This is a genomic window from Serratia ureilytica, from assembly GCF_017309605.1.
Classification (GTDB): Bacteria; Pseudomonadota; Gammaproteobacteria; order Enterobacterales; family Enterobacteriaceae; genus Serratia; species Serratia ureilytica.
Map to the genome: position 1 here is coordinate 4,496,877 of NZ_CP071320.1, position 228,844 is coordinate 4,725,720.

Genomic DNA, 228,844 nt, shown 5'->3' on the forward strand with positions numbered 1-228,844 from the left:
CTGCACGGGCTGGAACACCCGCTGCCGCTGCCGCCCGCCGCCAACGGCTGCGAGAGCGACAACGCCGCGCCCTTGCCGCTCGGCCAGCAGGAGGCGCTGGCGCTGTTCCGCCACAGCGATCCGCTGCGCGAACTGCTCGGCCCGGCGTTCTGCACCCTGTGGCTCACCTGCAAAAGCGCCGAACTGCGCCGCTTCGAGGAACAGGTCACCGCCGCCGAACTCGGCTGGATGCTGTAACCGCCCACTGATTCGTTAACTTAAGGATAATCATGAATATGCAACCGCAACGGGCGCCCGCACAGCCGCTGCTCTGCTGGCGCAAAGGCGTTTTTCATATCAGCACCGATCGGCAGTTGTTGGATATCGACGCGATCCAGCGTTTTCTCAGCCTGCAGGATCGAGCGGCGGCGGAGCGCCTGGCGCGCCACGGCCTGTGCTTTGGCCTGTATCGCAAACGCCACCAGCTCGGCTTCGCCCGCATGGTGACCGATTACGCCACCTTCGCCTCGGTGAGCGAACTGTTCGTCAGCGCCGAATACCGCGGCGTCGGGCTGGGAAGCTGGCTGACGCGCTGCTGCCTGGCGCATCCGGCATTGCGCGGCCTGCGCGTCACGCTGCCCGCGCTGCAAGCGCCCTGGCGCGCCGACTGCGCGGCGCACGCCCCGCGCGCCCTTCACTGATAAGGAGACCCCCATGTCTCGTTTGGTGCTGATTTCCAACAAGCAGTGCGATGGTAAGGATCTGGCCTGCGCCGGCCGGACGCTGGCGGCCGACGCCGAACCGGGGCTGTGGCTCGGCTGGAATGGCGACGTACAGAATTTCGCGCAGCGCCCGATCCACTGCCGTCAAGACGCCGGTTACGATCAGGTGACCTTCCCGCTGTCGATCGAAGAGTTTCGCCGCCACTATCAGGGCTACTACCACGACGGCCTGTGGCCGGTGTTCCACAACCAGCCGGAGAAGGCGCACTTCACGCCGGAAAACTACCGCGCCTACCGGCAGCTGAATCGCCGTTTTGCCGATATCGCCTGCGAACACCTGTGCCCGGGCGACATCGTCTGCATCGACGATTACCAACTGCTGCCCTGCGCCCAGGCGCTGAAGGAACAGGGGCTGCTGAACGACTGCGCGTTCTTTTTCCATCTGCCGTTCCCGTCGGCGGCGCTGCTGCGGCGCATCCCGGAACATCGCCAGCTGATCGCTTCGCTGCTGTTCTACGATCTGATCGGCTTTACCACCACCGACGATCGCAACGCCTTTCTCAACTGCCTGGCGGCCGAGTTTCCGCTGGAGATGCTGGCCGACGACCAGATCCAGGCCAACGGGCATCTCTTCGCCACCGGCATTTTCCCCGCCGGCATCAACGGCAGGCAGGTTTATTAATGTTACGGCGCGCGGTATTCAGGCGCGCCGTTTTATTTCGCCGCGATTTATTTTCACCGCATTTACCGCCATCAAAATAGGTTATTTTATTTTCTGAATATAGCGATTAAAAAATGAATATTCATCCTGTTACATATCAACCATAAAAACCGCGCGCCGCCAATTGCTTTTTATTAGCAAAACACATTACCCTCTCCGTGCCATATTTAAACCGAGGAGGGCCCTATGGGCGATGAAAGTTTTAGTTTTACGCTAATGCTATTGGGCACCTTTCAGTAATGCCATCCACGTTGCATTCTGAAAGATACGGAATGCGGCAACCGCTCCCCTTCTGACGGCCTTTCCCGCTCTGCCTGCCCGCCCATCGCCTCGCTGCGAAAATAACGTTTGTCTCAACCGCTGTGGCGGTATTTATCTGATGTCGCCGGGCCTATTACCCGAGCGCCGACGGATTTCTTATGGGAAAAATAAGGTATTGCGTTATGCAAAATAACCGGGGTACATCTGTTTTCAGAAAGTCTTATTTAAATGACTTTATCGTTATCGCCATCGGCGTTTTCTTCATTGCCTTTTTTATTCGCGCGTGGGGCGACATGCACGGCGACTTCAATGAACAAAACGTCTCTGCCATTAGTCTCGATGCCTGGAACCTGCTTTATTATTCGCTCAGAACCAGCATGCGTTTTCTCCTCGGCATGGCCTGGTCGCTGCTGTTTTCTGTGGTGTTCGCCGTGCTGGCCGCGCGCTATGCGCCGCTGCGCCGGGTGATCTTGCCCTTCGTCAACTTTATGGAGTCGGTGCCACTGGTGGGGTTCCTGACCTTCACGACCGTGTACTTTCTCAACCTCTACCCACACAGCGTGATGGGGCTGGAGTGCACCGCCATCTTCGCGGTGTTTACCGGCCAGGCCTGGAACATGATGCTGACGCTGTATCAGACGCTGCGCATCGTGCCCAAGGAGCTGGACGAAGCCGCCCGCAGCTTCAATTACAACCCGTGGCAACGCTTCTGGCGGCTGGAATTCATCTATTCGGTGCCGGGCCTGCTGTGGAACGCCATGGTGTCGCAATCCGCCGCCTGGTTCGCCCTGGTGGCCTCCGAAGCCATTCCGGTCGGCGATCGCTCGGTCGAACTGCCCGGCGTCGGCTCCTATATCGCCGAAGCGCTGGCGCAGCAGAACGTGCCGGCGATCCTGTATGCGATCGTCGCGCTGGCCGCCAACATCGTGCTGCTCGATCAGCTGGTTTTCCGCCCGCTGGTGCGTTACACCGCCCGCTTCAAATACGAAGACGTCACCGCCAATCGGGCGCTCGGCAATCCGTGGTTCTACAACAGTCTGGCCTTTTCGCACGTCGGCGCGGCGCTCGGCCGCACGCTGCGCGCGCTGGCTGATCTGTGGCTGTTCAAGCTGCCGCGGCTGTGGTACGCCCTCGGCCTGCACCGCCTGTTTCGCCTCGCCGCCAAAGGCAATTGGCTGTGGCGGAGCCTGTGGTATCTCGGCGTGGTGCTGGCCTGCGTCTGGTTCGGTTACCGGCTGTGGGAATACTTCCCCAAACAGTACTTCGCCATGCTGCCGGAGTGGATGCTGCTCACCACCGCGCGCGTGGCCGCGGCCATGCTGCTCAGCGTGGCGATCTTCACGCCGCTGGGGGTGTGGATCGGCCTGAATCCGCGCCTGGTGAAGATCTTCCAGCCGATCATCCAGATCCTGGCGGCCATTCCGCCCAATATTTTCTACCCGCTGATCGCCGCCTTCATCGCCATTTATCATCAGGATCTCGGCTGGTGGGCCATTCCGATGATCATGCTGGGCACCCAGTGGTACGTGTTGTTCAACGTGATCGCCGGCGTTTCCGCCATTCCGACGCAGATCACCGAAGTCAGCGAAACCTTCGGGCTGCGCCGTTTCCGCTGGTGGCGCTACTACATGCTGCCGGCGATCTTCCCCTACATCGTGACCGGCATCATCTCCGCCGCCGGCGGCGCCTGGAACAGCGCCATCGCCGCCGAAGTGATCCAATGGGGCAGCACCACCCTCAGCGCCACCGGGCTGGGCGCGTTCATTTCCGTCGTCACCGACGCCGGCAAGAACCCGGAGTCCGCACTGGGCTGCGCCGCGATGTGCGCGCTGGTGGCGCTGTGCATCATCTTCGTCTGGCAACCGCTGTATCGCATTGCGGAAACCAAATTCAAATATGACTGATCAAGGGGGAACAACATGCTGACTCAAGACGTGATTATCAGCGCCCGTCGATTGAACAAGACGTTTATCGGCGAAAACAAGCGCCCCACCCCCGTGCTGCGCGACGTGTCGCTGACCGTGCACGCCGGCGAGTTCGTCACCATTCTGGGGCAATCCGGTTCGGGTAAGTCCACGCTGCTGCGCATGCTGGCCGGGCTGATCCCGCCGGACAGCGGCACGCTCACCCTGGCGGGCAAACCGGTCTGCGGCCCGAGCGCCAACGCCGGCATGGTGTTTCAATCCTACGCGCTCTACCCCTGGCTGACGGTGTACGACAACATCGCCTTCGGCCTGCTGGCGCAAAAGCTGCCGCCGCAGACGATCGCCGAGCGGCTGGAGGCGCTGCTGCGCCTGGTGGGGCTGAGCGGCTATGAGCACGCCTGGCCGCGCGAGCTGTCGGGCGGCATGCGCCAACGGGTGGGCTTCGCCCGGGCGTTGGCGGTAGAGCCCGATGTCTTGCTGCTGGACGAGCCCTTCTCCGCCCTCGATATCTTTACCGCGCAAAAACTGCGTAGCGATCTGCTGGCGCTGTGGGGAGACAACCGGCTGCGCACGCGCGCCATGGTGATGGTGACGCACGACGTCGAAGAGGCGGTGCTGATGTCCGATCGGGTGCTGATCCTGGACGCGACCAGCAAACGGATCGATGACGAATTCAGCATCAATATTCCCCGCGCGGCGCGCAACCGGGACAGCCTGCGGCACCTCACCGATCGGATCCGCAGCTGCCTGTACAAAAAAATCGCGCGGGCGCAACCGGCCGGATAAGGCCGCATTTTCGTTAACTCAGGGTAGTGAAATGAAACATAAAAGCTTACTGATGGCGCTGGTCATCCTGATGCCGGCGGCCGCCGCCGGGGCAGAAATCGTCAATAAAGACGGCAATAAACTGGATCTGTACGGTCAACTGAACGGGGTGCATTACTTCAGCAGCGATGCCGACAATAACGGCGATCGCTCCTACACCCGTTTCGGTTTCAAAGGCGAGACGCAGATCGCCGACGGGCTGACAGGGTATGGCCAATGGGAATATCAGGCGGGGCTCGATCAGGCGGAAAGCGCCGGGCCGGGCAATAGCTATACCCGGCTGGGCTTCGCCGGGCTGACGTTCGGCCGCTGGGGCAGCCTGGACTACGGCCGCAACTACGGCCTGCTGTATGACGTGGCCGGCTGGACGGACGTGCTGCCCGAATTCGGCAACGACAGCTACGAAGCGGCCGACAACTTCATGACCGGCCGCGCCAACGGTCTGCTGACCTACCACAACCGCAGCCTGGGCGGGCTGTTGGACGGTCTGGATCTCGGCCTGCAATATCAGGGGAAGAATCGGGGGGACGACGCTCTGCGGGCGAAGGATATTCAGACGCAAAACGGCGATGGCTACGCCTTTTCCGCCACCTACGACACCGGCGTGGGGCTAAACTTTGGCGCCGCCTACGCCAACTCTGCGCGCACCCTGGCGCAGCAGCGCTTCGGCCTGGCTGACGGCGATCGCGCCCGGGCCTGGACGCTGGGGCTGAAATACGATCTGGACAACCTCTACCTGGCGGCCAGCTATGCGCGCACCGAAAACATGACCTATGTCGACGGCGATCGCTACGCCGGCTTCGCCCCCCGCGCGGACGCCGTCGAGGCGGTCGCGCAGTATCACTTCGATTCCGGCGTCACGCCCTCGGTGGCCTACCTGCAAACGCGCGGCCGTAACCTGCCCGGCATCGGCGACGCCGATCTGGTCAAATACCTGGATCTGGCGCTGAACTACAGCTTCAACGCCAATATGTCGACCTACGTGGAGTACAAGCTCAACCTGCTGCAACGGCAGAACGCCGTCGGCGCCGGCGCCGACGACATTGTCGAAACCGGCATCATGTATCAGTTCTGACCCGATACCGGCCGCAGCGCGCGCTGCGGCCGGTTCATTATTTGTCTTGCGCCCGCCCTGTTATTCTCTCGTTTAATTCAGGTTTATATTTCCATAAAATAGCGCCTATATTCATTCTCATGATTTTCGTTGACGCCCCGTTTAATAAATAAAGAAAAACTTTCCCGTATTCATATTAAATTACATTTTGCCGCGATAATTCCGCCTAACCACATTGAATCACAGGCAATATCACGCGTATTATGGCCACACGAAAAATAACGGGGAAATGATATGGACGGCGACAGTTGGTTGTTTATTTTATTGTTGGAATCGCTGAGGTCACAGGAGCAATAGTCATCCCATTGCATCCTGAAAGTGTCAGGATATGCGTCAGTTACCACATCCCTTCGCTTTACCCCTTCAGCGCATGGCCTCCGCGCACGCCGCTCCGGCGCGCCTGACAGGCTAATCCTTCCAGCATACGCTTATTAACAGTCCGATAACGCTCAGGCTTATTTGCGCTCGCATTTATTTTACCCCTGCGCAGCGATAACTATCGGCCATTTTTCCATGCTCATATTTTTAATTGAGTGGAGAAACATCATGATGGTAAAAAAAACCACGCTGCTGACGGTTAATAACGTCAGCAAAAGCGTTCAGCCTACCGGTAAAGAAAAACGCCTGGTGCTGAATGAAATCAACCTGCGCCTCTACGATAACGAGGTCGTCAGCATTTTGGGGCAGTCCGGCTCGGGCAAGTCCACCCTGCTGCGCATACTTTCCGGTCTGATCGCGCCGGATCTGGGCACCGTGATGCTGGGGGATAAAAAAGTCTCGGGGCCGAATCCGCAGATCAACATGGTGTTCCAGACCTTCGCCATTTTCCCGTGGCTGAACGTCTACCAAAATATCGCCTTCGGGCTGCAGGCGCAGGATCTGCCGCCGCAGGTGGTCGAAACCCAGACGCTGAAAATGCTCGATCTGGTCGGGCTCACGCCCTACCGCGACGCCTACCCGCGCGAGCTTTCCGGCGGCATGCGCCAGCGGGTCGGCTTTGCGCGCGCGCTGGCGGTAGAACCGATGCTGCTGTTGCTGGACGAGCCCTTTTCCGCGCTGGACGTCTATACCGGCGAACACCTGCGCAGCGATCTGCTGCGCATCTGGAGCACGCGCCAGATCAAAACCCGCTCCATCGTGCTGGTGACCCACAGCGTAGAGGAAGCGGTGATGATGTCTGATCGCATCCTCCTGCTGGGCGCCGGCACCCTCGACGGCTGCTATCACATCGCGCAGCGCCGCGAGACGCGCACCCGCGAGGGGATGCAGCCGCTGACGGACAAAATCAGCGAGACGCTCAGCCGGCAGATCGCCGCCGCGCACTGAGCGCCACCCTGGTCTGGCGGGACGGATCCCGCCAACTTAACTACCTGTTTATCAAGAGTCACCCCGCCACGGGTGGCTCATGATAAGCGGATAATACATCGAGTTATTATCATGCATTTCATTCATACACTGCTGACGCTGCTGACCGCGTCCGTCCTGGGCGCCGCCATCGGCTATGAAAGACAATTCCGCCAGCGTACCGCCGGGCTGCGTACCAATACGCTGGTGGCCACCAGCGCGGCGATCTTCGTCCACCTGGCCATGACCATCGACGGCAGCGGCGGCGCGGTGCGCGTCATCTCCTACGTGGTCTCCGGCGTCGGCTTTCTCGGCGCCGGGGCCATCATGAAAGAAGGGATGAACATCCGCGGCCTGAACACCGCCGCCACGCTCTGGGGCTCCGCGGCGGTCGGCGCCTGCGCCGGCTGCGGCCTGTACGGCGATGCGCTGGCCGCCACGCTGTTCGTGCTCGCCGCCAACACCCTACTGCGCCCTCTGGTCAATATGGTCAACAAACAGCCCTTCAATGACGTTAACGGCGAATCCACCTACCAGATTTGCGTCATTGCCTTCGAGCATGAGCAGCGTGAAGCGCTGGCCAAATTCAAACAGGTGCTGCAAGGAGAAAACTGCTTTATCTCGCATCTGGATATCGAACCCTTTGGCGACGACGACGTGGAGATCACCGCCACGCTGATGCCGGCCTCCGTCACCACGCCGGTGCTCGACCAGACCATCAATAAACTGCTGAACGACAGCATGATGAAACAGGCCTATTACAGCCGCATCGCCGGCTCCGGCTAATGCCGTTCACTTCCAGGGAGATCCACCATGAAAACCATGCCGAAACTGGCTCATCTGACGATGTTCAAAGACATCGTTCACTGCGGAAGTTTGCACGATGCCGCGAAAAAACTGGCCGTCTCGCAACCGACGCTCAGCCGGGTGCTCAAAGAGCTGGAAATGTCCATCGGCGCGCGGTTGCTGGAGCGCAGCAACCGCGGCGTGCGCCTGACGGCGGTCGGCGAGCTGTTTTACCGGCGGATAGACGCCGCCACCAATCAGTTGCTCAGCGCGTTTGACGAGCTGCGCGGCATGAGCGCCGGCGGCGAGAAGCGCCTGCGGGTGGGGATGAGCGTCGATCCGCTGCTGTGCTACCTGCCCCAGGTGCTCGAAGGCTTCAACCGCCGCTACCCGCATACCCGGGTGACGGTGGTGGAAGACGGCCCGGAAGGCCTGCTCGCCCGGCTGAGAAACTGCGAGCTGGATTTGGCGGTCAGCAGCCTGAACGGCGCGGCGGGCGGCGCCGATCTGGCCATGCAGGCGCTGAAGAGCGAGCGCTTCTCGCTCTATCAAGGGGGGGACCTGACCGCCGCCGGGCAGCCGCCGGCCGAAGCCAAATGGGTGGTGCCGCGCTCCTGCTCGGTGGGGCACGCCGCCATCCGCGAGATCGCCGAGCGTTACACGCCGCACGGCCAGATCGTCGAGACCGACTCCTTTCTGGCGACCTGGTGCCTGGTCAGGCAGCAGGGCTATATCGCGCTGCTGAGCGATCGGGTCGTCGCGCACTACGCCCCGCAGCTGCACCTGCAGAAAATCCCGACACAGGGGATCGACATCAGCGCGCGCTTTTATGTCTTTACCCGCCATGAGCCGGCCACGCCGCCGCTCAGCGCCGCCTTTATCCACCTGCTGCAAACCCTGCAAACGGGTTGAACGCTCAGGCCGCCGCCCGCTGGCGCTCCAGTTCGCGCACCAGCGGGATCACTTCACGGCCGAAGTACTCCACCTCTTCCTGGAAGTGCAGAAACGCCAGCAACAGCAGATCCACCCCGGCGTCTTTCAACGCGATGATGCGCTCGGCGATCTGCTGCGGCGTGCCGATCAGGTTGGTTTTAAAGCCGTCGTTATACTGCACCAAGTCTTCGAAGGTGGACTTGGCCCAGTTGCCCTCGCCCTCGGGCGAGGCCGCCCCGGCGTTCTTCACCTCGTGCCCGAAGCCCTGCACCGCCTCCGGGTTGGCGTGATCGATGATCTCCTGCAGCACCGCCTGCGCCGCCTGTTCGCTCTCGCGGGCGATGACGAAACCGTTCACCCCCACCTTCACCCGATGGTGATTGGCCTGCGCCTTGCTCTGGATGTCCTCCACCTGCCGGCGAATGCCCTCCACGCTGTTGCCGTTGGTGAAATACCAGTCCGAGACCCGCGCCGCCATGTCGCGCGCCGCGCGTGAGCTGCCGCCCTGGAAAATTTCCGGCAACGGCGCCAGCGGCTTCGGCTTCAGCGAGTAGTCGCGGAAACGGTAGAAATCGCCGGCGAAGGTGAAGCTGGGCTCAGTCCAGATGCCGCGCAGGCAGCGGATAAACTCTTCCGAGCGCAGGTAGCGCTCCTCATGATCCAGCCACGGCTCGCCGATGGCCTTGAACTCGCCGCGGAACCAGCCGCTGACAATGTTCACCGCGATGCGCGCGTTGGAAAGATGGCTGATGGTGGCGATCTGTTTGGCCGCCAGCGTGGGGTTCCACGGCCCCGGCAGCAGCGCGGCGATCACTTTCAGCTTTTCGGTGGCGTCCAGCAGGGCCTGTGAGAACGACACCGACTCGTGCTGGTTCTCCGCGCCGTAACCGGCGGTGAAGCGGATCTGGGTAAGCGCGTAGTCGAAACCGGCGCGCTCGGCGATCTGCGCCAGCTTGCGGTTATAACCGATGTCCCAACCGGTGCGCTGCGGGATATTGCTGATCACCAGGCCGCCGGAAACGTTCGGCACCCAGTAGGCGAACTGAATCGGCTGCTGCGAGTGGTTTGCTGCTGACATGCTTCTCTCCCTCTGACCGTCGGCGCCGTTATGCGGCGCGCATATAACCATTATTGATTTCCAAATATTGAAAACCTTGTTTTGGTTATAAATCCGATAGCAGGATGCGTGCCAATCGCCACGTTAAGGCATCTGGCTGAAAAACCGGGCGTTTAAAGCCGACGGGTGCGGGCGGGTGCTGCATTGGCAACAGCGGCTGACGGGCGGCTGTTGGTTATGCAACAAACCGCTCACCCCGCCAATCCAACCGTTCACCCGGCGGATCTGACCGCTGACCGAAATACGCCTGTCTTCCCCCCTTACCCCCGGCGATGATGAGCTGTTCCTAAACCCGCCTTACCTCGGGAAAGACGCTACGGCTCACCGCGCCACTCTGACATCTCTTACAAGCGGATGAGTTCATTCATATTTTGCAGACTGGAATTAAGGATACCTCATGAAACGAGAGGGGATTTTAAAGCACATTCCGTGGATGCTGCTGGGGATACTCGGCGCAGCCTGCCTCGGCGTGGTGGCGCTGCGCCGCGGCGAACACATCAGCGCGCTGTGGATCGTCGTCGCTTCGGTGGCGGTGTATCTGGTGGCCTACCGCTACTACAGCCTGTACATCGCCACCAAGGTGATGAAGCTGGATGCCGGCCGCGCCACCCCGGCGGTGGTCAACAACGACGGCCTCAACTACGTGCCGACCAACAAGAACGTGCTGTTCGGCCACCACTTCGCCGCCATCGCCGGCGCCGGGCCGCTGGTGGGGCCGGTGCTGGCCGCGCAGGTCGGCTACCTGCCCGGCACGCTGTGGCTGCTGGGCGGCGTAGTGCTGGCGGGGGCGGTGCAGGACTTTATGGTGCTGTTCATCTCCTCGCGCCGCAATGGCGCCTCGCTCGGTGAGATCATCAAAAAAGAGATGGGGCCGATACCGGGCACCATCGCGCTGTTCGGCTGCTTCCTGATCATGATCATCATCCTGGCGGTGCTGGCGCTGATCGTGGTGAAAGCGCTGGCGGAAAGCCCGTGGGGCGTGTTCACCGTCTGCTCCACCGTGCCGATCGCGCTGTTTATGGGCATCTACATGCGCTACCTGCGCCCCGGCCGCGTGGGTGAAGTGTCAATCATCGGCATCGTGCTGCTGGTGGCCGCCATCTGGTTCGGCGGCGTGGTGGCGCACGACCCGTACTGGGGCCCGGCGCTGACCTTTAAAGACACCACCATCACCTTCACGCTGATCGGCTACGCGTTCGTCTCCGCTCTGCTGCCGGTGTGGCTGATCCTGGCGCCGCGCGACTACCTGGCCACCTTCCTGAAAATCGGCGTGATCGTCGGGCTGGCGATCGGCATCGTGATCCTCAACCCTGAGCTGAAAATGCCGGCGGTGACCCAGTTCGTCGACGGCACCGGCCCGGTGTGGAAAGGCACGCTGTTCCCGTTCCTGTTCATCACCATCGCCTGCGGCGCGGTCTCCGGCTTCCACGCGCTGATCGCCTCCGGCACCACGCCGAAGCTGCTGGCCAATGAGACCGACGCGCGCTTTATCGGCTACGGCGCGATGCTGATGGAGTCCTTCGTCGCCATCATGGCGCTGGTGGCGGCTTCCATCATCGAGCCGGGCCTGTACTTCGCCATGAACACCCCGCCGGCGGCGCTGGGCATCACCATGCCGGACCTGCACCGCCTGGGCACTGAAGACGCGCCGATGATCATGGCTTCGCTGAAGGACGTGACCGTGCACGCGGCGGCGGCGGTCAGCTCCTGGGGCTTCGTCATCAGCCCGGAACAGATCCTGCAGACCGCCACCGACATCGGCGAACCTTCGGTGCTGAACCGCGCCGGCGGCGCGCCAACGCTGGCGGTGGGCATCGCCCACGTGTTCCACCAGATCATTCCGGGCGCCAACATGGGCTTCTGGTATCACTTCGGCATTCTGTTCGAGGCGCTGTTCATCCTGACCGCGCTGGACGCCGGCACCCGCTCCGGCCGCTTTATGCTGCAGGATCTGCTGGGCAACTTCGTGCCATTCCTGAAGAAAACCGACTCGCTGGTGGCCGGCATCATCGGCACCGCCGGCTGCGTCGGGCTGTGGGGCTACCTGCTGTATCAGGGCGTGGTGGATCCGCTCGGCGGCGTGAAGAGCCTGTGGCCGCTGTTCGGCATCTCCAACCAGATGCTGGCCGCCGTGGCGCTGGTGCTGGGCACCGTGGTGCTGATTAAGATGAAGCGCGCGCAATACATCTGGGTGACCGTGCTGCCGGCGGTGTGGCTGCTGATCTGCACCACCTATGCGCTGGGCCTGAAGCTGTTCAGCGATAACCCGCAGTTGGAAGGCTTCTTCTTCCTGGCCGGCGAATACAAACGCAAGATCGCCGAGGGCGGCGCCGAGCTGAGCGCCCAGCAGATCGCCAACATGAACCACATCGTGGTGAACAACTACACCAACGCCGGGCTGAGCATTCTGTTCCTGCTGGTGGTGTACAGCATCATCTTCTACGGGGTGAAAACCGCGATGGCGGCGCACAAGAACCCGAAACGCACCGATCAGGAAACGCCTTACGTGCCGGTGCCGCAGGCGGCGCCCACCGACGGCGTAACTGAGGGGGAGGTCAAAGTTTCGACCCAGCATTGATGTGATTTAACGGATACCCTGCATAATAAACGTTAAGTAGTACCCAAAGCCGCACGGCCTGCGTATCGCAAGATGCCAGGCGTGCGGCGCGATGCAATCGAGATACCCGGGGCGACCCGGAGGTGGGGCATCCCTGCGGGAACCCCATCCCCCGGCTTCCCCTAATATCAGGCTTAAGCAAGCGCTGTAGTGATGCAGGGTAAAGTTGGAGAAGGTTTATGTTCGGAAATCTCGGCCAGGCGGGGAAGTACCTCGGGCAGGCGGCGCGCATGTTGGTGGGCGTGCCTGACTACGATACCTACGTCCAGCACATGAAAGACAACCACCCGGACAAGCCGGTGATGACCTATAAAGAATTTTTCCGCGAGCGCCAGCAAGCGCGCTACGGCGGCGACGGCAAAGGCGGCATGCGCTGCTGTTAACCCGCAGTCACAAGGACCCGTATGAAACCCATTGCAGTCACCATCCTGACCGGCTTTTTGGGCGCCGGCAAAACCACCCTGCTGCGCCACATCCTGAACGCCGAACACGGCTATAAAATCGCGGTCATCGAGAACGAGTTCGGCGAAGTGCCGATCGATGACGCACTGATCGGCGATCGCGCCAGCCGCATTACCACCCTGAGCAACGGTTGCATCTGCTGCAGCAAGTCCAACGAACTGGCGGACGCGCTGCTGGATCTGCTGGACGGCGTCGACAGCGGCCAGCTGGCGTTCGACCGGCTGATCATCGAATGCACTGGCATGGCCGATCCCGGCCCGATTACCCAGACCTTTTTCTCGCACGAAATCCTGTGCGAGCGCTTCCTGCTGGACGGCATCATCACCCTGGTGGACGCGGCGCACGCCGAGCAGCAGCTGAGCCAGTTCAGCATCGCCCAGGCGCAGGTGGGCTACGCCGACCGCATCCTGCTGACCAAAACCGACGTGGCGCCGGACTGCGAGGCGCTGATCCAGCGGCTGCAGCGGATGAACGCCCGCGCGCCGGTCTACAAGGTCACGCACGGCGATATCGATCTAAGCGTGCTGTTCGACATCGAAGGCTTCACGCTGAACGACAAGCTGAACCTGACGCCAGCCACCCCGCTGTTCCGCCGTATCCCGCAGCCACAGAGCGACATCCGCTCAATTGTCGTGACGCTGGAGCGCCCGCTGCCGCTGATGCAAATCTCCGACGTGATGGAAGGCCTGCTGCTGGAATACGCCGACAACCTGCTGCGCTACAAAGGCATTCTGTCTATCGAAGACGAGCCGCGCCGCCTGCTGTTCCAGGGCGTGCAGCGGTTGTATAACGCCGACTGGGATCGGGAATGGCTGCCTGAGGAAGAGCGCAAGAGCACGCTGGTGTTTATCGGTGTGGATTTGCCGGAGGAGGAGATTCGGGAGCAGATTGGGGGGTTGGGGTAAGGGCGAAAAAACGCGCCCATGGGGCACGCTGACGCATCGCAACGCGCTGCGCTTTGGCGACATCGCCGTATTGGCATGCTAAAATATGACCAATAATGGAGGATGCCCCATGACCCAAAGAGCCATCGTTAGCGTTGCCAACTATGTTCATCAACTGGCTAAAGACCATGAAATTACACATTCCCGCGACGGCATGAGCCGTATGGCGGTGGCCATTACCGGCCTGGCTGACGACGCTGTCGAATTGGATGAGGTGGAACAATTACTGGTTAACCTTAAACGAAAAGGTATCCTGACCAAATCTGAAATTCTCAGCCTTCAGGGGCGTTATTTCCGCGAACAGAGGGCCGTTCGTAAGAAATTCAAAGCATGATGTTTGATCCTTTCGGCGATTTTGATGCCAACGGCTATTTGCAAAATAGCCTGAAGCTTAAAGATCCCGATGAAATAAAAAAGGCAGAACATCTTTCATTCGAATTAAGCATCGAAGACGCCCTCAGCTACCTCGCCCAAACGCAGCGCATAGACTACCCGTCTATTCTGAAAGTTCACGAAATCCTGTTCTCTGGTTTCTATCCTTGGGCGGGAAAGGACAGAAACACGCTAGTCCCCCATCTTGCCGTCTTCAAAGGCTCAAAGAACGAACCGCGCCATACGGTCTTCGAACGTCCTGATTCTATCCGCAGAGCCGTTGATTATGCGCTGCGGCTTGCAGCAGACGAACAACGCTTCAGGGAACGGCCAGGGGAAGTCATGGGATTATTGGCTTTCGCACATCCCTTTCTGGACGGCAACGGCCGCACAATTTTGTTAGTCTTCATGGAGCTCAGCTTCCGTGCCGGGTTCAGCATTAACTGGGCGGAAACGAATAAGCATGACTACCTCCAGGCTATGACTGACGAGATAAACGCCCCCGCTCAGAGACATCTCGACCAATATCTGCAACCTTTTGTCATCGACATAGCCAGCCGCGATGATTGGCCAAACATCATCGGTGGAATAAAAGGACTGGATGGTTTAGATAAAGAAAATATCTCCTACGGCAGCATGGACGATCCTGAAGTACAGAAAATTTATATGACTTACCGTGGCGAACAATAAGCCAACCCTACCGTTTTACCCCTTTTGAAAATACGGCCCCGCCGCTACCGACTCGCGCTCGATCAGGCTGGCCGGGAAGCTGGGGCGCTTGCTGAGCTCGCCGCCGTCCAGCATCGACAGCAGGCGGTTGATGGTCTCCTGGATCATCTCGGTGACCGGCATCTTCATGCTCGACAGCGACGGCACGGTATAGGGCGCCAGCGGGATGTCGTCGAAGCCGACGACCGATACCGCCTCCGGCACCGCCACGCCGCGCTCCGCCAGCCGCTTCATCGCGCCGATGGCCATTTCGTCGTTGCCGGCGACGATGGCGCTGAACGGCTGCCCGCCGGCCAGCAGCGCATCGACCGCCGCCACGCCGCTTTGCGCGTTCCATTTTCCTTCGACGATCAACGCCTCGTTAACCGCAATGCCCTGCTGCGCCAGCGCGGACTTGTAGCCGGAAAGCCGCTCCAGCCCGGTGGGGGAATCGAGCGAACCGGTGATAAAGGCGATGTCGCGATGGCCGCGCGCGATCAGGTGCGCCACCGCCGCCGCGCCGGCAGCGTGCTGATCGCTGAAGATGCAGTAGCTGTCGTTCAGCCGCAGCCGCCGGTTGATCACCAGAATCGGCTGGCGGTGTTGGGAGACGATCTCGTCCATTTCCGCGATCGACAGAAAACGCGGATAGATGATCACCCCGTCGCAGCGCAGATCCAGCAAAAACTGAATGGCGGCCCGCTCCTCTTCGGCGGTGTGCTTGCCGTCCGCCAGGATCAGCTGGCGGCCGTTCGCCTCCATGATGCGCGCCGACTGCGCCATCAGTTCGCTGAAATAGTTGCCGCTGTAGAGGGTGTTGGTAACCACCAGGCCGAGGGTTTGGGTGGTGTTGGTCGCCAGGCTGCGCGCCAGCAGGTTGGGCCGATAGCCGGTTTCCGCGATGGCTTTATCCACCAACGCGCGTTTCTCCTCGCTGACATAGCCGCTGCCGGACAAAACGCGCGACACCGTCGCCTTTGAAACGCCGGCCTTTTTCGCCACCTCGAGTATCGTTGCCATCTGTGCGCCGCCAAAATCCATGGGTTCAGCGCAGTCTAACCAAGACGCCCGGCGTTTGGAACGCTTTCGCGCCCCTGCGCGTCGGTGCGCACTTATCCCTGACGATCCAGATCACGAAAACGAAACGCCAAAAATCATAGTTCTTGCCAACTACAAAACACAAATACATGATTTTGTGAAACCGGTTTCTTATGGGCGTTTCATACGGATGGAACGACGGATCGCCCAGGCAGTAAATATTCGCCTTTGGGCTATCCGAATTGCTATCTGAGAGACGACACGCCATGCCGAAGAACTACGCAGAGATCTCGCACGCCATCGTGGCCGCCCTAGGCGGCACGGGCAATATCGAGGCCGTGACCCACTGCATGACCCGCCTGAGATTCGTGGTGAAAGACAAAGCGCAGATCGACACGCCGGCGCTGAAGGCCATCGACGGCGTGCTGGGCGTGGTGCACAGCGGCGAGCAGTGCCAGGTGATCATCGGCAACGAGGTGGCCAAAGCCTATCAGGCGGTGCTGGCGCTCGGCATGCCGGGCGCGGCGGCCCCCGCCGCCCCGGTGAAGCGCAAGCTCACCCTGAAGGGCATCGGCGCCGGCATTCTCGACGCGCTGGTGGGCACCATGTCGCCCCTGATCCCCGCCATCATCGGCGGCTCGATGGTGAAGCTGCTGGCGATGATCCTGGATATGGCCGGGGTATTTGAGAAAGGCTCCTCGACCCTCGTCATCCTCAATGTGATCGGCGACGGCGCGTTCTTCTTCCTGCCGGTGATGGTCGCCGCCTCGGCAGCGCTGAAGTTCAAAACCAACATGTCGCTGGCGATCGCCATCGCCGGAGTGCTGGTGCATCCCAACTTTATCGATCTGATGGCCAAGGCGGCGCAGGGCCAGGCGGTGGAATTCGCCTTCATCCCGGTGACGGCGGTGAAATACACCTACACGGTGATCCCGGCGCTGGTGATGACCTGGATCCTGTCGCACATCGAACGCGGGGTGGATCGTATCACCCCGGCGGTGACCAAAAACTTCCTCAAGCCGATGCTGATCGTGCTGATCGCCGCGCCGATCGCCATTCTGCTTATCGGGCCGCTCGGCATCTGGATCGGTAGCGGCATTTCGGCGCTGGTGTACACCGTGCACGGCTACCTGGGCTGGCTTTCCGTGGCCATCATGGGGGCGATTTGGCCGCTGCTGGTGATCACCGGTATGCACCGGGTGTTCACCCCGACCATCATCCAGACCATCGCCGAGACCGGCAAAGAGGGCATGGTGATGCCTTCGGAGATCGGCGCCAACCTGTCGCTGGGCGGCGCTTCGCTGGCGGTGGCGCTGAAAACCAAGAACCGCGAGCTGCGCCAGACCGCGCTGGCCGCCGCCGCTTCCGCCATCGTGGCGGGGATTTCCGAACCGGCGCTGTACGGTGTGGCGGTGCGCCTGAAGCGGCCGCTGATCGCCAGTCTGATCAGCGGCTTCGTCTGCGGCGCGGTCGCCGGCATCGGCGGGTTGGCCAGCCATTCGATGGCCTCGCCCGGGCTGTTCACCAGCGTGCAGTTCTTCGATCCGGCCAACCCGATGAGCATCGTGTGGGTGGTGGCGGTGATGGCGCTCTCGGTGGTGCTGTCGTTCGCGCTCACGCTGATGCTGGGCTTCGAGGATCTGCCGGAAAACGCCGCCGCGCCCGGCCAAACCGCACCGGCGGCGAACGCCGCCAGCGCAACGCATTGAGACACCAGAGGATTGCATGTCCGATTCAACATTCCCTAAAGGATTTTTATGGGGCGGCGCTTTAGCCGCCAACCAGGCGGAAGGTGGCTATCGCGAGGGCGGCAAAGGGCTGACCACCGTCGATATGATCCCGCACGGCGCCAACCGCATGGCGGTCAAACTCGGGCTGGAGAAGCGCTTTAACCTGCGCGACGACGAGTTTTACCCTAGCCACGACGCCATCGATTTCTACCACCGCTACCGCGACGACATCGCGCTGATGGCGGAGATGGGCTTTACCGTGTTCCGCACCTCCATCGCCTGGAGCCGGATTTACCCCAACGGCGACGAGCTGACGCCCAACCCCGAGGGCATCGCCTTCTACCGCAGCCTGTTCGAAGAGTGCCGCCAATACGGCATCGAGCCGCTGGTGACCCTGTGCCATTTCGACGTGCCGATGCACCTGGTGACCGAATACGGCTCCTGGCGCAGCCGCAAGATGGTGGAATTTTTCACCCGCTACGCCCGCACCTGCTTCGAAGCCTTCGACGGGCTGGTGAAATACTGGCTGACCTTCAACGAGATCAACATCCTGCTGCACAGCCCGTTCTCCGGCGCCGGGCTGGTGTTTGAAGCGGACGAAAACCCCGAACAGGTGAAATACCAGGCCGCGCACCACGAACTGGTGGCCAGCGCGCTGGCGACGCGCATCGCCCACGAAGTGAACCCCGCCAACCAGGTGGGCTGCATGCTGGCCGGCGGCAACTTCTACCCGTGGTCCAGCAAGCCGGAAGACGTGTGGGCCGCGCTGGAGAAAGACCGCGAGAACCTGTTCTTTATCGACGTGCAGGCGCGCGGCGCTTACCCCTCCTACGCCGCCCGCGTCTTCCGCGAGAAAGGCGTGAGCATCGCAATGGCACCGGAAGACGCCGACATCCTGAAGCACACCGTCGACTTCGTCTCCTTTAGCTACTACGCCTCGCGCTGCGCCTCCGCCGACATGAACGACAACAACAGCAGCGCCGCCAACGTGGTGAAATCGCTGGCGAACCCGCACCTGCCTCGCAGCGACTGGGGCTGGGGCATCGATCCACTAGGGCTGCGCATCACCATGAACATGATGTACGACCGCTACCAAAAGCCGCTGTTCCTGGTGGAAAACGGCCTGGGCGCGCACGACGAGTTCAATGCAGCAGGCGAGATTGAGGACGACTACCGCATCAGCTACCTGCGCGAACACATCCGCGCCATGGCCGACGCCATCGCCGACGGCGTGCCGGTGCTGGGTTACACTACCTGGGGCTGCATCGACCTGGTGGCCGCCTCGACCGGCGAAATGAGCAAGCGCTACGGCTTTGTCTACGTCGACCGCGACGACCAGGGCAACGGCACCCTCGCCCGCACCCGCAAGAAATCGTTCTGGTGGTATAAGAAAGTGATCGCCAGCAATGGGGGGGATTTGGGGTAGGTTTGGGCGGGGGGGTTGGGGGGCTTAAATTCGTTTAAGCTGCCCCAGCTTTTGCTCTGCTTTTCGTTGCAAAATGGCAAAGAACGCTACCGCGGTAGTACCCCAGCTCTCCGGCACAAACTCATCTGTAAAATGCTCCGCCATGCCTTCGTCTATACGCCCTGCATAAGTAGCCTGAAACTCTTTAGTCTCCTCGAGGATATCGCGGATGACTTGAGTGCCGTTTTGCTCCAGGAAGCCGTCAATCACACCTTCGGCCGTTTCGGCATCAGTAAACAGATCATAATCCTGACCGAAGTAAATACTGAATAATCTACTGAGATCGCTGAAGTGATTGCGAATCACGATAGTGCTCAAAGCGCTTTCACTGCAGCGCTTCTGGCCTGTTGCAGGAAAGCGGAAACCGTGGTTCCCCATAGCTCCGGGCTGAAGGTAAAGCCGAAACGTTGGCTGAATAATGACTCCACATTATCCTGCGCCAATAACGCATCTATCTCATTAACCAAAGCCTCGCGCTGCTGATGAGTCGCCAGACGAATGTACTCTGCGATCAGCGCAGTAATATCGCCCTCTGCATTTATCAGGTCATAATCTTGACCAAAATAAACGACGATCAGGTTATCAAGTTCGCTGTTTTTCATCGGCTTATCTCGCAGGGAAAGCGCTAAGGATAAAGTAAGGTTTGCCATTATAGCGGGTAAATTCAATCACAACGCCAACCCGGTGACATTGATAGACGTCAGTACTTCCGCGTAATACGCCGTAACCCACTGACTCTGAAAAATTATGATACACGCTCAAACGGCTGCCGGGAGACGCGTACTTTACCCAATGCACAATATCTGCGCGGTTTGCCTTTACCGTAACAGAAACATACTTTTCGGCCTCCTTTACCGACCTGAAGGTGCTTGCTGCAATCAGTTTCGGGCGCCTGACTAGCCTGGCAATAAGCGCTTCCGGAGCTATGTTTATATGCCGAGCCAATGTGTGCCCGCCCGGATATTTACCGCTAACGGACTCATGCTCAACCAGCTTAACCCGCCCCATACGCACGGATGCGACTCTGGCAGCGCCAACCGCTCCGGCAAAGACAAAAGGCACGGCAATATCGACCGTTAAACCAACGTTATAGGCCGTTTCCCGATCGGCACCCAATGTTTGCGCCAATAAAACGGCAGACTGATAAGTATCGGTAGTTGTTGGATGCCCGGTAATCATCTGATTGGAAGCGGCCTTGATGCTGTCCAGGCTATGCGTTCCCACCACCACACACCCAACCTTGGTGATAAACGTCGGATCCGGCGCATAGCACAATACCCCCGCCCCCATCAGCTCAACGACACCACCGGCAAGCCCCAAACCGCCAAGCAGACGGTTACTGAGCGTTTCACCTTCAGTGACGCTTTCATCAGACAGCACCGCCGCAAGCTGCACCGGCGACAAGGCAATACGCAACTCATCTTCATTCGCCATGTTCGTTCATCCGTGAATGAGCAAAGCCGTATGATTAACATAAGCTCTCGAAAGGATAAATACTGGAATGGTTAACGCCAAATTAGCCGGCACCTTATCTGTAAGGTTCGGTCAATACTGAAGCACTGTTATTTCAATAGAGCGCCTCGTTATTGGATGTTTTCAATAGCAAAGTGATTATTGAATCTTTTCACTTTGAAGTGAGCGATAAAGGCCCTGCCGGAGACATCCTGCAGATTTCTGCGCTTCTCAATCGGTACGAAATTTAGCCTCATGCTGTAGATATAATTTTCCTGAAACGGGTAATCTTCTTGGGTAACGCAAATGCCCTTTTTCAGATTCTGGTTCACCACCTCAATCAATTTCTCATCCAAATCTCCACTGATATAGAGCGTATCTGGCCTTTCGTTTTCCTTTGGTGACGGATAGATGCAGATGTCGCCATTCGCTTTAGCATGGGCGGTGATAGAGATATCCGGCGCATAGCGCTGATCGAGGCGATCACCTACGCAGGCGCTTAACAATATCGATCCTGCAATGGCCAGCAAGAAATTAGCTTTCATCATATTCCATTATTTATAAATCTTAATGAGGAAATATTATCCATGAATGGATGACTGATAGTTCAACGCAAAGATGATATGCCGAATTGCGAGGTACATTCCAATCCTAAAAGTAAATAAACTGTAATTCCATACAGCTTATTTTTTCCTTTTACTGATAACGCTATAGTTTTTTCGCTGCGGCCAAATCCGCAGCCGGAGTTAGCGTTCCGAATACCCCAACCCTGTTCGAATATGGTATAAATTCGAGCATGCCGATGCGCACCCAAACAATGGTGGCTCGGGCGGTGCTTCCTCCGGGAAGGCCGGTATCCGTTGGGGCCGGTACGCTAACGCCGTTCGAGCTACCACCCGAGTTTAGCGTCTCTTCTGGTAGCGGTATTTCTCTCCCAATGGAAATAGCCGATATGGAAAACACTTACTTACCCAACGCTTCTGAAACCATCCCCAACACCCTCACTCTCTATCGCCAACTGTTTAACCACCTCGATCTCAGCGCTTTCAATCCCTCAGAACTCTTAGACCTAGCTGCCCTCTCTGCCGAGCAGGCGGAAGGGCTGTGCCACGGGCTGATGCTGTTCGGCCACTTGCTGCAAAAGACCCCGCAGCTGGATGCCGAAGACTGGGGACAGCTGAATCGCTATCTCACCGCCACAGTGCATCTGATCCCTGCGTTGTGTAACCTTTATGGGCGGGCGTTGCGGGAGATGGAAGCCTGCGGCTAACGTAAGTGGCAATCAGGGCTATGCTCATCGCCCTTCCCACTCACGTTTTTCCAATAGATCTGACTGACGTATCACAACAAAAGCATTCATCAAGGTAGGCATTTCCTCCCCTACCTGGCATAGTTAACGCATTCGGTAAATCGATGAGTTAACTGCTGGGTATTGATGCATACTGCTCTCGTCAGCAAGCACATTGCTCAGAGCCAACTCGGCAATGTGAGGGAGTGGTTTTGGCAACTGCAATAGAGGCGTTATCTTCAAAAGAATCCGTTTTAAAAGCCATCGAAGAATATAAAAAACTTGGCCGAGATGAATTCTTAAAAAAACATAAAATAAAGCGATTTAAAAAATTCACCCTTCATTATAATGGCGAAAAGTACGACATCCGAGGCATTGGCGCTAGAGCATACAGTGAGCAGCATGGTTATCCGTTTAAGGGAATCAACGCCGACAGCGGGACGGAAAAAGCCATCCAATTTCTCAAAGATCTCGGTTTTGAGATCGTCGAAACACCGCATCCTTTTGACTATTTAACCGAAGGCAAACTGTACACACGCAAAGCGCTTATCGAGCTCTACGGCGGGCAGCTGCAAGGCGGTATCTGGACCCCGCGGGAATTCCCGGTGATCTTTATCTTCACCGGAGAAAGCGGCGAAACCTACGGCTATAAAGATGGTCAGCTAGAGGATGGACGCTACGCCTATACAGGAGAAGGCCAAAAAGGGCCTATGACCTTTACTAGAGGTAATAAGGCCATCCGAGACCATAAGGAAGATGGCAAAGACATCTTCCTATTTGAGGACAACAAGAAAGAAAAAGGCGTTCGCTATCTTGGCATGTTCGAGTGCGATTCTTGGGATTACATTCAGTGCTTAGACTTACAAAAGAAGGACATGCGACAGGGGATCGTTTTCAATTTATTCCCGGTATCGTCAGCTCAAAGTATTGTGGATACCGCCATATCAACAAAAATTGGCCAGAAGACGGAAACTCTCAAAGAATTACGAGTGAAGGCTATAAAGTCATCAGCGATGTCAGGCAAACGCCAACAAGGTGACAGTAAACAATCTTGGTTCAATCGCAGTAAGGACGTGAAAAATTACGTACTGCAACGTGCCAATGGCATCTGTGAATCATGTGAACAACCAGCACCATTCTATCGGGAGAACGGCGAGCCCTACCTCGAACCCCACCACACCAAACGCTTAGCCGACGAAGGCCCCGATCACCCGCAGTGGGTGGGCGCCATCTGCCCGACTTGCCATCGGCGGATTCATAGTGGGGTGGATGGGAAAGAGGTGAATAAGAAACTGATGGTGAAGTTGGAGTTGAAAGAGGCTGCATATAAATAGCCAGCATTAATACAATGCTTTTAGGACCGAAACACCCCGTGTTGCCTTTTGAAAAGATAATCCTAGATAAAGGGATTATCTTTTCCCCACATCAGATTGACCTGCTCCCCGTTGATTAATACACACCGATGTTAGTAATGTCTTCATAAGCCACATGAGGACATCCCCATGAAGAAGCGTTTTTCCGACGAACAGATCATCAGTATCCTCCGCGAGGCTGAAGCCGGGGTTTCTGCCCGTGAGCTCTGCCGTAAGCATGCCATTTCCGACGCCACCTTTTACACCTGGCGTAAGAAGTATGGCGGTATGGAGGTGCCCGAGGTTAAGCGCCTGAAGTCATTTGAGGAAGAGAACGCCAGGCTCAAGAAGCTGCTTGCCGAAGCCATGCTGGATAAGGAGGCGCTTCAGGTGGCTCTGGGGCGAAAGTACTGACGACAGGCCAGAAGCGGGAAGCCGTGGTGTTGATGTGTAATGCGACCGGTCTGTCGCAACGTCGGGCCTGCAGGCTGACAGGTTTGTCCCTGTCGACCTGCCGTTATGATGCTCAGCGTCCGGCTGCTGATGCACATTTATCAGGGCGTATTACTGAGCTGGCGCTTGAACGCAGACGTTTTGGTTATCGGCGCATCTGGCAGTTGCTGCGTAGGGAGGGGCTTCACGTCAATCACAAGCGGGTATACCGTATTTACCACCTTAATGGACTGAGCGTAAAACGCAGACGAGGCCGTAAAGGGCTGGTGACCGAACGGTTTCCGCTTCTGCGCCCGGATGCACCGAACCTTACATGGTCGATGGATTTCGTTATGGACGCACTGGCCAACGGTCGCAGGATCAAGTGCCGGACCTGTGTGGATGATTTCACGAAGGAGTGTCTGACGATCACCGCTGCTTTCGGTATTTCAGGCGTTCAGGTCACGCGTATTCTGGACAGCATCGCGTTGTTTCGGGGGTATCCGACGACAATAAGAACCGATCAGGGCCCGGAATTTACCTGCCGCGCGCTCGATCAATGGGCCTTTGAGCATAGTGTGGAACTACGGCTTATCCAGCCAGGTAAGCCAACGCAGAACGGATTTATTGAGAGTTTTAACGGACGCTTTCGCGATGAGTGTCTGAATGAACACTGGTTCAGCGATATTCTTCATGCCCGGAAAACGATTAATGACTGGCGGCAGGATTATAACGAGTGCCGTCCCCATTCATCGCTGGATTACCAGACACCAGCTGAATTCGCAACGGACTGGCGAAACAGTAAATATGAAGAAAAACCAACTGACATTACTAACTGAAGGTTGTATCTAATACTGGGGGCAGGTCAAATCCTGAAGCAGATAAAACAGTTTTGCGGGGAACACGAGTTGATTTTCATTAGCGATCACGATCCGCGCAAGCCCATGAGTGAGAACACGGTCAACAGTGCTCTGCGGGTTATGGGTTATGACACTAAAGTTGAAATTTGCGGCCACGGCTTCCGCACAATGGCCTGTAGTTCGTTAATTGAGTCAGGGCTATGGTCCAAGGATGCGGTGGAGCGGCAGATGAGCCATATGGAGCGTAACTCGGTGCGAGCGGCGTATATCCATAAAGCGGAACATCTGGATGAGCGAAAGTTGATGTTGCAGTGGTGGGCTGATTTTCTGGATGCAAACCGGGAGAAAACCGTTTCACCATTCGATTATGCAAAGCTCAACAGCCCAATGAAGTAAAATACAGCATACACCCCAGCCGATCTCTACAATGGTAGGCTGGGGTTAATCTTACTTCACCACTTCCATCAGCTTACCGAAGCTATCCACTACGTCATACTTCACGTTTTCTGGAGCAAACTTCTTATTAATCTCATCAAAGAACTTACGGGCACATTTAATCTTGGTGGCTTCAACAGGCCGTAAATCCAGTGACGACATTGAGCCCTTGGTCTCAGCAACGAAATACACATGCTTGACCGAGCCTTCTTTGAAGGAAATGGCCCAGTCGGGGTTGTAATCACCGACTGGGGTTGGGATCAGAAAACCACGTGGCAACTTGGCATATACCACCACATCCTTGCTGGTATCCAACTCTTCGACGAACTTGCGCTCAATCGCGGAGTCGGTAAGTACATAGTCATAAATGTGATTTTGCAATTTATTCCCGGCCTTACTGAGATCCTGTTTGCTCTGGCCCGTGGTAAAAATGTCCAAATCAAACTTGTCTTCTAACGTGTCATAGGCCAGATGCTCGATAATGACATTGGCCTTTTGTTCGTTGACCAAGCGAATGGCTTCGGCAATGAAGCTTTCCGGATTGCTCTTGAATTGTGCGAAGACGTCAGCATTGAGGCCTTTAAGAATTTCGGCAACGGTTCGTCTTGTAAGCAAAGTCCCCTCTGATAACTTGCCAATCAGATCGTACTGCACAGCGGAGTGGATGGAGGCGTTTTGCGATTCTGTTTCGGTAACTTTCAGCTCGAAGGCATTGCCCTTTTTGAGGTCATCGTAAGTTGCCGTATCAGCCTGCTCGCCACGTTGAATAGTGTATTGTAACGGCGTCACTCGCAATCCAGCATTCTTGTCATTAAGCGCCTTAATCGCATTGTCCACTAGCTCAACATCATCAAACAGCACATTGTAGGTAGCCTTGCGATTGATTCGCCCCCACAGCGCCTTGAATTCCTGCTTTTCAAAGTTGGCATTGGGCTGCAGTCTTTTGGGCTTGCGACCATCTTCTACCTGCATGAGTTGGCTTTCGCTGAATACGCTATCAATCAGCTGGAATATCTGCTCTGCATAGGACAGTAGTTCATCCGGCAATGCCTCAAGCGTGCCGTCTTTCTTGTCTTGATGGTACTTCTCCGTGATATTGCGTTTTTTATCGACGTAGCCGTTCTGGATCAAATAAAACTCAATGTCCGTGGCCTGGTCGTCCGAGACCGTAACCGGGCCTTCGTTCGTGTTCAGCATCTTGCCCGTGAAGTAGGCCTTGTCCGCCACACGCGGACGAGCTGACAAGGACTCGCTAATGTCCTTCTGCAAGGCTGTTACGAAGTCCTTGTAACTTTCGCTGGCCACGACTGTCAGTACGTTAATGTCATGAACAATGGACGGGTGATCCATGCGATCACCATTTTGATTAACGGACAAACGCAGGCCGCGCCCGACCTCCTGGCGGCGTGAAATGGTGTTATCACTATGCTTGAGCGTGCAGATAACAAACACGTTCGGGTTATCCCAGCCCTCACGCAAGGCCGAGTGTGAGAAGATAAAACGTACCGGCTCAGCTAGTGATAATAACCGTTCCTTGTCTTTGAGGATCAGATCATAAGCATCTACATCATCCGACAAGCCCGCATTTTCACCGCGCGCAGCGACCTTGGGATCGGTGAGGCGCTTGCTCTTCTTGTCGATGGAAAAGTAGCCGCTGTGCGTCTTATCGGCCGCAATGCGGCGTAGATATTTAGCATAAGGGGCATCCCCCTCCATAAACCCATTATCAAAGGCCTCTTGAAGGTGCTTAGCGTACTCCTCTTCAAAGATTTTTGCGTACTCGCCTTTTTCATCGGTAGCGGAGTAGTCCCGGTACCTGGCTACTTCGTCGATAAAGAACAACGAGAGAACCTTCACCCCTTTATCGAAGAGCTCCATCTCCTTATCAAAGTGCGCCCTGATCGTCTCACGGATCTGAATGCGGCGCAGCGCTATCTCGGAAACATCACCGGTCGCATCACCCACTGTCAGCTCTACGCCATTGGTAAAGCTCAAGGTGTCCGTATTGGCATTTATGTCCGATACCACAAACCCATCGCGGTATTGATCCAGCTCGTTCGATAGCACAAACAGATTGTCACCTTTGCCCAGCTTGCGGGTGACGCGCTTGATGTTGCCACTGCTGAGTTTCTGTTCGAACTCCACAACCGCGACTGGCGGTTTTTTGTTTGAGATTTCGATGGCTTGTAAATAGAGATAGGCATTGGTTCCCGCCAGTCCCTTTACCGAGATACCGCGCACCTCAATCTTCTTCACCAGCTTCTGGTTGTAGGCATCTAGCGCATCCAGGCGGTGGATCTTGTTGTGTGTGGTCTTGTGGGTAGCGGAATAGCGCAGCACCATCAACGGGTTGAAATTAGCCAAGGAATCCAGCGTCTTGCCTCCCTCCATCCGCTGTGGCTCATCGAGGATCAAGATGGGGCGGTTTGCGCTGATCACATCGATCGGGCGACGTGACTGAAAATCATCGAGCGCTTCATAGATGCGGCGATTATCTTTGCCGGTAGCGTTAAACGCTTGTACGTTGATCACCATGACATTGATACCGGCATCGGAGGAGAAGCTCTCCAGATGGTGCAACTGCTTAGAGTTGTAAATAAAGAAGCGAGCCTTCTTTTGGTAGGTCTCCTGAAAGTGCTCGGCCGTGATTTCCAACGACTTGGTGACACCCTCGCGGATGGCAATGCTCGGTACCACTATGACGAACTTGCTCCAGCCGAATTGTTTGTTCAACTCGAAAATCGTCTTAATGTAGCAATAGGTCTTGCCAGTACCCGTTTCCATCTCGATATCAAGATTTAGCTTGGCCACCTTGGTTTTAACCAAGCTCTCCGACAACGGTAGGTTTTGCTGGCGCTGTGCCTGTTGGATGTTATCAAGCAAGGCAACCTCATTGAGTGTGAGCTCAGCATTTTTAAAACCGGTATCTACCGCAAACAGATCATCCATGCCGTTTTTGGTACTACCAGGGTCAAGGCGATAGCTCATGGCCGCATTAGAGGCCGGTGGCTGCCCCTGAAAAATATCTATAACTGCCTGCACGGCGGCAGCCTGATAGGGCTGATGTTTGAATTTAAGTTTCATTGCTCGCCCCCTCAGATACATTTCACTTCGGTGGCAGGCGACGAGAGCTTGAAAATCTGCTCAACGTTGATCTTGACCGCGCTGTTCTTGTAGCCCGCGTCGCGGAACACCACGCGCAGCGGCTGATGCTTGGCCAGCTCTTTCACAAAACCTTCGTCGATGCTGCCGCTGGCATCGAAGCAGGCGGCCATCGCATTGCCATCGACAAAGAACACTTCTTTTCCTTGGATGGATTGCTTAGCAATAGGCAGCGCCAGATCGACACCCCAGTCCAGCATTACCTGAAACAGCAGGTCTTCTGGTGTGCGTTCGGGTTTGATGTTGTCGACAAACAGATCGAACTTGGCTTTGTCCAGCGCGTCGGGTGTGTAATAGACGTCGGCCATGTTGGAGAGGTCGATTTTGAGGGTTCTGAACCCGATATCCTTGTTCCATGCGTCATTTACTTCCCCTTCAAGTATCCTATTCCCTGCACGGCGTATACGCTCTTTCCCTATATCCGCTATCGAAGCAAAACCTGCTTTTGAGGCAGAAGAATCAGCGCTTGCTTGCTCCGGCAACTGAATCATGATGAATCTTCGATTTCCTCCATCTTCGGCATTTACCGCCATCACCGCTTCAGCGGTAGATGCCGAGCCAGAGAAGAAGTCCATGACTATGGAGTCTGAATGGCTTCCGATACGAATAAGCTTCGCCATGAGTTCTGGAGACTTCGGAAAATCCATGACAGATGAGCCAAAAAGATCCTTGATCGCTTTTCTGCCGTAGTCATTCGTGATTTCCTTGTCTGTCCAGAGCGACTTCACAAGGGTCTTTGCAACCTCGCCATCATCGCTGTGCAAGTAGTCTTTTCGATAAACGCGCCATTCGTCACCTGTTCGTTCCGCACAAAGAAGCCCCCCCTCTTTTGATACCTTATCTTTACCCCACGTCCAGCATGTTTTTACTCCATTGGGCGCATCAGGCCAGACCTCAATCTGGTGGGCCTCATCTTTACTTAGGGAAACTCCCCCTGTTGTTTTATTTACGTACAGCGAATAATAGAGTTTTGGACGCGTTGTTGGGTTGAAAGCTTGGTTCCGGTTTCTCAATCCAAGTAGTCGATAAGGGCCTTTATCATCTTTCTTGTTGTATTCCTCAACCATTCGCCCTTCTTTTTCGAGGCCTTGAATCGATGCGCCGTTCAGCCCATCTTTAACGAATACGAGAACTGCTTCATGCGTCTTGGCGACGAAGCGATCAAGATGCCTTCCCCTTGGATTTAGCTGTACAGCGAGTTGGGCCACAAAGTTTTCAGATCCAAATATCTCTGAGCAAATCGCAATAAGGTTGTGGGCTTCGTTGTCGTCAATACTCACAAAGAGAACGCCATCATCAGTAAGCAACCGGTTCGCAAGACGAATCCTGGAGTACATCATGGTTAACCAATCGGAATGAAAGCGGCCGTTGGTTGCCGTGTTGGCTACCAGCCTGTTGCCTTCTTCATCCTTTTGATTTGATCGGCGCAAGTAATCGCCTGTTTCTTCTGCAAAGTCATCCTCATAAATGAAATCATTGCCCGTATTGTAGGGCGGGTCGATGTAAATCATCTTGACCTTGCCAAGGTAGTTTTCCTGCAGCAACTTCAGTGCATCAAGGTTATCCCCCTCGATGAACAGGTTCTTCGTCGTATCAAAGTCCACACTCTCTTCACGCACCGGGCGCAGAGTCTTGGCAATTGGCGCATTGGCCGTCAGCAATGCCTCGCGCTTACCCGGCCAGTTCAGGTGATAGCGTTCCTGTGGGCCTTCGACAATTGACTCAGCCAGTTCTTGGCGCAACAGGTCAAAATCCACCGCCAGCTTCACGCTGCCGTCCTCGCCCTTGGCTTCGGTGACACAACCTGGAAACAGATCGCGAATGCGGGCTATGTTGTCCTGCGTGAGATTGGGTGAATGCATTTTTAGCTTTTCCATGTTCTTTTCCTCTGGACGCCGCACTATTGCGCAGTGTCCTAATTCTTTCTGGGCTGGCTTTATTCGGCGTCAGAATTGTTTTGGTGTTTGAGCTCGGCAAATTTGGCGGCCATTGTTGGGTTGCCGCGGGTGAGCCGCTTGACCGTCAGGTCTTCAGCTTTGTCGTTGGCAAGCCGTAGATTGTTGGCAGACTTGTGCAGGGCTTCTTTGGTCTTTTCAAGATCCTTAATGGCTTCGTCGATGCGTTTGACCGCTTCTTCAAACCCATCTGAAGCCAAACGCCAATTGCGACCGAATGCGGTCTTGAAGTCATCGAGCTGGGTTTCAAATTGGGTGATGTCGATGTTCTGCGCCTTCACCAGCGCCAACTCGGACTTGTATTGAAGTGACTTCATCGCCGCATTGCGTAGCAACGTGATTATGGGGATGAAGAACTGTGGCCGAACGACGTACATCTTCGGGTAGCGGTGAAACACGTCAACGATCCCGGCGTTGTAAAGCTCACTGTCGGGCTCCAGCAGGGATACCAGCACGGCGTATTCGCAGCCTTTTTCGGTGCGGTCCTTGTCGAGCTCCTTGAAGAAGTCTTCGTTTTTCTTCTTGGTGGCTGTTTCGTCACCTTCGTTCTTCATCTCGAACATGATCGAGACGATCTCGGTACCTGCATCATCCATGTCCCGGAAAATGTAGTCGCCCTTGCTGCCGGTGCGCACGTCGTTGTCTTTTTCGAAGTAGGCCTTTGGGAATGCGGTGGCTCGGAGACGGTTAAACTCAATCTCGCAATGCTGCTCCAAGGTTTCCCCAATCATCTTGGTCGACAGCCGCGCCTTCATGTCCCGCAGACGCACGATCTCACTATCGCGATCTTTGAGCTGTGTTTCGTATTTATCTTTGAGTGCAGTCTCGGCAAGTTGCTTTTCCAGTGCAGCTCGATCTAGTCCGCTTTTGAGTTCGTCACGTTCCTTCGTCACCACGCTGACCGCTTCGGTGAGCGCGAGTTTTTGTGCAACTTCGCCCGCTGCAAGCTTGGCCTGCAGACTCTGAATCACGGTATCCTTGGTGGCCTCGGCTTGCCGTAGCTCACTTAATCGCTTCGCCTCGGCCAGTTGAGCTTTAGTTTCATTCTCTTGCTTTGCTTTTTCCAGCGCGTTTGCCAGCGCATCGCGATCTTTTTCTACCGCGTTCAGCGCCTCACTGACAGCAAGCTTTTGCGCAACCTCTCCTGCATCCAGCCTAGCCTTTAGTGCCTGAATTTCGGCGTCCTTTGCAGAAGCAGCCTTATGCAATTCACTGGTAATCTTGGCTTGAGCGAGTTCGACCGCATTTTGCTTGTCCGTCTCGGCCAGCTCAAGGCGTTCATGTAGCTGCTTCTCAAAGTCAGCATCGCGAACCTGTTTCAGAATGTCTGCGTAACCAGTTTCATCAATCTTGAAAGCCTTGCCGCAATGGGGGCAGATGATTTCATGCATGGTCATTCTCCTTTTGCCTTGGCTAAGATTTGCTGGAGCATCTCTGGCACCGCTCCTGCGGCTTTGAGTGTCGCCGTGCGGTATGCTAGTTGATTCTTCGAGAGACTGATACCTGTGGCAGCCTCGATTTCACTGCAGGCGGTTAGCCACTCAGTCCAGTTGGCTACGAGAAATGATTCCAGATGGTCTTCAAAAATGGCGACTGTGTCGCCGACGACAGCTTCCGGAAAATCCTCTTCAGCAATGCCGAAGTATCTCAATGTTGTCCGGTTTTCTCGGGCGTTTTTTGCAATTTCTTCATCGATCTTGTTTTGCTGTTTTCCTTTGGCTTTTGCTCGTGCCTCACATGCTCTGTCAGCATCGAAAAGCGCATAAACCGGGATACCGAGCGCGGACAGGATGGCATGGACAAGAGGGATCGACGTCTTGCCTCCAACGGGGACAATGGAAATGCCAGCGGCTTCAAGCGCACCAAAAGATATTTTGTCGCCTATACCGTGGAACACCGATGACTCGGTGGTACCCTCCACCAGAAAAGCGCGATGGGCAAAGAGCGCTACAGCCAGTTGATCTGAAACGATGCCATCTAACTGACGTTCGACAACATCAGCGTTCACTATCTGGAGCAGTCTGGTCTTCACATCATCAACGGAGGCAAAGTGGATAGTCACAGTTGGAGTCTCTCCAGATGATCGTGTCAATCGCCTAACTTGATCAAAATGGCGGGCCTCAAGGAAATAAGGGCTGTGTGTCGCATACGTCACCTGGATGCACTTGTCGGGGTCTTCGACAAGTGAGCGGAGCACTTTTGCAAACGCCTGTGCCTGAATCGGGTGCTGAAAGAGTTCTGGCTCCTCGATTGCTAAGCAGATGACTCCGTCGGCTGATGCAGAGCCGGACTGTGCCAAGAGCTGGAGCGCCGAGATCAAAATCGTCCGTTGAAAACCATGCCCCTGTCGTTCTACCGCAGTTTCGGTTGTGCCATCGAGCACGGCTACTTCGAACGTGGTTTTGGGGGCTTTGAGCTCCACATCTGCCGGGGAAACAGTGACTGCCCGACCCGGTGAGTAGGACGCAACGACGGCATTAAGCTGAGTCGTCATAACATCAAGTTGCGCTTTGAATTTCTCGTCGTACACTTTTTGCTGCTGTGTTCGTGATTCCTCGACGATCTTCGCAATCTCTTCATCAGCCGAAGCACGATCAACCGAACGCTCAAGAATACGTCCAATGATGCTCGACTTTCCGTCGATTGATTCTTCACTTGCGCGAAGGTCTGCAGTCACCAACACAAAATCGAAAAGGCCGCTCATCTTGCCGCTGCTGTTGAAACCGAAAAAGTTGGTCTGAAGTGATTCGGGGGCGTCTACAAGTTGTTCTGTATGTGCCGCTTCCCAAGTAGTCATTGCATGTTCAATGGCAGTGCCGGTTGTGGCTGTCGGGAGTTCCAGCTCTGGGCGACTAGCTCTAAGATTGGCATAAAGCTCCCTCTTTGCGGCTACGCCATTTGCAGTTTTGATGGCGTTGAACTCTGGGAATCCCTTTGCGTTTGCAGAAAGCACATCAGTCCCGTCAGGTGAATGGCGCCTCCACGCAGTGAATGTGGTGGCACCCTCTGGAGTGTACTTACCAAGCGCCTCCCGATCCTTTTCGGTGAGATCTGCGAACGTGACTTGCACCTCGATGTCTTCGTCAGTCTCTCCAAAAAAGCAGTCTTTTTCTGTAAGCGAACCGGGCTTGCCGTTGAAGAACCAATCGAGTGCCCGTAGCACTGTCGACTTGCCAGCTCCGTTCGGCCCAATGAATGTCGTGACGGAGTCGAAGGGGATCGTGACGTCTTTGAGTGCCCGAAAGTTCTTGATGCGAACGGATTGAATCTTCATTTCAGTTTTATTCCCTTACACCTGTTGTGATCTGTCAATGTTTGAGCTCTTCCAGTTCTATTTTCAACATCCGCAGTTCGGCGTTGATTTCTACTTTGCGGTTGAATTGTTTTTCTTTGGCAAGTCTGCTGGCAGCTTTCTCAACCTCACGCTGCTTGGCTGCAACCAGTTCCACGCGTGAGACCAAGTCAGCAAGAGTTTCTTGTGGGCGCGCAGGCATGGGGATCAGACGGTGAAGCACCTGCTCATACAAGCCGCCCAGGTCGAGTGCTAAGGGCATGACGGTGCGCTCATAGTCACTCGGCAACCAGGCTGTGGCAAAGTAGTCACTCAAGACCCAACGACTGGCGTCTGACTCATTGGGGCGTTTGTATGCAGCGATCACCTTTGTTCGCTCATCAAAGCTCAGCTCGAAGATGACGGGAAACTGCACCGCGCCATCGATGCAACGCAAAACGTCCATATTCAGTTCCAATGTCTTGAGCTGAATTGAGAAAATCTGAAGCTCTGGTACTCCCAGCCTGGCGGGCAGGTTGATCGTTTCTGGGGCCAACTTGTATTGCCAGACGATTTGCTCCACCTGCTCGACGAACAAGTCCTTCAGCCTTGTATTAGCGCCGCTGTGTTCGTAGATCTTATTCTTTGGCAGGGTACGACCAAAGACAGCCTGCTTCGGATAGTTAATGAACGCGGTATTCGACTCAAATCGCGCAGACTGACTCATCCGGCCTCCTGAATCACGAGGAAGGTAATCAGTTCGAAGTCGTCCAGTCCGACGATAGTATTGACCAACGCGGTGGTCTTTCCGCTGCAGAAGAGGCTGTCCAGATCCTTCTCTTCCTTCACCTCGATCATTGAGCGGATGGCCTTGCCAAGCAGGTCCGAATACATCTGCATCTTGCGGCCATCGGCCGTTTCCTTATTGAACAGGAGACAGGCATCTGTAATAGGCTGGGCTTGTCCCTTACAGCAAGTGCGAACCAGATCCAGCAAACGTTTGACTTCGGTGTGATCGTGAATGACTTCCCCCTCGCGATTAATGTAGACGAGGTAATAAGGGTGCAGGCGGTTGTGCTGACTGACGTTGACGCTTGGATTCCGGTTGCGTAGCGTGAAGATCACACCTGGGAGTAGGCCCATCTCCGGCTTGGCAGGCACTACGGCGTGCATCCCGCTTGGCACGTTGCTCAATTCGCCATTGACCTTCACATAGTTGAGCAAGTCCATTCGGAAGTCATTGAGCCCGAGATCAGTAATCGACACTCCGGTTTTCAGGTCTTCCAGCTCAATCACTTCCTCTTGCAAACGTCGCAATTGCTCTTTGCGATAAGACACATCGTTGGCTTGGGCGCTCAGCACATTGTCGTCACCAGTGGCTGTAACATCGGCAATCATCATTCGGCTCTCAACCCGTTCCTTCAGGTTGATGTACTCGTCGAGAGAGATGTCTGGCCAGTAGTTAACCAGTTGGATGCTGCTGTTGGGTGAGCCGATGCGATCCACACGGCCGAAGCGCTGGATGATGCGCACGGGGTTCCAGTGGATGTCGTAGTTGATGAGGTAGTCGCAGTCCTGCAGGTTCTGGCCTTCAGAGATACAATCGGTGCCGATCAACACATCTATCTCTGCCTCCTCATTTGGCAGCACGATGGCTTTCTCCTTCGAGTGCGGCGAGAAGAGGGTGAGCAGTTCCTGGAAGTCATAGCTCTTCTTGAACGTGCTCTTCGGTGCCCCTTTGCCGGTGACTTTTGCACTGTGCAAGGTATGTGTAGCCAGCAATTCCGGAGCCAAATTGGCATACAGATAGTCAGCGGTGTCGGCGAAGGCGGTGAAGATCAGCACCTTCTTGTTGCCGGGATTCAGCGGTGCTGCGATCTTCTTCAGAACCAGTGTCTTGAGATGCTGCAGTTTGGCATCATCGGCAGCCGTGATCTTGTTCATCGACGTCAGCAAGGCATCAATGATTTCCAGATCGACCTTCAGTTCGTGCTCCCATGAAGGTAAGTCCATATCGGCGAGGCTGATCTTGACCTTGCCGCCAATCTCGCTGTCGCCAATATCAGGCAAGTCGTCGTCCGCATCGAGGTTTTCTAACTGGTCGGTCAGGTCATTTATTCTGCTGTCAATGCCACTGAGGTCGCCAGTCTGATTGAAAGTGCTGATCTTGCCTAGCGTATTCGTGTGGTTCGCGCGCAGGGACTGGAGCGTCAAGCGGAAAGACTCAATCGAGCTTTCCAGGCGCTTGAGCAGGTTGGTCGTCATCAATGCCTGCAGGCTCTTTTCGCGGTCGACTTGCTTAAGCTTGCCTTTGCCTGCAACCTGAGTGTCATACATCTCCTCGTACTTCTTGAGCCGACTGGGCAGGATGTAGCTGATCGGCGCGTAAACAGCGAGCTTGAGTAAAGACAGCTGCTCGAAAATTTCGTTGAAGCTCATCACATCCGTTCGCTGCGTGAGCGGGCTATGGAACGACAAGGGTTTGCGGCGCTCAGGGAATTGGCCGATTTCCTTGGTATCGTAGAAGGTCTGAATATGCTTGCGCGAACGTGCGATGGTGACGCTGTCGAGCAATTCGAAGAAGTCGAAGTCCAACGATTCCAGGATGGCCCGCGCTGTGCGCTCTTCCGATGGAAGCTTTGCCCACGCATTAAAGCTGGCCTGTGCACTACGGAAAATGTCCTCTACCGTCTTGCCGGTGCGCAGCTTCTTGCTGAGGTTTTCGGAGTCGCCTTCGTAGGCCAGCGCCAGTTGGTTGCGCAGGTCGTTGAAGCGGTTGTTCACCGGGGTGGCCGAAAGCATCAGTACCTTGGTTTTCACTCCCTCCTTGATAACCTTGTTCATCAGCTTCTGGTAGCGGGTTTCCTTGTCCTTATAGGCGTCATTGTTGCGGAAGTTGTGCGACTCGTCGATGACGACGAGGTCGTAGTTGCCCCAATTGATGCGATTCAGCGGTGTGCCGAACGACTCACCGCTCGTACGGCTGAGGTCGGTATGACAAAGCACGTCGTAGTTGAACCGGTCGCGAGCAAATATGTTGGTCTTGAGGTTGCGGCTGTAGTTCAGCCAGTTGTCCGCCAGCTTCTTAGGGCATAACACCAAAACTGACTTGTTGCGCAGTTCGTAATACTTTACCACGGCCAGCGCGGTAAAAGTCTTTCCCAAACCCACGCTGTCGGCCAAGATGCAGCCGCTGTAGCTTTCAAGTTTGTTGATGATCCCGGTAGCAGCATCTTTCTGGTAATTGAAGAGTTTGTTCCAGATGAGCGTGTCTTGATAGCCCGTGCGGTCGTTCGGCAGGACATCCTCGTTAATGTCGTCCAGAAACTCATTGAAGATATTGTAGAGCATCAGGAAGTAGATGCTCTCGGGCGAGTTTTCCTGGTAGACGGATGCAATGTGGTCGCAGATCTGCGCCGTTACATCCTCCAGCTTCTCGGGGTCCTGCCAGATCTGGTTAAACAGACTGAGGTAGGTCGCCGTAAATGTCGGCTCGTCCATCTTGTTGACGAAGTTGGAGACAGCGTTGCCCTGCTGGTAGCCGAGATCGACGGCGGTAAAGCCGTGCAGTGGCATGTAGGCAGTATCTGCGGCAGCAGCCTGAATGCAAGTAAATTGCTGCATCGGTGCCTTGCTGCGATTGGACTTGAATGTTGCCTTGCGCCGCATCCAGTCCGCGCACTCTTTTGCAATTGCGCGCTGGGTCAGTTTGTTACGCAGCTGAATTTCGAACTCACTCCCGTACAAGCTCCGTTCGCGGTCAGCCTTCGGTATGTGGAATTCTCTGCGTTCCTTGCGAATCTTGTCGGTAACCTCGTTAGCGGTAAACGTCGGCGAGGTAAAGATGAATTGCAGCTCGTCGATTTTTTCCAGCTCTGCTTTGAGCGCTTCGAACGCGTACATCGAAAAGCAGGAGGCGGCGATCTTCAGGCGAGCACCAGGTTTGAGCGTCTGCTTTAGGTCGTCTCCGAGCAGACGGTTGATATTGTCGATCAGTTCCATTAATAGTCAGCCTTCTTAGTGGCGCTATAGCCTGGTGCCAGTAAGGCATTTTTTACGCCGTAAATTGCGAGATGATCTTTGAGCCATAACCGGTACTCCGGTCCGCGAAGGCAATGATCGGGTGAGCAGTCTACCCGCCAGCGCTGCAACATATAGCCCACCACCGCAGCGCGAACGCGCATTTTGATCGAACCATCTGTCATCCCGTAGTCCATCTTGATAATATCGGGCCGATCAACGTTCGGGTGCGGCACGAAATCCAGCTCGACGATGCGCGTCCATTGGATATCGTTATCCTGTCGTTCGTTGGCCTGTGGCTCCTCGTCGAGCAATGTTGGTGCTTCGATGCGGGTGACGACGAAATCCCGAAACTCTCTACTCTTGCGATCAAAGGCCCGGACGTGCCAGCGTAGGCCGGTATCAACCAAGGCAAAGGGCACAATTACCCGTTCGGACTCGCCGCCGCTCATCGAGTGGTAGCGGATGGCGACAGGTCGCTTGGCGTGGATGGCTCGGCAAATCGCTGCTAACACATCCATCTTGGGGATGCACAGGGCTGCGGGGGATTCGCATGGTAGCAGCGCCTGCATTGAGCCGTTCACGCCATCGCCAAAGCCGAAAGCCAGCGCCGACAGAACACGCTGCGATGCGTGTTTGAACAACGGGGAAAACGCCTGCCCGATGCGATAGATCTTATTGCTACCATCGAAGGTGATGTTATGCGGCACGATTTCCCGGTACAAAGCCAAATCGCGTGTCGCCCCTGCTGGAGCCACGCCGAAGCGCTCAATCAGATCTGGGCGACCGATCTCACCGAAGAAATAGAGCCGAAAATCGATGTAGGCCAGCCGCTCTCGCTGGGCCACACTCAAGTCCTCAAGCCGCTTAGAAGGGGAACTAGGCATGAATCATCACTAAATGGGAAAATGAATATGGTAATCCATAAAGTGCCATGGTTGTAATCAAATTGATGACAATCATGCATTAATACTAATGTAACAGCAAGAAATGATGTCTCAAACGTAGACAGTCATCGTATTGGCTGTGTTTCTGTACTTATAAAAGCTCAAATAATCCGCTGAGAGCCTCTGTATGGGAAGCTTTTTCCACTAAAGTTAAGTAATATGCCCAACGATCGCACAAATTAATCGATAATCAGTGACATAGAATATCTCTGGGTTATCAACACTTTGCTCACCGATAAAGAAGACTCTGGCCTTATCTTTCAATCTTTTTGCTTTGGCTTCCTTTGCCTCTGTCCGAGCAACTTCCAACTCTTTGCGCACCACTGCACGCTTGGCTTTTGACCACCCAGTCCATTTTATGTGGATCTGGTAACTTCGGGATGATTTACGTTTTCCGAATTCATCTTTCGCCCACTCGCCAGACAACGGGATGATGAGTTTTTCATCATCTTCAATAAATTTATTCCAGAGTAGTTCAGCATAAAAGATCTTTGGCTCCGGGTAGGGCTGAATTTTACTTTGGAGCTTTTTAAACACCTCTGAGTAAGTTCGCCCATTAATACCAGGGACGTTTAGCGACATTCCTCGATCATATGGGAAGCGGAGGTGACCTGCCCCCAGTATTAGATACAACCTTCAGTTAGTAATGTCAGTTGGTTTTTCTTCATATTTACTGTTTCGCCAGTCCGTTGCGAATTCAGCTGGTGTCTGGTAATCCAGCGATGAATGGGGACGGCACTCGTTATAATCCTGCCGCCAGTCATTAATCGTTTTCCGGGCATGAAGAATATCGCTGAACCAGTGTTCATTCAGACACTCATCGCGAAAGCGTCCGTTAAAACTCTCAATAAATCCGTTCTGCGTTGGCTTACCTGGCTGGATAAGCCGTAGTTCCACACTATGCTCAAAGGCCCATTGATCGAGCGCGCGGCAGGTAAATTCCGGGCCCTGATCGGTTCTTATTGTCGTCGGATACCCCCGAAACAACGCGATGCTGTCCAGAATACGCGTGACCTGAACGCCTGAAATACCGAAAGCAGCGGTGATCGTCAGACACTCCTTCGTGAAATCATCCACACAGGTCCGGCACTTGATCCTGCGACCGTTGGCCAGTGCGTCCATAACGAAATCCATCGACCATGTAAGGTTCGGTGCATCCGGGCGCAGAAGCGGAAACCGTTCGGTCACCAGCCCTTTACGGCCTCGTCTGCGTTTTACGCTCAGTCCATTAAGGTGGTAAATACGGTATACCCGCTTGTGATTGACGTGAAGCCCCTCCCTACGCAGCAACTGCCAGATGCGCCGATAACCAAAACGTCTGCGTTCAAGCGCCAGCTCAGTAATACGCCCTGATAAATGTGCATCAGCAGCCGGACGCTGAGCATCATAACGGCAGGTCGACAGGGACAAACCTGTCAGCCTGCAGGCCCGACGTTGCGACAGACCGGTCGCATTACACATCAACACCACGGCTTCCCGCTTCTGGCCTGTCGTCAGTACTTTCACCCCAGAGCCACCTGAAGCGCCTCCTTATCCAGCATGGCTTCGGCAAGCAGCTTCTTGAGCCTGGCGTTCTCTTCCTCAAATGACTTCAGGCGCTTAACCTCGGGCACCTCCATACCGCCATACTTCTTACGCCAGGTGTAAAAGGTGGCGTCGGAAATGGCATGCTTACGGCAGAGCTCACGGGCAGAAACCCCGGCTTCAGCCTCGCGGAGGATACTGATGATCTGTTCGTCGGAAAAACGCTTCTTCATGGGGATGTCCTCATGTGGCTTATGAAGACATTACTAACATCGGTGTGTATTAATCAACGGGGAGCAGGTCAGAAGTTAAGATGCCCCAATTATGCCCCCAATGACATCCGGATTTCACGGACTACCTCGGACGACTCAGGACATAAAAACCGCTGAAAGCATTGATTTTAAAGGGTTTGGCGGACTTTTTCGGATGGTCTTGTAAGTACTAATGGTGCCGAAGGCCGGACTCGAACCGGCACGTATCTCTACGGTTGATTTTGAATCAACTGCGTCTACCGATTTCGCCACTTCGGCACTGAAGTAGTATGCGGAAAACGGGTGAATTATACCTTCCCGCGACCAGCACGCAACACTTATCCGTTGTTCAATGAGTTAAGTGTCGAAAAAACCGCCGCAGGGCGCGTTTGCCCGCCCCGTCTTCTCGCTCCACGCCCTTCACAACCCTGTTAATGGTGAGCAGGCTGTTGCAACGAGCATCCAGGATAAGGCGCCACACTCACGCAATACCATCCGATCCCAGGTTTCAGCATCGTTGCACAGCACAATGATAGCTCCTGTGCCGTACGCCACTCACTCTCACTAGCCAGAGCCGCTCGCCCAACTAGCGAAACAGGTTCAGGAGCCCGCCACGCGGAAGGTAGCACCTGCCTCCCCCATCGCCACTGTCTCACCCTGCGCCTGGCAAAAACAAAATAATCCCCAGCCGTAATGGCAATGCTGCAAATAATTGCACGCCAATGTGTCAGCGAATAAAGAATGAGGTTGCGCAACATTCCGAGAACACTATTTTTTCATTAATGAATATCAAACGGGAAATAAAGAAGCGGAATGCTGCCTTCAGGGGAGAGGCGCTATTTCGGTTAGATGGGGGGTTATCTAAAATCACCAGAAAATAGCGTACATACGTAACAAAATAGCAACTCAAGGCGTAAAAACCAGCAGAGAACACTTGCCTCTGCAGAGTTAATAGCTTTAAGATGATGTAAGAAAATTTTCCCTGGTGTTGGCCAATATTGGCAGCCTGACCTACGCGGTCAGGTTTTTTTTTATATTTTTTATCAAAACATTACCGGGAAAGTGTATCGCCTTAAGGGGTGAGAAACTAGTTAGACTAAAGTACAGTCCCTTACTAGACCTTTATCAGTTCATGCAGGTTATTATTTCACATCGTAGAAATCAGGGCCGGTGCTGTATTACTTCCCTCTCGTGAGCCGCCACGCTGCCCACTCAATACCGATTAACGCCCGTCATTTCCCGGTTCGAAAGCTGCCGTGAGCGAGCAGCCTATCCATCCACCGGTTTAATCAGCCGCAGTTCCATCCCCAGGCGCACGGCATGTCGGGCATTCGTTACCCCCAACTTTTTGACGACGTTGGACATATGGTACTTGATGGTGCCGGTCTTTATGCCCAGGATCATCGCCGTTTCCTGGTAGGTTTTACCCACGCTGGCCCAATAGAGGATTTCGTTTTCCCTGTCGGTAAAGCGGGCGTTGCCCTCCAGCGCTGCGGCGTTTTTATCTGACGGTGGGGCCAGTGCCAGATACGACTCATGGATTGAGGCCAGCAATACCGAGATTTCACCTTTGCGTTCGATGAGCGCCGGGATGATTTCCGCTTTCTGTTCTGCGCTGAAGGCAAAGGAAAGCGTGACGAGATTGTTGTTGTAATCGTGCAATACGAAGGTATAGCCGTGCGTCACGCCAAACTCGCGGGCCTGCTCGAACAGTTCGGGAAAATGCAGCCCTGAGTCGGCCATGATTTGCTCGTCCCAGGCGAAGGGGGTCAGGCGGTTGCGGGCGGTAATCACCACCGGATCAATGTACTGCAACCCCTGCTCTTGATACTTGTTGACCCATTCAGTCGGGTAGTTGGTGACGCCAAAAATGCAGGAAATGTCTTTTTTGGATAACACCACATACGCCCACAGGAGCTCGCCCAACTCCCCCAACGCCGCTTCCAGGCGCTTGCCGATGATATTGCTGAGATTGTATTCGTCTTCCATTGACTGCCCGCTCCCTCTATCCGCATGCCGCAGGGTTGACTATAGCACGACGAAAAGCGACAGGTCGGGGGAGTGGTTAACCGGGGGCATGCCGCACCCACAAAAAAGGCGCGGCCCCGCGGCCACGCCTTTTCCCATACTGCTCGCTCCGCTACTTGCGTTTGAGCAGCATATACACGCTGATCAGCAGGAACAGCATGCTCGGCAGCAGTGCCCCCAGCACCGGCGGCATGCTGTAAACCATGCTCAGCGGGCCGAAGATCTGATCCAACACGTAGAACAGGAAGCCGAAGCTGATGCCGGTCACCACGCGGATGCCCATCGGCACGCTGCGCAGCGGGCCGAAGATGAACGACAGCGCCATCAGCATCATCACCGCCACCGACAGCGGCGAGAAGATTTTTCGCCACATGTTGAGCTGGTATTTGTTGGATTCCTGGCCGCTCTGCTTCAGGTACTTCACATAGTTGTGCAGCCCGCTGATGGAGAGCGAATCCGAATCCAGCGCCACCACGCCCAGCTTGTCCGGGGTCAGGTTGGTTTTCCATTCGCCGGTCAGCGTCTGGGTGCCGGTCACCTGTTTCGGGTTAGTCAGATCCGAGGTGTCCACCTGCGAAAGCTGCCACAGGCCGTTCTCGAAGCTGGCGGTGGCGGCATAGCGCACCGTCTCCAGGCGACGCTGATCGTTGAAGTGGTAGATGTTGACGCCGGAGAGTTCTTTATCGCCGGAGACGCGCTCAATGTAGATGAAGTCGTTGCCGTCCTTCGCCCACAGCCCACTCTTGGTGGAGAGCAGCGAGCCGCCGTACATCTGCTGGGCGCGGTAGTTGCGCGCCATCTGCTCGCCCTGCGGCGCCACCCACTCGCCGATCGCCATGGTCAGCAGCACCAGCGGAATGGCGGTTTTCATCACCGAGCCGGCGATCTGCAGGCGGGTGAAGCCGGAAGCCTGCATCACCACCAGTTCGCTGCGCGTCGCCAGCTGGCCCAGGCCGAGCAGCGCACCGAGCAGCGCCGCCATCGGGAAGAAAGTCTCGATGTCTTTCGGCACGCTCAGCAGGGTGTACATGCCGGCGCTCAGCGCAGTGTATTCGCCCTGGCCGACCTTGCGCAGCTGATCGACGAACTTGATGATGCCGGACAGCGACACCAGCATGAACAGCGTCATGATGATGGTGTTGAAAATCGTTTTACCGATATAACGGTCTAATACGCCAAACATCAGGCCGCTCCTCTCAGGCGTGCGCGCAGCTTGCGCATCGGCACGGTATCCCACAGGTTCAGCGCCAGCGCCAGCGCGAAGTAAACGCCGTTAACCAGCCACAGCCACAGCATCGGATCCAGCTTGCCCTTGCCGGCGTTGGAGCGCAGCGAGGTCTGCAGCAGGAAGAAGATCAGGTACAGCAGGATGGCCGGCAGCATGCTCAGCACGCGGCCCTGACGCGGGTTCACCACGCTGAGCGGCACCACCAGCAGCGCCATCAACGCCACCGACACCACCAGCGTCAGGCGCCAGTGGAATTCGGCGCGCGCGTCCGGATCGTCGGATTCCCACAGCGTCTGCATCGACATCTGTTCGGATTCGGTGTTGTCCGCCGCCACGGTGCGGTGGCCAATCACCGCCTTGTAGTCGGTGAAGTCGGTAATGCGGAAGTCGCGCAGCAGCGCGGTGCCTTCAAAGCGGGTGCCCTTGTCGAGCGTCACCACCTGCGAGCCGTCTTTCTGCTGCACGATGTTGCCGTGCTCGGCCACCACCACCGACGGACGTTGGTTGCCGTTCGGCCTCAGCTGCGCCAGGAACACGTCGTTGAAGGTGCTGCCCTTCACGTTGCCGATAAACAGCACCGCGTTGCCGTCCTGCGAGGGTTTGAACTGCCCTTCCGCCAGCCCGGCGATGCTCGGGTTGGCCTTGGCTTCGTTCACCACCACGTCCTGATAGCGCGAGGCCCAGGGGCCGGCCCAAAATACGTTCACCGCCGCGATCGCAGAAGTGAGCAGCGCCAGGATCATGGCGGCGATAATCAGGGTGCGTTTACCCAGCCCGCAGGCGTGCATGACGGTGATTTCGCTCTCGGTATACAACCGCCCAAGCGTCATCAGCAAGCCGAGAAACAGGCTCAAAGGCAGGATGAGCTGCGCCATTTTCGGCACGCCCAACGCGAGCAGAGAGAGTACTAAGTTTGTCGGGATATTGCCGTCCACCGCGTCGCCCAACACCCTGACCAAATTCTGACAAAAGAAGATCAGAAGCAGGATAAACAGGATGGCGATTTGGCTCTTGAGCGTTTCCCGTACCAGATATCTTATGATGATCACGCTTATTACGCCTGTGAAAACTTGTCTTTTTGCAGGAAAATCGATAATTTCATCGTTAATCCGCCATTTATTCTCATCATATGGCAACCTTCACAGCTAAAATAGTATTACAACATCAAGCCGTTTGGGTGTCCTATAGGAACTTGCTTATAGTCGCCAAAACAGAGCAATTTATGCCGTTCAGGTTAACATAATCCGTTAACTCAAATGGCAGGAGATCGTTACGGAGTCGGTTATTCTAGCCGTAGCGTCCGCCTTTGTCTTTAAGATTCAGGAGAGTGCATGGAGTTCAGTGTAAAAAGCGGTAGCCCGGAAAAACAGCGCAGTGCCTGTATTGTAGTCGGCGTTTTCGAACCGCGCCGCCTGTCCCCTATCGCAGAACAACTCGACAAAATCAGTGATGGTTATATCAGCGCATTGCTGCGCCGTGGCGAACTGGAAGGCAAGGTCGGGCAGACGCTGCTACTGCACCATGTGCCCAACATTCTCTCCGAGCGCATCCTGCTGATCGGCTGCGGCAAAGAGCGCGAGCTCGATGAGCGCCAATACAAGCAGGTGATCCAGAAAACCATCAATACCCTCAACGACACCGGCTCGATGGAAGCGGTCTGCTTCCTGACCGAGCTGCACGTGAAAGGCCGCAACACCTACTGGAAAGTGCGTCAGGCGGTGGAAACCGCCAAAGAGACGCTCTACACCTTCGATCAGCTGAAAAGCAACAAGGTGGAGCCGCGTCGTCCGCTGCGCAAAATGGTGTTCAACGTGCCGACCCGCCGTGAGCTCACCAGCGGCGAGCGCGCCATCCAGCACGGCCTGGCGGTGGCTTCCGGCATCAAGGCGGCCAAAGATCTCGGCAACATGCCGCCGAACATCTGTAACGCCGGCTACCTGGCCTCGCAGGCCCGCCAACTGGCGGACGCCTTCAGCACTAACATCACCACCCGCGTCATCGGCGAACAGCAGATGAAAGAGCTGGGCATGAACGCCTATCTGGCGGTCGGCGCCGGTTCGCAGAATGAATCATTGATGTCGGTGATGGAATATAAGGGCAACCCAAATCCGGACGCTAAGCCGATCGTGCTGGTAGGCAAAGGGCTGACCTTCGACTCCGGCGGCATCTCGATTAAACCGGCCGACGGCATGGACGAGATGAAATACGACATGTGCGGCGCGGCGACCGTGTACGGCGTGATGCGCGTGGTGGCGGAGCTGAACCTGCCGCTGAACGTGATCGGCGTGCTGGCCGGCTGTGAAAACATGCCGGGCGGCCGGGCGTATCGTCCGGGCGACGTGCTGACCACCATGTCCGGCCAGACCGTCGAGGTGCTCAACACCGACGCCGAAGGCCGCCTGGTGCTGTGCGACACCCTGACCTACGTCGAGCGCTTCGAGCCGGAGCTGGTGATCGACATCGCCACCCTGACCGGCGCCTGCGTGATCGCCTTGGGCCACCACATCACCGGCCTGATGTCGAACCACAACCCGCTGGCGCACGAGCTGCTGGGCGCTTCCGAGCAGGCCGGCGACCGCGCCTGGCGCCTGCCGATGGCCGACGAGTACTACGAGCAGTTGGACTCCAACTTCGCCGACATGGCGAACATCGGTGGCCGCCCTGGCGGCGCCATCACCGCCGCCTGCTTCCTGTCGCGCTTCACCCGCAAGTACACCTGGGCGCACCTGGATATCGCCGGCACCGCCTGGCGCTCCGGTAAAGCCAAGGGCGCGACCGGCCGCCCGGTGGCGCTGCTGTCGCAGTTCCTATTAAACCGCGCAGGCCTGAACGGCGACGATTAAATCTGAGCGGTAATTCAGGTATAATCCCAAGGGGCACAGCATGCTGTGCCCCTACATTTTTTTATCGGCAGCGGTGGATCCTTAATGAAACAGGCGACGTTTTATTTGCTCGACAACGCGGAACCGTCAGGCGCGCTCAGCGCCCATGAGGCCGTGGCCTGCGCCGTTGCCGCCAGCGGCTTCCGTTCCGGCAAGCGGGTGCTGATCGCCTGCGAGAGCCAGGAGCAGGCCCAGCGGCTGGACGAAGCGCTGTGGCAGCGCGAGCCGCATGAATTCGTGCCGCACAACCTGGCCGGCGAAGGGCCGCACTACGGCGCGCCGGTGGAACTGTGCTGGCCCGGCAAGCGCGGCAACGCCCCGCGCGATCTGCTGATCGCCCTGCTGCCGCAGTTTGCCGATTTTGCTACCGCTTTCCATGAAGTGGTAGACTTCGTTCCTTACGAAGACACTCTGAAACAGTTGGCGCGCGACCGTTACAAGGCCTATCGCAGCGTCGGCTTCCATTTGACCACGGCTACGCCGCCAACTCACTGAATACGATAAAGAATGGAAAAGACAAACAGTCAGCTCGACACCGCATACGACCCAAAACAGATCGAACAGAAGCTGTACGATCACTGGGAGAGTCAGGGTTACTTCAAGCCGAACGGCGACACCAGCCAGGAAAGCTTCTGCATCATGATCCCGCCGCCGAACGTCACCGGCAGCCTGCACATGGGCCACGCGTTCCAGCAGACCATCATGGACACCATGATTCGCTATCAGCGCATGCAGGGTAAAAACACCCTGTGGCAGGCGGGCACCGACCACGCCGGCATCGCTACCCAGATGGTGGTGGAGCGCAAGATCGCTGCGGAAGAAGGCAAAACCCGCCACGACTACGGCCGTGACGCGTTCATCGACAAAATCTGGCAGTGGAAGGCGGAATCCGGCGGCACCATCACCCGTCAGATGCGCCGTCTGGGCAACTCCGTGGACTGGGAGCGCGAGCGCTTCACCATGGACGAAGGCCTGTCGAACGCGGTGCGCGAAGTGTTTGTCCGTCTGCACAAAGAAGACCTGATCTACCGCGGCAAGCGCCTGGTGAACTGGGATCCGAAGCTGCGCACCGCCATCTCCGATCTGGAAGTGGAAAACCGCGAATCCAAAGGTTCCATGTGGCACCTGCGCTACCCGCTGGCCGACGGCGCGAAAACCGCCGAGGGCAAAGACTACCTGGTGGTCGCCACCACCCGTCCGGAAACCGTGCTGGGCGATACCGGCGTGGCGGTCAACCCGGAAGATCCGCGCTATAAAGACCTGATCGGCAAAGAGATCATTCTGCCGCTGGTCGGCCGCCGCATCCGCATCGTCGGCGACGAACACGCCGATATGGAAAAAGGCACCGGCTGCGTGAAGATCACCCCGGCGCACGATTTCAACGACTACGAAGTCGGCAAACGCCACGGCCTGCCGATGATCAACATTCTGACCTTCGACGGCGACATCCGTCAGGAAGCAGAAGTGTTCAACACCCTGGGCGAAGTCTGCACCGACTACTGCAACGAGATCCCAGCCGAGTTCCGCGGCCTGGAGCGTTTCGCGGCGCGTAAAGCGGTGGTTGCCGCCTTCGATAATCTGGGCCTGCTGGACGAGATCAAACCGCACGACCTGACGGTGCCTTACGGCGACCGCGGCGGCGTGGTGATCGAGCCGATGCTGACCGACCAATGGTACGTGCGCACCGCGCCGCTGGCCAAAGTGGCGGTGGAAGCGGTCGAACAGGGCGACATCCAGTTCGTGCCGAAGCAGTACGAAAACATGTACTTCAGCTGGATGCGCGACATCCAGGACTGGTGCATCTCGCGTCAGCTGTGGTGGGGCCACCGCATCCCGGCCTGGTACGACGTGAACGGCAAAGTCTACGTGGGCCGCAGCGAAGAAGAAGTGCGCAGCGAGAACAACCTGGGCGCCGACGTGGTGCTGACCCAGGACGAAGACGTACTGGACACCTGGTTCTCGTCCGGCCTGTGGACCTTCTCTACCCTGGGCTGGCCGGAGCAGACCGAGGCGCTGAAAACCTTCCACCCGACCAGCGTGATGGTCAGCGGCTTCGACATCATCTTCTTCTGGATCGCGCGCATGATCATGCTGACCATGCACTTCATCAAGGATGAAAACGGCAAGCCGCAGGTGCCGTTCAAGACCGTCTACATGACTGGCCTTATCCGCGACGACGAAGGCCAGAAGATGTCCAAGTCGAAAGGCAACGTGATCGATCCGCTGGACATGGTCGACGGCATCTCGCTGGAAGATCTGCTGGAAAAACGCACCGGCAACATGATGCAGCCGCAGCTGGCGGAGAAAATCCGCAAGCGCACCGAGAAACAGTTCCCGAACGGCATCGAGCCGCACGGCACCGACGCCCTGCGCTTCACCCTGGCGGCGCTGGCCTCGACCGGCCGCGACATCAACTGGGACATGAAGCGCCTGGAAGGCTACCGCAACTTCTGTAACAAGCTGTGGAACGCCAGCCGCTTCGTGCTGATGAACACCGAAGCGCACGACTGCGGCTTTAACGGCGGCGAGAAAGTGCTGTCGCTGGCGGATCGCTGGATCCTGGCCGAATTCAACCGCACGGTGAAAGCCTACCGCGAAGCGCTGGACACCTACCGCTTCGATCTGGCGGCCAACATCCTGTACGAATTCACCTGGAACCAGTTCTGCGACTGGTATCTGGAGCTGACCAAGCCGGTGGTGAGCAACGGCAGCGAAGCGGAACAGCGCGGCACCCGCCACACGCTGATCACCGTGCTGGAAGCGCTGCTGCGCCTGGCGCACCCGATCATTCCATTCATCACCGAAACCATCTGGCAGCGCGTGAAGCCGCTGACCGGCACGACCGCAGACACCATCATGCTGCAGCCGTTCCCGGCCTACGACGCCGCGCTGGAAGACGAACAGGCGCTGAACGATCTGGAGTGGATCAAACAAACCATCATCGCCGTGCGCAACATCCGCGCCGAGATGAACATCGCGCCAAGCAAAGCGCTCGACGTGCTGCTGCGCAACTGCAGCGCCGACGCCCAGCGCCGCGTGCAGGAGAACCAGAGCTTTATCGCCCGTCTGGCGCGCCTGGAATCCATCGCGCTGCTGCCGGCCGGTGAGAAAGGCCCGGTCTCCGTCACCAAGCTGGTGGACGGCGCTGAGCTGCTGATCCCGATGGCCGGTTTCATCGACAAGGACGCCGAGATCGCGCGTCTGGCCAAAGAGATGGGCAAACTGGATGCGGAAATCGCCGCGATCGAAGGCAAGCTGGCGAACGAAGGCTTCGTGGCGCGCGCGCCGGAAGCGGTGGTCGCCAAAGAACGCGATCGCCTGGCGGCCTGCAAAGAAGGCAAAGTGAAGCTGCAGGAACAGCAGGCGACCATCGCCGCGCTGTAATCCACCGGCTCACGCCAACGCCTGAAAAACAGCGGGGTCTTCCCCGCTGTTTTTTTATCGCCGTTGCATCCGGGCCGGGTTAGATGTTATTACAAGATATTACTGCTGCAGGGACGCCGCCGGGAAATAATCCCCGGCGCGTTTCGTGCTGCGATAAAAACGAAAAACGAACGTGGTCTCTTTCAATGGCGAGTGTAAACATGACAACAGCAACCCCGGCGCGCCTGCTGGTGCGCCCCATCACGGCGGAAGACAATGCCGCCATTGCTCACGTCATTCGCGAAGTCTCCGCCGAGCACGGCCTGACGGCGGATAAAGGCTATACCGTCTCCGATCCCAATCTGGACGCCCTGTATCAGCTCTACAGCCTGCCGCGCAGCGCTTACTGGGTGATCGAGGTGGACGGCCAGGTCGCCGGCGGCGGCGGCATCGCGCCGCTGCAGGGCGGCGCAGACGATATTTGCGAATTGCAGAAGATGTATTTCCTGCCGGTATTGCGCGGCAAGGGATTGGCGAAACGCCTGGCGCTGCAGGCGCTGGATTTCGCCCGCCAGCACGGCTTCCGCTGTTGTTACCTCGAGACCACCGCCAGCCTGACGCAGGCCGTTGCGCTGTACGAACACCTGGGTTTCGAACACATCGACCACGCGATGGGCGCCACCGGCCACGTCGATTGCGAAGTCACCATGCTGAAAACGCTGTAATCGTCCCGCCTCTCCATCAGGGCGCAGCTTGCTGCGCCTTTTTTATTAATATCGCAATCAATCAGTAAAACTCGCTATAACGCCGTTTTTCAAGCAGATAAACTGACGTTAAAAACCGCGATGTAAATTTAATGTGAAGTTCGTTAATAAATTAACGATCGTAAATTGACCGCTTGCTCCCCCGCGCTACTCTGCCAGTATCCCAATCGCGCACGGAGAGCTGTCATGTCGGAAAATACCTTTGATTACATCATCGTCGGCGCCGGTTCCGCCGGCTGCGTGCTGGCGGCGCAGCTGATCCGCCGCACCCAGGCGCGGGTGCTGCTGCTGGAAGCCGGCGGCGACGACAATAACCTGTTTATCAAGATGCCGGCCGGCGTGGCCAAGATCATCGCCAAAAAGAGCTGGCCCTACGAGACGGAACCGGAACCGCACGCCAATAACCGCCGCATGCAGATCGCGCAGGGCAAAGTGCTGGGCGGCAGCAGCTCGGTCAACGGCATGATCTACCTGCGCGGCCAGCCGCAAGATTACGACGACTGGGCCGAGCGCTACGGCTGCGCCGGCTGGAGCTACCGGGAGGTGCTGCCCTACTTCAAACGCGCCGAGGCCAACGAAAGCCTGTCCGACGACTACCACGGCGCCGAAGGGCTGCTGCCGGTCAGCGAGAACCGCTACCGCCACCCGCTGAGCATGGCGTTTATCCGCGCCGGCCAGGAGTTGAACCTGCCCTATCGCAACGACTTCAACGGCGACAGCCAGCACGGCGTCGGTTTCTACCAAACCACCACCCACAACGGCGAACGCGCCAGCACCGCCCGCACCTACCTGAAGGCGGTGCGCGACGAACGGCGGCTGGTGGTGAAACTGAACGCCCTGGCGCACCGGCTGACCTTCGAGGGCAACGTCGCCACCGGCGTGGTTTACAGCCAGAACGGCGGCGTGGAAGTGACCGCGCGCGCCACCAAAGAGGTGATCGTCAGCGCCGGCGCGGTCGGTTCGCCGAAGCTGCTGATGCTGTCCGGCATCGGCCCGCGCGACCACCTGCAGCAGCTGGGCATCGAGGTGCGGGCGGATCTGCCGGTGGGCAAAAACTTCCACGACCACCTGCACATGTCGATCAACGTCAGCACCCGCGAGCCGATCAGCCTGTTCGGCGCCGATCGCGGCCTGCAGGCGCTGAGCCACGGCGCACAGTGGCTGGCGTTTCGCAGCGGGGTGCTTTCGTCCAACGTGCTGGAAGGCGCCGCCTTCACCGACAGCCGGGGCGATGGCCGCACGGACGTGCAGATCCACTTCCTGCCGATGCTCGACAGCTGGGACGACGTGCCCGGCGAGCCGCTGCCGAACATTCACGGCTTCACGCTCAAGGTCGGCTATCTGCAGCCGAAGGCGCGCGGCGAAGTGCTGCTGCGCAGCAGCAACCCGCGCGATCCGGTCAAGCTGCACGCCAACTACCTCGGCCACCCGGACGATCTGGCCGGCAGCGTGCGCGCGGTGAAATTCGGTCTGGATTTCCTGCAAACCGCGGCGCTGAAGCCGCTGATCAAGGATCTGCTGATGCCGCAGCCGGAGTGGACGCGCGACGAAGCGCAGCTGGAGGAGTTCGTGCGCAACTTCTGCAAGACGGTGTATCACCCGGTGGGCAGTTGCCGCATGGGGCCGTCGCCCCAGGACGCGGTGACCGATCCGCAGCTGCGGGTGCACGGTTTTGAACGGCTGCGGGTGATCGACTGCTCGGTGATGCCGCAGCTCACCAGCGGCAACACCAATGCGCCGACCATCATGCTGGCGGAAAAGGCGGTGGATCTGCTGCTGGGCGCGCCGCAGTAAGGGCGCGCCTCAACCTCAGGCGGCGGCGGGCACGCCGCTGTGGAAGCGCAGTTCGCTGTCCGGCGACAGGATCAATTCAGCTTCGAGGCGGCCGAAATGCGCCACCCGTTCGCTGATGTCGCCGCCGGCGAGCTGCTCGGCCAATGTCAGGTAGTCCTGATAATGGCGCGCTTCGGATCGCAGCAGCGAGACGTAAAAGCGGTTCAGCTCATCGTCCAGGTGTGGCGCCAGCTTGGCGAAGCGTTCGCAGGATCGCGCTTCGATGTAGGCGCCACAGATCAGTTTGTCGATCAACGTCGCCGGATCGTGGGTACGGATCTCGCGGATCATGCCCTTGGCGTAGCGGCTGGCGGTGATCTTGCGATACGGGATCCCGCGCGCCTGCATGATCTCCAGCACCTGCGAGAAGTGATGCAGCTCTTCCTTGATCAACAGCACCATGCGATCCGCCAGATCCTGGCCGTAGGCCGAGCCGTTTTTCGGCAGGATCTTGCGGGTGAACTGGCCCTGGCGGAACAGCGTGTCCGGCGCGCCCTGCGCCTCGTGCAGAAACGCCTCGTAAGGGCGCAGTAGCGCCAACAGCGCGTCGCCGCTCTCTTTGTCCGCCACGTAACGGCGGATCAGCCACATGCCGGTCTGCGCGGCCTTCAGCTCACACACCAGGTGGTCGGTCAGCAATAGCTGCAGGTTTTCCGGACGGCGCGCGGCGTCAATCCAGGCATCGGGGGTTTCACAGTGCAGGAAGCTTAAAATCGGGGCTAACAGGGATTGGTATGTCATGGCGTCATTGCCCTATGTATTTCAAGTTGCAGCCAGGCGGCCAGCTCACTCATCCCCAGGAGCTTACTCAGGTAAGTGACTGGGGTGAGGGAGTGCAGCCAACAACGCTGCAGCTTGAAAGACGACGGGGATATCAGGGGCCGGCGAGAACCGGCCCATGTGAATAAGCGGGGTTAATTAGTGGCGTTTACCGTCGTCGTCTTCGTCGATGTAGTCGCCGTCTTCGTCATCCTCACCGTCTTCACCGTTCGGATCTTCGAAGTAGGTGCCCCAGCCGTCGTAGTTGACGCCGCAGCGTTCCGCCAGCGCCACCAGCTGCTCAACCTGGGCGTCGATCAGTTCGGCGTTCAGGCCGACTTCGCTGATCACGTCGCAGCACATCACCAGCGAACCGTCTTCCACTTCCAGCTCTTCGGCGTCGGTCACTTCGTAGCCCAGCTTGAAGGCTTCAACGGCGGCCTGCTCCAGAACCTCAAATTTCTCGGCGGACAGATGGTGCTCGATGGTGTAGAGCGCGTCCGGATCGCTGCCGTCTTCCAGCAGCTCTTCGATGATCAGGCGAGTCTCTTCACGTTGTTCTTCCAGCAATTCGCGGTTTGCCATGCCTATATCCTCAAGTCAAATGGCCTTCATTCCTTCTATTTTCACACACCGCCGACATTGCTTCCACGATAAACGTGAAAGATTTCCTCACTGGGGTTGAAATTGAATATTCATACATATAAAGTGAATTTTAATTCAATTAAGCAATCAGGGAATCGGACTATGAGCACCGGCAATGCGTTCTACCAACGTCACTTTCTGAGGTTAATGGATTTCACCCCCGCCGAGCTGCAGGCGCTGCTGCGGCTTGCGGCCGATCTGAAGCAGGCCAAGAAGCAGGGGCGGGAACAGCGCCGGCTGCAGGGCAAAAACATTGCGCTCATCTTCGAAAAAGACTCGACCCGCACGCGATGCTCTTTCGAAGTTGCCGCATTCGATCAGGGCGCGCAGGTCACGTACCTCGGCCCGAGCGGCAGCCAGATCGGCCATAAAGAGTCGATGAAAGACACCGCCCGGGTGCTGGGCCGCCTGTACGACGGTATTCAGTACCGCGGCTACGGCCAGGCGCTGGTGGAAACCCTGGCGCAGCACGCCGGCGTGCCGGTGTGGAACGGCCTGACCGACGAGTTCCACCCTACCCAATTGCTGGCGGATCTGCTCACCGTGCAGGAACACCTGCCGGGCAAGGCGCTGAACGAAGTGAAGCTGGCGTACGTCGGCGACGCGCGCAACAACATGGGCAACACGCTGCTGGAAGCCGCCGCGCTGGTGGGCATGGATCTGCGGCTGGTGGCGCCGAAGGCCTGTTGGCCGCAGCCGGAGCTGGTGGCCGAATGCCAGGCGCTGGCGCAGCAAACCGGCGCGAAACTCACCCTGACCGAAGACATCGCCGAAGGGGTGCAAGACGCCGATTTCCTCTACACCGACGTGTGGGTGTCGATGGGCGAACCGAAAGAGACCTGGCGGGAGCGTATCGCGCTGCTGCGGCCGTATCAGGTCAACATGGCGATGCTGAAACTGACCGGCAACCCGAACGTGAAGTTCCTGCACTGCCTGCCGGCGTTCCATGACGACCAAACCACGCTCGGCAAGCAGATGGCGCAGCAGTACGATCTGCACGGCGGCATGGAAGTGACCGACGAGGTGTTCGAGTCGGCGCACAGCGTGGTGTTCGATCAGGCGGAAAACCGGCTGCATACCATCAAGGCGGTGCTGGTCGCCACGCTGAGCGCAACGCTCTGACACGCCTCCCCCTCCGCCCTGGCGCCCCCGGCCAGGGCGGCTAATATATTCCTGGAATATCAAATAGCGCATTGGCCTTTGCCCGCCGCGGACAAAGGTTCTACCGTGACAGGCCGATGGCGCCCGCGCCGTAAAAACCAACGATAACAAACCGTTCGCAGCGCCGCCTTGCGGCGCCTTCAGGGGATACACATCGATGAAAACCAAACTCTTGCCGCTGTTCCTGCTCGCCGCCCTGCCCGCCGCCGCGTTAGCCGCCACGCCGCCGAATACGCTGGTGGTGGTGCAATCGCTGGATGACATCGTCAGCCTCGATCCGGCGGAAGCCAACGAACTCTCCAGCATCCAGACGGTGCCCAGCCTGTACCAGCGCTTGGTGCAGGCGGATCGCGCCGATCCGGCCAAGGTGGCGCCGGTGCTGGCGGAAAGCTGGCAGAGCGATGCGGCGGCCAAAACGCTGACGGTGAAACTGCGGCCGCAGGCGGCGTTCGCCTCCGGCAACCCGCTGACCGCCGACGACGTGATCTTCTCCTACCGCCGCGCAGTGAAGATGAACAAGTCGCCGGCATTCATCCTCAACGTGCTCGGCTGGCAGCCGGACAACATCGACGCGCAGCTGAAGAAGATCGACGACCATACCGTGCAGCTGCGCTGGACGGCGGACGTCAGCCCGGCGGTAGCGCTGAATATCCTCTCGACGCCGATCGCCTCGATCGTCGACAGCAAAGCGGCGCTGGCCAACGTTAAAGACGGCGACTTCGGCAACGCCTGGCTGAAAATGCACTCCGCCGGCAGCGGCCCGTTCAAGATGCGCGTCTATCAGCCGCATCAGGCGATCGTGCTGGACGCCAACCTCACGACGCCGGGCGACAAGCCGCAGCTGAAAAACATCATCATCAAGAACGTGCCGGATCCGGCCACCCGCCGCCTGCTGGTCCAGCAGGGCGACGCCGATATCGCCCGCGAACTGGGCGCCGACCAGACCGACACGCTGAAGAACCAGCCGGGGGTTAAGGTGCTGGAGATCCCGTCCGCCGAGCAAAACTACCTGGTATTCAACACCGGCAACGGCGCCAATCCGCTGCTGAACAACCCGGCCTTCTGGGAAGCGGCGCGCTACCTGGTGGATTATCAGGGCATCACCCAGGATCTGCTGAAGGGCCAATACTTCGTGCACCAGAGCTTCCTGCCGGTCGGGCTGCCGGGCGCGCTGGAGACCAACCCGTTCCGCTATGATCCGGCCAAGGCGAAAGCCATCCTGGCCAAAGCGGGCATCACCCACGCCGCCTTTACGCTGGACGTCGAGAACAAACCGCCGTTCATCACCATCGCGCAGGCGCTGCAGGGCAGCTTCGCCGCCGCCGGCGTGAAGGTCGAGCTGCTGCCGGCCGCGGGCAGCCAGGTTTACTCCCGCGTGCGCGCCAGACAGCATCAGGCGGCGATCCGCCTGTGGATCCCGGATTACTTCGACGCTCACTCCAACGCCAGCGCCTTTGCCTACAACGACGGCAAGAGCAGCACGGTGGCCGGGCTGAACGGCTGGCAGATCCCGCAGTTGAATAAGCAGACGCTGGCGGCGCTGGCCGAAGCCGATCCGGCCAAGCGCCGCGCGCTGTACACCGCCATGCAGCAGGAGCTGCAGCGCAGTTCGCCGTACGTGTTTATCGATCAGGCCAAAACCGAAGTGGTGCTGCGCGACAACGTCAAAGGCTACCAGCAGGGGCTGAACGCCGACATGGTCTACTACGATCGCGTCAGCAAATAGCCCGCAGGCGGCCATCGCCGGCCAATCGATTGCGGGGCGGCAAAAAACGGCGTTTTAACGCTTGCAGTGGCGAAAAGCGCGAGTATAATGCGCCACAATTTGCCAGGAGAAAGCATGAAAAACGACGTTTGTTTTGTTAGCCGCAATCGACAAAACCGACTGCCTATCGGCGGCCAGCTGCCGTTGTTTCTCCTGTTGCTAAACCGATCGTTTCAAGCCCCTCATTGAGGGGCTTTTTTTTGCCTTAAAAAGTCCCGCGCCACGGGCACGCGTCGAGGAGGAGTGAAAAATGGCCAACCCGCTGTATCACAAACACATCATCTCTATTAACGATCTCAGCCGCGAGGGTCTGGAGCTGGTGCTGCGCACCGCCGCCGGTCTGAAAGCCAACCCGCAGCCGGAACTGTTGAAACACAAGGTGATCGCCAGCTGCTTCTTTGAAGCCTCGACCCGTACCCGCCTGTCGTTCGAAACCTCGATGCACCGCCTCGGCGCCTCGGTGGTCGGTTTCGCCGACGGCAGCAACACCTCGCTCGGCAAAAAAGGCGAAACCCTGGCCGACACCATCTCGGTGATCAGCACCTACGTGGACGCCATCGTGATGCGCCATCCGCAGGAAGGCGCGGCGCGCATGGCCTCGGAGTTCTCCGGCAACGTGCCGGTGCTCAACGCCGGCGACGGCGCCAACCAGCACCCGACCCAGACCCTGCTGGATCTGTTCACCATCCAGGAAACCCAGGGCCGCCTGAACAACCTCAGCATCGCCATGGTCGGCGACCTGAAGTACGGCCGCACCGTGCACTCGCTCACCCAGGCGCTGGCCAAATTCGAAGGCAACCGCTTCTACTTCATCGCCCCGGACGCGCTGGCGATGCCGGCCTACATCCTGAAAATGCTGGAAGAGAAAGGCATCGAGTACAGCCTGCACGGCAGCATTGAAGAAGTGGTGCCGGAGCTGGATATTCTCTACATGACCCGGGTGCAGAAAGAGCGCCTCGATCCGTCCGAGTACGCCAACGTGAAGGCGCAGTTCGTGCTGCGCGCCGCAGATCTGGCCGGCGCGCGCGCCAACCTCAAGGTGCTGCACCCGCTGCCGCGCATCGACGAGATCGCCACCGACGTGGATAAAACGCCGCACGCTTACTACTTCCAGCAGGCGGGCAACGGCATCTTCGCCCGTCAGGCGCTGCTGGCGCTGGTGCTCAACGCAGATTTGGCTCTTTAAGGGGGAACCGCCATGACTCACGACAACAAACTGCAGGTCGAAGCGATCAAATGCGGCACGGTGATCGACCACATTCCGGCGCAGATCGGTTTCAAACTGCTGACGCTGTTCAAGCTGACCGCCACCGACCAGCGCATCACCATCGGCCTGAACCTGCCCTCCAACGAGCTGGGCCGCAAGGATCTGATCAAGATAGAGAACACCTTCCTGACCGAGCAGCAGGCCAACCAGTTGGCGATGTACGCGCCGAAGGCCACGGTAAACCGCATCGACAACTATGAAGTGGTGCGCAAGCTGACCCTCAGCCTGCCGGACCACATCGACGGCGTGCTGACCTGCCCGAACGGCAACTGCATCAGCCGCAGCGAGCCGGTGGCGTCGAGCTTCAGCGTCAAATCGCGCGACGGTGAAGTACACCTGAAGTGCCGCTACTGCGAAAAAGAGTTCGAGCATCAGGTGGTGCTGCAGGCGGACTAATCCCGGCATGGGCGCCGGGAGATGGCGCTGTTATTCTCCCGGTGACGCCCTATAATGGGTCCTCTGAAAATCACTCTACCCACGTTGCTACCCACCGAATTTTACGCTGCGGCCGACCGCGCGGCGGCGTGAAAGACAACGGGTTTATCAGGAGAAAACATGTCACGTAACATCAGCACTGAACTCGCCCCGGCAGCCATTGGTCCTTACGTGCAGGGCGTTGATCTGGGCAGCATGATCATCACTTCCGGCCAGATCCCGGTCGATCCGAAAACCGGCGCCGTCGCCGACGACGTCGCCGCTCAAGCGCGCCAGTCGCTGGAAAACGTCAAAGCGATCGTCGAAGCCGCCGGCCTGACCGTTGCCGACATCGTGAAAACCACCGTGTTCGTGAAAGACCTGAATGACTTCGCCACCGTCAACGCCGCGTACGAAGCCTTCTTCACCGAGCACAGCGCGCCGTTCCCGGCCCGTTCCTGCGTGGAAGTGGCGCGTCTGCCGAAAGACGTGAAGATCGAAATCGAAGCCATCGCCGTGCGTCGTTAATCGACGGTCACGCGCATCACGGCCAGTGCAGACTGGCCGTTTTTACATTACTTGAATGCTGGGCGCCGACGGACACAACCCAGAGTTTCCGCTGCTGGAGAGGATGAAGCGTTAACCTGTTTTACCGCCTGTTTTAAAACGGCGATAACCTCTTCTCGCGAAGCCGTAATCGGTTTGCCGCGAGGCGTTATGCGGTCAATCTGTTCAGATGTATAGGTGTTCACTGCATCTACACCTTCCATGCCGAATTTATACACCTTCAGCTCATAAGAGGCAGGTTGTGTTACCTGACGTTTTGTTGACTTTATCACCATGCGAACCTCCTGTGACCCCACCGGCATTTCGTCATTATTGCGCAAATTTCATCCACCTTCAATTATGAGGCCGGCGGCAAAAAACCTTCCTGGAACCACAGGAAAAGCGCCTCAGCATCTCGATAAAGTATCTGTTTGAGCCCCCCGGTGAGGTCAACAAATTGATGATAATTTATATAATAATCAGCCAACTCCGTATTAATCGGCGATATTAAACGCAAACCTGCGCATGCCGTATCCACCATAAAGAGCACGGCGACATAGAGCGCAAAACGCAGCGTATTGCCATCAAGGCTCGAGTCTCTAATCCGAAAGTTTTGCAGCATCTCAATATTTAACATCGCCAGTTGCTCGCCAGCCGCCGGACAAAATCGGCAGATACAGGCGCCTGCCGGCCGGTCATCGATGCCCTGTATCTTAAAACTAAACGTAAAACCGTCAGGATCGTCCAACGCGGCGCCATTCAACGCCCAGGGAATACGGCGCTCTTCAGGTTGTTGGCGAGCCAACGCAACGCACCACTCAAAATCTTCAGCCTTCATCATTTGCACCCGGACGCCATACCCGGCCTCAGCAAAGAGGTCATTGGCTGCAGCCAGTGCGCGTTCTCCAATCAATCGGACATTAAAAACATGCGGCATTATCAATCCCTTGAATGCGTAAACCGTATTGAATGAACAAATCGGGCTGGATTTTACAACCAGCCCGTCGTTTCTGCTCTTTCAACCACATCGCAATGTCGAGATATGGAATACGCCCCGCAGTTTCTTCGCCACCTCTCCTTACGGTGCCATTTGCATCCCACGCAGCAGCGCCTCCAGCGGGTACACCGCTGCAATCACCACTTCGTCGCGCGTCTGCGCCGCCGCATCCAGCCGGCGCTGCGCTTGCTCGGCCTCGGCCCGGCTCAGCGGTTTGCCCTGCTGATGGCGATCCAGCAGCGTTAAGCCCAATGCGGCCAAGGCACCGACGTCCTGCGCCACCGGCGCCAGCTCCCGCAGCGTGCGGTTGCCCGCGATCGCCGTCTGCAGCGCCGCGCCGTTCGCCTGCCAGCGCTGCAGCCGTTCGCGCAGCGCCTGCGCCGCCGCCTTATCGCGCTTATCCTTCAGCAGAGCCGCGACCTGCGCATGCATGTCGCGCACCGCCTCGCTCTCCGGCGGCAGCGCATCGGCAAAGCGGTTCAGCGGTTCGAACTGATGATAGTTGCCGGCCTGGAACTTCAGGTGCTGGCGGGTGTAATACTGCGCCGGTTCCACCGCCTCGGCCAGGATCTGCAGCGGCACGATCTGCACGCTGTTGCTCAGCCGGGTGAATTCGCGCGCCGTTTCCGCGTGCTGCTGCAGGCCGACCGACACCACCGACCAGGCGTCGATCGCCGCCAGCCGCCGGTACATGTTGCTTTCGTCGGTGACGTCCTGCGCCGACCACAGCCGCTCCGCCACCGCAAAGGCGCGCGGCCACAGCTTGAGATCGATCAGCGGCGCACGCACGTTTTCCGCCCACAGCGCCGCTTCCCCGCCGAGGATCTTGGCCTGCCCCTTCTCATCCGGCACCACCGGCATCTTGCCCGCCGGCGCCGCCGCCAGTTTCTCGCCCTGGGTGGGGTAACGCACGTTGCCGACCAACGTATAGCCGCTGAGCTTGTCCTGTTGCAGCGTAAACACCGGCCGCGTGTCGCCCATCCAGGTATCGACGCGGAACGTCACCTGCTGCGGCGTGCGCCAGACGATATCGTGCACCGCGCGGCGCGATTTGCCGTTGAAATCGATAAAGCCGCGCCAGCCCTGCTTGCCCTCGATCAGCGTGAAACTGCCCTCCACCGCGCTGCCCTTCAGGCGCGGCATGCTGAAACGCCAGCTTTGCGCCTGCTCGCCGGGTTGCACCGCCGTTTCGACCCCCAGCGGCTGCGGCAGAATTTCATTGCGGTAGTGATAGGCGATGCTTTGCGGCTGATCGAGATAGAAACCGGTGGAGAGAATGCCCTGATAGCCATCCTGCGCGCTGGCGCCCAGCGAGTCTTGCCCCTGCCAGGACTGAATGACGATCGAACGCGGCAGCGACGGATGATAGATCTCGTCCCAGCCGACCATCTGCCGCTGGTGCTTCTCGAGGACTTTTTCCAGCTTCTGGTTGAAGTAGGCCTGCAGCGCATGGGTATCCGCCAGCCCGTTCTGCTGCATAAACGCCTGAATCGACGGCGACGCTCGCCACTGGCTGGCGTCCACTTCGTCGCCGCCGATGTGCAGATAAGGATCGGGGAAGATCGCCGCCAGCTCGCCGACGATCGTATCGACAAACTGATAAACCTCGTCGCGGGTCGGATCGAGCGTCGGCTTATGCACGCCCCACTCGCGCTCCATGCGATACGGCCCCGGCGCGCTCATCAGCTCGGGATAGGCCACCGCGATGCTGGAGGCGTGCCCCGGCATGTCGATCTCCGGCACCACGCGAATGCCGCGCGCCGTGGCGTAAGCCACCACCTGCTGCATTTGCTCACGGGTGTAGAACTGGCCGTCGCTGGCCTGCTGCTGCAATTTGGGGTAATGCTCGGAGGCGAAGCGCCAGCCCTGATCGTCGGTCAGGTGCCAGTGGAATACGTTGAGCTTGGCCGCCGCCATGCCGTCAAGCTGGCGCAAAATGTCCGGCAGCGGCAGGAAATGGCGCGCCGAATCCAGCAGCACGCCGCGCCACGGAAAACGCGGCACGTCGCGAATATCCACCAGCGGCAGGAAGGTGTTTTGCCCGTCGGTCTGCAGCAGTTGCAGCAGGGTTTCCATGCCGCGCAGCGCGCCGAAGCGGGTGTTGGCGGTCAGCGTGGCGCCCTGCGGCGTGACCAGCAGCCAGTAACTCTCATCGCTGCCCGGCAGCGGCTGCGCCGCCACCCGATCCTTGATCACCACCTTGATCGCCGCGCCGTTTGCTTCTTCCCTCGGCGCCAGCGTCCAGCCGGTCTGCAACTCGATGCGCTGGCGCCAGCGCGGCAGCGCGTCGCCCAAATCATCGCCCTGGAGGCTTAACGACAGCCGGTGATCCAAAATCAGTTTGCCCGCCGGTTGCGTCACTTCCACCTGCTGCGGCCAGGGCATCAGCGGCAAATCACCCGCCGGCTGCGCCAGCGCGCCGCAAGAAAACCATAACGATGAAGCCAGTAGCGTATAACGGAAAGGTCTGTGCATCGGAAATTCCTCAGAGGAAAAAAACAAAATATCCCCAATGAATTTCAAACCACCGCTAGGCGATAAACAACAACGCGTTGGTTTGAAAGGCGCAGGGGAAAACAGCCAACGCTGTAGATAAAGACTTAGCACAGAACAGATGTCCAACCGTTGCGGTGAAAAAGCGGACGGGATCACAGTTGCCCCCTCCCGGCCGGAGGGGGCGAACGGGTTATTGCCAGCCGTAGCGGCGCACGAACCAGCCTTTCACGCACTGGGTCAGCACCATGTAACCGGCGAGGATCAGCACCAGCCACGGGAAGTAACCGAGCGGCAGCGCCTGCAGCTGCAGGAAGCCAGCCAGCGGCGAGAACACCAGGCCGATGCCGGTGGCGATCACCGCCAGCGTCATGATGCACAGCGGCCAGGACGGGCGGCTCTGGATAAACGGAATTTTGCGCGTGCGGATCATGTGCACGATCAGCGTTTGCGACAGCAGCCCTTCCACGAACCAGCCGGACTGGAACAGCGTCTGCATTTCCGGCGTGTTGGCCTTGAATACCCACCACATCAGGCTGAAGGTCAGCACGTCGAAGATCGAACTGATCGGCCCAAAGAACACCATAAACCGCCCCAGATCGGCGGAGTTCCAGCGCTGCGGCTGGGTTATCTGATCGTCGTCGACGTTATCGAACGGGATGGCGATCTGCGAGATGTCGTACATCAGGTTCTGAATCAACAGGTGCAGCGGCAACATCGGCAGAAACGGCAGGAAGGCGCTGGCGATCAGCACGCTGAACACGTTGCCGAAGTTGGAGCTGGCGGTCATCTTGATGTATTTCAGCATGTTGGCGAAGGTGCGGCGCCCTTCGATCACCCCCTGCTCCAGCACCATCAGGCTTTTTTCCAGCAGGATGATGTCCGCCGCTTCCTTGGCGATGTCCACCGCCGAATCGACGGAGATGCCGATATCGGCCGCGCGCAGCGCCGGCGCGTCATTGATGCCGTCGCCCATAAAGCCCACCACGTGCCCCTGGCGGCGCAGCAGTTTGACGATCCGCTCCTTGTGCAGCGGCGTCAGCTTGGCGAACACCGTGGTGCGCGCCGCCGCCTGCGCCAGCTGCTCGTCGTCCATCTGCTCGATCTCGCTGCCGCGCAGCAGATGATCGGCCTCGAGCCCGACGTCCCGGCACACTTTGGCGGCCACCAGCTCGTTGTCGCCGGTGAGGATCTTCACCGTGACGCCGTTCTGTTTCAGCGCCGACAGCGCCGGCGCGGTGCTTTCCTTCGGCGGATCGAGGAAGGCGACGTAGCCTTCGAGGATCAGATCCGACTCGTCCGCCACGCCGTATTCATGGGTTTGCGCCGGCAGGATCTTGTTGGCCACCGCCACCACCCGCAGCCCCTGCTGGTTGAGATCGTCGGTGATGCGGCGGATCCTCGCCAGCAGCGCCTCGCTGAGCGGGATCACCTCGTCTTCGTGGCGCACGTGGCTGCAAATCGCCAGCATCTCTTCCAGCGCGCCCTTGCACACCAGCTCGTGATACTCGTTGTCTTTGGCCACCACCACCGACATGCGGCGGCGCACGAAGTCGAACGGGATCTCATCCACCTTGCGGTAGTTTTGCAGCGCCTGCGGCTGCTGATTTTGCTCCGCGCAGCTCAGCACCGCCACGTCGAGCAGGTTTTTCAGCCCGGTCTGGTAGAAGCTGTTCAGCCAGGCGTAGCGCAGCACCCGCTCGCTGCTGGCGCCGAACACGTCGGTATGGCGCTCCAGCACGATCTTGTCCTGGGTCAGGGTGCCGGTCTTGTCGGTGCACAGAATGTCCATCGCGCCGAAGTTCTGGATGGCGTCCAGACGTTTGACGATCACCTTCTGGCGCGACAGCTTCACCGCCCCTTTGGCCAGCGTCGAGGTGACGATCATCGGCAGCATCTCCGGCGTCAGCCCGACCGCCACCGACAGCGCGAACAGCGCCGCCTCCCACCAGTCGCCCTTGGTGTAGCCGTTGATCAGCAGCACGATCGGCGTCATCACCAGCATAAAACGGATCAGCAGCCAGCTGACCTTGCTGATGCCGCTCTGGAAGGCGTTCGGCTGCTCATCCTGGCTGGTGACGCGCTGCGCCAGCTGGCCGAAATAGGTGCCGCCGCCGGTGCCGATCACCATCGCCAGCGCGGTGCCGCTGACCACGTTGGTGCCCATGAAGCACAGGTTCTGGCAGTCGAGCGGATCGGCCGCCGGCAACTGCGGCGCGGCGGATTTTTCCACCGGCAGCGATTCGCCGGTCAGCGCCGCCTGGCTGATGAACAGATCCTTGGCCGACAGCACGCGCAGATCCGCCGGGATCATGTCGCCGGCCGCCAGCTTGATGATGTCGCCCGGCACCAGCTGCGCGATCGGCAGCTCCACGTGCTCGCTCTTGCCGGTGAGCGCATCGCTGCGGATCACCGTGGCGGTGTTGCTCACCATGGCCTTCAGCGCGTCGGCCGCCCGGTTGGATCGCGCCTCCTGGATGAAATTCAGCAGCGTGGAGATCAGCACCATCAGCGCGATCACCAAGGCGCCGGTCAGATCCTCGGTGGCGTAAGAGATCATGCCGAGCGCGGTCAGCAGCAGGTTGAACGGGTTGCGGTAGCAGTGCCAGAGGTGTTGCCACCAGGCCTCTTTCTGCTGATCGTCGATGACGTTCTCGCCGCAGCGCTGGCGCACCTGTTCCGCCTCATGGGCGGTGATGCCTTCCGGATGGCTGTGAAAACGCTCAAAGAGTTGCATCGTTTCTGCGGCGGCGCATTCCAGCCGCTGCTGCGCCAGGCCGGCCGGCATGTCGCGCGCAGCGCCGCCGACGCTGTCCAGCAGGCTGTCGCGGCGCACCAAACGGCGCGGGAGGCTGCGGGCGAACAGGCCCAGCAGCTGACGGGGGAGTTTTTTCAGTTTCATGGGTCGCACCTCGTCGCCCGGTGCCTCACGGCAGCGGGTAAACGGGGATCGTCATCGGCCGGGCGGATGGCGGGTGCGCCAAAAAGCCTCTGCCAACGCAGATCCTTATTCTTTTTTTCAGCAGCAGGAGCGAACGACGAAGCGCGCGCTACCGGTTACCGTGATGTACTTCACCGGTAAAACAGCAGCGCCAGGCGGAGAGGTTTTACCGGAGAACCGAGTGAGTGTCTAAAGCAGTCGGGTCGGGGTCCATATGGGGAATAACCTCCGGTAAAGGGAAAAACAGAGCGGCAGGAGCGGCCGTTCATCGCAATGTCACAATCCCGTTTTGCATCAAGATCCGCGTCGGAAAATGAGCTATGCTGACGGGCATTGTTTTACAGGCCTTTATGTTACGCCTGTCCACCTCAACGAAAAGTAAACCATGCAAAACCGGCTGACCATCAAGGACATCGCGCGCCTGAGCGGCGTAGGCAAATCCACCGTCTCACGCGTGCTGAATAATGAAGGCAGCGTGAGCCCGCAAACCCGTGAACGGGTGGAAGCGGTGATCCGTCAGCAAGGGTTTACGCCCTCCAAGTCGGCGCGCGCCATGCGCGGCCAAAGCGACAAAGTGGTGGGCATCATCGTTTCCCGTCTCGACTCGCCGTCGGAAAACCAGGCGGTGCGCACCATGCTGCCGCTGCTGTATCAGCAAGGCTTCGATCCGATCGTGATGGAGAGCCAGTTCGAAACCCGCCTGGTGCAGGAGCATCTGCACGTACTGCATCAGCGCAACGTCGACGGCGTGATCCTGTTCGGCTTCACCGGCCTGACCGCGGCGATGCTCAAGCCGTGGCAGGAAAAAATGGTGGTGATGGTGCGCGAATACGACGGCTTCTCGTCCGTCTGCTACGACGACGCCGGCGCGGTGAACCTGTTGATGGATCGCCTGTATCAGCAAGGGCATCGGCATATCGGCTATCTGGGGGTGCAGCTCAGCGACGCCACCACCGGCCAGCGCCGCTATCAGGCCTATCTCGACGCCTGTGAACGCCTCACGCTCACGCCGCGCGCCACGCTGGGCGAACTGAGCTACCAGAGCGGTTTCCAGCACGCCGCCGAAGTGATTGACGCGCACACCAGCGCGCTGATTTGCGCCTCCGACAGCATCGCCCTGGGGGCGATCAAATACCTGCAACAACAGCCGACGCGCGCCATCCAGGTATGCGCCATCGGCAACACCCCGCTGCTCAGCTTCCTGTTCCCCGACACCCTGTCGGTGGAGTTCGGCTACGGCAGCGCCGGCCTGCTGGCCGCGCGGCAGCTGCTGGCGCAGCTCAGCGGCGAACAGGGGATCCGCCGCCTGGTGGTGCCCAGCAAACTTTCCTGATCGGAAGTTGACCATTTTTCGTCATTTTGTGATCCTCGCCCCAAACCGGGAACGTTCCCATTTCATTCAAAATGCTGAGTGGCTAAGCTTTGATCATTACTCAGTCAACACCTCTGCAGGTATCCCATAATGAGCAAAGTAAAACAGCAGGATATTGATCGCCTGATTGTTTTGGTCGGCGGCCGCGAGAACATCGCCACCGTCAGCCATTGCATTACCCGGCTGCGTTTCGTCCTCAACGATCCCAATAAGGCGAAACCGAAAGAGATCGAAGAGCTGCCGATGGTCAAGGGTTGCTTCACCAACGCCGGGCAGTTCCAGGTGGTGATCGGCACCGACGTCGGCGACTACTATCAGGCGCTGATCGCCAGCACCGGCGTCAACGAGGCCGACAAGGAGCAGGCCAAGGTGGCCGCGCGCCAGAACATGACCTGGACCGAGCGCACCATCTCCCACTTCGCCGAGATCTTCTTCCCGCTGCTGCCGGCGCTGATCAGCGGCGGTCTGATCCTCGGCTTCCGCAACGTGATCGGCGACATCCCGATGTCCGGCGGCCAAACGCTGGCGCAGATGCACCCGGCGTGGAAAACCGTTTACGACTTCCTGTGGCTGCTCGGTGAAGCGATCTTCATGTTCCTGCCGGTGGCCATCTGCTGGTCGACGGTGAAAAAGATGGGCGGCACCCCGGTGCTCGGCATCGTGCTGGGCGTCACCCTGGTGTCGCCGCAGCTGATGAACTCCTACCTGCTCGGCCAGCAAACGCCGGAAGTGTGGAACTTCGGCTGGTTCGTGATCCAGAAAGTGGGCTATCAGGCGCAGGTGATCCCGTCGATCCTGGCGGGCATGGCGCTGGGCTGGATCGAAACCCGGCTGAAAAAGATCGTTCCCGACTATCTCTATCTGGTGGTAGTGCCGGTGGTCTCGCTGCTGCTGGCGGTGTTCCTGGCGCACGCGCTGATCGGGCCGTTCGGCCGCATGATCGGCGACGGCGTCGCCTGGGCGGTGAAAGCGGTGATGACCGGCAGTTTCGCGCCAGTGGGCGCCGCGCTGTTCGGCTTCCTGTATGCGCCGCTGGTGATCACCGGCGTGCACCAGACCACGCTGGCTATCGACATGCAGATGATCCAGAGCATGGGCGGCACCCCGGTGTGGCCGCTGATTGCGCTGTCCAACATCGCGCAGGCCTCGGCGGTGCTCGGCATCATCATCATCAGCCGCAAGGCCAACGAGCGTGAAATCTCGGTGCCGGCGGCGATCTCCGCCTACCTCGGCGTGACCGAACCGGCGATGTACGGCATCAACCTCAAATACCGCTTCCCGATGCTGTGCGCGATGATCGGCTCCGCGATCGCGGGCCTTATCTGCGGCCTGGACGGCGTGATGGCCAACGGCATCGGCGTCGGTGGCCTGCCGGGCATTCTGTCTATCAAGCCGCAGTTCTGGCTGATTTACTCGCTGGCGATTCTGGTGGCGATCGTCATCCCGCTGGTGCTGACCATCATGGTCTACAAACGCAAGGCCGCCCGCGGCGAGCTGCCGGTTTAATTGACGCAACATGAATGTAGGAGCCTGCTCGCGCAGGCTCGTGGTCACGATTCAAAGGTATTGATCTATGAGCAACCCAACCCCCTGGTGGCAGAACGGCGTCATCTACCAAATTTATCCGAAGAGTTTTCAGGACAGCACCGGCAACGGCTACGGCGATTTGGCCGGGGTGACCCGGCGGCTGGACTATCTGCAGGAACTGGGCGTGGACGCGATCTGGCTGACGCCGGTCTACGTGTCGCCGCAGGTGGATAACGGCTATGACGTGGCGGACTACTGCGCCATCGATCCGGCTTACGGCACGATGGCAGACTTCGAGCAGTTGGTCGCCGCCGCCCACCAGCGCGGCATCCGCATCGTGATGGACATGGTGTTCAACCACACCTCGACCGAGCACCCGTGGTTCAAGGCCGCGCAGGATCGCCACAGCCCGTATCGTCAGTTCTACGTCTGGCGCGACGGCGAAGGTGAAACGCCGCCGAACAACTGGCGCTCCAAGTTCGGCGGCAACGCCTGGCAGTGGCACGCCGACAGCGGCCAGTACTACCTGCACCTGTTCGCCGCCGAGCAGGCGGATCTCAACTGGGAGCACCCGCCGGTACGCGAAGAGCTGAAGAAAGTGTGTCAGTTCTGGGCGGACAAAGGCGTCGACGGGCTGCGTCTCGACGTGATCAACCTGGTGTCCAAACAGCAGGACTTCCCGTCCGACAGCCAGGGCGACGGCCGCCGCTTCTACACCGACGGCCCGCGCATCCACGAGTTCCTGCAGGAGATGAGCCGCGACGTGTTTCAGCCGCGCGGCCTGATGACGGTGGGCGAGATGTCCTCCACCACGCTTGAGCATTGCCAGCGCTACGCGGCGCAGAGCGGCGAAGAGCTGTCGATGACCTTCAACTTCCATCACCTGAAGGTGGACTACGCCGGCGGTGAAAAATGGACGCGGGCGGCGCCGGATTACGTGGAACTGAAGCAGATCTTCCGCCACTGGCAGCAAGGGATGCATAACCGCGCCTGGAACGCGCTGTTCTGGTGTAACCACGATCAGCCACGCATCGTGTCGCGCTTCGGCGATGAAGGCGCACTGCGGGTGCCGGCCGCCAAAATGCTGGCGATGGTGCTGCACGGCATGCAGGGCACGCCTTATATCTATCAGGGCGAAGAACTCGGCATGACCAACCCCGGCTTCCGCGCCATCGAGCAGTATCGCGACGTGGAAAGCCTGAACATGTACGCCGAACTGCGCGCCCAGGGCCGCGGCGACGCCGAACTGCTGGCGATCCTGGCGGACAAATCGCGCGACAACGGCCGCACGCCGATGCAGTGGAGCGCCGCACCGCACGCCGGTTTCACCACCGGCACGCCGTGGATCGGCTGCGCCGAGAACTACCCGCAGATCAACGCCGACGCGGCGCTGGCCGATCTCGACTCGGTGTTTTACGCCTATCGCCAGCTGATCACCCTGCGCAAGCAGTATCCGCTGTTGACCCACGGCGACTATCAGGATCTGGCGCCGGAACACCCGGCGCTGTGGTGCTATCAGCGCAGCTGGAACGGCCAGCGCCTGCTGGTGGCGGCCAACCTGAGCCGCGAACCGCTGGCCTGGGCGGCGGAAGGCGTGGAAGCCTCCGCGCAATGGCGCCCGCTGATGAGCAACTACGCCGATTCGGCGGACCAGCCGCAGGCGCTGACGCTGCGGCCGTTCGAAGCGGTGTGGTGGCTGCTCGAAGACTGACCCCGCAGGGCGCGGCGAACGCTGCGCCCTACCATTTCCCCAGCAGCGCCGCCACGCCGGCGGCCGCTTGCGCCAACTGCTCATCGCTCATGTCGCTCACGCCCTGCACCAGATGCGGCGGCAGATAATCCATGCCGGTCAGGTTGGCCATGGCGTGGAACGGCAGCAGCAGATCCTGCACCGGATAACGGTTATACCCTTGCGCCGTATAAGCCTGCGCGTTACCGCCGGTGCTCACCACCAGCTGCAGCGGCTTGCCGTGCAGTTGGGTGCCTTCGCTGCCGTAGGCAAAACCGTAGGTTAATACCGCATCCTGCCATTCGCTGAGGATCGCCGGCGAGCTGTACCAGTAAAACGGGAACAGCATCACTACCGCATCATGGCTCTGCAGCAGCGCCTGTTCGCGCGCCACGTCGATGCGGTAATCCGGATACGCGCGGATCAGTTCGTGAACGGTCACGTTGGGCAGCGGGCGTACGGCCTCGATCAGCGCCTTATTAATGCGCGACTCGTCGGGGGTGCGGTGGGCGGTTAACACTAAAATGCGCGACATACATGATTCCTCGGTCATAAGAAGATGAGGCATTTTTCCATTTCCGCCGCTGCGGGTGTAGGCTGTTAGAGGTCATTTCAATTTCAACTGAAAGTATCAACCACTATGTCGCTGCCCTTTGACGTACACCGCCTGTTGCCGGCCTTCCTCGCCGCCGCGCAGGCGCAAAATTTCTCCGCCGCCGCTCGCCAGCTGGGCGTGACGCCGGCGGCGGTCAGCAAAAACATCCGCGCGCTGGAAGAGAAGCTGGCGCTGCGGCTGTTTCAGCGCAACACCCACAACGTGCTGCTGACCGACGAGGGCAAAGCGCTGCTGGCGCAGGTAGCGCCGCTGTGGCAGGCATTGGCGGCGACGCTGGAAAGCGCCGGCGGCGAACGGCAGGCGCCTGCCGGCGTGGTGCGCGTCACGATGATCCCCGGCTTCGGCCGCCGGATGCTGATGCCGTTGATCCCGCAATTTTTGGCGCGCTATCCGCAGATCGATCTCGATCTGTCGCTGGATGCCCGGGTGGTGAATCTGGTGGGCGAAGGTTTCGACGTCGGCATCGGCAGCCGGGTCGATCCCGACAGCCGGCTGGTGGCCCGCCCGCTCTACCCGATGCACATGGTGCTGGCGGCGTCGCCGGACTATCTGGCGCGGCGCGGTGAACCGCAAACGCCGCACGATCTGCTGCGGCACGACTGCCTGCTGCACCGCAACCCGGCCAACGGCCGCCACGTCAAATGGCAGCTGCGCCATCAGGGCGAAACGCTGGCGCTGGATCTGAACGGCCGGCTGGTGGCCAGCCGCCCGGAGATGTTGCTGGATGCGGCGCTGGCCGGGCTGGGCATCGTCAACCTGGCGCGCTGGTACGTCGAGAAACACTTCGAGCAGGGCACGCTGCGGCCGGTGCTGGCGGAATGCTGGCCGCGCCCGGTGCAGCTGTGGCTCTATTACGCTTCGGCGGATCTGCCGCCGCGGGTGCGCGTCTGGGTGGATTTTCTGCTGGAACATTTTCGCGATCGGCCGGCGGGCGATTGACGACTGTTCAGCTTGCGCACGCTCTTCCGTTTTCCTTGTTCTACATCAAAAGAATCGCGCCGATATCTATATATAGTGCATTAAGAATTGCGAACACCTATATATAGTAGTTATCCACAAAATCATCCACACGCCGCCACAGCCCTTGCGCGCTGCGGCTTTGCCCTGTGGATAAGCGAAATTTGACGGTTGCTCGCCACGCCAGGCGGGTATGAACGCTCCCTCGGGGAACAAGGAGTACAACGTGAAACCAGTAGTGATTAAGCGGGACGGTTGCCAGGTACCTTTTGACGAAGCGCGCATTGCGCAGGCCATCGAGCGCGCCGCGCTGGCGGTGGGCGTGGTCGACGCCGACTACTGCGCCACCGTCGCCCGCGTGGTCGCTCAGCGCATGGAGCAGCAGCCGCGCGTCGATATCCACGAGATCCAGCAGGCGGTGGAAAACCAGCTGATGGCCGGCGAATACAAACAGCTGGCGCGCGCCTATATCGAATACCGCCACGATCGCGACGTGGCGCGCGAACTGCGCGGCCGCCTGAATCAGGAAATTCGCGGCCTGGTCGAGCAAAGCAACCGCGCGCTGCTGAACGAAAACGCCAACAAGGACAGCAAGGTGATCCCCACCCAGCGCGACCTGCTGGCGGGCATCGTCGCCAAACACTACGCCAAGCAGCACATCCTGCCGCGCGACGTGGTGCTGGCCCATGAACGCGGCGAAATTCACTACCACGATCTCGACTACTCGCCGTTCTTCCCGATGTTCAACTGCATGCTGATCGATCTGAAAGGCATGCTGACCAACGGCTTCAAGATGGGCAACGCCGAGATTGAGCCGCCGAAATCGATCTCCACCGCCACCGCCGTGACCGCACAGATCATCGCCCAGGTCGCCAGCCATATTTATGGCGGCACCACCATCAACCGCATCGATGAAATTCTGGCGCCGTTCGTCGACGAGAGCTTCCGCAAACACCTGCAGGTGGCGGAAGAGTGGCAGATCCCGGACGCCAAAGGCTATGCCATGGCGCGCACCGAGAAAGAGTGTTACGACGCCTTCCAGTCGCTGGAGTACGAGGTCAACACCCTGCACACCGCTAACGGCCAGACGCCGTTCGTCACCTTCGGCTTCGGCCTCGGCACCAGCTGGGAATCGCGCCTGATCCAGCGCTCGATCCTGAAAAACCGCATCGCCGGGCTCGGCAAAAACCGCAAGACCGCCGTGTTCCCCAAACTGGTGTTCGCCATCCGCGACGGCCTCAACCACCAGTACGGCGATCCGAACTACGACATCAAGCAGCTGGCGCTGGAGTGCGCCAGCAAGCGCATGTACCCGGACATCCTCAACTACGATCAGGTGGTGAAGGTCACCGGCTCGTTCAAAACGCCGATGGGCTGCCGCAGCTTCCTCGGCACCTACGAGCAGGACGGCGAGCTGGTGCATGACGGCCGCAACAACATCGGCGTCATCAGCCTCAACCTGCCGCGCATCGCGCTGGAGGCGATGCGCGATGAATCACGCTTCTGGGCGCTGCTGGAACAGCGCCTGCAGCTGGCGAAAAAGGCCCTGATGACGCGCATCGCCCGGCTGGAAGGCATCAAGGCGCGGGTGGCGCCAATCTTGTACATGGAAGGCGCCTGCGGCGTGCGGCTCAAGGCCGACGACAACATCGCGGATATCTTCAAGAATGGCCGCGCTTCAATTTCGCTGGGCTACATCGGCCTGCACGAGACCATCAACGCGCTGTTCGGCGGCGAGAACCACGTGTATGACGACGAGGCGCTGCGCGCCAAAGCGGTGGCGATCGTCGCGCGGCTGCGCGCCGCCGTCGACGCCTGGAAAGACGAGACCGGCTACGGCTTCAGCCTCTACAGCACGCCGAGCGAAAACCTGTGCGATCGCTTCTGCCGGCTGGACACCGCCGATTTCGGCGTGGTGCCGGGCGTCACCGACAAGGGCTATTACACCAACAGCTTCCACCTCGACGTGGAGAAGAAGGTCAATCCGTACGACAAGCTGGACTTCGAAGCGCCCTACCCGCCGTTGGCCAGCGGCGGCTTCATCTGCTACGGCGAGTACCCGAACCTGCAGCACAACCTGAAGGCGCTGGAAGACGTGTGGGACTACAGCTACACCCGGGTGCCTTACTACGGCACCAACACGCCGATCGACGAGTGCTACGAATGCGGCTTCACCGGTGAATTCTCCTGCACCAGCAAAGGCTTCACCTGCCCGAAATGCGGCAACCACGACTCGGCCAAAGTATCGGTCACCCGCCGGGTGTGCGGCTATCTCGGCAGCCCCGATGCCCGGCCGTTCAACGCCGGCAAGCAGGAAGAGGTGAAACGCCGGGTGAAACACCTCGGCAACGGGCAGCTCGGCTGAAAAGCGCCGTGCAACCTAGGCAGAAGCCTGTTCATCAGGCGTGATTGTCGCCGCCAGTTTGCCTTCGGCCAGCGCGCACCCACCGCAGCGTACACGCAGTACGTGAGGATTGGGAGCCCTGCCCGGAGGCAAAATGGCCAGTAAAATAGCCTGATGGGCAGGCCTCACATGAATTATCACCAGTATTACCCAATCGACGTGGTCAACGGCCCCGGCACCCGCTGCACGCTGTTTGTCGCCGGCTGCGTGCACCAATGCCCCGGCTGCTACAACAAAAGCACCTGGCGGCTCAACTCCGGCCAGCCGTTTACCCCGGCGTTGGAAGACCGCATCATCGCCGATCTGAACGATGCGCGCGTGCCGCGCCAGGGGCTGTCGCTCTCCGGCGGCGATCCGTTGCATCCGGCCAACGTGCCGAGCATCTTAACGCTGGTGAAACGGGTGCGTGCCGAGTGCCCCGGCAAGGATATCTGGCTGTGGACCGGCTACCGGCTGGCGGAGCTGGACGCACAGCAAATGCAGGTGGTGGACAGGATCAACGTGCTGATCGACGGCAAGTTCGTGCAGGATTTGAAAGACCCGGCGCTGATTTGGCGAGGCAGCAGCAACCAGGTGGTGCATAGGTTGCGATGAACCAACAACACACGTTTCAATAGGTATTCATCCAAACTCGACCTGACGCATCGGCAGCATAGAGTCATCTGACAGGCGGCTCTGTGCCAGAAGCTGACGTTCAAATGACCGGGCATACCCGATCCTCTTTGCCCAGTACGTCAGAAATTCATATTTTTATGCCCAGACTTCTGATATTTCAGATGAGCTGGTAACAAAAGCATGTTGAGGTATGATTTTTTCAAGTAAAAACACATTGGTTTCATGATCTGGATCTTCGCAACAATCACTCACAACGATAAGGCGGTAATCAAGGTCAAAAGCTTGCCCGACTGTAGAAAGCACCACACCACTAGTCGTCACGCCAGTAAGGATCAGGGTTTCGATGCCTTGTGCACGAAGAATCATATCAAGTTCGGTAAAAGAAAAAGCGCCGACCCTGCGTTTAACAATCACGGGCTCATTCTCTGCCGGAGCGACATCAGCATGAATAGCCGTGCTCTCGCTATCAGCCATAAAAATTCCATTCTCTTTAATGGACGAGAAAATCGTGTTGTTTTGGCTGACCTCAGGGTAACCCTTGCGGAATCCGACACTAACGTAGATAACGGGTACACCTGCTGCGCGTGCGGATGATATCAGCGAGGCCGTGTTACGAATAACGTCTCCAGCACTCTCATGCGGTAGGAAGTTGTTAAGAATAATCGCCTGAAAGTCCATTACCAGCAGCGCGCTGTTTTTATTGATATTACTGAGTTGATTTGACATAAAATCTCCGAATTTGCCGGTGAAGGGTAATGCAGCCAGTCAGCGTGTCACTGGCTGGCGTTGTATATTGAGGTTCCACGCCGCTCCGAGCAGCAGGATGCAACTGGTTGCCAGGAAAACGGCTCGCATCCCGATATGCCCGCCGACAAAACCTCCAATCAACGGCCCGATGAACTGTCCGGCAAACTGCGCAGCGACGGAATAACCAAGGATGCTGCCCACCATTCCTTCTGGTACGCGATGACGTATCACTGCCGCAATACAAGGCAACAGGCCGCCAAGCGCCAGCCCCATTAGGAAACGCAGGGCAATCAGTTGCCATCCGGACGTGACAAATGCCTGAGGGATCAGCAACAAACCGGCCGCAGCTAACGCAAGAGCGATAATGCGCAAATGCCCTATCCTGTCTGCCAGCTTCCCAAGCCAAGAGGCGGAAATAATGCTTCCCAATGCCGCTGCCGCCATCACATATCCTGCCACTTTAGTTATCTGGGACGCGTCACTGACGAGGGTTCGAACATAGACCGTGATAATGGGCTCTATTGACATGTTAGCCAGCATCAGCAGCAGGCCGGTGCAAAGCATGCAGACAATTACAGAGCGTGCGGGTATCTGCGACCAGCCAACCCGGGATTGGGTGGCTACATCCGAAGGTTTTTTCACCTCTTCCCGGATAAGAATAAGTGTCATGAGGAAGGCAAAAAATATCAGCGCGCCGGCACAAAGAAATGTGGATCGAATTCCAATCAGGCCAGGTAACCAGCCCCCGGCAAGCGGACCGGCAAGATTACCTGCCATTACACCGGATGAAACGATCCCAAGCGCCCACGCTGCACGTTCTCTGGGAGCCTGGACCGCAATAAGAATTGTTGCACCGGATGAATATCCGCCAGCCAGTCCAACCAACAACCTCAGACCGACAAGTTGCCAGATATTTGTCACCAGCCCCATAAGAGAAACCGTAACCGCCATGCCCAGACTGGCTCTCACGAGCATCGACTTGCGTCCATATCTGTCACCCAGTCTTCCCCAGACCGGGGCAATCAACCCGGCAGTAATAAACGTTGCGCTGAATGCCACACCAGACCATTGAATAACTGCGGCATGCCCGTTTACACCAAGCTCTTCAACATACAAAGGGAGGAATGGCAGCATCAGAGTCATTGCGAAGACGGTTGAAAACGAGCCAATGAAGCAAACGATCAGATTTCGCTGCCAAAAGCTGTTATAGAATTGGGTCATAAAAGCGCTCTTTATTGGTATACCAAATTGGTATACCATATAGAGTATGCATTTTACTGTCAATTTTCGGGAGAACATTGCCGTCATGAGTCAGGCATCAGAGGTTGAAAACCAGTTACGAAAACAAATTCTCAGCATGGAACTGGGGCCGGGAGAACGGTTGACGGAGCGCTGGGCTGAAGCGACGTTTAAGGCGTCCCGGACACCTGTGCGAGCCGCATTACAAAAGCTGGAATCAGAAGGGCTGGTATGTCGTGACGGGATACGCTGGTTGGTGGCACCGATCGATATCGCGGAAGTTGAACAGCTGTGCATTTACCGGGAAGTACTGGAAGTTGCGGCATTAAAAATTTCAGCCAGCCAAATGACGGAAGAACAACTCAGCGGTCTGGAAAACCTTCTCAAGGAAAAGGCGGCTGATGCAACTGAAGATATTATGGACGATGCCGGAACACAATTTCATCTACATCTGGCCCGTATGTGTCAGAATACGTTTATTATCGAAGGAATAAGCGATGCTCTGCGCCGGCTTTCACGGGCACGATGGCTGGACAAAGCGCCGTCGAATCCCGCCTGGGAGGATCATCGCGAAATATTTGCTGCGCTTCGCTCGCAGGATACTGAGAAAGCAGCAGAATTACTCGCCATTCATCTTAGCGAAAGCCGCCTCCGCCTTCTCGAAGCTATCAACTCAAGCAGACGTAGCCTAAGGGCGAGAGGTATTGCTATAACCTGACCATGTGGGGCGTTTTGACTAAAATATAAAAAGGTCCGCTTTTCGCTCAAAGCCGACCAACAGCGCCCCTAGACACTGTAAGTCCAGCTGTGAGCTAGCGCAGCTCAACATCATCCTCGATAACACCCCCGAATTTTCGCTTTAAATATAGCCATTCGTTTTTCTACCTCCGAATGGCTGAGATAAACCGCGGTGCCGTTTCTCAAACGTTCAAGGGCGGCATCCACCCTTTCACGCAACGCTTGCTCCAGCAACATAGCCTCTACGTCCATTTCAGGTTTATTCCGCTGTTCCATTTCCATCTCCTCCTTGAGACAGCATCGAACCACTCATCAGCAACGGCAAGTTACACCAACCCCATCCCCAGCACGCCGGTCAGTACGCCGCACAGCGCCACCAGCGCCGCCGTCAGGCACAGCGCCCGGGCGGAGAAGGCTTTGTTGAGCATCAGCAGCGAAGGCAGGCTGACCGCCGGCAGGGTCATCAGCAGCGCCAGCGCCGGGCCTGCGCCCATGCCCGCCAGCATCATGGTCTGTACGATCGGGATTTCCGCCGCGGTGGGGATAACAAACAGGCAGCCGACGATCGCCAGCGCGATGATCCACAGCAGGCTATTGTCGACGGCGCCGTCGGCATGCGGGAACAGCCAGACCCGCGCCGCCCCCAGCGCCAGCACCGCCAACACGTAGATCGGGATGGTCGACCAAAACAGCGCCCACAGCGCTTTGCCCCAGCGGGCAAGGAACGGACGTTCGTCGCTCTGCGCCGTCATCACCGGCGGCTGCGGCGCGGCAGGCTGCGGATCGTTGGCGGTCACGCGCTGCACCAGGCAGGCGATGCCCAGCACCATCACCACGCCCGCCACCAGGCGGATGGCGGCGAACGGCCAACCGAGCACAAACCCCATGAACACCAGCGTCGCCGGATTCAATACCGGGTTGGCGAGCCAAAAGGCCAGCGCGGCGCCGCTGGACACCGACTGGCGGCGCATGCCGGCGGCAACCGGCGCGGCGCAGCAGGTGCACATCATGCCCGGCAGCGCGATCAGCGCCCCCAGCACGGTGCCGGAAAAACGCCGGTGGCCAAGCGTGCGCGCCAGCCAGTCGCGCGGGATCAGCACCTGCACCAGCGAACCTAACAGCACCCCGAGCAGCGCCGCCTTCCACACCGCGGTGAAGTAGACCAGCGCGTACTGCCAGGCCGCCAGCCAGGGGCTCGCGGCGCCGTCGGCCAGGATCGATTTGCCGATCGAGTGGCTGTCCGCCGCCACGAAGGCCTTGCCGTAGTAAGGCTGCCATTTGACGTAGTAGAGGCCGACGGCCACCACCAGCAGAAACAGGATCGGTTTCCACAGCGGCCAGGCGCGTGGGGCGTGTTCAGGGGCGTTTAGAGGTTGCGGCATGGTAGCGGCCAGAGTCAGTCAACAGAGGCGCCAGCATAGCGCGCCGTCGCCGCCCGTGCACGCCCGGGCTGTCCTAAATAGTTCATCTGTTCGCCACCGACGCGTAACGCGATTGTCATCTGCGCCCGGCACCATGATGCCAACTTGAAAACCACAGGGTAGACGCCCGATGAAACGCACCGCTTTCGCCTTCATCGCACAGCCATCGGTATGACGAGGTTTTTATTATGATGGAGTTATCTAGACATCCGACCACTTACCCCGCGCGCTATCAGCAGATCGCCGCGCAGCTGGAACAGGAGCTGCGCACGCAATACCGCTGCGGCGACTACCTGCCTTCGGAACAGCAGCTGGCCGAGCGTTATCAGGTCAATCGCCACACCCTGCGCCGCGCGGTGGATCAGCTGGTGGAGCGCGGCTGGCTGCAGCGCCGCCACGGCGTCGGCATTCTGGTGCTGATGCGCCCTTACGACTACCCGCTGCACGCCAATACCCGCTTCAGCCAGAACCTGTTCGAGCAGGGTAGCCATCCCACCAGTGAGCGCTTACTCGCTGTCTTGCGCCCGTGCAATGGGCATGTTGCCAGCGCGCTCTCGCGTGAAGAAGGCGAAATGGTAATCCACCTGCGCACTCTGCGCCGGGTCAACGGCGTGCCGATGAGCGTCATCGACCATTATCTGCCCGATCTGGACTGGTGGCCGGCGCTGCAGCAGTTCCACAGCGGTTCGCTGCACCAGTTTATCGAACAGCACCTGCAGCAGCCGCTGACCCGCCGCCAGACGCGCATCAGCGCGCGCCGTGCGCAGGCTAAAGAGAGCCGGCTGCTGGAGATCGCCACCCACGCGCCGCTGCTGTGCGTGCGCACCCTTAACGTCCGCAGCGGCGGCGAAGACGTGGCGGAATACTCCGTCAGCCTGGCCCGCGCCGACATGATTGAACTGACGATGGAGCACTGAATGCAAGCCTTAGAGTCGAGACAACGCTGGATGTCGGTGCTGGCGCACAGCCGGCCCGAGCAGCTGCGCAGCCACTGGCAGGCGCTGAACCTCAGCCCGGGTTACCGCAGCATCCGCGCGCCGGAGATCGGCCTGGCCCAGCTGCAGGGGCGCATGGGCGCTACCGGCCGCCGCTTCGTGCTGGGGGACATGACGGTCACCCGCGCGGTGGTGCAGCTGGACAACGGCGGCTACGGCTACAGCTATATCGCCGGGCGCGACAAGGCGCACGCCGAGCTGTGCGCGCTGGCCGATGCGCTGCTGCAACAGCCGGAACACGGCGAACGCCTGCAACAACAGCTGATCGCGCCGCTGGCCGCGCTGCAGCACGAACAGCGCCAGCTGCGCGCCCGGGCGATCGCCGCCAGCCGGGTGGACTTCTTTACGCTGGTGCGAGGGGATTAAGCCATGAGTTTATTGACCGGTTTTGAACAACCGATAGACCAATCGCAGCACGCTTTCCGTTTGATTCTTAAAGCCTTGAGCGAACCGGGCCACCGGGTGACGCTGCCGGCCGGCCCGGCCTGGGCGCCGCTGAACGCCGCCAGCACCGCCGCGCTGCTGACGCTGGCCGATCAGGAAACGCCGCTGCTGCTGTGCGCTGCGCTTAAAAGTGAGCAAGTGCTAACAAACATTCGTTTTCACAGCGGCGCGCCGCTGGCCGCCACGGCGCAGGAGGTCTGTTTTGCCCTGTTCGATGAGCAGCTGCAGGCCGCCGATCTGCAGGCGTTGCCGCACGGCACGGAAATCTCGCCGGAATGCGGCGCCACGGTGGTGGTGCAGCTTGCTGAGCTGGAGAACGGCGCCGCGCTGCGCCTGACCGGCCCCGGCATCGAGAGCCAACGCCTGATAGCGCCGCGCCTGCCGCCGGCACTGCTGGATTACCTGGTCAACCGCCCGCAGCGCTTCCCGCTGGGGCTGGATATCTTGCTGACCTGCGGCGATCGCCTGCTGGCGATCCCGCGGACCACCCGCGTGGAGGTGTGCTGATGTACGTAGCGGTAAAAGGGGGCGAAAAAGCCATTGAGGCCGCCCATCAGCTGCAGGAACAGCTGCGGCGCGGCGACGAGGCGCTGCCGGCGATCGGCGCGGAACACATCGAACAGCAGCTGGGGCTGGCGGTGGATCGGGTGATGACCGAAGGCGGCATCTACGATCGCGAGCTGGCGGCGCTGGCCATCAAACAGGCCAGCGGCGATCTGGTGGAGGCGATCTTCCTGCTGCGCGCCTATCGCACCACCCTGCCGCGCCTGGCGGTCAGTGAGCCGCTGGCCAGCGAAAACATGCGGCTGGAGCGGCGCATCTCGGCGGTTTACAAGGACTTGCCCGGCGGGCAGGTGCTGGGGCCGACCTATGACTACACCCACCGGCTGCTGGATTTCGCGCTGTTGGCGGAAGGCGAAGCGCCGCGTGCGCCGCAGGCCGACGAACCGCTGCCGGACAACTGCAGCCACGTGTTCGATCTGTTGTGCCGCCAGCAGCTGGCGCGGGAGGAACAGGACGACGGCAGCGCGCCGGACGACATCACCCGCAATCCGCCGGTTTACCCCTGCTCGCGCTCGGCGCGCCTGCAGCAGCTGGTGCGCGGCGACGAAGGTTTTCTGCTGGCGCTCGGCTACGCCACCCAGCGCGGCTACGGCCGCAACCACCCGTTCGCCGGCGAGATCCGCACCGGCCACGTTTCGGTGGAGATCGTGCCTGAAGAGCTCGGTTTCGCCATCGATATCGGCGAAATCCTGCTGACCGAGTGCGAAATGGTCAACGGCTTCGTCGATCCCAAGGACCATCCGCCGCACTTCACCCGCGGTTACGGGCTGGTGTTCGGCCGCGCCGAACGCAAGGCGATGGCGATGGCGTTGGTGGATCGCGCATTGCAGAGCCCCGACTACGGCGAAGGCGTCGCCGGCCCGGCGCAGGACGAAGAGTTCGTGCTGGCCCACGCCGACAACGTCGAGGCCGCCGGCTTCGTCTCCCATCTCAAGCTGCCGCACTACGTCGACTTCCAGGCTGAACTGGAACTGCTCAAGCGGCTGCGGCAGGAATACAGCGAGCGTCAGGAGGCCCGCGATGAGTGAAGTATTGACCGGCTATAACCTCGGTTATCTGGACGAGCAGACCAAGCGCATGATCCGCCGCGCTATCCTGAAGGCGGTGGCGATCCCCGGCTATCAGGTGCCGTTCGGCGGCCGCGAGATGCCGATGCCCTACGGCTGGGGCACCGGCGGCATTCAGCTCACCGCCAGCGTTATCGGCCGCGCCGACGTGCTGAAGGTGATCGACCAGGGCGCCGACGACACCACCAATGCGGTGTCGATCCGCCGCTTCTTCCAGCGCGTCGCCGGGGTGGAAACCACCGAACGCACGCCGGAGGCCACGCTGATTCAAACCCGTCACCGCATTCCGGAAACCGCGCTGCGCGAAGACCAGATCCTGATCTATCAGGTGCCGATCCCGGAGCCGCTGCGCTTTATCGAACCGCGCGAAACCGAGACCCGCAAGATGCACGCCCTGGAGGAGTACGGCGTGATGCAGGTGAAGCTGTATGAAGACATCGCGCGCTACGGCCATATCGCCACCACCTACGCCTACCCGGTGAAGGTCAACGATCGCTACGTGATGGATCCTTCGCCGATCCCAAAATTCGACAACCCGAAAATGCACATGATGCCGGCGCTGCAGCTGTTCGGCGCCGGGCGCGAGAAACGCATCTACGCCCTGCCGCCGTTCACCAAGGTGGAGAGCCTGGACTTCGACGACCATCCGTTCAGCGTGCAGCAGTGGGACGAACCCTGCGCGCTGTGCGGCTCGCGCCACAGCTATCTGGACGAGGTGGTGCTCGACGATCGGGGCAACCGCATGTTCGTCTGTTCGGACACCGACTACTGCCGGCAGCAGCTGGCGCAATCTTCGCAAGAGGCGCAGCACTGATGACTTCCACCCCTTTGAGCACCACCCCGCTGCTGTCGGTGAACCGGCTCACCCACCTGTACGCCCCCGGCAAGGGGTTCAGCGACGTGTCGTTCGACATTTACCCCGGTGAAGTGCTGGGCATCGTCGGCGAATCCGGCTCCGGCAAAACCACGCTGCTGAAGTCGATCTCGGCGCGGCTGGCGCCGCAGCGCGGGCAAATCCTTTACCGCCCGCAGGCGGACCAGGAACACGACCTGTACGCCATGGCGGAGAGCGATCGCCGCCGCCTGCTGCGCACCGACTGGGGAGTGGTGCACCAGCACCCGCTCGACGGGCTGCGGCCGCAGGTCTCCGCCGGCGGCAACATCGGCGAGCGGCTGATGGCCATCGGCCAGCGCCACTATGGCGACATTCGCCGCCAGGCCGGCCAGTGGCTGGAAGACGTCGAAATCCCGCTGTCGCGCCTCGACGATCTGCCGACCACCTTCTCCGGCGGCATGCAGCAGCGGCTGCAAATCGCCCGCAATCTGGTCACCCACCCCAAGCTGGTGTTTATGGATGAGCCGACCGGCGGGCTGGACGTGTCGGTGCAGGCGCGCCTGCTCGATCTGCTGCGTAACCTGGTGGTGGAGATGCAGCTGGCGGCGGTGATCGTCACTCACGATCTCGGCGTGGCGCGGCTGCTGGCCCACCGCCTGCTGGTGATGAAACAGGGCGAAGTGGTGGAGAGCGGCCTGACCGATCGGGTGCTCGACGATCCGCACCATCCTTACACCCAGCTGCTGGTTTCTTCGGTGCTGTCGTAACCCAAGGCGATAACAGATGACTATGCAAATCCGAGTTGAACATCTCAGTAAAACCTTTGTGCTGCATCAGCAGTACGGCACCCGCCTGCCGGTGCTGCACGACGCCAACCTGACGGTCCACGGCGGCGAATGCGTGGTGCTGCACGGCCACTCCGGCAGCGGCAAATCCACCCTGCTGCGCTCGCTGTACGCCAACTACCTGCCGGACAGCGGCCATATCTGGATCAACCACCAGGGCGACTGGCTGGACATGGTCAGCGCCGACGCGCGCCAGATTCTGGCGGTGCGCCGCCATACGCTGGGCTGGGTCAGCCAGTTCCTGCGGGTGATCCCGCGCATCAGCGCGCTGGAGGTGGTGATGCAGCCGCTGCTGGAACAGGGCGTCGAGCGCGCCGAATGCCGCGACCGCGCCGAAGCGCTGCTCGCCGCGCTCAACGTGCCGCAGCGCCTGTGGCCGCTGGCGCCGTCCACCTTCTCCGGCGGCGAACAGCAACGGGTGAACATCGCGCGCGGCTTTATCGTCGATTACCCCATTCTGTTGCTGGACGAACCGACCGCCTCGCTCGACAGCCGCAACAGCGCGGCGGTGGTACAGCTTATCGAACGCGCCAAGGCGCGCGGCGCGGCGATCGTCGGCATTTTCCATGATGAAGGCGTCCGCCGACAGGTCGCCGACCGGCTTTATGACATGCAGGCGCCACAGGCGCTGGAGGCCCTCTGATGATCGTCAATAACGTTAAGCTGGTGCTGGATGACCAGGTGGTGCAAGGCTCGCTGGAGATGCAGGACGGCGTGATCCGCAGCTTCGCCGACGGCCCGAGCCGGCTGCCGCAGGCGCTGGACGGCGACGGCGGCTGGCTGCTGCCGGGGCTGATCGAGCTGCACACCGACAACCTGGACAAGTTTTTCACCCCGCGCCCGAACGTCGACTGGCCGGCCCATTCGGCGATGAGCAGCCACGATGCGCTGATGGTGGCCAACGGCATCACCACGGTGCTGGACGCGGTGGCGATAGGCGACGTGCGCGACGGCGGCCACCGGCTTGAAAACCTGCAGAAGATGATCGATGCGGTGATCCACAGCCAGCGCGCCGGGGTGAACCGCGCCGAGCACCGGCTGCACCTGCGCTGCGAGCTGCCGCACGAGAGCACGCTGCCGCTGTTCGAACAGCTGATGGACAAGCCGGGCGTGTCGCTGGTGTCGCTGATGGACCATTCGCCGGGCCAGCGCCAGTTCGCCTCGCGCGAAAAGTACCGCGAATATTATCAGGGCAAATACCACCTCAACGATCAGCAGATGAGCGAGTACGAGGCGCAGCAGGTCGCCCTGTCCGCCCGCTGGGCCGCGCCGAACCGCGAGGCGATCGCCGCCCACTGCCGCGCGCGCCGCATCTCGCTGGCCAGCCATGACGATGCCACCGCCGCGCACGTGGCCGAATCCTGCGCGCTGGGCAGCGCCATCGCCGAGTTCCCCACCACCGAGGCGGCCGCCCGCGCTTCGCACCAGCAGGGCCTGCAGGTGCTGATGGGCGCGCCGAACATCGTGCGCGGCGGCTCCCACTCCGGCAACGTGGCGGCGCACCACCTGGCGGCGCTGGGCGTGCTGGATATCCTCTCTTCCGATTATTACCCGGCCAGCCTGCTGGACGCGGCGTTTCGCCTCGCGGCGGACGAGCGCAACGCCTACGATCTGCCCCAGGCGGTGCGCATGATCACCCGCAACCCGGCGCGGGCGCTGGATCTGCAGGATCGCGGCGCCATCGCCGAAGGATTGCGGGCGGATCTGGTGCTGGCGCGGCCGCACGGCGAGCACGTTTACGTGCAGAACGTGTGGCGCCAGGGCAGGCAGGTGTTCTGATGGCGCGGCTCATCTACCTGATGGGGCCTTCCGGCGCAGGCAAGGACAGCCTGCTGGCCGCGCTGCGGGCCGACGCCGACCGCGCGCCGCTGGTGGCGCACCGTTACATCACCCGGCCGGCGGACGCCGGCTGCGAGAATCACATCGCGCTGAGCGAACCCGAATTTCTGCGCCGCCGCGCCAAGGGGCTGTTCGCGCTCGACTGGCAGGCCCATCAGCAGCGCTACGCGTTCGGGATCGAAGTGGATCTTTGGCTGCTGCAGGGGATCGACGTGGCGGTCAACGGTTCACGCGCCCACCTGCCGCAGGCGCAGCAGCGCTACGGTGCGCAGCTGCTGCCGGTATGCCTGCAGGTCAACGCCGCGATCCTGCGCCGGCGCCTGCAGGATCGCGGACGGGAAAGCGCTGAACAGATCGAGCAGCGGCTGGCGCGGGCGGCGGAATATCAGCAGAGTCTGCCCGCCGGCTGCCGGGTGCTGCACAACGACGGCCCACTCGACGATACCCTGGCGGCGCTGCTGGCGCTGCTGCCTACCGCCACCCGACAAGCTCAGGATGCGATGCCATGAACGACTTTGCCCAGCCGAAAATCGGCGACAACGTGACCCTTAACCGCACCCGGCTCGGCCAGTATGTGCATCTGGCCGACGATGCGATCCTGGAAGAGGTGGAGATGGGGGACTACTCCTACACCGCCGGGCACAACCAGATCTTTTACGCCACTATCGGCAAGTTCGTTTCCATCGCCTCCTATGCGCGCATCAATCCCGGCAACCACCCGACCTACCAGCGCATCGCGCAGCACCACTTCACCTATCGCGCTTCCGAATACGGGCTGGGGGAAGACGACGCGGCGTTCTTCGACTGGCGGCGCGAGCACCACGTCACCGTCGGCCACGACGTGTGGATCGGCCATAACGCCATCCTGATGCCGGGCGTCAGCGTCGGCAACGGCGCGGTGATCGGCAGCGCAGCGGTGGTCACCAAGGACGTGGAGCCTTACAGCATCGTCGCCGGCGTGGCGGCCAAGAAGATCGGCATGCGCTTCGACGATGCGCTGATAGAGCGTATCGAACGCAGCCAGTGGTGGCACTGGGATCACGCCACGCTGCAGGCGCGGCTGGCGGATTTTCGCGACATCAACCGCTTTGCGCAGAAGTACCTTTAACGGAGGGGGAGCGATGCAACTGACCTTTCTCGGCACCGGCGGCGCGCAGCAGGTGCCGGTGTTCGGCTGCGACTGCCTGATCTGCCAACGGGCGCGGCGCGAGCCGGCATTTCGGCGGCGCGCGTGCAGCGCCATGCTTAACTATCAGGGGGAAACGACCTTATTGGATGCGGGATTGCCGGCTTTGGAGCGGCGATTTTCGGCGGGGCAAATTCAACGTTTTTTACTGACACATTACCACATGGATCACGTTCAGGGGTTATTTCCTTTGCGTTGGGGGTGCGGAAATTCCATTCCGGTGTATGGCCCACCGGATGAACAGGGCTGCGACGACCTGTTCAAACACCCGGGCATTCTGGCGTTTCAGCCGCCGCTGGCGCCCTTCGCCACCGTCGAACTGGGCGGCATGCGCATCACCCCGCTGCCGCTGCAACACTCCAAACTGACCCACGGCTACCTGATCCAGGCGGCGGGCGCTGCGCTGGCCTACCTGACCGACACCGTCGGCCTGCCGCCGGCCACCGCCGACTATTTGCAGAACGTGGCGCTGGATCTGCTGGTGCTCGATTGCAGCCTGCCGCCTCAGCCGCAGGCGCCGCGCAACCACAACGATCTGACCCGCGCGCAGGAGACGCAGCGGTTGCTGCAGCCCAAACGCACGCTGCTGACGCACATCAGCCATCATCTCGATCTGTGGCTGCTGGACAATGAACTGCCCGCCGGGCTGGAGCTGGCGTTCGACCACCTCAGCGTCAGCCTCGGTAGCAGTGCAGCCGATCCGACTCCAGCACCCTGACCCCTTCGCCCGGCGTGAACGCCTGCTGCAGCAGCGTTTGCGCCACGTCTTTGGCGGAGACGGCGCGCCATTTGCCGGGCAGCAGCCTGAACAACGGCAGCGAGAGGCGCTCCATCAGGCGCGGCGCAGGGCGATCCCCCACCAGCATGGAAGGCCGCACCAGCGTCAGGCGCGGCCAGCGCTGTTCGCGCAGCGCCTGCTCCATCTCGCCTTTGGTGCGGTTATACAGGAAGGTGGAATGCGCGTTGGCGCCCAACGCACTCACCACCAGACAGTGCTGCGCCCCCAACCGGCGGCCGGTCAGCGCGCTCTCCACCACCAGTTGGTAATCGACGTAGCGGAAGGCATCGGCGCTGCCCGCCGCCTGGCGGGTGGTGCCCAGGCAGCAGAACACCAGATCGACCGGCTGCTGCAGGCCGCTCAGCAGTTCGAACAGCGCATCGCCGACCGGGTTGGTCAGCTTGCCGTGCGGCGGCAGCGGCGTGCGCGTCGGCGCCACGATGGCCGTTACCTGCGGATCGCTTTGCAACAGCTGCAGCAACTCGCGCCCCACCAGCCCGGTTGCGCCGACTAACAGTGCTCGCGCCATGCAATCTCCCGTTGTAATCAATACGTCGACTTAAAGTATAGACCGCGCCCAATGCAGCTTCTTGCCGAAGCCGAGGGTGTTGTCGGTCATCTTCACCTCGTGCAGATCCAGCCGCCATACCGAGGCCTTCATCGCCCTGGCGATCGGGAAGCGCTTGCAGTAACGCGCGCGCGCCGCCTCGGCCTCTTCGCCGCTCAGCAGCACCGCCTCGGCGCGGTACTGCACGCCGCGGATCAGCGCGATGCTTTTCGGTTTCGGCGCGATGGTGCCGACCACCCGGCCGTTGTTCAGCATCAGCCCACCGTGGCGGGTGTGCGGTTCGGTCATCAGCCACAGCGCCATCGTCGCGGCGTCGAACACGTAAAAACAGTTGGCGCACCACATGTCGAGGCCGTCGCCGGCGCACAGCGTTAAGACATGTTGCTTGCCGATGAAATCCGCAATCTGTTGCCGTTGTTCTGGGGTATTCAAGGTTACTCGCCTCCCGGTTCACTCACTTCATCTTACCCTGCGTTGTTGAAGCGAGTCACAAATAACGATAATCACCAAAAATCCCATGCGAATATAAAATCACAATATCTGTATTTTTACTCATTTCAGCGTCAGACGGGTTTATAACATAAAAAAAACAAACCGGATTTATTTGATCGTTAGGCAACCGATTAATTGCGCCATTCTTTTATTCCCATCCTGACGGCACGCAAATTTAGCGCGTCTGCCCGGCGCCGATTAGCAATTTATTTACATGCTCATTTGTCTGCCTGGCCGCAGTTTATGCAACTCACTGCATAATCAATGAATAGTTATTTATAAACACCGGCATTTATGTGATGAAAATCACGATTTCCTGCCCATCTTGCGTTAAAATAGCGCCATCTTTTCACTCAGCAAGGTGGATTAGAAAATGGAAAACAATAACCGAAAAATGGCGCATATCAGGCGCACAACCCATATTATGATGATGGCTCATCGCAGCTGCTTTAGTTTCGCATTCTTCAACTACAGATAACCCTCACCCCCTCGCTCTTACGCCGTTGTTAAGAGTGTCTTTGCGTTTCAATTTATTCTCCGCACTCCGGTGATAATGTCTTTCCCCCGCAAACCGGGAAGGGCGCGCAATACATTTTTAATACCGTCAAAGAGCCTCCAAGAAAAATAAAACAAAGAACACAGTTAATGCCTTAGGGCATCGCTGGGTTCTCGTACACCTTTATTTTCGTGAAGGCGTTAGCGGCAAATGGAATTATTTGCCGACGGTGCGCCTTTGCCTGAAGAATGAGAAAAATGAAAAAATTAAAAATTGCCGCCAACACCCAAACCCTCGGCTGCTTTGAAACTGAACGCGACATCGTCGATGTGCATCACAGCGATTTCAATGACGTCGCCGCCATCGTGCTGTCGGTAGAAGACGTCGCGCAAGGCATGGTGGCGCGCATCGAAGAGCACGGCCTGAACATTCCGCTGTTCGTCGCCGTCTGCTGCGAAGAAGAGCTGGATAACGCCGTATTGCCGGCGCTGCACGGCGTGTTTGAGCTGTGCGGCAAGAATACCCAGTTCTACGGTAAACAGCTGGAGGCCGCCGCCGCAAAATATGAGAGCGAGCTGCTGCCGCCGTTCTTCAACACGCTGACGCAGTACGTGGAAATGGGCAACGCCACTTTCGCCTGCCCCGGCCATCAGGGCGGCGAGTTCTTCCGCAAACATCCGGCGGGCCGCCAGTTCTTCGACTTCTACGGCGAAACGCTTTTCCGTTCGGACATGTGCAACGCCGACGTCAAACTGGGCGATCTGTTGATCCACGAAGGCGCGCCTTGCGCGGCGCAGCAGCACGCCGCCAAGGTGTTCAACGCCGACAAGACCTACTTCGTGCTCAACGGCACCTCGGCCTCGAACAAGGTGGCGACCAACGCTCTGCTGACGCGCGGCGATCTGGTGCTGTTTGACCGCAACAACCATAAATCCAACCACCACGGCGCATTGATCCAGGCCGGCGCCACGCCGGTTTATCTGGAAACCGCGCGCAACCCGTTCGGCTTTATCGGCGGCATCGACGCGCACTGCTTCGACGAGCGCTACCTGCGCCAACAGATCCGCGAAGTGGCGCCGGAACGCGCCAACGAAGCCCGCCCGTTCCGCCTCGCGATCATCCAGCTCGGCACCTACGACGGCACTATCTACAACGCCCGTCAGGTGGTCGACAAGATTGGCCACCTGTGCGATTACATCCTGTTCGACTCCGCCTGGGTGGGCTATGAGCAGTTCATTCCGATGATGAAAGACTGCTCGCCGCTGCTGCTGGAGCTGAACGAGAACGATCCCGGCATCATCGTCACCCAGTCGGTGCACAAGCAGCAGGCCGGCTTCTCGCAGACCTCGCAGATCCACAAAAAAGACAAGCATATCAAGGGGCAGAGCCGCTACTGCAACCACAAGCGCTTCAACAACGCCTTTATGCTGCACGCCTCCACCAGCCCGTTCTATCCGCTGTTCGCCGCGCTGGACGTCAACGCCAAGATGCACGAGGGCAAGAGCGGCCAGCGCCTGTGGCAAGAATGTGTGCGCGTGGGCATCGAAGCGCGCAAAATGCTGCTGGATACCTGCACGATGATCAAACCGTTCGTGCCGGATCAGATCGACGGCAAGCCGTGGCAAGCCTATGACACCGCGGCGATGGCCAACGATCTGCGCTTCTTCAACTTCGTGCCCGGCGAAAAATGGCACGCTTTTGAGGGCTATGCCGAATCGCAGTACTTCGTCGATCCGTGCAAACTGCTGCTCACCACGCCGGGCATCGATACCGCGAACGGCAGCTACAGCGAGTTCGGCATCCCGGCGACCATTCTGGCCAACTACCTGCGCGAAAACGGCATCGTGCCGGAAAAATGCGATCTCAACTCGATCCTGTTCCTGCTGACGCCGGCGGAAGACATCGCCAAGATGCAACACCTGGTGGCCCTGATCGCCCGCTTCGAGAAGCACATCGAGCAAAACTCCCTGCTCAGCGAGGTGCTGCCTGCGGTCTATAAAAACCACCAGCAGCGCTACAAAAACTACACCATCCGCCAGCTGTGCCAGGAAATGCACGACCTTTACGTCAGCTACGACGTTAAAGAACTGCAAAAAGAGATGTTCCGCAAAAGTTATTTCCCGCGCGTGGTGATGAATCCGCAGGACGCCAATACCGAGTTTGTACGCGGCAACGTGGAATTGGTCTCGCTGGCCAAGGCCGAGGGGCGCATCGCCGCCGAAGGCGCCCTGCCTTACCCGCCTGGCGTGCTGTGCGTGGTTCCCGGTGAAATTTGGGGCGGCGCCGCGCAGCGTTATTTCCTGGCATTGGAAGAAGGCATCAACTTATTGCCGGGATTCGCGCCGGAACTGCAGGGCGTTTATATCCAACAGGATGAGGACGGCTGGAACCGCGCTTACGGCTACGTCATGAAAAATTAATCACCTTACGGGGCGGCGATTATTCTCGCCGCCCGGATCGCATCCTAAAAGAGAAAATGATCATGAGTAAGTCCAACAATAAAATGGGGGTCGTGCAATTAACGATCCTGACCGCCGTGAATATGATGGGTTCCGGCATAATTATGCTGCCGACCAAGCTGGCCGAAGTGGGCACGATTTCGATAGTTTCCTGGCTGGTGACCGCCGTCGGCTCGATGGCGCTGGCCTACGCGTTCGCCAAATGCGGCATGTTCAGCCGTAAATCCGGCGGCATGGGCGGCTACGCCGAATACGCCTTCGGTAAATCAGGCAACTTCATGGCGAACTACACCTACGGCGTTTCGCTGCTGATCGCCAATATCGCCATCGCCATTTCCGCCGTCGGCTACGGCACCGAGCTGTTCGACACCACGCTCAGCCCGCTCGGGATCTGTATCGCCACCATCGGCGTGCTGTGGCTGGCGACCGTCGCCAACTTCGGCGGCGCGCGCATCACCGGCAAAATCAGCGGCATCACCGTCTGGGGCGTGATCATTCCGGTGGTGGGCATCTCGGTCATCGGCTGGTACTGGTTCAGCGGCAGCGCCTACGTCGCCGCCTGGAACCCGCATCAGGTGCCGACCTTCGAAGCCATTGGCGCCTCGATCTCAATGACCCTGTGGGCGTTCCTGGGGCTGGAATCCGCCTGCGCCAACACCGACGTGGTGGAAAATCCGGAGCGCAACGTGCCGATCGCCGTACTGGGCGGCACACTCAGCGCGGCGGTGATCTATATCGTTTCGACCAACGTGATCGCCGGCATCGTGCCAAACATGGATCTGGCCAACTCCACCGCCCCGTTCGGGCTGGCGTTCTCCCACATGTTCAATCCGACGGTCGGCAAGATCATCATGGCGTTGATGGTGATGTCCTGCGTCGGCTCGCTGCTCGGTTGGCAGTTCACCATCGCCCAGGTGTTCAAATCCTCCGCCGACAGCGGCTTCTTCCCGAAAATCTTCTCCAAGCTGAGCAAGGCCGACGCGCCGGTCAAAGGCATGCTGACCATCGTCGTCATCCAGAGCGGTTTGTCTCTGATGACCATCAGCCCGTCGCTGAACAAGCAGTTCAACGTGCTGGTGAACCTGGCGGTGGTGACCAACATCATCCCTTACATCCTGTCGATGGCGGCGCTGGTCATTATTCAGAAAGTGGCGAAGGTGCCGGACAACAAGGCGCGCATCGCCAATATCATCGCCGGCATCGGCGCGCTGTACAGCTTCTATGCGCTTTACAGCTCCGGTGAGGAAGCGATGATGTGGGGCGCCATCGCCACCTTCCTCGGCTGGACGCTGTACGGCATTGTCTCGCCGCGCTTCGAGCTGGCGGGAAAAAAGGGGTAAAGCGGTAAGGCTCCGGCGGCCGGGGATGGGATTGTGACGGCGAACATGCCATCATACGCCGACCCTGGCCACCGAAACGGCGTACGATGACCGACACTACCCCCACTCCCTGGCACCTCTACATGCTGCGTTTACCGAGCGGCATGCTGTATACCGGCATCACCACCGACGTGGCGCGCCGCCTGGCGCAACATCAAGCCGGCAAAGGCGCCAAGGCGCTGCGCGGTAAAGGGGAGCTGACGCTGGCGTTTCACTGCCAGGTGGGGGATCGCTCAACGGCGCTGAAGCTGGAATACCGCGTCAAACAGCTGAGCAAAATACAAAAAGAGCGGCTGGTGAATCACCCGCCGCTGTCGTTGGCGTATCTATTGCCGGCCGTTAAAAGCGATTAAACGGCGCAGAAAAAGCCACTTCGCCGCTGACGCCATTCAGAGCGTCTTGCGCCAGCGGATACACCTGGAATGCGCTTTCCGTGTCCGGCCAGCGACAATTCAGACCATAGGCGGCGGCCGGTTTGAAACCGAAGCGGCCGTAATAGGCCGGATCGCCCAGCACCACCACCGCGGCGTAGCTGAATTCGTTCAGCGAATCCAACCCCTCGTACACCAGCTTTTCAGCCAGCCCCTGGCGGCGCAGGCTTTCGTCTACCGCCAGGGGCGCCAGCGCCACCCATTGGCGGTCTTCGCCGGCCACGTCTACCGGGCTGAACGCGGCGTACCCCACCACCCCGCCTTCGTCGTCAGTGGCGACCACGCCCAGCGTCAGCAGGCCGTCTTCGCGCAGCTGCTGCACCAGGTCGGCTTCGTCGTCGCGGCCAAAGGCGCGGCGCAGCAAGGCATCGATGCCCGCCGCGTCTACCGGGATCTCTACGCGGATCAGCATGATGCCGCCACACGGGAAGCCGACGCCGTGCCCTCCTGCAGCCCTGCTTCGACAAAATCAGCCAACTGCAACAGCCCCATGCGCAGCGGCGCAGGCATGCTTTCCAGCTCAATGGCGTCCATCAAATTTTTCACATACAGGCCCAATTCGGTATCCCCTTCAATCTGCAGCCGACGCTGAAAGAACAGCGTATCCGGATCTTGCTTACGCGCCGCGATCAGAATCAGATCGTTGGCGTCGCCGCTGAAGCTGACGTCCGCTTCGGCGTGCTGGCTGACCACCAGTTTGTCGTTTTCTACCGTCATAAACCATTGTAGCGCCAGATCGCGAACTTCGATCTTTAACCAGCGCGATTCGAGAAATTCCAGATCGCCATCCGCCAACGCCTGGCGGAACTGCCAGCTCAGCACCTGTTGCAGCAGTTGGCGCTGCAGAGCGAACGGCGTGAATTTCAGCGGGATGCGCAGCAGCGACGGCCCCTGGCGCACAAGACGTGCTCGTAGTTGTTCCAACACGGTCATCCACTCCTTTCAATACGGACTACCGCTATTTTGCCACACTGACGCGCGGCTTCAGCGGTCTATATCAACAAATAGTGCATTTCACCGCCATGTTTATCAATACGCCATAAGCTGCCTCAAATCAAAACCCGTGCGCGCCCCTTTGCCTAAAATGGCCTCCCCGATTCGTGTTTGCCGGCGGAACACCGTCGTCGGCAACCTTTAAAGACAGCGTGCGCCCGGCCGGGCGTACGGCTAAGCCAGGATAAATCTATGGAGCTGCTTTGTCCCGCCGGCAACCTGCCGGCCCTGAAGGCCGCGGTGGATAACGGCGCCGATGCCGTTTACATCGGGCTGAAAGACGATACCAACGCGCGCCACTTCGCCGGCCTCAACTTCACCGAGAAAAAGCTGCAGGAAGCGGTCGATTACGTGCATCGCCACGGCCGCAAACTGCATATCGCCATCAACACCTTCGCCCATCCCGACGGCTACGCCCGCTGGCAGCGCGCGGTGGATATGGCCGCCCAACTGGGCGCCGACGCGTTGATTCTGGCGGATCTGGCGATGCTGGAATACGCCGCCCAGCGCTACCCGCAGCTGGAACGCCACGTTTCGGTGCAGGCTTCCGCCACCAATGAGGAGGCGATCCGTTTCTACCAGCGCAACTTCGAGGTCGGCCGGGTGGTGCTGCCGCGGGTGCTGTCGATGCACCAGGTGAAACAGCTGGCGCGCACCAGCCCGGTGCCGCTGGAAGTGTTCGCCTTCGGCAGCCTGTGCATCATGGCCGAGGGGCGCTGCTACCTCTCCTCCTACCTGACCGGCGAGTCGCCGAACACCGTCGGCGCCTGTTCGCCGGCGCGTTTCGTGCGCTGGCAGCAAACCGCACAGGGCATGGAGTCGCGCCTGAACGACGTGCTGATCGACCGCTATCAGGACCACGAAAACGCCGGTTACCCGACGCTGTGCAAGGGCCGCTATCTGGTGGACGACGTGCGCTACCACGCGCTGGAAGAGCCCACCAGCCTCAATACCCTGGAGCTGCTGCCGGAGCTGCTGGCCGCCAACATCGCTTCGGTGAAGATCGAAGGCCGCCAGCGCAGCCCGGCTTACGTCAGCCAGGTGGCGCGCGTCTGGCGCCAGGCGATCGACCGTTGCCAGGCCGATCCGGCCGCCTACCGCGCCGACGCCGCCTGGATGGAGACGCTGGGCGCGATGTCCGAAGGCACCCAAACCACGCTGGGCGCCTATCACCGCAAATGGCAGTAGCCGGAGGAAACATGAAATACGCACTGGGGCCGGTACTCTACTACTGGCCGAAAAACGACATCGCAACGTTCTATCAACAGGCGGCGGACAGCAGCGCCGACATCATTTATCTCGGCGAGAGCGTCTGCGCCAAGCGCCGCGAGATGAAGGTCGGCGATTGGCTGGCGCTGGCGCGCGAAATCGCCCGCAGCGGTAAACAGGTGGTGATCTCCACGCTGGCGCTGCTGCAGGCGCCGTCCGAACTGAATGAGCTGAAACGCTATGTGGAAAACGGCGAGTTCCTGTTTGAAGCCAACGATCTGGGCGCGGTGAACATGGCGGCGGAGCGCGGCCTGCCGTTCGTCGCCGGCCATGCGCTGAACTGCTACAACGCCTATACCCTGCGCCTGCTGCGCCGCCAGGGCATGATCCGCTGGTGCATGCCGGTCGAGCTGTCGCGCGACTGGCTGGCCAATCTGCTGACGCAGTGCGACGAGCTGGGCTTCCGCCACGACTTCGAGGTGGAGGTGCTGAGCTACGGCCATCTGCCGCTGGCCTATTCCGCGCGCTGCTTCACCGCCCGCTCGGAGAACCGCGGCAAGGACGAGTGCGAAACCTGCTGCATCAAGTATCCGCAGGGCCGCATGATGCGTTCGCAGGAACAACAACAGGTGTTCGTACTCAACGGCATCCAGACGATGAGCGGTTACTGCTATAACCTCGGTAACGAGCTGCCGAACATGCAGGGGCTGGTGGACATCGTGCGGCTGTCGCCGCAGGGCGCCGAGACGCTGGCGCAGATCGATGCCTTCCGCGCCAACGAGCGCGGCGAGCAGCCGCTAGCCTTGACCGACCACGCCGACTGCAACGGCTACTGGCGCCGCGTGGCCGGGTTGGCGTTGGTGGGGTGATTGAGGCCGGCGCCGGGCTTTCCCTCGCCAGAGGAGCCTTTCAACGCCATTATTCGGCTGGCCGCCCGCGAGGAGAATGCGCCCGAAACCACACATCGGGCGCATTCAGCCAGAACAACGGCAGGCGATTACCTTTTCAACGCAATTCGCTTTAATGACTGCCACAGGCGTTCTTTATCGCCAACTTTCAGGTGGGTTTGTTCCAGGGATTTCATAAAAACAAACCTGTCATTAAAGCGCTCGCCTTTCTTCAATTTATTGCTGACGCTGGTCAAAATCTGGGTATTCAACCGGCTGATTTTCGCTCTCACACTGTCCAGCGATTCAGGCTGCCAGCCGTTTTCCGGCGCCGACAGCCAGTCTGCCCGGTAGCGATACTGAATCGCTTTGGCCGCATCCATTTGCGCCTGTATAAAAGGAGCCACCGACTTGCCATCCAATCCCAATGCTTCCGCCTCGCGGACTGAGTTGGCCAATACGTTGGCTTCCTGAGGCAAATCCTCAATGGCCAGATGGTTGTTTGCCTTATACCCGGCAACGTCTTTCATGTAAGACAATCGCTGGTTAATCAATGAGGCGGTCTCGTCGGTTTGAATAGGCTTTGCCACCGCCGTGATAGAGAAAAATAATCCAGCCAAAAGCAGCAACCCTCTCGTCACTTTAAAATCCATTTAACCTCTCCTGTCACAGCCCTGTTGGCAGTGGTTTTTGGCTCGCAACGAAATTCGCTATGCGTGCATAATCTTTTGCCACCGCCGGATGTTTGCGCCCGGGAAGAAACTCGAAGCTGCAGCGCTCGCCGTCTTTCACTAACTGCGACGCCAGATTCCTGACATTCAACCTTGGGTTATCCCCTATGCGCTGGAAGATCTCTTTCTCAAGATCGGTACTGTCCGGCTCCGCCCGCTCCTCGCGGCTGCCTAAGAGCAGCGATAACCAATCAATGCTTGCGGCAAGCTTAACGTCGCCTTCGGGCAGCACTGCGCCATTCGCCCACCAGAGAGCGGGACTGGCGGCAACATAGCGCTGAAAAGCCGTTTGATGATGAAACGCCACGTATAAGGTGAAATGCCCGCCAAACGAATGCCCCGCCAGCGTTTGCATTTGCTTATTGACCTTAAAACGACATTCGACCCACGGTTTGACGACATCCTGAATAAATCGATAAAATTGCTCCGCTCCGCCCCCGTCTTTAAAGCGCTCGCTGCCATCGCTCACCGTATAGTCAAATGTGCGAGCCGCCTTAATATCGACCCCCTCCTGATAACCGATTCCAATATAAAGCACAGGGGATACATCATCACCGTGATAACCCGCCTTAATTAGGGTCTCAAAGTGTCTGTTGGCATCTAAAAAATACAACGGATTTAATTCGTTGCACCCAACATGCCGTTTATCGCATGCCAGGAAGACCTTATATTTTTGTCCATGATATTCAAACAGAACCGTTTGAACGCTTAACTTACCCGTCATACATCATGCTCCTTCATATTTATTACATAACGGCACCTATCTGAAACATCCCGTTTACAGACCAATCTCATGACTATGAGCGAGCAATCCATTTAATTACCCTACAATTAATGATTTCCGCACGCTAAGATCGTAAATCCCGAGGAGTTCATCACACACATCAACAATTAAGAAGATCTAATCATTTTGAGCGAAATAGAAATATAACAATTAAAATTGGATAAGCAATGTTCTATCCCGGCAAATATCACTTTTGGCTAAATAGTCGAAGGGTTATTTTTTAGGGATGATAAGGTTGAAAGAATTAGGAATAGCCTTATCAAAAAGAGAACATAACACTGCAACACAAACAGGCGTGATTGAAGGCGTGCGTGATTGTCGGCGGGCCAGACCGAATTTCAAGAAGGGGTTGCTGCGTGTCGTTAGCGAGGAGAGTTTATGCGCGGCCGAAACCCGATTGCCGGGTTGTGGTCGCTTTGCGTTATCCCCGCCGGCCGCGGGAATAACGCAATAACCCATTGGATTAATTATCTTTTGACGTCACCGGGAAAGGCATCAATGCCTCCCCCTTACGCCCGCCGCTTCCTGAACATCCCGCGCAGCGCCACGCTGTTGCGCAAGAAGGCCACGCCGAAGCCCAGCAGGGTGTAGACCACGCCGAGTATCAGCATCATCACCACGTCGCCCCACACTTCATTCAGCGACAGCCCCATCTGGTTGACGCCGGCGATCGCCTTGGTGCCCCAGGTGGAGGGAATGCTGTACGAGATGGCGCGCACCCAGGCCGGCATCGACTGCAGCGGCCAGATGGTGCCGGACAGGTAGAAGACCGGCGTAGTGATGAACGCCAGCGTCAGGTAGATCATCTCGACGCTGCGCAGGCACTCGGTCACCAGCTTGCCCAGCCCCAATACCGCCAGCAGGAACGGGAAGGTCAGCAGCAGCAGTTCGGCGATGTTCGCCGTCTGCCTATAGCCCAATACCCACGGCCACAGCACGAACAGCACGATCGACAGGAACAGCCAGATCGGCAGCAGCGCCGTCAGCCCGCCGAGGTGCGCCGCCAGCGGCGCTTTGCCGCCGGGCATGCTTTTCATGGCGATATTGACGCGGATACAGGCGATCAGCAACGAGTGCTGCAACAGCATCACCAACAGCCCGGGGAAGATGATCGCCGCAAAGCTGATGCCGGGGTTGAACACGTCCAGCGTTTGTCCCAGTATCGGCGTCAGCAGTATCTGCGCCTGCCGTTCGCTGAAGCCGCTGCGCAGCAGCAGCCCGTTGTTGTACTCCGTCAGCAGCTGCTGATAGGCCGCCACCACGTCTTGTTGGATCTGGCCGTTGGCCAGGCGGTTGGTGGCGTCGCCGTAGACCGGCACCACGATGTTCTGCCCGCTGAGGATCTTCTTCTCCAGATCCACCGGCATGATGATCACCGCAAACAGCTTGCGCCAGCTGAGATCGCGCTGCGCCTGTTCCAGGCTGTCGTAGGTTTCAATCGCTATCTTGGACGTGGCGTCCAGCTGGCGGATCAGCTGCCGGCTGGCGGTGCTGTGATCCTGATCGACCACCCCCACCGGCAGATCCCAGACCGTGCGGTTGGCGTACACCAGGCTCATGATGCACAGCGACAGGATCAGCATCAGCCACACTGGCCGCTCCAGCATGCCGAGCAGCACCTTAACGAAGGTTTGCCAATAGAGCTTCATCCGGCGTTCCCCTCTTTTTCCAGCCGCGCCGGCAGGCGATTGCGCACCAGCAGCGCGGCCACCAGCGGATAGACCGCCAGCAGCGCGCACACGCTGAAGATGGCGCTGGCGTGCACCTGCCGCAGGAACACGTCAAACATCGCGTACAGCGCGTGGGTCAGCGGTTCGATGTTGGAAATGATGCGCGCCGGCAGCGGCATCGACAGCTCAGGCACCGCCATGCCGGAGAAGGTCATCGCGATACTGACCAAAATACCGATCAGGCTGTACGCGGTGATGGTACTGCCGGTAAAGGTATACAGCAGCAGGCCGATGCTCTGCGCCGCCATCACGTAGAACAGGCCGATCATCAGCATAAACAGAGGATTGCCGCTGACGCGAGCGTCAAAGATGCCCACCAGCGCCGCGATCTCGACCATCAGCAGGGTGGTGAAACACAGCGTGTACGGCGCCAGCTTGCCGAGCAGCGCCAGGCTGAACGGCTTGGCCTGCAGCAGCGACTTGCTGCGCGCCAGCACGTAGATCATGCAGGTCACCGCGAACAGCTGCAGCAGATGGATGGTGGCGGCGAACTGCTGGTAATAGATATAGCTGCCGCTGGCGTTGAACAGGCTGCCGTAGGAGAGCGTCACGTCCGCCAACGGCGGCAGCGTCTTGCCCATCTCGGTGGCGATGATGCTGCGGGTGCTGGCGTTGATTTCGTTCATCAGGCCGCCAAAGTCCTGGGTGGAGTACAGCCCGGCGCCGTAGAACAACGCATTGTAGTACATCACCACGCTCGGCTGTTTGCCCGACAGCGCGTTGGCCTCAAGGTCCGGCGGGATATACAGCAACGCGTAATCCTGCGCGCTGCGCAGGCGGCTCAGCGACTCCGGCAACCCACCGCCGTAAGCCTCGACGTGGGCGTGCGAACCGGCGTCCAGCCGCCGCGTCAGCGATTTGGACAGCGGGCTGTGATCGCTGTCCACCACCGAGACCGGCAGATCGAGCAGCGTGCCTTCGGAGAAGTTGCTGCTGATCAGCGCAAACAGGATCAGCGGAAAGATCCAGCTCAGCCAGTGCACCACCGGGCTGCGAAAGGCGACGCGACACTCTTTGTCGAACGCGTGACTGAAGCAGCGCCAGCCGGCCCTTACTCTTTCCATTGCCATAAGGTGCTCATCCCCGGACGCAGGCCGTCCACCGGCTGTGACGGATACAGGCGCACTTCGAAGGTTTTCAGGTCGAAGTCGCCGGTGGCGCGGGTGGCGCGTTTGGTGGCGTAATCCCCCAGCGGCGCGATGTAGCGCACCTCGGTGTCGATCATTTTGTCCTTCAGCGCCGGCACCCGCAGCTTGACCTTGTCGCCTTTGCGCACGTGGGCCAGGATGTCTTCACGCAGGTTAAACACGAAGTAGGCGTCCGGCACCCGGATCAACGTCACCAGCGGGCTGCCGGCGTTCAGCAATTCGCCCACTTCGGCCGGGATCGGCCCCACTTCGCCGTCTACCGGCGCTTTCACCTGCAGATCGTCGCTCTGCGCCTGGATCTGCAGCAGGTTCTCTTCCGCCGCCCGCAGCGCCGCCGCATATTGCTGCCGCTGCTCGACGCGGTCGCCGTTGATGCCTTCATCCAGATTGGCCTTGGCGGCCTGCACCTGTTGGAAGGCGGTGTCGCGCGACCGGCGCGAAGCGTCCAGCTCGGACTTCGAGATATAGCCCTTGCCGGCCACGCTCAGGTTCCGGTTGTAGTCGTTTTGCGCATTGCGGTACTGCGCCTCGGCCTGCGCCAGGTTGGCGCGCAGGTTGCGGATGCTCTCTTCACGGGTACCGTGCAATGACAGCTCAAGCTGCGCCTTGGCCTCGTCGCGCGTCGCCTGTGCGGAACGCAGCTGCGCCATCAGTTCGGGGCTATCGAGTTGAATGATCAGCTGGCCGCTTTTCACGTCGTCGCCGCGTTCGATCAGGCGTTCAACGACCCGGCCTTTCGCCTTGGATGCGACGATCACTTCGGGGGCATCCACTTCACCCTGCAGCAACAGATCCTGATTGTGCGCGCGGAACAGGATCGCCAATGCGATCGCCGCCAACATCAGCAACAGGGTAAACAGCGTCTTTTTTTTCATTATGTCAGCTCCCGGAACGGTAAGCGGCGGGCGGGGATAATCATTTCCATGTCTCAAATTGCTCCAAAAAACACCATTGCACTCATGAGGATATCACAAGCACATATCTCCTCTTTTATAACTATAAATTGGATTATGCTTTTAACACTAAAAAGCATCTTTTTTTCGGCCTTTTAGTATGCAGACTCCTGCAATCGCCCTTTAAGCGATCCACTCTCTGATGGACGATGTCATGACTGAACACACTGCCGTACCGCTTTCGGTACTGGATTTATCGCCAATCCCGCAAGGGGCCAAGGCGCGCGACGCTTTCCACTGTTCGCTGGATTTGGCGCAGCACGCCGAACGCTGGGGCTACCAACGCTACTGGCTGGCCGAGCACCACAACATGACCGGCATCGGCAGCGCCGCCACCTCGGTGCTGCTGGGCTATCTGGCCGCCGGCACCCAGAGCATTCGCCTCGGCTCCGGCGGCGTGATGCTGCCGAACCATGCGCCGCTGGTGATCGCCGAACAATTCGGCACGCTGGAGTCGCTCTACCCGGGGCGCATCGATTTGGGGTTGGGCCGCGCGCCCGGCACCGATCAGCGCACCATGATGGCGCTGCGCCGCCACCTGTCCGGCGACGTGGATACCTTCCCGCGCGACGTGCAGGAACTGCAAAACTACTTCTGCGATGCGCAGCCCGGGCAACCGGTGCAGGCGGTGCCGGGCCAGGGGCTGCATGTGCCGCTCTGGCTGCTCGGTTCCAGCCTCTACAGCGCACAGCTGGCGGCGCAGCTCGGCCTGCCGTTCGCCTTCGCTTCGCACTTCGCCCCGGATATGCTGTTCCAGGCGCTGCAGCTGTACCGCGAGAACTTCAAACCGTCCAAACAGCTGGCGCAGCCGCACGCCATGGTCTGCGTCAACGTGATCGCCGCCGACAGCGACCGCGATGCGCGCTTCCTGTTCAGCTCGATGCAGCAGCAGTTCATCAATCTGCGCCGCGGTGCGCCCGGCCCGCTGCCGCCGCCGGTGGATAACATTCACGCGTTGTGGACCGCCGGCGAGCAATACGGCGTCGAGCAGGCGCTGCGGATGTCGATCGTCGGCGATGAAAAAACGGTGCGCCACGGGCTGCAAACGCTGCTGCGTGAAACCGATGCCGACGAGATCATGGTCAACGGCCAGATTTTCGATCATCAGGCGCGGCTGCGTTCGTTCGAGCTCGTCGCCGGCGTGAAGGGCGACATCGTGAAGGGCTAAAAAGCGAAAAGGCGGTGGGAACCCCACCGCCTTGGCGTTAACGCTGGATCAGGTAGCGAATGGTCGGCCCGTCCTGCTGGATATCCAGCACCTTGTAGCCGTGGTTGCGCGCATCGAGCGGGATGTTGTTGATCGACTGCGGGCAATCGCTGATCACCTCCAGGATCTCCCCCGGCTTCAGCTGCGGCATCGCCTCCAGCGTCGCCACCGCCGGGTACGGGCAAGGCTCGCCCAGCATGTCCAGCCGGTAGTCCGGCACTATCGTTGTCGCTTTCATGGCATGCTCCTCAAATTCACCACCTGCGCCTCAGGCCGGGCGCGGAAAAAGCGTTTCTCCCACCACAGCATGGCGGCGAAGGCCAGCGCCAGCAGCAGGTAAGTCACCAGCAGGCCGCCGATCGGGCCGAAGGTATCGAGCAGGTTGATCTTGTCGTAGTCGGTCGCCAGCGCCGGCGCCAGGTCGTCCCAGTAATAGGCCAGCAGCGTAGCGCCGATGATGTTGCCCAGCCCCACCCACCAGTAGTGCACCTGCCCTTCCACGGCGCGGTACATCCAACCGGTCTCGCAGCCGCCGGCCAGCACGATGCCGAAGCCGAACAGCAAACCGCCCAGCACCGCATTCGGGCCGGCCCACATGATCTTCGGCGCCACGCCGAGCTGCACGTAGCTGAAGATGCCGATGGCGCTCACCGCCATGCCGATGATGATGGCTTTCGCCATGTGAGTGCGGCCGGTGATCCACAGATCGCGGAACGCCGAAGTGAAGCAGATCTGCGCGCGTTCGATCAGCAGGCCAAAGCCGATGCCGAACAGCATGGCGATGCCGAGCTTCGGCGCATCGAACAGCGTCCACAGCGACCAGGCCACCGCCAGGCCGAAGACGGCCATGCCCAGCCGGAAGCGGCGGCGCGCCTGCTCAGGCTTCTGCGTCAGCGGCGCGGCGGCCTTCACCTTTTGCAATTTGACCGGGATGCGGAACATCGGCAGCAGCGTGAATTTGGCGCCGAAGTAAGAGCCGGCGGCGGTCGCCAGCGCGAAAAACCAGGCGTGCAACGAGAACTGAGGAATGCCGGTGAAGAAGGCCGCCAGGTTACAACCCATCGCCAGGCGCGCACCGAAACCGGCGATGATGCCGCCCAGCAGCGCCTGCACGATGCGAATGCGATGCTGCGGTTGACGCAGCTTGATGTTGTTGGCCCACAGCGCGGCGGCGATACAGCCGGCGAACATGCCGATGATCATGCGCCCGTCGATGCGCTCCAGCGGCGTGCCCTGCAAACCGATCACCTTGAAATAGCCCCACTGCTCAGGGTGCAGACCGAACCACTGCAGCACATGGCCACCCCAGCGCGTGAATTCGCCGGTCACCGCCCAGAAGGTGCCGGTCATGCCGAAGTAGTAGGTAGAGAGGATCCCGGCGGCGATCACCGCCGGCAGCGGCGCCCAAAAGCGCACCAGGTATTGAGATTTGAACTGCTGCCAACTCATGGCATCTCCCGTGCATATCATCCGTAAGAAAAAACCTTATGAATGATACGCCATTCAGGGGCGTTTGACGGCAATTTTCAGGCATAAAAAAACCAGCCCGCAGGCTGGTTTTTCAGAGCGCTCACCGCGAACGGAGAATCGGCGATTACGCGTCGCCGAAACGACGACGTGGTGCCGCCGGTGCGCCGTCATCACGGCGTGGCGCCGGCTTGCCGTCACGGTTGTAGTTACCGCCACGACGCTCGCCGCCGTTACCGCCTTCACGACGTTCGCCGAAGGAACGACGTGGGCCGCCTTCGCGACGTTCGCCGTTGAACGGACGACCGTTGCCGCGACGCTCGCCGCCGTTGCCGCCGTCACGACGCTCGCGACGTTCGAACGGCTGTGCATCGCCCAGCAGCTGCATGTTCATCGGCTTGTTCAGGATGCGAGTGCGAGTGAAGTGATTCAGGATCTCGCCCGGCATGCCTTTTGGCAGCTCGATGGTGGAGTGGGAAGCGAACAGCTTGATGTTGCCGATGTAACGGCTGCTGATGTCGCCTTCGTTAGCGATAGCGCCAACGATATGACGGACTTCTACGCCATCGTCACGGCCCACTTCGATGCGGTACAGCTGCATTTCGCCAACGTCACGACGTTCGCGACGCGGACGATCGCCGTCACGGCTGTCGCGGCTGTCACGACGGTCGCCGCGGCGATCGTCACGGTCGTTGAACTCACGACGCTGACGCGGCTTGAAGACCGGATCCGGTGGCAGGATCAGCGGACGTTCGCCCTGAGCCATTTTCAGCAGCGCTGCGGCCAGGGTTTCCATATCCAGCTCTTCTTCCGGCTGCAGTTTGGTCAGCAGCGCGCGGTACAGATCCAGATCGCTGCTTTCCAGCTGCTGCTGAACTTTCGCGGCGAACTTGGCCAGACGACGCTCGCCCAGCAGTTCTGCGTTCGGCAGCTCCACTTCCGGGATGGTCAGCTTCATGGTGCGTTCGATGTTGCGCAGCAGGCGGCGTTCGCGGTTTTCCACGAACAGCAGCGCGCGGCCGGCGCGGCCCGCACGACCGGTACGGCCGATACGGTGAACGTAAGACTCGGAGTCCATCGGGATGTCGTAGTTGACAACCAGGCTGATGCGCTCAACGTCCAGGCCACGGGCCGCAACGTCGGTCGCGATCAGGATATCCAGACGACCGTCTTTCAGACGCTCCAGAGTCTGCTCACGCAGCGCCTGATTCATGTCGCCGTTAAGCGCGGCGCTGCTGTAACCGCTGCGCTCCAGCGCTTCGGCCACTTCCAGGGTCGCGTTCTTGGTACGGACGAAGATGATCGCCGCGTCAAAGTCTTCGGCTTCCAGGAAACGCACCAGCGCTTCGTTTTTACGCATGCCGTAGACCGACCAGTAGCTCTGGCTAATGTCCGGACGGGTGGTCACGCTGGATTGGATGCGCACTTCCTGCGGCTCTTTCATGAAGCGGCGGGTAATGCGACGGATCGCTTCCGGCATGGTGGCGGAGAACAGCGCGGTCTGATGTTCAGCCGGGATCTCAGCCATGATGGTTTCTACGTCTTCGATAAAGCCCATGCGCAGCATTTCGTCGGCTTCATCCAGCACCAGACCGCTCAGGTTGGAGAGGTTCAGGGTGCCGCGCTTCAGGTGGTCCAGCAGGCGGCCTGGGGTACCCACAACGATTTGCGGGCCCTGGCGCAGAGCGCGCAGCTGCACGTCGTAACGCTGGCCGCCGTACAGGGCTACCACGTTAACGCCGTTCATGTGTTTGGAGAAATCGGTCATCGCTTCGGCAACCTGAACCGCCAGTTCGCGGGTCGGTGCCAGCACCAGGATCTGAGGTGCTTTCAGGTCTGCCTGCAGGTTGTGCAGCAGCGGCAGCGAGAACGCTGCAGTTTTACCACTACCGGTCTGTGCCATGCCCAGCACGTCGCGGCCGTTCAACAGGTGAGGAATACACTCAGCCTGGATCGGAGATGGTTTTTCATAGCCCAGATCGTTCAGGGCGGAAATGATTGGAGCAGACAGCCCCAGATCAGCAAAAGAGGTTTCAAACTCAGTCGTCATGTACACGTGCCTCATTAATAATGGCAGCCAGTCTACATAACTCGTCGAGAAAATTTTCAGTCATTTTCATTGAAAAGTGTGAACCGGCTCAAATTAGATTATAAAACGAACAAAAAAGCCCTCGCCCGTTAAGGCGATAACTTTGGTTAAAAACCAATGTTCATCAGGCTGATAGGTGTTCGTCAGCTATTGCTGGTCCGATTCCGATAGGTCGTCTTGCTCTTGGCCCAAAAGCGCCAATTCCAACAATGCATAGCGGTGCTCAACGAAGTTGTGAACGTTGTTAGACACCGTCAGTTTGAACAGCGCCGAAGCGGTGTCCTTGTCCCCCAGACTCAGGTAGTGTTTACCCAAATAGAAGTCAGTTTCACTGAGATGCTCAGCGAGCGAAGTGTTATCCGTTGCATCTGCCTTGAGGCGTTCCATCAGCGTTTTTTCGCTGATCTTGCCCAGGTAGAATTCGACAATATTCCATCCCCATTGCCCTCTGTCCGCTTTGTCATAGCGCTGCTGAAGCGCTACCTCGGCCTTCTTGGGATCGATTTCTCTCTCCACCAGATACAGCCATAACGAACGGAAGGGATCGTTTGGGTCGTCTTGATAAAACGCCTGCAGATCATCCTGCGCCAACGGGAAGCGGCCGCCATAATACAGTGCGATGCCCCGGTTTAAACGCGCGTAATTGTAAGTTGGATCAAGCTCTAGTACAGAATCAAACGCTTCATAGGCAGCATCAAAATTGCCTGCCTGCGTTAAGTAAATGCCCAGGTAGTTGAAAACTTCCGGCATGTCGGGACGTATCGCCAGCGCCTGCGAGAAATCATTGCGCGCTAATGCACGTAACCCGAGGCTATCATACAGCACACCGCGCTCATATAAAAGCTGTGCGCGTTCGTCATCCGTCAGTGCCCGGCTGGCAAGAATTTGTTCCATGCGCGCCAGGATCACTTCCTGCTGCAACGTTGGCTGCAACGGGATTGCCAAAACTTCGTCTTTACGCCAATCATGGTTGCTGCATCCTGCCAGCATGAGTGCTGTCGCAACGTAACACCAGCGCAAGAAAGGCTTCATTTCCCACTCCCGAAGACAAACATTGGATGAACGTCCTGTCCTCCGTTTGCTAAAACGCGGGCATCCTACCCGCGCGATACGAACAGCTCCCAACCCCGTGGCGGGGAGCTGTAAAACTATCTATACAGTTATTCTGCTTCAGGCGCAGGTGAACCTGCTTCCGGCGCCATCGCTTCTTTGATGCTCAGACGCACGCGGCCCTGACGGTCAACTTCCAGTACCTTAACCGGCACTTCCTGACCCATCTGCAGATAGTCGGTCACTTTCTCAACGCGCTTGTCGGCGATCTGAGAAATGTGCACCAGGCCTTCTTTACCACCGCCGATAGCGACGAATGCGCCGAAATCAACGATACGGGTCACTTTACCCTGGTAGATACGGCCCACTTCGATCTCTGCCGTGATCTCTTCGATGCGACGGATAGCGAATTTCGCTTTCTCACCGTCGGTCGCAGCGATTTTAACTGTACCATCATCTTCAATTTCGATGGTAGTGCCAGTCTCTTCGGTCAGCGCGCGGATAACGGAACCGCCCTTACCGATCACGTCTTTGATTTTATCCGGGTTGATGCGGATAGTATGAATACGCGGTGCGAATTCGGAGATATCGCCGCGCGGGGTGCTGATAGCCTGTTCCATTACGCCCAGGATGTGCAGACGCGCGCCCTTGGCCTGGTTCAGAGCCACCTGCATGATTTCGCGGGTGATGCCTTCGATTTTGATGTCCATCTGCAGCGCGGTGATACCGTCGCGGCTACCGGCCACTTTGAAGTCCATGTCGCCCAGGTGATCTTCGTCACCCAGAATGTCGGACAGAACCACATAGTTATCGGCTTCTTTCACCAGGCCCATCGCGATACCCGCAACGGCAGCCTTGATTGGCACACCGGCGTCCATCAGCGCCAGAGACGCGCCGCACACGGAAGCCATGGAAGAAGAACCGTTGGATTCGGTGATTTCAGACACCACGCGAACCGTGTACGGGAAATCTTCCGGTTTAGGCATCATAGCCAATACGCCGCGTTTCGCCAGGCGACCGTGACCGATTTCACGACGCTTAGGAGAACCGACCATGCCGGTTTCGCCTACGGAGTACGGAGGGAAGTTGTAGTGGAACAGGAAGCTGTCGGTCTTCTCGCCCATCAGCTCGTCCAGGTTCTGTGCGTCGCGCGCGGTGCCCAGGGTCGCGGTAACCAGCGCCTGAGTTTCGCCACGGGTGAACAGCGCGGAACCGTGGGTGCGCGGCAGTACGCCGGTGCGCACATCCAGGCCACGGATCATGTCTTTTTCACGGCCGTCGATACGCGGCTCGCCACGCAGTACACGGCTGCGCACCACGTTCTTCTCGACGGTGCCCAGGATGTCCTGGATTTCGCCGGCGTCCAGCGTTTCGTCCTGCGCCAGCAGGGTTTCAACCACGCTGTCTTTGATCGCGTCAACCTGAGCGTAACGCTCTTGTTTTTCGGTAATGTGGTAAGCGTCGCCCAGGCGAGCTTCGGCCAGTTCAGCCACGCGCGCGTGCAGCGCTTCGTTGACCGCAGGCGCCTGCCAATCCCACTTCGGCTTGCCGGCTTCGGCAACCAGCGCGTTGATGTTTTCGATAACCACTTGCTGCTGGTCGTGGCCGAACACCACGGCGCCCAGCATCTGATCTTCGCTCAGCACGTCAGCTTCGGATTCCACCATCAGCACCGCGCCGGCGGTACCGGCAACCACCAGATCCAGACGGCTTTCTTTCAGTTCGTCGGTCGTTGGGTTCAGTACGTACTGATCGTTGATGTAACCTACGCGCGCGGCGCCGATTGGGCCGTTGAACGGAATACCGGACAGGCTCAGGGCGGCAGAGGCGCCGATCATCGCAACGATGTCCGGGTTCACCTGCGGGTTAACGGAAACCACGGTCGCGATCACCTGAACTTCGTTCAGGAAGCTGTCCGGGAACAGTGGACGGATCGGGCGGTCGATCAGACGGGAAGTCAGCGTCTCGCCTTCGCTCGGACGGCCTTCGCGGCGGAAGAAGCTGCCCGGGATACGGCCGGCGGCGTAGGTACGCTCTTGGTAGTTCACCGTCAGCGGGAAGAAGCTCTGGCCCGGCTTGGCTTTTTTCTGGCCAACGACGGTAACGAATACGGCGGTGTCATCCATGCTCACCATAACGGCGGCGGTGGCCTGACGCGCCATCATACCGGTTTCGATGGTGACGGTATGCTGGCCATACTGGAATTTGCGAATGATCGGTGTCAGCAAAATTATATCCTTGATTAACGGCGCGCAATCGCATTGACGACTCGACACGCCTGTGACTCGATTTGCCTTCTCACTACATCCTCGCGACTAATGACAATCCTTATCTCAGGCGGGAGATAAAGCCTCTCATTAGCCGCGCGAACCTCTGTAACGGAAGAACCTGTTTGGAAACATCAGTAATACATTAACCTGATTTGCTTATGCTTCCTAGAAGAAAGGGGCCAAAATAGGCCCCTTTCCACTGAAACTTGCTAGATTAGCGACGCAGACCCAGACGCTCGATCAGGCTGGTGTAACGTGCTACATCTTTACGCTTCAGGTAGTCCAGCAGCTTACGACGCTGAGAAACCATACGCAGCAGACCACGACGGCTGTGGTGATCTTTTTTGTGCTCGGAGAAGTGGCCTTGCAGATGGTTGATCTGCGCAGTCAGCAGGGCAACCTGAACTTCGGTAGAACCGCTGTCGTTAGTACCACGACCGAAATCAGCTACGATTTGAGCTTTAGCTTCAACACTTAGAGACATTGTAATACTCCAGATTATAGATAATAAAAACAGGCGCCGATCTCTAATTCAGCAACCCAATGCATAAGCTGCGCCATTCTACTCTTAGCGCAGTGCGATCGCAAGGCGACGCAGTGCCCCGCCGTCAGTCGAAATGCTCGACCACCAGGCGGCGCGGCGCCACGCGACCATCCTCGGCGATGTCGCCAACGCCGATGAATTTCCGCTCTTCACCCTCGGTGATGCGCACCAGGCCGGATGCCGGCGCGCCGGCCACTTGCACCGGTTGCCCCTGCTTGACGTAACCCGCCACCACCGGCAGCAAATTCACTTCCGGATAGTTCTCAACCGGGCTGTCCATCGGCATCAGCAGCGGATCGAGCAGCTCACCGGGCGCGATCGCTTGTTCCTGCGCCTGCGCCACCAAGGCGTTCAGCTGTTCCAGCGTCACCATGCGCGCGATGGGATAAGTCGCCACCTGCAGGCGGCGCAGATAGATCACGTGCGCGCCGCAGCCCAGCAGCTCGCCGAGATCGTCGGTGATAGTGCGGATGTAGGTGCCTTTCGAGCAGTGAATCTCCAGCTCGAGTTCATCCCCTTCCCAGCGGATAAACTGCAGCTCGTACACCGTAATGCTGCGCGCTTCGCGCGGCACTTCGATGCCCTGGCGCGCATACTCGTAGAGTTTCTTGCCCTGGTATTTCAACGCCGAATACATCGACGGCACCTGCTGGATGTCGCCGCGGAAGGTGTCCAGCGCCGCGTCGAGCTGCGCCTGGGTGAAGTTCACCGGGCGTTCCTGCACGATCTGCCCGTCGGCGTCGGAGGTATCGGTACGCTGCCCCAGCTTGGCGATCACCCGATAGCGCTTGTCGGAATCGAGCAGGTATTGCGAAAACTTGGTCGCTTCGCCCAGACAGATAGGCAACATGCCGGTCGCCAACGGATCGAGCGCGCCGGTATGGCCCGCTCGGTTGGCGTTGTACAGACGTTTTACTTTTTGCAGCGCATCGTTGGACGACAACCCCTGCGGCTTGTCCAGCAACAGCACGCCGTGGATGTCACGGCCGCGGCGACGAGGGCGACTCATTAATCCTCCTTGTCATCGCCTGAGGCGGAACGGCGCTCTGCGTCGTTCTTCACCACGTTGGTCACCAGGTTGGACATGCGCATGCCTTCCACCAGGGAGTTGTCGTAAGCGAAGGTCAGCTCCGGCACCACGCGCAGGCGCATCGCTTTGCCCAGCAGGGTGCGGATATAGCCGGAAGCGTCCTGCAACGCTTTGATGCCGTTGGTGACCAGATCCGGATCGTGGTTCTCGGTCAGCACGTTCAGGAAGGTGACGTAAACCTTGGCATACGCCAGGTCGCGGGACACTTCCACGCCGGAAACGGTCGCCATGCCGACGCGCGGATCTTTCACTTCACGCTGCAGAATGATCGCAATCTCTTTCTGCATCTCTTGCGCCACGCGTTGACCGCGGCTGAATTCTTTTGCCATTTTGGATTCTCCAGACAAATCGGGGGGCACAAAGGCCCCCCGTAAACAGATATAAGCAGATGTGCAATCGTTAAGCGATGGTGCGTTGGATCTCAATGATTTCAAACACTTCGATCATGTCGCCGACGCGCACGTCGTTATAGTTCTTAACGCCGATACCACATTCCATGCCGTTACGGACTTCGTTAACGTCATCTTTGAAGCGACGCAGGGATTCCAGCTCGCCTTCATAGATAACCACGTTGTCGCGCAGTACGCGGATTGGGTTGTGACGCTTGATGGTCCCTTCGGTAACCATACAGCCGGCGATAGCGCCGAACTTAGGCGATTTGAACACGTCGCGCACTTCGGCCAGGCCGATGATCTGCTGCTTGTATTCCGGCGCCAGCATACCGCTCATCGCCTGCTTCACTTCGTCGATCAGGTTATAGATCACGGAGTAGTAACGCAGATCCAGGCTTTCCGCTTCGATCACGCGGCGCGCAGAAGCGTCGGCACGCACGTTGAAGCCCAGGATGATGGCGTTGGAAGCCGCAGCCAGCGTCGCGTCGGTTTCGGTGATCCCACCTACGCCGGAGCCGACAATCTTCACCTTCACTTCGTCGGTGGAGAGTTTCAGCAGCGAGTCGCTGATCGCTTCGCAAGAACCCTGTACGTCGGATTTCAGCACGATGTTCAGCTCGGACACTTCGCCGTCGGTCATGTTGGCGAACATGTTTTCCAGTTTGGACTTCTGCTGACGCGCCAGTTTGACTTCGCGGAACTTGCCCTGACGGTACAGCGCCACTTCACGCGCTTTCTTCTCGTCACGCACCACGGTCGCTTCGTCACCCGCTGCAGGCACGCTGGACAGACCCAGGATTTCCACAGGGATAGACGGACCGGCGGAGGTCACTTCACGGCCCAGCTCGTCGCGCATCGCACGCACACGGCCGTATTCGAAGCCGCACAGGACGATGTCGCCCTTGTTCAGCGTACCTTCCTGAACCAGCACGGTAGCAACCGGGCCACGGCCTTTATCCAGGAAGGACTCGATCACTACGCCGCTCGCCATGCCGCTGCGAACCGCTTTCAGCTCCAGCACTTCGGCCTGCAGCAGGATGGCCTGCAGCAGCTCGTCGATACCGGTACCGGCTTTCGCGGACACGTGAACGAACTGCGCTTCGCCGCCCCACTCTTCCGGCATAACGCCGTACTGAGACAGTTCCTGCTTAACGCGATCCGGATCGGCTTCCGGTTTGTCGATTTTGTTCACCGCAACCACCAATGGCACCTGCGCCGCTTTCGCGTGCTGGATAGCTTCGATGGTTTGTGGCATCACGCCGTCGTCGGCCGCCACCACCAGAACCACGATGTCAGTCGCCTGAGCACCGCGAGCACGCATCGAGGTAAACGCGGCGTGGCCCGGGGTGTCCAGGAAGGTGATCATGCCGTTCTCGGTTTCTACGTGGTAGGCACCGATGTGCTGGGTAATGCCGCCAGCTTCGCCCGCCGCCACTTTGGTGGAGCGGATGTAGTCCAGCAGAGAGGTTTTACCGTGGTCAACGTGGCCCATGATGGTCACGACCGGCGCGCGCGGCTCGGCCGCAGCGCCCGTATCACGGTCGCTCATCAGCGCTTCTTCCAGCTCGTTTTCACGACGCAGGATAACTTTGTGGCCCATCTCTTCGGCAACCAGCTGTGCGGTTTCCTGGTCGATAACCTGGTTGATGGTGGCCATGGCGCCCAGTTTCATCATCACTTTGATGACCTGAGAACCTTTGACCGCCATCTTGTTGGCCAGCTCGGCCACGGTGATGGTTTCACCGATCACCACGTCACGGTTAACCACCTGCGCCGGCTTGTTGAAGCCCTGCTGCAGAGCGCTAGGCTTGCGTTTGCCGCCTTTGCCGCCACGGGTAACGGCACGCGCTTCTTCACGATCCGCTTTGGATTCGGACAGCTTGTTGCCTTTCTTCTGCTTGGTGGCTTTGCCGCCGCGGGTGCGGCTGCGACGATCGCCTTCAACTTTGGCGTCGTTTTCGTCTTCAGCGGCACGGGCGTGCTGAGAGGTGGTCACGTGATAGTCGGCGCTTTCAACCGCAGCGCTAGCCGCGTCGGCCTGGGCCCACTTCTCGCCGTTCTCTTCGGCCATGCGACGGGCTTCTTCCGCCACGCGCTTGGCTTCCTCTTCAACCTTGCGGCGCACTTCCTCTTCCGCTTTACGTTTCAGTTCAGCGGCTTCGGCTTCACGGCGTGCTTTTTCCGCCTGAGCTGGCTTGGTCATTTCGTCGGTATGTTGATTGGTCACTTTTTCTTTTTCCGCTGAATTACGCTTAGCAATCTCCGCGGCCTCACGTTTGGCTTGCTCTTCGGCTGCGCGCTTCGCTTCCGCTTCGCGTTTTGCGAGCTCTTCCGCTTCGCGCCGTGCCTGCTCTTCCGCTTCACGCTGTGCCTGCTCTGCCGCTTCAGCCAACTGGGCTTCCTGCGTATCGCGATTTACATAAGTGCGTTTCTTGCGGACCTCAATTTGCACCGATTTACTTTTACCGCCGGTGCTCGGGATATTCAAGGTGCTGCGCGTTTTGCGCTGCAAAGTGAGTTTACCCGGCGCGCTGCCGTGTTCACGGTTCAGGTGCGCCAGTAATGTTTCTTTTTCTTGCTGGGTAACAGAGTCCGACTCGGACTTGTTGATCCCTGCATCAGCAAACTGCTGTACCAGGCGATCAACCGGAGTCTGAATCTCTGCTGCCAGCGATTTTACGGTTACATCTGTCGTCATGCTGTTCCTTCCTGCTACAGTTATTACGCGTTGTCGCCAAACCAACAGATATTGCGTGCAGCCATGATCAGCTCGCCGGCTTGCTCATCGCTAAGCCCTTCAATATCAGCCAGATCGTCAACACCCTGCTCGGCAAGATCTTCCAGCGTACAAACCCCACGCGCGGCCAGTTTAAAGGCCATGCTGCGCTCAAGACCCGGCAGGTTGAGCAAATCGTCGGCCGGTTTGTTGTCGCCCAGGCTTTCTTCTTGTGCCAGGGCCAGCGTGGTCAATGCAGCTTTGGCGCGTTCGCGCAATGCTTCAACCGTATCTTCATCCAGACCGTCGATTTCCAACAGCTCTTTGATCGGCACGTAGGCCAGCTCTTCCAGCGTGGAGAAGCCTTCTTCAACCAGTACGGTGGCGAAATCTTCGTCGATATCAAGATACTTGGTGAAGGTATCAATAGCGGCATGAGCCTCGGCCTGGTGCTTGGCCTGCAGGTCGTCCGCCGTCATCACGTTCAGTTCCCAACGATCGTCGCCGCGGTGTTGTTTCAGCAGCTGGGAAGCCAAACGCACGTTTTGGCCGTTACGGCCGATCGCCTGCGCCAGGTTGCTGGCTTCAACGGCGATATCCATGGTGCAGTTATCTTCGTCTACCACGATCGACGCGACGTCGGCCGGCGCCATGGCGTTGATGACGAATTGCGCTGGGTTATCATCCCACAGGATGATATCGATGCGCTCGCCGCCGAGCTCGCTCGACACGGCCTGAACGCGCGCACCGCGCATACCTACGCAGGCGCCGACCGGATCGATGCGCTTGTCGTTGGTTTTCACTGCAATTTTCGCGCGAGAGCCTGGATCGCGGGCTGCCGCTTTAATCTCGATCACTTCTTCGCCGATTTCCGGCACTTCGATGCGGAACAGCTCTTTCAGCATTTCCGGGCTGGAACGGCTGACGAACAGCTGCGCGCCGCGAGCTTCGGGACGTACGGCATACAATACGCCGCGAATGCGGTCGCCCGGACGGAAGTTTTCGCGCGGCAGCATGTCTTCACGGCCAATCACCGCTTCGGCGTTGTTGCCCAGATCCAGCGCGATGCTGTCACGGTTCACTTTCTTCACCACGCCGGTGACGATCTCACCTTCGTGTTCACGGAAAGCGTCGACCACCATCGCGCGCTCGGCCTCGCGCACTTTCTGCACGATAACCTGCTTGGCGGTTTGGGTGGTGATGCGGTCGAAGGTCACGGATTCGATCTGATCTTCGACGTATCCGCCGAGCTCGATGCTCGGATCTTCAAACTGAGCGGCTTCCAGCGTGATTTCACGCGTCGGCTGAGTCACTTCGTCTACGGCGACCCAACGGCGGAAGGTATCGAAATCGCCGGTTCTGCGGTCAATGCTGACGCGCACGTCGATTTCCTGCTCGTATTTTTTCTTGGTTGCGGTGGCTAATGCAGTTTCCAGCGCTTCGAAAATCTTCTCGCGCGGAAGGGATTTTTCATTGGAAACTGCTTCAACAACAGCCAGAATCTCTTTGTTCATCCTAGTTGCCTCTTCCAAACTTTAAAAGTGGGGTACCAGGTTCGCTTTCTGGATGTTGCTCAGCGCGAACACTTCATCTTTCCCTTCCACAGTAACCGTGATCATCTCGCCTTCGACAGACTTGATAATACCCTGCCACTTGCGACGGTTCTGTACCGCCATGCGCAGGACCAGGCTGACTTCTTCACCGAGGTAACGCGTATAGTGTTCTGCGGTGAACATCGGGCGATCAAGGCCAGGAGAGGAGACTTCCAAGTTGTAAGCGACCGTGATTGGATCTTCGACGTCCAATACAGCGCTGACCTGGTGGCTGACATCAGCGCAATCATCAACATTGATGCCGTTATCACTATCAATATAGATGCGGAGCGTCGATTGGCGCGCACGAATGAATTCGATGCCTACAAGCTCAAAGCCCAACGCTTCTACCGGTGCCGAAAGCATCTCTGTTAACTTTTGCTCTAATGTGGACAAGCCCACCCCCAAGACATAAAAAAAGGGCTAAATAGCCCAGTGATTCTGTTGCCAAATAACAAAAAACCCCGAAAAATCGGGGCTTTATGCAACTGGACCCTGTTTGCCGCTAGGCGGCCTCGGTACAACTTTCGAGCAAGTGTCATTTTCAAATGTTGATCGAGAAAAGCGGGTTTCAATCGAAAAGTGTATTTGAAAATAAACACTTAAAGGAAAGTGGTTGCGGGGGCCGGATTTGAACCGACGACCTTCGGGTTATGAGCCCGACGAGCTACCAGGCTGCTCCACCCCGCGTCCGAAAACGTGGCAAATACTACGCCGATAATCGCAAAATTGCAAGTTATCTCTGGGATTTGGTACCGAGGATGGGACTCGAACCCACAAGCCCGTTAGGGCACTACCACCTCAAGGTAGCGTGTCTACCAATTCCACCACCTCGGTACTGATTCTTACTGCTAACGGCCGTTGTTCTTTCGAGTTCACAACCACCGCTTTCAAACTTTGTTACGGCTTACTGCGGGATATCGCTGCTCGGCTTGGCTGGTGCCGCCGGCGCGGTCGTCTGCTCAGTTTTCACTGGCTGACCCAGGTTTTCCCACTCGCTGCCTTTCTTGCTCTGGTTGCTGCTGAGGTTGCCCAGAATCAGACTGATGACGAAGAACAGCGTCGCCAGCACAGCAGTCATGCGGGTCATAAAGTTACCGGAACCACTCGAACCGAACAATGTGCCTGATGCACCTGCTCCGAAAGAGGCTCCCATATCAGCGCCTTTACCTTGCTGCAGCATAATCAGAGCAACCAGCCCGATTGAGATCAGCAGGAAAATTACCAGAAGAGCTTCGTACATAGTAGTACCCGTATCCTTGCGGCCTTACCGCATGCCAAATGCTTCACACTCATCAAGCAGGCGTTTTTATAAACTGCCTACTGAAGCGGGTGTGAATACTAACCAAAGCCGCCAACCCGCGCAAGGGCAATTTGCAGCCGCCGGCGCGTTTGCGGAAAAAAACGCCAACAATCGCCTGTTCGGGCTCAGCGATGCCAAGCCCGGCGGCTAACTGTCTGTTTTAACCTGCGGATTTCACCGCATCGGCGATGCGATGCGCCAGCGCAGTCACCTGCTGCTCGTCTTCGCCTTCCACCATCACGCGGATCAGCGGCTCGGTGCCCGATTTGCGCAGCAGCACCCGGCCGCGGCCGGCCAGCTCGGCCTCCACCTGCTCGGTGACTTTGCGCACCGCATCAGACTCCAGCGGATTGTGCTCGCCGGCGAAGCGCACGTTGACCAGGATCTGCGGCAGCAGCTTCATGCCGCTGCACAGGTCATGCAGGCTCATGTGGTTGCGCACCATGGCGGTCAGCACCTGCAGCCCGGCCACGATGCCGTCGCCGGTGGTGGTTTTGTCCAGCAGGATCACATGGCCGGAGTTTTCCGCGCCGATACGCCAGCCCAACTCCTGCAGCTTCTCCAGCACGTAGCGGTCGCCCACTTTGGCGCGAGCGAACGGAATGCCCAGCTGTTTCAGCGCCAGCTCCAGCCCCATATTGCTCATCAGGGTGCCGACCGCGCCGCCGCGCAGCTGGCCCTGACGCAGGCCTTCACGGGCGATGATGTAAAGGATCTGGTCGCCGTCCACCTTGTTGCCCAGGTGATCCACCATCATCACGCGGTCGCCGTCACCGTCGAACGCCAGGCCGACGTGCGCTTTTTCCTGCAACACGCGCTCCTGCAGCTGACGCACATCGGTAGCGCCGCATTTTTCGTTGATGTTCATCCCGTCCGGCTCAACGCCGATGGCTATCACCGTGGCGCCCAGCTCGCGCAGCACGCTCGGCGCGATGTGATAAGTCGCGCCGTTGGCGCAGTCAACCACGATTTTCAGCCCCTTCAGGCTCAGCTCGCTCGGGAAAGTGCCTTTGCAGAATTCGATATAGCGGCCGGCGGCGTCGATGATACGGCTGGCTTTACCCAGCTCGGCGGACTCTACGCAGGTCAGCGGTTTTTCCATCTCGGCTTCGATCGCCTCTTCGACGTTGTCCGGCAATTTGGCGCCGTCGATCGAGAAGAACTTGATGCCGTTGTCATAGAACGGGTTGTGCGAAGCGGAGATGACAATGCCCGCTTCCGCGCGGAAGGTGCGCGTCAGGTAGGCCACCGCCGGCGTAGGCATCGGCCCAGTGAAGGAGGCGGATAATCCGGCGGCCGCCAGGCCGGCTTCCAGAGCGGACTCCAGCATATAACCGGAGATGCGCGTATCCTTACCGATGATGATCTTGCGGGAACCGTGACGCGCCAGCACTTTACCGGCCGCCCAGCCCAGTTTCAGCACGAAGTCCGGCGTGATGGGGCTGTCCCCGACCTTGCCTCGGATGCCGTCGGTGCCAAAATATTTGCGCTCGCTCATGTCTCTACTGTCCTTTAGCTGAAAGTGTTGCCTCGACGACACGCATCGCCTCGACGGTTTCTTTAACGTCATGCACTCTGACAATCTGCGCCCCCTGCATCGCCGCGATCACCGCGCAGGCCACGCTGCCGATAACCCGTTGATCCGGCGGCACGTTCAGCAGTTGTCCAATCATCGATTTGCGCGACATGCCGACCAACAGCGGCAAACCGAAACGATGAAATTCCGACAACCGGGCCAGAAGCTGATAGTTGTGCGCCAAATTTTTACCGAAACCGAAGCCTGGGTCGAGCAGCAATTTCTGATTTGTTATCCCCGCCTCGTTACAGCGCCGGATATGGTGCTCGAAAAACGTCTGAACGTCGGCGATCAGATCGTCGTAGTGCGGCGCCTGCTGCATGGTGCGCGGCTGCCCCTGCATGTGCATCAGGCAGACCGGCAAACCGCTTTCCGCCGCCGCCGCCAGAGCGCCCGGCTCCTGCAGCGAACGGATGTCGTTGATCAAATGTGCGCCGGCGTGCGCCGATTCGCGGATCACACCCGCTTTCGAGGTATCGACCGAGATAAAGACTTCAAAACGCTGCGCCAGCGCTTCCACCACCGGCACGACCCGCTCAAGCTCCTCCTCTTCGCTCACTTCCGCCGCCCCCGGTCTTGTCGATTCGCCGCCGATATCAATCATCGTGGCGCCGGCCGAAATCAGCGCGTGCGCATGCACCAGCGCCTGGTTCAGGGTGTTGTGGCGGCCGCCGTCGGAAAACGAATCCGGCGTCACGTTGAGGATGCCCATCACCTGAGGATGGGAGAGATTGAGCGTCATGTCGCGCACGGTTAACTGCATGGTTGGTCCACCTTACTGTTGCCTGGTTCACTGCCCGCCGGGCAAAAAAAACCCCGGCATGCCGGGGTTTGATGTTATTACACAGCTGCTGTTACTTGTCGAGCTGTTCGGACATGGTGTTGCCCGGCGTTGGGGTGCGCGGCTCATCTACCGGCGTCGGGGCTTTCGGGGTTCCACCGTTGTCGGAGCTGTTGCCTTTGTTCGCATCGTCCCAGCCCGCCGGCGGACGCACGTCTTTGCGATTCATCAGATCGTCGATCTGCGGCGCATCGATGGTTTCATACTTCATCAACGCATCCTTCATCGAGTGCAGGATGTCCATGTTTTCCATCAGCAGCGAGCGAGCACGCGTGTAGTTGCGTTCGATCAGCGACTTCACTTCCTGGTCGATGATACGCGCGGTTTCATCCGACATGTGCTTCGCCTTGGCCACGGAACGGCCCAGGAACACTTCGCCCTCTTCTTCCGCATACAGCAGCGGCCCCAGCTTCTCGGAGAAGCCCCATTGGGTCACCATGTTGCGGGCGATGGAGGTCGCCACTTTGATATCGTTCGACGCACCGGTAGAGACTTTTTCCGGCCCGTAGATGATCTCTTCCGCCAGACGACCGCCGTACAGGGTGGAGATTTGGCTCTCCAGCTTCTGACGGCTGGCGCTGATCGCATCCCCTTCCGGCAGGAAGAAGGTCACGCCGAGCGCCCGGCCACGAGGAATGATGGTGACCTTGTGCACCGGATCGTGTTCAGGAACCAGGCGGCCAATGATGGCATGGCCCGCTTCGTGATACGCGGTCGACTCTTTCTGCGCTTCAGTCATCACCATGGAGCGGCGTTCCGCACCCATCATGATCTTGTCTTTGGCTTTCTCGAACTCCACCATCGACACCACGCGCTTGTTGCCGCGGGCGGCGAACAGCGCCGCTTCGTTGACCAGGTTGGCCAGGTCGGCACCGGAGAAGCCCGGCGTACCGCGCGCAATGACGGAGGCGTCGATGTCGGCCGCCAACGGCACGCGGCGCATGTGCACCTTCAGGATCTGCTCACGGCCACGCACATCCGGCAGCCCGACCACGACCTGACGGTCGAAACGGCCCGGGCGCAGCAGCGCGGGGTCAAGCACGTCCGGACGGTTGGTCGCCGCGATGACGATGATGCCCTCGTTGCCTTCGAAACCGTCCATCTCAACCAGCATCTGGTTCAGGGTCTGCTCGCGCTCATCGTGACCGCCACCCAGGCCGGCGCCACGCTGGCGACCGACGGCGTCGATTTCATCGATGAAGATGATGCACGGCGCGGCTTTCTTCGCTTGTTCGAACATGTCGCGCACGCGGGATGCACCCACGCCGACGAACATTTCGACGAAGTCGGAACCGGAAATGGTGAAGAACGGTACCTTCGCTTCGCCGGCGATCGCTTTCGCCAACAGCGTTTTACCGGTCCCCGGCGGGCCAACCATCAGCACGCCTTTCGGGATCTTGCCGCCCAGCTTCTGGAAACGGCTCGGTTCGCGCAGGTATTCCACCAGTTCGCTCACCTCTTCTTTCGCTTCGTCACACCCGGCGACATCGGCGAAAGTGGTCTTGATCTGGTCTTCCGTCAGCATGCGGGCCTTGCTCTTGCCGAAGGACATCGCGCCCTTGCCGCCGCCGCCCTGCATTTGCCGCATAAAGAAGATCCAGACCCCGATCAGCAACAGCATCGGGAACCAAGAGATAAAGATAGAAGCCAGCAGGCTCGGCTCTTCAGGCGGCTCGCCGACAACTTTCACATTCTTCGTTAACAACGTATCCAGCAACTTAGGATCGTTGACAGGGATGTAGGTCGTGTATTTGTTACTGTCTTTCTTGGTAACGTTAATTTCACGTCCGTTGATTCGCGCTTCGCGAACCTGGTCCTGGGTCAGTTCGGACATGAAGGTAGAGTAATCCACCCTACGGCCATTCGACTCGCTGGGCCCAAAGCTCTGGAATACAGACATCAACACTACCGCGATGACTAACCAGAGAATTAGGTTTTTCGCCATGTCACTCAAGGGATTAACCTCATCTTACAACTGTGTTAACAAACAGCGTTAGGGTACTACAGTTTGCGCCCTGTCGCTACAATGTACACTTCGCGCGAACGGGCGCGGGAAGCGTCTGGCTTACGAATCTTAACCTTCGTAAACAGGGAGCGAATTTCCCGTAGGTACTCGTCAAAGCCATCTCCCTGGAACACCTTCACCAGGAAACTTCCGCCTGGTGCGAGGACATCACGACACATATCCAGCGCCAACTCCACCAGATACATCGACCTTGGAATATCGACCGCCGGGGTGCCACTCATATTCGGGGCCATATCGGACATGACCACCTGAACCTTACTCTCGCCTACTCGTTCCAACAGTGCCTTCAGCACCAGTTCATCACGAAAATCGCCCTGAAGAAAATCGACGCCAACGATAGGATCCATTGGCAAAATATCACAGGCGATGATGCGCCCGGTACCGCCGATTTGGGTGACCACATACTGCGACCAGCCGCCCGGTGCGGCGCCCAGATCAACCACGGTCATGCCCGGTTTGAACAGTTTGTCGCTCTGCTGTATTTCATCAAGTTTAAACCAGGCACGGGAACGCAGTCCCTTTTTCTGCGCCTGCTGTACATATTTATCGCTAAAGTGTTCTTGTAACCAGCGACTGGAGCTAGCCGAACGCTTTTTATTAGCCATCTCGTTTTCCAACTATCATAAAAAGAGTCTTATGTCAGGGTCGCTGCTCACGTAGACTCACACCGGTGAAGACCGATTTGGTGATATACATGAGATGGCGGTAGAATGTACCGTTTTCAATCCCAACTTAAGCAAAAAAGACAATGAATCTGAATAATAAACAAAAACAGCACCTGAAAGGCCTGGCGCATCCGTTAAAACCGGTGGTGATGCTGGGCAATAACGGTCTTACCGAAGGGGTGCTGGCTGAAATTGAACAGGCTCTGGAGCATCATGAGCTGATCAAGGTAAAAATCGCCGCTGAAGATCGCGAAACCAAGACCCTGATCGCCGACGCTATCGTGCGTGAAACGGGCGCCTGCAATGTGCAAGTTATCGGCAGTACGCTTATTCTTTACCGCCCGTCGAAAGAGCGCAAGATCAGTCTACCGCGTTAATAACCATCAGGTTAACGAAAAGGTGCCATGCGCCTGACCAAGATAAAAGGCCGCTTGCGGCCTTTTTCCTATCTTTACAAAACGTTGGCGCATTAATGACCAACGGTCCCGATCAGAGATACTCGACCTTCAGGATCTCGTATTCCACGTCGCCGCCTGGGGTTTTGATCACCACCACATCGTCTTGCTCTTTGCCGATCAGGCCGCGCGCCATCGGCGAGTTTACCGAAATCAGATTTTTCTTGAAATCGGCCTCATCGTCGCCAACGATGCGGTAAGTCACTTCTTCTTCGCTGTCCAGATTCATCACCGATACGGTGGCGCCGAAGATCACCCGACCGGTGTTCGGCATCTTGGTGATGTCGATCACCTGAGCATTGGACAGCTTGGCTTCGATTTCCTGAATGCGGCCTTCACAGAAACCCTGCTGTTCGCGGGCGGCATGGTACTCGGCATTTTCTTTCAGGTCGCCGTGTTCACGCGCTTCAGCGATATCCGCAATGATTTTCGGGCGGCGCACGCTTTTCAGATATTCGAGCTCTTCGCGCAGTTTTTCAGCGCCAAACAAGGTCATCGGAATTTGGTTCATCGTATAAATACCTCTAAATCTTTCCTGTTCAAATAACCGTCATCCTGACGTATTCGTATGAAAACACGGTTGGCATACTGCCCCCCGCCTCCAGGCGACAAACAAAAGAAACCTGACTCGGAACGGAGCCCAAGCCAAGATCGGTTTTGCATTTTGATACGCATTTTAGCCTAGAGTTCCTTGAGGGTCATCGTTTACTTTTTCCCTGATTGCACCGTAGTATGACGGCACGTTATCCAGCTGTTATCCCGAGATTATGCGTTTTTCACGAATTGTCAGTGCATTGGCTTGCGCATTTATTCTGAATGCGAATGCGGCCCCGGTTGAAGAGTACACACAATATCTGCCTGATGGGGCCAACCTTGCCCTGGTCGTTCAGAAGATCGGCGCCGGCTCGCCGACGATCGATTACCACTCTCAGCAAATGGCGCTGCCGGCCAGTACCCAAAAAGTGCTGACGGCGCTGGCGGCATTGCTGCAACTCGGGCCCGATTACCGTTTCACCACCACGCTGGAGAGCCAGGGCGATATCCGCGACGGCGTGCTGCGCGGCAACCTGATCGCTCGCTTCAGCGGCGATCCGACCTTCAAACGCCAGAGCCTGCGCAATATGGTGGCCGTCCTGAAAAAGCAAGGCGTGCGCCAAATCAGCGGCGACGTGCTGGTCGATACCTCGGTCTTCGCCAGCCATGACAAAGCGCCCGGTTGGCCGTGGAACGATCTGACGCAGTGCTTCAGCGCGCCGCCGGCCGCCGCCATCGTCGATCGCAACTGTTTCTCGGTCTCGCTGTACAGCGCGCCGAATCCGGGCGACATGGCGTTTATCCGCGTCGCCTCCTATTATCCGGTTAATATGTTTAGCCAGGTGCGCACCCTGGCGCGCGGCTCGGCAGACGCGCAGTACTGCGAGCTGGACGTGGTGCCGGGCGAGCTGAACCGCTTTACCCTGACCGGCTGCCTGACGCAGCGCAGCGAGCCGTTGCCGCTGGCCTTCGCCATCCAGGACGGCGCCAGCTATGCGGGCGCCATCTTGAAAGACGAGCTGACGCAGGCCGGCATCCAGATCGACGGGCATTTGAAACGCCAGACGCGTCCCGGCATTACCGGCACGGTGATCGCGCAAACCCAGTCGGCACCGCTGCACGATCTGTTGAAGATCATGCTGAAAAAGTCGGACAACATGATTGCCGATACCGTCTTCCGCACCATCGGCCATGAGCGCTTCGGCGTGCCGGGCACCTGGCGAGCGGGCTCCGATGCGGTGCGCCAGGTGCTGCGCCAAAAGGCCGGCATCGATCTGGGCAATACCATCATCGCCGACGGTTCCGGCCTGTCGCGCCACAACCTGCTGGCCCCGGCGACCATGATGCAGGCGCTGCAGTACATCGCGCAGCACGACAACGAGCTGAACTTTATCTCGATGCTGCCGCTGTCCGGCTATGACGGCACCCTGCGCTACCGCGGCGGCCTGCATGAAGCCGGCGTCGACGGCAAGGTGTCGGCCAAGACCGGCGCGCTGCAGGGCGTCTACAACCTGGCGGGCTTCATCACGACCGCCAGCGGCCAGCGCATGGCCTTCGTGCAGTATCTCTCCGGCTACGCCGTGCCGCCGGAAGATCAGAAACAGCGCCGCGCGCCGCTGGTGCGCTTCGAAAGCCGCCTGTATCGGGATATTTACCAAAACAACTGAGGGTCATCATGAAGCTGCTGGTCGTTGAAGATGATGAACTGCTGCAACAGGGGCTGGCGTTGGCGCTGACCGGCGAGGGTTACGTCTGCGACTGCGCCGCCACGGCGGCGGAGGCCAACAGCCTGCTCATCACCAGCCAATACAGCATGGTGATCCTGGATCTCGGCCTGCCGGATATGGACGGCGCGGCGCTGCTGCGGCAGTGGCGCCGCCAGCAGATCGATCTGCCGGTGCTGATCCTGACCGCCCGCGACGCCCTGGAAGATCGCGTCGACGGGCTGGACGCCGGCGCCGACGACTACCTGGTCAAACCCTTCGCGCTGGTTGAGCTGCAAGCGCGCGTGCGCGCCCTCCTGCGGCGCTACCAGGGCCACAGCGACAATCTGATGCAGGTGGATGACCTGCAGTTGAACCTCTCCAGCCAGCAGGTCTACCTGCAGCAACAGCCGGTGGAAGTCACGCCAAAAGAGTTCGCCATTCTGTCGCGCCTGATCATGCGTGCCGGGCAGACGGTCAACCGTGAGCTCCTGCAACAAGATCTCTACACCTGGCAAGACGACCTGGGCTCCAACACGCTGGAAGTGCACATCCACAACCTGCGCCGTAAACTGGGCAAGGATCGTATCCGCACCGTGCGCGGCATCGGCTACCGCCTGGAACCTTCCTCATGATCAGCATGCGCCGCCGCCTGCTGCTGATGTTGGCGCTGATCCTGTTGGTCACGCAGCTCATCAGCGCCTTCTGGCTGTGGCACGAAAGCCAGGAACAGATCAGCTTCCTGGTGGACGAAACCCTGTCCGCCAAAGTGCGCAGCGAGCGCGTCGATACCGAGATCGCCGAAGCCATCGCCTCGCTGTTGGCGCCTTCGCTGATCATGATGATCGTGACCCTGCTGGCGTCTTTCTGGGCCATCAGCTGGATCACCCGCCCGCTCAACCAATTGCAGCAGCGGCTGGAAAAGCGCTCTGCCGATAACCTGACGCCGCTGCCCATCACCAGCGACAGCCAGGAAATGGTGGCGGTCACCAATGCGCTCAATCAGCTATTCTCGCGGCTGGACAACACCATTCAGCAGGAACGCCTGTTCACCGCCGACGCCGCCCACGAGCTGCGCACGCCGCTGGCCGGCATCCGCCTGCATCTGGAACTGATGGAAAAACAGGGCGTCAAGGGCAGCCAGGCGCTGATCGTCCGCATCGATCAACTGATGCACACCGTCGAGCAACTGCTGATGCTGTCGCGCGCCGGGCAAGACTTTGCCAGCGGCCATTACCAGCATTTCGATTGGGTAGCCGATGTGATCCAGCCGCTGCGTGAAGAGCTCGACGAAATGACCGCCCAACGCGGGCAAACGCTGGCCTGGCAATTGCCGGCCGCCGCCGCGGTGAACGGCGATCCGGTGCTGCTGCGGCTGCTGCTGCGCAACCTGGTCGAAAACGCCCACCGATACGGCCCGGAAGGCGGCGCGATACAGGTGCGGTTAACGCCGCAGGACCGCGGTTATCTGCTGCAGGTCATCGACGATGGCCCGGGGATCAAGGAAGAGATGGTCGGGGAGCTGACGCAGGCGTTTCGCCGCATGGATCAACGCTACGGCGGCAGCGGACTGGGCTTGAATATCGTGATCCGCATCGTGCAGCTGCACCAGGGGCGCTTGACGCTGGAAAACCGCCGCGATGCGCGCGGCCTGAATGCCCAGTGTTGGCTGCCGGAAAAGGCGCTAAAATAATAAGGGCCCAGCGTTGCTGAGCCCTTTATCATCGAATTACTTCTGGTAAATGATTTCGACGCCTTCGTCGTCGTCTTCGTCCCAGTCGTCATCCCAGTCGTCATCCGCTTCCGATTCCATCTCCGCCAGCTGTTCGCGGTGATAGTCGTCCCACATGAATTCGACTTTTTCCGGCGCGCTTTCTTCGATCGCCATCGCTTTCGGCTGGGTGTTGATGAAGTTCATCACGTCCCAGCACAGCGCGTTGACGCCTTCGCGGTTGGCGGCGGAGATCATGTAGTACTTTCCTTCCCAGCCCATGCCTTCCACAATCGCCTTGGCGCGTTCGGCGGCTTCTTCCTCACCAATCACATCAATTTTGTTGAACACCAGCCAGCGTGGCTTCTGCGCCAGATTTTCGCTGTATTGGTTCAACTCGTTGATGATGACTTTGGCGTTTTCCACCGGATCGGATTCGTCGATCGGCGCAATGTCCACCAGGTGCAACAGCACGCGGCAACGCTCCAGGTGTTTCAGGAAGCGAATGCCCAGGCCCGCGCCTTCGGAGGCGCCCTCGATCAGCCCCGGAATGTCGGCGACCACAAAGCTCTGCTCGTGGTCCATGCGCACCACGCCCAGGCTTGGCACCAGCGTGGTAAACGGATAATCGGCCACCTTCGGTTTGGCGGCGGACACCGCGCGGATGAAGGTCGACTTGCCGGCGTTCGGCAGCCCCAGCATGCCCACATCGGCCAGCAGCAACAGCTCCAGCAACAGATCGCGCGCTTCGCCGGCGGTGCCCAGCGTCTTCTGACGCGGCGCACGGTTGACCGACGATTTGAAACGGGTGTTACCCAGACCGTGCCAGCCGCCTTTGGCGACCATCAGTTTCTGCTCGTGACGGGTCATGTCGCCGAGGATCTCGCCGGTGCCCTGATCCTTCACGCGCGTGCCGACCGGCACCTTGATGATGACGTCTTTACCGCGTTTACCGGTACAGTCGCGGCTCTGGCCATTCTGACCGCGCTCGGCGCGGAAAGACTTCTCAAAGCGGTAGTCGATCAGGGTATTGAGGTTCTCGTCCGCCAGCAGGTAGACGTCACCGCCGTCGCCGCCGTCGCCGCCGTCAGGCCCACCGTTAGGGATATATTTTTCGCGGCGGAAGCTGACGCATCCGTTGCCGCCATCGCCTGCAACGACCAGAATCGCTGCTTCATCTACAAACTTCATTTACCGTCTCCGTAAATCATTCACCGGGCTGCTTCAAAGGAGCAACCTGGGGGGGTTCTGCCCGTCGCGGCCACCACCGGTGACCAATTGCGGAAAACATAGCGCCCGCCACGACCACAAACGCGCCAACATAGCCGACGAGATTTAACGTCGGCGCGGCGAATGCCTGGGGCCAGGCCAGCGCCAATAAATCAGAAAACAGCAGGGTAAACAGCGGGGTCAGCGTCACCAACGCACTCACCTGCGCCGCCTGCCAGCGCGCCATCGCTTCCGCCAGCGCGCCATAGCCGATCAACGTGTTGGCGCCGCAAAACAGCAGGCACGCCAATTGCCAGCCGCTAAGCTGGAAAATCACCTCGGGTTTGGCCAGAGGGAACAACGCCATCGCACATAAAGTGTACAACATAACCAGGATCTGCGGCGAAGCCAGCCGTCGCAGCAATACCTTCTGCGCCACGCCGTAGCTCACCCAGACCATCGCCGCACACACGCCCAGCATGACGCCCAGCGTGTAGTCCGTCAGCCGGGTAAAGATCTCTATCAGACTGACGTTGAAAAACAACATCAGTCCACAAATCAGCATCAAGGCGCCAATGACCTGGGTGATGCGCATGCGCTCTTTTAAAATCAGCACGCTGGCGAACATCATGCCTACCGGCGACAGCTGGCCAATCACCTGCGACGCCGTCGGGCTCAGGTATTGCAGCGAGGAACTGAAGAACACAAAGTTGCCCAACAGCCCCGCCGTGGCGATCGCCAACAGCAGCAGCCAACGCGGTTGACGGAACATCTTCAGCGGCGGCAGCTTGCCGCGCACCGCGAGGATCACGCCCAAACCGATGGCGGCCATGGTAAAGCGATACCAAACGACGGTAAACGGCTCCATCACCGCCAACACTTCTTTCATCGCGATCGGCAACGCGCCCCAGCAAACCGCCGTGGTTAACGCCAGGGAAATACCCACGCCGACCTGCTGCTTCGTATCCATATTACCTTCGCCAACGCTGACAGGGCTGCCCGCAGGCAACCCATAAATGTAAAAAGCCCCGCAACGAATTGCGGGGCTTACATCTATTTCGTAAGGCTCGAAAAATTATTCAGCTTCGATGCTGATGAATTTACGATTGCTCGGGCCTTTAACTTCGAATTTGACTTTACCGTCTTTCAAAGCAAACAGAGTGTGGTCTTTGCCGCAACCCACGTTGGTACCAGCGTGGAATTTGGTGCCGCGCTGACGAACGATGATGCTGCCTGCCAGTACTGCTTCGCCGCCAAAGCGTTTTACGCCCAGACGTTTAGCTTCTGAATCGCGACCGTTACGAGTCGAGCCGCCAGCCTTTTTGTGTGCCATTAATCCGCTCTCCTAACTTAAGCGCTGATGCCGGTGATTTTAACGTCAGTGAACCACTGACGGTGGCCCTGCTGCTTACGGTGGTGTTTACGACGACGAAACTTAACAATTTTAATTTTCTCGCCACGACCGTGAGCAACGACTTCAGCTTTGATCTTGCCGCCATCGACGAAAGGAACGCCGATTTTGATATCTTCGCCATTAGCGATCATCAGAATCTGGTCAAACTCAACCGCTTCACCAGTTGCGATGTCCAGCTTTTCCAAGCGAACGGTCTGACCTTCGCTTACTCGGTGTTGTTTACCACCACTTTGGAAAACCGCGTACATATAAAACTCCGCTTTCCGCGTGCCCGACTGTGTTAGTTCAGAGCGCGCTATAAATATTCACAATAGGGCGCGAATTCTACGCAAAAAAGCGGCGCATGACAAGAGCAGAATAAGACCAGATGTACAAAAAAGAAGAAAAAAAACACAGTTTCTTTCGTGGCGTTTATCTGAACCGTTTTTCAAGTACAATCATAGGGACAGTTACCGCCATGTACCGATGTGAGCAGCGATCTCAACGCGGTGAAGAGAAACACAGCTGAAAAAAACACAATGAACCTAGAGCAAATTACCGAGTTAACCGCGCAAGATATGGCGGCCGTGAACGCAACAATTCTCGAACAGCTGAATTCCGATGTCACGCTCATCAATCAGCTTGGCTATTACATTATCAGCGGTGGCGGTAAACGCATCCGGCCGATGATCGCCGTCCTGGCGGCGCGAGCGTTGGGCTATGAAGGCAACAAGCACGTCACCGTCGCCGCCCTGATCGAATTCATCCATACCGCCACGCTGCTGCATGACGACGTCGTCGACGAATCGGACATGCGCCGCGGCAAAGCCACCGCCAACGCCGCATTCGGCAACGCCGCCAGCGTGCTGGTCGGCGACTTTATCTATACCCGCGCCTTCCAGATGATGACCAGCCTGGAATCGCTGCGCGTGCTGGCGCTGATGTCGGAGGCGGTCAACGTCATCGCCGAAGGCGAAGTGCTGCAGTTGATGAACGTGCACGATCCTGACATCAGCGAAGAAAGCTATATGCGGGTGATCTACAGCAAAACCGCCCGTCTGTTTGAGGCGGCGGCGCAATCGTCGGCGATCCTGTCCGGCGCCAACGCCGAGCAAGAGAAGGCGCTGCAAGATTATGGCCGCTACCTCGGCACCGCTTTCCAGCTGATCGACGATCTGCTCGACTACAGCGCCGACGGCAGCACCCTGGGCAAAAACACCGGTGACGATCTGAATGAAGGGAAACCGACCCTGCCGCTGCTGCACGCGATGCACAACGGCGACGACGCACAGCGTGAGATGATCCGCGGCGCGATTGAGCAAGGCAACGGTCGTCATCTGCTGGAGCCGGTATTGCAGGCGATGCAACAATGCGGTTCGCTGGAATACACTCGCCAACGCGCCGAGGAAGAAGCCGACAAGGCGATCGCCGCGCTGCAGGTCTTGCCGGCCTCGGAGCACCGCACGGCGCTGGAAGGCCTGGCGCATCTGGCAGTGCAACGCGACTTTTAAGAAACAAAAGTTTCTTAACGTTCTTATCAGGCCCGCTGAGGCGGGCCTGTCTAGGTATTGTTCTCTTCGTCAATGCGCGCCAGCAGGCCGCCTATCCCTTCCCGCATCAGGAAAGCCACCATTTTCTCGCGCTCGCTCTCCGTCAAATGGTAGTAATACTCGATCCATACCGCTAACGGATCCTGGCGTTCTACGTCATACGCCGCCCCATCTTCTTTCAGCATCAGCAGGTTGCGTGCACCAGGCGGCAGGCTGTCGATATGATACTCCAACGCTTTTCCCTGCACGCCTTTACGCCTGCGGCTTATCCAGCCTTCGCGCCGGGCCATCAGATTGATTCCCTGTGGTGAGGAAGGTAATCCTGCGATGCCTGTCAGTTCCTTGGCGGCAAACCACTCGTTTTTCATAGCCATCATCTCTGGGCAATAGTGGGCAAAGTCATTTTTGGAAATTACTTGGGTATTTTTTAGGAAATTTAATGGTATTCTTGTTTCCGAATAAGCGTTTCACGTTGTTCAAACGCCTAACCCTGATCCGTTAGTTATACCACTAACGCAACTTTGGCTAATCAGAAAAGGAATGTAAACATGAATTCAAGGAACCCAGATTGGCATCCGGCAGATATCATCGCGGCGTTACGCAAACAGGGCACCACGCTGGCGGCGGTGTCGCGCAAGGCCGGATTAAGCTCATCAACGCTGGCCAACGCGCTGTCGCGTCCCTGGCCGAAGGGGGAATGGCTGATCGCCGAAGCAATCGGCATCCACCCATCGGAGATCTGGCCAAGCCGCTATTATGATCCGCACAGCGATTGCCTGCTGGATCGAAAAGCCCGCATCAAATCGTGAACGCGGGGCAAAAAAAACCGCCGGAACAGCGTCCGGCGGCGTTTATCGGCTGACTATCGGCGACGATCAGTTATTGATGAACTTCTCGCCCAGTTCGATATCTTTGTGCAGCACGTCCAGCATCTCATTCAGCGCTTTCTGTTCGAAGGCGCTTAGCGTGCCGATATCCTTGCGTTCTTCAACGCCGTTTTTACCCAGCACCAGCGGCTGTGCGAAGAAGCGAGCGTATTTGCCGTCGCCTTCAACGTAAGCGCATTCCACAACGCCTTTCTCGCCCTGCAGTGCGCGCACCAGAGACAGACCGAAACGCGCGGCCGCCTGGCCCATGGACAGCGTAGCAGACCCGCCACCGGCTTTGGCTTCCACCACTTCGGTGCCGGCGTTCTGAATGCGTTTGGTCAGATCCGCCACTTCCTGATCGGTGAAGCTCACGCCAGGGATCTGCGACAGCAGAGGCAGGATAGTCACGCCAGAGTGGCCGCCGATGACCGGCACGTTCAGCTCTTCCGGCTGCTTGCCTTTCAGCTCGGCCACGAAGGTGTTGGAACGGATGATATCCAGCGAAGTCACGCCGAACAGTTTGTTCTTGTCGTAAACGCCGGCTTTTTTCAGCACTTCCGCCGCGATGGCGACCGTGGTGTTAACCGGGTTGGTGATGATGCCGATGCAGGCTTTCGGGCAGGTTTTCGCCACTTGCTCAATCAGGTTACGCACGATGCCGGCGTTAACGTTGAACAGGTCAGAGCGATCCATGCCTGGCTTACGGGCCACGCCGGCGGAAATCAGCACCACGTCAGCACCCTGCAGAGCCGGGGTCGCGTCTTCGCCGCTGAAGCCTTTGATTTTAACTGCGGTTGGGATGTGGCTTAAGTCGACGGCAACGCCTGGGGTAACGGGGGCAATGTCGTAAAGAGAGAGTTCAGAACCTGAAGGAAGCTGGGTTTTGAGTAGAAGGGCGAGGGCCTGGCCGATACCGCCAGCAGCACCGAGAACTGCAACTTTCATCCTATACTCCTTTATTGTCTTAAATATATAAAGCGCCGTGAATGTGTTGGTGACGGACCTTAAATTATTACACCTTTAAAAACAATAAATTAGCTAATTGTTGCCTGCAGGTGCAATAAAATGACCGCTGTCGCGCCCATTTTAGATTAAATCGCTTACGCATGAAGGGCATAGCGCACACTAATCAAAAATAGTGCGAGGTTATTCACGAGCAAGTTAACCGGCCGTTACATTACACCCTTACGCAACATCAGAACAACATCATTTTAATAACATTTTATTTACCAGCGCAGGCCGATTTTCCGACGTCAAAAGGGCATATTCATCACGGCCGGATTTTGTTAAAATGCCGCCCTTTCCTCGCCGCCCGGTCATGTTTATTTTCTTTGGGTCGGCCTTTGTTGCATAAAAATTCATCTATATGCATAATCATGACTTCCATTATCAACATTCCACGGTGCAAAATGCGTAATCCCGCAAAACAGGAAGATCTGATCAAGACGTTCAAAGCGTTATTGAAAGAAGAAAAATTCAGTTCTCAAGGCGAGATCGTTTTGGCGCTGCAAGAAGAAGGCTTCGAAAACATTAACCAATCCAAAGTATCGCGCATGCTGACCAAGTTCGGTGCGGTACGTACGCGCAATGCCAAAATGGAAATGGTGTATTGCCTTCCTGCCGAACTCGGCGTGCCGACCACCACCAGCCCGCTGAAGAACCTGGTGCTGGACGTCGACCATAACGACGCCGTCGTGGTGATCCACACCAGTCCGGGCGCCGCACAGCTGATCGCCCGCCTGCTTGACTCCTTGGGCAAATCCCAGGGCATCCTCGGCACTATCGCCGGCGACGACACGATTTTCGTCACGCCGTCCAGCGGCTTTACCGCTCAGAAGCTGCATGAAGCGATCCTGGGCGTGTTCGAGCAAGAGCTGTGAAACCTGGCGCTAACAAAGTGCGGCTACCGCCCGCATTTTGTTAGCGCTTCTTTAACCCTCGCGTTACCTTTCCGGCCTTCAACCGCGTTTAACACTGCTTTTTTATCCCGCAACAACACATTTCCATGACATATCCATGTAACCAGCAGTACCCACTGTGATCTTCCGCACTTTTGGTCAAAAGCACTTACCTTATTGAAATTACATAAATTTAACATCGAAAGATCGTTTTATGAGCGTTTTTTATTCCTTGTAGTTATAAAAAATAAGGTTCATCGGTTTAAAGTTTCACTAGCAACTGTTAGCGAACTATTAATTTTTCACGTTACTAGCTGTATACTCATTTCCGTGAACTGAATCACAGTTCGTTGGAACTGATAAAAGAATACGATGAGGTGAGATGATGAAAATTAAAGCTACCGTTGCAACCCTGAGCGTTCTGTCCATGCTTTCCTTTGGCGCATTCGCAGCACAATCTGTTGACGCAACCCAGGCCGCAAAACTGCAGCCCGCCGGTGTGATCACCGTGAGCGGCGTCGCCGCTGCGCCTTCCGACATTCGTCAGGCGCTGTCCGATAAAGCCGACGCCAAAGGGGCGACCGCTTACCGCGTGATCGAAGCGCGCAACGACGGCAACTTCCACGCGACCGCTGAAATCTACAAATAAGTACCGGCATTACCCGGCAACGGGCAATACATCTCTGGAATCAAACGCTGTCATAACGGCCTTCAAGAATAAAAATCGCTGCCAAGCCCTTCCAGGCTGTTATGACCAAGGATCGCTATCATGAACATGAAAACTACTCTCGCTGCACTCGGTTTGCTGTCTGTCATCTCCTTTGGCGCGTCTGCCGCCCAGTTGGTGACTAACGATCAGACCGCCAATCTGCAATCTATCGGCACCATTACCGTCAGCGGTATCGACGGCGCACCGACCGACATTCGCCAGGCGCTGTCGGAGAAAGCCGATGCTAAAGGCGCGACCGCCTACCGCGTGATCGAAGCGCGTAACGAAGGCAACTACCACGCCACCGCCGAGATTTACAAATAACAACTCTGGGAACGGCTTTGCAGAGCTGATTACCCTCGTCACTGCCACTGCCGAGTTCTGACGCAAACGCCGATTTCCCAGAGACCCTCTCGTCGTCCTATCCGACGAACCCCGTTGCCCTCGCTCGCGAGGGCTTTTTTATGGGCGTAAAAAAGGCCGCGAATGCGGCCCTTAGGTTGGCTTATGCGGCTGAACAATCAGTAGGTCACCTTCGGTTCCTGCTTTTTCGCCAACGCGTCCAACAGGCGATCGTGAATGCCGCCGAAACCGCCGTTGCTCATCACCAGAATGTGGTCGCCCGGCTGTGCGGTTTTCACCACCATCTCCACCAGCGTGTCGAGATCCGCGCTCCAGTGCGCCGGCTGCACGCAGGCATCCGCCACTTCCGCAACCTGCCACGGAATGTGATGCGGCTGGAACAGGAACACTTCATCGGCACGGCCGAGCGAAGGCGCCAGATCGTTTTTGCTGATGCCCATTTTCATGGTGTTGGATCGCGGCTCCAGCACCGCCAGAATGCGCGCCGTGCCGCCTACCTTGCCGCGCAGCGCGGCCAGAGTGGCCAGGATCGCCGTCGGGTGGTGCGCGAAATCGTCGTAGACCGTGACGCCGTTGGCTTCGCCACGCAGCTCCAGGCGGCGACGGGCGTTGATGAAGTCGCCCAAGGCGCGGCAGGCGTCCGCCGGCTGCACGCCAACGTGACGGGTCGCCGCGATGGCCATCAGGCCGTTATGCATGTTGTGCTCGCCCACCAGCGCCCAGTTCACTTCGCCGACCTGCTCGCCGTCGAGGAACACCGCGTAATGACTGGCGTCCGGCGTCAGCTTCTGCGCGCGCCAGGTGCCCTCTTCGCCCACCAGCTCCTGTTCGCTCCAGCAGCCCATCGCCATCACCTGCTTCAGGTGGCTGTCGTTGTCCGGCAGGATGATCTTGCCTTTTCCCGGCACCAGGCGCACCAGGTGGTGGAATTGTTTCTGAATGGCTTTCAGATCGTCGAAGATATCGGCGTGGTCGAACTCCAGGTTGTTCATGATCAGCGTGCGCGGGCTGTAGTGCACGAACTTGGAGCGCTTGTCGAAGAACGCGCAGTCATACTCGTCGGCCTCGATCACGAAGAACGGGCTGCCGCCGAGGCGAGCCGAGACGTCGAAGTTGCCCGGCACGCCGCCGATGACGAAGCCCGGCTGGTAGCCGCAGGCTTCGAGGATCCAGGTCGCCATGCCGGCGGTGGTGGTTTTGCCGTGGGTGCCGGCGACCGCCAGTACCCAGCGATCGCGCAACACGGCGTCGTGCAGCCACTGCGGGCCGGAAACGTAAGGGATACCACGCTCCAGCACCGCCTCCACGCACGGGTTGCCGCGCGTCATGGCGTTGCCGATGATCACCAGATCCGGCGCCGGATCCAGCTGGGCCGGATCATAACCCTGAATAAGATCGATCCCCTGGTTCTCCAGCAGCGTGCTCATCGGCGGATAGACGTTGGCGTCCGAACCGGTGACGTCATGCCCCAGTGAGCGCGCCAGCATCGCCAGCCCGCCCATAAAGGTGCCACAGATCCCAAGAATGTGAATGCGCATAGGTTTCTCATGTGAGTGCATCGAATGTCGGCATATTCTAACGCTCAGAATCGTCCAGAAGAAATGGATTTGCCTATGAATGGCGCGCATCTTTGGGCTACACTGCTCGCGAAAACGTTGGCGGTTTGTTAACAGGCCGCTATCCATCCGTAGATTCAGGGATTGTGTCATGAAAACGTTAGGCGAATTTATCGTCGAGAAACAGCACGACTTCTCGCACGCCACCGGCGAGCTGACCGCGTTACTTTCTGCCATTAAACTGGGCGCCAAAATCATTCACCGCGACATCAACAAGGCCGGCCTGGTTGATATTCTGGGGACCAGCGGGGTGTCCAACGTACAGGGCGAAGTTCAGATGAAACTGGACCTGTACGCGAACGAAAAACTGAAAGCGGCGTTGAAAGCGCGTGGTGAAGTTGCGGGTATCGCTTCCGAAGAAGAAGATGAAATCGTGATATTCGACGGCGAGCGAGCTGAAAATGCCAAGTATGTCGTATTGATGGATCCGTTGGACGGTTCGTCCAACATCGATGTCAACGTCTCGGTCGGTACGATTTTCTCTATCTATCGTCGCATCACGCCGGTCGGCACGCCGGTGACCGAAGAAGACTTCCTGCAGCCGGGCAGCGCCCAGGTCGCAGCGGGTTACGTGGTTTACGGTTCGTCCACCATGCTGGTGTACACCACCGGTTACGGCGTCCACGCCTTCACGTACGATCCGTCTCTGGGCGTGTTCTGTCTCTCTCACGAGAAAGTGCGTTTCCCGGCGAGCGGCAACATGTATTCCATCAACGAAGGCAACTACATCAAGTTCCCTCTCGGCGTGAAGAAATACATCAAGTACTGCCAGGAGCAGGATGAAGCGACACAGCGCCCTTACACCTCGCGCTACATCGGTTCTCTGGTGGCGGACTTCCACCGCAACCTGCTGAAAGGCGGCATCTACATCTACCCAAGCACCGCCAGCCACCCGCAAGGCAAGCTGCGCCTGCTGTACGAATGCAACCCGATGGCGTTCCTGGCCGAACAGGCCGGCGGCAAGGCCAGCGACGGCAAAAACCGCATTCTGGACATCACGCCGGTGAAACTGCACCAGCGCGCGCCATTCTTCGTCGGCACCAAGTCGATGGTGGAAGACGCAGAACGCTTCATCGCCGAAAATCCGGACGAGTAACGCGTTCTTTGCCAGGGTTCGGCGCCTTGCCGAACCCTTATTGCCTTACAGCTTGAACGCCGCCATGCTCTGCGCCAGCAGCTGAGCCTGATCTTCCAGCGAGCGCGTCGCCGCCGCAGACTCCTCCACCAGCGCCGCATTCTGTTGCGCCACCTGATCCATCTGCGCCACCGCCAGGTTCACCTGTTCGATACCGCTGCTTTGTTCGCGCGTCGCCGCCGAGATCTCACGCATCAACGCCGTCACCCGGCCCACTTCACCGGTGATGCCGCTCATGGTCTGCGCCGCCGACTCCACCATCTGTTCGCCTTCCTGCACCCGGTTTTGCGACGCCTCGATCAGCCCTTTGATCTCTTTCGCCGACTGGGCGCTGCGCTGCGCCAGGTTGCGCACTTCACCGGCCACCACCGCGAAACCGCGGCCCTGTTCGCCGGCGCGCGCGGCTTCCACCGCCGCGTTCAGCGCCAGGATGTTGGTCTGGAAGGCGATGCCGTCCATCACGCTGATGATATCGGCGATGCGGCGCGAGCTGTCGGTGATCGCCTGCATCTTGCTCATCACCTGGCTGACCACCTCACTGCCCTGGTTGGCGATATCGGACACGCTCAGCGCCAGCTGGTTGGCCTGTTCACAGTTCTCGGCGTTCATTTTCACCGTCGAGGTCAGCTGTTCCATGCTGGCGGCGGTCTCTTCCAGCGACGCGGCCGATTCTTCGGTGCGCTGCGCCAGATGCAGGTTGCCGGCCGCCAGTTCGCGCGAACCGGTGTCGATCTGGCTGCTGGCGTCACGCACTTTGCTGACCGAACTGGCCAGCGCCTGCTGCATGCGCAGCATCGCCCGCACCAGGCGCCCCATCTCGGTATCGCCCTCGCCACGGATCTCGTGGGTCAGATCGCCGCCGGCGATGTGTTCCAACTGCGCGATGGACTCGTCCAGCGGACGCAGAATAATCACGCGCAGCGCGAACCAGGCCAGCAACGCCAACAGCACGCTGAGCAGGCCCGCCACCACGATCAGCGAGATCTTGGTGCTGGCGTTGCTTTCCGCCTCACACACCTGCTTCTCGCCGAGCTTCATGGCGAAGCTGCGGAAATCGGTGAGATCCTTTTCAAACGCGATGCTCAAGGCGGAAATGCGCGTCTCCTGGATATGGTAATACTCATCGATCTTGCCGGCCTTGATGGCGGCGGCCATCGGCTTCACGCCCTGCTCCAGATAGGCGCGATAGCTGTTTTGCAGGCGGCTGGAGAGTTCGCGGCCGCGCTCGGTCACGGTGCCGACGCCGACAAAGCGCGCCATTTCCTTGTTCGACTGCTCGAGGTAGCCGTAGATGCGGCCCACGGTGGCGTCGGAGACATCAGTCTGGCCGATCTCCCGTTGGCGCACCGCCAGCGAGGCGGCGGTGCGGGCGCGCAGCGTCAGGTTGGAGCTGTTGGCCAGCGAGCCCAGCTCTTCGCCGAGGATCTGGTTTAAGGTATGGATCGAGCGCGATCCTTCGTTAATCGCGTTGACGCCAATAACGCTGACCATGATCAGCAGCATGGTCATCAGGCTCAGCAGGGCGATCAGCCCAGCCTTCACCGTAATCTTTTTTAGCATGAGTTCTTCCCGGCTTCAGAATAGTGAGATCAGACGTAGTAGGGGTGGCAAAACGCGGAGCCAGCTTTGCTGGCTCATTATTGTTTGTTGAAGTTATCGGCAGGCGGAGGCAAAACTTCATGCCGCGGCGGGATTAATCTGGAAATTATCCCTGCGTCGGCGCGCGGGGTTTTCGACGATGAAAAGGGCAGGAAATCGCAAAAGAGTCCGCTATAATAGCCGCCACTCCATTTCTGGTTTGATGATTAAAGGAAACCGACATGAGCTTGAATCTGGTCCCTGCTGGCAAAGACCTGCCGGAAGACATCTACGTAGTAATCGAAATCCCGGCCAACGCCGATCCAATCAAATACGAAATCGACAAAGAAACCGGCGCGCTGTTCGTTGACCGTTTCATGTCCACCGCGATGTTCTACCCGTGCAACTACGGCTACATCAACCACACCCTCTCTCTGGACGGTGACCCGGTTGACGTGCTGGTTCCAACCCCATACCCGCTGCAGCCGGGCTCCGTGATCCGCTGCCGTCCGGTTGGCGTGCTGAAAATGACCGACGAAGCCGGTGAAGACGCCAAGCTGGTTGCGGTGCCGCACAGCAAGCTGACCAAAGAGTACGATCACGTGAAAGACGTGAACGACCTGCCGGAACTGCTGAAAGCCCAGATCGCTCACTTCTTCGAGCACTACAAAGATCTGGAAAAAGGCAAATGGGTGAAAGTGGAAGGCTGGGCAGACGCTGCCGCGGCTAAAGCGGAAATCATCGCCTCCTTCGAACGCGCTGCCAAGAAGTAATTCCAGCCGCCGTCCGATGAAAAAACACCGCTCATTGAGCGGTGTTTTTTTTCTTACTGTTCTTCGAGACGCTTCAGCCAGTCACCGCTGGTAATTCGCGGGTAACCGTCCACGCTGTGTTTGTACAGGTAGATCCACGCACTCCCATAAGGCGTCTGAATCAGCTCGCGCTTATAGTCCTTGGTGTTGCTTTTCAGTTCGTCCAGCTCTGCCAGAATCGATGAGTTAATACGATACACCTCGCAATGTATCGTGCCCTCTCCAGGGATCGCCGCCGGGTAATGGCCCAGATTGTAAATCTGATAGCCTTCGAGCTCGTGCTCGCCGAGCCATTGGGCGTTGGTCATCCAATGGCTGTTTCCCTGTTTGCGCCGTAAACTGCCGTAGACAATTATTCGCATCGCTAAAACTCAAACTGATAGAGCAAATCTAATGCCTGGTCGAGACCAGACACCGCTTCAAGATACAACTTAGGCATCAGGCGATAACGCAACGTCAGCGTGGCCAGCGAGTCGAAAATGCCCACCCCATATTTTACTTGTAAGCCTGGGAGGACATAGCCGCTCACGACAACCTGGGAATTGTCGCCAACCCCTTGAGTGTCCAGAGCCAAATTACTCACGCCGAATGCCTCGCCGATTTTACCCACAAGTTGACCACTTTGTGCAACCCCCATGCCGATTAACATCGACGTCATGGCGTTGCCGTCGGCGCCTGAGCTGTTCAAGCCCTGGCCGCGCAGCAGATAAGACAAGGCTTCCTGTTGCGATTTGGCCGGATCGGAGAACACTTCCAGCTTCGGCGCATCCGCCAGGCCGGTCACGCGCACGCCGGCGGTCACGTCGTCCTCGGTGGATTCCGGGTTGCGGATCGCTTCGATATTGAGCAGCGGCTGATCCGGCGGGCCGGAGAACATCAGCTGCCCTTTACGCACGATCAAATCCTGACCATAAGCATGGAAGCGACCGGAAGGGATGTCAATCTGGCCGTTGAGGCCCAGCCCTTTCTTGTCCTGCACCACTTTCAAATCACCCTTCAAGCGGGCTTTGAGGCCGAAGGCGTCCAGCCGCACGTCATTGCCGACGTGGATCATCAGGTTGCTGTTGATCGGAATCGAGGCGGTCTTCGGTTGAATCGGCTTCAGCTGGTCGTCCAGCATCACTTCGTCGGAAGAGACGCCCACCGCGCTTTCCGGCAGCTCCTGCACCGTGATGCGCGCCCAAGGGATGTCGACCTTGCCGTTGAGCGAGAACAGCTGCGGCGTGGCTTCGAACACCAGATCCGGCGACACGTCGATGCGGATCATCGGCGGCACCGTCACCCGCAGCTTGTCGCCCTTGGCGGCAATGCGCGCACGCCAGGCGTTGATGTCACGCCAGTCGGCATCGCCCGCCAGATTCAGCTGGCCGCGCGTGGTGCTGAGCAGCCCTTCCAGCGTCGAGGTCATGCCATTGAAATTCACCGCCAGCCGCGCGTCGGTCATATCGAACGGCATCCAGTGGCCCTGCACCTTCGCCCGATCCAACGCCAGACGCCCGAACACCAGCGGCTTCTGCGCGCTGCCGCCCAGACGCAGGTTGGCGTTCAGCATGCCCGCCGCGCTTTCGCCCTTCATCAGCGCTGGGTTGATCAGCGCCAACGAAATGTTGGTGATATTGACGTTGCCGCTGATGGTGCGCCGCACCTGCGGATCCGCCACCTGGATATTGCCGTCGAACTGGCCGTTGTTGGTCAGTTTGATCCGCCAGTCGGCCTGCGCGCGGCCGTTGTTCAGACCGGCGTTGAGGGTCAGCGTATCGAAGGCGATCGGCAGCGCGTTGCCCTGCACCTGCTGCACCACCTTGACGCCGTTGCCGGCCAACGTGACCTTCGCCTCCGGCAGCGCGCCGCCCGGTTTCCAGCTGACGTCGGCCCGGCCGGTGAACACGCCGCTCAGGGCGGTCTCCGGGCCGAGGAACGGCTTGATCATCGCCAGATCGAACCGGTTGAGCACCACGCTGGCCTGGCCGCTCTGGCCGGCTTCGATGGTCTTCGGCACGCACAGCTCGGCATTCGGGTTCTGCCAACAGTGCGGCCCGATGCTGATTTTCTGCGCGGTGTTCAGGTAGTCCAGCGCGATGGCGCGCGTCAGGCGCCACTCCCCCACCGGCGTATCGAAGCGGGTATTGTTCAGATTGCCGCGCCAGCGCTGCTGCTGACGATCGAAGCTGCCCTGCAGCGCCAGCTGGCCGGAGACCGGCTTACCGTCGATCTTCAACTGCAGCTGATGCTGCTTCTCGCTGCCTTTGGCGTCCAGGGTCAGCAGGCTGACTTCCAGCGCGTCCTGCTTCAGCTGCTCGACGCGAACCGCCAACTGCCCCTGGATCTGATCCGTGGAGCGCACGTCACCGTCGATCTTCACCCGGTTGATGCGCAGCGCCTGCCACTGCAAACCGGAGGCGGTCAAATCCGCCAGCAGCTGAGGTGCCTGCAGATTGCCGCGCAGCTTCAGCAGCCCTTTGGCGGTGCCGCCCAGGCCCGGCAGCGCGCCGTCCAGACGCGGCGCGTCGATGTTGGCGTCCAGGTTCCAGCTCTTCTCGTCCAGCTGTCCTTTGACGTTCAGCTGGTTGCGCCCCAACGTCAGATCGATGCCGGGGATTTTCCACTGCCCGGCGGCGTTGCCGCTCAGCGTGCCGCGCGCCGTGACCTTGTTCTGCTTCACGTTGCCGTCCAGCTGCAGCACCGGCACCTGCAGCTGCCAGCTGCCGCCGTGCAGGCTGCCGCGCGTGGTGATCTTGCCGTCGAGTTTCGCCGGCCATTCCGGCCACTGCTTGGCGGTATTGATGCCGCTCAGCGTCAATTGCGAGTTCCAGCTGATGGCCTTGCTCCAGTCCACCAGCGCGGTGAGATCGGTATTACCCTGCAGCGCCGCCAGCCGCAGGCGCTCCAGCTTGAACTGCTCGACGTTGCCTTTGCCGTCCAGCGTCAGCACCGCCGGCGGCAGATCCTGACCTTTCAGATTAGCGCGCGTCGACAACGCATAGTCGGTCGCCTTGCCGTTAAAGCGCAGGCGGAAATCGTTAACCTGGTACTGCGCCTCGCCGCTCAGCGGCCATTTCAGCTGTTTGCTCTGCAGCGTCAGCGCCAGCGGCAGGCCGGCTTCGGCCAGCCGGGTTTGCACATCGAGCTGGGCGCCGACCGGGCCGGACAGGTTCAGCGCGACCTTCAGCTCATCACGCAACCCGCCGCCGATGTTCAGCTTCACCTTCTCGCCCTTCAACGGGTCGATGTTCAACGCGCTGTTGGCGGTCAGGGCCACCGGCCAATCGCCGGTCAGGGTCGCCTGCCCCTGCACCGACAGCGTACCCTGCGGCGACTTCACGTCGAAGTTGTCCAGCTGGATATGCTGATCCTGCGTGCTGGCCTGCAGCAACAGACTCGTGATCAGCACGTCGGTATCGCCGGTCAAGCGCAGCTGTTCGCCGCTGATCTCTTTCACGGTGATATCCAGCGGCAGGCGGATGTCCGGCAGATCCGGCAACAGCGGTTTGGCGAACAGTTCCTTCAGCGTTTCGCCAAGCGGCTTCTCTTCCGGCTGCGGCGCCGGTTTCGCCGCGTCGGTAACCTGCTCACCGACCTTTTTCGCCACCTCGACCGCCGGTTGCACCGCTTCCGGCAACGGATTTTGCGGCGTTTTCGGCAAGGCGATCAGCAACGAGCCGATCTTGGTCGGCATCAGCGTCAGCGCACGCTCTTGCCACTGCGCGCCGGTGCGGAACTCGGCCAGAGAAATGGCGGTGTCGTCGACGGTGACCTTGACGTTGTTCAGCGCCAACAGGCGCAGGGTGATCGGATAAGGCGTACTGAGATTGGTGGTCGGCTCACTGCTCTCCTCCACCGGCGCGGAGGGCGCCATCTCTTTGGTGTTCACCGCCACGTCCACGTCCTGAGCAGTCAAGGCGTTGACGCACAGCGAGCTGCGTTTAAAGCAGGAGAGATCGAGGGACAAATGGAATTGCCCGGCGTTGACCGTCACGCCCGGCATCTGATACTTCACGCCCTTCAGCGTCAGATCGCGCCAGCCGCCGCTGACGCCGGCGATCTCCAGCCCCGGCACCCAGCGCGCCGCGCCGTTGATGACCATATGCAAACCGGTGGTGGTCCCCACCAGAAAGGCCAGTCCGCCGATCAGCAGCAGCAGAACGACCAGAAATCCGAGACAAATCTTTTTAACCAGGCTCATAGTTCAGGCCCCAAACCGATGTAGAACTGCATCCCGTGAGTGTCCTTGTCTCCCACGGGCGCGGCGATATCCAGCTTCACCGGCCCCACCGGCGACTGCCAGCGCACGCCTACGCCGGCGCCGGTCTTGAAGTTGCTCTGCTTGATATCGTTCACCGCTTCACCGGAATCGACGAACATCGCCCCCCACCATTTGCCGGTCACGTTGTATTGATACTCCAGCGAGCCGGTCAGCATCTTGGAGGCGCCGGTCAGCTTGCCGTCGTCGCCGCGCGGAGAAATGTCTTTGTACTTGTAGCCGCGAATGCTGCGGTCACCGCCGGCGAAGAAGCGCAAATCCGGCGGCACCTTGTCGAAGTCGTTGGTTTCTATCCATCCCACCTGCCCGCGCGCCACGAAACGATGCTTGTCGGCCAGCGTGCGGATCCAGACGTTCTGCGCCTGCATCAGCGCGAAGTCCACGCCCGAGCCCCAGGTGGTGTCGGATACGTCGATGGAGTAGCGCTGGCTGTCGCCCCAGGTCGGCATCAGGCCGCCGCGCGAGCGGGTGCGGTTGAAGCTGACGCCGGGGTACAGCAGCATGGTGGTGTTGCTGACGTTGCCCTGGGTAAAGTTATCCCAGCGCCAGGTCAGGTTGATCGCCCGCTGCCAGCCGCTGGAGAGATCCCAGTTGCGCGAAGCCACCACTTTGGAGGTCACGGATTTGGTGTCGTTAAGGTCGACGTTCTTGAGCCCGCCCTGCAGCAGGTAATACTGCTCCAGCGGATTCTTCAGCAGCGGGATCTTATAGGTCAGATCCAGCTGCTGCTCCGGCGCCGACACGCTGGCGCTGGTTTCCAGGCTGTGGCCGCGATCGTTGAGCCAGGGCTTTTTCCAGGTGCCTTTCACCCGCGGGCCGACGTCGGTGGAGTAACCGATACCGGTTTCGATGGTATTGCGCGTACGCGGCGTTACCAGCGCGTCCAACGGCAAAATCTTGTTCTCTTTGGCATCGTTGAAATCAGGGGACACCACCACCGAGTTGAACCAGTTGGTGGCGGACAAACGGCGGTTCAGCTCGGCCAAATCCTCCGAACTGTAGTAATCCCCCTGATGAAAGGGCACCAGATTTTGCAGATAGTCTTCGCGGATTTGCGAACCGGTGAATTTCACCTTGCCGAAGCGGTAACGTTCGCCGCTGTTGAAATCGATATCCCAAAACGCCTTGTGCAGATCTTCTGCCACGCCGAGTTGGCTTTTGGTCATATCGGCGTCGAAGTAACCTTTGCGCAGCGCCAGGCCGGTCAGCGAGCCTTTGAAACTGTCATACTTGCCGTGGTTGAGGATCTCGCCGATGGTCGGCCGATCCTTCTTTACCAGCGCCAGGTAGTCCTCATCGGTCTTCGCGCCGCCTTCCAGCACGATGTTGGCGCCGGCGATGCGCACCGGTTCGCCCGGATTGACCTTGGCATGCAGCACCGGACGCGACATCCCCGGCCGATCGTCCAGCGTAAACTCGATGGTCGGCTGGTAATAGCCGAGCGCGCGCAGCCCCTGGCGCACCGCCTCATCCACCCGTGCGCGGAAGCGACCGTCGGTGCCGACCTCTTCAGGCGTGATCGACGACAGCCGCACCCGGACGTTTTTTTCCAACTCTCCGCTTAACCCCTCCACCTGCAGCCGCACGTTGGCCGCATAGGCTGCAGGTGCCGCAAGCAACACAGATATCAAGCACATGACCGGGTACTTTGGCACGTGTTCTCCTTATTGATTTTACTTTCCTGTTATGGTGTTCGCTCCGGGGCCAGGGCAGACTCCGCGCTATCATGACGGCAGCCCTCTTCAACCTTCTTCCGGACGCCGCCCGCCGCGCTTTGCCGCCGCGCAACAGGCGAATTCTTCACTTTTGGCGCTCAAAATACTGCGTTAAGCTTATACAAAATCCCACTTGCCGCTTATTGTGGGCAAAGACGCGGTGAGATACAACCGAACCGCCGCCATGTAGGGTCAATTCTTACTGTGACAACAGGAGTCAACCGTGGTGCCATTTTTTGATAAATCACAAACCGTCGATAAGGCAAGCGCGCTGCCTGGCCGCACCACGCCAATGCCTGTCGCAACGCTCAACGTCGTCACCGAACACTCGATGACTCAGGTGCCGGCCGGCATGGAAGTGGCGATCTTCGCCATGGGCTGTTTCTGGGGCGTTGAGCGTCTGTTCTGGCAACAGCCGGGCGTCTACAGCACCGCCGCCGGCTACAGCGGCGGCTACACGCCGAACCCGACCTACCGCGAAGTGTGCAGCGGCCAGACCGGCCACGCCGAAGTGGTGCGCGTGGTGTTCGATCCGCAGGTCGTCAGCTACAAGCAGCTGCTGCAGGTGTTCTGGGAAAATCACGATCCGGCGCAGGGCATGCGCCAGGGCGGCGACGTCGGCACGCAGTACCGCTCGGCGATTTACACGCTGAGCCCAGAGCAGCAGGCCGAGGCGGAAAGCAGCCTGCAACGCTTCCAGCAGGCGATGGCGGCGGCGGGCGACAAGCGCGTCATCACCACCGAGATCGCGCCGGCGCTGCCGTTCTATTATGCGGAAGACGATCACCAGCAGTACCTGTTCAAAAACCCGGAAGGTTACTGCGGGCTGGGCGGCATCGGCGTTTGCCTGCCGCCGCAGGGCTGATCCGATGCCGGCCGGCGGCACTTTTTTAACCGCTGGCGGCCCCTGTGGGGCAACTGCTATACTGTGCGGGCCGCTTCTGCGGCCCGATAGCTTCCCTTCTGGTTGTTATCGCTGCTTTTTTTACTATGTACTACCCTTCCTCAAGAGCGCCGGCATCCCGTCGGCACGTATGGATAGATTATGTTAAACAGTATTTTACTGATTCTTTTTCTGATCGCGGTGAGTGCGTTTTTCTCACTGTCGGAAATCTCTCTGGCCGCCTCGCGCAAGATCAAACTGAAGCTGATGGCGGACGAAGGCAACATCAACGCCGCCAGAGTGCTTAAACTGCAAGAAACCCCTGGCATCTTCTTCACCGTGGTGCAGATCGGCCTGAACGCCGTGGCCATCCTCGGCGGTATCGTCGGCGACGCGGCGTTTTCCGGCACCTTCCAACAGTTCTTTATTCGCTTCCTGTCGCCCGAACTGGCGGAACAGGTCAGCTTCATCTGCTCCTTCGTGCTGGTGACCAGCCTGTTTATCCTGTTCGCCGATTTGACCCCGAAGCGCATCGGTATGATTGCACCAGAGACGGTCGCCGTCCGGATCATCAACCCGATGCGTTTCTCCATCATGATCTTCCGCCCGCTGGTGTGGTTCTTCAACGGCATGGCCAACCTGATCTTCCGCATGTTCAAGCTGCCGATGGTGCGTAAAGACGACATCACCTCCGATGACATCTACGCGGTGGTGGAAGCCGGCGCCCTGGCGGGCGTGCTGCGCAAGCAGGAGCACGAGCTGATTGAAAACGTGTTCGAACTGGAGTCGCGCACCGTGCCGTCTTCGATGACCTCGCGCGAAAGCGTGGTGTACTTCGATCTGCGCGAAAGCGAAGAGAGCATCAAGGAAAAGGTCTCGACCCATCCGCACTCCAAGTTCCTGGTGTGCGACGGCCATATCGATCAGGTGGTGGGTTACGTCGATTCCAAAGACCTGCTGAACCGCGTGCTGGGCAACCAGAGCCTGGTGCTGAGCAGCGGCGTGCAGATCCGCTCGGCGCTGATCGTGCCGGACACGTTGACGCTGTCCGAAGCGCTGGAAAGCTTCAAAACTGCCGGCGAAGACTTCGCGGTGATCCTCAATGAATATGCGTTGGTGGTGGGCATCATCACCCTTAACGACGTGATGACCACGCTGATGGGCGATCTGGTCGGCCAGGGCCAGGAAGAGCAGATCGTGGCGCGCGACGAAAGCTCATGGCTGATTGAAGGCGGCACGCCGATCGACGACGTGATGCGCGTGCTGGATATCGACGAGTTCCCGCAGGCGGGCAACTACGAAACCATTGGCGGCTTTATGATGTACATGCTGCGCAAGATCCCGAAACGCACCGACTTCGTCAAATACGCCGGCTACAAGTTCGAAGTGGTGGATATCGACAGCTACAAGATAGATCAGCTGCTGGTCACCCGACTGAGCGACAAACCGGCGGCGGTGCTGCCGAAAGCGCCGGACGACACGCCTGCGGCCTGACGGCGCGAAGGACAAAAACATCAGCGGCCCCATCGGGGCCGCATTTTTTTACCGCTGTCAGCGCCGTGTTCAGCCGACCTCGGCCTGCAGCAGCAGCACCTGGCGGTTCACTTCGGACATCACGCTGAAATGGCGCTTGTCGCGAATCTTCGGCGGCAGGATTTTCCCCTCGTCGAATTCAAATGCGCCCACGTCCTTGATATACAGCCTTCCGCGAAACAGGGTCTTAACGTACTTCGCCACTTTCAAAGGGTTATAACGCTGGAAGATTCTCATTCTTTTACGCTCCTCCCGTTGATCCATGCGCTCAGCGAGCCGCCAAAGGTGGCAGCCTCGAAATTCAGAACGCAACTTGATTGCATGTAGTAGACCCAGTAAAGACCAGATCGTTCACTTCCGCCCGGTGATCTGCACTGGATTTACACTTTTTGACAGAATTGTATATGATGATTTATAACGTTTTCAGGATATCCCTTCAAAATCTGATGATTAGCGAACCAAGGGAAAAACTGCGATCCGGTTAACAGGACAGACCTCTTATCACATCCTATGCTTTAGGCTGTCGAAGTGCTGTCGCACAAATTCCCCCATTTACAAGGAGAAAGCATGAAAACAAGTCGCATGCTGATGGTATCCCTGCTGCTCGCCCCGCTTTTCGCTTCCGCGCACAACTTCCAGCTCCAGCAGCGCGTGGCGCCAGTTGGCGTCAGCGATAAAGGAGAGCTCAATTACGCTGACGGTAATTTTAGCTACCAGAATTGGAACAGCGCGCAGCTCAGTGGAAAAGTGCGGGTGATACAGCACATTGCCGGTCGCAGCTCCGCCAAAGACATGAACGACCCACTGATTGAAGCGATTAAGAAGGCGAAACTACCACACGATCGTTACCAAACGACGACAATCGTCAACACCGACGATGCCCTGATGGGCACCGCCATGTTCGTGCGCAGCAGCATCGAAGACAGCAAGAAAGAGTTCCCGTGGTCGCAGTTTATCGTCGACAGCGACGGCAACGTGCGCAAAGCCTGGGATCTGCAGCCGAAAGGTTCCGCCATCGTGGTGCTGGATAAGCAAGGGCGCATTCAGTTCGCCAAAGACGGCGCGCTGACGCCGGAAGAGGTGCAGCAGGTGATGTCCAAGCTGCACCAGCTGTTGGCGAACTGACTCAGAACAGCGAAACCCGGAAGCCGGGGTTGAGGAAAGATTCACGCGGGGTATAGAGCAACGGCTTGCCCTGCCAATCGTGAATTTGCGCCCCGGCGGCCACCGCCACCGCGTGTCCTGCGGCGGTATCCCAAATATTGGTTGGCCCGAAGCGCGGATAGAGCTGCGCCTTGCCTTCCGCCACCAGGCAGAACTTCAGTGAGGAACCGACGGACACGGTCTGGTGCTCGCCCAGCTGCTGCAGATAGTCTTTCAATTCGTCGTCGATATGCGAGCGGCTCACCACCACCAGCGGCGGATGCGCGTTGCTGACGCCGATCGCCTGCCGCACGCCCTTCTCTTCTTTCCAGGCCTTGCCGCGCTCCGCCAGATACAACACGTCGATCGCCGGGGCGTACACCACGCCCATCACCGCCTGCCCGTCTTCAATCAGGGCGATATTGACCGTGAACTCGCCATTGCGATGCAAGAACTCTTTGGTGCCGTCCAGCGGATCGACCAGCCAGTAGCGCGTCCAGTTGCGGCGCTCTTCCCACGCCGGCGGATCCTCTTCCGACAGCAGCGGCACCTCCGGCGTCAGGGCCGCCAGGCCGCGCTTGATGATGTGATGCGCCGCCAGATCGGCCGCCGTCACCGGTGAGTCATCTTTTTTCTGTGCGACATCAAGCGGTTGTTCACCGTCGTACACCGCCATGATCGCCGCCCCCGCCTCGCGGGACAGTTGGCAAATTCGCTCTAACATCATGCACCTCAACTCTGCATCTCCGTGGGAAATTTCCCTCTGTCTCTGCTAGCAGACTAGTTTTTTTTACGCCGAATATCCATCTCAACCGGCTAAGCTACGGGAATTCCTCAGATCTTGTTGGGCACAACTGTGAACTTCCCCGCGTTACCCGCCGCCGTTTTCTGCCACACTTCACAGTTTACTGTGGCAAGCAATGTTAATTACATTTCCCTCTGCGATAACACTCGAATAATGGAATGGAGAGAACCCCAAATGATGAAGCATCCACTGACGCTGTCCGCGCTTGCGCTGCTGGTGTGCGCCTCGGCGCAGGCGGCCACCGTCGATCTGCGCGTGCTGGAAACCACCGATCTGCACAGCAACATGATGGACTTCGATTACTACAAGGACACGCCGACCGACAAGTTCGGCCTGGTGCGCACCGCCAGCCTGATCCAACAGGCGCGCCAGCAGGCCGCCAACGCGGTGTTGGTGGATAACGGCGACATCATTCAGGGCAGCCCGCTCGGCGATTACATGGCGGCCAAAGGGCTGAAACCGGGCGACGTGCACCCGGTCTATAAGGCGATGAACACGCTGGACTATGTGGTCGGCAACATCGGCAACCATGAGTTCAACTACGGGCTGGACTACCTGAAGAACGCCATCGCCGGCGCCAAATTCCCGTACATCAACGCCAACGTCATCGACGCCAAAACGCAAAAACCGCTGTTCACGCCGTACATCATCGTCGATACCCCGGTGAAGGATCGCGATGGCAAGGCGCATACGCTGCGCATCGGCTACATCGGCTTCGTGCCGCCGCAGATCCTGGTGTGGGACAAAGCCAACCTGCAGGGCAAAGTGACGGTGGACGACATCACCGCCACCGCCAAGCGCTACGTGCCGCAGATGCGTAAACAGGGCGCCGATCTGGTGGTGGCGATCCCGCATTCCGGGTTGTCCAGCGAGCCTTACAAGGCGATGGCGGAAAACTCGGTCTATTACCTCAGCCAGGTGCCCGGCATCGACGCCATCATGTTCGGCCACGCCCACGCGGTGTTCCCGAGCAAGGACTTCGCCAACATCAAAGGCGCGGATATCGACAAAGGCCTGCTGAATGGCGTACCGGCGGTGATGCCGGGCCAATGGGGCGACCATCTCGGCGTGGTCGATCTGCAGCTCAACAACGATGGCGGCAGTTGGAAAGTGACCGCCGCCAAAGCGGAAGCGCGGCCGATCTACGACAAAGAGAACAAGAAATCGCTGGCGGCGGAAGATGCCGCGCTGGTGAAGGTGTTGGCGGACGATCACAAAGGCACGCGCGAGTTCGTCAGCCAGCCGATCGGTAAATCCGACGGCAACATGTACAGCTACCTGGCGCTGGTGCAGGACGATCCGACGGTGCAGATCGTCAACAATGCGCAGAAGGCCTACGTCGAACATTACATCCAGGGCGACCCGGACCTGGCCGATCTGCCGGTGCTGTCCGCGGCGGCCCCGTTCAAGGTCGGCGGCCGCAAGAACGACCCCGCCAGCTTCGTCGAAGTGGAAAAAGGCCAGCTCACCTTCCGCAACGCCGCCGATCTCTATCTCTATCCCAATACGCTGGTAGTGGTGAAGGCCAGCGGCAAAGAGGTGAAAGAGTGGCTGGAGTGCTCCGCCGGCCAGTTCAACCAGATCGACGTCAACAGCGCCAAGCCGCAAGGCTTGATCAACTGGGACGGCTTCCGCACCTATAACTTCGACGTGATCGACGGCGTCAACTACCAGATCGACGTCAGCCAACCGGCGCGCTACGACGGCGAATGCCAGCTGATCAACGCTAAGGCGGAGCGCATCAAGCAGCTGACCTTCAACGGCAAGCCGATCGATCCGAACGCCACCTTCCTGGTTGCCACCAACAACTACCGCGCCTACGGCGGCAAGTTTGCCGGCACCGGCGACAAACATATCGCCTTCGCTTCGCCGGATGAAAACCGCTCGGTGCTGGCGGCCTACATCACCGCCGAAACCCAGCGGCATGGCGCGGTGCGCCCGCAGGCGGACAACAATTGGCGTTTGGCTAACTTCAGCAGCAAGCAGCCGCTGGATATCCGCTTCGAGACCTCGCCTTCGGACAAAGCGACGAAGTTTATCAAAGAGCACGCCCAATACCCGATGAGCGCCACAGGCAGCGACAGCATCGGCTTCGCGGTTTATCGCATCGATTTAAGCGGTAAGTAACTCACTGTCACTGGCCGGCTCGCCCGGCCATTCATCGCCCGTCTGCGCGGCGCATAAAATAAGGGCGCCACGAAGGCGCCCAGAGTAATCCTCGGTGGGATTACAGGATTTCCAGCAGCTCGACGTCGAACACCAGCGCGCTGAACGGCGGGATGGACGCGCCTGCGCCACGTTCGCCGTAGGCCAGGTTGTGCGGGATATACAGCTGCCATTTGGAACCGACCGGCATCAGGGTCAGCGCTTCGATCCAGCCTGGGATCACGCCGCTGACCGGGAATTCTGCCGGCTGGCCGCGCTCGACCGAGCTGTCGAACACGTCACCGTTGATCAGACGACCGGTGTAGTGCACACGAACGCGATCCTGACGGGACGGGATTGGGCCGTTGCCCTGCTCCAGCACGGAGAACTGCAGGCCAGACTCGGTCAGCGTCACGTCGTCGCGCTTGGCGTTGTCGTCCAGGAATTTCTGGCCTTCAACGGCCATCGCCTGCTGGCGCTCGCGGCGCACCGCATCCGCACGCTCGTGGATTTCACGCAGCGCACGGTGCACCACGTCTACCGGAACCGCCGGGGCATTCCCTTCCAGCGCGTCGCGCAGACCCGCCAGCAAAGCTTCCGGTTGCAAACCTTCCAGCCCGGACTCTTGCAGCTGCTGGCCGACCTGTAAACCAATCCCGTAACTTGCTTGCGCTTCAACGCTGTCAAAAGAAGGGGTTGTCATGGGGTTTTCCTTAAGTCTGTAAAAAGTCGAAAGCGCAGCATAACAGCGCGTCAATGCCGGGTAAAATCTTGTGTGGAGAATGATGACTTTTGTCGTAGAAAAAGAAACAATAACCTTCTGTTAACGCCCGCAGCCGCAAACCCCGGCCCTGCCGCTCAGCCGCCTTTCACTTCAATCAGTTAGCGGACTATACTGAAAGCAGGATATCGGGCAGGCGACGCGCTTGCCGCGCCGCGCTTATTATTACGCCGTCGAAGAGAGGTCACCATGGGCAGAATCGCGCCCAGGAGAAGGAAAACCACCCGCATCTACCAGCCGCTGCTGCGCACCTGGCTGAACATCAGCCAGCGCCTGAAACCCGGCGCCGCACCCACGCAGGAAGACGCGGAGTCGCCATCGGAACCGCCGTCGGCCAACGACAAGATGCAGCGGGTCAAAGCGCTGCTGGCCAAAGTCTGGCATCTGCCGGACGGTTTCCATTGGATGGAACCACTGCCCTACTTTCACCGTCGCTGGGTGCTGATCTTCGGCAACATTCTGCTGCTGGCGTTGCTGTGGCCCTACTCGCCCGAAAGACAGCCGTTCCCGGTCTCTCAGCAGGAAACCAGCGTGCCGCTGCAGGCTGAGCTGCAAAACGGCGGTGGCGCCGCCACGCCGGCCAACGAACCGACGCCGGCGGGCAACTGGCAGCGTTATCAGATCCAGCCCGGCCAGACGCTGGCCCAGCTGTTTCGCGACAACAATCTGCCGGTGAATGAGGTGTTCGCCATGGCGCAGGTGGAAGGCGGCGACAAACCGCTGAGCAACATGAAAGCCGGTCAGGAAGTGCGCATCGAACGCGACGCCAACGGCGTGATTAACGCGCTGTCGGTCACCACCGTGGACAACAGCCAGGCGCTGTTCCGCCGCCAGGCCGACGGCAGCTACCGCCGGGAACGTTAATCGCTAAAGCTGCGCCAGCAAAAACTCGCGCAGCACCACGCCCTGGTTGTGCTCGGTATCTTTGCTGCCATACAGCAGCGTCAGCGCCTCCCCCTGCCGCAACAGCGCCACCAGCGGCTGCCAGGCGTCGTTGGCCGCCAGCTGTTGGCGGTAACGCGCCTCGAAGGCTTCCCACTGGTCGGTATGCTGATGGAACCACTTGCGCAGCTCGTCATCCGGCGCCACCTGTTTCAACCACTGCACGCCCGCCAGCCTCTCCTTGCTGATGCCGCGCGGCCATAGCCTGTCTATCAGATAGCAATGCGCCGGCGCCGGCGCGCTGAAGTCGTAAACCCGCTGTAGCGTAATCGTTGCCATCGCACGCTCTCCCTTTTCATCCCGTCTTCAAGCGTAGCGCGTTTTGCCGGGCGCAGAAAAGCAAAACGCCAGCGCGAGGCTGGCGTTTTAACCGGGTTAACAGCAGCGTAAATTACGCTTCTGCAACCACAACTACATTCAGCTGTGCGAACACGTCGCTGTGTACCTGGAAGTGCACTTCGTGCTCACCAGTGGTACGCAGAACGCCGTTCGGCAGACGAACTTCGCTCTTGGCAACTTCAACGCCTGCCGCAGTCACTGCGTCAGCGATGTCGCGGGTGCCGATAGAGCCGAACAGTTTACCTTCGTCGCCAGATTTGGAAGCGATGGTCACTGAACCCAGTTCGTTGATCTTGGTTGCGCGAGCTTCAGCAGCAGCCAGAACGTCAGCCAGTTTGGCTTCCAGTTCAGCACGGCGTGCTTCGAAGAACTCAACGTTTTTCTTGGTAGCAGGAACAGCTTTGCCCTGTGGTACCAGGAAGTTACGAGCGTAGCCCGCTTTAACGTTAACTTGATCACCCAGGCTGCCCAGGTTTGCTACTTTATCAAGCAGAATAACTTGCATTACCTTATCCTCTCAAAGTCGTTAATGGACAGTGGCCGATTACTGATGACGATCAGTGTACGGCAACAAAGACAGGTAGCGCGCGCGCTTGATAGCACGGGCCAGCTGGCGCTGATATTTTGCACGAGTACCGGTGATACGGCTCGGTACAATTTTACCACTTTCGGTGATGTAGTTTTTCAGCGTAGCGATGTCTTTATAGTCAATCTCTTGAACGCCTTCCGCGGTGAAACGGCAGAACTTGCGACGACGGAAATAACGTGCCATTTGGCTAGTCTCCAGAATCTATCAATTCAATCTGCTCGGCATGCAGAACCAATTTGCTCAGCCCGTTGCGCCCTTGATGGCAGCTTACAAAGCCTTGCACGGTAATCTGACTGCCGACCGTTAATCTTTGAGTTAGTGCTTGTGACTGTTGTCCGCTGACAACCACGGGCATTCGGCACCATGCTTGTCTGCTGAATCCGGCTTCCATCTGCTGCGAACGGTGCTCTAGCACAAATTGGCAGTGCGGTATCCCGGAAGGACTCACTTTTCGAACCGGCGCCTTGCACACAGTGCCCGACAAAACCAGACGATTAGCCGTCACGGCGGCAATTACTCTTCAGAATCCCCAGCATCTGCATCATCTGCGGTTTCGTTAGCGAAGTCTTCGCGGCGATCGCCACGACGTTCGTCTTTCGCTTTAACCATCGGAGATGCTTCAGTTACCGCGTGCTTAACGCGCATAACCATGCTGCGGATAACGGCGTCGTTGAAGCGGAAGTTAGTTTCCAGCTCATCGATCGCTTCCTGCGGCGCTTCAACGTTCAGCAGAACGTAGTGAGCTTTGTGCAGTTTGTTGATCGGATAAGCCAGCTGACGGCGGCCCCAGTCTTCCAGACGGTGAATCTGACCTTGCGCGTTAGTGATGGTAGCACTGTAACGCTCGATCATGCCCGGAACCTGTTCGCTTTGGTCAGGATGGACCATAAAAACGATTTCGTAATGACGCATCGAATTGCTCCTTACGGATTATTCAGCCTCCTGTCAGGGTCAACCGCGGCCCATGGAAGCAAGGAACGTGTTTAGTGTGCGGCTGAAAAATGACGCGTAATCATACTGACGCAGGGCGGGAAACTCAAGGACTGCGTGGGTTTTATTCGCGTTATTGAGAGGGGGTATGGGAAATAGCACGATTTGCTGGCGGGGAAACCTATGTACGCCAATCCATCAGTTTCAAAAATCTTTCAATGAAATCAGCGCTGAGTCACAAATCTATTTCATTTTTTTTGAAAGAGGCCATCAAAACGCCCCGCTTTTTAATCCGCCGCAACCGACTAAAATTAACCTTATCCGCCGCAGACAGCGCGACGAAAAAGATTCCAGGTTATTCAATGCAGATAAATGACTTTTTGCCGCAGCGACACTCGCTGTCAGGCCGTAACGGCAAAAAGTAAGAGAGGCACTATGAAACGCATCATTCTCGCGACGGCGCTTGCCGCCCTGTTCTCCGCCAACGTGATGGCCGCGACGGAGATCTCCTCGCACCAGGCCGATCAACGCCAGAGCGTTGGCTTCGTCACCCTGAACCAGAACGTGGTCTCGCCGGATGACGCCAGCAGCCAGGTCAGTAAAATCGCCGATCAACGCGGTGCAAGCTCTTATCGCATCATCGCACTGCACGAACCGGGCGACAACAGCACGATGCACGTTAGCGCCGAGCTGTACCGTTAAAAAGACGCGCCACGCCAGGGAAATCCCCAGGGCTTCATCAGAAAGCCCGTTCAGTCCGCATCGGAGCGCCGCCTGTCGGGCGCTCCACTTCCTCACCCATCACAGTTTGAGCAACGTCGGCGCGCTGAACGCTTTGCCCGGATTGTGCAATTGCAGCGCCATCCGCAGATAGTTTGTCCGTGCCTGCAGCAGTTCGGCGCTTTCCTCCAGCGTCGCCCGCTGCTCGAAGGAGAGCGAGCCGGCCTTCGCGGTTTGCGCGGCCGCCGCTTTCGGCGCGGAGGCGAACAGCGCCGTCATGTTTTGCACCGTATGCGCGGTGATGCGCGACAGCGGATTTGCCTTGTTTTGCCGCGCCTTGCCGTCGGCTGCCCCCAGCATCTCACTGAAGGCCATTGAGTTAAGATCGGCGCGCGCTTTCATCGTTCCCGCCAGCCCGCGCGCTGTCTCGGCCGTATTGCTGATACCCTTTATCATGCTCTCCGCTCCTTGCCGCCCCTGAAAGAATTCACGCTGACATTCTCCTCCGCCATGCGTCAAACAATGACCGAAACAGCCTACAGAGAGCACCGCAATTCCACGCATCGCGCCCGGAGGCGCATTACAATTCGCGGCGAAAGAAATCGGTGGTGGCGGACAGCGCCAGCGGCGTGATGCGATGCTTCACGCCCGGCTCGACGAGCGATGTCAAACGGCCGTCCGCACCTTGCTGCCGCAGTTCAGCCGCCAAACGCAGGCTGTCCGCCGCCGGCACCACGTCGTCCGTCTCGCCGTGCCACAGCAGCAGCGGCCGCCCTGCAATCTGCGCCAAACGTCCTTCCAGCTCATACTCCGCCAGCACGGCGGTGCGCGCCGCAAACGCCGTCGGCGAGAGCGCCTCGCCCGTCTCGCCCAACGGCGGATACAGCGTTTGCGCCAGCGCACGGTAATAGCCGGAACCCATCAGGCTGGCGGCCGCACGGATCCACGGAAAGCGCGCGAAGGCGCCAAGCGCGGTCATGCCGCCCATTGAGGCGCCGGCGACGCCGATGCGGCCGTCGGCGATCAGGCCAAGCCGCTCAAAATGCGCGTTGATCTGCGGCAATTCATCGATATTGCTGCGCAGGATCTCCCAGAATGACGCCAGGCGCCGCGCCTCATCGCCGTCGAATCGCTCGCCGTGCCGATCGGCATCCGGCAACACCGCCCGAAAACCGGCGCGCGCCAGCGCATAGGCGAAATAAGCGTACACCTCTTTCGACGAGGTATAGCCATGGCAGAAGAACACCGTCGGCAGCGGCCGATGATACTGCCCCGCCGGCACAGCATGGATCACCGCGATATCGCCAACCCGCTCGTCATGAATTTCGATCATCCGTTCATCCTCAACTCACCTGTTGGCATTCATCATGACAAACTTGCGCGAAGCAGCGTTAGCTCAATCTGTTACAGCTTATATTGCGTTACACTGAAGCCATCGCACCGGCGCTTACGAGGTCACCATGACGATTGCCCGCACACTCATTACCCTGACGCTGGCCGCACAGCTTTCCGCCTGCGGCATCATGACCACTACGCCGAAACCGCCGCCGCCCCCCACCGCTCAGGCGCAGGAGATCGTCCGCGCGCAGACCGCCGAGCTGGTGAAAATGGGCACCGTCACCGCCGTGGTGCGCGGCAGCCCGATGGACGTGGAAGCGGAGATCCAACGCAAGGCCACCGCCGCCGGTGCCCGTTATTACGTGATCATCATGAACAGCGAAACCGTCGTGCCGGGCCAATGGTATTCCCAGGCGATCCTGTATCGTTAAGGCGGGGATTTTTTAAGCAGCTTTACACTGGCTTTGCACTGGCTGAAGAAGGGTGTTGCACACTGAGGGACAGCATGCCGCATGTTGCGGGTGTCGATTCAGGATCTGACGAAGGGGAACGCCATGAAACGCTCCACCGCACTCACCTCCCTCTTGCTTTCCATGGGATTGCTCAGCACCGGCGCACAGTCCGCCGAGCTGGCGCCCGCCGATCGCGTGACGCCGCTCAGTGAAATCGCCGAGATCACCTTCAACGATTTGCCCGGCTCACCGCAGGAGGCGGAACTGGCCATCGCCCGCACCGCCGACCAACACGGAGCCAGCTATTACCGCATCCTGCGGATGGAAGAGCAGGCGCACCCGCTTGGCTGGCGCGCCTCGGCCATCTTATACCTTTAGTAGCTCATGCAAGCCGCATTCAACACCCCGCCGCTGACGGAGACGCCCCCCAGGAAAATCCCGGCGGCCAGGTGATTCGCTTCTATCTTGTCGCTGATGCGCGGCATGTAGATCTTCACGGCGGCGAACAGCAGCAGTTGCACCACCAGCGCCACCACGCCCCACAGCAGGTAATCCAGCAGGCTGATCGAGTTGATCGCCGCGCTGGCCAGCGGGATCACATATCCCAGGCAAGCGCCGATAAAAGCAAAGGCGGCGGATTGATTATCGGCCTTGATCAGCGCCCATTCGTCGTGCGGGGTGATGCGGGTATAGACGAACAGAAACACCAAAATCATGGCGAAGCCGCTGAAGAAGTAAGAGGCGAACGCCGCCAACGCGCTGAGAATATCCATGTGCATTTTCCTGTCAGAGTGAGGCTGAATTAAAAAGGTTTTCGCCGCCGGGCGCCACCCTTTTCCCTAACCGCCGATGGCGCGGTTCAGCAGCAGTTCGCACGCCTCGGCCGACAGCAGGCCCTCGCCGCGGTGATCCAGCGTCAGATGACACCAGGCGTCGGCGATCAGCGGGCTGGCGTGCTGCAGCAGCTGCGCGGCGCAGCACAGGTCGAACAGCTGTTGAGTCAGCAGCCGCCCCATCTCCTCGCTCGGTTGCCGGGCACGCTGCTGCCACTGCCGCCAGGCGTGATCGAACAACCGATTCTGGCCGCGCACCGGCTGCAGCTCGAACTGCAACATCTCGAGCGCGCCCGGCAGTTTATGCAGACTGCGCAACACGTCCAGACACATGATGTTGCCGGAGCCCTCCCAGATGCTGTTCACCGGCATTTCACGGTACAGGCGCGGCAGCTCGCTCTCCTCGCAGTAACCGATGCCGCCCAGCACCTCCATCGCCTCGGCGATGAACGGCATGCCCTGACGGCAAATGCTGTATTTGGCCGCCGGGGTCAGCAGCCGGCTGTAGATCAGTTCGCCTTCATTGCTGCGGCTCTCCCAGGCGCGGGCCAGCCGGAACAGCAACGCGGTATGCCCTTCCAGCCGCAGCGCCATGCGCGCCAAGACCTGGCGCATCAGCGGTTGTTCTATCAACAACTTGCCGAACGCCTGCCGCTGCAGCGCATGATACAGCGCCACCGACAGCCCGCGGCGCATCAGGCCGTGGCTGCCCAGCGAACAGTCGAAACGGGTCAGGCCGCCCATCTTCAGGATATGCCGCACCCCGTCCCCCTCATCCCCCAGCAGCCAGGCAGTGGCGTCCTGAAACTCCACCTCGCTGCTGGCGTTGGAGCGGTTGCCCAGCTTGTCTTTCAACCGCTCAAGGCGAATGGCGTTGCGGCTGCCGTCCGGCAAAATGCGCGGCAGGAAGAAACAGGACAGCCCGCCTTCGGCCTGCGCCAGCACCAGGTGCGCATCGCTTTGCGGCACCGAGAAGAACCACTTATGCCCCACCAACCGGTAGGCTTCGCCCGGCCCGCGCGCGCCGAGCGGCGTGGCGGTGGTGGTATTGCTCAAGACATCGGAGCCGCCCTGTTTCTCCGTCATGCCCATGCCGATCAGCAGGCCGCGCTTTTGCCCGCCCGGCAGCAGATGAGCGTCATAACGATCCGACAGCAGCGGCGTCAGCCAGGCGCGAAACTCGGCCGGTAACGCCTGCAGCAACAGCGGCGTGGCGCCGAAGGTCATGGTCACCGGGCAGAGCGTGCCGGCCTCGACCTGCGCATGCAGCATAAAGCGCGCGGCGCGCGCCACGAAGGAACCGATGCGCGCATCCTCCTGCCAGGGCAGGTTGTGCACCCGGTTGGCGATCAGCCCCTGCATCAGGATATGCCAGGCCGGGTGAAAGCGAACGTCGTCCAGCCGCTGGCCGGTGGCGTCGTAGCGCAGCAGCTCCGGCGGGTTGGCGTTGGCCAGCCGCCCCAGCTCCAGCGACTCCTGCGTGCCGAGCTGCTGGCCCAGCGAAGCCAATACCTCGGCGTCCCAACCGCCTTGCTCGCGCTGCAACGCTTCGCGCAGCGGCGTATCGGAGAGAAACAGGTTGCTGTTGCCCAGCGGCTTGGGTTGGTTAAAAACGGTGTGCGTAGTCCAGACCATGAGAATGCTCCCTGAAAAAAGCGTCAGGAGTAAGTATGGTCGGCGCAGAGATTTCTGCCGCAGGCGGGATCACAAGAGGGGGAATTAACGGGAGCACGGCGCCCCCGTCAGAAGAATCAGCCGCGCTGGCGCACCGCTTCGAACAGGCAGATGCCGGTGGCAACCGACACGTTCAGTGAAGAGACGGTACCGGCCATCGGGATGCTGATCAGCTCATCGCAGTGTTCGCGGGTCAGGCGGCGCATGCCTTCGCCTTCCGCGCCCATCACCAGCGCCATCGGGCCGGTCATTTTGCTCTGATACAGGGTATGGTCGGCTTCGCCGGCGGTGCCGACGACCCAGACATTCATCTCTTGCAGCAGACGCAGCGTGCGCGCCAGATTGGTCACGCGGATCAACGGCACGTTTTCGGCGGCGCCGCAGGCCACTTTCTTGGCGGTGGCGTTCAACTGGGCGGAACGATCGCGGGGCACGATCACCGCGTGCACGCCGGCCGCATCGGCGCTGCGCAGGCAGGCGCCGAGGTTATGCGGGTCGGTCACGCCGTCCAGCACCAGCAGGAATGGCGTTTCCACGCTCTCCAACAGGCCCGGCAGATCGTTCTCCTGATACTGACGCCCTTCGCGCACCCGGGCGATGATCCCCTGGTGCACCGCGCCTTCAACCTTGTCATCCAGCCATTGGCGGTTCGCCACCTGGATCACGATGCCGGTCGCTTCCAGCTCGGCGATCAGCGGCTGCAGGCGGCGATCTTCGCGGCCTTTCAGGATAAACACTTCCAGGAAGCGTTGCGGATCGCGCTCTAACAGGGCTTTGACGGCGTGGATGCCGTAAATAATTTCGCTCATGATGCTCTTTTAAAGTCGTGCGGCCGGCGATAACCGGCCGATGGTAACGATGTGCGGCAGGTTAAGCCTGCTCGGCACCTTTCTTCTTGGCTGCGCGTTTGGCTTTGGTCGCCGCCGCGATTTTCCGCGTTTTGTCGGACGCTTTCTTGGCTTTCTTTTTCGCCTTCTTCACGTTGTCCGCGGGCTTGGCGTCATCCTGCTTGCGGAAGGCGCTGTCCGGCTCGAAGTTGGCCGGCGGTTTGCCGCCGCGGCGCTTGCCGCGCCCCGCATTGCCGCTGTCGCGCAGCGTGCGCTGGCCGCCCTTCTTGGCGCGTTCGCGCTCGGTTTTGCCTTCACCGCGCGCTTTGCGGGTGCTGGACACCAGCGCGAAGTCGATCTTGCGCTCGTCCATATGCACCGCATCCACGCGGATCTCCACCGTATCCCCCAGGCGATAGACCGTGCCGGAAGACTCGCCGATCAGGCGCTGGCCGATATTATCGTAGCGATAGTAATCATTATCCAGCGTTGATACGTGCACCAGCCCGTCGATGAACAGATCGTTCAGGCGCACGAAGAAGCCGAAGCCGGTCACGCTGGAGATAATGCCGCTGAACACTTCACCGACGTGATCCTGCATGAAGTCGCACTTCAGCCAGTCGGCGACGTTGCGCGTCGCTTCATCCGCGCGGCGCTCGGTCATCGAACAGTGTTCGCCCAGCTGCAGCATCTCTTCGAATTCGCTGTGCCAGCCGCCGGTCGGCGTCCAGCGCTCTTTCGGCTCGCCATGCTCTTTGGCCAGCTGGTATTTGATCGCGCGGTGCAACGCCAGATCCGGATAACGGCGGATCGGCGAGGTGAAGTGGCCGTAAGAGGCCAGCGCCAGGCCGAAGTGGCCGCGGTTTTCCGGATCGTAAATCGCCTGCTTCATCGAGCGCAGCAACATGGTTTGCAGCATTTCGTGGTCAGGGCGCTCGGACACTTCATCCATCAGCACCGCATAGTCCTTCGGCTGCGGCTTGTTGCCGCCGCCCAGCGTCAGCCCCAGCTCGCTCAGCACGCTGCGCAGCGCGGAGATGTGGTCATCGCTCGGACGATCGTGCACGCGGTACAGCGCCGGCTCGTTGCGTTTCTCGACGAAGCGCGCGGCCGCCACGTTGGCCATGATCATGCACTCTTCGATCAGCTTGTGGGCGTCGTTGCGCACCGTCGGCTCCACGCGCTCGATGCGGCGTTCGGCGTTGAAGATGAATTTGGCTTCTTCGGTTTCAAACGCGATGCCGCCGCGCTCGGCGCGCGCCTTATCCAGCACCTTGTACATGGCGTGCAGCTCTTCCAGGTGCTTGACCAGCGGGTGGTAATGCTCGCGCAGCTCCTGATCGCCCTGCAGAATGTGCCACACCTTGTTGTAGGTCAGGCGGGCGTGGGAGCTCATCACCGCCTCGTAGAACTTGGCCGTGGACAGGCGCCCCTGGGCGGAGATGGTCATCTCGCACACCATGCACAGGCGATCGACCTGCGGGTTCAGGGAGCACAGCCCGTTGGACAGCACTTCCGGCAGCATCGGGATCACCTGCGACGGGAAATACACCGAGTTGCCGCGGCTGCGCGCTTCGTCGTCCAGCGCGGTGCGTGGACGCACATAGTAGCTGACGTCGGCGATCGCTACCCACAGGCGCCAGCCGCCGCCGCGTTTTTTCTCGCAGTACACGGCATCATCGAAGTCGCGCGCGTCTTCACCGTCGATGGTGACCAACGGCAGCTTGCGCAGATCGACGCGGCCCTTCTTGGCCGCTTCCGGCACCTGTTCGCTGAGATCGGCCACCTGCTTTTCCACCTGCGGCGGCCAGGTATGCGGGATCTCATGGGTGCGCAGCGCGATATCCACCGCCATGCTGGTGCCCATTTTGTCGCCGAGGATCTCGACGATCTTGCCGACCGCTTTGGTGCGGCGGGTCGGGCGCTGAGTCAGCTCCACTACCACCATGTAGCCCATGCGCGCGCCGCTGACGCTGTCCGCCGGGATCAGAATATCGAAGCTCAGACGGCTGTCGTCCGGCACCACGAAGCCGGTACCGGCATCCATGAAGAAGCGGCCGACGATCTGGCTGGTTTTCGGCACCAGCACGCGCACGATGCGCGCTTCGCGACGCCCTTTGCGATCCGCGCCCAGCGCCTGCGCCAGCACCACGTCACCGTGGATCGCCATTTTCATCTGTTCGGCGGACAGGTACAGATCGTCTTTGCTGCCTTCAACGCGCAGGAAGCCGTAGCCGTCGCGGTGGCCGATCACCGTGCCGCGCAGCAGGTCCAAACGCTCCGGCAGCGCGTAGCACTGGCGGCGGGTAAACACTAACTGGCCATCGCGCTCCATGGCGCGCAGGCGGCGGCGCAGCGCTTCCAGCTGTTCTTCGCCGCTGAGGCCCAATTCGTTGCCCAGTTCTTCGCGGCTGGCCGGCGTTTCTCGTTTCGCCAAATGGGCCAGGATATATTCACGGCTGGGAATGGGAGATTCGTATTTTTCTGCTTCTCGTTCCAGGAATGGATCTTGTGACATTGCGGTTCCTCCGTTGTCATCAGCAGGATGACGTTGAGCCTTGTCTTCTCAACGTCGTTTTATTCGACAAGCAATAGCTTGTAGAGCGGCGGATTGTCTTCGACCATGTCGGCCAACGTATGCTTATCCAGCTCTTCAAGGAAATTCTGTACGCCCTGTTGGAGCACCTGCTTCAATCGGCAGGCAGGGGTGATGTGACAAAACTCGCTGCTGCAGTTAACCAGCGCAAGCGGCTCCAGCGCCCGCACGACGTCGCCGAGGCGAATGCTCTCGGCCGGTTTGCCCAAACGGATGCCGCCATGCTTGCCGCGCACCGCCGTGACAAAACCGACCCGGCTCAACTGATTGATGATCTTCACCATATGGTTGCGAGACACGCCATACACCTCGGTTACTTCCGAGATACTGGTCATCTTGTCCTGCGGCAACGAGGCCATGTAGATCAACGCCCGCAGACCATAATCAGTAAAACTTGTTAACTGCACATCTTACCTCTGGGTATGACTTTACCCGTCTGATACGCCACTTTTCGGCGCTATTCAAAAGATTACTCATTGGATAATAAACCAGCCGGAGAGTTCGTCGCTAATTATTTAGCGAATCCCGCGCCCTAAGGCGGGTTTATGAAAGGATTTTTTGACGTGAAACCGCAATCGGAGGGAGTCAGGATAAAAACAAACCGGGACGCGCCCGGTTTGTTTAATGCCGCAAAGCCTGATTATGCGTCGAACGGGTCGCGCAGGATCATGGTTTCGCTGCGATCCGGGCCGGTAGAGATGATGTCTACCGGTACGCCGGTCACTTCTTCGATGCGCTTGATGTAGTTCAGCGCAGCCTGAGGCAGCTTGCTGTGCTCTTTCACGCCAAAGGTGGTTTCGCTCCAGCCCGGCATGGTTTCGTAGATAGGCTCAATGCCTTCCCAGCCTTCAGCCGCCAGCGGAGTGGTGTCCACTTCACGGCCGTCCGGCATGCGGTAACCCACGCAGATCTTCACTTCTTTCAGGCCGTCCAGGACGTCCAGTTTGGTCAGGCAGAAGCCGGACAGGGAGTTGATCTGCACCGCGCGACGCACCGCTACCGCGTCCAGCCAGCCGGTACGACGACGACGGCCGGTGGTGGCGCCGAACTCGTTACCCTGCTTGCACAGGTACTCGCCGGTTTCATCGAACAGTTCGGTTGGGAACGGGCCTGCACCCACGCGAGTGGAGTAGGCTTTCACGATGCCCAGCACGTAGTCCACATAACGCGGGCCGATGCCGGAACCGGTAGCCACGCCGCCGGCGGTGGTGTTGGAAGAGGTCACATACGGGTAAGTACCGTGGTCGATATCCAGCAGGGTGCCCTGAGCGCCTTCGAACATGATCAGATCGCCACGCTTGCGCGCGCCGTCCAGCAGTTCGGAAACGTCAACCACCATCGCGGTCAGGATATCGGCGATAGACAGCACGTAGTCCAGCGTCGCCTGATAATCGACGGCTTCAACTTTGTAGTAGTTGACCAGTTGGAAGTTGTGGTAATCGACGATCTCTTTCAGCTTAACGGCGAAGGTTTCTTTGTTGAACAGATCGCCGACGCGCAGACCGCGACGAGCCACTTTATCTTCGTAAGCCGGGCCGATGCCGCGACCGGTGGTGCCGATCGCTTTCGCGCCGCGCGCTTTCTCACGCGCGTTATCCAACGCAACGTGGTAAGGCAGGATCAACGGGCAAGCTTCAGAGAGTAACAGACGTTCGCGTACCGGGATGCCACGCGCTTCGAGTTCACCCATTTCTTTCATCAATGCGTCCGGCGCCAGAACAACACCGTTGCCGATGATGCTGGTGACGTTTTCACGCAGAATGCCTGAAGGAATTAAATGAAGAACGGTTTTTTCACCGTTGATTACCAGAGTGTGGCCAGCGTTATGGCCACCTTGGTAGCGCACAACATATTGAGCCCGTTCAGTCAGCAGGTCTACAACCTTGCCTTTACCTTCGTCACCCCATTGGGTGCCCAGTACGACGACGTTCTTACCCATTTTTCAAAATCACCGATTGCTTAAAAATGGATTCTACCACCGTAATTTTCGATTTTCAGCACTTTTAGCATACGATTGCATAAATTTTGGGCTAGACTTTAAAGACCCGTGCGGCCGCTCAACATGTAGTAGATCACGCAGCCCGCAACCACTATTCCACCGCCAAATCGCCGCAGCGTCGCGTCCGGCAATTGCGATATCGCCACAATCATTTTGCGCCAGGCCTGCGGAAACAGCATCGGCCCCAGTCCTTCCAGCACCAGGACCAGCCCGAGCGCCAGCCAAATCGTTGAGTTCATGCATCCCCCAAAAACGAGAAAGGGCCCGCGAAAACGGGCCCTCGATCAGATTGCCTGCCGCGCTTATTTGCGCAGGGTATCAGGCGACTTCATGTAGCGGAAGAAATCGCTGTCCGGGCTCAGTACCAGCACGTCCTGATTGTCCTTGAAGCTGGCTTCATAGGCACGCAGGCTGCGGATAAAGGCATAGAAGTCCGGATCCTGGCTGAACGCATTGGCGAACAGCTTGGCTGCTTCAGCATCGCCTTCACCACGGGTGATACGCGCCTGACGCTCGGCTTCCGCCAGGGTACGGGTCACTTCGTAGTCCGCGCTGGCACGCAGTTTCTCGGCTTCTTCCTGGCCCTGCGAGCGCAGGCGACGGGCTACCGCTTCACGCTCGGCGCGCATACGCTGGTAGATGGCGTCGGAGACTTCGGCCGGCAGGTTGATCTGCTTGATACGCACGTCGATCACTTCGATGCCCAACGCCGCCATGCTGTTCGGGTTCACCTGCGGCTGTTTGCCGGTGGTTTCCCGCTCAACGCGCGCCGCCGCAGAGGCGATAGCGTCATCGGCTTCGGTGGTCGCCACTTCTTCGCCGTCACCCACGGTGCCGGTGTTCAGCGCGTCACGCACGTCAGACATCAGCTTGCCGCGCGAGTCGGTCACGATGTCTTTCACGTCCAGGCGGCCGATTTCGGAACGCAGACGGTCGCTGAACTTACGCTTCAGCAGCACTTCGGCCTGGGAGACGTCGCCGCCGCCGGTCGCCAGATAGTAGCGGCTGAAGTCGCTGATGCGCCACTTCAGATAGGAGTCAACGATCAGGTCTTTCTTCTCGCTGGTCACGAAGCGATCGGCCTGGTTGTCCATGGTCTGGATACGCGCATCCAGGTTCTTCACGGTCTCAATGAACGGGATCTTGAGGTGCAGACCCGGCGCATACACCAGCGGCTTGTTTTCGCCGTCGCGCAGCACTTTGCCGAAGCGCAGCACAATGCCGCGCTGGCCTTCCTGCACCACGAACAGCGAAGCGTACAGCACCACCAGCACCGCGAGGACAATAACTACAAAAGACTTACGCATTGATTACTCTCTCCCTACGCGAGTGGTGTCGTCACGCTGCGCATTCGCCCGGCGCTGATCCATAACCGATCCGCTGCTGGTGCGCGGGGTGCTGCTGTTGGCAGCCGGCGCTGGATTCGGATTGAGGCGAATCAGGCTGGTATCCTTGTTGCCGCTCTCCGTCGCCGCGCCTTGGCCGCGCAGCATCTGATCCAGCGGCAGCACCATCAGGTTGTTGCCTTTGTCGCTCACCAACACCTTACGGGTATGGCCCAGCACTTTTTCCATGGTTTCGATATACAGACGCTCGCGGGTGATCTGCGGGGCGGACTTGTATTCCGGCAACAGCTTGGCAAAGCGCGCCACCTCACCCTGAGCTTCCAGGACGGTGCGGTCTTTATAAGCCTTGGAGTCTTCCAGCAGACGCTGCGCCTGGCCGTTCGCACGCGGCTGAACTTCGTTGGCGTAAGCTTCCGCTTCACGGATGTATTGCTGCTCGTTCTCACGCGCGGCGATCGCATCGTCGAACGACGCCTTCACCTCTTCCGGCGGACGCGCCGCCTGGAAGTTGACGTCCAGCAGCGTGATGCCCATGTTGTAAGGACGAATGGTCTCTTCCAGCATGCGCTGCGTATCGTTACGCACCACGGTACGGCCTTCGGTCAGGATGCGATCCATCGAGTATTTGCCGATCACGCCGCGCAGGGCGCTGTCGGTCGCCTGGCTCAGGCTGTCGTCGGCATTGACGACGCTGAACAGGTACGCTTCCGGGTTGGTCACGCGGTACTGCACGTTCATTTCCACGCGCACCACGTTTTCATCGGAGGTCAGCATCACGCCGGACGCCGCCAGCTCACGCACGGATTCCACGTTCACCGGACGCACGTCGTCGATGAAGGTCGGCTTCCAGTTCAGGCCCGGCTGCACCAGGTGGCTGAACTTACCGAAACGCGTCACAACGCCGCGCTCGGCTTCCTTGATGGTGTAGAAGCCGCTGGCGGCCCAGATCACCACCACGGCAACCGCCGCGATACCGATAATGCGGCCGCTGAAGCCCGGGCCGGAGGCCCCGGTGCCGCCGCTATTGCTGTTGGAGCCTTTGCCTCCGCCAAAACCGCTCAATTTCTTGCTCAGTTTGCGGAAGATATCATCCAAATCAGGTGGCCCTTGATCACGACCGCCTTTGTTGTTACCGCCAGAGTTGCCGCCATTGTTATTGCTGCTCCCCCACGGGTCGCGGTCCTGTCCGTTATTACCGGGCTGATTCCACGCCATGTTTTAGCTCCATATTCTGTGATTGGGTACTTCAGGCTTTCGCGAAGCATAAATGTAACAGGATATGATCATACGATAAAGTCAATCAGGTCCTGTTCTTGCTTGCAGAGACGACGCCATTCGACGATCGGCATTCGCACCACCACGCCAATGCTGCCGTCCTCTTCGTTCCACTCTTTTTCAATCGCCTGAAGCTGGTAAAAACGGCTGCGAAGACGGCCTGCCCGTGGCGGTAAGCGCAATTCGTAATGCGCGATCTCCCCCGATAAGCGCTCCGTCAACGCCTGATACAGCAACGGAATACCCTCTCCGCTGGCGGCGGACAGCCACACCCGGATCGGCAGGTTTTCATCGTTGCGGTCGATACGCGGCACAAAATCGTCCAGCATATCTATTTTGTTCATCACTAACAGTGTAGGGATTTCATCCGAGTCTATCTCCGCCAGCACGGTGTTCACCGCGTCGATGTTCTCGTCGACGCGCGGATCCGCCGCGTCGATGACGTGCAGCAGCAAAGAGGCCTGGCGCGTCTCCTGCAGCGTCGCCTTGAAGGCGGCCACCAGATCGTGCGGCAGGTGCCGGATAAAGCCTACGGTATCCGCCAACACGGTATCCCCCACGTCCGGCACATCAATGCGCCGCAACGTAGGATCCAGGGTGGCAAATAGCTGGTCCGCCGCATACACCTCGGCAGACGTTATTCGGTTAAACAGGGTGGATTTGCCGGCGTTGGTATAGCCCACCAGCGATACGGTCGGCACATCGGCGCGGGTCCGCGCACGTCGGCCTTGTTCACGCTGCTTCTCTACCCGCTCCAGGCGGCGCAGAATCAAGCTGATGCGATCGCGTAACAGGCGACGGTCGGTCTCAAGCTGGGTTTCCCCCGGCCCGCGCAGGCCTATCCCCCCTTTTTGCCGCTCCAGGTGCGTCCAGCCGCGTACCAGACGCGTGGCGATGTGACGCAGCTGCGCCAGCTCCACCTGCAGCTTACCTTCATGGGTGCGGGCACGCTGGGCAAAGATGTCTAAAATCAGCCCGGTGCGATCGATCACCCGGCATTCGCACAGGCGCTCGAGGTTTCTTTCCTGCGCCGGGGAAAGGGAATGATCAAACAGGACAACAGACGCGCCGCTGGCTTTCACCGCATCTGCAATTTCTTCGGCCTTTCCTTCGCCGACAAAGTACTTCGGATGCGGGGCTTTGCGGCTACCAGTCACCACTTGCAAAGCTTCGACACCGGCTGAGGAGACCAGCGATTCGAACTCGTTGAGGTCTTCCGTATCTTTGTCTTGCGAGAAATAGATATGAACCAGTACGGCCTGCTCACCGGCTTCATAACGGTCAAACAAGCGTGCAACCTCTCAAACGGACACTCACCGTGAGTTTGGGGGACATAAACAGCCCGCGGCTGCTTATGCTCCCCGTCATGGTTGACTTGCAACGCGCTTTATTCAGCGTCATCGCTTTCCTGCTGCGGCTGTTGCTGCGCAGACGGATTGTTGCCATGGTGATAGTTGCTTGAACCGCCGCTCGGGTTGTTGCTGTGATGCGAAACCGGGCGTGACGGGACAACGGTAGAGATAGCGTGCTTGTACACCATCTGGCTAACCGTGTTCTTCAACAGGATGACAAACTGGTCAAAAGACTCAATCTGGCCTTGCAGCTTAATACCATTCACCAAATAAATAGAAACCGGAACACGTTCACGACGCAATGCGTTCAGGAACGGATCTTGCAAAGATTGCCCCTTAGCCATTCTATCTTTTCCTTATTTGCTTGTTGTTTGTAACTAAGAACCTGTCGGCTCTAAAATAAACGACGTAAAAAATTTGCGCGCTGAATACTCAGCAATTGTACACAATCACCCAACCTATGCACTAACAACCTGTGTCACCGAGTCCAAAGCCTCTCCCGGCTTTTCACTGTCCAACCAATGGACCGACTCCCAACCCCGTAACCAGGTCATCTGGCGTTTAGCCAACTGACGTGTTGCGCAAATACCACGATAAACCATCTCATCGTAACTAATTTCACCAGACAAGTATGACCACATCTGGCGGTAACCGACACAGCGAATGGAGGGCAAGTCCGTATGCAAATCACCCCGTGCGAAAAGTGCACGCGCTTCCGTCTCAAAACCCGCCGCCAACATTTGATGGTACCGCAGCTCGATGCGTTGATGGATCAACTCACGGCTGGTCGGCGCTATCGCAAATTGGTGAACTTGATACGGTAACGATTCACCCGAAATTTTAGTCAGTTCCGTTAAAGTTTTACCCGAAATAAAAAAAACTTCCAGTGCTCTGGACAGTCTCTGCGGATCATTCGGATGAATTCTCACTGCCGCGACCGGATCGATCGCCTGTAACTGACGGTGCAGCGCCTCCCAGCCCTGCTCCGCCGCTTGCCGTTCGATGCGCTCGCGCACCGCGGGATCGGCGGACGGCAACGGCGACAATCCTTCCAGCAACGCCTTGAAATACAACATGGTGCCGCCCACCAACAGCGGAATGCGGCCGGCGGCGGTGATGTCGGCCATCTCTTTCAGCGCATCGGCGCGGAACTCCGCAGCCGAGTAAGCTTCGGCGGGATCGCGAATATCGATCAGCCGATGCGGCGCCTGCGCCAATTCTTCGGCGCTCGGCTTGGCGGTGCCGATATCCATGCCGCGATAAATCAGCGCGGAATCGACGCTGATCAGTTCCACCGGCAGGCGCTCGCGCAGCGCGATCGCCAGCGCGGTCTTGCCCGAGGCGGTCGGCCCCATGATGAAAATAGCCGGGGGACGTGATGTCATTTCAGTTTCAGTCATGCTTGAGGGCCGCCAGTGCGGCCTGTAAATCAACGGGTTGTAAAAGTCCGCTCGGTGGCGATTTGACCAGCTGCGGGCAAAGTCGTTCAACGTCGGTCAGCAATTGTATCGCTTGCGAGGTGTTCCACTGTTCATGTTCGCTGCCGAGACGGCGAGCGAGCCAGGTGGCCAACACCGCGGGCGACATCTCCTGATGCTCGGCCAGATAGCCTAACAGTTCGGGTATCAGTTTTTGTAAATTTTGTTGGCGTAATGGTAAAGGCACTGCGCGCAGCGTCACACGGCCGTGATCCGTCTGCAAGTCCAGCCCCATCATCGTCAGCAGCGCCTGATGCCGCGCGATGGCCGCCGCTTCGTTCTTGTCCAACGTCAGCTTGACTGGGATCAGCAGCGGCTGCGGCCGCAGCCCTTCCGTCGGCGGATTGAGCTGCGCCTGGCGCAGCCAGCGCTCGGCCACCGTCAGGTTGAGCAACGCCGGCTGCTGGCACTGTTCAATCAGTGCGTAGCACGGCGGATGGATCATCAGCACCCGGCCAAAGCTGTGTTGCCCGCTCGCCAACGGCGTTTCCACGGCGGCTTTCACCGGTGGGAACAGCGGCGGCCGACTCGGGGCTTCCGGCGCGGCCTCGGCCTGCGGCTCGGCGGCAGGCCGCATCAGTTTGCCGTACAGCTCGCCTTCGCGTTTCTGGTAACCGCCCGCCGTTTGCCAACCGGGCTGCGGCGCGCGCTCGCGGGCAGCGCCGGCCGGTGGCGGCGTTTCGCGACGCGGCGCCGGCTGTGAAAAATGGTTGCCGCCGGCGGCGACGCGGTTTTCCTGCTGCCAGACCGGCGCAGGCGCCTCGTCAGGCGTTTCCGCCAGCGGCAGCGACGGCGTCTGCCCGGCCTGTTGCAGCACCGTGGTCACCGCCTGGTAGATAAAATCGTGCACCAGCCGCGCCTGATGGAAACGCACCTCGTGCTTGGCGGGATGAACGTTGACGTCCACCTGGTGCGGATCCACCTCCAGATACAACACGTAAGCGGGCTGCTGATCGTCTTTCAACTGATCCTGATAGGCCTGACGAATGGCGTGGTTGATCAAGCGATCGCGCATCATGCGGCTGTTGACGTAGCAATACTGCATCTCACCCAGCTGGCGCGCCCCGTCCGGATCCGCCACCCAACCGCGGATGCTCAGATCGCCATGCTGCCAGTCGATGTTCAGCGCATGCTGCAAAAACGCCGGGCCGCAGATGCTGCCCAAACGGCGCTCGTGCTGGCTTTCTTCCTTCGCCGCCCGATATTGGCGGATCAGTTTGCCGTTATGGCTGAGGTTGATCGCCACATCGAAGCGCGCCAGCGCGATGCGCCGCACCACTTCATCGATATGGCCGAATTCGGTTTTCTCGGTGCGCATGAACTTGCGGCGCGCCGGGGTGTTGTAAAACAGATCCAGCACTTCCAGCGTGCTGCCGACCGGGTGCGCAGCGGGTTTGACCGTCACCGCCTGTTCGCGCCCTTCGGCATAGGCTTGCCACGCTTCGCTCTGGTCTGCGGTGCGCGACGTCAGGGTCAAACGGGAAACCGAGCTGATGCTGGCCAGCGCTTCGCCGCGAAAACCGAGGCTGACGATAGCCTCCAGGTCGTCGAGCGTGCTGATTTTACTGGTGGCGTGCCGCGCCAGCGCCAGCGCCAGATCGTCCTTGCCGATGCCGCAGCCGTTGTCGCGAATGCGGATCAACTTGGCGCCGCCGCGTTCGATATCGATATCGATGCGCGTCGCACCGGCGTCCAGGCTGTTTTCCACCAGCTCTTTGACGACCGACGCGGGGCGTTCGACCACCTCTCCGGCGGCGATCTGGTTGGCGAGCTGTGGCGGTAACACCTGGATAGGCATGCTGACTCCTGTAGCGGTGGCGCTAGGCCTGCGGAATGGTCAGCGTCCGATCCAGCGGCGCGACGTCCGACTTCAGATTATTGACCCGTTTCAAATCGCCGACGCTGACCCCGTAGCGAGAAGCGATGGAGGACAGCGTGTCCCCGCGGGCCACTTTATGTTTAGACGGCTTCTTCGCCGGCGTTTTCGCTTTGGCGACGGCGGTGACGGCGGCGGTTTTCCCCGCCGGCACCTTCAGGCGCTGCCCGACCCACACGCCGTCTTTCTTCAGTTTGTTCAGATCCCGCAGCGCCGCCATGGTCGTGCCGTAGCTGTCGGCGATGCCGGACAGCGTCTCCGCCCGTTTCACCACGTGGATCTGGGTCTTGCCGCTTACGCTGCGGCTCGCGCCGGCCGAGCTGACGATAGGCTCAGGCTGGCGCACGTCTGGTGTTGAGGTGTTAACCGCCGCTGCGACGTCCAGCGGTCGGTTTTCCACCTTTGGGTCGGCTTGCAGCGGATGCGCCAGGAAGTAGCTGCGCAGGCCGTTATGAATGGCCTTGGCAATCTTCTCCTGATACGCGCTACTGCCCAGCAGCCGCTCCTCCGTGCTATTACTGATAAATCCTGTTTCCACCAGCAGCGATGGAATATCCGGCGAACGCAGCACGCCCAGGCTGGCGTGTTCCGGCCGGCGTTTATGCAACGATCCGACGCTCTGCAGCTGCTGCAGCACCTTCACCGCCACATCGTAGCCAACGCGCTGCGAGTGGCCGAACTGCAGATCCAGCACCGCCTGGCTCAGATAAGGATCGGCCTGGCTGTTGGCCAGCAAGTCGCCGGCGCCGCCGAGCAGCTCGGACTGCTTCTCATGCTGTTCGAGCCAACCGGCCATTTCGCTGTTGGCGCGGCGATTGGACAGCACCCAGACGGAAGCCCCGCTGGCGCTGCGGTTTGGCGCGGCGTCGGCGTGGATGGAGACCAGCACGTTGGCGCCCTGTTTACGCGCAACGTCGGAACGCCCCATCACCGAAATAAAATAGTCGCCGTTACGTGTCAGCACCGGCTTGAACTGCGGATCGGCGTCCAGCATCGCCTGCAGGCGACGCGCGATGGCGATAGTGACATTCTTCTCCTTCAACCCGCTCGGGCCGATGGCGCCCGGATCCTGGCCGCCGTGGCCGGCGTCGATCGCCACCACCACCCGATCGCCGGAACCGGCGGAAACGCGGCTGCTGCGCGGCGTCACCTCAGTGGCGGTGCCCGCGACAACGCTCTGTTTATTGGTAAAGGGATTCGATCCCGTCGGCGCTTTGCGCAGCGGCGGCTCCGGCGCTTCACGCACCGCGACCGGCGCCTGACGCGGCGGTTGGCTGACGGCGACCGGCGCAGGCGTTTGGACCGGCGCTTTACGCGCCACGGTATTGACGCCGCCTTCGGCCGTAAGGGTGAATACCACGGTGTGCACGCCGCCGTTCTGGCGGGTGGAGACGCGGGTTTTAGCGCGCTGAGTCAGATCAAACACCAGGCGCACGCTCTGAGCGTCTTTCGGCGCGCTGGAGCGAATGCTTTTCACCAGGTTTTGGCCGCTGAAATTGAGCGGCAGCCCGCCGACCTTGCCTTTCTGGTTGACGTCCAGCACCACGCGCTCCGGGCCGTGCAGCGGGAAAAACGCGTAGTCCGGCGGGCCATTGAAGCTCACCGACACCGTCGCTTCGCGCTGGGCGTTGGACACTTTGATATCGGACAGCGAGGACGCCGCCAGCGCGTTCAACGCGCCGAGCGGCCCCAGCACGGCGATCAGCATGATGACCGCAAATTTTTTCAACGCATGCGTCATTGCAGCATCATCCCTGTGATCCATGAATACGGTCTAACAGCTGGCTGCCGTAAGCAGAAATCGCCTCGATCTTCGCCTCTCGCCCCTCGCCCTGATAGCTGAGGTGCAGCGCCAGATCCGGCTCCGGCAGCACGCCGGTGCCCTGCTGCGGCCATTCGACCAGGCAGATGGCGTCTTGCGCGAAGTAATCGCGAATGCCCATAAATTCAAGCTCTTCCGGATCGGCCAGGCGATACAGATCGAAGTGATATACCGCCAAGGGCTGCAAGGCATAGGGCTCCACCAGCGTGTAGGTCGGGCTTTTGACATTGCCCTGATGCCCCAACGCCTGCAGGAAGCCACGGCTGAAGGTGGTTTTACCGGCGCCCAGGTCGCCGTAGAGATAGATGACGCTGGCGCGATCGCAGGCCTTGGCCAAAGTGGTGCCCAAAGCGACAGTCGCTGCCTCGTCCGGCAGAGGTAAAACGAGTTCTTTCATTCGATAAAGTCTATTTTGCCCACTCAGGGTTAACGAAATGAAGGATGTCCGGCAGTAAATCGGTCGCCAACATGCCTCTTGTTCCTTGTCTTTCCGCTACGCGATCGCCGGCCGCGCCGTGTACGACGCAGCCCGCACAGGCGGCATCATACAGCGAGAGCTTTTGCGCCAGCAAACCGCCGATGATGCCCGACAGCACATCGCCCATGCCGCCGGAGGCCATGCCGGCGTTGCCGACGTCGGCGATCGCCATCTGGCCCTGCTCATCGGCGATCAGCGTGCCGGCGCCTTTCAGCACCGCCACGCCGCCGTAGCGCGCCGTCAGGTTACGCACGGCAAGTAAGCGATCACTCTCGATGTCGGCAGTGCTGCAGCTCAACAGCCGCGCCGCCTCTCCGGGATGCGGAGTCATCACGCGATTCTGCCGTTTCTCGGGATTTAATGCCAGCAAGTTCAGCGCATCGGCGTCCCACAAGGCCGGTTTATCGCTGGTTTGCAGCACGTTCAAGGCGTTTTTGCCCCACTCAGCCTGGCCCAGCCCCGGGCCAATCACCAGCACGTCCGCCCATTGCATCGCCTGCCGCAAGGTCGTCTCGTCCAGCGCCTGCGCCATCAACTCCGGCCTGGCCGCCAGCAGCGGCGCGACGTGCTCAATGTGAGTAAGCACTCGCACCAATCCAGCCCCGCTGCGCAGCGCCGCTTCCGCCGCCATGCGAATGGCACCGCCGAATCCGCGGTCGCCGCCCACCAGCAGCAGACGGCCATGCTCGCCCTTATGGGCGCAGGGGCGCCGCGGATGCAGCCAGCGCGGCAACGCCTCGGCGGTAAGCCGCTGAATCTGTTCCGGTTGCTTCGCCAACCAATCCGATAAGCCTAGCGTATTCTGATGAAGTTGCCCGACCCAGTCGCGCGCCTGCCCGGTCAGCAAACCCGGCTTGAGGCCAATGAACGTGACGGTATGCGCGGCACGCACGACCGCGCCCGGCGCCGCGCCGCTTTCCGCCAGCAGCCCGGACGGAATATCGAGCGCCACCACCGGCGCCGAATGGCGGTTGGCGGCCTCGATCAGCGCATCGTAAGGCGCGCGCGGCGCGCTGCCCAGGCCGGTGCCTAACAGACCGTCGATAATAAGAGAGACGGACGCCGGCCAGCGGCTGTTCGCCGGCAGAATATCGCCGCCAGCGGCCAGCCAGGCCTCGCGGGCCGCTGCGGCCTCCGGCGGCAAAGGGCGTGCGCCTTCGCAGGCGATCACCGTCACCTGCACGCCCGCCGCCTTCGCCAAACGCGCCACCACATAGCCGTCGCCGCCGTTGTTGCCGTGGCCACAGAGCACCAGCCAGTGGTTGCAGGAGGGATAAGTGTCGCGCGCCAGTACGTAGGCCGCCTGACCGGCGCGCAGCATTAAATCGTAAAGAGAAAGACCGAGCGAGGCCGCCGCCGCAGGTTCCGAACGACGGATCCAATCCGCAGGCCAGACAGAGTGTGGTAAACTGTCAGCGTATGCTTTTTCACTGTGGCCCGTCATGACGCACCCCCTCGATCTCCATCAACTCGCCCAACATATCAAGCAATGGGGGCAATCGCTAGGATTCCAGCAGGTTGGCATCTGCGATACCGATCTCAGCCTGGAAGAGCCGAAGCTGCAGGCCTGGCTCGACAAACAGTACCACGGCGAGATGGAGTGGATGGCGCGCCACGGCATGCTGCGCGCGCGCCCTCACGAGCTGTTGCCGGGCACGCTGCGGGTGATCAGCGTGCGCATGAACTACCTGCCGGCCAAGGCGGCGTTCGCCAGCACCCTGCAGAACCCGCAATTGGGCTACGTCAGCCGCTATGCGCTGGGGCGCGATTATCACAAGCTGTTGCGTCAGCGCCTGAAAAAGTTGGGCGATCAGATCCAGGCCTACTGCGGCGAACTGAATTTCCGCCCCTTTGTCGACTCGGCGCCGGTCATGGAGCGCGCGCTGGCCGCCAAGGCGGGCATCGGCTGGGTTGGTAAACACTCACTAATTCTTAACCGCGAAGCCGGATCCTGGTTTTTCCTCGGCGAACTGCTGATCGACCTGCCGCTGCCGGTGGATCAGCCGCAGGAAGAGCAGTGCGGCCGCTGCGTCGCCTGCATCACCACTTGCCCGACCGGGGCCATCGTCGCGCCCTACACCGTCGATGCCCGGCGCTGCATTTCCTATCTGACCATCGAACTGGAAGGCGCGATCCCGGAGGAATTCCGGCCGCTGCTCGGCAACCGTATCTACGGCTGCGACGACTGCCAGCTGATCTGCCCGTGGAACCGATTTTCGCAACTCACCGACGAAGACGATTTCAGCCCGCGCGCCGCGCTGCATGCGCCGCAGCTGATCGATCTGTTCAGTTGGACGGAAGAAAAATTCCTGCGCATCACCGAAGGCTCGGCGATACGCCGCATCGGTCACCTGCGCTGGCTGCGCAACATCGCCGTGGCGCTGGGCAATGCGCCTTATGAGGACAGCATCGTGCTCGCGCTGCGCACGCGTTTGGACCAGGACGCCATGCTGGACGAACATATCCACTGGGCGCTGGCGCAACAGCTCGCTCGCCGTGAAGCGCTGGGCATCGAGGTGCAAACGGCGCAGAAAAAACGGTTGATACGGGCTGTGGAAAAAGGTTTGCCAAGGGATGCCTGACGGGGTGCGCCGCGCGGGCGTATCGCCCGAAATCTCACTCTGTGGATTTGTGCATAAAAATAAAAACACGTTGTCTTTCAACTGCAACAAAAAGAGCAAGTGATCGGCATAACGTTTTGGGATAAATAAATAAGCTTATAAATCAAATGCATAAATATTTAATTTGTATGACGTTGATTTTTCAGGCTGGCGGGTTTATGTACAGAGGCTGTGGATAACTCTGTTCACAACGTTTTTAGCAGGTGTGTAAAACGGGACAAAAACCCGCGCCGGATAAGGCGTTGGATTTGAGTTTGAAACGAAGAGAAAATTGGAGCGGGAAACGAGACTCGAACTCGCGACCCCGACCTTGGCAAGGTCGTGCTCTACCAACTGAGCTATTCCCGCATTGAGATGCTTTTGGCATCCGGTCACCAAACACTGGCGTGACCTTTGAATTTTTGGAGCGGGAAACGAGGCTCGAACTCGCGACCTCAACCTTGGCAAGGTTGCGCTCTACCAACTGAGCTATTCCCGCGTCGCATAGGTACTGCTTGATACTGCTTTATTTATTCATCATGCCGCATCGCGACATTGTTGAATTTGGAGCGGGAAACGAGACTCGAACTCGCGACCCCGACCTTGGCAAGGTCGTGCTCTACCAACTGAGCTATTCCCGCCCGGCGTATCGATGGTGGAACGTTACGAAATTCTTCATCGGTACGGGGTGCGCATTATACGAGAAATCCTTTTTGTCGCAAGCCCCTGAAAGCAAAAAAACGCGATTTTTGTTTGATTGCCGATTAAAGCGCCAGATTGGTGAATTAAGCGGCTAAAACCGGCATTTTTTCCCCGCAGAGGCCGCCATCGCCTTAAAGCTGAATGAAATGCTCGCGGTAATAAGCCAGTTCGGCCACCGATTCGCGGATGTCATCCAGCGCCTGATGGGTGCCCTGCTTCTTAAAGCCGCCGAGAATTTCCGGCTTCCAACGGCGCGCCAGTTCTTTCAGCGTGCTGACGTCCAGGTAGCGGTAATGGAAGTAGGCCTCCAGCTCCGGCATGTAGCGGAACAGGAAACGGCGATCCTGGCCCACGCTGTTGCCGCAGATCGGCGATTTACCGGCCGGCACCCATTGCTGCAGGAAGGCGATGGTTTCCAGCTCGGCGGCGCGATCGTCCTGCCGGCTGGCTTTCACCCGCTCCACCAGCCCGCTGCCGGTATGGGTGCGCACGTTCCACTCGTCCATCAAGGCCAGCTGCTCGTCGGATTGGTGCACGGCGATCACCGGCCCTTCCGCCAGGATGTTCAGATTGGCGTCGGTGACCAGCGTGGCGATCTCGATAATGCGGTCACGCTCGGGATCCAGCCCGGTCATCTCCAAATCGATCCAAATCAGGTTATTTTCGTTTGCTGTCATGATGTTTCCTGCCTAAAAGCCGAGAGAAAAACGCTGTGCGGACGAGACGACGGCCGCCGCCGATGGCGACACGCCGCAGCCGGCGGCTAACAACGGTTATTTAATATAAAATAGCGTGTATCATAGTCTTTTTGGTCGCCATGGGCGACATATACCCTGACGGGTTCAAGGCTGCGCCCGGGGCAAGTCCTCCGCCGCGGCTGTGCGTATACGTAAAGGTATAAAACCGATTCAAGTGAGGCGCAGTGAGTAAGAACAAACTGTCCAAAGGTCAGCAACGCCGCGTGCAGGCGAACCATCAGCGCCGTCTGAAGCGCGCCGATAACAAACCGGAACCGGATGATTCCCAGCTGGGCGAGCCGCAGGAAGGCGTCGTCATCAGCCGTTTCGGCATGCACGCCGACGTTGAGGCGCCGGATGGCACTCAGCACCGCTGCAACATCCGCCGCACATTGCGTTCGCTGGTGACCGGCGATCGCGTGGTGTGGCGCCCCGGCCTGGGCGCCCATGAAGGGGTAAAAGGCATTGTGGAAGCGGTGCACGAACGCACCTCGGTGCTGACGCGCCCGGACTTCTATGACGGCGTGAAGCCGATCGCCGCCAATATCAATCAGATCGTCATCGTGTCGGCGATCCTGCCCGAGCTGTCACTGAACATCATCGACCGTTATCTGGTGGCCTGCGAAACGCTCGAAGTCGAGCCGCTGATCGTGCTCAACAAAATTGACCTGCTGGACGCCGAAGCGCGCAAGCTGGTCGACGGCATGATGGATATCTATCGCAAGATTGGCTACCGGGTGCTGGAAGTCTCCAGCCAAACGCGGGAAGGCATGGCGGAGTTCGAACAGGCGCTGGCCGGGCGCATCAGCATCTTCGCCGGTCAGTCCGGGGTCGGCAAGTCCAGCTTGCTGAACGCGCTGCTGCCGCCGTCTGAAGAGCAAATTCTGGTAAATCAGGTTTCCGACGTCTCGGGCCTCGGGCAACATACCACCACCGCCGCGCGGCTGTACCATTTCCAGCACGGCGGCGACGTGATCGACTCCCCGGGGGTGCGCGAGTTTGGCCTGTGGCACCTGGAGCCGGAACAAATCACCCGCGGCTTTGTCGAATTCCGTGATTATTTAGGCGGTTGCAAATTCCGCGACTGCCGCCACGATACCGATCCCGGCTGCGCCATTCGCGCGGCGATGGAGAAAGGCGATATCGCGCAAGAGCGGTTCGACAACTATCACCGTATTCTGGAAAGCATGGCGCAGGTGAAGGTTCGCAAGAACTTCACGGACGCCGCAGACTGACACTGACGAGCGAGCATTGACGACGGCGGAGCCCTCGTTACAATGCGCGCCCTTTACCCTGATTCACGAGGTTAACGTGCTGGATAGCATCAAGATTAAACTGCAATATTGGCTGCCGAAGCTGGCGCTGACCCGCCTGGCGGGCTGGGGCGCCGACAAACGGGCCGGCTGGCTGACCCAACTGGTGGTCAAGGCCTTCGCCCGCTTCTACCGCGTAGACATGCAGGAAGCGCAAAATCCGGACCTGGCGTCTTACGCCACCTTCAACGACTTCTTCGTGCGCCCGCTGCGCGACGGCGCGCGCCCGATCGTCGCCGACGCCAACTGGCTGGCGCTGCCTGCCGATGGCGCCATCAGCCAGCTCGGCCCGATCCGCGACGATCAAATCTTCCAGGCCAAAGGCCACCACTACAGCCTGGAAGCGCTGCTGGCCGGCAACTACCTGCTGGCCGAGCCGTTCCGCAACGGCCTGTTCGCCACCACCTATCTGGCGCCGCGCGACTACCACCGCGTGCACATGCCGTGCGCCGGCGTGCTGCGCGAGATGATCTATGTGCCGGGCGATCTGTTCTCGGTCAACCCGCTCACCGCCGCCAACGTGCCTAACCTGTTCGCGCGCAACGAGCGCGTGATCTGCGTGTTCGACACCGACATCGGGCCGATGGTGCAAATCCTGGTCGGCGCCACCATCGTCGGCAGCATCGAGACCGTCTGGGCCGGCACCGTCACGCCGCCGCGCGAAGGCATCATCAAACGCTGGACCTACCCGGCCGCCGGTGAAGAAGGCGCCATCGCGCTGGAAAAAGGCGCCGAGATGGGCCGCTTCAAACTCGGCTCCACGGTGATCAACCTGTTTACCGCAGGCAGCGTGCAGTTCGCGCCGCAGCTGCATAACGGCACCGTCACCCGCATGGGTGAGGCCTTCGCCGAAATCCCGGCCGCCGCTGAAACGCCACAGACCCCGCTCTAAAGGAATCGACGCCGTGCGCCTTTTCATCACGCTTTTGCTCGGTTGCCTGCTGTGGCAACCGGCGCTGGCCGCCCCCGTGCCGACCGAGACCCAGCTCAAACAGGAGCTGAAGCAGGCGGAAAGCAGCAAAAACGCGCCGAATCAGGCGGAAACCACCGAGGCGCTGCAAAGCGCCCTCAACTGGCTGACGGAGCGCAAAGAGTCGCAGACTCGCTCCGAGCAGTATCAGAGGGTGATCGACGATTTTCCGAAGATGACGCAGGAGCTGCGCCGTCAGCTGGTGCTGGAAAGCAACAAGATCCTGCCGAACGGCGACGATCTGCCGGCCGCCGAGCTGGAACAGCAGATCCTGCAAACCAGCAGCCTGCTGCTGGAACAGGCGCGCCTGCTGCAGCAAGAACAGGATCGCACGCGGGAGATCAGCGATTCGCTCGGCCAGCTGCCGCAGCAGCAGACCGACGCCCGCCGTGCGCTGACGGAAGTGCAGCGCCGCCTGCAGGCGCAGCCCGCCAACCCGACCACGCCGTATGCGCAGGCCGCCCTGGCCCTGCTGCAGACCGAAGCCGCGGCGCGCAAAGCCAAAGTGGACGAGCTGGAGCTGGCGCAGCTGTCGGCCAACAACCGTCAGGAGCTGGCGCGCATGCGCGCCGAGGTCTATAAAAAGCGCCACGAGAAAATAGACGTTCAGCTGCAGGCGCTGCGCAATAACCTCAACGCCCAGCGCCAACGCGAAGCAGAGCTGGCGCTGGAAAAAACCGAGCAGTTAGCCGAGCAGAACGGCGATTTGCCAAAAAGCATCAGCCAGCAGCTGCAGATCAACCGCGAACTGTCCGCCGCGCTGAACAGCCAGGCGCAGCGCATGGATCTGATTTCATCGCAGCAGCGGCAGGCGGCGGCGCAGACGCTGCAGGTGCGCCAGGCGCTGAGCACCATCATCGAGCAGGCCCAGTGGCTCGGTTCGTCGTCGGCGCTGGGGGAAACCCTGCGCGCCCAGGTGGCGACACTGCCGGAAATGCCCAAGCCGCAACAGCTGGACGGCGACATGGCCCAACTGCGCGTGCAGCGCCTGCAGTTTGAAAACCAGCTGGAAAAACTGTCGCAGCGCGAATTCAAACGCGACGACGGCAGCGCGCTGACCAACCAGGAGCAACGCATCGTCGATGCCCAGCTGCGCACCCAGCGCGAGCTGCTCAATTCGCTGCTGTCCGGTTGCGACACCCAAATCCTCGAGCTGACCAAGCTGAAGGTGGCCAACACCCAGCTGATCGAAGCCTTGAACGAAATTCGCGATGCCACCCACCGCTATCTGTTCTGGGTGCCGGACGTCAATCCGATCAACTTCTCCTACCCGCTCAACGTGGCGCACGATCTGACGCGCGTCCTGTCGCTGGACACGCTGTCTCAACTCGGCGGCGCCTTCATGATGATGGTGACCAGCCGCGAAACGCTGATCCCGATCTTCGGCGCCCTGCTGCTGGTGATTTTCAGCATCAGCTCGCGCAAGCACTACCACGCCTTCCTCGAGCGCGCGAGCAGCCGCGTCGGCAAGGTGACGCAGGACGAATTCTTCCTGACGGTGCGCACCGTGTTCTGGTCGATTCTGGTGGCGATGCCGCTGCCGGTGCTGTGGGCCGCGCTCGGTTACGGCCTGCAAAGCGCCTGGAACTACCCGGTGGCGGAAGCGATCGGCAAAGGGGTAACCGCCACGCTGCCGATCCTGTGGATCTGCATGATCTGCGCCGCCTTCGCCCACCCGCAGGGGCTGTTCATCGTGCACTTCCGCTGGCCGGCGAAGCAGGTTTCGCGCGCCATGCGCTACTACAAGATGTCGATCTGGCTGATCGTGCCGCTGATCATGGCGCTGATCACCTTCGATAGCCTGAAAGAACGCGAGTTCGCCAACACCCTGGGGCGGCTGTGCTTCATCCTGCTGTGTCTGGCGCTGGCGCTGGTCACCCACAGCCTGAAACGCGCCGGCATTCCGCTGTATCTGGATAAAAACGGCTCCGGCGACAACATGCTCAACAGCGCCTTCTGGGGGCTGCTGCTGTCGGCGCCGCTGCTGGCGGCGCTGGCCTCGACCGTCGGTTACCTCACCACCGCGCAGGCGCTGTTGGCGCGTCTGGAAACTTCGGTGGCGATCTGGTTCCTGCTGCTGGTCGTCTACCACATCATCCGCCGTTGGATGTTGATCCAGCGGCGGCGCATCGCCTTCGATCGCGCCAAGCAGCGCCGCGCCGACATTCTGGCCCAGCGCGCCCGCGGCGAAGACGAAACTTCACATACCCCGAACAGCACCGAAGGCGCCATCGATCCGGACGATTCGGACTTCGATCTGGACACCATCAGCGCCCAGTCGCTGCGGCTGGTGCGTTCGATCCTGACGCTGATCGCGCTGGTGTCGGTGATCGTACTGTGGTCGGAGATCCACTCCGCGTTCGCCTTCCTGGAAAACATCTCGCTGTGGGATGTGACCTCGACGGTGAACGGCGTGGAAACCGCCCATCCGATCACCCTCGGCGCGGTTCTGATCGCCATTCTGGTGTTGATCATCACCATGCAGCTGGTGCGCAACCTGCCGGCGCTGCTGGAGCTGGCGGTGCTGCAGCACCTGGATCTGTCCCCGGGCACCGGCTACGCCATCACCACCATCACCAAGTACCTGCTGCTGCTGTTCGGCGCGGTGCTCAGCTTCGCCTGGATCGGCATCGAATGGTCGAAACTGCAGTGGGTGGTTACCGCGCTCAGTCTGGGGTTGGGCTTCGGCATGCAGGAGATCTTCTCCAACTTCATCTCCGGCTTGATCATCCTGTTCGAGAAACCGATCCGCATCGGCGACACCGTGACGATCCGCAATCTGACCGGCACCGTCACCAAGATCAATACCCGCGCCACCACCATCTCGGACTGGGACCGCAAAGAGATCATCGTGCCGAACAAAGCGTTTATCACCGAGCAGTTCGTCAACTGGTCGCTGTCGGATACCCTGACCCGTGTGGTGCTGACCGTACCGGCGCCGGGCGAGGCCAACAGCGAAGAAGTGACCAAGATCCTGATGAACGCCGCCGAGCGCTGCGCGCTGGTGCTGGATAACCCGGCGCCGGAGGTCTATCTGGTCGATCTGCAACAAGGCATTCAGATCTTCGAGATGCGTATTTACGCCGCCGAGATGGGCCACCGTATGCCGCTGCGCCATGAGATCCACCAACTGATCCTGGCGGGCTACCGCGAGCACGGCATCACGCTGCCGTACCCGCCGTTCCAGGTGCGTACCGAGACGCTGTCGCGGCTAACCAACAACGGCCGCACGCCGCCGTCCACGCCGGCGCCGAACACCAAGCGCGACGCCGGGGGGCTATAAGCGCTTCTCGCGATAAAAAAAGGGGGTCGGCAAATGCCGACCCCCTTTTTTGCTTTTGACCCGTCCTGAAACGTCAGGCGATCCCGACCGGGAAGGCTAATACGTCGCTCAGGCTCTCGGCGCCCAGCGCCAGCATCACCAGACGATCCACGCCCAGCGCCACGCCGGAACACTCCGGCATGCCGTGCTGCAACGCCGCCAACAGGTTGTAGTCGATCGGTTGCTGCGGCAGGCCGCGCTCCGCGCGTTTGCGGTTGTCCTGCTCGAAGCGCTGCTGTTGTTCACGGCCGTCGGTCAGCTCGCGGAAACCGTTCGCCAGCTCGATACCCTTGAAGTACACCTCGAAACGCTCCGCCACGCGGTGGTCTTCGGTGCTGATCTCCGCCAACGCCGCCTGGCTGGCCGGGAAGTGGTACACGAACGCCGGTTTTTCACGGCCGATATGCGGTTCCACGCCCACGGTGAACAGCAGCTGCAGCAGCGTATCGCGATCTTCTTCGGTATCGGCGATGTTGCTCAGATCGAGTTTGGCCGCCGCTTCGCGCAGCTGCGCCTTCTCCGCCGACAGCGGATCGATGTCCAGATGGCGCAGGAACGCCTGCTGATAGGACAGGGTCTCCGCGCTCTCGCAGTCCAGCACCTGTTGCAGCAGATCGTCCACTTCATTCATCAGGCGGTACATGTCGTAGTGCGGACGGTACCACTCCAGCATGGTGAATTCCGGGTTGTGATGCCGCCCGGCTTCTTCATTTCGGAAGCTGCGCCCCATTTGGTAGATCGGGCCGCTGCCCGCCGCCAACAGGCGCTTCATGTGATATTCCGGGCTGGTCATCATGTATAGCGTCAGGCCCTCTGCCGCTCCCGGCCCGACGAAACGCGTCTCGAACGGGAACAGGTGAACGTCGGTGACCGTCGCCTGGCTCATGGTGGGCGTCTCAACTTCCAGCACGCCACGATCGGCGAAGAAACGCCGGATCTCAGCCAGAATCGCTGCGCGTTTCAACAAATTGGCGATGGGTGCACTAGGCTGCCAGCTTGCCGTTTCGCTCATGGTAATTAACTCCGAAATCAAACAGGGGATGCAGTCTACTCGCATCCTTGCAGCCAAACAAATTCTTCACGATGCGCAACCGGCGATAACGCCAATTTCCGATAAAAGGGCGGCAAAAGCGCGTTAAAAAGGGTAAAGCCGGCCGAACGCGCAAAAAAACAGACAAGCCTGCCGGGCAAGCGTTAATCGACAAAACAATCGATCACATCAAATTTCGACTACTTAACTTTAGGTATAGTTAATTCCCCATTATTGGTGGGAGATATCTATCCTTAACCTTTAAGCAACATTAATCGGTTCAATTAGTTAGCACCCGAAGAGTTCGCTAAATTTTAAGCATAGATATTTAACTTGCCGTTCTTAACAAGAACATTGGAGGAATGCAGTGCAAACCTTTAACGCCGATCTTGCCATTATTGGGGCCGGGGGCGCTGGTTTACGTGCAGCAATAGCCGCAGCGGAAGCCAATCCCCAACTGAAAATCGCGCTGATCTCTAAGGTCTACCCGATGCGCAGCCACACGGTCGCCGCCGAGGGGGGCTCCGCCGCCGTCACCCAGGATCACGATACCTTCGACTATCACTTCCACGACACCGTCGCCGGCGGCGACTGGCTGTGCGAGCAGGACGTGGTCGATCACTTCGTGCATCAGTGCCCGCGCGAGATGACCCAGCTTGAGCAGTGGGGCTGCCCGTGGAGCCGTAAACCGGACGGTTCGGTCAACGTGCGGCGCTTCGGTGGCATGAAGATCGAACGCACCTGGTTCGCCGCCGATAAGACCGGCTTCCACATGCTGCACACCCTGTTCCAGACCTCGCTGAAATACCCGCAAATCCAACGCTTCGACGAGCACTTCGTGCTGGATATCCTGGTGGATGACGGCCAGGCGCGCGGCCTGGTGGCGCTCAACATGATGGAAGGCACCCGCGTGCAGATCCGCGCCAACGCGGTGGTGATGGCCACCGGCGGCGCCGGGCGCGTTTATCGCTACAACACCAACGGCGGCATCGTTACCGGCGACGGCATGGGCATGGCGTTCCACCACGGCGTACCGCTGCGCGACATGGAGTTCGTGCAGTATCACCCGACCGGCCTGCCCGGTTCCGGCATCCTGATGACCGAGGGCTGCCGCGGCGAAGGCGGCATCCTGGTGAACAAGGATGGCTACCGCTACCTGCAAGACTACGGCATGGGCCCGGAAACCCCACTGGGCGAACCGAAGAACAAATACATGGAGCTGGGCCCACGCGACAAAGTGTCCCAGGCCTTCTGGCACGAATGGCGCGCCGGCCGCACCATCGCCACCCCACGCGGCGACGTGGTCTACCTCGATCTGCGCCATCTGGGCGAGAAAAAGCTGCTGGAGCGGCTGCCGTTCATCTGCGAACTGGCCAAGGCCTACGTCGGCGTCGATCCGGTGAAAGATCCGATCCCGGTGCGCCCTACCGCGCACTACACCATGGGCGGCATTGAAACCGACCAGAACTGTGAAACCCGCATCAAGGGGCTGTTCGCGGTCGGCGAGTGCTCCTCCGTCGGCCTGCACGGCGCCAACCGCCTCGGCTCCAACTCGCTGGCGGAACTGGTGGTATTCGGCCGCGTCGCCGGTGAGCACGCGGCGCGCCGCGCGCTGGAAACCGCGCCGGCCAACGGCAGCGCGCTGGATGCGCAAACCCGCGACGTCGAAACCCGCCTGGGCAACCTGATGAAGCAGGAAGGCAACGAAAACTGGGCGAAGATCCGCGACGAAATGGGGCTGTCGATGGAAGAAGGCTGCGGCATCTACCGCACGCCGGAGCTGATGCAAAAAACCATCGATAAGCTGGCCGAGCTGAAAGAACGTTTCAAGCGCGTCAAAATCACCGACAACACCAGCGTGTTCAATACCGATCTGCTGTACACCATCGAGCTGGGTTATGGTCTGGACGTCGCTGAATGCATGGCGCACTCCGCATTTAACCGCAAAGAGTCGCGCGGCGCCCACCAGCGCCTGGACGAAGGCTGCACCGAGCGTGACGACGTCAACTTCCTCAAGCATACGCTGGCATTCCACAATCCGCAGGGCGCGCCGCGTCTTGAATACAGCGACGTGAAAATCACCAAGCTGCCGCCGGCCAAACGCGTCTACGGCGCAGAAGCCGAAGCGCAGGAGAAAAAGAATAAGGAGCAGGCAAATGGCTGAGATGCAAACCCTGAAGATCGAAGTCATGCGCTATAACCCGGAAAGCGACGCCGAGCCGCATTTCGTCACTTACGCCGTGCCTTACGACGAACAGACCTCGTTGCTCGATGCGCTGGGCTACATCAAGGATAACCTGGCGCCGGACCTCTCCTACCGCTGGTCTTGCCGCATGGCGATCTGCGGCTCCTGCGGCATGATGGTCAACCGCGTGCCGAAGCTGGCGTGCAAAACCTTCCTGCGCGACTACGTCGGCGGCATGAAGGTCGAAGCGCTGGGCAACTTCCCGATCGAGCGCGATCTGGTGGTCGACATGACCCACTTCATCGAAAGCCTGGAGGCGATCAAACCGTACATCATCGGCAACGATCGCAAACCGGAGGATGGCCCGAACGTGCAGACTCCCGCGCAGATGGCCAAATACCACCAGTTCTCCGGCTGCATCAACTGCGGCCTGTGCTATGCGGCGTGCCCGCAGTTCGGCCTCAACCCCGAGTTTATCGGCCCGGCGGCGATCACGCTGGCGCACCGCTATAACCTGGACAACCGCGACCACGGCAAGAAACAGCGCATGCCGCAGCTCAACGGCCAAAACGGCGTCTGGAGCTGCACCTTCGTCGGCTATTGCTCCGAAGTCTGTCCGAAACACGTCGATCCCGCCGCCGCTATCCAGCAAGGCAAGGTGGAGAGCGCCAAAGACTTCATGATCGCCATGTTGAAGCCGCAATAAGGGAGAAAATTGCCATGACAACTCAACGTAAGCCCTATGTGCGCACCATGACGCCCACCTGGTGGCAAAAGCTCGGCTTCTACCGTTTCTACATGCTGCGCGAAGGCACCTCGGTGCTGGCGGTCTGGTTCAGCATCGTGCTGCTCTACGGCGTGTTTGCGCTGAAGGGCGGCGCCGAGAGCTGGGCCGGCTTCGTCGGTTTCTTGCAGAATCCGCTGGTGCTGTTAATCAACGTCGTCGCATTGCTGGCGGCGGCGCTGCACACCAAAACCTGGTTCGATCTGGCGCCGAAGGCCGCCAATATCGTGGTCAACAGCGAGAAAATGGGACCGGGCCCCATCGTGAAAGGGCTGTGGGCCGTCACGATCGTCGTCAGCGTGGTCATCCTGGCCGTGGCCCTGTTCTAATCCGGAGGAAACATGATAAATCAAGCACCTAAACGCTCCGACGAGCCGGTTTTCTGGGGATTGTTCGGCGCCGGCGGCATGTGGGGCGCGATCGTCGCGCCGGCTATCGTGCTGCTGGTCGGCATCCTGCTGCCGCTGGGGCTGTTCCCCGGTGAAGCGCTGGGTTACGAGCGCGTGCTGGCGTTCTGCCAGAGCCTGATCGGCCGCCTGTTCCTGCTGCTGATGATCATTCTGCCGCTGTGGTGCGGCCTGCACCGCATCCACCATGCGATGCACGATCTGAAGATCCACGTGCCGGCCGGCAAGTGGGTGTTCTACGGTCTGGCGGCAATCCTCAGCGTCGTCACCGTCATCGGCGTCGTCACTCTGTAAACCGCTCGGGTGGCCAACGCCCGTTGGCCGCCCTTTTCTCATCGGCTACACTGTCTACTCGCCCCCGGTAAACAGGAGTCACCGATGCGTTTATGGTCAAAGCTTAGCGTCATGCTTTCCGCCCTGATCTCCGTCGCCTGCAGCGTCTCCCCGCCTAAAGACATCAAGGTCGTGAACAATTTCGACAGCCAGCGCTATCTCGGCACCTGGTACGAAATCGCGCGTCTGGATCATCGTTTTGAACGCGGTTTGCAGCAGGTGACCGCCCATTACAGCCCGCGCGCCGACGGCGGGCTGAAAGTTATCAATCGCGGCTTCAATCCGCAAAAACAGCAATGGCAAGAAAGCGAAGGCAAAGCCTACTTTATCGGTTCACCGCAGGTCGCGGCGCTGAAAGTGTCGTTCTTCGGCCCCTTCTATGGCGGCTACAACGTCATTGCCTTGGATCCGGCGTATCGCTACGCGCTGGTTTGCGGCCCGAACCGCGACTATCTGTGGATCCTGTCGCGCACGCCGACGCTTGACGCCAGCGTACGCGCCAGCTTATTGCAGACGGCCAAAGGCTACGGTTTCGCCACCGACCAGCTGATCTGGGTGCAGCAGTCCGCCGATCAGTGACTGCTGAACTTCAGCCCGAGTATGCCGACCACGATCAGGCACAGGCTGATGATGCGCGCGATATTGGTCGATTCGCCCAACAGCACCATGCCCATGATGGCCGCGCCCACCGCGCCGATGCCGGTCCACACCGCGTAGGCGGTGCCGGCGGGCAGCGTTTTCATGGCGTTGGCCAACAGCAACATGCTGACCACCATCGCGGCGATGGTGATGATGCTCGGCGTCAGCCGGGTAAAACCGTGGGTGTATTTCAGACCGATAGCCCAAACCACTTCGAGCAAACCGGCGATAAGCAGAATAATCCAGGCCATGAGACGGCCTCCCTACCACTGGGGTCGTCCCCGATAAAATGACGCGTAAACGGGTCGTCCCGTTTAGCGAGGTGATGCATGACGGGTAACCTCACCCGCACTGCGGCAGGATAGCAGCAGCGTTAACGCTCAGGCAAGGGATAGAAATGTGGCGGCTCTCCGCAGCCGGAACGCCGCCGGGTGGAATGCGGATTATTCCGCGCTGCGCTGAATAGCCTTGCCGCCGGCCTGAATGTCTTCACCCACACCGCGGGTGGTATTACAGGCGGTCAGCGAGCTCAAAATCATCAAAGAGAAGATCGCGATAATACTTTTCTTCAGCATAAGAAAGTCCTTATTTGTCGTTGATGAAAAAGTACGGCTTTCTAAGCGTAGTCAAAATTGACGGAGGGTGTGGGATCGTGACCGGCTTTGTGGCGCAAATACATCGGGTTAAAGGCGGGATCAGCTGGCCGTGCGGGAGATGGCGCCGCCGAGATGCTGAACGTCTTCGCCGAAACCGCGAAACGTATTGCAACTGCTGAGGGAGAAAAGGAACAACAGGGAGAGCACGGCCAACAGCGTTTTCTTGAACATGCGGATTTTCTGCCAACGAACGGGGATGGGATAAAACAGAGGAACCGCGGGGGTTCCTCTGTTTTGAAACTTACTTGACGCGAGAGACGTATTCGCCAGAGCGAGTGTCAACCTTGATCACTTCGCCGATCTGGACGAACAACGGCACTTTTACCACGGCGCCGGTGCTCAGGGTAGCCGGCTTGCCGCCAGTCCCTGCGGTATCGCCTTTCAGGCCAGGATCGGTATCGGTGATTTCCGCTTCGATGAAGTTCGGCGGCTGAACGGCGATTGGACGGCCATCCCACAGGGTGATGATGCACTCTGCGTTATCCTGCAGCCATTTGGCCGCGTCGCCGACGGTTTTGCCGTCAACCTGATGCTGTTCGAAAGACTCAGGGTGCATGAAGTGGTAGAACTCACCGTCGCTGTACAGGTAGTTCATGTTGGTGTCCATCACGTCTGCGCCTTCGCAAGAATCGGTAGACTTGAAGGTTTTTTCCACGCGGGTGCCGGTCAGCAGACGGCGCATTTTCACGCGCGCGAACGCCTGGCCTTTGCCCGGCTTAACGAACTCACTGGCTTCGACGGCGTAAGGTTCGCCCTCGAACATGATTTTAAGACCCGGACGGAAATCGTTGCTAGAATAAGTCGCCATGATGGCCCTCTGAATATTTGAACTGGTAGCTTAGCCAAAAAAATGGCACACATTATAACCCAAAGTACGGCACATAGAGAAGATTGGTTGCATCAACTCGCCGATGTTATTACCGATCCCGATGAATTACTGCAGCTTTTGTCACTGAATACGCACCCGGAACTGCCGCAGGGGCGCGATGCCCGCCGGCTGTTTGCCCTGCGCGTGCCGCGCGCCTTCGCTGCGCGCATGCGCCCCGGCGATGCCAACGACCCGCTGCTGCGCCAGGTGCTGACCGCCAGAGAGGAGTTCATCAACGCCCCAGGGTTCACCACCGATCCGCTGGATGAACAGCGCAGCGTGGTGCCGGGCCTGCTGCACAAATACCGCAATCGCGCGCTGCTGCTGGTCAAAGGCGGCTGTGCGGTCAACTGCCGTTACTGTTTCCGCCGTCACTTCCCCTATCAGGATAATCAGGGCAACAAGAACAACTGGCGGCAGGCGCTGGATTATATCCGCCAACACCCGGAACTGGACGAGATCATTTTTTCCGGCGGCGATCCGCTGATGGCCAAAGACAGCGAGCTGGAGTGGCTGGTCGGCGAGCTGGAGGCCATTCCGCACCTGAAACGCCTGCGCATTCACACCCGTCTGCCGGTGGTGATCCCGGCGCGCATTACGCCGGCGCTGTGCCGCCTGCTGTCGGCCTCGCGCCTGCAGGTGCTGATGGTCACGCACATCAACCACGCCAACGAAATCGACCGCGAGCTGCAGAGCGCCATGGCCCAGCTGCGCCTCGCCGGCGTCACGCTGCTCAACCAGAGCGTGCTGCTGCGCGACGTCAACGACGATGCCGATACGCTGGCGGCGCTCAGCAACGCGCTGTTCGACGCCGGCATCCTGCCCTATTACATCCACGTGCTGGACAAGGTGCAGGGCGCGGCGCATTTCATGGTCAGCGACGATGAAGCGCGCGTCATCATGCAGGCGCTGCTGAGCAAGGTGTCCGGTTATCTGGTGCCGCGCCTGACGCGTGAAGTAGGCGGCGAACCGAGCAAAACGCCGATCGACCTGCGCCTGATGCAGGAGTGACGCGCGCCACAGGGCTCGACGAAACGAAAAGAGGAATGCCGTGGCATTCCTCTTTTTTATCTCTTCGCGGCGTTAGGCCTCAGCGCCTTACGGGCACTTGTAAACCTGGCCGACCATTTTGCTGTCCAGCGGCGCGAAGCTGGAGAGCAGGTTCTGGCTTGGGCTGTTGGCGCCGTAAATGACGTTGCCGCCCATCGCCGCTGCCTTGTTGCGCAGATCGTTGGCCGCACCGCGCATGGAGCTGCCTTCACCGCCGTTGCCGGACAGCCAGTTGCTCTGGGTGCCGGTCACTTCCCCCAGCAGCTGGCATTCCGCCGCCGGCTTGCTGTCGGTGAACTTGATCTGCTGACCCGCAGCGGTCAGTTCATGAGTGGTGCTGCAACCCGCCAGCAGCATCGCTGCCGAAAGACCCAGTAAGGCTTTAATCCGCATCTTGTTCCCCATTCGATGTTGAGAATTACGCAAAATCTTCTACCCGTCGCCTTTCAAGCTGTAGCGTTGTTGACTGCACTCGCTCACCCCAGTTACTTACTCAAGTAAGCGCCTGGGGACTCACGAGCTGGCCGCCTAGCTACAACTTGAAATTCATAGGGTATATCAGAAAGCGATGCCATCTCTTAAGCATCCGTTGCCACGCGAGCGGGCCAACGTCTTGAGCGACAGCTGATGACTTACCAGTTTACCAGCTAAATCGCCCCGGGCGGCAAAAATATCATCAAATACAGTGCGGCGGCGTTATACCCAACCGGCAACGGCCGCCGATGCCTGCGCCTCCACGTCGCCCTGGCGCGATTCCCCCTCCGCCAGTTTGAATACCGCCACCGCCTGCGCCAGCAGGGCCGCCTGTTCCTCCACGCCGACGGCGGTGGTCGCCACCTCCTCCACCAGCGCGGCGTTCTGCTGGGTCACCTGATCCATCTGGGTCACCGCCACCCCGACCTGCTCGACGCCTTTGCTTTGTTCTTCCGACGCATAGGAGATGTTATCCATCAGCGACGTCACCTGGTTCACCGAGCCGACGATGGCATTCATCGTCTCGCCCGCCTGTTCCACCAGCCGCACGCCGGCGGCGATATCGCCGGTTACGCCGTCGACCAGACCGCTGATCTCCTTGGCCGAAGTCGCGCAGCGCTGCGCCAGATTGCGCACTTCGCCGGCTACCACCGCAAAACCCCGCCCCTGCTCCCCGGCACGTGCGGCCTCGACGGCGGCGTTCAGCGCCAGAATGTTGGTCTGGAAGGCGATGCCGTCGATCACGCTGGTGATATCCCCCACCTGACGCGCGCTGTCGTTGATCGCCCGCATCTTGTCGACCGCGCTGGCCATCAGCGTTTCGCCGTTGCGGGCAATGGCGGCGGTCTGATTGACCATGCCGGCGGCCTGAGTGGCGTTATCGGCGTTTTGCCGCACCGTGGCGGTGATCTGCTCCATGCTGGCGGCGGTTTCCGTCAGCGCGCTGGCTTGTTCTTCGGTGCGGCTGGAGAGATCGGCGTTGCCGACAGCGATCTCGTGCGTACCGTGGTTGATCGACTCCACACCGTCACGCACCTGCTGCACGGTGGCACTCAGCTCCTGCTGCATCGTCCGCAGGCTGGCGAACAGCATGCCGATCTCATTGTTGTTGCGTACCGCGATCTCGCTACGTAGATCGCCGCGCCCAACCTTTTGCAAGTGTTCGGCGATCTGGCGCAGCGGCAGAATCAAGCGTCGGCGGAAATCACGCTGCACGGCGACCAGCAGCAGCAGGATCGCCGCCAGGGTGCCGCTCAGCAGACGGGCGAAGACTTTTTGGGTCTGCTCCGCCTCTTCCACTGCCAGACGGTGGGCGGCCACCGTGGCCCGCATGTAGTCGGCAAACTGGTTATCCAGCCGCTGGCGCACCTGGCGCTTCTCTGCCGCCATGGCGTGCAGCCGCTCGATCAGCGCCGCCTGCGGCGTGTCGGCCAACAGCGTCAGTTCTTGCTTCAGCACCGCCTGCTGCGCCAGGTAGACCTTTTTCATCGCCTCGCCCAGATCCGGGCGCGATACCGTCAGGCCCGGCGTCTCCCAAAACAGGTTGAACGCGACGTCGGCGCTGCGCAGCTCACCGCGCGCCTCATCGATACCCTGTTGAATATCGGCTCTGCTGGTCTGCGCCCAGCGCTCGAACGCCATGTTGTCGATCAGCGTCTGCGTTTGCAGCAAAGCACGCCAACTGCGGTTCAGCGCCGCTTCCTCGTCGGAGAAGGTGCTCATCCTGTCGATGCTGTGGCCGTTTTGCTGCATGAAATAGAAGGCGATGGCGCCGGTTCCCATGGGCATCAAGCCCAGCAGCAACAGCATTAACATCAGCCAGGTGGCTATTTTCATATTTTTCAGCATAAGTCGTCTCCGTTGACAGTCACACCGGCGAGGGGAAATTCCCCGCTCGGTAAGGGCTATATCGGTACGAAACGACAACGATTTAGGGTAAAAGCAAAATAATGCAATAATTCATTCAGTGAACTAATAACAAGCTAAATAAACATTCTTTTTATTGATTTTTAAGCTAAAAAAAAACCCCGGTCATTTGACCGGGGCCTTCAGCACACAAGCGTGTGGGGGATGATTACATCATGCCGCCCATACCGCCCATGCCACCCATGCCGCCTGCTGCGCCCAGATCCGGTGCGTCAGCCTTCGGCAGGTCGGTGACCATGCATTCGGTGGTGATCATCAGGCCAGCCACGGAAGCCGCGTACTGCAGAGCAGAACGGGTCACTTTGGTTGGATCCAGGATACCCATCGCGATCATGTCGCCGTATTCTTCAGAGTAAGCGTTGTAGCCGTAGCTGCCTTCGCCCGCTTTCACCTGGTTGGCGATAACGGAAGCTTCTTCACCGGCGTTGACCACGATCTGACGCAGAGGGGCTTCCATTGCGCGCAGCGCAACTTTGATACCCACGTTCTGGTCTTCGTTGTCGCCTTTCAGCGCGGCGATTTTGCCTGCAACGCGGATCAGCGCTACGCCGCCGCCGGCAACCACGCCTTCTTCCACTGCGGCGCGGGTCGCGTGCAGGGCGTCTTCAACGCGGGCTTTCTTCTCTTTCATTTCAACTTCAGTGGCTGCGCCAACCTTGATAACGGCAACGCCGCCGGCCAGTTTCGCTACGCGCTCCTGCAGTTTTTCACGATCGTAGTCAGAGGTCGCTTCTTCGATCTGCTGACGAATTTGAGCAACGCGGCCCTGGATGGTCGCTTCGTCGCCCACGCCATCGATGATGATGGTGGTGTCTTTGTTGATGACAACGCGTTTCGCCTGACCCAGGTCTTCCAGGGTGGCTTTTTCCAGCTCCAGACCGATCTCTTCAGAGATAACGGTACCGGCAGTCAGGGTAGCGATGTCCTGCAGCATGGCTTTACGACGGTCGCCGAAGCCAGGCGCCTTAACGGCAGCCACTTTCACGATGCCGCGCATGGTGTTGACCACCAGGGTCGCCAGCGCTTCACCTTCAACGTCTTCAGCGATGATCAGCAGCGGTTTGCCTGCTTTGGCAACGGCTTCCAGCACCGGCAGCATTTCGCGGATGTTGGAGATCTTCTTGTCAGCCAGCAGGATGAACGGGCTTTCCAGCTCAACAGAACCGGTTTCCGGCTTGTTGATGAAGTATGGGGACAGGTAACCGCGGTCGAACTGCATACCTTCAACCACGTCCAGCTCGTCTTGCAGGCCGGTGCCTTCTTCAACGGTGATAACGCCTTCTTTGCCCACTTTCTCCATCGCTTCCGCGATCAGTTTACCCACGGTTTCGTCGGAGTTGGCGGAGATGGTGCCGACCTGAGCGATAGCTTTGGAATCGGAGCAAGGTACGGACAGTTTTTTCAGTTCCTCAACCGCAGCGACAACCGCTTTGTCGATGCCGCGCTTCAGATCCATCGGGTTCATGCCTGCAGCAACCGCTTTCAGGCCTTCGGTGATGATGGATTGAGCCAGTACGGTTGCAGTGGTGGTGCCGTCGCCCGCCGCGTCGTTCGCTTTGGAGGCCACTTCTTTCACCATCTGTGCGCCCATGTTCTCGAACTTGTCTTCCAGTTCGATTTCACGCGCAACGGAAACGCCGTCTTTGGTGATGGTCGGTGCGCCGAAAGATTTATCCAGCACTACGTTGCGGCCTTTCGGGCCCAGGGTCACTTTTACTGCATCAGCGAGAACATTCACGCCGCGGAGCATTTTCACGCGAGCGTCATTGCCGAATTTTACGTCTTTAGCTGCCATTGGTATTTCCCTTCAACTCGTTCAGTTCAGAAGATAAAGCGCAATTACGCTTCAACAATTGCCAGAATGTCGCTTTCGGACATGATCAACACTTCTTCATTGTCGATCTTCTCTGCTTTCACGCCGTAGCCGTCGTTGAAAATCACGATATCGCCAACTTTCACATCCAGCGGTTGGATGTTGCCGTTTTCCAGCACACGCCCTTTACCCACTGCAACCACTTCACCGCGAGTGGATTTACCCGCAGCAGAGCCAGTCAGGACGATGCCGCCAGCAGATTTTGATTCAACTTCTTTGCGCTTGACGATAACGCGGTCATGCAATGGACGAATACTCATTGAACGCTCTCCTGTAAGAAGGTCTCTATCAGATTTAGGGTTGTACACCGGATGGTTGTTATTACCGGCCTCGTGGCATTTGAGATGGGGGCGTTCCAGCCCCCTTCAAGGGGGCGAACAAAAAAAATTTCGCATTTTTGGTCCGACGAGTGCCGCAGAGATGAAAAACGCGGCCAGAGCCGCGTTTGCTTAACGATCGTGAGGTTTGCGATCCTCGTCCGGGCGGTGTTCCAGCACCGGGCGTTCATCGTCCTTGCGCTGGAATTCGCCGTCGAAGGTATTGCCGTTGGCGGCGTCGCCGCCCGTCCAACCGCCGGGGCGATACACCGACAGGTGCGGCATCAGTTTCAGCGTCAGCGATTTTTGCACCGGCGGCAGCAGCAGCAACAGGCCGAGGAAATCGGTGAAGAAACCCGGTATCAGCAGCAGGAAGCCCGCCAGCACCAGCGAAACGCTTTTCACCATTTCCGCCGCCGGGCTTTCGCCGGCCGCCAGTTTTTGCTGCATCTGCACGAAGGTTTTCATGCCCTGATTGCGCACCAGCGAAATGCCGACGCAGGAGCTGAACACCACCAGCAGCAGGGTGACAGCCACGCCGAGCACGGCGGCGACTTTGATAAAGATGGATATTTCTATGTAAGCCAGCAGAAATATCAGCAGTAGCGGTAACCAGCGCACCTGGTTCTCCTATCGGTAGGTAAGGCACGGCCGCCACGGGGCGACGGCGCGAAAAAAGAGGCCGTAAACGGCCGACACTATTACAATGAGGGCATCCCCCCACCATTTCAACCGAGAGCCGGTTTTTATTGCTAAAGTTCACAAACGTGAAAGAAGTCACAGAACCGAAAAAGGGCATATCCTTAAACACCATAAGGTGATCTGGATTCAGTCATTTCTTACCAACCAGCATATGATCTGGGCAGCTACGGGCGATTTGGTTAATCGTTTCACGCCCCAAGCCTTCGGCAATATTAATTTAGGCTGTGCCCTTACTAGCCTTGACCTGACAAATTATTAATTCGGCAGCAACACATAGAGAAGGTTCTCATGTCAAACAACATTCGTATCGAAGAAGACCTGTTAGGAACACGTGAAGTCCCCGCAGACGCTTACTACGGAGTTCACACTCTGCGTGCGATTGAAAACTTCTACATCAGCAACAGCAAAATCAGCGATGTCCCCGAGTTCGTTCGCGGCATGGTGATGGTGAAAAAGGCCGCGGCGATGGCCAACAAAGAACTCAAAACCATCCCGCGCAAAATCGCCGACGTGATCATCCAGGCCTGCGACGAGGTGCTGGATAAAGGCAAGTGCATGGATCAGTTCCCGGTGGACGTATTCCAGGGCGGCGCGGGCACCTCGCTGAACATGAACACCAACGAAGTGCTGGCGAACATCGGCCTGGAGCTGATGGGCCATCAAAAAGGCGAATACCAGTACCTGAACCCGAACGATCACCTCAATAAGTGTCAGTCCACCAACGACGCCTACCCGACCGGGTTCCGCATCGCGGTGTACGCCTCCAACCAGAAACTGATCGACGCCATCAACCAGCTGCGCGAAGGCTTCGATCGCAAGGCGAAAGAGTTCGAAACCATCCTGAAAATGGGCCGCACCCAGCTGCAGGACGCGGTGCCGATGACCCTCGGCCAGGAATTCCACGCCTTCAGCGTGCTGCTGAACGAAGAGACCCGCAATCTGCACCGCACCGCGGAGCTGCTGCTGGAAGTGAACCTCGGCGCCACCGCCATCGGCACCGCGCTCAACACCCCGGAAGGCTACCAGCCGCTGGCGGTGCAAAAACTGGCGGAAGTCAGCGGCCTGCCGGTGGTGCCGGCAGAAGACCTGATCGAAGCCACCTCCGACTGCGGCGCCTACGTGATGGTGCACAGCGCGCTCAAACGCCTGGCGGTGAAACTGTCCAAAATCTGTAACGACCTGCGCCTGCTCTCCTCCGGCCCGCGCGCCGGCCTGAACGAAATCAACCTGCCTGAGCTGCAGGCAGGATCGTCCATCATGCCGGCCAAAGTGAATCCGGTGGTGCCGGAAGTGGTCAATCAGGTGTGTTTCAAGGTGATTGGCAACGACACTTGCGTTACCATGGCGGCCGAAGCGGGCCAGCTGCAGCTGAACGTGATGGAGCCGGTGATCGGCCAGGCGATGTTCGAGTCGATCCACATCCTGACCAACGCCTGCTACAACCTGCTGGAAAAATGCATTAACGGCATCACCGCGAATAAAGAAGTCTGCGAACACTACGTCTTCAACTCGATCGGTATCGTCACCTATCTGAACCCGTTCATCGGCCACCATAACGGTGACATCGTCGGGAAGATCTGCGCCGAAACCGGCAAGAGCGTGCGCGAAGTGGTGCTGGAACGCGGCCTGCTGACCGAAGCCGAGCTGGATGACATCTTCTCCGTGGAGAACCTGATGCACCCGGCCTATAAAGCCAAACGCTATACGGATGAAAATGAACAATAACAGACCTACCCGGTAGCCCTGAAAGGCACGCTAAATCCTCTGGATAGCGTGCCTTTTTACTTTTAGGCGCCCACAAAATTTTAACGTTTTATTTTCAATTTACACCCTAAATCATTGGGACTGCATCAAGGCGGCAAGAGCGCAAGTCCCCAGGAGCTTACTCAAGTAAGTGACTGGGGTGAGCGCTCGCAGCCAACACCGATGCAGTTTCAAGGATGACGGGAAATCTCATTTTAAGGAGTAAACACTATGCTAGCCGTAGAATTGGTTATCGTTCTGCTGGCCATCTTTTTAGGGGCCAGATTGGGCGGTATCGGTATCGGGTTCGCGGGGGGACTGGGCGTATTGGCGCTGGCGCTGATCGGCGTCAAACCGGGCAACATTCCCTTCGACGTCATCTCCATCATCATGGCGGTGATTGCGGCGATCTCCGCGATGCAGGTCGCCGGGGGGATGGACTACCTGGTGCAGCAGACCGAAAAACTGCTGCGCAAGAACCCCAAGCACATCACCATTCTCGCCCCTATCGTCACCTACTTCCTGACCATCTTCGCCGGCACCGGCAACATCTCGCTCTCGGCGCTGCCGGTGATCGCCGAAGTGGCGAAAGAACAGGGCATCAAGCCTTGCCGCCCGCTGTCGACCGCCGTGGTCTCCGCCCAGATCGCCATCACCGCCTCGCCGATCTCCGCCGCGGTGGTGTACATGTCTTCGGTGATGGAGGGCCACGGCGTCAGCTACCTGCACCTGCTGATGGTGGTGATCCCGTCCACCTTCTGCGCGGTGCTGGTGATGTCGCTGCTGGTAACCTGGCTGTTCGACTCCAAACTGTCTAACGATCCGGTGTACCTGAAACGCCTGGAAGAAGGCCTGATCACCCTGCGCGGCAACAACGCGCTGGCGATCAAACCACGCGCCAAAACCTCGGTGCTGCTGTTCCTGCTCGGCGTGCTGTGCGTGGTCGCCTACGCCATCATCAACAGCCCGGGCCTGGGTCTGGTGGCCAAGCCGCTGATGAACACCACCAACGCCATTCTGATCATCATGCTGAGCGTCGCCACGCTGACCACCCTGCTGTGCCGCGTCGACACCGACATGGTGCTGAACTCCAGCACCTTCAAGGCCGGCATGAGCGCCTGTATCTGTATCCTCGGCGTCGCCTGGCTGGGCGATACTTTCGTCCAGGCCAACATCGATTGGATCAAAGAGACGGCCGGCAGCGTCATTCAGGCGCACCCGTGGCTGCTGGCGGTGATCTTCTTCTTCTGCTCGGCGCTGCTGTACTCGCAGGCCGCCACCGCCAAGGCGCTGATGCCGATGGCGCTGGCGCTGAACGTGTCGCCGCTGACCGCCGTCGCCTCCTTCGCCGCCGTTTCCGGCCTGTTCATCCTGCCGACCTACCCGACATTGGTCGCCGCGGTGCAGATGGATGATACCGGCACCACGCGCATCGGCCGCTTCGTGTTCAACCACCCGTTCTTCATTCCCGGCACCATGGGCGTGATTTTCGCGGTGGTATTCGGCTTCCTGCTCGGCAGCGTCATGCTGTAAGGCGTCGACCGGGGCTGCGGCCCCGGTTTTCTTTCTGGCGATAAACTCGCCTTCTAGCCAATCCGCCTTCAGGGTATAGTGCCCATTCGAACCGATGAGAGGGCTGAAGATGTCTGATTGCGAAGCTGTCGTCATACTCTGTACCGCACCCGATGAAGCCAGCGCCCAGGAACTGGCGGCGCGGGTCCTGGGCGATAAGCTGGCGGCCTGCGCCACGCTGCTGCCCGGCGCCACCTCGCTGTATTACTGGGAAGGGAAACTGGAACAGGAATACGAAGTGCAGATGCTGTTCAAAAGCGATCGCCGCCGTCAGCAAGCCCTGCTCGACACCCTGAAACAACATCACCCATACCAGACGCCTGAGCTGCTGGTCTTGCCGGTGATGGCCGGAGATAAAGACTACCTGTTATGGATCAACGCTTCATTAAACTGATTTTGCTGCTGTGCAGCCTGTGCTTCCTGCCGCAGGCGGCGCAGGCTTCGCTGTTCGCGCCGAAGGGCGGCAGCCAGTTCGTGCCCGTCGATCAGGCCTTCGCCTTCGATTTCAAACAGCAAGGCGGCCAGGTGACGCTGAACTGGCAGATCCGCCCCGGCTATTACCTGTATCGCCAGCAGATCAAACTGGTGCCGCAGCAGGCGACGCTCGGCGCCTTTACCCTGCCCGAAGGGCTAAGCCACAAGGACGAGTTCTTCGGCGAAGTGGCGATTTTCAAACAGCAGCTGAATCTGCAGGTGCCGCTGCAACAGGCGGCGGCCAACGCCAGCCTCAGCGTCACCTATCAGGGCTGCGCCGAGGCCGGCTTCTGCTACCCGCCGGAAACCCGAACCATCCCGCTGGACGCGGTCAGCGCCACCGCAGCCGCGCCGCTCCCGGCGGCTGCCTCTGAGCCAGCCGAACAATCCGCAACACCAGCCAGCCTGCCGTTCTCGCCGCTGTGGGCATTGCTGATCGGTATCGGCATCGCCTTCACCCCCTGCGTACTGCCGATGTACCCGCTGATCTCCGGCATCATCCTCGGCCGAGACCGGCCGCAAAGCAGCGGCCGCATTCTGGCGCTGGCGCTGGTTTACGTGCAGGGCATGGCGCTCACCTACACCCTGCTGGGCTTGGTGGTGGCCGCCGCCGGATTGCAGTTCCAGGCGGCGCTGCAGCATCCTTACGTGCTGATTGGCCTGTCGGCGCTGTTCATCGCGCTGGCGCTGTCGATGTTCGGCCTCTATTCCCTGCAGCTGCCCTCGGCGCTGCAAACCCGGCTGGCGAGCTGGAGCAACACCCAGCGCGGCGGCTCACTGACCGGCGTATTCCTGATGGGCGCGCTGGCCGGGCTGATCTGTTCCCCCTGCACCACCGCGCCGCTCAGCGCCATCCTGCTGTATATCGCCCAGAGCGGCAATCTGTGGGCCGGCGGCGGCACGCTGTACCTGTACGCGCTGGGGATGGGCATTCCGCTGGTGATCGTCACCCTGTTCGGCAACCGCCTGCTGCCGCGTAGCGGCCCGTGGATGCAGTACGTGAAAGAGGCCTTCGGCTTCGTCATTCTGGCGCTGCCGGTGTTCCTGCTGGAGCGGGTGATCGGCGATCTGTGGGGCATGCGCCTGTGGAGCCTGCTCGGCCTGGCGTTCTTCGGCTGGGCCTTCGCCCTGAGCCTGAGAAGCGCGCGCGGCTGGGCACGCGCCCTGCAACTTCTGTTGCTGGCGGCGGCGGTGATCGCCGCACGGCCGCTGCAGGACTGGGCTTTCGGCACCGACCAGGCGCAGCAGGCGGCTCAGCCGCACCTGGCCTTTACCCGCATCAACAACGTCGAACAGCTCGATCTCGCGCTGCAACAGGCGCGGGGCAAGCCGGTGATGCTGGATCTGTACGCCGACTGGTGCGTGGCCTGTAAAGAGTTCGAAAAATACACCTTCAGCGACGCCGCGGTGCAGGCAAGCCTGGCCAACGCGGTGCTGCTGCAGGCGGATGTGACCGCCAACGGTGCGGAACAGGCGGCGCTGCTGAAGCACCTGCAGGTGTTGGGGCTGCCGACGATCCTGTTTTTCGATCCGGCGGGCCGCGAGCTGACGGCCGAGCGGGTCACCGGTTTTATGAAGGCAGAAGCCTTCAACGCGCATTTGCAGAAAGTGATGCGATAACTGACACTGAAGATCGGAAGCGAATGGGAGGAAGCACAAGTGCAACGTGAACACGTCCTTGATACCGCGCTGGGCCTGTTGGAACAACAGGGCCTGGCGACCGCCACATTAGAGATGCTGGCGGAAAAACTCGACGTTCAGCCCGGCGATCTCAAACGGTTCTGGCCGGATCGCGAAGCGCTGCTGTACGACTGCCTGCGCTACCACGGCCAGCAGATCGACACCTGGCGCCGCCAGCTGCTGCTGGACGAAAATCTGAGCCCGCAGCAAAAACTGCTGGCGCGCTATGACGTGCTGGCGGAATACGTGCAGCAAGACCGCTACCCCGGCTGCCTGTTTATCGCCGCCTGCAGCTTCTTCCCGGAAACGGATCATCCGATCCACCAACTGGCGGAGCAACAGAAGCTGACCTCGCTGGAGCTGACCCGCGAGCTGCTGCGCGACATGGATGCCGACGACGCCGACATGGTGGCGCAGCAAATGGAGCTGATTCAGGAAGGCTGCCTGAGCAAACTGCTGGTAAAACGCCAGCTCCAGGACGTATCGGTCGCCAAACGGCTGGCGGAAGACATCTTGCAGGTGGCGCAGTGCCGCCGCAACGGGGCGTTGAGCTGAATCGGCAGGGTTGGCAGCGCCACCAACCCGAGGCGATAGCCCCAACAGGCGCATTTTTTGCGCCCTTTGCCTGAAAAGCCAGCAACCGGAGGCATTTTCGCGTATTTCACGCATAAAGCCGTTGACGGCTTTCGGCCAATACGGTTTAATGCTGCCCGTTGCCCGGATAGCTCAGTCGGTAGAGCAGGGGATTGAAAATCCCCGTGTCCTTGGTTCGATTCCGAGTCCGGGCACCATATTCAGAAGAACCCGCCTATGGCGGGTTTTTCGCTTTCTGGGGTACGGACTCTCCATCGAACTGCGTTCGATTATTCGGCCAAGGGCCTCACCCTGCGGGCCAGCGCTGAAGCGCTGTTCAACGCGGCGCCAGCGCCGGCTGTCCGAGTCCGGGCACCACTATTTAGAGAACCCAGCCTATGGCTGGGTTTTTGCTTTTCAGGGACTGGACTCTCCATCGAACTGCGTTCGATTATTCGGCCAAGGGCCTCACCCTGCGGGCCAGCGCTAAAGCGCTGTTCAACGCGGCGCCAGCGCCGGTTGTCCGAGTCCGGGCACCACTATTTAGAGAACCCAGCCTATGGCTGGGTTTTTGCTTTTCAGGGACTGGACTCTCCATCGAACTGCGTTCGATTATTCGGTCTAAAGACCTCACCTTGCGGGCCAGCGCTGAAGCGCTGTTCAACACGGCGCCAGCGAGCGACATAGGGCGAATGTTCCCTTGCTACTTGGCCCCCTCCCCCCCAGAAACGTTGGCTCCAAGGGTAAGCGAATTACCGCATTCTCGGCATTAAGCGTGAAAGTGGCGACGTCAGGCGAGCAATGCCCAATTTCGTTGAGGCGGATACTCACTCTCTGGTAAAAAACGCTACCTCATACAATGTGCAGCAGCGTCAATGATGACGTAGTAATGCCAACCACCAGGAAGAATGGCCGTAGTCTTGGATAGACAACTGCCTTTTCTTCATCCGCTGCGCATGTTTGTAGAATGAATAGATGCTTAAACAGAACAAGAATATCGCAAAATAAAACAAATCCACTTCACCTTTCCCTTGGTGTAGATAATACCTAACGTAAATTACGTACAGCTACCCTCGCTGCCAACGACAATAATTCACCGAAATTATGCTTTGAGTCGAAAAAACAGGCTATTTAATCAATAGTCACAAAAAAAGCAGGGAGGATGACCCTGCTTGTGATTTAAAAATCAATATTATTGACATAGCGGCGAGTATTTTTTCATAAACGGCGATTCGCAGATCGCATTCATGACTTCGCCTTTATCTTTCTCTTTAGGCTTGGCGCCTGAGTTGGTGCTGCTTGCACATTGCCCGCCATTTTTCCCCTGGCCATTGATGCATTGGCCAAAGTCGCTATTGCCGGCACCGCTGGCGTTGCCATTATTGCCCTGCACATTCTGATTACCGTTAAAACCGGCATGCGCGTAAGACGCCATCATGATGCAGGCGCCGAAAAGCAAAGTTGCTGTCTTTTTCATAATTTTCCCTTTGTGTTATTTAGCAATTGAATAAAACAAGATTTAATATTCCTCTGGGGAATATTAATCATAATCCATTGTCTTTTAGCGTTATAAAGATAGCAGATGAGAACAACTAAAATTATTCCCCATCACGGTTAGGAATACTCTGCCTCAGGGGATAGCAGCCAATAAATAAAATCATGGCTGCGGTTTAACATCAGCTTACCCATCACCGAACGTTTATGGCTGTGCACCGTTTTAACGCTCACCCCCATTACCCTGGCGGTTTGCGATTGGTCAAACCCACGCCGCAAATAGCCGATAACCTGTCGCTCACGGGGGGTCAACAGCTTAGCGGGAAACCGACACACCGGCCTCGGATTAGCCAGCGTATCAGACAGCAGCCTAAACAGGCATTGCTGATCGTCGGTACGGTACAGCACCCGGCTCGCGCGCCCGGAGGCAACGGTCTGCTTTTCCTTAATGGTGACGACATGTGCTCCAGAATAGGCGGCCCAGCGCCGGATGCGGCGTGCCGGCGAGGTCAGCACGATGTCAGGCCGCTCATCACTGCCTGGCGACAGGAAATGCACGACGTTATTATGCTGCTGCGCATATGTCGCAATGCTTAACCGCAAGCCGGCGGCAAAATAGCGGTTCTCGTCATCGATGACGATATTGAGAGATTTCATTATCCCCTCCTAATTTATCCATCACCCTATTTAGATTAAAATTTTAGTAAAAAAACGATTGACAGCGTTATTGTGCCCATCATTTGCAACGGACGTTTCAACTCATTTTTTTACTTACCCTTATAAATCTAAGATTATAAATCAGGGAAGGGTCAGCATAATGACCTTATACCCCTGAAAATCGCCAGTGCCACCGCTGTACCCGCTTAATGTTGACGTCAATGTGAGGGTTTTCCCTTCAGGGCCAATCCGGTCGAAATAACCAGAACCAATATCGACACCATTTACTTTAAGATGACTGATAATGCTACCACCAAGAGAGACGGAACCATTTTTATCTACAGCGATGATAGCCAAGCTAAATTTATTATTGCAGTCAACGCGAAATTGCTTCGCTGCAACATCCCCATTAACTGAATTAGTGTCTATCGTGCCGTGATTCAGCTCGATATAAGAATCGGCAATCCTGCAATAGGTTGGATCTATTTGTGGTGCAAAGCATTCAAACTCGCCACCGGGCAAAGGAACAAAAGATTTCCCTCCAGTGCTAAACAAAGGATAAGCCAAACCCAGACAAGGCTCCGCGTATAGGCCAAATTGCGATTTGGCTTCCTTATTGATAAAACCTTTCCGTGCGAATACCTGGGCTAATTCTCCCATCGTCTCTAAACCTGCCGCCTCAGACATATCCATTTCGCCAAAAGTAGATATAGCATGTGAGCGGTTAGAGTACGTAAAAGCCAGTTTACAGTTATCAAGCCCCCTGCAATCTTTTAATGGATTCGGAGCAGGATCGTACTCATCCCACCGAATTACTTTCACGATAAACCTATTTTGAGAAGGCGAGTATTGTGCATCTACCTCCCAACTGGCAGTCGCCTGTGGAACGTGCAACAACAACCATAAAAAGAGTATTTTTTTCATTTTTTCTTCTCGCTATCGAACTGGCGATTTTCACATTTACATTTCAGGGCATTGCCACCCGACGTCAGCGACAGCGGCTTGCCGCTCACGCCCAGCGCTTTCTCCAGCTGCAGGTTATCCGCAACAGTCGGCGGCAACCCTATCACGGTGACCAAACTGAGCCGCGTCATCTTTCCTGTGCGGTGCCAATATATCGGCCACTTATTTTCTTTTTTATTCGCACTGAGTACCTTACTAAAATAATTCTCAGACGGGTTCTATAACCATAATGGCGTTGCCGCAATAACTCCCGACATTATTCACGCCCAATGACTTCGTTATTAAACCAAGCACATTAACACCTGCCAGCAGATTAAATAATCCACCAATCGCATAACCATTTACGCTTATATACGTAAGCCCCGCAGGTGAGAGATTAATATAGGATTCATCATTAATTAATCGCACCCTTAATTTTGTTCCCGTGCTACATTGAATTGAATCCTTGCCTTCCTCTATGGAGCTCTCTGCTTCTTTAATAGAAAGAGTACCATGATCAATTTCCACTTTCGGTGTTATAATATTGCCCCATTGCTGGGGAGGAACTTTCAGGCATACCGCTTTTAATCGTAATTAAGGCTAAAATCCACCACAGCATCAAAACTCCCCACCCACAAAGGCGCACCGGTACGTTCCGCCATAACGCTGTAGTTCAACACATTGCTGCCCGGCGTCAGCCACAGCGGCTTGCCGCGGCTGCCTAAGCGAATGTCTTCACCCTGGGCCCCCAGCAGGCGCAGCCCCATGCCGCTTACGCCCTGCGCTTTCACCAGCTGCGGGTTGTCCGCATCGGCCGGCGCCCGGAAGCTCACCCGCACCGCAGGCTGATCCGCCGCCCAGCTCCGCGCGCCGGTGCGTTCATCCCGGCTAGCCGCCGAACCGCGCAGGCAATCGCGCAGCCGCAACTCAAACGCCACCGGCGTACCACGAGCGCCCGGCTGCTCTAACCTGCCGGTCGCGACCTCCCCCAGCCAGATCTCCTGCCGCAGGCTGTCCATCTCCAGCCGGCACGCGCTCTCGGTCATGGCGCCGCGAATTTCCAGCACGCCGCCGGCGCCATCCACCTGCCAGTTATCCACGGCGTTCGCCGTCGGCAGCAGCCACAGCAGGGCTGTCAAGCTGAGTGGCGCCATCAGCGCCAGCCCGCCCAACACGGCGTAATAGCGCAGCTCGCCGCAAAGGTACGCCCAATCGCGCGCCGTTCGTTTCCCGGTCATGTTTCTCTCCAGATAAATCCATCCGTTATTTTCATTAGCGGTAGCGCTAACTACACCTACTCATATTCCAAACCGAAGGTTGCCACGGCAGAAAATGTCCCCAGGCCGATGCTTTTCTGCGCTATCGCCTCCGGCTCTCCCTGAACATAAACCTGCAATTGCAGGCTGTTGCTGCCCTTGCCGATTGCATATCCCTCACTCGATTTGTTCAGCGCCAGCGGCGCGCCCGCCGCCGTTTCCAGCCCCAGGGCGATGCCCTGCGCCAGACTCCCTCCGTCCGGCCTCAGCAGGCCGGGCAATGTCGCGCTCTCGGCCCCCTTGAAGGTCACTTTCACCGAGTTGCCCAGGCTGATGTCACAGTCTTGCAGCACCAGGCTGAACGCCTTGCCGGCGGTGCGGCCATGGGTGTACAGGTATTTATCGATCACGGTGCCGAACTCCAGGCGAATATCCTCATCTCCCGGGCGCAGCGTGCAAGGCTCGGCCACCAGTGCGCCGCTAAAATGCATATTGTCGGCGGCGGCCCAACTCCAGCTCGCGCTGACCAACAACCCCGCGCCGATAACCCCTCGCCACGCCGCCGCTTTACTTATCCTCTTCATGCGCTTTTCCTTTCCCTTTCCCAGCCGTCCCTGTCACTCACAGGTAATCCGCCTGCAGCGTCGCCGTTGCAGCGAACGCGCCTTCCGTCAGTGGAACGCCCGCTTTGGCAACCGGCACCGCCTCCAAACGCGGCGGATTGGCAGGATCGATTTTGATGCTGCTGTTCGGCGCGAACGGTTTGTCATCCCGGTACACTCGGATGCCGAGATTGCTGTTATCGGTTTGCAACGCGGCGTTATCAAAGGACGCGGCGTTGCCTTTAAAGGTCAACGTCAGTTCCCACGGCAAGGCACCGGGCGAATCGCATTGGATAAGGTAGTTCACCGCCTGCCGGTAGTTGACGCCATCAACCTTGTTGATACCGACACGCTGACCAAACGCCACTTCGATAACGCCGCCATCGTTGATGCGGCACGGCGGCGGCGCACGCAGCGTCCCTTTCAGGTGCATGGCGACCTCTTCAGCCGCCGGAACGGAATAGCTGACCAGGCCACTTGCACACAACAGCATCACGGCAATACCCTGTTTCATGTTCGCCCCCCGGTTCATTGGTAATCGACGCGCAACGTGGCGGACGCCGTAAACTCCCCCGTCGGCAGCGCTGCGTTCGCTTGCTTCACGGGCACCGCCTCCAGCGTCGGCATATCGGGAAAGGTGAATGTTTGCCAACTGTTCAGCGCGATGCGCGACCTGTTGTTTAAAAATGCAATGCCCAGGCCGTCGACGCTGGTCTGCAGCAATTTGCCATCAAACCCCGCCCCCGTTCCGGCGAGCAGCAACCGCATGCCGTTCTTTTCCGGCTTGGTACAGGTGAATTCATAGTCGACTGGCGTACGATAATTTTCGCCATCGATACGCGTCGTCAGCACCTCGTCGCCGAAGTTCACTTCGATCGGCCGATTGCCGTTGAGCACGCAGGGCAGCGGCGCCAACACGGTCACCTTGACCGACACCGTAGTGGCGGCCTGCGCCGCCCCCATCGTCAACAGGCAGGACGCGCCGGCCAGGTAAAGAACGCATGCTAAATTCGGTATAATATTCACTTTGCCTCCCCCGTTCTTCTTAACCCGATATATCCCGCCCTGTTACAAAATAGCGCTATGAATGCTACCCAGGGAACGCCATAACACGCTTCTGCCGGTGATATAATTCCCCCATTAAGGCAAGGAAATAATGATGCTTTTAGAACCGTGAAACTCCCCCACGCTGCCGTCATATCCCGCCAGCGTTGACGTCAATGTTAAAGTCTTTCCTTCGGGTGGCGCCGTAACCAGCAACCCGTTTCCCACATTAACGCCGTCTAGCTTCAACTCACTACGGAACTGCTTTTTATCGTTGAAATAAACTGTTCCAGACTCATCAGAACTCATCACTCTTATCTTGAAATTAAACGTGCAAGCCACCGTCAATTTAGCTTCTACCGTATTGCCATTAATCATTTCAGCCCGCAACATGCCATGATCCAGCTCCACCATCGGCTCACGCAATTCGCAAACGTTGGGTACGATCTCCGGCACTCGGCACTGTTCGCCACCGGGAAACCAATAGACAGTCCATGAGCCATTGCTTCCCTGCCCGTTATAACCAAAGTAAATACAACTGGGTTTACCAGGATAATAATAGTCTCTACTGCGATACTCCCGATTGAGAAGGCCAGCCCGGATAAAATTCGCCCCCAACTCACCTAATGTTTTGCTTGTTGTATCATTAGGTATTAAAACATCATTTAAGAAAGTGAAATTATTCACAGTGAACGCCAGATAACAGTATTCGCGCCCGCCAACACAGCCATATAAAGGATTAGGCGCTTTATCCTCCGTATCCCAGGCAACAATTTTAGCGACAAAATAGCCGTAGGTCGCATTAACCGGCCGATATTCCGTTTTCATTTCCCACGCAACAGAAAAGGCATCAACAGAATATAAATAAATTAAAAAAGGAAAAAAAAACCGCTTTAACATAGGGTAATCCCTGATATGAATAAAAATTCAATTATCCCTTTGCAATCGAAAACGGCGATAGAAAAATAGCCTGTTCTCTCCTTCAGCATATCCATTTAGCTGTCTGTTAATTTTTAATCGCCGCTGGCGGTAGCGTATTCGCACCGGCCTTTAAGACGCCGTATTCTTCTCCGCCACCACTTTGCAGACCGCACCTGCGCAGTTAAAGCTCAGCTGCGGCCGGCCGCCGTAGTCGTTGATGTAGGTCAGCACCGGGCTATTGCCGAGGCTCCCGGCGCTCACCGTCAACGGCAGGTTGCCCTTCGGCGGCACCATCAACGGTTCGAACTCCTTGGCGCCGTCAATGCCTTTGCGGCTGGCGGCATCAATGATGGTGACGTAGTACGGCGTTGGGTTGTTCACCACATACTTGTCGCCCTGCTTGCTCAGCGTCAGCTGTTCCTGCCACGGCGCCGCGCCACGTTCCGGGGCGATCGCCGCCGGGCGGTAAAACAGCTTGATACGCGTTTGCAGCGCAATCTGCAGCGAGTTCGGCTTGTTGCTCTTCGGCGGGATCTCGCGCAGGTTGAAGTAATACAGCGTCTCCCTGTCCTGCGGCAGCATCTTCGCCGCCGGCAGCGCCTGGATCTTCACCTGGCTCGGCTTGCCCGGTTCGATGCGCTGCACCGGCGGCAATACCGTCAGCGGGCTCTGGATCTTGTTGCCCTGTTCGTCTTCCAGCCAGCCCTGCGCCAGGTACGGTAATTGCTTGTTCTGGTTACTCACGCTCAGGCTCACCGACTGCACGCTGCCATCAAAAATCACCCGGGTGCGATCCAGCGCAATGGCCGCCTGCGCGGTTGGCGCCAGCGCGCCGCCCAGCAGCGCCGCCGTCATCAATAAAACGCCAGGTTTACGCATCGTGTTCATCATAAAAAACTCCTTAATTCATTGTTCTTTGCTATCCACACCGGCGCTTAGCGCCCGGCACGGCAGCAGTAAATTGGCTGTCAGCATCTCGGCCGGCAGTGGCGTCGGCATCTGCACTTCGCACTGTTCGGCGCCGTTCCAGCGCACCGTCATCCGCTCCCCGGCGTTGATGCCGCTCAGATAAACGCTGCCGCCGTCGTTGACGATGCCGGTCTCCTGTTTACGGACGTTCAGCACCGTGGCGCCAAACGGCGGCTCGCTGCCGTCCGCCAGCTTAATTACGGCCATCGCCTTCTCCCCGGCGATCACCGCAAACTTGCGGTAACCGATAGCGCCTTCGGTCAACGTCGCCTGCACCACCGAGGTGGTGGCCTCGGCGTTATCGCCCAGCGTGTCCAGATCGATGCTGGCCTTGTTGCGGTAGTAGCTGTTGACGTCCGCCACCACCGCCTTGCCCCAGCGGTTGGTCGCCACCGCGCTGCCGTAGCCGCGTACCGGTACCCCGGCTACGCCTTCGGTATCCAACAACAACCGGGTGCCGCCCGCCATATTGCTGCGGTGCAGCGCACCGCCTTCGGCGGTCAGCGTCATCCCGCCCTGAAGAGAACCGCCGACCGCGCTGTATCTGTCCTGTTGATAACTGGCGTTGGCGCTTATACGCGCGATATCGCCGTCGCGGTTGTAATAGCCGCTCAGGTTGGCGCCGCTGCGCGAACTGCCGGCGCTGAGCTGATAGTTACTGCGATCGTCCAGTCGCTCGTAATAGCCCACGCGGTGGGTATTGTCGTTACGGTTGAACGTGGTGTTGTAGCTCAGCGTCGCACCGTTGCCCCACGGCACCGAGAGCCCCAAATACATGCCATCGTCGTTGGTCTCGTTGTAGCGGTTACGGTACGCCGACAGCGACAGGCTCATGTTTTTAAACCTGCCCAGGTCGAAATAGCGCGACATCGTCAGGCTGTAGCGATCGTTGGCCGGCCGCTCCCAGTAGGTCTGATGACTAAAGTTGAGATAAGCGCTCAACCCGATATCACGCAGCTGCTGGTTGTAGGTGATGGTGTACATCTCCTTGCTGTTGCCGTACCGCTGCCCGTATTGGCGCGCGTCCAGGTACTCGCTCATGCTCATAAAGTTCCGCTCAGAGAAGCGGTAGCCGGCGAAGGTCACCTGGCTGTCCAGCTCGTCGAAGCTTTTCGAGTAACTGAGGCGGTACGAGCCGCCGCTCAGCGTCTCACCGTTGTACGGCAGTTTGGCGCGCGACTGGGTCGCGTCGAACGACAGCGCCCCCAGCAACAGCAAATCGCGCCCGATACCCAGCGCCGCAGCGTTATAGTCGCCCCCCAACAGCGCGCCGCCGAACAGCGACCAACCGTTGCTCACCCCCCAGGAAAACTCACCGGTGCCGAACATCGGCCCCTGGTAGCGGTGATCCATATCCGACGGCTTGCCCGCCGCCAGCTTGTAGCGCAGCGAGCCGGGGCGCGTCAGGTACGGGATGCTGGCGGTGCTCATTTTGAACTCCTGCACGCTGCCGTCCTGCTCCTCCACCCGCACGTCCAGATCGCCCGTGACCGCATCGTTGAGATCCTGGATCCGAAACGGCCCGGCGGCGACGGTGGTTTCGTACAGCACCCGCCCTTGCTGGCTGACGGTCACCTTGGCGTTACTCTTGGCCACTCCGCTGACTTCCGGCGCGTAACCGCGCAGGTTGGGTGGCAGCATGTTGTCGTCGGAGCGCAGGCTGACGCCGCCGAAGCGAAAGCTGTCGAACAGCCCGGAATCCAGGTAGTCCTCACCCAGCGTCAGCTTGGATCGCAGCGCCGGGATCGCCCGATAGGCGTAATAGCGGCTCCAGTCCAGGTTCCGGGTGGATTCACCGCCGCCTTGCCGGTTCCACTGCCCCTGCCAGTCGGCGCGCAGCCGCCAGGCGCCCAGGTTGGCTCCCGCCGTGCCGTTGCCGCCCAGGCTGTAGTTCTGAGTGCCCGCCTGCTGCTGGCGCTGCGCCTGGCCGTTGAGGTTATAGTCGAACAGCAGCCCCGGTATCCCCTCATCCCAGCGGGCCGGCGGATCCCAATCCTCCGAGACATAGTCCAGATAGGCCTGGGGGATGCTCAGATACAGCGCCGACGTGGCCAACTCACCCCGCACTTCCATGCCCGGTAGGCTGGCCTCGTCCAGACAGGCGCCTTCTCGCCACCAGGTCAGTTTTTTCGCGGCCTCATCTTTGATACCCAACTGCGCCACCAATTCCGGCGTCAGGCAGGCGCGGCTGCCGTTAGCGTCCCCGTCCGGCGCATAAAATGCCACCGGTTGTTCCGGCAGGTCGCTTTTATTGACGCGCACCACCATGCTGTACTGTCCGGGCATAATGTAGCCACCGCGCGAAAACTGGCTCAGATCGATGTTTTTACGATCGTTTACGTCGAGCACGTCGGTGTTGAACTGAATGTCTTCCACCGCGCCGGCGTTACTCGTCAAACTGCCCAGCACCAGCGCCACGCAGGCGCTGAGAATATGCAAACGAAACGGTTTTCCGGCAGGTAAAAACATCATTTCCAAGACCTTTTAATTTATTAACTTCCCTGATTCATCAGCCGCTCAGTAATAATCCATTTTGAAACGCACCGATGAAAAATAGTCCCCGGCCTTCAATGGCCGCTGATTGCTGATTAACGTCATGGCGTAATTCAGGCGGTAATTCCCCGGCAATATATTCACCGGCGGCAATGATTTCCCTGGCGTGGCAATATTGCCGGCGGCATCGGTAATTTTCAGCGCAATACCGGAGGCATGGCCGTTGATACCAAACATCTCACCGTCCACGTGGCCATCAAACGTAATCCGAAACTGTTTCCAGTCCGGTAAATGCTTATCAACGCGTTCGAGTACGCAATTTACTAACTCAATGCTGAATGGCACCGTTCGGCTTCTGCCATCTCGTGCAATATCTGAAATGGGGATAATATCCATATCGATAATTTGCTCTCGGCTTTCAGTCGCAATGGCACAGGCCGTATCGATAATAGCCCCTTGCATATTGACGCGCCCTTCACCTTGCCCGGCAGACATTGCCTGCTGGGAAATAAAATACGGCACCAGCAATAGGCAAAAAGCCCCTGTCTTTTTTAGCTGTTCATTCATTGCCATTCCCTGGTGAAATCATGTTTCCTCAAAATGGCATGCGGGTTGCCCCGCATGCCCGATAATCACACGTATTTCGTCAGGTAACGACTTACTGGTACGCCAGCGTGAAGTCGGCTACAGACTGGAACTCACCCGGGGTGATCTCCGCGGTAGAAGCGCTGGCGCCCTGCAGGTAGGCGGAGAAGGTCAGGGTGTTGGCGCCGTTCTGCAGCGCTTGCGCTTTAGAAGCAGTGCCCAGTTCAATGTTGGCACCAGCGCCGTCAGTGATGGCGATGCCCGCGCCCTTGGCGGAACCGGTGATGCCCAGCAACTTGTCGTTAGCTTCAGACTTCGCGCCGCTGAAGGTCAGCGCAACGCTTTTCTTATTATCAGACAGTTCGCAGTTTTCCAGCTTGATCTGGAAGTTGCGCGGGGTAGATTTACCGCCGCTTTTCAGCGCCACGTTGGAAATCGCACCCAGTTCAACGGTCTGATCCAGAGAATCAGGCGCGATTGAGCAAGGAGCATCAATGATAGAACCGCTGAAGGTCACTTTACCGTGGCCCTGGTCAGCAGCGTGCGCCAGAGAAGAAACACCAAATGCCATAACGGCGGCCAGCATAATTTTATTCAGTTTCATAGAAATCCCTTACATTCCTTAGTAAGTAGTGGAGTAAATTAAATCCTTAAGTCACGCATGCAATGCCACAGCTTTATTCCTGAGCGTTGTATCCGTGGCTAATACGCTGCGTTTCCGCGTTCCGTATCAGTGGGAACAAATTTACACTCCCCGAGCTCCGTTTGAAACGTTATGTCGCAAAAAGACAAAAACACAGGATTATTATCGATAAAATAATAATTAAATAGATTATAAAGCCAACAAATAGGAATTAATTATCACTATTTATATAAAAAAACTTGTAAACATATAAACATTTCATGTCAATTATACGGATAGAGAGAAAAATCCTATTTACATACAGAGTGAAGGATTGAAAAAAGCCGCATCAGGTCTCAGAATAATCCCTCGACAGGAAAGTTGATGGGTAAATGAAATGATTTTTATCATAAATGAAGACATCCTCTTTAATGAGGATGAGGGCACGCTGTCGCATGTCGATAATGCCAGTAATAAAATAGCGTTACTTAAACCGACCAGCAGATTGCTTTCGTTGTTTATTCGCAATAATGATAAGCTGCTGCTGCGAGAGAGGTTGCTTAATGACGTCTGGGTTGAACATGGGCTCAAAGCCTCCAATAACAACCTGAATAATTACGTTTCCGGCCTGCGTAAGTCATTGGCGCAGTTCGGCGTGGAAGATATTATTGTTACCTATCCCCGTCAGGGGTTTAAATTTAGCGCCGCAAGCATTCAGCTGATGGATATAAATACCGATGAAGTTAATAATAATGATTATAGCGAAACCGAAATAGCTTCAACGCCGCCACCGGTTGCACGAACGCCGAACTTTCGTCGCTCTGTTCAGCGCTTAATTATGATTATGGCCGCTTGTTTAGTGCCGTTTGCCGCGATTGTGCTTTACCAAAACAGCACGCGCATCAGCGTTTATCCGTTGGGCAATGAGCAAAATTGCCAAATTTACACCATGCGGTTAGGCAGCGGTGAGTTGGCAAACATTAAGCGAGAGATACGGCAAGCCGGCTTCAACTGCCAATACCGAGCGGATATCTATTACTATGACAACATTCGCAATGAGGGCGCAGAAAAGGACGAACAGTGGTTAACCTATTGCCCGCGGGCGAGCAATAGCCCCTGCATTAACAATTACATCAATAATAAACAACCATAACATTGCGCCATTTATCCCCAGGGCCAACGAAAAACAATCCCCCGGCGTTGCCGGGGACATTCTCCGCTCAGGAGGCCGTGGTGCACACGAACAGCGGCGCATGGTTACCACTGAACAGATAGTGACGCTCATCGACTTTTTCAATTCGCCAATGGATCAATGGCGCCGACATAGGCAAACGGCGGTTAAGCGCTTCATTATCCAAATTGTCTTGCGACTTTCTGACCGCTTCCTTACGGCGCAGCGTGTAATTACTCCCCTGCCGCTGATAGTCCATGATCATTGCCCGCTCGATGGTATAACGCGTATCGCCGTCAAAAAAGCTGCCGCTCAGCAACAGGGTCACGCTCCGCGCGCCTTCGGGTACAACGCTCACCAGCAAGACACGCTGCATCAATTGGTCAGGCAACTGATCGGTTGAACGCAGTACCGCACGGCACTCCGGGATTTGCGGTTTGAAAAACAAGAAATAGGCGGAAACGCCGCAGCCTGCGACCGCCATCGCGCCTAACAGCGCGTAACGGTAGCGCCAGAGGCGCTTACTTAACCCGGCTTTCATAATAGTTCTCACATTGCACTTTGCCCGCGGCCATTTCCGCCTGTGGGCAATAGAAGTAATAAGAAGCCCGGGCTCGCCCAACGGCCCCCGACAACACCGATCCGCTATCGTAGTACAGCAGCGTCGCCGGTTCCGTACACCGAACCGACTTATCTTGCGCCAACATATTTTTCAAATGCGCCAGATCGGCCTCACCGGGTCCCACCTTATGGTAAGAAGCCACAAACTTCACCTCACAGCTGCCGATGTTGCCTACGCTTACCGTGCTGATCGGCGCATAGCCGGCGTCCTGCCAGGCCCACAGGCCGCTCCCCGCCGCCAGCAACAACAACGCGGCTAGTCCGAGGCGCTTAAATCGCAACGTTAGCAGCGGCCTGGTCGGCAAGGCGTTGTCTGCAGCCACCGGGAGCGGCATCTCCGGCAAACTCTCCGCCAGGCTGTCCGTCGTTTTCAATGAAGCGGCGGTGAACATGAATCCCTGGCGCGGCAACGTAACGATAATGTCGTCCTCGCCCAGGGCGGCAAACATCTTGCGCAGAATGGAAATGGTGTTATTGAGATTATTGCCGGAGGCCACCTGACCGTGCGCTTCCCACACCTGCGTCAGCAGGGTATCGCGGGAGAGCACCAGGTTATTGTTTCTGACCAAGGCGGACAGCAGGCGGTTCAGGGTAGCGGTGAGCGGTTGAGGCGGCAGCTCAGCGTTGAGATCCACCAACTCTGATCTATCCTCATGATATTTAATCTTATTATTAATTACGTATCTCATTGTTCCCCGCTCAAAAAACTAATTAATAATAATTAGCCCTTGTTAAACATGAGAATAGTAGCACACGGCATGAGTTAAGAAAATTCCTAGAAAAACGCATAAAAAGCTAAATAAACATAAATATAGGAAATAACATTGCGCTGTCTCACAGGGCGCCAAACATTTAACTGATGATTGTCGATTTTTATCATGTCGATATTAAAAATGCCGCCCGGCAAATACCGGGCGGCACGAGAAATATCCATTTTCACCAGGCTCAACCGCCGCCGGGCTTACGCCTTTAAACGCCGCAGTTGCCGATCCTGCCAGCCACCGAACAGCCATTGACCGGCTATCGCGCCAAGCAAGGCGCAGAACATGTCGGACTGCGTGTCCCACGGGTCGCCCTGGGTGCCGAGAAACTCATCGGCGCCCTGGCCCAGCGCCAGCGCCGCCCACCACTCGATAAGCTCATACACCGCGCTGATCGCCAGCGCGATACAGCACACCACGAAGCCCAGCATTTTGCGGCCCCGCACATAACCGCCGCGCAGCAGGATCTCGCGCGCCGCCAGCGCCGGCACCAGCCCCTGGAAGAAATGCCCCAGTTTGTCGTACGGGTTGCGGCCAAGATCCAGCCACTGCTGCACCTCAAACCCCAGCGGCACGCGGGCGTAGCTGTACATGCCGCCGAAAATCAGGATCAGCGCGTGGAAGAAAATCAGCGTATAGAGCAGCGGCGTCAGCGGATAACGGCGATGGGTCAGCCACAGCAGCGGCAAAACAATCAATACCGGCGCCACCTCCATCAGCCAGGTGGTGCGATCGTAAGGGCTGATGCCGCTGTGGATCAGCGCGGCCAGCAGCAGCAGGGTAATAACGGACAACAACAACGGCGTGCGTGAGACGGGCATAACCAACGTTCCTTCGGGTCAATAGGGCAATCCCCTCTTTATACCGCAGATCGCACGGCGAAAAAAAACAGGCGGAGCGTCGCCGCTTCGCCTGTTCGAGGGGTGCTTACCCTGCTCGGGATTACTTCAGCGCTACGCGGATCACGTCGTCCGGCGCGGTCGCTTCTTTCTCGCGGCTGGAAGCCTGCTTGACGCTGACGTACAGCGTCTGGCCGTCCGGCGACAGCGCCAGGCTATTCGGGTGGGTCGGCGTCTTGATGGTGTTCAGCACCTTGTAGCTCTTGGCGTCGATCACGCTCACTTCACCCGCCTGGCGATGGGTCACGTAAACTTCATTGCGCGCCGGGTTGAACAGCACCGCCAGCGATTCCGGCACGTCGATCTTGCTCAGGATGTTGCCGCTGCGGGTATCCACTACCAGCACCTGCGGCTGCTTGGAATCGGTGATGAAGGCGCGATGGGTGGCGGTATCCAGGCTGATGTTCAGGAAGAAGTGCTCTTTAGTCTCATCCAGCTTCTTGCGTGACAGCACCTTGTTGCTCTGGGTATCGATAGTCACCAGCTCGCCGTCGGCGTTGGTGACGTACAGACGTTTGGCGGCGGCGTCCAACGCCAGGCCGGTGCCGTACTTGCCGGTGTCGGTTACGGTGGCGCGCAGGGTCAGATCCTTGCCGTCCACCACCCACACCACGCTGGATTCACCCAGCCCGGTGATGTACAGGGTATCGCTGTCGGCATCCGCCACCAGTTCGCGCGGCGCCAGCGGTTTGACGGTCTCGGAGCGCTTGCGCGCGTCCAGCACCAAGCGGCCTTTCACGTCGCCGGTCTTGGCGTCGATGGCGGTCACCGAGTTATTGACCGTGTTGCCGAAGAACAGCGTGCCGGTTTTAGCATTAACGGCGGCGCCGAACGGCTTGATGTCGTTATGGATAATTTGGGTCACGTCCAGCGTGGTCGGATCCAGGCGGTAGACGATGCCGCCCTTATCCAGCTTGCGGCTCTGCGACGTCGCCAGGTAAAGCGCGTTCTCGCTCGGGCTGTAGGCCATTTCATAAGCGCCCTTGCCGACCGGTTTGCGCAGCACGTCCGGCGCGGTCTGCGCCTGCAAGGTGTTGGAGAACAGCAGCGTGGACAGCAGCATCAGCGGAAATGCCGCCCGTTTTCCCTTGGTGATCAAAGCATTCATCGAAATTTCCTTATAGAGCTAACGGGGCGACCGCGCGGCCGCCCTCTTTTCATTATTAAAATCAGGCTTTCTCTTCGGAAAGCAGCGCCCACCAGCTGTCGATGGTCGGGTTGCGCGCCAACGCGATAAAGTCGATATCGCCGCGGATCTTGCGCCAGCGGGTCGCCAGCTCCATGATGCGCACCGAATCCAGACCGTAATCGATCAGGTTTTCATCGTTGCCCATGTCTTCGCTGTCTTCGTCCAGCAGCGGCAGGATTTGCTGACGCAACGCGTCGATGCTGGCGATGCCGGCCGCCGGCAGCAGAGACGCGGTGGTCACCACCCGGCCGCAGCGGCCGGCGGTGTAGCGCAGCGCCATCAGGTGTTCGTCACGCGAGAAGTCCGCCAGGCCGTCGGCCACCATGAAAGGCTGGATGTTGCGCATGAAGGCGTCGATGGCGGTGGTCAGGCAGCCAATGTGCGCATACACGCCGCAGATGATCAGCTGATCGCGGCCGGACTCCTGCAGGATCTCCTGCAGCGGCGAGCGGTGGAAAGCGCTGTAGCGCCATTTCACCAGCACCGTGTCGTCTTCGTCCGGCGCCAGCGCAGCGGTCACCGCCTGCTGCTCGGGGTGTTTGTTCAGGCCCGGCCCCCACATGTCGTTCAACAGCGCGCGATCTTCATCGCTCTGCTGATTCGGCTGAGCGGTATAGAACACCGGAATGCCATGCTGTTTGCAGTAGCGACGCAGGTTGGCGATGTTCTCCACCACCTGTTTAATCAGCGCGCTGTCTTCGCCCCAGAAATTGAGGAAATACTGCTGCATGTCGTGGATCAGCAGCGCGGCGCGCTGCGGTTCTACCTGCCAGGTGACTTTATTTTGCGGCAGTTCGTCCGCCGTCGGCAGCGCGTAATCATTAAGTTTTGGAATGGCCATCAATTAATCTCCCTGAGCCTGAGTCTGTAGTTGCGCGTCGAGCTGCTCGCGCAGCCGTTTTTTGTCCACTTTGCCGACCGGGGTCAGCGGCAGGCTGTTCACCTGAATAAAGCGATCCGGCAGTTTGAAGTCCGCCACGCCCTGTTCGCGCAGGTGGCGACGCAGCACCACCGGCTTCAGCGGCGCGTTGGCGATGATATAGGCGCAACTCTTCTCCCCCATCAGCGCGTCCGGCATCGACACCAGCGCGGCGTTGATCACGTCCGAATGACGCAGCAGCAGGTTCTCGATCTCCTCGGCGGCGATCTTCTCTCCGCCTCGGTTGATCTGGTCTTTCTGCCGCCCCTGCACGGTGATGTAACCGTCTTCGCTAATGCTGATCAGATCGCCGGAGCAGTAGAAACCGTCGGCGTCGAAGGCATCGGCGTTGTGCGCCGGGCTCTGGTAGTAACCGCGAAAGGTGTAAGGCCCGCGCGTCATCAACCGCCCGATCTCACCCGCCGGCAACGGATTGCCGTCGTCATCCGCCACCCACACTTCGTCGTCCGGCGACATCGGCCGCCCTTGCGTCGTCAGGATGTGGCGTTCGTCGTCGTCCAGCCGGGTGTAGTTCACCAGCCCTTCCGCCATGCCGAACACCTGCTGCAATTGGCAGCCGATTTCATTCTGAATGCGCGCCGCCAGCGTTTCGCCCAGCTTGGCGCCGCCCACCTGCAGCAGTTTCAGGCTGGCAAGCTGGGCATTGCCGCCCCACTCTTCGATCGCCTGCAGCCACAGCGTGACCGCCGGCGGCACCAGCGCCGTCACGTTGATTTGATGCTGTTCGATCAGGCGGAAGCACTGCCCGGCATCAGGATCGGCGGCGAACACTACCCGCCCGGCGCCATAAAATACGCCCAGCACGCCCGGCGAGCTCATCGGGTAGTTGTGCGCCACCGGCAGCGCGCACAGATAACGGGTCTGCGCGTCGAAACGGCAGATCTCCACGCTGCGGCGAATGCTGTAGTAGTAATCGTTGTGGGTGCGCGGGATCAGCTTCGGCGTGCCGGTGCTGCCGCCGGAAAGCTGGAAGAACGCCACCCGATCGGCCGCGGAAGGCTGCGCGACGAAACCGTCGCTGGCTTCGTCCAGCCAGGCGGCCAGCGCCAGCTCGCCCTCGGGCTGGCTGCGCAGCGCCACGGCACGCAGCGAAGGATGCGCATCGCGGAAGGCGTTCAGGAATTGATCGTCGGCAAACAGCGCGTGCCGGCGGTCGGCGATCAGCAGCGCCGGTTTGATCTGCTCGGCATAGGCGTTCAGCTCGCTGCGCTGATGGCTGAACAGCGCGTTGACCGGCGCCACGCCAATTTTCAGCAGCGCGAAGAACACGATATAAAATTCCGCCACGTTGCCCAGCTGCACCAGCGCGGTGTCGCCGGATTTCACGCCGCGGCGCAGCAAAGCGGCCGCCAGGCGATCGGAGCGCTGCTGCAGCTCGCGGTAGGTCAGGCTGCCCTGGGCGTCGATAATCGCCGGAGCGTCGTTGTTGGCCTGGCGGTCGAGGATCTCGGTCAGCGGCTTGTCAATCCAGTAGCCGCGCTCGCGATAGCGGCTGGCGAACTCCGCCGGCCAGGGGGTAAAGGCAATGCTCATCTTGTCGTTATCCTTGATTCATACCAAAGGCACGCAGAATGGTGCTGAGTTTGGTACCTGTTTCATGCCATTCAGATTCGGGTGAAGAGTCTTCCACAATGCCGGCGCCGGCGAACAGCCGTACCCGGTTGCCGTCAACGGTGCCACAGCGGATAGTCACAACCCACTCGCCGTTGCCTTCGTCGTCGCACCAGCCGACGATGCCGCCGAACAGGCCGCGATCGAACGGCTCCAGCTTGCCGATCAGGGCGTGCGCCTCGGCCGTCGGCATGCCGCACAGCGCCGGCGTCGGGTGCAACAGGCAGGCCAGCGACAGGGCGTTTTCGTCCGGAGACGCCGCCTCGCCGTCGATCGGCGTGGAGAGATGCCACAGCGTGGTGGTGGTCAGCAGTTCAGGGGTGTGCGGCACGTTCAGGTAGCGGCAGCGGCCGGCCAGCACGTCGCGCATGCTTTCGGTGACGATGCGGTGCTCGTGGCGATCTTTCGCCGAGGCCATCAGCCGCTCCCCCACTTCGCGATCGCGCTGCGGATCGGCCTCGCGCCGGGCGGAACCGGCCAGCGGGTTGGAATAGAAACGGCCGCCGTCCTGACGCAGCAGCAGCTCTGGGCTGGCACCCAACAGCGCGCCCTGCTCCAGCGGTACATGGAAGTGGAAACCGTGTGGGTTCTGGGCGATCACGCGCGCCATCAGCGCATGGCGATCCACCGGCTGACGCGTTTCGATCTCCAGCAGGCGCGACAAAACCACTTTATCCAGCTCACCGGCCTTCATCGCGGCAACGGCGTCGCTGACCATGTTCATGAACGTCTGCTGCGGCGGCAGCTCCGTCACCCCGGCCAGTTCAGGGCCGTTCGCCGAAGGCCGAACGCCGGCCATAAAGGCGGCGCGGTCGAACCAGCGGCTCTGCTGGGGAACAAACAGCGCCGAAGGCTGCCGGGTATCGAACGGAATGGCGCCACACAGCAGCGGCTTTTTGATGCCGGCCTGACGGGCCTCGGCAAACGCCTGCCGCACGCGGCGCTGGAACTCGCCGTTCAGATCTGCGCCGTCCGCGGCCGGCAGGCGAATGCGGCTGAAACAACCGGTGGTGGTCAAGCTGCGGTAAGGGGAGGTAAAGAAGAAGCCCGACGCCGGAGAAAAATCAGCGGCGAACCGGTGTTCTTCGCGCTCCTGCATTTCCTTTCGATTGATGTCGTTCACGGCAGTAACCATCGCTTCGCCCTCAAGAATTTGAAGTGATAACCAATATAATAATGATTATCATTTGAGTTGATTCCGCGCTAAATTACTCGCCGATATTTGCTATGTCAATAAACGTAAGCACTTCTTTCATTTCGAAATCATGACATAAACGCTGTGGGTTTTACGCATGCCGATGATAAGCATTGCTATTTGATCCCACAGCGTTGTTTTAACGCGTTCGACTACTTTTCTGTGGCGGGCTGCGGCTCCGGTTTGTGCAGCGTAACCTGGCGCAAACCGGTCATGGCGAACAGCAACAGGATGCCGAGCAGCGCCGCGCCAAAGCCGAAACCGCTGGCGCTCATCGCTGGCAGTATAAAGGCGCCCATCGCCCCCAGCAGCAACGCGCCCAGCGCATCGCCCACCACGTTCTGAGCCGTCCACAGACCGTTGATGCGGCCAAGGAAATTGTCCGGCGTCAGGCCCTGGATCAGGCCGTATTGCAGCAGCGAGTTCAGCGCGCTCAGGTAGCCAAACGCCACCAGGCACAGCAACGCCAGGCTGTACCACGGCATCAGGCCGAACAGGCCAATAGAGGCGAAAGCCGCGATCGCCGTCAGCAGCATCACCCAACCGGGGCGCGCCACGTGCGCCACGCGCCCGCTGGTGAACGCACCAATAGTCGCGCCGAGCGGCACGGCGGCGTACATATAACCGAGGTGGGCTGCATCGATGCGCCAGCTTTCCGCCATCGCCGGGTACAGCACGCGCACCGCGCTGGCCATGGTCAGCAACGCGCCGATCAGCGCCACCATGCCGATCACCTTGTTCTGGAACAGGAAGGCGAAACCGCCCGCCAGCGCGCGCAGCGGATGTTCCCGCGGCTGCGGCGGCGGCATCAGCTGCGGCAGGCTCAGCAGCGGCAGCAACGTCAGCAGAGTGCCGAACGCCGCCAGGCCGTAGTTCCAGGCGATGCCCATATGGGCGATCACCAGGCCGCCGATGGCCGGGGAAAGAATCGAGCCGAAGCGCACCGTCAGCATGCTGATGGCGCCCGCCTGCACGATGTTTTCGCGGCCCACCAGCGCCGGCGTGGCCGCCAGCAGCGCCGTCACCCCCACGGCGCCGAAGAAACCGTCCCACACCGCCAGCAGATAAATGGCCGCCAGCGAAGGTGACGGCAACAGGGCGTTGAGGCACAGGCCGACGAACCCGATGCCGCAAGTGGAGCGCGCGAACAGGATCAACCGGCGCCGCTCATAGCGATCGGCCAATACGCCGCCCATCAGCAGCCCGGCGAACATGCCGCCGCCGGCCAGCGTCACCGCCAACCCGACCTGCAGGGTGGAACCGGTCAGCGCCTGGATCTGCACCGGGATGGCGATCGCCATCAGCCCCAGCGCCACAATGGAGATGAAACGCGCGCAGAATACCGCGCGAAAGGCCCGGTGGGTTTTCAGCAGGCTAAAATCAAGCAGGATGGAGGGTTTGCTACTCATCGGTTGTTCACCACATCTTTAAACGGGGATTCTGCAGTTGCGGAGCGCTATGCTAGCACAGATAACGAAATCAATAATGATAATAGAAATCATTGATATTCAATTGTGAGCGGACGCAAGAAACGCCGCCAAACGCGGGGCAATCCCCGTGCCTGGCGGCGAGATGACGGGCGTCATTACAGCGTGCGCAAAATCCGATTCAGCAGCGGCCCCAGCACTTTGAACGACGCCGGCGAAACGATATCGACATGCGCGCAGTCGAGCTCGTGCGCCTGCAGCGCATCGACGTACTGCGACCAGGTCTGCTGCACGTCCATCCCTGCCTGCAACGTGCGTTTGGCGACGAACAGCGTCGCCTGGCCGTGGAAGCGGGCGGTCCGCGTGTGCGACAGCAACCGCACCGAATCGGCGTAGTTGGCTTCGATGTTGTCGAACATCATGGTGCGCGTCTCGCCCAGCGCCGGATCGAGCGTATCCTGCGACACCGCCAGGAACTGTTCGCGCTCGCGCTGCACTTCCTTCAACACGTTGTCGTCCAGCATTACGTCCCAGTTTTGGGTCTCCGGCGGATAGGTATCCAGCAGGCCGAGGAACGCCACCTGCTCGCCGCGCGCCTGCAGCCGGGCGGCGATGCCCTGGGCCAGCGTGCCGCCCAGCGAGTAGCCGATGAAGTGGTACGGCCCGTGCGGCTGCACCTGCAGCACCGTCTGCAGGTGCGCCTCCACCACCTGGTCCATGTCTTCGCTCAGCGCCAGCGGGCCGTCCGGCCGCGGCGACTGAATGCCGACCAGCGACCAGTGCTGATCGAGATAGCGCGGCAATACGCTGAACTGCCAGGAGAAACCGGACGCCGGATGCAGACAGAACAGCGTCAGCCCCTCGGTGACGCGCAGCGGCAATACGCTGTCGAAGCCACTGCGATCGGCCTCTTCCTGCGTGCGATCTTCCGCCAGCAAGGCGGCCAGTTGCTCGACGCGCGACGCCACCATCACCTGGCCGACGGACACCGCCTTGCCCAGATCGCGGCGCAGCTCGGCCGCCAGACGCATCGCCAGCAGCGAATGGCCGCCCAGCGCGAAGAAATCGTCGTCGGCGAATACCTGCTCGCGCTGCAGCAGGCGGGCAAATACTGCGGCGATCTCGCTTTCCAACCCGGCCTGCGGCGGACGCCCTGCCTTGCGCTCACCGCCCTGCGGCTGCGGCAGGGCCTTGCGATCCAGCTTGCCGTTGGCGCTCAGCGGCAAATCGTGCATTTCCACCAACGCCACCGGCACCATGTGCGGCGGCAGACGGTCGGCCAGCGCCGCGCGCAGGGCTTCCGCATCCCAGCTCGCGCCAGGCTGCATCACCAGATAACCCACCAGCTGGCGCGCATCGCCGCCGGCGTCCACCGGCGTGCCCTGCAGCACCCGCGCGTGCGTCACCGCCTGGCGCACGCCCGGCAGCGACAGCAGGGCGTGGTCGATTTCACTCAGCTCGATACGCTGCCCGCGGATCTTCAGCTGATCGTCGCTGCGGCCCAAATATTCCACCGCGCCGTCCGGCAGCCAGCGCGCCACGTCGCCGGTGCGGTACATGCGCCCGCCCTCACCGAACGGATCGGCGACAAAGCGGCTGGCGGTCAGATCCGGCCGGCCAAGGTAGCCGTGCGCCAACTGGACGCCGGTCAGATACAGATCGCCCGCCACGCCCGGCGGCACCGGCCGCAGACGCGCGTCCAGAATGCGCAGCCCGGTGTTCCACACCGGCAGGCCAATCGGCACGTTGGCGCCGGTCACCTTCGCCAATGCCTCGCCGTAGGCCGGATGCCAGGTCACGTCCACCGCCGCTTCGGTCGGGCCGTAGAGGTTGTGCAGCGGCACCGCCGTGCGGCTTTGCCACAGGCGGCACAGCTCCGCCGGCAGCGCTTCGCCGCTGCAGAACACCTGGCGCAGCGCGGCGCAGCTCGCCACCGCCGCGTCGTCGTCCAGGGCGGCAACGAAAGCCGCCAGCATCGACGGTACGAAGTGCATCGTGGTAATGCGGTGTTGAGCGATCAGCTGTTGCAGCTGCTGCGGATCGCGGTGCGCCTCCGGCGGCGCCATCACCAGCCGGGCGCCGACCATCAATGGCCAGAAGAATTCCCACACCGAGACATCGAAACTGCACGGCGTTTTCTGCAGCACCGCGTCGTCCGCCCCCAGCGGATACTGGTGTTGCATCCACAGCAGGCGGTTGACGATCGCCTGATGGCCGACCAGCACGCCTTTCGGGCGCCCGGTGGAGCCGGAGGTAAAGATGATATAGGCCGCATGGTCCGGCGTCGGGCCCGCGATCGCCACCCCGGCGGCGTGATCGGCCGCCAGCGGCGCGTCATACAGCAAAATTTCGCCCTTGTCGGCGAAACGCGCCTGCTGCGCCGGGTGAGTGATGAGCAAGCGGGGCGCGGCGTCTTCCAGCATCATCGCCAGCCGCTCGTCCGGATAACCGGTGTCCAGCGGCAGGTAGGCGGCGCCCGCTTCGACGATCGCCATCAACGCCAGCGACAGGAACACCGAGCGCGGCAGCGCCACCGCCACGATGTCGCCCGGCCGCACGCCCTGCGCCACCAGCTGGCGCGCCAGCGCCGTGACCTGCTCGCGCGTTTCGCGGTAGGTGAAGCTGAAATGCGCATCCGCCAACGCCGGCGCGTCCGGCGTGGCTTGCGCCTGCTGCGCCAGCAATTGGCTCAGCGTGGTCGCCGGCACCGGATGCGCCGTGTCGTTGATCCGCGCCAGCAGCGC

216 protein-coding genes, 7 tRNA genes and 2 pseudogenes (2 of these 225 only partly in view) are annotated in these 228,844 nt (G+C 59.1%); 92 read left to right on the forward strand and 133 right to left on the reverse strand.

Features of this window, described 5'->3' with window-relative positions:
- The 9 genes from J0X03_RS21300 to J0X03_RS21340 form a co-directional block, all read left to right on the forward strand.
- Window positions 1–237, forward strand: the 3' portion of a protein-coding gene (locus J0X03_RS21300) for a glutamine synthetase family protein (protein WP_122016555.1). The gene continues 1,134 nt to the left of window position 1, outside the view; 237 of the gene's 1,371 nt are visible here — the last part of the coding sequence; its start codon lies beyond the left edge, outside the window; its stop codon occupies window positions 235–237.
- Window positions 238–269: 32 nt separating this feature from the next.
- Entirely contained in the window at window positions 270–680 is a 411-nt protein-coding gene (locus tag J0X03_RS21305; RefSeq protein WP_047025147.1) for a GNAT family N-acetyltransferase, read from the forward strand.
- Window positions 681–693: 13 nt separating this feature from the next.
- Window positions 694–1,383 (forward strand): trehalose-6-phosphate synthase, encoded by a 690-nt coding sequence (locus tag J0X03_RS21310; protein ID WP_046688161.1) that lies wholly within the window; start codon window positions 694–696, stop codon window positions 1,381–1,383.
- Window positions 1,384–1,865: 482 nt separating this feature from the next.
- Window positions 1,866–3,587 carry an ABC transporter permease gene (locus J0X03_RS21315; RefSeq protein ID WP_033641724.1) on the forward strand — a complete coding sequence of 574 codons (1,722 nt, stop codon included), beginning with the start codon at window positions 1,866–1,868 and terminating at the stop codon, window positions 3,585–3,587.
- Window positions 3,588–3,602: 15 nt separating this feature from the next.
- Complete coding sequence (locus tag J0X03_RS21320; RefSeq protein WP_033651402.1) at window positions 3,603–4,394, forward strand: ABC transporter ATP-binding protein; 792 nt, start codon at window positions 3,603–3,605, stop codon at window positions 4,392–4,394.
- Between the two features lie 31 nt (window positions 4,395–4,425).
- The gene (locus J0X03_RS21325) at window positions 4,426–5,508 is read left to right on the forward strand and encodes a porin (protein WP_089195419.1); all 1,083 of its coding nucleotides are present in this window, start codon (window positions 4,426–4,428) and stop codon (window positions 5,506–5,508) included.
- Window positions 5,509–6,093: 585 nt separating this feature from the next.
- Window positions 6,094–6,873 (forward strand): ABC transporter ATP-binding protein, encoded by a 780-nt coding sequence (locus J0X03_RS21330; protein ID WP_053085968.1) that lies wholly within the window; start codon window positions 6,094–6,096, stop codon window positions 6,871–6,873.
- A 111-nt stretch (window positions 6,874–6,984) separates the two neighbouring features.
- On the forward strand, window positions 6,985–7,677 hold the full coding sequence (locus tag J0X03_RS21335) for an MgtC/SapB family protein (RefSeq protein ID WP_019453282.1): 693 nt from the start codon (window positions 6,985–6,987) through the stop codon (window positions 7,675–7,677).
- A gap of 27 nt (window positions 7,678–7,704) precedes the next feature.
- Window positions 7,705–8,589, forward strand: coding sequence for a LysR family transcriptional regulator (locus J0X03_RS21340; RefSeq protein ID WP_033641720.1), 885 nt, complete (start codon window positions 7,705–7,707; stop codon window positions 8,587–8,589).
- 4 nt (window positions 8,590–8,593) lie between these two features.
- Here J0X03_RS21340 and sfnG read toward each other — a convergent pair whose 3' ends face one another.
- On the reverse strand, window positions 8,594–9,688 hold the full coding sequence (gene sfnG, locus J0X03_RS21345; protein WP_025305137.1) for a dimethylsulfone monooxygenase SfnG: 1,095 nt from the start codon (window positions 9,686–9,688) through the stop codon (window positions 8,594–8,596).
- A 436-nt stretch (window positions 9,689–10,124) separates the two neighbouring features.
- On the opposite strand from sfnG, the gene J0X03_RS21350 reads away from it, so the two are divergent.
- The 5 genes from J0X03_RS21350 (at window position 10,125) to J0X03_RS21370 (ending at window position 14,812) form a co-directional block, all read left to right on the forward strand.
- The gene (locus J0X03_RS21350) at window positions 10,125–12,305 is read left to right on the forward strand and encodes a carbon starvation CstA family protein (protein ID WP_089195417.1); all 2,181 of its coding nucleotides are present in this window, start codon (window positions 10,125–10,127) and stop codon (window positions 12,303–12,305) included.
- Window positions 12,306–12,523: 218 nt separating this feature from the next.
- Window positions 12,524–12,727: a YbdD/YjiX family protein gene (locus tag J0X03_RS21355; RefSeq protein WP_004953088.1), complete on the forward strand. Its 204-nt coding sequence runs from the start codon at window positions 12,524–12,526 to the stop codon at window positions 12,725–12,727.
- Window positions 12,728–12,748: 21 nt separating this feature from the next.
- Complete coding sequence (gene yjiA, locus J0X03_RS21360; RefSeq protein ID WP_089195416.1) at window positions 12,749–13,711, forward strand: GTPase; 963 nt, start codon at window positions 12,749–12,751, stop codon at window positions 13,709–13,711.
- 109 nt (window positions 13,712–13,820) lie between these two features.
- Window positions 13,821–14,084, forward strand: a complete 264-nt coding sequence (locus J0X03_RS21365; protein ID WP_047025142.1) for a hypothetical protein — start codon at window positions 13,821–13,823, stop codon at window positions 14,082–14,084.
- On the forward strand, window positions 14,081–14,812 hold the full coding sequence (locus J0X03_RS21370; protein ID WP_103101788.1) for a Fic/DOC family protein: 732 nt from the start codon (window positions 14,081–14,083) through the stop codon (window positions 14,810–14,812). Before J0X03_RS21365 ends, J0X03_RS21370 begins: the two co-directional genes overlap by 4 nt.
- A 15-nt stretch (window positions 14,813–14,827) precedes the next feature.
- Here J0X03_RS21370 and J0X03_RS21375 read toward each other — a convergent pair whose 3' ends face one another.
- The gene (locus tag J0X03_RS21375; RefSeq protein ID WP_122004269.1) at window positions 14,828–15,850 is read right to left on the reverse strand and encodes a LacI family DNA-binding transcriptional regulator; all 1,023 of its coding nucleotides are present in this window, start codon (window positions 15,848–15,850) and stop codon (window positions 14,828–14,830) included.
- Between the two features lie 284 nt (window positions 15,851–16,134).
- On the opposite strand from J0X03_RS21375, the gene ascF reads away from it, so the two are divergent.
- Together ascF and J0X03_RS21385 are read left to right on the forward strand one after the other, a co-directional pair.
- The gene (ascF, locus tag J0X03_RS21380) at window positions 16,135–17,577 is read left to right on the forward strand and encodes a PTS cellobiose/arbutin/salicin transporter subunit IIBC (RefSeq protein WP_160203939.1); all 1,443 of its coding nucleotides are present in this window, start codon (window positions 16,135–16,137) and stop codon (window positions 17,575–17,577) included.
- 16 nt (window positions 17,578–17,593) lie between these two features.
- Window positions 17,594–19,024, forward strand: a complete 1,431-nt coding sequence (locus J0X03_RS21385; protein ID WP_160203938.1) for a 6-phospho-beta-glucosidase — start codon at window positions 17,594–17,596, stop codon at window positions 19,022–19,024.
- Between the two features lie 24 nt (window positions 19,025–19,048).
- On the opposite strand, the gene J0X03_RS21390 is transcribed toward J0X03_RS21385, so the two are convergent.
- From J0X03_RS21390 to J0X03_RS21405, 4 genes are all read right to left on the reverse strand, one after another.
- Window positions 19,049–19,381, reverse strand: coding sequence for a contact-dependent growth inhibition system immunity protein (locus J0X03_RS21390; protein ID WP_160203937.1), 333 nt, complete (start codon window positions 19,379–19,381; stop codon window positions 19,049–19,051).
- Complete coding sequence (locus J0X03_RS21395) at window positions 19,378–19,665, reverse strand: contact-dependent growth inhibition system immunity protein (RefSeq protein WP_160203936.1); 288 nt, start codon at window positions 19,663–19,665, stop codon at window positions 19,378–19,380. The genes J0X03_RS21390 and J0X03_RS21395 overlap by 4 nt, the downstream gene beginning before the upstream one ends.
- A gap of 4 nt (window positions 19,666–19,669) precedes the next feature.
- Window positions 19,670–20,497, reverse strand: coding sequence for an RNase A-like domain-containing protein (locus J0X03_RS21400; protein WP_160203935.1), 828 nt, complete (start codon window positions 20,495–20,497; stop codon window positions 19,670–19,672).
- Between the two features lie 149 nt (window positions 20,498–20,646).
- Window positions 20,647–21,060 carry a putative T6SS immunity periplasmic lipoprotein gene (locus J0X03_RS21405; RefSeq protein ID WP_160203934.1) on the reverse strand — a complete coding sequence of 138 codons (414 nt, stop codon included), beginning with the start codon at window positions 21,058–21,060 and terminating at the stop codon, window positions 20,647–20,649.
- 407 nt (window positions 21,061–21,467) lie between these two features.
- On the opposite strand from J0X03_RS21405, the gene J0X03_RS24230 reads away from it, so the two are divergent.
- The 4 genes and pseudogenes from J0X03_RS24230 to J0X03_RS21425 all read left to right on the forward strand — a co-directional run.
- Window positions 21,468–21,785 (forward strand): hypothetical protein, encoded by a 318-nt coding sequence (locus tag J0X03_RS24230; RefSeq protein ID WP_230358665.1) that lies wholly within the window; start codon window positions 21,468–21,470, stop codon window positions 21,783–21,785.
- Window positions 21,786–22,009: 224 nt separating this feature from the next.
- Window positions 22,010–23,137 (forward strand): HNH endonuclease, encoded by a 1,128-nt coding sequence (locus tag J0X03_RS21415; protein WP_415641168.1) that lies wholly within the window; start codon window positions 22,010–22,012, stop codon window positions 23,135–23,137.
- 168 nt (window positions 23,138–23,305) lie between these two features.
- Window positions 23,306–24,426, forward strand: a protein-coding gene (locus J0X03_RS21420) for an IS3 family transposase (RefSeq protein WP_160203932.1) whose coding sequence is annotated in 2 segments (ribosomal slippage) — window positions 23,306–23,564 and window positions 23,564–24,426 — 1,122 coding nt in all. Because the reading frame shifts where the segments join, the coding sequence is not laid out codon by codon here.
- Between the two features lie 30 nt (window positions 24,427–24,456).
- Window positions 24,457–24,843 (forward strand): annotated as a pseudogene (locus J0X03_RS21425) (tyrosine-type recombinase/integrase); the annotation flags it as partial.
- 51 nt (window positions 24,844–24,894) lie between these two features.
- Here J0X03_RS21425 and J0X03_RS21430 read toward each other — a convergent pair.
- From J0X03_RS21430 to lptF, 13 genes are all read right to left on the reverse strand, one after another.
- Window positions 24,895–27,966 (reverse strand): type III restriction-modification system endonuclease, encoded by a 3,072-nt coding sequence (locus J0X03_RS21430; RefSeq protein ID WP_129993884.1) that lies wholly within the window; start codon window positions 27,964–27,966, stop codon window positions 24,895–24,897.
- An 11-nt stretch (window positions 27,967–27,977) separates the two neighbouring features.
- Entirely contained in the window at window positions 27,978–29,921 is a 1,944-nt protein-coding gene (locus J0X03_RS21435; protein ID WP_129993883.1) for a site-specific DNA-methyltransferase, read from the reverse strand.
- 59 nt (window positions 29,922–29,980) lie between these two features.
- Window positions 29,981–31,390: a DUF2130 domain-containing protein gene (locus J0X03_RS21440; RefSeq protein ID WP_129993882.1), complete on the reverse strand. Its 1,410-nt coding sequence runs from the start codon at window positions 31,388–31,390 to the stop codon at window positions 29,981–29,983.
- A gap of 2 nt (window positions 31,391–31,392) precedes the next feature.
- Window positions 31,393–33,273 carry an ATP-dependent nuclease gene (locus tag J0X03_RS21445; RefSeq protein ID WP_129993881.1) on the reverse strand — a complete coding sequence of 627 codons (1,881 nt, stop codon included), beginning with the start codon at window positions 33,271–33,273 and terminating at the stop codon, window positions 31,393–31,395.
- Between the two features lie 34 nt (window positions 33,274–33,307).
- The gene (locus J0X03_RS21450; protein WP_129993880.1) at window positions 33,308–33,997 is read right to left on the reverse strand and encodes a DUF4391 domain-containing protein; all 690 of its coding nucleotides are present in this window, start codon (window positions 33,995–33,997) and stop codon (window positions 33,308–33,310) included.
- Window positions 33,994–37,272 (reverse strand): helicase-related protein, encoded by a 3,279-nt coding sequence (locus J0X03_RS21455; protein ID WP_129993879.1) that lies wholly within the window; start codon window positions 37,270–37,272, stop codon window positions 33,994–33,996. Before J0X03_RS21455 ends, J0X03_RS21450 begins: the two co-directional genes overlap by 4 nt.
- The gene (locus J0X03_RS21460) at window positions 37,272–38,138 is read right to left on the reverse strand and encodes a helix-turn-helix transcriptional regulator (protein WP_474104000.1); all 867 of its coding nucleotides are present in this window, start codon (window positions 38,136–38,138) and stop codon (window positions 37,272–37,274) included. The genes J0X03_RS21455 and J0X03_RS21460 overlap by 1 nt, the downstream gene beginning before the upstream one ends.
- 249 nt (window positions 38,139–38,387) lie before the next feature.
- Entirely contained in the window at window positions 38,388–38,819 is a 432-nt protein-coding gene (locus J0X03_RS21465; RefSeq protein WP_129993877.1) for a hypothetical protein, read from the reverse strand.
- Between the two features lie 54 nt (window positions 38,820–38,873).
- Window positions 38,874–39,994 (reverse strand): IS3 family transposase gene (locus tag J0X03_RS21470; protein ID WP_129993892.1). Its coding sequence is split into 2 segments (ribosomal slippage): window positions 38,874–39,742 and window positions 39,742–39,994, totalling 1,122 coding nucleotides; the frame shifts between segments, so codons are not numbered across the junction.
- A 212-nt stretch (window positions 39,995–40,206) separates the two neighbouring features.
- Window positions 40,207–40,291: transfer RNA gene (locus tag J0X03_RS21475), tRNA-Leu, on the reverse strand.
- 990 nt (window positions 40,292–41,281) lie between these two features.
- A complete protein-coding gene (locus J0X03_RS21480) occupies window positions 41,282–42,001 on the reverse strand; it encodes a LuxR family transcriptional regulator (RefSeq protein ID WP_033641699.1) in 720 nt (239 codons plus the stop codon).
- Between the two features lie 151 nt (window positions 42,002–42,152).
- Complete coding sequence (gene lptG, locus J0X03_RS21485; RefSeq protein ID WP_047025123.1) at window positions 42,153–43,223, reverse strand: LPS export ABC transporter permease LptG; 1,071 nt, start codon at window positions 43,221–43,223, stop codon at window positions 42,153–42,155.
- Complete coding sequence (gene lptF, locus J0X03_RS21490) at window positions 43,223–44,317, reverse strand: LPS export ABC transporter permease LptF (RefSeq protein WP_033641697.1); 1,095 nt, start codon at window positions 44,315–44,317, stop codon at window positions 43,223–43,225. Before lptF ends, lptG begins: the two co-directional genes overlap by 1 nt.
- 282 nt (window positions 44,318–44,599) lie before the next feature.
- Between lptF and pepA the strand changes: the two genes are divergently transcribed.
- The 5 genes from pepA to J0X03_RS21515 all read left to right on the forward strand — a co-directional run bounded on the left by pepA (window position 44,600) and on the right by J0X03_RS21515 (window position 52,071).
- A complete protein-coding gene (pepA, locus tag J0X03_RS21495; RefSeq protein WP_004933352.1) occupies window positions 44,600–46,111 on the forward strand; it encodes a leucyl aminopeptidase in 1,512 nt (503 codons plus the stop codon).
- Between the two features lie 84 nt (window positions 46,112–46,195).
- Window positions 46,196–46,645 (forward strand): DNA polymerase III subunit chi, encoded by a 450-nt coding sequence (locus J0X03_RS21500; protein WP_025305119.1) that lies wholly within the window; start codon window positions 46,196–46,198, stop codon window positions 46,643–46,645.
- A gap of 12 nt (window positions 46,646–46,657) precedes the next feature.
- A complete protein-coding gene (locus J0X03_RS21505) occupies window positions 46,658–49,534 on the forward strand; it encodes a valine--tRNA ligase (protein ID WP_033641696.1) in 2,877 nt (958 codons plus the stop codon).
- A gap of 200 nt (window positions 49,535–49,734) precedes the next feature.
- Complete coding sequence (locus J0X03_RS21510; RefSeq protein ID WP_016929277.1) at window positions 49,735–50,238, forward strand: GNAT family N-acetyltransferase; 504 nt, start codon at window positions 49,735–49,737, stop codon at window positions 50,236–50,238.
- Between the two features lie 225 nt (window positions 50,239–50,463).
- Window positions 50,464–52,071, forward strand: a complete 1,608-nt coding sequence (locus tag J0X03_RS21515) for a GMC family oxidoreductase (RefSeq protein ID WP_160203931.1) — start codon at window positions 50,464–50,466, stop codon at window positions 52,069–52,071.
- 15 nt (window positions 52,072–52,086) lie between these two features.
- Here J0X03_RS21515 and miaE read toward each other — a convergent pair whose 3' ends face one another.
- Entirely contained in the window at window positions 52,087–52,851 is a 765-nt protein-coding gene (gene miaE, locus J0X03_RS21520) for a tRNA isopentenyl-2-thiomethyl-A-37 hydroxylase MiaE (protein WP_160203930.1), read from the reverse strand.
- A 177-nt stretch (window positions 52,852–53,028) separates the two neighbouring features.
- Window positions 53,029–53,454, reverse strand: a complete 426-nt coding sequence (rraB, locus tag J0X03_RS21525; RefSeq protein WP_004933365.1) for a ribonuclease E inhibitor RraB — start codon at window positions 53,452–53,454, stop codon at window positions 53,029–53,031.
- Window positions 53,455–53,616: 162 nt separating this feature from the next.
- On the opposite strand from rraB, the gene argF reads away from it, so the two are divergent.
- The 5 genes from argF to ridA all read left to right on the forward strand — a co-directional run bounded on the left by argF (window position 53,617) and on the right by ridA (window position 58,649).
- Complete coding sequence (gene argF, locus J0X03_RS21530) at window positions 53,617–54,636, forward strand: ornithine carbamoyltransferase (protein ID WP_160203929.1); 1,020 nt, start codon at window positions 53,617–53,619, stop codon at window positions 54,634–54,636.
- Window positions 54,637–54,832: 196 nt separating this feature from the next.
- Entirely contained in the window at window positions 54,833–56,401 is a 1,569-nt protein-coding gene (locus J0X03_RS21535; protein WP_160203928.1) for an ABC transporter substrate-binding protein, read from the forward strand.
- A 289-nt stretch (window positions 56,402–56,690) separates the two neighbouring features.
- Entirely contained in the window at window positions 56,691–57,626 is a 936-nt protein-coding gene (gene pyrB, locus J0X03_RS21540) for an aspartate carbamoyltransferase (protein WP_160203927.1), read from the forward strand.
- A gap of 12 nt (window positions 57,627–57,638) precedes the next feature.
- Complete coding sequence (pyrI, locus tag J0X03_RS21545; RefSeq protein ID WP_033641690.1) at window positions 57,639–58,103, forward strand: aspartate carbamoyltransferase regulatory subunit; 465 nt, start codon at window positions 57,639–57,641, stop codon at window positions 58,101–58,103.
- A 159-nt stretch (window positions 58,104–58,262) separates the two neighbouring features.
- On the forward strand, window positions 58,263–58,649 hold the full coding sequence (gene ridA, locus J0X03_RS21550; protein ID WP_033651447.1) for a 2-iminobutanoate/2-iminopropanoate deaminase: 387 nt from the start codon (window positions 58,263–58,265) through the stop codon (window positions 58,647–58,649).
- Between the two features lie 47 nt (window positions 58,650–58,696).
- Here the strand turns inward: ridA and J0X03_RS21555 are convergent, their stop codons facing one another.
- From J0X03_RS21555 to mgtA, 4 genes are all read right to left on the reverse strand, one after another.
- A complete protein-coding gene (locus J0X03_RS21555; protein WP_046688125.1) occupies window positions 58,697–58,963 on the reverse strand; it encodes a hypothetical protein in 267 nt (88 codons plus the stop codon).
- Window positions 58,964–59,025: 62 nt separating this feature from the next.
- Window positions 59,026–59,604 carry a hypothetical protein gene (locus J0X03_RS21560; protein WP_160203926.1) on the reverse strand — a complete coding sequence of 193 codons (579 nt, stop codon included), beginning with the start codon at window positions 59,602–59,604 and terminating at the stop codon, window positions 59,026–59,028.
- A gap of 141 nt (window positions 59,605–59,745) precedes the next feature.
- Window positions 59,746–62,139: a beta-N-acetylhexosaminidase gene (locus J0X03_RS21565; protein ID WP_160203925.1), complete on the reverse strand. Its 2,394-nt coding sequence runs from the start codon at window positions 62,137–62,139 to the stop codon at window positions 59,746–59,748.
- A gap of 211 nt (window positions 62,140–62,350) precedes the next feature.
- The gene (mgtA, locus tag J0X03_RS21570; protein ID WP_160203924.1) at window positions 62,351–65,059 is read right to left on the reverse strand and encodes a magnesium-translocating P-type ATPase; all 2,709 of its coding nucleotides are present in this window, start codon (window positions 65,057–65,059) and stop codon (window positions 62,351–62,353) included.
- 424 nt (window positions 65,060–65,483) lie between these two features.
- Between mgtA and treR the strand changes: the two genes are divergently transcribed.
- From treR to treC, 3 genes are all read left to right on the forward strand, one after another.
- Window positions 65,484–66,431: a trehalose operon repressor TreR gene (treR, locus tag J0X03_RS21575; protein WP_160203923.1), complete on the forward strand. Its 948-nt coding sequence runs from the start codon at window positions 65,484–65,486 to the stop codon at window positions 66,429–66,431.
- A 129-nt stretch (window positions 66,432–66,560) separates the two neighbouring features.
- Window positions 66,561–67,976: a PTS trehalose transporter subunit IIBC gene (treB, locus tag J0X03_RS21580; protein ID WP_033631654.1), complete on the forward strand. Its 1,416-nt coding sequence runs from the start codon at window positions 66,561–66,563 to the stop codon at window positions 67,974–67,976.
- A 67-nt stretch (window positions 67,977–68,043) separates the two neighbouring features.
- Window positions 68,044–69,708, forward strand: coding sequence for an alpha,alpha-phosphotrehalase (treC, locus tag J0X03_RS21585; protein WP_069100504.1), 1,665 nt, complete (start codon window positions 68,044–68,046; stop codon window positions 69,706–69,708).
- A gap of 28 nt (window positions 69,709–69,736) precedes the next feature.
- On the opposite strand, the gene J0X03_RS21590 is transcribed toward treC, so the two are convergent.
- On the reverse strand, window positions 69,737–70,261 hold the full coding sequence (locus J0X03_RS21590) for an NAD(P)H-dependent oxidoreductase (RefSeq protein WP_160203922.1): 525 nt from the start codon (window positions 70,259–70,261) through the stop codon (window positions 69,737–69,739).
- Window positions 70,262–70,366: 105 nt separating this feature from the next.
- Here J0X03_RS21590 and J0X03_RS21595 point away from each other — a divergent pair, with 105 nt between their 5' ends.
- The 3 genes from J0X03_RS21595 (at window position 70,367) to nrdG (ending at window position 74,297) form a co-directional block, all read left to right on the forward strand.
- Window positions 70,367–71,281: a LysR family transcriptional regulator gene (locus J0X03_RS21595; protein WP_033651455.1), complete on the forward strand. Its 915-nt coding sequence runs from the start codon at window positions 70,367–70,369 to the stop codon at window positions 71,279–71,281.
- Window positions 71,282–71,525: 244 nt separating this feature from the next.
- Window positions 71,526–73,664 carry an anaerobic ribonucleoside-triphosphate reductase gene (gene nrdD, locus J0X03_RS21600; protein ID WP_160203921.1) on the forward strand — a complete coding sequence of 713 codons (2,139 nt, stop codon included), beginning with the start codon at window positions 71,526–71,528 and terminating at the stop codon, window positions 73,662–73,664.
- Window positions 73,665–73,832: 168 nt separating this feature from the next.
- Window positions 73,833–74,297 (forward strand): anaerobic ribonucleoside-triphosphate reductase-activating protein, encoded by a 465-nt coding sequence (nrdG, locus tag J0X03_RS21605; RefSeq protein ID WP_060439158.1) that lies wholly within the window; start codon window positions 73,833–73,835, stop codon window positions 74,295–74,297.
- 140 nt (window positions 74,298–74,437) lie between these two features.
- Here nrdG and J0X03_RS21610 read toward each other — a convergent pair.
- Both J0X03_RS21610 and J0X03_RS21615 read right to left on the reverse strand, forming a co-directional pair.
- A pseudogene (locus tag J0X03_RS21610) lies at window positions 74,438–75,044 on the reverse strand (cysteine hydrolase family protein).
- 39 nt (window positions 75,045–75,083) lie between these two features.
- Window positions 75,084–76,286 (reverse strand): MFS transporter, encoded by a 1,203-nt coding sequence (locus J0X03_RS21615; protein ID WP_160203920.1) that lies wholly within the window; start codon window positions 76,284–76,286, stop codon window positions 75,084–75,086.
- A gap of 85 nt (window positions 76,287–76,371) precedes the next feature.
- Between J0X03_RS21615 and J0X03_RS21620 the strand changes: the two genes are divergently transcribed.
- A complete protein-coding gene (locus J0X03_RS21620) occupies window positions 76,372–77,022 on the forward strand; it encodes a GntR family transcriptional regulator (RefSeq protein WP_047025244.1) in 651 nt (216 codons plus the stop codon).
- 110 nt (window positions 77,023–77,132) lie between these two features.
- Here J0X03_RS21620 and J0X03_RS21625 read toward each other — a convergent pair whose 3' ends face one another.
- Together J0X03_RS21625 and J0X03_RS21630 are read right to left on the reverse strand one after the other, a co-directional pair.
- Complete coding sequence (locus J0X03_RS21625) at window positions 77,133–77,324, reverse strand: hypothetical protein (protein WP_232099640.1); 192 nt, start codon at window positions 77,322–77,324, stop codon at window positions 77,133–77,135.
- 44 nt (window positions 77,325–77,368) lie between these two features.
- Entirely contained in the window at window positions 77,369–78,424 is a 1,056-nt protein-coding gene (locus J0X03_RS21630) for a permease (RefSeq protein ID WP_160203919.1), read from the reverse strand.
- A gap of 227 nt (window positions 78,425–78,651) precedes the next feature.
- Between J0X03_RS21630 and phnF the strand changes: the two genes are divergently transcribed.
- Genes phnF through phnP form a run of 11 tightly spaced genes read left to right on the forward strand, consistent with a single transcriptional unit; the run spans window position 78,652 to window position 86,956 of the window.
- Window positions 78,652–79,380 (forward strand): phosphonate metabolism transcriptional regulator PhnF, encoded by a 729-nt coding sequence (gene phnF / locus J0X03_RS21635; RefSeq protein ID WP_206975669.1) that lies wholly within the window; start codon window positions 78,652–78,654, stop codon window positions 79,378–79,380.
- Window positions 79,381–79,824 (forward strand): phosphonate C-P lyase system protein PhnG, encoded by a 444-nt coding sequence (gene phnG / locus J0X03_RS21640; protein ID WP_019453314.1) that lies wholly within the window; start codon window positions 79,381–79,383, stop codon window positions 79,822–79,824. It begins immediately after the preceding gene.
- A gap of 3 nt (window positions 79,825–79,827) precedes the next feature.
- Complete coding sequence (gene phnH / locus J0X03_RS21645) at window positions 79,828–80,409, forward strand: phosphonate C-P lyase system protein PhnH (protein WP_160203918.1); 582 nt, start codon at window positions 79,828–79,830, stop codon at window positions 80,407–80,409.
- Window positions 80,409–81,494, forward strand: coding sequence for a carbon-phosphorus lyase complex subunit (locus tag J0X03_RS21650; RefSeq protein ID WP_033641675.1), 1,086 nt, complete (start codon window positions 80,409–80,411; stop codon window positions 81,492–81,494). Before phnH ends, J0X03_RS21650 begins: the two co-directional genes overlap by 1 nt.
- Window positions 81,487–82,347, forward strand: a complete 861-nt coding sequence (locus J0X03_RS21655; protein ID WP_004933420.1) for an alpha-D-ribose 1-methylphosphonate 5-phosphate C-P-lyase PhnJ — start codon at window positions 81,487–81,489, stop codon at window positions 82,345–82,347. Before J0X03_RS21650 ends, J0X03_RS21655 begins: the two co-directional genes overlap by 8 nt.
- Window positions 82,347–83,135 carry a phosphonate C-P lyase system protein PhnK gene (gene phnK, locus J0X03_RS21660; protein WP_016929302.1) on the forward strand — a complete coding sequence of 263 codons (789 nt, stop codon included), beginning with the start codon at window positions 82,347–82,349 and terminating at the stop codon, window positions 83,133–83,135. Before J0X03_RS21655 ends, phnK begins: the two co-directional genes overlap by 1 nt.
- A 16-nt stretch (window positions 83,136–83,151) precedes the next feature.
- Window positions 83,152–83,856, forward strand: coding sequence for a phosphonate C-P lyase system protein PhnL (phnL, locus tag J0X03_RS21665; protein WP_046688116.1), 705 nt, complete (start codon window positions 83,152–83,154; stop codon window positions 83,854–83,856).
- On the forward strand, window positions 83,856–84,992 hold the full coding sequence (gene phnM, locus J0X03_RS21670) for an alpha-D-ribose 1-methylphosphonate 5-triphosphate diphosphatase (RefSeq protein ID WP_033638888.1): 1,137 nt from the start codon (window positions 83,856–83,858) through the stop codon (window positions 84,990–84,992). Before phnL ends, phnM begins: the two co-directional genes overlap by 1 nt.
- The gene (gene phnN, locus J0X03_RS21675) at window positions 84,992–85,561 is read left to right on the forward strand and encodes a ribose 1,5-bisphosphokinase (protein WP_033641672.1); all 570 of its coding nucleotides are present in this window, start codon (window positions 84,992–84,994) and stop codon (window positions 85,559–85,561) included. The genes phnM and phnN overlap by 1 nt, the downstream gene beginning before the upstream one ends.
- Window positions 85,558–86,160, forward strand: coding sequence for a DapH/DapD/GlmU-related protein (locus J0X03_RS21680; RefSeq protein ID WP_015376431.1), 603 nt, complete (start codon window positions 85,558–85,560; stop codon window positions 86,158–86,160). Before phnN ends, J0X03_RS21680 begins: the two co-directional genes overlap by 4 nt.
- 13 nt (window positions 86,161–86,173) lie before the next feature.
- A complete protein-coding gene (gene phnP / locus J0X03_RS21685; RefSeq protein ID WP_033641671.1) occupies window positions 86,174–86,956 on the forward strand; it encodes a phosphonate metabolism protein PhnP in 783 nt (260 codons plus the stop codon).
- On the opposite strand, the gene J0X03_RS21690 is transcribed toward phnP, so the two are convergent.
- Window positions 86,913–87,545 (reverse strand): NAD(P)H-binding protein, encoded by a 633-nt coding sequence (locus J0X03_RS21690; RefSeq protein ID WP_033641670.1) that lies wholly within the window; start codon window positions 87,543–87,545, stop codon window positions 86,913–86,915. The genes phnP and J0X03_RS21690 overlap by 44 nt on opposite strands.
- A 30-nt stretch (window positions 87,546–87,575) precedes the next feature.
- On the reverse strand, window positions 87,576–88,016 hold the full coding sequence (locus J0X03_RS21695) for a YhbP family protein (protein ID WP_015376428.1): 441 nt from the start codon (window positions 88,014–88,016) through the stop codon (window positions 87,576–87,578).
- Between the two features lie 433 nt (window positions 88,017–88,449).
- Here J0X03_RS21695 and speFL point away from each other — a divergent pair, with 433 nt between their 5' ends.
- From speFL to J0X03_RS21715, 4 genes are all read left to right on the forward strand, one after another.
- The gene (gene speFL, locus J0X03_RS21700; protein WP_004933443.1) at window positions 88,450–88,554 is read left to right on the forward strand and encodes a leader peptide SpeFL; all 105 of its coding nucleotides are present in this window, start codon (window positions 88,450–88,452) and stop codon (window positions 88,552–88,554) included.
- A 275-nt stretch (window positions 88,555–88,829) separates the two neighbouring features.
- Window positions 88,830–90,992 carry an ornithine decarboxylase SpeF gene (gene speF / locus J0X03_RS21705; protein WP_123062098.1) on the forward strand — a complete coding sequence of 721 codons (2,163 nt, stop codon included), beginning with the start codon at window positions 88,830–88,832 and terminating at the stop codon, window positions 90,990–90,992.
- Between the two features lie 62 nt (window positions 90,993–91,054).
- Window positions 91,055–92,371 (forward strand): putrescine-ornithine antiporter, encoded by a 1,317-nt coding sequence (potE, locus tag J0X03_RS21710; protein WP_033648789.1) that lies wholly within the window; start codon window positions 91,055–91,057, stop codon window positions 92,369–92,371.
- A gap of 86 nt (window positions 92,372–92,457) precedes the next feature.
- Window positions 92,458–92,763: a GIY-YIG nuclease family protein gene (locus tag J0X03_RS21715; RefSeq protein ID WP_142074920.1), complete on the forward strand. Its 306-nt coding sequence runs from the start codon at window positions 92,458–92,460 to the stop codon at window positions 92,761–92,763.
- On the opposite strand, the gene J0X03_RS21720 is transcribed toward J0X03_RS21715, so the two are convergent.
- Together J0X03_RS21720 and ubiT are read right to left on the reverse strand one after the other, a co-directional pair.
- Entirely contained in the window at window positions 92,750–93,253 is a 504-nt protein-coding gene (locus J0X03_RS21720) for a GNAT family N-acetyltransferase (protein ID WP_021504238.1), read from the reverse strand. The two genes, J0X03_RS21715 and J0X03_RS21720, sit on opposite strands and share 14 nt — an antisense overlap.
- Window positions 93,247–93,768: a ubiquinone anaerobic biosynthesis accessory factor UbiT gene (gene ubiT, locus J0X03_RS21725; RefSeq protein ID WP_033644181.1), complete on the reverse strand. Its 522-nt coding sequence runs from the start codon at window positions 93,766–93,768 to the stop codon at window positions 93,247–93,249. Before ubiT ends, J0X03_RS21720 begins: the two co-directional genes overlap by 7 nt.
- A gap of 258 nt (window positions 93,769–94,026) precedes the next feature.
- On the opposite strand from ubiT, the gene ubiU reads away from it, so the two are divergent.
- Window positions 94,027–95,022 (forward strand): ubiquinone anaerobic biosynthesis protein UbiU, encoded by a 996-nt coding sequence (gene ubiU, locus J0X03_RS21730; RefSeq protein ID WP_033641666.1) that lies wholly within the window; start codon window positions 94,027–94,029, stop codon window positions 95,020–95,022.
- A gap of 11 nt (window positions 95,023–95,033) precedes the next feature.
- On the forward strand, window positions 95,034–95,912 hold the full coding sequence (locus J0X03_RS21735; RefSeq protein ID WP_033641665.1) for a U32 family peptidase: 879 nt from the start codon (window positions 95,034–95,036) through the stop codon (window positions 95,910–95,912).
- Window positions 95,913–96,040: 128 nt separating this feature from the next.
- On the opposite strand, the gene J0X03_RS21740 is transcribed toward J0X03_RS21735, so the two are convergent.
- The 5 genes from J0X03_RS21740 to J0X03_RS21760 all read right to left on the reverse strand — a co-directional run bounded on the left by J0X03_RS21740 (window position 96,041) and on the right by J0X03_RS21760 (window position 101,198).
- Window positions 96,041–96,583: a chorismate mutase gene (locus J0X03_RS21740; RefSeq protein ID WP_060660029.1), complete on the reverse strand. Its 543-nt coding sequence runs from the start codon at window positions 96,581–96,583 to the stop codon at window positions 96,041–96,043.
- A gap of 13 nt (window positions 96,584–96,596) precedes the next feature.
- Window positions 96,597–97,385 carry an alpha/beta hydrolase gene (locus J0X03_RS21745; RefSeq protein WP_033641663.1) on the reverse strand — a complete coding sequence of 263 codons (789 nt, stop codon included), beginning with the start codon at window positions 97,383–97,385 and terminating at the stop codon, window positions 96,597–96,599.
- Between the two features lie 569 nt (window positions 97,386–97,954).
- Window positions 97,955–99,094, reverse strand: coding sequence for an ABC transporter permease (locus J0X03_RS21750; RefSeq protein ID WP_016929316.1), 1,140 nt, complete (start codon window positions 99,092–99,094; stop codon window positions 97,955–97,957).
- Entirely contained in the window at window positions 99,091–100,245 is a 1,155-nt protein-coding gene (locus J0X03_RS21755) for an ABC transporter permease (protein ID WP_033651473.1), read from the reverse strand. Before J0X03_RS21755 ends, J0X03_RS21750 begins: the two co-directional genes overlap by 4 nt.
- A complete protein-coding gene (locus J0X03_RS21760; protein WP_033638900.1) occupies window positions 100,227–101,198 on the reverse strand; it encodes an HlyD family secretion protein in 972 nt (323 codons plus the stop codon). Before J0X03_RS21760 ends, J0X03_RS21755 begins: the two co-directional genes overlap by 19 nt.
- A gap of 232 nt (window positions 101,199–101,430) precedes the next feature.
- Here J0X03_RS21760 and J0X03_RS21765 point away from each other — a divergent pair, with 232 nt between their 5' ends.
- Window positions 101,431–102,444: a luciferase-like monooxygenase gene (locus J0X03_RS21765; RefSeq protein ID WP_201750836.1), complete on the forward strand. Its 1,014-nt coding sequence runs from the start codon at window positions 101,431–101,433 to the stop codon at window positions 102,442–102,444.
- A gap of 37 nt (window positions 102,445–102,481) precedes the next feature.
- Here J0X03_RS21765 and yedF read toward each other — a convergent pair whose 3' ends face one another.
- The 19 genes from yedF to rlmE form a co-directional block, all read right to left on the reverse strand.
- Complete coding sequence (gene yedF, locus J0X03_RS21770; RefSeq protein ID WP_033641662.1) at window positions 102,482–102,721, reverse strand: sulfurtransferase-like selenium metabolism protein YedF; 240 nt, start codon at window positions 102,719–102,721, stop codon at window positions 102,482–102,484.
- Entirely contained in the window at window positions 102,718–103,932 is a 1,215-nt protein-coding gene (gene yedE / locus J0X03_RS21775; protein ID WP_016929320.1) for a selenium metabolism membrane protein YedE/FdhT, read from the reverse strand. The genes yedF and yedE overlap by 4 nt, the downstream gene beginning before the upstream one ends.
- Before the next feature lie 145 nt (window positions 103,933–104,077).
- A complete protein-coding gene (locus J0X03_RS21780) occupies window positions 104,078–106,000 on the reverse strand; it encodes a DEAD/DEAH family ATP-dependent RNA helicase (protein WP_033641661.1) in 1,923 nt (640 codons plus the stop codon).
- Complete coding sequence (gene yrbN, locus J0X03_RS24350; protein ID WP_099032700.1) at window positions 105,990–106,070, reverse strand: protein YrbN; 81 nt, start codon at window positions 106,068–106,070, stop codon at window positions 105,990–105,992. The genes J0X03_RS21780 and yrbN overlap by 11 nt, the downstream gene beginning before the upstream one ends.
- Window positions 106,071–106,186: 116 nt before the next feature.
- Window positions 106,187–107,071, reverse strand: a complete 885-nt coding sequence (gene nlpI / locus J0X03_RS21790) for a lipoprotein NlpI (RefSeq protein ID WP_004933495.1) — start codon at window positions 107,069–107,071, stop codon at window positions 106,187–106,189.
- A gap of 128 nt (window positions 107,072–107,199) precedes the next feature.
- Window positions 107,200–109,317, reverse strand: a complete 2,118-nt coding sequence (gene pnp / locus J0X03_RS21795; protein ID WP_016929321.1) for a polyribonucleotide nucleotidyltransferase — start codon at window positions 109,315–109,317, stop codon at window positions 107,200–107,202.
- Between the two features lie 256 nt (window positions 109,318–109,573).
- The gene (rpsO, locus tag J0X03_RS21800; RefSeq protein ID WP_004933502.1) at window positions 109,574–109,843 is read right to left on the reverse strand and encodes a 30S ribosomal protein S15; all 270 of its coding nucleotides are present in this window, start codon (window positions 109,841–109,843) and stop codon (window positions 109,574–109,576) included.
- Between the two features lie 124 nt (window positions 109,844–109,967).
- Complete coding sequence (gene truB / locus J0X03_RS21805; protein ID WP_033641660.1) at window positions 109,968–110,912, reverse strand: tRNA pseudouridine(55) synthase TruB; 945 nt, start codon at window positions 110,910–110,912, stop codon at window positions 109,968–109,970.
- Entirely contained in the window at window positions 110,912–111,322 is a 411-nt protein-coding gene (rbfA, locus tag J0X03_RS21810) for a 30S ribosome-binding factor RbfA (RefSeq protein ID WP_004933508.1), read from the reverse strand. Before rbfA ends, truB begins: the two co-directional genes overlap by 1 nt.
- 70 nt (window positions 111,323–111,392) lie before the next feature.
- The gene (gene infB / locus J0X03_RS21815) at window positions 111,393–114,083 is read right to left on the reverse strand and encodes a translation initiation factor IF-2 (protein ID WP_019453339.1); all 2,691 of its coding nucleotides are present in this window, start codon (window positions 114,081–114,083) and stop codon (window positions 111,393–111,395) included.
- Window positions 114,084–114,106: 23 nt separating this feature from the next.
- Window positions 114,107–115,615: a transcription termination factor NusA gene (gene nusA / locus J0X03_RS21820; RefSeq protein WP_004933514.1), complete on the reverse strand. Its 1,509-nt coding sequence runs from the start codon at window positions 115,613–115,615 to the stop codon at window positions 114,107–114,109.
- 21 nt (window positions 115,616–115,636) lie between these two features.
- On the reverse strand, window positions 115,637–116,089 hold the full coding sequence (rimP, locus tag J0X03_RS21825) for a ribosome maturation factor RimP (protein WP_033644179.1): 453 nt from the start codon (window positions 116,087–116,089) through the stop codon (window positions 115,637–115,639).
- Window positions 116,090–116,306: 217 nt separating this feature from the next.
- Window positions 116,307–116,383: transfer RNA gene (locus tag J0X03_RS21830), tRNA-Met, on the reverse strand.
- A gap of 60 nt (window positions 116,384–116,443) precedes the next feature.
- Window positions 116,444–116,530, reverse strand: a tRNA-Leu gene (locus J0X03_RS21835).
- A gap of 70 nt (window positions 116,531–116,600) precedes the next feature.
- Window positions 116,601–116,936, reverse strand: a complete 336-nt coding sequence (gene secG, locus J0X03_RS21840) for a preprotein translocase subunit SecG (protein ID WP_004933519.1) — start codon at window positions 116,934–116,936, stop codon at window positions 116,601–116,603.
- 220 nt (window positions 116,937–117,156) lie between these two features.
- On the reverse strand, window positions 117,157–118,494 hold the full coding sequence (glmM, locus tag J0X03_RS21845) for a phosphoglucosamine mutase (RefSeq protein ID WP_033648671.1): 1,338 nt from the start codon (window positions 118,492–118,494) through the stop codon (window positions 117,157–117,159).
- A 4-nt stretch (window positions 118,495–118,498) separates the two neighbouring features.
- Window positions 118,499–119,335, reverse strand: coding sequence for a dihydropteroate synthase (gene folP / locus J0X03_RS21850; protein WP_042783532.1), 837 nt, complete (start codon window positions 119,333–119,335; stop codon window positions 118,499–118,501).
- Window positions 119,336–119,426: 91 nt separating this feature from the next.
- The gene (gene ftsH, locus J0X03_RS21855; RefSeq protein ID WP_004933529.1) at window positions 119,427–121,358 is read right to left on the reverse strand and encodes an ATP-dependent zinc metalloprotease FtsH; all 1,932 of its coding nucleotides are present in this window, start codon (window positions 121,356–121,358) and stop codon (window positions 119,427–119,429) included.
- Between the two features lie 56 nt (window positions 121,359–121,414).
- A complete protein-coding gene (rlmE, locus tag J0X03_RS21860) occupies window positions 121,415–122,044 on the reverse strand; it encodes a 23S rRNA (uridine(2552)-2'-O)-methyltransferase RlmE (RefSeq protein WP_004933533.1) in 630 nt (209 codons plus the stop codon).
- A gap of 143 nt (window positions 122,045–122,187) precedes the next feature.
- On the opposite strand from rlmE, the gene yhbY reads away from it, so the two are divergent.
- Window positions 122,188–122,481 (forward strand): ribosome assembly RNA-binding protein YhbY, encoded by a 294-nt coding sequence (gene yhbY, locus J0X03_RS21865; protein ID WP_004933536.1) that lies wholly within the window; start codon window positions 122,188–122,190, stop codon window positions 122,479–122,481.
- A 112-nt stretch (window positions 122,482–122,593) separates the two neighbouring features.
- Here the strand turns inward: yhbY and greA are convergent, their stop codons facing one another.
- Window positions 122,594–123,070, reverse strand: coding sequence for a transcription elongation factor GreA (gene greA, locus J0X03_RS21870; RefSeq protein WP_004933539.1), 477 nt, complete (start codon window positions 123,068–123,070; stop codon window positions 122,594–122,596).
- Between the two features lie 256 nt (window positions 123,071–123,326).
- Between greA and dacB the strand changes: the two genes are divergently transcribed.
- The 3 genes from dacB to pmrB are packed head-to-tail and all read left to right on the forward strand — an operon-like array spanning window position 123,327 to window position 126,489.
- Complete coding sequence (gene dacB, locus J0X03_RS21875) at window positions 123,327–124,760, forward strand: serine-type D-Ala-D-Ala carboxypeptidase (RefSeq protein ID WP_089195391.1); 1,434 nt, start codon at window positions 123,327–123,329, stop codon at window positions 124,758–124,760.
- Between the two features lie 8 nt (window positions 124,761–124,768).
- On the forward strand, window positions 124,769–125,431 hold the full coding sequence (gene pmrA, locus J0X03_RS21880) for a two-component system response regulator PmrA (RefSeq protein ID WP_033641655.1): 663 nt from the start codon (window positions 124,769–124,771) through the stop codon (window positions 125,429–125,431).
- Entirely contained in the window at window positions 125,428–126,489 is a 1,062-nt protein-coding gene (pmrB, locus tag J0X03_RS21885; protein ID WP_160203916.1) for a two-component system sensor histidine kinase PmrB, read from the forward strand. The genes pmrA and pmrB overlap by 4 nt, the downstream gene beginning before the upstream one ends.
- Before the next feature lie 36 nt (window positions 126,490–126,525).
- On the opposite strand, the gene cgtA is transcribed toward pmrB, so the two are convergent.
- The 4 genes from cgtA to rplU all read right to left on the reverse strand — a co-directional run bounded on the left by cgtA (window position 126,526) and on the right by rplU (window position 129,378).
- Window positions 126,526–127,698, reverse strand: a complete 1,173-nt coding sequence (gene cgtA / locus J0X03_RS21890; protein ID WP_033641651.1) for an Obg family GTPase CgtA — start codon at window positions 127,696–127,698, stop codon at window positions 126,526–126,528.
- A 16-nt stretch (window positions 127,699–127,714) separates the two neighbouring features.
- On the reverse strand, window positions 127,715–128,686 hold the full coding sequence (locus J0X03_RS21895; RefSeq protein WP_033641649.1) for a DMT family transporter: 972 nt from the start codon (window positions 128,684–128,686) through the stop codon (window positions 127,715–127,717).
- 105 nt (window positions 128,687–128,791) lie between these two features.
- Window positions 128,792–129,049 carry a 50S ribosomal protein L27 gene (gene rpmA / locus J0X03_RS21900; protein ID WP_004933559.1) on the reverse strand — a complete coding sequence of 86 codons (258 nt, stop codon included), beginning with the start codon at window positions 129,047–129,049 and terminating at the stop codon, window positions 128,792–128,794.
- 17 nt (window positions 129,050–129,066) lie between these two features.
- Entirely contained in the window at window positions 129,067–129,378 is a 312-nt protein-coding gene (gene rplU, locus J0X03_RS21905) for a 50S ribosomal protein L21 (RefSeq protein WP_004933561.1), read from the reverse strand.
- A gap of 270 nt (window positions 129,379–129,648) precedes the next feature.
- Between rplU and ispB the strand changes: the two genes are divergently transcribed.
- Complete coding sequence (ispB, locus tag J0X03_RS21910; protein WP_033641648.1) at window positions 129,649–130,620, forward strand: octaprenyl diphosphate synthase; 972 nt, start codon at window positions 129,649–129,651, stop codon at window positions 130,618–130,620.
- Between the two features lie 50 nt (window positions 130,621–130,670).
- On the opposite strand, the gene J0X03_RS21915 is transcribed toward ispB, so the two are convergent.
- A complete protein-coding gene (locus J0X03_RS21915) occupies window positions 130,671–131,027 on the reverse strand; it encodes a DNA-binding protein (RefSeq protein ID WP_033651481.1) in 357 nt (118 codons plus the stop codon).
- 180 nt (window positions 131,028–131,207) lie between these two features.
- Between J0X03_RS21915 and J0X03_RS21920 the strand changes: the two genes are divergently transcribed.
- Window positions 131,208–131,468 carry a helix-turn-helix domain-containing protein gene (locus J0X03_RS21920; RefSeq protein ID WP_004933567.1) on the forward strand — a complete coding sequence of 87 codons (261 nt, stop codon included), beginning with the start codon at window positions 131,208–131,210 and terminating at the stop codon, window positions 131,466–131,468.
- 66 nt (window positions 131,469–131,534) lie between these two features.
- On the opposite strand, the gene mdh is transcribed toward J0X03_RS21920, so the two are convergent.
- Window positions 131,535–132,473 (reverse strand): malate dehydrogenase, encoded by a 939-nt coding sequence (gene mdh, locus J0X03_RS21925; RefSeq protein ID WP_033636811.1) that lies wholly within the window; start codon window positions 132,471–132,473, stop codon window positions 131,535–131,537.
- A gap of 464 nt (window positions 132,474–132,937) precedes the next feature.
- Here mdh and argR point away from each other — a divergent pair, with 464 nt between their 5' ends.
- From argR to yhcN (J0X03_RS21940), 3 genes are all read left to right on the forward strand, one after another.
- The gene (gene argR / locus J0X03_RS21930; RefSeq protein WP_016929335.1) at window positions 132,938–133,408 is read left to right on the forward strand and encodes a transcriptional regulator ArgR; all 471 of its coding nucleotides are present in this window, start codon (window positions 132,938–132,940) and stop codon (window positions 133,406–133,408) included.
- 403 nt (window positions 133,409–133,811) lie between these two features.
- Window positions 133,812–134,075 (forward strand): peroxide/acid stress response protein YhcN, encoded by a 264-nt coding sequence (yhcN, locus tag J0X03_RS21935; RefSeq protein WP_004933574.1) that lies wholly within the window; start codon window positions 133,812–133,814, stop codon window positions 134,073–134,075.
- 120 nt (window positions 134,076–134,195) lie between these two features.
- On the forward strand, window positions 134,196–134,459 hold the full coding sequence (gene yhcN, locus J0X03_RS21940) for a peroxide/acid stress response protein YhcN (RefSeq protein ID WP_025305042.1): 264 nt from the start codon (window positions 134,196–134,198) through the stop codon (window positions 134,457–134,459).
- A gap of 197 nt (window positions 134,460–134,656) precedes the next feature.
- On the opposite strand, the gene mpl is transcribed toward yhcN (J0X03_RS21940), so the two are convergent.
- Window positions 134,657–136,036 (reverse strand): UDP-N-acetylmuramate:L-alanyl-gamma-D-glutamyl-meso-diaminopimelate ligase, encoded by a 1,380-nt coding sequence (gene mpl, locus J0X03_RS21945; RefSeq protein WP_033651482.1) that lies wholly within the window; start codon window positions 136,034–136,036, stop codon window positions 134,657–134,659.
- Between the two features lie 169 nt (window positions 136,037–136,205).
- On the opposite strand from mpl, the gene fbp reads away from it, so the two are divergent.
- On the forward strand, window positions 136,206–137,210 hold the full coding sequence (gene fbp / locus J0X03_RS21950) for a class 1 fructose-bisphosphatase (protein WP_004933587.1): 1,005 nt from the start codon (window positions 136,206–136,208) through the stop codon (window positions 137,208–137,210).
- A 45-nt stretch (window positions 137,211–137,255) separates the two neighbouring features.
- Here fbp and J0X03_RS21955 read toward each other — a convergent pair whose 3' ends face one another.
- The gene (locus J0X03_RS21955; protein ID WP_160203915.1) at window positions 137,256–138,809 is read right to left on the reverse strand and encodes a methyl-accepting chemotaxis protein; all 1,554 of its coding nucleotides are present in this window, start codon (window positions 138,807–138,809) and stop codon (window positions 137,256–137,258) included.
- A 260-nt stretch (window positions 138,810–139,069) separates the two neighbouring features.
- On the opposite strand from J0X03_RS21955, the gene ppa reads away from it, so the two are divergent.
- Window positions 139,070–139,600: an inorganic diphosphatase gene (gene ppa, locus J0X03_RS21960; RefSeq protein ID WP_004933594.1), complete on the forward strand. Its 531-nt coding sequence runs from the start codon at window positions 139,070–139,072 to the stop codon at window positions 139,598–139,600.
- Between the two features lie 53 nt (window positions 139,601–139,653).
- On the opposite strand, the gene J0X03_RS21965 is transcribed toward ppa, so the two are convergent.
- From J0X03_RS21965 to tamA, 3 genes are read right to left on the reverse strand one after another with little or no spacing between them, the layout of a single operon-like run.
- The gene (locus tag J0X03_RS21965) at window positions 139,654–140,001 is read right to left on the reverse strand and encodes a gamma-glutamylcyclotransferase family protein (protein WP_025159589.1); all 348 of its coding nucleotides are present in this window, start codon (window positions 139,999–140,001) and stop codon (window positions 139,654–139,656) included.
- Window positions 140,002–140,003: 2 nt separating this feature from the next.
- Window positions 140,004–143,822, reverse strand: coding sequence for an autotransporter assembly complex protein TamB (gene tamB, locus J0X03_RS21970; RefSeq protein WP_033641644.1), 3,819 nt, complete (start codon window positions 143,820–143,822; stop codon window positions 140,004–140,006).
- Window positions 143,819–145,537, reverse strand: coding sequence for an autotransporter assembly complex protein TamA (tamA, locus tag J0X03_RS21975; protein WP_169539905.1), 1,719 nt, complete (start codon window positions 145,535–145,537; stop codon window positions 143,819–143,821). Before tamA ends, tamB begins: the two co-directional genes overlap by 4 nt.
- 304 nt (window positions 145,538–145,841) lie before the next feature.
- On the opposite strand from tamA, the gene msrA reads away from it, so the two are divergent.
- Together msrA and paeA are read left to right on the forward strand one after the other, a co-directional pair.
- Window positions 145,842–146,480, forward strand: a complete 639-nt coding sequence (msrA, locus tag J0X03_RS21980; RefSeq protein WP_089195519.1) for a peptide-methionine (S)-S-oxide reductase MsrA — start codon at window positions 145,842–145,844, stop codon at window positions 146,478–146,480.
- Between the two features lie 180 nt (window positions 146,481–146,660).
- Entirely contained in the window at window positions 146,661–147,992 is a 1,332-nt protein-coding gene (paeA, locus tag J0X03_RS21985) for a polyamine export protein PaeA (protein WP_033641641.1), read from the forward strand.
- A 69-nt stretch (window positions 147,993–148,061) separates the two neighbouring features.
- Here the strand turns inward: paeA and J0X03_RS21990 are convergent, their stop codons facing one another.
- Window positions 148,062–148,268 carry a DUF1107 domain-containing protein gene (locus J0X03_RS21990; RefSeq protein WP_033641639.1) on the reverse strand — a complete coding sequence of 69 codons (207 nt, stop codon included), beginning with the start codon at window positions 148,266–148,268 and terminating at the stop codon, window positions 148,062–148,064.
- A 330-nt stretch (window positions 148,269–148,598) separates the two neighbouring features.
- Here J0X03_RS21990 and J0X03_RS21995 point away from each other — a divergent pair, with 330 nt between their 5' ends.
- Window positions 148,599–149,156, forward strand: a complete 558-nt coding sequence (locus J0X03_RS21995) for a YtfJ family protein (RefSeq protein ID WP_025159587.1) — start codon at window positions 148,599–148,601, stop codon at window positions 149,154–149,156.
- A 1-nt stretch (window position 149,157) separates the two neighbouring features.
- Here the strand turns inward: J0X03_RS21995 and cysQ are convergent, their stop codons facing one another.
- Window positions 149,158–149,898 (reverse strand): 3'(2'),5'-bisphosphate nucleotidase CysQ, encoded by a 741-nt coding sequence (cysQ, locus tag J0X03_RS22000; RefSeq protein WP_033644177.1) that lies wholly within the window; start codon window positions 149,896–149,898, stop codon window positions 149,158–149,160.
- A gap of 255 nt (window positions 149,899–150,153) precedes the next feature.
- Between cysQ and J0X03_RS22005 the strand changes: the two genes are divergently transcribed.
- The gene (locus J0X03_RS22005) at window positions 150,154–152,106 is read left to right on the forward strand and encodes a bifunctional 2',3'-cyclic-nucleotide 2'-phosphodiesterase/3'-nucleotidase (RefSeq protein ID WP_160203914.1); all 1,953 of its coding nucleotides are present in this window, start codon (window positions 150,154–150,156) and stop codon (window positions 152,104–152,106) included.
- A 100-nt stretch (window positions 152,107–152,206) separates the two neighbouring features.
- On the opposite strand, the gene bamJ is transcribed toward J0X03_RS22005, so the two are convergent.
- Complete coding sequence (bamJ, locus tag J0X03_RS22010; RefSeq protein ID WP_004933618.1) at window positions 152,207–152,827, reverse strand: BamJ family beta-barrel-assembly machinery protein; 621 nt, start codon at window positions 152,825–152,827, stop codon at window positions 152,207–152,209.
- A 267-nt stretch (window positions 152,828–153,094) separates the two neighbouring features.
- On the opposite strand from bamJ, the gene J0X03_RS22015 reads away from it, so the two are divergent.
- Window positions 153,095–153,769, forward strand: a complete 675-nt coding sequence (locus tag J0X03_RS22015; RefSeq protein WP_160203913.1) for an OapA family protein — start codon at window positions 153,095–153,097, stop codon at window positions 153,767–153,769.
- Window positions 153,770–153,772: 3 nt separating this feature from the next.
- On the opposite strand, the gene J0X03_RS22020 is transcribed toward J0X03_RS22015, so the two are convergent.
- From J0X03_RS22020 to rpsF, 5 genes are all read right to left on the reverse strand, one after another.
- Window positions 153,773–154,126, reverse strand: coding sequence for a DUF488 domain-containing protein (locus J0X03_RS22020; protein ID WP_042783523.1), 354 nt, complete (start codon window positions 154,124–154,126; stop codon window positions 153,773–153,775).
- Window positions 154,127–154,238: 112 nt separating this feature from the next.
- A complete protein-coding gene (gene rplI, locus J0X03_RS22025; protein ID WP_004933629.1) occupies window positions 154,239–154,691 on the reverse strand; it encodes a 50S ribosomal protein L9 in 453 nt (150 codons plus the stop codon).
- A gap of 39 nt (window positions 154,692–154,730) precedes the next feature.
- Window positions 154,731–154,958, reverse strand: coding sequence for a 30S ribosomal protein S18 (gene rpsR / locus J0X03_RS22030; RefSeq protein WP_000135199.1), 228 nt, complete (start codon window positions 154,956–154,958; stop codon window positions 154,731–154,733).
- 4 nt (window positions 154,959–154,962) lie between these two features.
- Window positions 154,963–155,280 carry a primosomal replication protein N gene (gene priB, locus J0X03_RS22035; protein ID WP_049233092.1) on the reverse strand — a complete coding sequence of 106 codons (318 nt, stop codon included), beginning with the start codon at window positions 155,278–155,280 and terminating at the stop codon, window positions 154,963–154,965.
- A gap of 8 nt (window positions 155,281–155,288) precedes the next feature.
- Window positions 155,289–155,687 (reverse strand): 30S ribosomal protein S6, encoded by a 399-nt coding sequence (gene rpsF, locus J0X03_RS22040; protein ID WP_004933634.1) that lies wholly within the window; start codon window positions 155,685–155,687, stop codon window positions 155,289–155,291.
- A gap of 236 nt (window positions 155,688–155,923) precedes the next feature.
- Here rpsF and J0X03_RS22045 point away from each other — a divergent pair, with 236 nt between their 5' ends.
- Window positions 155,924–156,130, forward strand: coding sequence for a hypothetical protein (locus J0X03_RS22045; protein WP_127897167.1), 207 nt, complete (start codon window positions 155,924–155,926; stop codon window positions 156,128–156,130).
- A 10-nt stretch (window positions 156,131–156,140) separates the two neighbouring features.
- The gene (locus J0X03_RS22050; RefSeq protein ID WP_033638913.1) at window positions 156,141–156,407 is read left to right on the forward strand and encodes a YdgH/BhsA/McbA family protein; all 267 of its coding nucleotides are present in this window, start codon (window positions 156,141–156,143) and stop codon (window positions 156,405–156,407) included.
- Window positions 156,408–156,506: 99 nt separating this feature from the next.
- Here J0X03_RS22050 and J0X03_RS22055 read toward each other — a convergent pair whose 3' ends face one another.
- A complete protein-coding gene (locus J0X03_RS22055) occupies window positions 156,507–156,881 on the reverse strand; it encodes a hypothetical protein (protein ID WP_033641632.1) in 375 nt (124 codons plus the stop codon).
- A gap of 124 nt (window positions 156,882–157,005) precedes the next feature.
- The gene (gene yjfP / locus J0X03_RS22060) at window positions 157,006–157,758 is read right to left on the reverse strand and encodes an esterase (protein ID WP_033651491.1); all 753 of its coding nucleotides are present in this window, start codon (window positions 157,756–157,758) and stop codon (window positions 157,006–157,008) included.
- Between the two features lie 127 nt (window positions 157,759–157,885).
- Between yjfP and bsmA the strand changes: the two genes are divergently transcribed.
- Both bsmA and J0X03_RS22070 read left to right on the forward strand, forming a co-directional pair.
- Entirely contained in the window at window positions 157,886–158,194 is a 309-nt protein-coding gene (gene bsmA / locus J0X03_RS22065; RefSeq protein WP_033651492.1) for a biofilm peroxide resistance protein BsmA, read from the forward strand.
- A gap of 123 nt (window positions 158,195–158,317) precedes the next feature.
- Window positions 158,318–158,593 (forward strand): YdgH/BhsA/McbA family protein, encoded by a 276-nt coding sequence (locus tag J0X03_RS22070; RefSeq protein ID WP_025305027.1) that lies wholly within the window; start codon window positions 158,318–158,320, stop codon window positions 158,591–158,593.
- On the opposite strand, the gene J0X03_RS22075 is transcribed toward J0X03_RS22070, so the two are convergent.
- From J0X03_RS22075 to nnr, 16 genes are all read right to left on the reverse strand, one after another.
- Window positions 158,590–158,988: a DUF350 domain-containing protein gene (locus J0X03_RS22075; protein ID WP_015376394.1), complete on the reverse strand. Its 399-nt coding sequence runs from the start codon at window positions 158,986–158,988 to the stop codon at window positions 158,590–158,592. The genes J0X03_RS22070 and J0X03_RS22075 overlap by 4 nt on opposite strands.
- A gap of 66 nt (window positions 158,989–159,054) precedes the next feature.
- Window positions 159,055–160,683 (reverse strand): isovaleryl-CoA dehydrogenase, encoded by a 1,629-nt coding sequence (locus J0X03_RS22080; protein ID WP_160203911.1) that lies wholly within the window; start codon window positions 160,681–160,683, stop codon window positions 159,055–159,057.
- A 116-nt stretch (window positions 160,684–160,799) separates the two neighbouring features.
- Window positions 160,800–161,531, reverse strand: coding sequence for a 23S rRNA (guanosine(2251)-2'-O)-methyltransferase RlmB (rlmB, locus tag J0X03_RS22085; protein WP_004933653.1), 732 nt, complete (start codon window positions 161,529–161,531; stop codon window positions 160,800–160,802).
- A 61-nt stretch (window positions 161,532–161,592) separates the two neighbouring features.
- A complete protein-coding gene (rnr, locus tag J0X03_RS22090; protein ID WP_047025081.1) occupies window positions 161,593–164,067 on the reverse strand; it encodes a ribonuclease R in 2,475 nt (824 codons plus the stop codon).
- 59 nt (window positions 164,068–164,126) lie between these two features.
- Window positions 164,127–164,552, reverse strand: coding sequence for a nitric oxide-sensing transcriptional repressor NsrR (gene nsrR / locus J0X03_RS22095; protein ID WP_015376391.1), 426 nt, complete (start codon window positions 164,550–164,552; stop codon window positions 164,127–164,129).
- Window positions 164,553–164,785: 233 nt separating this feature from the next.
- Window positions 164,786–166,084 (reverse strand): adenylosuccinate synthase, encoded by a 1,299-nt coding sequence (locus J0X03_RS22100; RefSeq protein ID WP_025159583.1) that lies wholly within the window; start codon window positions 166,082–166,084, stop codon window positions 164,786–164,788.
- Between the two features lie 98 nt (window positions 166,085–166,182).
- On the reverse strand, window positions 166,183–166,383 hold the full coding sequence (locus J0X03_RS22105; protein ID WP_069100487.1) for a DUF2065 domain-containing protein: 201 nt from the start codon (window positions 166,381–166,383) through the stop codon (window positions 166,183–166,185).
- A gap of 63 nt (window positions 166,384–166,446) precedes the next feature.
- Window positions 166,447–167,451 carry a protease modulator HflC gene (gene hflC, locus J0X03_RS22110; protein ID WP_004933669.1) on the reverse strand — a complete coding sequence of 335 codons (1,005 nt, stop codon included), beginning with the start codon at window positions 167,449–167,451 and terminating at the stop codon, window positions 166,447–166,449.
- Between the two features lie 3 nt (window positions 167,452–167,454).
- Window positions 167,455–168,705, reverse strand: coding sequence for an FtsH protease activity modulator HflK (gene hflK / locus J0X03_RS22115; protein ID WP_033641626.1), 1,251 nt, complete (start codon window positions 168,703–168,705; stop codon window positions 167,455–167,457).
- A gap of 68 nt (window positions 168,706–168,773) precedes the next feature.
- On the reverse strand, window positions 168,774–170,054 hold the full coding sequence (gene hflX, locus J0X03_RS22120; RefSeq protein ID WP_042783518.1) for a ribosome rescue GTPase HflX: 1,281 nt from the start codon (window positions 170,052–170,054) through the stop codon (window positions 168,774–168,776).
- 98 nt (window positions 170,055–170,152) lie between these two features.
- Window positions 170,153–170,461, reverse strand: coding sequence for an RNA chaperone Hfq (gene hfq / locus J0X03_RS22125; protein ID WP_004933678.1), 309 nt, complete (start codon window positions 170,459–170,461; stop codon window positions 170,153–170,155).
- Window positions 170,462–170,575: 114 nt separating this feature from the next.
- The gene (gene miaA / locus J0X03_RS22130) at window positions 170,576–171,517 is read right to left on the reverse strand and encodes a tRNA (adenosine(37)-N6)-dimethylallyltransferase MiaA (protein ID WP_047025079.1); all 942 of its coding nucleotides are present in this window, start codon (window positions 171,515–171,517) and stop codon (window positions 170,576–170,578) included.
- Window positions 171,510–173,393, reverse strand: a complete 1,884-nt coding sequence (mutL, locus tag J0X03_RS22135) for a DNA mismatch repair endonuclease MutL (protein ID WP_160203910.1) — start codon at window positions 173,391–173,393, stop codon at window positions 171,510–171,512. The genes miaA and mutL overlap by 8 nt, the downstream gene beginning before the upstream one ends.
- Before the next feature lie 22 nt (window positions 173,394–173,415).
- Window positions 173,416–175,212, reverse strand: a complete 1,797-nt coding sequence (gene amiB / locus J0X03_RS22140) for an N-acetylmuramoyl-L-alanine amidase AmiB (protein ID WP_033651497.1) — start codon at window positions 175,210–175,212, stop codon at window positions 173,416–173,418.
- Between the two features lie 7 nt (window positions 175,213–175,219).
- Window positions 175,220–175,690 (reverse strand): tRNA (adenosine(37)-N6)-threonylcarbamoyltransferase complex ATPase subunit type 1 TsaE, encoded by a 471-nt coding sequence (gene tsaE / locus J0X03_RS22145; protein ID WP_025305017.1) that lies wholly within the window; start codon window positions 175,688–175,690, stop codon window positions 175,220–175,222.
- Window positions 175,691–175,700: 10 nt separating this feature from the next.
- Entirely contained in the window at window positions 175,701–177,215 is a 1,515-nt protein-coding gene (nnr, locus tag J0X03_RS22150) for a bifunctional ADP-dependent NAD(P)H-hydrate dehydratase/NAD(P)H-hydrate epimerase (RefSeq protein ID WP_147880179.1), read from the reverse strand.
- On the opposite strand from nnr, the gene queG reads away from it, so the two are divergent.
- A complete protein-coding gene (queG, locus tag J0X03_RS22155; protein WP_047025076.1) occupies window positions 177,214–178,353 on the forward strand; it encodes a tRNA epoxyqueuosine(34) reductase QueG in 1,140 nt (379 codons plus the stop codon). The two genes, nnr and queG, sit on opposite strands and share 2 nt — an antisense overlap.
- Before the next feature lie 311 nt (window positions 178,354–178,664).
- Here queG and J0X03_RS22160 read toward each other — a convergent pair.
- The 4 genes from J0X03_RS22160 to orn form a co-directional block, all read right to left on the reverse strand.
- Window positions 178,665–178,740, reverse strand: a tRNA-Gly gene (locus tag J0X03_RS22160).
- A gap of 54 nt (window positions 178,741–178,794) precedes the next feature.
- Window positions 178,795–178,870, reverse strand: a tRNA-Gly gene (locus J0X03_RS22165).
- Window positions 178,871–178,936: 66 nt separating this feature from the next.
- A tRNA-Gly gene (locus J0X03_RS22170) sits at window positions 178,937–179,012 on the reverse strand.
- 192 nt (window positions 179,013–179,204) lie between these two features.
- Window positions 179,205–179,750 (reverse strand): oligoribonuclease, encoded by a 546-nt coding sequence (gene orn, locus J0X03_RS22175; RefSeq protein ID WP_033641618.1) that lies wholly within the window; start codon window positions 179,748–179,750, stop codon window positions 179,205–179,207.
- A gap of 245 nt (window positions 179,751–179,995) precedes the next feature.
- Here orn and rsgA point away from each other — a divergent pair, with 245 nt between their 5' ends.
- From rsgA to mscM, 3 genes are all read left to right on the forward strand, one after another.
- Window positions 179,996–181,045, forward strand: a complete 1,050-nt coding sequence (rsgA, locus tag J0X03_RS22180) for a small ribosomal subunit biogenesis GTPase RsgA (RefSeq protein ID WP_033641617.1) — start codon at window positions 179,996–179,998, stop codon at window positions 181,043–181,045.
- 76 nt (window positions 181,046–181,121) lie between these two features.
- Window positions 181,122–182,015, forward strand: coding sequence for an archaetidylserine decarboxylase (gene asd, locus J0X03_RS22185; RefSeq protein ID WP_060440899.1), 894 nt, complete (start codon window positions 181,122–181,124; stop codon window positions 182,013–182,015).
- Between the two features lie 13 nt (window positions 182,016–182,028).
- On the forward strand, window positions 182,029–185,376 hold the full coding sequence (gene mscM, locus J0X03_RS22190; protein WP_033641615.1) for a miniconductance mechanosensitive channel MscM: 3,348 nt from the start codon (window positions 182,029–182,031) through the stop codon (window positions 185,374–185,376).
- A 73-nt stretch (window positions 185,377–185,449) separates the two neighbouring features.
- Here the strand turns inward: mscM and epmA are convergent, their stop codons facing one another.
- Complete coding sequence (epmA, locus tag J0X03_RS22195) at window positions 185,450–186,427, reverse strand: elongation factor P--(R)-beta-lysine ligase (protein WP_004929681.1); 978 nt, start codon at window positions 186,425–186,427, stop codon at window positions 185,450–185,452.
- Window positions 186,428–186,812: 385 nt separating this feature from the next.
- On the opposite strand from epmA, the gene frdA reads away from it, so the two are divergent.
- From frdA to blc, 5 genes are all read left to right on the forward strand, one after another.
- A complete protein-coding gene (frdA, locus tag J0X03_RS22200; protein WP_047573004.1) occupies window positions 186,813–188,609 on the forward strand; it encodes a fumarate reductase (quinol) flavoprotein subunit in 1,797 nt (598 codons plus the stop codon).
- On the forward strand, window positions 188,602–189,336 hold the full coding sequence (locus J0X03_RS22205; protein ID WP_033648713.1) for a succinate dehydrogenase/fumarate reductase iron-sulfur subunit: 735 nt from the start codon (window positions 188,602–188,604) through the stop codon (window positions 189,334–189,336). Before frdA ends, J0X03_RS22205 begins: the two co-directional genes overlap by 8 nt.
- 14 nt (window positions 189,337–189,350) lie before the next feature.
- On the forward strand, window positions 189,351–189,743 hold the full coding sequence (gene frdC, locus J0X03_RS22210; protein ID WP_025305010.1) for a fumarate reductase subunit FrdC: 393 nt from the start codon (window positions 189,351–189,353) through the stop codon (window positions 189,741–189,743).
- A gap of 12 nt (window positions 189,744–189,755) precedes the next feature.
- Window positions 189,756–190,115, forward strand: coding sequence for a fumarate reductase subunit FrdD (gene frdD, locus J0X03_RS22215; protein ID WP_004929672.1), 360 nt, complete (start codon window positions 189,756–189,758; stop codon window positions 190,113–190,115).
- 84 nt (window positions 190,116–190,199) lie between these two features.
- Complete coding sequence (gene blc, locus J0X03_RS22220; protein WP_160203909.1) at window positions 190,200–190,733, forward strand: outer membrane lipoprotein Blc; 534 nt, start codon at window positions 190,200–190,202, stop codon at window positions 190,731–190,733.
- Here the strand turns inward: blc and sugE are convergent.
- From sugE to efp, 4 genes are all read right to left on the reverse strand, one after another.
- Window positions 190,727–191,044: a quaternary ammonium compound efflux SMR transporter SugE gene (sugE, locus tag J0X03_RS22225; protein ID WP_004929669.1), complete on the reverse strand. Its 318-nt coding sequence runs from the start codon at window positions 191,042–191,044 to the stop codon at window positions 190,727–190,729. The genes blc and sugE overlap by 7 nt on opposite strands.
- 192 nt (window positions 191,045–191,236) lie before the next feature.
- Window positions 191,237–191,368 (reverse strand): entericidin A/B family lipoprotein, encoded by a 132-nt coding sequence (locus J0X03_RS22230; RefSeq protein WP_004929668.1) that lies wholly within the window; start codon window positions 191,366–191,368, stop codon window positions 191,237–191,239.
- 120 nt (window positions 191,369–191,488) lie between these two features.
- Entirely contained in the window at window positions 191,489–191,620 is a 132-nt protein-coding gene (locus J0X03_RS22235) for an entericidin A/B family lipoprotein (RefSeq protein ID WP_004929667.1), read from the reverse strand.
- 70 nt (window positions 191,621–191,690) lie between these two features.
- Window positions 191,691–192,257 (reverse strand): elongation factor P, encoded by a 567-nt coding sequence (gene efp / locus J0X03_RS22240; protein ID WP_004929666.1) that lies wholly within the window; start codon window positions 192,255–192,257, stop codon window positions 191,691–191,693.
- Window positions 192,258–192,299: 42 nt separating this feature from the next.
- On the opposite strand from efp, the gene epmB reads away from it, so the two are divergent.
- A complete protein-coding gene (gene epmB, locus J0X03_RS22245; protein ID WP_042783506.1) occupies window positions 192,300–193,328 on the forward strand; it encodes an EF-P beta-lysylation protein EpmB in 1,029 nt (342 codons plus the stop codon).
- 87 nt (window positions 193,329–193,415) lie between these two features.
- On the opposite strand, the gene J0X03_RS22250 is transcribed toward epmB, so the two are convergent.
- The 5 genes from J0X03_RS22250 to J0X03_RS22270 form a co-directional block, all read right to left on the reverse strand.
- Window positions 193,416–193,760: a DUF4156 domain-containing protein gene (locus tag J0X03_RS22250; RefSeq protein WP_025305007.1), complete on the reverse strand. Its 345-nt coding sequence runs from the start codon at window positions 193,758–193,760 to the stop codon at window positions 193,416–193,418.
- 303 nt (window positions 193,761–194,063) lie between these two features.
- Window positions 194,064–195,689: a methyl-accepting chemotaxis protein gene (locus J0X03_RS22255; protein WP_047025072.1), complete on the reverse strand. Its 1,626-nt coding sequence runs from the start codon at window positions 195,687–195,689 to the stop codon at window positions 194,064–194,066.
- 226 nt (window positions 195,690–195,915) lie between these two features.
- Window positions 195,916–197,562: a chaperonin GroEL gene (gene groL / locus J0X03_RS22260; protein ID WP_004929662.1), complete on the reverse strand. Its 1,647-nt coding sequence runs from the start codon at window positions 197,560–197,562 to the stop codon at window positions 195,916–195,918.
- Window positions 197,563–197,606: 44 nt separating this feature from the next.
- Entirely contained in the window at window positions 197,607–197,900 is a 294-nt protein-coding gene (locus J0X03_RS22265; RefSeq protein WP_004929661.1) for a co-chaperone GroES, read from the reverse strand.
- 189 nt (window positions 197,901–198,089) lie between these two features.
- Window positions 198,090–198,578, reverse strand: a complete 489-nt coding sequence (locus J0X03_RS22270) for an FxsA family protein (protein ID WP_004929660.1) — start codon at window positions 198,576–198,578, stop codon at window positions 198,090–198,092.
- A 369-nt stretch (window positions 198,579–198,947) separates the two neighbouring features.
- On the opposite strand from J0X03_RS22270, the gene aspA reads away from it, so the two are divergent.
- From aspA to J0X03_RS22300, 6 genes are all read left to right on the forward strand, one after another.
- Window positions 198,948–200,384, forward strand: coding sequence for an aspartate ammonia-lyase (gene aspA / locus J0X03_RS22275; protein ID WP_004929659.1), 1,437 nt, complete (start codon window positions 198,948–198,950; stop codon window positions 200,382–200,384).
- Between the two features lie 249 nt (window positions 200,385–200,633).
- Complete coding sequence (locus J0X03_RS22280; protein WP_046897952.1) at window positions 200,634–201,935, forward strand: anaerobic C4-dicarboxylate transporter; 1,302 nt, start codon at window positions 200,634–200,636, stop codon at window positions 201,933–201,935.
- 109 nt (window positions 201,936–202,044) lie between these two features.
- Entirely contained in the window at window positions 202,045–202,368 is a 324-nt protein-coding gene (gene cutA / locus J0X03_RS22285) for a divalent cation tolerance protein CutA (protein ID WP_004929657.1), read from the forward strand.
- Window positions 202,344–204,068, forward strand: a complete 1,725-nt coding sequence (locus J0X03_RS22290) for a protein-disulfide reductase DsbD (RefSeq protein ID WP_069100393.1) — start codon at window positions 202,344–202,346, stop codon at window positions 204,066–204,068. The genes cutA and J0X03_RS22290 overlap by 25 nt, the downstream gene beginning before the upstream one ends.
- Before the next feature lie 39 nt (window positions 204,069–204,107).
- Window positions 204,108–204,683, forward strand: coding sequence for a division control transcriptional repressor DicD (gene dicD, locus J0X03_RS22295; RefSeq protein WP_015376374.1), 576 nt, complete (start codon window positions 204,108–204,110; stop codon window positions 204,681–204,683).
- 160 nt (window positions 204,684–204,843) lie between these two features.
- Window positions 204,844–204,919: transfer RNA gene (locus J0X03_RS22300), tRNA-Phe, on the forward strand.
- Window positions 204,920–205,893: 974 nt separating this feature from the next.
- On the opposite strand, the gene J0X03_RS22305 is transcribed toward J0X03_RS22300, so the two are convergent.
- The 14 genes from J0X03_RS22305 to J0X03_RS22370 all read right to left on the reverse strand — a co-directional run bounded on the left by J0X03_RS22305 (window position 205,894) and on the right by J0X03_RS22370 (window position 216,268).
- Window positions 205,894–206,178 (reverse strand): hypothetical protein, encoded by a 285-nt coding sequence (locus J0X03_RS22305; RefSeq protein ID WP_069100915.1) that lies wholly within the window; start codon window positions 206,176–206,178, stop codon window positions 205,894–205,896.
- 137 nt (window positions 206,179–206,315) lie between these two features.
- Window positions 206,316–206,852, reverse strand: a complete 537-nt coding sequence (locus J0X03_RS22310) for a helix-turn-helix transcriptional regulator (protein ID WP_069100916.1) — start codon at window positions 206,850–206,852, stop codon at window positions 206,316–206,318.
- A 141-nt stretch (window positions 206,853–206,993) separates the two neighbouring features.
- Window positions 206,994–207,776, reverse strand: coding sequence for an MrpH family fimbial adhesin (locus J0X03_RS22315; RefSeq protein ID WP_139120365.1), 783 nt, complete (start codon window positions 207,774–207,776; stop codon window positions 206,994–206,996).
- The gene (locus J0X03_RS22320; protein WP_157993253.1) at window positions 207,773–207,946 is read right to left on the reverse strand and encodes a hypothetical protein; all 174 of its coding nucleotides are present in this window, start codon (window positions 207,944–207,946) and stop codon (window positions 207,773–207,775) included. Before J0X03_RS22320 ends, J0X03_RS22315 begins: the two co-directional genes overlap by 4 nt.
- A gap of 76 nt (window positions 207,947–208,022) precedes the next feature.
- The gene (locus tag J0X03_RS22325) at window positions 208,023–208,322 is read right to left on the reverse strand and encodes a hypothetical protein (RefSeq protein ID WP_139120366.1); all 300 of its coding nucleotides are present in this window, start codon (window positions 208,320–208,322) and stop codon (window positions 208,023–208,025) included.
- Window positions 208,323–208,378: 56 nt separating this feature from the next.
- The gene (locus J0X03_RS22330; protein ID WP_069100918.1) at window positions 208,379–209,032 is read right to left on the reverse strand and encodes a fimbrial protein; all 654 of its coding nucleotides are present in this window, start codon (window positions 209,030–209,032) and stop codon (window positions 208,379–208,381) included.
- Window positions 209,033–209,088: 56 nt separating this feature from the next.
- A complete protein-coding gene (locus J0X03_RS22335) occupies window positions 209,089–209,634 on the reverse strand; it encodes a fimbrial protein (protein ID WP_069100919.1) in 546 nt (181 codons plus the stop codon).
- A gap of 37 nt (window positions 209,635–209,671) precedes the next feature.
- Complete coding sequence (locus J0X03_RS22340; protein WP_069100920.1) at window positions 209,672–210,166, reverse strand: fimbrial protein; 495 nt, start codon at window positions 210,164–210,166, stop codon at window positions 209,672–209,674.
- Between the two features lie 14 nt (window positions 210,167–210,180).
- Window positions 210,181–210,678 (reverse strand): fimbrial protein, encoded by a 498-nt coding sequence (locus J0X03_RS22345; RefSeq protein WP_230358753.1) that lies wholly within the window; start codon window positions 210,676–210,678, stop codon window positions 210,181–210,183.
- A gap of 114 nt (window positions 210,679–210,792) precedes the next feature.
- A complete protein-coding gene (locus tag J0X03_RS22350; RefSeq protein ID WP_129993851.1) occupies window positions 210,793–211,596 on the reverse strand; it encodes an MrpH family fimbial adhesin in 804 nt (267 codons plus the stop codon).
- 150 nt (window positions 211,597–211,746) lie between these two features.
- A complete protein-coding gene (locus J0X03_RS22355) occupies window positions 211,747–212,508 on the reverse strand; it encodes a fimbria/pilus periplasmic chaperone (RefSeq protein ID WP_129993850.1) in 762 nt (253 codons plus the stop codon).
- A gap of 15 nt (window positions 212,509–212,523) precedes the next feature.
- Window positions 212,524–215,058: an outer membrane usher protein gene (locus J0X03_RS22360; RefSeq protein ID WP_069100923.1), complete on the reverse strand. Its 2,535-nt coding sequence runs from the start codon at window positions 215,056–215,058 to the stop codon at window positions 212,524–212,526.
- Between the two features lie 45 nt (window positions 215,059–215,103).
- On the reverse strand, window positions 215,104–215,646 hold the full coding sequence (locus J0X03_RS22365; RefSeq protein ID WP_083223829.1) for a fimbrial protein: 543 nt from the start codon (window positions 215,644–215,646) through the stop codon (window positions 215,104–215,106).
- Window positions 215,647–215,737: 91 nt separating this feature from the next.
- Window positions 215,738–216,268, reverse strand: a complete 531-nt coding sequence (locus J0X03_RS22370; RefSeq protein WP_069100925.1) for a fimbrial protein — start codon at window positions 216,266–216,268, stop codon at window positions 215,738–215,740.
- A gap of 415 nt (window positions 216,269–216,683) precedes the next feature.
- Here J0X03_RS22370 and J0X03_RS22375 point away from each other — a divergent pair, with 415 nt between their 5' ends.
- Entirely contained in the window at window positions 216,684–217,439 is a 756-nt protein-coding gene (locus tag J0X03_RS22375; RefSeq protein ID WP_033641594.1) for a winged helix-turn-helix domain-containing protein, read from the forward strand.
- A gap of 67 nt (window positions 217,440–217,506) precedes the next feature.
- Here the strand turns inward: J0X03_RS22375 and J0X03_RS22380 are convergent, their stop codons facing one another.
- The 9 genes from J0X03_RS22380 to J0X03_RS22420 all read right to left on the reverse strand — a co-directional run.
- Complete coding sequence (locus J0X03_RS22380) at window positions 217,507–217,998, reverse strand: hypothetical protein (RefSeq protein WP_160203907.1); 492 nt, start codon at window positions 217,996–217,998, stop codon at window positions 217,507–217,509.
- Window positions 217,979–218,713: a winged helix-turn-helix domain-containing protein gene (locus J0X03_RS22385; protein ID WP_226772930.1), complete on the reverse strand. Its 735-nt coding sequence runs from the start codon at window positions 218,711–218,713 to the stop codon at window positions 217,979–217,981. Before J0X03_RS22385 ends, J0X03_RS22380 begins: the two co-directional genes overlap by 20 nt.
- Before the next feature lie 326 nt (window positions 218,714–219,039).
- Window positions 219,040–219,660 (reverse strand): DUF2238 domain-containing protein, encoded by a 621-nt coding sequence (locus J0X03_RS22390; protein WP_069100926.1) that lies wholly within the window; start codon window positions 219,658–219,660, stop codon window positions 219,040–219,042.
- 121 nt (window positions 219,661–219,781) lie between these two features.
- Window positions 219,782–220,801 carry a 7-bladed beta-propeller protein YncE gene (gene yncE, locus J0X03_RS22395; protein WP_371326835.1) on the reverse strand — a complete coding sequence of 340 codons (1,020 nt, stop codon included), beginning with the start codon at window positions 220,799–220,801 and terminating at the stop codon, window positions 219,782–219,784.
- A 106-nt stretch (window positions 220,802–220,907) separates the two neighbouring features.
- On the reverse strand, window positions 220,908–221,768 hold the full coding sequence (locus J0X03_RS22400) for an isochorismatase (RefSeq protein ID WP_069100928.1): 861 nt from the start codon (window positions 221,766–221,768) through the stop codon (window positions 220,908–220,910).
- A gap of 3 nt (window positions 221,769–221,771) precedes the next feature.
- Window positions 221,772–223,400, reverse strand: a complete 1,629-nt coding sequence (locus J0X03_RS22405; protein ID WP_069100929.1) for a (2,3-dihydroxybenzoyl)adenylate synthase — start codon at window positions 223,398–223,400, stop codon at window positions 221,772–221,774.
- Window positions 223,401–223,407: 7 nt separating this feature from the next.
- Complete coding sequence (locus tag J0X03_RS22410) at window positions 223,408–224,613, reverse strand: isochorismate synthase (RefSeq protein WP_046688082.1); 1,206 nt, start codon at window positions 224,611–224,613, stop codon at window positions 223,408–223,410.
- 212 nt (window positions 224,614–224,825) lie between these two features.
- The gene (gene entS / locus J0X03_RS22415; RefSeq protein ID WP_160203906.1) at window positions 224,826–226,082 is read right to left on the reverse strand and encodes an enterobactin transporter EntS; all 1,257 of its coding nucleotides are present in this window, start codon (window positions 226,080–226,082) and stop codon (window positions 224,826–224,828) included.
- 176 nt (window positions 226,083–226,258) lie between these two features.
- On the reverse strand, window positions 226,259–228,844 hold the 3' portion of the coding sequence (locus J0X03_RS22420; RefSeq protein ID WP_160203905.1) for an enterobactin synthase subunit F. Its footprint extends 1,359 nt past the window's final position; 2,586 of the gene's 3,945 nt are visible here — the last part of the coding sequence; its start codon lies beyond the right edge, outside the window; it ends in the stop codon at window positions 226,259–226,261.

Excerpts from the sequence above, each read along its gene's own strand:
- J0X03_RS21310 (WP_046688161.1), top strand. The coding sequence starts at position 694 with ATGTCTCGTTTGGTGCTGATTTCCAACAAGCAGTGCGATGGTAAGGAT.
- truB (WP_033641660.1), bottom strand. The coding sequence starts at position 110,912 with ATGAGTCGCCCTCGTCGCCGCGGCCGTGACATCCACGGCGTGCTGTTG.
- dacB (WP_089195391.1), top strand. The coding sequence starts at position 123,327 with ATGCGTTTTTCACGAATTGTCAGTGCATTGGCTTGCGCATTTATTCTG.
- miaE (WP_160203930.1), bottom strand. The coding sequence starts at position 52,851 with ATGACATACCAATCCCTGTTAGCCCCGATTTTAAGCTTCCTGCACTGT.
- J0X03_RS21760 (WP_033638900.1), bottom strand. The coding sequence starts at position 101,198 with ATGAAAAAAAAGACGCTGTTTACCCTGTTGCTGATGTTGGCGGCGATC.
- J0X03_RS22290 (WP_069100393.1), top strand. The coding sequence starts at position 202,344 with ATGGATCAACGCTTCATTAAACTGATTTTGCTGCTGTGCAGCCTGTGC.
- frdD (WP_004929672.1), top strand. The coding sequence starts at position 189,756 with ATGATAAATCAAGCACCTAAACGCTCCGACGAGCCGGTTTTCTGGGGA.
- J0X03_RS21680 (WP_015376431.1), top strand. The coding sequence starts at position 85,558 with ATGAACGACTTTGCCCAGCCGAAAATCGGCGACAACGTGACCCTTAAC.
- J0X03_RS21320 (WP_033651402.1), top strand. The coding sequence starts at position 3,603 with ATGCTGACTCAAGACGTGATTATCAGCGCCCGTCGATTGAACAAGACG.
- rlmE (WP_004933533.1), bottom strand. The coding sequence starts at position 122,044 with ATGGCTAATAAAAAGCGTTCGGCTAGCTCCAGTCGCTGGTTACAAGAA.
- mdh (WP_033636811.1), bottom strand. The coding sequence starts at position 132,473 with ATGAAAGTTGCAGTTCTCGGTGCTGCTGGCGGTATCGGCCAGGCCCTC.
- pyrI (WP_033641690.1), top strand. The coding sequence starts at position 57,639 with ATGACTCACGACAACAAACTGCAGGTCGAAGCGATCAAATGCGGCACG.
- phnN (WP_033641672.1), top strand. The coding sequence starts at position 84,992 with ATGGCGCGGCTCATCTACCTGATGGGGCCTTCCGGCGCAGGCAAGGAC.
- cysQ (WP_033644177.1), bottom strand. The coding sequence starts at position 149,898 with ATGTTAGAGCGAATTTGCCAACTGTCCCGCGAGGCGGGGGCGGCGATC.
- rplI (WP_004933629.1), bottom strand. The coding sequence starts at position 154,691 with ATGCAAGTTATTCTGCTTGATAAAGTAGCAAACCTGGGCAGCCTGGGT.
- epmB (WP_042783506.1), top strand. The coding sequence starts at position 192,300 with ATGGCACACATTATAACCCAAAGTACGGCACATAGAGAAGATTGGTTG.
- J0X03_RS21430 (WP_129993884.1), bottom strand. The coding sequence starts at position 27,966 with ATGAAACTTAAATTCAAACATCAGCCCTATCAGGCTGCCGCCGTGCAG.
- J0X03_RS22310 (WP_069100916.1), bottom strand. The coding sequence starts at position 206,852 with ATGAAATCTCTCAATATCGTCATCGATGACGAGAACCGCTATTTTGCC.
- J0X03_RS22045 (WP_127897167.1), top strand. The coding sequence starts at position 155,924 with ATGAAATCAGCGCTGAGTCACAAATCTATTTCATTTTTTTTGAAAGAG.
- orn (WP_033641618.1), bottom strand. The coding sequence starts at position 179,750 with ATGACAGCAAACGAAAATAACCTGATTTGGATCGATTTGGAGATGACC.
- J0X03_RS21990 (WP_033641639.1), bottom strand. The coding sequence starts at position 148,268 with ATGAGAATCTTCCAGCGTTATAACCCTTTGAAAGTGGCGAAGTACGTT.
- rpmA (WP_004933559.1), bottom strand. The coding sequence starts at position 129,049 with ATGGCACACAAAAAGGCTGGCGGCTCGACTCGTAACGGTCGCGATTCA.
- J0X03_RS21500 (WP_025305119.1), top strand. The coding sequence starts at position 46,196 with ATGAAACAGGCGACGTTTTATTTGCTCGACAACGCGGAACCGTCAGGC.
- J0X03_RS22380 (WP_160203907.1), bottom strand. The coding sequence starts at position 217,998 with ATGAAAGCCGGGTTAAGTAAGCGCCTCTGGCGCTACCGTTACGCGCTG.
- J0X03_RS21620 (WP_047025244.1), top strand. The coding sequence starts at position 76,372 with ATGAGTCAGGCATCAGAGGTTGAAAACCAGTTACGAAAACAAATTCTC.
- cgtA (WP_033641651.1), bottom strand. The coding sequence starts at position 127,698 with ATGAAGTTTGTAGATGAAGCAGCGATTCTGGTCGTTGCAGGCGATGGC.
- ubiU (WP_033641666.1), top strand. The coding sequence starts at position 94,027 with ATGGAGCTGCTTTGTCCCGCCGGCAACCTGCCGGCCCTGAAGGCCGCG.
- J0X03_RS21350 (WP_089195417.1), top strand. The coding sequence starts at position 10,125 with ATGAAACGAGAGGGGATTTTAAAGCACATTCCGTGGATGCTGCTGGGG.
- J0X03_RS21535 (WP_160203928.1), top strand. The coding sequence starts at position 54,833 with ATGAAAACCAAACTCTTGCCGCTGTTCCTGCTCGCCGCCCTGCCCGCC.
- treR (WP_160203923.1), top strand. The coding sequence starts at position 65,484 with ATGCAAAACCGGCTGACCATCAAGGACATCGCGCGCCTGAGCGGCGTA.
- J0X03_RS22100 (WP_025159583.1), bottom strand. The coding sequence starts at position 166,084 with ATGGGTAAGAACGTCGTCGTACTGGGCACCCAATGGGGTGACGAAGGT.
- J0X03_RS21955 (WP_160203915.1), bottom strand. The coding sequence starts at position 138,809 with ATGCTAAAAAAGATTACGGTGAAGGCTGGGCTGATCGCCCTGCTGAGC.
- treC (WP_069100504.1), top strand. The coding sequence starts at position 68,044 with ATGAGCAACCCAACCCCCTGGTGGCAGAACGGCGTCATCTACCAAATT.
- J0X03_RS21450 (WP_129993880.1), bottom strand. The coding sequence starts at position 33,997 with ATGAGTCAGTCTGCGCGATTTGAGTCGAATACCGCGTTCATTAACTAT.
- J0X03_RS22370 (WP_069100925.1), bottom strand. The coding sequence starts at position 216,268 with ATGAAACTGAATAAAATTATGCTGGCCGCCGTTATGGCATTTGGTGTT.
- J0X03_RS21370 (WP_103101788.1), top strand. The coding sequence starts at position 14,081 with ATGATGTTTGATCCTTTCGGCGATTTTGATGCCAACGGCTATTTGCAA.
- J0X03_RS22365 (WP_083223829.1), bottom strand. The coding sequence starts at position 215,646 with ATGAATGAACAGCTAAAAAAGACAGGGGCTTTTTGCCTATTGCTGGTG.
- rpsF (WP_004933634.1), bottom strand. The coding sequence starts at position 155,687 with ATGCGTCATTACGAAATCGTTTTTATGGTCCATCCTGACCAAAGCGAA.
- J0X03_RS22050 (WP_033638913.1), top strand. The coding sequence starts at position 156,141 with ATGAAACGCATCATTCTCGCGACGGCGCTTGCCGCCCTGTTCTCCGCC.
- J0X03_RS21365 (WP_047025142.1), top strand. The coding sequence starts at position 13,821 with ATGACCCAAAGAGCCATCGTTAGCGTTGCCAACTATGTTCATCAACTG.
- J0X03_RS21405 (WP_160203934.1), bottom strand. The coding sequence starts at position 21,060 with ATGAAAGCTAATTTCTTGCTGGCCATTGCAGGATCGATATTGTTAAGC.
- ascF (WP_160203939.1), top strand. The coding sequence starts at position 16,135 with ATGCCGAAGAACTACGCAGAGATCTCGCACGCCATCGTGGCCGCCCTA.
- J0X03_RS22265 (WP_004929661.1), bottom strand. The coding sequence starts at position 197,900 with ATGAGTATTCGTCCATTGCATGACCGCGTTATCGTCAAGCGCAAAGAA.
- potE (WP_033648789.1), top strand. The coding sequence starts at position 91,055 with ATGAGTAAGTCCAACAATAAAATGGGGGTCGTGCAATTAACGATCCTG.
- J0X03_RS21305 (WP_047025147.1), top strand. The coding sequence starts at position 270 with ATGAATATGCAACCGCAACGGGCGCCCGCACAGCCGCTGCTCTGCTGG.
- J0X03_RS21595 (WP_033651455.1), top strand. The coding sequence starts at position 70,367 with ATGTCGCTGCCCTTTGACGTACACCGCCTGTTGCCGGCCTTCCTCGCC.
- J0X03_RS21780 (WP_033641661.1), bottom strand. The coding sequence starts at position 106,000 with ATGACGACTGAGTTTGAAACCTCTTTTGCTGATCTGGGGCTGTCTGCT.
- cutA (WP_004929657.1), top strand. The coding sequence starts at position 202,045 with ATGTCTGATTGCGAAGCTGTCGTCATACTCTGTACCGCACCCGATGAA.
- phnP (WP_033641671.1), top strand. The coding sequence starts at position 86,174 with ATGCAACTGACCTTTCTCGGCACCGGCGGCGCGCAGCAGGTGCCGGTG.
- argF (WP_160203929.1), top strand. The coding sequence starts at position 53,617 with ATGAGCACCGGCAATGCGTTCTACCAACGTCACTTTCTGAGGTTAATG.
- J0X03_RS22350 (WP_129993851.1), bottom strand. The coding sequence starts at position 211,596 with ATGTTAAAGCGGTTTTTTTTTCCTTTTTTAATTTATTTATATTCTGTT.
- hflK (WP_033641626.1), bottom strand. The coding sequence starts at position 168,705 with ATGGCGTGGAATCAGCCCGGTAATAACGGACAGGACCGCGACCCGTGG.
- J0X03_RS21765 (WP_201750836.1), top strand. The coding sequence starts at position 101,431 with ATGACTGAACACACTGCCGTACCGCTTTCGGTACTGGATTTATCGCCA.
- miaA (WP_047025079.1), bottom strand. The coding sequence starts at position 171,517 with ATGACTGAAACTGAAATGACATCACGTCCCCCGGCTATTTTCATCATG.
- J0X03_RS21655 (WP_004933420.1), top strand. The coding sequence starts at position 81,487 with ATGAGTGAAGTATTGACCGGCTATAACCTCGGTTATCTGGACGAGCAG.
- blc (WP_160203909.1), top strand. The coding sequence starts at position 190,200 with ATGCGTTTATGGTCAAAGCTTAGCGTCATGCTTTCCGCCCTGATCTCC.
- frdC (WP_025305010.1), top strand. The coding sequence starts at position 189,351 with ATGACAACTCAACGTAAGCCCTATGTGCGCACCATGACGCCCACCTGG.
- yhbY (WP_004933536.1), top strand. The coding sequence starts at position 122,188 with ATGAATCTGAATAATAAACAAAAACAGCACCTGAAAGGCCTGGCGCAT.
- folP (WP_042783532.1), bottom strand. The coding sequence starts at position 119,335 with ATGCAGTTAACCGTGCGCGACATGACGCTCAATCTCTCCCATCCTCAG.
- mpl (WP_033651482.1), bottom strand. The coding sequence starts at position 136,036 with ATGCGCATTCACATTCTTGGGATCTGTGGCACCTTTATGGGCGGGCTG.
- phnF (WP_206975669.1), top strand. The coding sequence starts at position 78,652 with ATGATGGAGTTATCTAGACATCCGACCACTTACCCCGCGCGCTATCAG.
- J0X03_RS24230 (WP_230358665.1), top strand. The coding sequence starts at position 21,468 with ATGGAAAACACTTACTTACCCAACGCTTCTGAAACCATCCCCAACACC.
- J0X03_RS21315 (WP_033641724.1), top strand. The coding sequence starts at position 1,866 with ATGCAAAATAACCGGGGTACATCTGTTTTCAGAAAGTCTTATTTAAAT.
- J0X03_RS22320 (WP_157993253.1), bottom strand. The coding sequence starts at position 207,946 with ATGACGCGGCTCAGTTTGGTCACCGTGATAGGGTTGCCGCCGACTGTT.
- J0X03_RS22360 (WP_069100923.1), bottom strand. The coding sequence starts at position 215,058 with ATGATGTTTTTACCTGCCGGAAAACCGTTTCGTTTGCATATTCTCAGC.
- nlpI (WP_004933495.1), bottom strand. The coding sequence starts at position 107,071 with ATGAAGCCTTTCTTGCGCTGGTGTTACGTTGCGACAGCACTCATGCTG.
- J0X03_RS22070 (WP_025305027.1), top strand. The coding sequence starts at position 158,318 with ATGAAACGCTCCACCGCACTCACCTCCCTCTTGCTTTCCATGGGATTG.
- hflC (WP_004933669.1), bottom strand. The coding sequence starts at position 167,451 with ATGCGTAAGTCTTTTGTAGTTATTGTCCTCGCGGTGCTGGTGGTGCTG.
- amiB (WP_033651497.1), bottom strand. The coding sequence starts at position 175,212 with ATGACGCATGCGTTGAAAAAATTTGCGGTCATCATGCTGATCGCCGTG.
- nrdG (WP_060439158.1), top strand. The coding sequence starts at position 73,833 with ATGAATTATCACCAGTATTACCCAATCGACGTGGTCAACGGCCCCGGC.
- J0X03_RS21515 (WP_160203931.1), top strand. The coding sequence starts at position 50,464 with ATGTCGGAAAATACCTTTGATTACATCATCGTCGGCGCCGGTTCCGCC.
- J0X03_RS22015 (WP_160203913.1), top strand. The coding sequence starts at position 153,095 with ATGGGCAGAATCGCGCCCAGGAGAAGGAAAACCACCCGCATCTACCAG.
- J0X03_RS22305 (WP_069100915.1), bottom strand. The coding sequence starts at position 206,178 with ATGAAAAAGACAGCAACTTTGCTTTTCGGCGCCTGCATCATGATGGCG.
- tamA (WP_169539905.1), bottom strand. The coding sequence starts at position 145,537 with ATGTGCTTGATATCTGTGTTGCTTGCGGCACCTGCAGCCTATGCGGCC.
- secG (WP_004933519.1), bottom strand. The coding sequence starts at position 116,936 with ATGTACGAAGCTCTTCTGGTAATTTTCCTGCTGATCTCAATCGGGCTG.
- ppa (WP_004933594.1), top strand. The coding sequence starts at position 139,070 with ATGAGCTTGAATCTGGTCCCTGCTGGCAAAGACCTGCCGGAAGACATC.
- yedF (WP_033641662.1), bottom strand. The coding sequence starts at position 102,721 with ATGAAAGCGACAACGATAGTGCCGGACTACCGGCTGGACATGCTGGGC.
- J0X03_RS22340 (WP_069100920.1), bottom strand. The coding sequence starts at position 210,166 with ATGAAACAGGGTATTGCCGTGATGCTGTTGTGTGCAAGTGGCCTGGTC.
- yhcN (WP_004933574.1), top strand. The coding sequence starts at position 133,812 with ATGAAAATTAAAGCTACCGTTGCAACCCTGAGCGTTCTGTCCATGCTT.
- rlmB (WP_004933653.1), bottom strand. The coding sequence starts at position 161,531 with ATGAGCGAAATTATTTACGGCATCCACGCCGTCAAAGCCCTGTTAGAG.
- sugE (WP_004929669.1), bottom strand. The coding sequence starts at position 191,044 with ATGGCCTGGATTATTCTGCTTATCGCCGGTTTGCTCGAAGTGGTTTGG.
- rpsR (WP_000135199.1), bottom strand. The coding sequence starts at position 154,958 with ATGGCACGTTATTTCCGTCGTCGCAAGTTCTGCCGTTTCACCGCGGAA.
- entS (WP_160203906.1), bottom strand. The coding sequence starts at position 226,082 with ATGAGTAGCAAACCCTCCATCCTGCTTGATTTTAGCCTGCTGAAAACC.
- J0X03_RS22405 (WP_069100929.1), bottom strand. The coding sequence starts at position 223,400 with ATGAGCATTGCCTTTACCCCCTGGCCGGCGGAGTTCGCCAGCCGCTAT.
- J0X03_RS22250 (WP_025305007.1), bottom strand. The coding sequence starts at position 193,760 with ATGCGGATTAAAGCCTTACTGGGTCTTTCGGCAGCGATGCTGCTGGCG.
- J0X03_RS21625 (WP_232099640.1), bottom strand. The coding sequence starts at position 77,324 with ATGGAAATGGAACAGCGGAATAAACCTGAAATGGACGTAGAGGCTATG.
- J0X03_RS21690 (WP_033641670.1), bottom strand. The coding sequence starts at position 87,545 with ATGGCGCGAGCACTGTTAGTCGGCGCAACCGGGCTGGTGGGGCGCGAG.
- J0X03_RS21650 (WP_033641675.1), top strand. The coding sequence starts at position 80,409 with ATGTACGTAGCGGTAAAAGGGGGCGAAAAAGCCATTGAGGCCGCCCAT.
- J0X03_RS21560 (WP_160203926.1), bottom strand. The coding sequence starts at position 59,604 with ATGCCGCATGTTTTTAATGTCCGATTGATTGGAGAACGCGCACTGGCT.
- J0X03_RS21355 (WP_004953088.1), top strand. The coding sequence starts at position 12,524 with ATGTTCGGAAATCTCGGCCAGGCGGGGAAGTACCTCGGGCAGGCGGCG.
- J0X03_RS21325 (WP_089195419.1), top strand. The coding sequence starts at position 4,426 with ATGAAACATAAAAGCTTACTGATGGCGCTGGTCATCCTGATGCCGGCG.
- J0X03_RS22080 (WP_160203911.1), bottom strand. The coding sequence starts at position 160,683 with ATGGTCTGGACTACGCACACCGTTTTTAACCAACCCAAGCCGCTGGGC.
- phnK (WP_016929302.1), top strand. The coding sequence starts at position 82,347 with ATGACTTCCACCCCTTTGAGCACCACCCCGCTGCTGTCGGTGAACCGG.
- yedE (WP_016929320.1), bottom strand. The coding sequence starts at position 103,932 with ATGAGTTGGCAGCAGTTCAAATCTCAATACCTGGTGCGCTTTTGGGCG.
- J0X03_RS22390 (WP_069100926.1), bottom strand. The coding sequence starts at position 219,660 with ATGCCCGTCTCACGCACGCCGTTGTTGTTGTCCGTTATTACCCTGCTG.
- J0X03_RS21920 (WP_004933567.1), top strand. The coding sequence starts at position 131,208 with ATGAATTCAAGGAACCCAGATTGGCATCCGGCAGATATCATCGCGGCG.
- aspA (WP_004929659.1), top strand. The coding sequence starts at position 198,948 with ATGTCAAACAACATTCGTATCGAAGAAGACCTGTTAGGAACACGTGAA.
- efp (WP_004929666.1), bottom strand. The coding sequence starts at position 192,257 with ATGGCGACTTATTCTAGCAACGATTTCCGTCCGGGTCTTAAAATCATG.
- J0X03_RS21330 (WP_053085968.1), top strand. The coding sequence starts at position 6,094 with ATGATGGTAAAAAAAACCACGCTGCTGACGGTTAATAACGTCAGCAAA.
- yncE (WP_371326835.1), bottom strand. The coding sequence starts at position 220,801 with ATGCTGCTGTCCACGCTGCTGTTCTCCAACACCTTGCAGGCGCAGACC.
- phnG (WP_019453314.1), top strand. The coding sequence starts at position 79,381 with ATGCAAGCCTTAGAGTCGAGACAACGCTGGATGTCGGTGCTGGCGCAC.
- J0X03_RS22105 (WP_069100487.1), bottom strand. The coding sequence starts at position 166,383 with ATGAACTCAACGATTTGGCTGGCGCTCGGGCTGGTCCTGGTGCTGGAA.
- J0X03_RS21375 (WP_122004269.1), bottom strand. The coding sequence starts at position 15,850 with ATGGCAACGATACTCGAGGTGGCGAAAAAGGCCGGCGTTTCAAAGGCG.
- J0X03_RS21385 (WP_160203938.1), top strand. The coding sequence starts at position 17,594 with ATGTCCGATTCAACATTCCCTAAAGGATTTTTATGGGGCGGCGCTTTA.
- J0X03_RS21740 (WP_060660029.1), bottom strand. The coding sequence starts at position 96,583 with ATGGATTTTAAAGTGACGAGAGGGTTGCTGCTTTTGGCTGGATTATTT.
- J0X03_RS21510 (WP_016929277.1), top strand. The coding sequence starts at position 49,735 with ATGACAACAGCAACCCCGGCGCGCCTGCTGGTGCGCCCCATCACGGCG.
- pyrB (WP_160203927.1), top strand. The coding sequence starts at position 56,691 with ATGGCCAACCCGCTGTATCACAAACACATCATCTCTATTAACGATCTC.
- J0X03_RS21720 (WP_021504238.1), bottom strand. The coding sequence starts at position 93,253 with ATGCTGATCCGCGTAGAGATCCCGGTAGACGCGGCGGGCATCGATGCC.
- J0X03_RS21505 (WP_033641696.1), top strand. The coding sequence starts at position 46,658 with ATGGAAAAGACAAACAGTCAGCTCGACACCGCATACGACCCAAAACAG.
- rnr (WP_047025081.1), bottom strand. The coding sequence starts at position 164,067 with ATGTCACAAGATCCATTCCTGGAACGAGAAGCAGAAAAATACGAATCT.
- lptG (WP_047025123.1), bottom strand. The coding sequence starts at position 43,223 with ATGTTTGGCGTATTAGACCGTTATATCGGTAAAACGATTTTCAACACC.
- fbp (WP_004933587.1), top strand. The coding sequence starts at position 136,206 with ATGAAAACGTTAGGCGAATTTATCGTCGAGAAACAGCACGACTTCTCG.
- sfnG (WP_025305137.1), bottom strand. The coding sequence starts at position 9,688 with ATGTCAGCAGCAAACCACTCGCAGCAGCCGATTCAGTTCGCCTACTGG.
- J0X03_RS21965 (WP_025159589.1), bottom strand. The coding sequence starts at position 140,001 with ATGCGAATAATTGTCTACGGCAGTTTACGGCGCAAACAGGGAAACAGC.
- bamJ (WP_004933618.1), bottom strand. The coding sequence starts at position 152,827 with ATGACAACCCCTTCTTTTGACAGCGTTGAAGCGCAAGCAAGTTACGGG.
- tsaE (WP_025305017.1), bottom strand. The coding sequence starts at position 175,690 with ATGAAAGAACTCGTTTTACCTCTGCCGGACGAGGCAGCGACTGTCGCT.
- glmM (WP_033648671.1), bottom strand. The coding sequence starts at position 118,494 with ATGAGCGAGCGCAAATATTTTGGCACCGACGGCATCCGAGGCAAGGTC.
- J0X03_RS21995 (WP_025159587.1), top strand. The coding sequence starts at position 148,599 with ATGAAAACAAGTCGCATGCTGATGGTATCCCTGCTGCTCGCCCCGCTT.
- groL (WP_004929662.1), bottom strand. The coding sequence starts at position 197,562 with ATGGCAGCTAAAGACGTAAAATTCGGCAATGACGCTCGCGTGAAAATG.
- nnr (WP_147880179.1), bottom strand. The coding sequence starts at position 177,215 with ATGACGGGCCACAGTGAAAAAGCATACGCTGACAGTTTACCACACTCT.
- paeA (WP_033641641.1), top strand. The coding sequence starts at position 146,661 with ATGTTAAACAGTATTTTACTGATTCTTTTTCTGATCGCGGTGAGTGCG.
- J0X03_RS22335 (WP_069100919.1), bottom strand. The coding sequence starts at position 209,634 with ATGAAGAGGATAAGTAAAGCGGCGGCGTGGCGAGGGGTTATCGGCGCG.
- J0X03_RS22055 (WP_033641632.1), bottom strand. The coding sequence starts at position 156,881 with ATGATAAAGGGTATCAGCAATACGGCCGAGACAGCGCGCGGGCTGGCG.
- phnL (WP_046688116.1), top strand. The coding sequence starts at position 83,152 with ATGACTATGCAAATCCGAGTTGAACATCTCAGTAAAACCTTTGTGCTG.
- J0X03_RS21755 (WP_033651473.1), bottom strand. The coding sequence starts at position 100,245 with ATGGCAATGGAAAGAGTAAGGGCCGGCTGGCGCTGCTTCAGTCACGCG.
- pepA (WP_004933352.1), top strand. The coding sequence starts at position 44,600 with ATGGAGTTCAGTGTAAAAAGCGGTAGCCCGGAAAAACAGCGCAGTGCC.
- pmrA (WP_033641655.1), top strand. The coding sequence starts at position 124,769 with ATGAAGCTGCTGGTCGTTGAAGATGATGAACTGCTGCAACAGGGGCTG.
- J0X03_RS22075 (WP_015376394.1), bottom strand. The coding sequence starts at position 158,988 with ATGGATATTCTCAGCGCGTTGGCGGCGTTCGCCTCTTACTTCTTCAGC.
- J0X03_RS21590 (WP_160203922.1), bottom strand. The coding sequence starts at position 70,261 with ATGTCGCGCATTTTAGTGTTAACCGCCCACCGCACCCCCGACGAGTCG.
- J0X03_RS21480 (WP_033641699.1), bottom strand. The coding sequence starts at position 42,001 with ATGGAAGACGAATACAATCTCAGCAATATCATCGGCAAGCGCCTGGAA.
- infB (WP_019453339.1), bottom strand. The coding sequence starts at position 114,083 with ATGACGACAGATGTAACCGTAAAATCGCTGGCAGCAGAGATTCAGACT.
- queG (WP_047025076.1), top strand. The coding sequence starts at position 177,214 with ATGACGCACCCCCTCGATCTCCATCAACTCGCCCAACATATCAAGCAA.
- J0X03_RS22255 (WP_047025072.1), bottom strand. The coding sequence starts at position 195,689 with ATGCTGAAAAATATGAAAATAGCCACCTGGCTGATGTTAATGCTGTTG.
- phnH (WP_160203918.1), top strand. The coding sequence starts at position 79,828 with ATGAGTTTATTGACCGGTTTTGAACAACCGATAGACCAATCGCAGCAC.
- J0X03_RS21465 (WP_129993877.1), bottom strand. The coding sequence starts at position 38,819 with ATGTCGCTAAACGTCCCTGGTATTAATGGGCGAACTTACTCAGAGGTG.
- J0X03_RS21615 (WP_160203920.1), bottom strand. The coding sequence starts at position 76,286 with ATGACCCAATTCTATAACAGCTTTTGGCAGCGAAATCTGATCGTTTGC.
- J0X03_RS21435 (WP_129993883.1), bottom strand. The coding sequence starts at position 29,921 with ATGGAAAAGCTAAAAATGCATTCACCCAATCTCACGCAGGACAACATA.
- J0X03_RS22020 (WP_042783523.1), bottom strand. The coding sequence starts at position 154,126 with ATGGCAACGATTACGCTACAGCGGGTTTACGACTTCAGCGCGCCGGCG.
- hfq (WP_004933678.1), bottom strand. The coding sequence starts at position 170,461 with ATGGCTAAGGGGCAATCTTTGCAAGATCCGTTCCTGAACGCATTGCGT.
- J0X03_RS21735 (WP_033641665.1), top strand. The coding sequence starts at position 95,034 with ATGAAATACGCACTGGGGCCGGTACTCTACTACTGGCCGAAAAACGAC.
- rpsO (WP_004933502.1), bottom strand. The coding sequence starts at position 109,843 with ATGTCTCTAAGTGTTGAAGCTAAAGCTCAAATCGTAGCTGATTTCGGT.
- J0X03_RS21395 (WP_160203936.1), bottom strand. The coding sequence starts at position 19,665 with ATGAAAAACAGCGAACTTGATAACCTGATCGTCGTTTATTTTGGTCAA.
- speF (WP_123062098.1), top strand. The coding sequence starts at position 88,830 with ATGAAAAAATTAAAAATTGCCGCCAACACCCAAACCCTCGGCTGCTTT.
- J0X03_RS22315 (WP_139120365.1), bottom strand. The coding sequence starts at position 207,776 with ATGAAAAAAATACTCTTTTTATGGTTGTTGTTGCACGTTCCACAGGCG.
- bsmA (WP_033651492.1), top strand. The coding sequence starts at position 157,886 with ATGACGATTGCCCGCACACTCATTACCCTGACGCTGGCCGCACAGCTT.
- treB (WP_033631654.1), top strand. The coding sequence starts at position 66,561 with ATGAGCAAAGTAAAACAGCAGGATATTGATCGCCTGATTGTTTTGGTC.
- greA (WP_004933539.1), bottom strand. The coding sequence starts at position 123,070 with ATGAACCAAATTCCGATGACCTTGTTTGGCGCTGAAAAACTGCGCGAA.
- J0X03_RS22235 (WP_004929667.1), bottom strand. The coding sequence starts at position 191,620 with ATGTTCAAGAAAACGCTGTTGGCCGTGCTCTCCCTGTTGTTCCTTTTC.
- J0X03_RS21750 (WP_016929316.1), bottom strand. The coding sequence starts at position 99,094 with ATGAAGCTCTATTGGCAAACCTTCGTTAAGGTGCTGCTCGGCATGCTG.
- J0X03_RS22205 (WP_033648713.1), top strand. The coding sequence starts at position 188,602 with ATGGCTGAGATGCAAACCCTGAAGATCGAAGTCATGCGCTATAACCCG.
- yjiA (WP_089195416.1), top strand. The coding sequence starts at position 12,749 with ATGAAACCCATTGCAGTCACCATCCTGACCGGCTTTTTGGGCGCCGGC.
- yhcN (WP_025305042.1), top strand. The coding sequence starts at position 134,196 with ATGAACATGAAAACTACTCTCGCTGCACTCGGTTTGCTGTCTGTCATC.
- J0X03_RS22330 (WP_069100918.1), bottom strand. The coding sequence starts at position 209,032 with ATGACCGGGAAACGAACGGCGCGCGATTGGGCGTACCTTTGCGGCGAG.
- phnM (WP_033638888.1), top strand. The coding sequence starts at position 83,856 with ATGATCGTCAATAACGTTAAGCTGGTGCTGGATGACCAGGTGGTGCAA.
- tamB (WP_033641644.1), bottom strand. The coding sequence starts at position 143,822 with ATGAGCCTGGTTAAAAAGATTTGTCTCGGATTTCTGGTCGTTCTGCTG.
- J0X03_RS21445 (WP_129993881.1), bottom strand. The coding sequence starts at position 33,273 with ATGAAGATTCAATCCGTTCGCATCAAGAACTTTCGGGCACTCAAAGAC.
- yrbN (WP_099032700.1), bottom strand. The coding sequence starts at position 106,070 with ATGAAAATGACTGAAAATTTTCTCGACGAGTTATGTAGACTGGCTGCC.
- J0X03_RS21565 (WP_160203925.1), bottom strand. The coding sequence starts at position 62,139 with ATGCACAGACCTTTCCGTTATACGCTACTGGCTTCATCGTTATGGTTT.
- nusA (WP_004933514.1), bottom strand. The coding sequence starts at position 115,615 with ATGAACAAAGAGATTCTGGCTGTTGTTGAAGCAGTTTCCAATGAAAAA.
- epmA (WP_004929681.1), bottom strand. The coding sequence starts at position 186,427 with ATGAGCGAAACGGCAAGCTGGCAGCCTAGTGCACCCATCGCCAATTTG.
- J0X03_RS22375 (WP_033641594.1), top strand. The coding sequence starts at position 216,684 with ATGATTTTTATCATAAATGAAGACATCCTCTTTAATGAGGATGAGGGC.
- J0X03_RS22005 (WP_160203914.1), top strand. The coding sequence starts at position 150,154 with ATGATGAAGCATCCACTGACGCTGTCCGCGCTTGCGCTGCTGGTGTGC.
- mutL (WP_160203910.1), bottom strand. The coding sequence starts at position 173,393 with ATGCCTATCCAGGTGTTACCGCCACAGCTCGCCAACCAGATCGCCGCC.
- J0X03_RS21715 (WP_142074920.1), top strand. The coding sequence starts at position 92,458 with ATGACCGACACTACCCCCACTCCCTGGCACCTCTACATGCTGCGTTTA.
- ftsH (WP_004933529.1), bottom strand. The coding sequence starts at position 121,358 with ATGGCGAAAAACCTAATTCTCTGGTTAGTCATCGCGGTAGTGTTGATG.
- ridA (WP_033651447.1), top strand. The coding sequence starts at position 58,263 with ATGTCACGTAACATCAGCACTGAACTCGCCCCGGCAGCCATTGGTCCT.
- J0X03_RS22400 (WP_069100928.1), bottom strand. The coding sequence starts at position 221,768 with ATGGCCATTCCAAAACTTAATGATTACGCGCTGCCGACGGCGGACGAA.
- pmrB (WP_160203916.1), top strand. The coding sequence starts at position 125,428 with ATGATCAGCATGCGCCGCCGCCTGCTGCTGATGTTGGCGCTGATCCTG.
- rplU (WP_004933561.1), bottom strand. The coding sequence starts at position 129,378 with ATGTACGCGGTTTTCCAAAGTGGTGGTAAACAACACCGAGTAAGCGAA.
- ispB (WP_033641648.1), top strand. The coding sequence starts at position 129,649 with ATGAACCTAGAGCAAATTACCGAGTTAACCGCGCAAGATATGGCGGCC.
- J0X03_RS22230 (WP_004929668.1), bottom strand. The coding sequence starts at position 191,368 with ATGCTGAAGAAAAGTATTATCGCGATCTTCTCTTTGATGATTTTGAGC.
- yjfP (WP_033651491.1), bottom strand. The coding sequence starts at position 157,758 with ATGATCGAAATTCATGACGAGCGGGTTGGCGATATCGCGGTGATCCAT.
- J0X03_RS21555 (WP_046688125.1), bottom strand. The coding sequence starts at position 58,963 with ATGGTGATAAAGTCAACAAAACGTCAGGTAACACAACCTGCCTCTTAT.
- J0X03_RS21630 (WP_160203919.1), bottom strand. The coding sequence starts at position 78,424 with ATGCCGCAACCTCTAAACGCCCCTGAACACGCCCCACGCGCCTGGCCG.
- speFL (WP_004933443.1), top strand. The coding sequence starts at position 88,450 with ATGGAAAACAATAACCGAAAAATGGCGCATATCAGGCGCACAACCCAT.
- J0X03_RS21340 (WP_033641720.1), top strand. The coding sequence starts at position 7,705 with ATGAAAACCATGCCGAAACTGGCTCATCTGACGATGTTCAAAGACATC.
- J0X03_RS21745 (WP_033641663.1), bottom strand. The coding sequence starts at position 97,385 with ATGACGGGTAAGTTAAGCGTTCAAACGGTTCTGTTTGAATATCATGGA.
- J0X03_RS22355 (WP_129993850.1), bottom strand. The coding sequence starts at position 212,508 with ATGATGAACACGATGCGTAAACCTGGCGTTTTATTGATGACGGCGGCG.
- J0X03_RS21400 (WP_160203935.1), bottom strand. The coding sequence starts at position 20,497 with ATGGCGAATGAAGATGAGTTGCGTATTGCCTTGTCGCCGGTGCAGCTT.
- rraB (WP_004933365.1), bottom strand. The coding sequence starts at position 53,454 with ATGGCAAACCGCGAATTGCTGGAAGAACAACGTGAAGAGACTCGCCTG.
- mgtA (WP_160203924.1), bottom strand. The coding sequence starts at position 65,059 with ATGAAACTGAAAAAACTCCCCCGTCAGCTGCTGGGCCTGTTCGCCCGC.
- J0X03_RS22410 (WP_046688082.1), bottom strand. The coding sequence starts at position 224,613 with ATGGTTACTGCCGTGAACGACATCAATCGAAAGGAAATGCAGGAGCGC.
- J0X03_RS21455 (WP_129993879.1), bottom strand. The coding sequence starts at position 37,272 with ATGGAACTGATCGACAATATCAACCGTCTGCTCGGAGACGACCTAAAG.
- J0X03_RS21915 (WP_033651481.1), bottom strand. The coding sequence starts at position 131,027 with ATGAAAAACGAGTGGTTTGCCGCCAAGGAACTGACAGGCATCGCAGGA.
- argR (WP_016929335.1), top strand. The coding sequence starts at position 132,938 with ATGCGTAATCCCGCAAAACAGGAAGATCTGATCAAGACGTTCAAAGCG.
- J0X03_RS21440 (WP_129993882.1), bottom strand. The coding sequence starts at position 31,390 with ATGCATGAAATCATCTGCCCCCATTGCGGCAAGGCTTTCAAGATTGAT.
- rbfA (WP_004933508.1), bottom strand. The coding sequence starts at position 111,322 with ATGGCAAAAGAATTCAGCCGCGGTCAACGCGTGGCGCAAGAGATGCAG.
- J0X03_RS22280 (WP_046897952.1), top strand. The coding sequence starts at position 200,634 with ATGCTAGCCGTAGAATTGGTTATCGTTCTGCTGGCCATCTTTTTAGGG.
- J0X03_RS21895 (WP_033641649.1), bottom strand. The coding sequence starts at position 128,686 with ATGGATACGAAGCAGCAGGTCGGCGTGGGTATTTCCCTGGCGTTAACC.
- J0X03_RS21335 (WP_019453282.1), top strand. The coding sequence starts at position 6,985 with ATGCATTTCATTCATACACTGCTGACGCTGCTGACCGCGTCCGTCCTG.